Here is a 230,686-nt window from a genome sequence, read left to right on the forward strand (position 1 = left end):
TCCGCAGGACGTCGGCGTGGTGGTAGTAGGTGCGGCCCTGCTTGCTGTGGCGGCGCCAGTTCTGCTGGCTCGCGTGGCGGTAGACCGTGCCCGACGGGATGCTCCACAGCCGGGCGACATCGGCCGCGGTGAACCAGGTCACCGGCTGCGCCTCGGGCTCGCCCGTTCCGTACCGGTCGGCCCGTGTCCCGCCGCCGTCCTCTCCGCTCGCGGCCAGCTCCGTACGAGCGTTGAGCCGACGGCTCAACTGCAGCCACTGGTGGCCGAGCCAGTGGTGCTCCGGGGAGGCGTCACAGCTGATCTCGGTCGGCACCGCCGGACGATCCGGGCGGACCACGGCGGTGAGGCTGCCGGGGCATTCGCTCTCCACACAGTCGCCGATGGCCACCCGGCGCTGCGGGCCGGGGTCGATCACCCGCCATGCGCCGCGCGCCAACCGGGCGACCTCCAGGGAGAGATCGCCCGCCGCCTCATGGGAGGCGAGCCAGTCGGCATGCCGCCGCAGAAACTCGGTGAGCAGCGGGACCGTGCGCCGCGGACCATGAACGCGGCGCTGTTCGGCGACCACGGCGGACCAGGAGGCGAGCACCGAGAGAATGGTCGAACGGACCTCCAGCGCAGCGGTGTTGAGGGGCATCCCCGGCAGCGCACCACCGGAGGTCTTCTCCCGCGTACCGTTCGAGCTGCCGTCGATCCGCCGCACGCACTCCTCGTACAGGGCCGGCAGCCGCCCGAGCTCCGTGACGAGGCGTTCCCGGCATGGCAGGCACAGCTGGGTTCCGGTGACGGCGAGGCGCCTGGCCTGCCCCGCGGCCTCCCGGCGCCGGCATCCCGCGCCCGCGCACGTCGTGGTCCCCCTGGCCGTACGGATCGTTCCGTGGATCACCGTAGCCCCCCGTTCGTCATTGTCTGCAGGAATGGCACCGTAATTCCTGTATTCAGTACCGGACAAGCATCGGAGCGCATTCTGTGGAAGCTCTGACATGTATTTCAATGTTCTCTCGCATGCTGCGGAACGGCTGACGTCGGCCGTCTTCGGCGGGCGGAGTTTGCGTGCCCCTGTAACTTCTCTGACCAGCTGATTCCCGTCATGTAGCTACGTGACGGAACATTGCGGAGACCTGAACAGCGAGGTCTTGTGATCCCTTTCCGGAGCGAAGAAGCTTATTGCTAGCTTCCGCTGTTCTGTCTTGAGCCGCGAGTGCTTCCGCATTCATGCGGCCGGGAAGTGCGAATGCGTCAACCCTTGAAGGAAACCCCGAGATGGCCAAGGAGAGGTACATGGACGCAGCAGTGATTGTCGTGGGCGCGGGCCCCGCCGGAATGATGCTGGCGGGCGAACTGCGGCTCGCGGGAGTCGATGTCGTCGTCCTGGAGCGCCTCAAGCAGCGCACCGGGGAGTCCCGAGGGCTCGGCTTCACCGCCCGCACCATGGAGGTCTTCGACCAGCGGGGCATTCTGCCGCGCTTCGGTGAGGTCGAGACCAGCAACCAGGGGCACTTCGGCGGTCTGCCGATCGACTTCGGCGTTCTCGAAGGCGCCTTGCAGGCGGCCAAGACGGTCCCGCAGTCCGTCACCGAGACCCACCTCGAGCAGTGGGCCGGCAGCCTCGGCGCCGATATCCGACGCGGCCACGAGGTGCTCTCGCTGACCGACGACGGCGACGGTGTCACGGTCGAGGTGCGCGGCCCCAAGGGCGAACACACCCTGCGCGCCGACTACTTGGTCGGCTGCGACGGTGGACGCAGCCTGGTGCGCAAGGCCGCCGGCTTCGACTTCCCCGGCACCCCCGCCACGATGGAGATGTACCTCGCCGACATCAAGGGCATCGAGCTCGCGCCGCGCATGATCGGCGAGACACTGCCCGGCGGCATGGTCATGGTCGGCCCGCTGCCCGGCGGCATCACCCGCATCATCGTCTGCGAGCGCGGCACCCCGCCGCAGCGGCGCGAGACCCCGCCCTCCTTCGACGAGGTCGCCGACGCCTGGAAGCGGCTGACCGGGGATGACATCTCGCACGCCGAGCCGGTCTGGGTCAGTGCCTTCGGCAACGCGACCCGCCAGGTCACCGAGTACCGTCGCGGCCGCGTCATCCTGGCCGGCGACTCCGCGCACATCCACCTGCCCGCCGGCGGGCAGGGCATGAACACCAGCATCCAGGACGCGGTGAACCTCGGCTGGAAGCTCGGCGCCGTCGTCAAGGGCACCGCGTCGCAGGACCTGCTGGACACCTACCACAGCGAGCGGCACGCGGTCGGCAAACGGCTCCTGATGAACACCCAGGCCCAGGGCCTGCTGTTCCTCAGCGGACCCGAAGTGCAGCCGCTGCGCGACGTACTGGGCGAGCTCATCACGTACGAAGAGGTCGCCAAGCACCTCGCCGCCATGGTGAGCGGTCTGGAGATCACCTACGACGTCGGCACCGGCAGCCACCCGCTGCTCGGCAAGCGCATGCCCCATCTGGAGCTGACCGGCTCGGGCCGCAAGACCTCCAGCACCGAACTGCTGCACTCCGCTCGCGGTGTGCTGCTCGACCTCACGGACAATCCCCGCCTTCGCGCACGTGCCGGGGCCTGGTCCGACCGTATCGACATCGTCACCGCCACCCCGGGCGCCGGCCCCGCGGCCGGCGAACTCGAGGGCACCACGGCCGTGCTGATACGCCCCGACGGCTATGTCGCCTGGGCCGCCCCCGGCAGCCACCACGACCTGCCGATGGCCATCGAGCGCTGGTTCGGCAAGCCGTCGGCCGCTTGAGCACCGCCGCGCATCCGCTCAGACCAGCACGTCAAAGGGAGGAACACCGAATGGCTACGCCGCAGGCAACGATCGCGCGGGTCCAGGCCGGTCCGGCGGAGGAGCGCCGGGCCGTCGTACGGGCGGCGCGCACCGTCTTCGCCCGTGAAGGCTGGACACACAGCACCATCGAGGCCATCGCCGCCGAGGCCGGCCTCGAACAGGCCATGGTCGAGCACTACTTCAAGGACAAGGAGCAGTTGCTGCTCTCCGTCCTGCTGGACAGCGCCGCCTCCGTCGCCGCCGCGCTGACGGTCGTCGCCGAGGACCACCTGGGCCAGGTCACCGATCTGGAGCGGGACCTCACCGCTCTGGGCCGCGCCTGGCTGACGCCGCTGACCGCCTTCCCCGAGCACTTCGCCATCGTGCGGCACATCGGCGCCGAGGTCACCCGGCTGCCGGCCGGAGTGCTGGAGATGTGGCAGACCGCGGGACCCCGCCAGGCCCAGCGTGAACTGGCCCGCCGACTGGCGCTCATCGCCGACGCGGGACTCCTCGACATCGCCGACGCCGACCACGCCGCCGGACGCTTCATCCAGCTGGTCGCGGGCCAGGTCGTCCAGCGGTCGTTCCACGGCGCACTCCCGCTCGCGGACTTCGAGACCGACGCGCTGGTCGCCGACGGGGTGGCGGACTTCGTCCGCCTCTTCAGCCCCGCATCCGTCCGCTGAACCGCGAACAGCCGCCCAACCACGGAAGAGAGAAGACATGCACAGCACCCTGATCGTGGCCCGGATGGACGTGCAGTCCAGTGTCGAGGTCGCCAAGCTCTTCGGCGAGTTCGACCAGACCGAGATGCCGCACCGCATGGGTACCCGGCGCCGCCAGCTGTTCTCGTACCGGGGCCTGTACTTCCACCTGCAGGACTTCGACGGCGAGAACGGCGGCGAGCTGATCGAGGAAGCCAAGACCGACCCGCGGTTCGTCCGGATCAGCCAGGACCTCAAGCCGTTCATCGAGGCCTACGACCCGGCGACCTGGCGGTCCCCGGCCGATGCCATGGCCACCCGCTTCTACGACTGGACGGCAGCTCAGTGATGCCGTTCCGCGCCAACACGAGGGGAGGCCACCGCTAGTGGGCCGCCGGGTAGTAATCACAGGGTTGGGAGTGCTCGCGCCGGGCGGTATCGGCGCCAAGAACTTCTGGAGTCTGCTGAGCGAAGGACGCACAGCGACCCGGGGGATCACCTTCTTCGACCCCTCCTCCTTCCGATCCAGGGTCGCGGCCGAGGCCGATTTCGATGCCGCGTCGCACGGACTGACTCCGCAGGACATCCGCCGCATGGACCGCGCCGCCCAGTTCGCCGTGGTCACCGCACGTGAGGCGGTCGCCGACTCCGGACTCGACCTCGCCGGGTTCGACCCGTACCGCACCGGTGTCACCATCGGCAGCGCGGTCGGCGCGACCACCGGGCTCGACGACGAGTACCGCGTGGTCAGCAACGACGGCCGGCTCGACCTGGTCGACCACACCTATGCGCCGCAGCACCTGTACAACCACTTCGTGCCGAGCTCGTTCGCCGCCGAAGTGGCCTGGGCCGTGGGCGCCGAGGGTCCGGCCACCGTGGTCTCCACCGGTTGCACCTCCGGCCTCGACTCGGTCGGCCACGCCGTCGAGCTGATCCGTGAGGGCACCGCCGACGTCATGATCACCGGCGCGACGGACGCCCCGATCTCGCCGATCACGATGGCGTGCTTCGACGCGATCAAGGCCACCACGCCGCGCAACGACGACCCCGAGCACGCCTCGCGGCCCTTCGACGGCACCCGCAACGGCTTCGTCCTCGGCGAGGGCAGCGCCGTCTTCGTACTCGAGGAACTCGAGAGCGCGAAGAAGCGCGGAGCGCACATCTACGCCGAGATCGCCGGCTACGCCTCGCGCTGCAACGCCTTCCACATGACGGGCCTTCGTCCCGACGGCCGGGAGATGTCGGAGGCCATCGACGTGGCCCTCGCCGAGGCGCGGATGAACCCGGACCAGATCGACTACATCAACGCCCACGGCTCCGGCACCAAGCAGAACGACCGGCACGAGACCGCCGCGTTCAAGCTGAGCCTCGGCGAGCACGCGTACCGCACGCCGGTGAGCTCCATCAAGTCGATGGTGGGTCACTCGCTCGGCGCGATCGGCTCGATCGAGATCGCCGCGTCCGTGCTGGCGATGGAGAACCACGTGGTGCCGCCCACCGCGAACCTGCACACCCCCGACCCTGAGTGCGACCTCGACTACGTCCCGCTCACCGCGCGCGAGCACCGCACCGACGCGGTCCTGACGGTCGGCAGCGGCTTCGGCGGTTTCCAGAGCGCGATGGTGCTGGCCCGTCCCGAGAGGAGCCAGGCGTGACCGCCAAGACGATCATCACCGGTATCGGCGTCGCCACCCCCAACGGGCTCGGCGTGGACGACTTCTGGGCCGCGACCCGGGTCGGCAAGAACGCCATCGACAGGATCACCCGCTTCGACGCCTCGTCCTACCCGTCGCAACTGGCGGGTGAGATCAGGGGGTTCGAGGCGTCGGACCACCTGCCCAGCAGGCTGATCCCGCAGACCGACCGGATGACCCGGCTCGCCCTCGTCGCGGCGGACTGCGCCTTCGAGGACGCGGGCGTCAAGCCGGGCGACATTCCCGAGTTCGACATGGGCGTCGTCACCGCATCGACGTCGGGCGGCTTCGAGTTCGGCCAGAACGAGCTGCAGAAGCTGTGGAGTCAGGGCAGCCAGTACGTCAGCGCGTACCAGTCCTTCGCGTGGTTCTACGCCGTCAACAGCGGCCAGATCTCCATCCGCAACGGTATGCGTGGCCCCAGCGGTGTCGTCGTCAGCGACCACGCGGGCGGTCTCGACGCGATCGCCCAGGCGCGCCGGCAGATCCGCAAGGGCAGCAAGCTGATCTTCTCCGGCGGCTTCGACGCGTCGATCTGCCCATGGGGCTGGGTCGCGCAGATCGCCGGCGGCCGGCTGACCACCAGCGACCAGCCGGAGCGCGCCTATCTGCCCTTCGACGCGGCGGCCAGCGGCTATGTGCCCGGCGAAGGCGGCGCGTTGCTCATCCTCGAGGACCAGCAGTCGGCCCTCGAGCGGGACGCCGCGAACGTCTACGGCGAGGTCGCCGGCTACGGGGCGACCTTCGACCCGAAGCCCGGCAGCGGCCGTGAGTCAGGGCTGCGCCGCGCCATCGAGGTGGCGCTCGCCGATGCCGGTGTCGAGGCGGGCCAGGTCGACGTGGTCTTCGCCGACGCCGCCGGCACCCCGCGGCTCGACCGGGAGGAAGCCGACGCCATCACCGCGGTGTTCGGCCCCGCCGGGGTCCCCGTCACCGCGCCCAAGACGATGATCGGCCGCCTCTACTCCGGCGCGGCTCCGGTCGATGTGGTCTCCGCGGTCCTGGCGATCCGCGAAGGCCTCATTCCGCCGACCACCAATGTGGTGCTGTCGCCCGACTACGACATCGACCTGGTGACCGGCCAGCCGCGCACCGCCTCGGTGCGTACCGCGCTGGTGCTCGCCCGGGGCTACGGCGGCTTCAACTCCGCCGTCGTGATCCGCGCCGTCGACTAGACCTCCGCCGCCGCCCTCTCCCCCACGGGAGCGGCGGCGGGTGCTCCACCGCCCCCGCCCTCCTTCCCCACGGGAGCGGCGGCGGGTGCTCTCCACCGCCCCCGACCTCCTCCCCCACGGAGGCGGCGGGTGTTTCACCTGACCCCGCGCCGGTGTACCAGGTGCGGCAACTCATGAAGGGACCCACATGTCGAAGCAGGAATTCACCATCGAGGACCTCAAGCGCATCCTCCTTGAGGGCGCCGGCGCGGACGAGGGCGTCGACCTCGACGGCGACATCCTCGACGCCGACTTCGAGGAGCTGGGCTACGAGTCCCTCGCGCTCCTGGAGACCGGCGGCCGCATCGAGCGGGAGTACGGCATCTCCCTCGACGACGAGATATTCACCGACAACCGCACCCCGCGAGCCCTCGTCGTGGCGATCAACGCGTACCTCGGGGAGCTCGCGTCCGCCGCGTAGCGCGCAGCCGGGCCCATACGCCCCTTTGTGGCACCGCCGCGCCGTAGCCACGGCGCGGCGGGTGCCCAAGCCATCGAGTCCCCCCTTTCCCTTGGAGAAGAGAGTCATGTCGCAGCAGGACAAGCGGGTCGCCCTCGTCACCGGCGCCACCAGTGGAATCGGGCTCGCCGTCGCCCGCCTCCTGGCCACCCAGAACCACCGGGTGTTCATCGGTGCGCGCAACGCCGAGAACGTCGCCGAGACCGTCAAGCAGCTGCAGAGCGAGGGCCTCGACGTCGACGGCACCACCCTGGACGTCCGCTCCAGCGCCGATGCCCGTTCCTTCGTACAGGCCGCCGTCGACCGTTTCGGCACCGTGGACGTGCTGGTCAACAACGCCGGGCGCAGCGGTGGCGGCGTCACCGCGGACATCGACGACGAGCTGTGGAACGACGTCATCGACACCAACCTCAACAGCGTCTTCCGGCTGACCCGCGAGGTGCTCACCACCGGCGGTCTGCGCGACAAGGACCGCGGTCGCATCATCAACATCGCCTCCACCGCCGGCAAGCAGGGCGTCGTGCTCGGCGCCCCCTACTCGGCCTCCAAGCACGGCGTCGTCGGCTTCACCAAGGCCCTCGGCAACGAGCTGGCTCCGACCGGCATCACCGTGAACGCGGTCTGCCCCGGCTACGTCGAGACGCCCATGGCGCAGCGTGTCCGTCAGGGCTACGCGGCCGCGTACGACGCCACCGAGGAGGCCATCCTCGAGAAGTTCCAGTCGAAGATCCCGCTGGGCCGCTACTCGACGCCCGAGGAAGTCGCGGGCCTGGTCGGCTACCTGGCCTCCGACACCGCCGCCTCCATCACCTCGCAGGCGCTCAACGTCTGCGGCGGCCTCGGCAACTTCTGAGCCGACCGTCCGATCGGGCAGCCCGTCGAGCGGGCCGCCCGACTCGTATCCGAACCCCGAACCGAGGAGCATGAGCATGTCGCAGCCCGGCCTGCGCGAGGTGGAGCACGAGATCACTGTCTCGGCCCCGGCCGCCGCCGTCTACCGTCTGATCGCCGAGGTGCAGAACTGGCCCCGGATCTTCCCACCGACCATCTACGTCGACCACGTGGAGCAGGGTGAGGGCGAGGAGCGCATCCGCATCTGGGCCACCGCCAACGGCGAGGCCAAGAACTGGACTTCGCGCCGAACCCTGGACGCGGAGCAGCTGCGGATCACCTTCCGCCAGGAGGTCTCCGCGCCCCCGATCGCCTCGATGGGCGGCACCTGGATCATCGAACCCCTCTCCGGGAGCGAGTCCCGTGTCCGGCTCCTGCACGACTACCGGGCCATCGACGACGACGCCGAGAGCCTCGCGTGGATCGACGAGGCCGTCGACCGCAACTCGCGCTCGGAGCTCGCCGCGCTGAAGCAGAACGTCGAGGCGGCGCACGCGGCCGAGGACCTGACGTTCTCCTTCGAGGACACCGTCCAGATCAACGGCTCCGCCAAGGACGTCTTCGACTTCGTCAACGAGGCGGGGGAGTGGCCCGAGCGGCTGCCGCACGTCGCCACCGTCCGCTTCGCGGAGCCGTCCCCCGGCCTGCAGGAGCTCGAGATGGACACCCGTGCCAAGGACGGCTCGGTGCACACCACCAAGTCGTACCGGGTGACCTTCCCGCACGACAAGATCGCCTACAAGCAGGTGACGCTGCCGGCGCTGATGACGCTGCACACCGGCTACTGGACGTTCGCTCCGAACGAGCAGGGCGTGGCTGCCTCGTCCCAGCACACGGTGACCATCAACACCGAGAACATCACCAGGATCCTCGGTGCGGACGCGACCGTCGACGACGCCAAGGACTACGTCCGGAGCGCGCTGAGCACCAACAGCCGCGCCACCCTGGGCTACGCCAAGGACTACGCCGAGCGCAAGGCGGCGTGACCATGGCCGGGGACTGCACCGAAACCCAGGTGATCGTGGTCGGGGCGGGCCCGGTCGGGCTCTTCCTCGCGGGCGAGCTGCGGCTCGCCGGCGCGGACGTGGTGGTCCTCGAGCAGCTCACCGCGCCGACCACCGAGTCGCGCGCCTCCACCCTGCACGCCCGCACCATGGAGATCCTCGACGGCCGCGGCCTGCTCGCGCCGCTCGGCGAGATACCGAACGAGCCGAAGGGCCACTTCGGGGGGATCCCGCTCGACCTCACACTTCCCAGCCCGTACCCGGGTCAGTGGAAGGTCCCGCAGACCCGCATCGAGGAACTGCTCGGACAGTGGGCGGAGGACCTCGGCGCGGACATCAGGCGCGGTCACGAGGTGACCGGGCTGACCGTGACCGAGGACCACGCCGAAGCCGAGGTGCGCACGGCCGGGGGAACAACGGCGTTCTTCCGGGCCGATTACATCGTCGGCTGCGACGGCGAGGACAGCGCCGTTCGCCGCCTGGGAGGCTTCGACTTCCCCGGCGCCGACGCGGAACGCGAACTGCTGCGCGCCGACGTGGCGGGCATCGACATCCGCAATCGCCGCTTCGAGCGGCTCGACGGAGGACTCGCCATCGCCGCCCGGCGTCCCGACGGAGTGACCCGGGTGATGGTGCACGAGTTCGGCGCTCGGCCACGCGGTACGCAGCCACGGTTCTCGGACATCGCCGACACCTGGAAGCGCGTCACCGGGGAGGACATCAGCGGCGGCACACCGCTGTGGGTGAACTCCTTCGGTGACGCCTCCCGGCAGGCGGCCACCTACCGTGACCTCCGGCTCTTCCTGGCGGGCGACGCGGCACACCAGCAGATGCCGATCGGCGGCCAGGCCCTCAACCTCGGGCTGCAGGACGCCGCCAACCTCGGCTGGAAGCTCGCCGCGCGGGTGACCGGGCGAGCCCCGGACGGCCTGCTCGACAGCTATCACAGGGAACGGCACGCCGTCGGCCAGGAGGTCCTGAGCAACATCAGGACCCAGGCGCTGCTGCTGCTCGGCTCGCAGGAGGTCGACGCGGTCCGGCAGGTCTTCGCCGAGCTGGTCGAAGAGAGCGAGAACGTACGGGCCCACCTGGCCGGAAAGGTCTCCGGCCTGGACATCCGTCACGACATGGGAGCGGGCGACCACCCCCTGCTCGGCGCGCGACTGCCGCACTGGCAGCTCACCACCGACGAGGGATCGCTCACCAGCACCGAGATCCTGCGCCCCGGGCGGGGCGTCCTGCTCCTGCTGCCCGGCGACCACGCCAGGCAGCAGGAGGTGCGCACCGTCGCCGCCCGCTGGGCCGGCCCGGTGCACACGGTGACCGCCATCTCGCACCCCGAGGCCGTGGCGGGCGCCGACGCCCTCCTGGTGCGCCCCGACGGCTACGTCGCCTGGGCCGGCACCGGGGGAGCGGACCTCGAGGAGGCGCTGGACCGCTGGTTCGGCGCGCCGGCATCCGCGCAGTCGGTCAAGTCGCGGCAGACCCAGGGGGATCCGGCATCCGCCGGGTCCCGGAAGACCCCGGCGACTTCGGTACCGACGAAGTCGTCGGACACAGCAACGGCGAAGAAGTGGAGAACAGATATGGGCAGGCTCACGGGCAAGACCGCGCTCGTCACGGGCTCGAGCCGGGGCATGGGCCGCGCGGCCGCCGTACGCCTCGCAGAGGAGGGCGCGCTGGTCGCCGTCCACTACACCTCTCGCAAGGACGCGGCCGACGAGGTCGTCGCCTCGATCGAGAAGGACGGCGGCCGGGCCTTCACCGTCCGCGCCGAGCTCGGCGTCCCCGGCGATGTGCACGAACTGTTCCTCGGGCTCGAGAGCGGCCTGCGGGAGCGCACCGGTGGCACCGACCTGGACATCCTGGTCAACAACGCCGGTGTGATGGGCGGAGTCAAGCCCGAGGACACCACGCCGGAGAAGTTCGACGAGCTGTTCGCGGTCAACGCCAAGGCGCCGTTCTTCCTCATCCAGCGGGCCCTGAAGAACATGCCCGACGGTGGCCGCATCATCAACATCACCTCCGGCCTTACCCGCTTCGCGAACCCGGACGAGATCGCGTACGCGATGACCAAGGGCGCCGTCGACCAGCTCGCCCTGCACTTCGCGAAGTACCTCGGCCCCCGCAACATCACCATCAACTCCGTGGCGCCGGGCATCACCCGCAACGACAACCCCGTCTTCGGCATCCCCGAAGTGGTGGAGCAGATGGCGCTGATGTCCACCTTCAACCGCGTCGGCGAGCCGGAGGACGTCGCCGACGTGGTGGCCTTCCTCGCCTCCGACGAGGCCCGGTGGATCACCGGCTCCTTCGTCGACGCCACGGGCGGCACGCTGCTCGGCTGACCCGCCCGGCCCGACAGACCGCCGGCGCGCAATTCCCCCGTCGCGCCGGCCGGGTCGGCCGCGGAACACCTTCCGCGGCCGACCCACCCCTTGACCGAAGCCAGTCACTCAACCTCTACGGCGGAACGGGATCATGACACGTTCGAGGACACCCCGGGCCCCTGCGCCGGCCGAGGCCGACGGGCGGTGGAGCCCTGCCCTGTGGGGCCTGCTGTTCGTGCTCGCCGGAAACATGCTCATCGACGCCCTCGAGGTGTCCGTGGCACTGGTGGCACTGCCCTCCATCGGCGAAGACCTGGGCCTGGCCACAGCCCAACTGCAGTGGGTCGTCTCCGGCTTCGCCGTCGGCTTCGGCGCGCTGCTGCTCTTCGGCGGCCGGGTCGTGGCACTGCTGGGCCGCCGGCCGGTCTATCTGGCCGCGCTGCTCGTGTTCGCCGCCGCGTCCCTCGTGAGCGCGCTCGCGGACAGCGCGACGCTGCTCGTGGCCACCCGTTTCGTGAAGGGGTTCTGCGCCGCGCTGACCGCGCCCACCGGGCTCGCCATCATCGCGTCCACCTTCCCCGAGGGCCCGGCGCGCAGCCGGGCGCTCTCGGTCTACACGCTCTTCGGCGCCAGTGGCTTCTCGGTGGGACTGCTCCTGTCCGGGGCGCTCACCGAGGTGAGCTGGCGCTGGACCTTCGCCTTCCCCGCACCGGTCGCACTGCTTCTCTTCGTCGCCGGGCTGCGGCTGATCCCCCGGGACAGGCCCGACCCGAAGACGCCTCGGCGGTACGACGCCGCGGGCGCCCTCAGCCTCACCGGGGCGATGCTGGTCCTCGTGTACGCGATCGCCTCCGGGCCGGTCGCCGGCTGGGACCATCCGCGCACCATCGGCGCCTTCCTGCTCGCGGTGCTCCTCGCGGTGGTCTTCATACGCGTGGAACTCACCGTCGAGCAACCGCTGTTGAACCTGGAGCTGTTCGCCCACGAGCCGCTGGTGCGCTCCGCGCTCGGCGCCGGCGCCCTGAACGGCTCCTATCTGGGACTGCTTCTGGTGAGCACCCTGCACCTGCAGCAGCGGGAGGGCTTCGGCCCGCTGCAGACCGGGCTCGCCTTCCTGCCGGCCGCCGTACCACTCGCCCTCACCGCGCTGCACTCCGGGCGGATCGTCACCCGGTTCGGGCCGGCCCGGCTGATCGCGGCGGGAGCCGCGGCCGCACCCCTCGGCTACGCGCTCTACCCGCGCGACGGCGGCACCGTCCACTACGCCACGGACGTGCTGCCCACCCTGCTGCTCGTCGGCGCGGCGTTCGTCCTCGCCTTCACCGCCTTCCACGTGCAGGCCACCGGGTCGGTTCCGGTCGCGCAGCAGGCGATGGCCGGCGGCCTCTACCAGACAGCCGTCCAACTGGCGGCGGCACTCATGACCGTGCTCTGCGCCGCGCTGTACCCGACGGGCCGGGGGCCGGTGCTCGTGCTGATCACGGCCGTCGGAATCGCCGGCCTGGTCGTGGCACTCCGTGGCCTCGCGACGCGGCGGGTGGCGGACGCGGCCGCTCACCACGCCCGTTCGGCCGGACCCATGAACGACCCACGTCATCGAGCTCAGGACAGGACATGACAGCGATGCCACAAGCCGGCCGGGCGTGCCCGTCCGCCGCCGAGGTGAGCGTGCCCGATCGCGCCGCGCTTGCCGCGGCGGACCACAGCGAGCGCAGCAGCATGCTCGACACCTACGTACGCCAGGAGCTCGGCCGGCTCCTGGGTATTCCACCGCAGAGCGTGGACACCACGGACCGGCCGATGAACAGCCTGGGCATCGGCTCGATCGCCGGTCTCGAACTCCAGTACCGGATGGAGGCCGCCCTTCAGGTCGAACTGAACCTGCAGATGCTGTTGCTGGCCAACAGCGCCGCAGAGCTGGTCGACTGTCTGGCAGGCCAGCTCGGAGAGGCCCGCACCTCGCCCCGGAGCGACTCCGGGGTCATGGCATGACGGGGGAGCACAGAGCTGTGCTCGGCCGGCCTTCGCGTCAACCGGAGCCGAAGGGGCAGCAGTTCACCGTCTCCAAGGACCGGGTCGACCTGTGGCTGATGCGCCGCCACGACGAGACGGACGGGGCGGCGCTCGACACGTCGGAGCTCGACGAAGCGGAGCGGCACAGGGCCGCATCGTTCATCCGCCCGGCGGACGGGCTGCTGTACGCCACCGCTCATGTCGCCCTCCGCAGGCTGCTCGGCCGCTACACCGACACCAGGCCCCAGGACATCCGGTTCGTCCGCGAGCCCTGCCCGGGGTGCGGCGGGGCACACGGCCGACCGGCCGTGGCGCCGACGCCGGCCCGGCTGCCCCTGCACTTCTCCCTGTCGCACAGCGGTGGACTCGCCCTGGTGGGCGTGGCGGCCGCCCCGGTCGGGGTGGACGTGGAGAGACTGCCCCGCCAGGAGAGCGTCGAGATCTGCGGCAAGGCCCTGCACCCGGACGAACAGAGCGAGTTGGCGGACACCTCGGCGGAGGAACTGAAGGCTCGCTTCGGCCAGATCTGGACCCGCAAGGAAGCCTTCCTCAAAGGGATCGGCACCGGACTGAGCCGTTCCCCCGCGGAGGACTACCTCGGCGTCGACGACCGGCGCCACCCACCCGGCTGGACCGTGCTCGACATCCCCTGCACCGCCACGCACTCCGCCGCGGCCGCGGTCCGGGGGGCGGCTCCTCGCTCGGTCAACGTCCGCTGGCTGAACGGGGACTGGCTCCGCGCCCCGGGCACCGGCGGCGGAGCGGACGTATCCGAGCCGGCCGTACCGGCACTCGCCTGCTGAGGCGTACCGGTCGCCCGGCGACCCCTGCTGACCGATGACAAGGACGTGACAGGATGAACCGCACCGCATTCGTCTTCCCCGGGCAGGGCTCACAGCGAGTGGGCATGGGCAGGCACCTGCTCGCCCAGCGGCCCGATCTGGTGGAGACCTACTACCGAACCGCCGACGACGTGCTCGGCATACCCCTGTCGAGGCTGAGCTGGCACGGTCCCGGCCGGGACCTCGACGACCCGGCGGTCTCGCAGCCGGCCATCCTGCTCACCAGTCTGGTCACCCTGGAGGTCCTGCGCGGGCAGGGTGTCGAGCCCGACGCCGTCGCGGGACACAGCCTCGGTGAGTACGCGGCGCTGGTCGCCGCGGGCGTTCTGGAATGGACGGACGCGCTGCGCCTGGTGCGGCTGCGCGGTGAGCTGGTCGCCACGGTCGACGACCAGGTGCGGGGCGCCACCGCCGCGGTGCTCGGCCTCGACCGCCCCGCAGTGGCCCGCCTGTGCGCCGAGGCCGCCGCGGCCACCGGTCGTACAGTCGAGATCAGCGGTGACAACGGCCCCGGCCAGACGGTGGTTTCGGGCGAGGCCGAGGCCGTGACCCGGCTGATGCGAGCGGCGCGCGCCGCCGGGGCCACCCGGGTGGCGGAGCTGCGGGCCGGCGGTCCCTTCCACTCCAGCCTGTTGCGCGGCATCGAGGCGGAGTTCACCGAGGCGTTGATCACCACCGAGTTCCGGGACCCCCGCATCCCGCTGGTCTCCAGTGTCACCGGATCCCGGGTGTCCACCGCCAACGAGGCGATCGTCGCCCTGGGCCTCCAACTCACCCGCCCGGTGCGCTGGACCGAGGCGGTCCAGCTGCTCGGCGCGACGGGCGTGGACCGGTTCATCGAGACCGGGCCCGGTCTGGTGCTCGGCGGCCTGGTCCGGCGCATCGCACCGCAGGCGCGCGTCCATGCGACGAGCAGTGCCCGCCAACTGGCGCTGACCACCCATGCTTTCGCTGCCACAGACAGCGCCGTCTGACCATCGACCCACGGAGAGGTGAAACCACATGCCCCCAGTAGATGAGACGATCCACGGCCGCATCACCGAACTGGCCGAGATCAAGGAGTCGGCGCGCAGCGGCCCCGACCCGGCCGCCACCGAGCGCCAGCACGCCAAGGGCAAGCTGACCGCCCACGAGCGGATCGGGCTGCTCCTGGACAAGGGCTCCTTCAACGAGGTGGAGCCCCTGCGCCGGCACCGGGCCAGCGGCTTCGGCCTGGAGCACAAGAAGCCGTACAGCGACGGGGTGATCACCGGCTGGGGCAGTGTCCACGGCCGCACGGTCTTCGTGTACGCCCACGACTTCCGGGTCTTCGGCGGCGCACTCGGCGAGGCCCACGCGCAGAAGATCCACAAGATCCAGGACCTGGCCGAGTCGGCCGGCGCACCGCTGGTCTCGCTCAACGACGGCGCGGGAGCCCGTATCCAGGAGGGCGTGACAGCGCTCGCCGGTTACGGCGGGATCTTCCAGCGCAACACCAGGGCCTCGGGTGTCATCCCGCAGATCTCGGTGATGCTCGGCCCGTGCGCCGGTGGCGCGGCCTACTCCCCGGCCCTGACCGACTTCGTCTTCATGGTCCGTGAGACCTCGCAGATGTTCATCACCGGTCCGGACGTCGTCAAGGCGGTCACCGGCGAGGAGATCAGCCAGAACGGCCTCGGCGGCGCCGATGTGCACTCCGCCGTCTCCGGCGTCGCGCACTTCGCGTACGACGACGAGGAGCACTGCATCGAGGACGTGCGCTACCTGCTGTCGCTGCTGCCCGCCAACAACCGGGAGCTGTCGCCCGTCGAGCGCTCGGGCGACCTGCCCGACCGTCTCAACGAGTCGCTGCTCGACCTGGTCCCGGCCGAGCCCGGACAGTCGTACGACATCCGTAAGGTCATCGAGGAAGTCGTCGACGACGGCGAGTACTTCGAGGTGCATCCGGCCTGGGCGACCAACATCGTCTGCGCGCTGACCCGGCTCGACGGCCATGTCGTCGGCATCGTCGCCAACCAGCCCGCCTCCATGGCCGGCGTCCTGGACATCGAGGCCTCCGAAAAGGGCGCGCGCTTCGTGCAGTTCTGCGACGCCTTCAACATCCCGCTGGTCACCCTGGTCGACGTGCCCGGCTTCCTGCCCGGCGTGGACCAGGAGCACAACGGCATCATCCGGCGCGGCGCCAAGCTCCTGTACGCGTACTGCAACGCCACCGTGCCCCGGGTCTCGCTGGTGCTGCGCAAGGCGTACGGCGGCGCCTACATCGTCATGGACTCCCGCTCCATCGGCGCAGACCTGGCCCTGGCCTGGCCCACCAACGAGATCGCGGTGATGGGCGCCGAAGGCGCGGCCAATGTCGTCTTCCGCCGTGAGATCAACGCGGCCGAGGACCCCGAGGCCGTACGCGAGCAGCGCATCGCGGAGTACAAGGACGAGCTCATGCACCCCTACTACGCGGCCGAGCGCGGACTGATCGACGACGTCATCGATCCGCGCGAGACCCGTTCGGTGCTGATCCGCTCGCTCGCCATGCTGCGGGCCAAGCACGCGGACCTGCCCTCGCGCAAACACGGCAACCCGCCGCAGTGAGCCGAAAGATACCTGTCAGCCCGCGTCATCCCTTGGTCAACTCTCTTGCCCGAGGCGCATGTGCCGCAGAAGCTCGATTCTGACTCTCTCTGAATTCCCGTCTCTCTTCCAGGTCTTAAGGATGTCATGACTGCAGCACAAAGTGGTGAGCGTTCCTACGAGCAGCGTTGTGCGCAAGCGGTCAATGCGCTGCATTCGATCTCGTATTTCACCCCGGACCTGGGAGTGGAACTCGAGAAGTTCGGAGTCACCGATCCCCTGAGCGTCTACCTCGCGTGCCGCTCGGCACCGCTCGGTGCGGTGGACGCCCCGGTCGTGACCGCGGTCTTCCACGGCTTCGCCCCCGCCTTCGTCGCGGAGCGCGTGCCCGCGGTCTGGGACTCCGTGTCGCCGAAGCAGGCGGTCCTCGCGCGCCAGAGGGCCATCGGTACGGCGCTGGAGCGGCTGCTCGGCTCCGAGGTCATCCGGTCGGAGGAGATGGCGGAAGCGGCGAAGCTGGCCACGGCCGCGGCGTGGGGGGCCTCCTTCCCCGGGCGCCCGCTGTACGCGGCCAATGCCGGCCTCGAGCAGCCCGCCGACCCGCACATCGCGCTGTGGCACGCCGCGACCATGCTCCGGGAGCACCGGGGCGACGGGCATGCGATCGTGCTCGGCCATCTCGATCTGATCGGGGTCGAGGCACTCGTCCTCGACTGCGCCAGTGAGCGTGGCATGCCGAAGGAGGTCGTGATGCCCCAGCGCGGGTGGTCCGAGGAGGACTGGTCGGCCGCGCGGGAAAGGCTTGTCGACCGCGGCCTGATCGACGGTGCGGGGGCGTTGACCGCCCGTGGGGTCGCGCTGCGGGAGGAGATGGAGCACGAGACCGGCCGGCTGGACCGGGCACCGTATGCGGCCCTGGGCGACGCGGATGTCGAGAAGCTGGCCCGGTACGTCCGCGGCCTGGTCACCACGGCGGCCGAATCCGGGGCGTTCATGCCGCAGCTGCGGGAGTTCTTCGCCCCGGCCGCCGACGCCTGGAACCGCCTCTGACGCCGATGCCCGGAACCGCCTCTGACGCGGTCCCCGACATGGCCGTGCGCCGCCGCTTCGGGCGGCCCGCCGAGTGAGAGCCGAAGACCTGACCACACCAGGGGAGACAACAACCATGCCCAGTTCCACCGCCCAGCTGTCCACCAACCCGGATATCACCCGCCCCGATTCCCACGTGGTCCACATGAGCTACTGGTTCGTGGACGGCGCGGACCAGGGGCGCGCGGTGCTCGACGAGATCATGGACGTCTGGGACGGCTCGCCCCGGCCCGACGGCATCCTCTCGTTCTCCTGTTACCTGAGCACGGGGAACGATCTCGTACTGACGTACGCGCAGTGCACGGACGATGCCGTCTACCGGTCGTTCACGCGTGGCCTGAGCCTGCCCGCAGGCCCGGCGAGCACAGCTCCGATCGAGTACCGACTGCACCGCGACGTCCTGGTCGACACGACAGGGCAGGCTCCGGGCGCCATGGTCGCCGCCAGCTTCGACGTGGACGGTTCGGAGCGGCAGCGGAGCATCGTCGACGCGATCGTGAGCAATGTGGAGAGTGCGTCTGCGGACGAGCAGGCGGGTCTGATCGCTGCCCACTTCCACCTCAGCGTCGACGGCAGCCGCGTGCTCAACTTCGCGGAGTGGACGGACGACGAGGCGCACATCGAGTTCCTCGGGGGCGATCTGAGCCGCAGGTCGCTGGAGATCGCCAACGAGATGCCGGGAGTCCGTCCCCTCGGTTTCAAGCGCTACCACCTCTACCGGAGCCTCGCCGCGTGACCGCACCCCGGACCGGCTGACAAGACCGACAAGACCGACCATCCGGCACTCAGGCCTTCCGGTCGGCCAGGACGACCTGTTCGCCGGCCGTGCGGCATCCCCGCCGGGTGCGTCGCCTGATCCCATGGAAACCGGCGACTGCACCGAGCGCGAGTGCGGCCCCGTCACCGACGACGGCTTCGCCGGAAACCGCGCCCCGCGGGCCCTTGGCACCGCCATGAACGCGCATCCCTCACCGGCGAAGGCGCCGGCAAAGGCGCCGGCCCATGCCCACAGGCCTCCTCGGCTCCTGTGACATCCCCTCCGCGGCGGCCCCGCCCGGCCTTCTCCGTACGCCCGTGACGGGCAGACACGACAAGGAGACCCGTATGACCTCCCTCCCTTCCACTCTCGATCCCGCCTATCTGGAGGAGAGACTGCGCGTCCTGGAGGACCAGGCCCAACTGGCCGACCTCGTGGACCGGTTCGTCTACGGACTCGACGAATCGGCCCCACTGGCCGAGGACTGGTACCGCTCGGTGCTCACCGAGGACGCCCGGCTGAACCTCCCCAACGGCACCCACCAGGGCATCGACGGGCTGCCCGGTTTCATGAGCGCCCCCAAGGCGATGTGGGCGGGCACCCAGCACTACGCCACCAACTGCGTCGTCGACGCGCAGGGCGACCACGCCTCGGTACGCGCCAACGTCCACGCCGTGCACGTCCCGCACGACGGATCCGCCCCGCTCTTCACCGGCGGCGCCCACTACGACGTACGGGCCGAGCGGACCAAGGAGGGCTGGCGCATGGCGGAGCTGAACGTGACCGTGAAGTGGACCGCGGAAGGAGGGCGCGGGTGACCCCGGGACCCCGGTCCTCCACGTATTCGCCCAGCGAAGAAGAATTTCGAGCATGCCCCCGAAACAGGGGCGAGAGGAAGATTCTGCGATGAAAGCCCTGGTGTTGTCGGGCGGGTCCGGGACCCGTCTGCGGCCTTTCAGTTACTCCATGCCGAAGCAGCTCATCCCCATCGCCAACAAGCCGGTTCTCCAGCACGTCCTGGAGAACATCTCCGCTCTCGGCGTCACCGAGATCGGCATCATCGTGGGCGACCGGCTGCCGCAGATCAGCGCCGTCCTCGGGGACGGTTCGGCTCTCGGCGTGAAGATCACCTACATCCCGCAGGAGAAGCCGCTGGGTCTCGCTCACTGCGTGAGCCTGGCCCGGCCCTTCCTCGGCAACGACGACTTCGTGATGTACCTCGGCGACAACATGCTCACCGGGGGAGTCCGGCGCATCGCCGAGGAGTTCGCCGCAGCCCGCCCCGCCGCGCAGATCGTCGTCCAGAAGGTCGCCGACCCCACCGCCTTCGGAGTCGCCGAACTCGACTCCGAGGGCCGGGTGGAGCGGCTGGTCGAGAAGCCCAAGGAGCCGCGCAGCGATCTCGCGCTGGCCGGCGTCTACTTCTTCACCCCCGCCATCCACGCGGCGGTCGACGCCATCGTGCCCAGCCCGCGCGGCGAGCTGGAGATCACCGACGCCATCCAGTGGCTGGTGACCGAGGGGGCCGACGTCCGGGCCAGCGAGTACGACGGCTACTGGAAGGACACCGGCCGCGTCGAGGACGTACTGGACTGCAACCGCACCCTCCTGGACGACCTCAAGCCGCACACGGCGGGCGAGGTCGACGAGACCAGCACCCTGGTCGGTCCGGTCGTCGTCGAGGAGGGGGCTCGGGTGGTGCGCTCGCGCATCGTGGGCCCGGCCGTCATCGCCGCCGGCACGGTCGTCACCGACAGCTACATCGGCCCGTACACCTCCATCGGCAAGGACTGCGTGCTCAGCGACACGCACATCGAGCAGTCCATCGTGCTGGACGGCGCGACCGTCTCCGAGGTGCGCGGTCTGCACAACTCCCTCATCGGCCGCTCCGCCGCCGTGGTGCCCGCCGAGCACGACACCGTCCATCACCGGCTGGTCGTCGGCGACCACACCCGAGTCGAGGTAGCGGCATGAAGAAGATCCTGGTCACCGGCGGTGCGGGCTTCATCGGCTCGCACTACGTCCGGACCCTCCTGGACGACGGGTACGAGGACTGGGCGGGCTGCCATGTCACGGTCCTCGACAAGTTGACCTACGCGGGCAACCGCGACAACCTCCCGGCGTCGCACCCCCGCATGACCTTCGTGCACGGCGACATCTGCGACACCGAGCTGCTGCGCGGGCTGCTGCCCGGCCACGACGCGGTGGTCCACTTCGCCGCCGAGTCGCACGTGGACCGGTCCCTGGAGTCCGCCGAGGAGTTCGTCCGGACGAACGTGACCGGCACGCAGCGGCTCCTCGACGCGGTCCTCGCCGCCAAGGTCCGCCGTGTCGTGCACGTCTCCACCGACGAGGTCTACGGCTCCATCGACGAAGGTTCCTGGACGGAGGAGTGGCCGCTCGAGCCCAACTCCCCCTACTCCGCGTCGAAGGCCTCCTCCGACCTGCTGGCCCGCTCCTACTGGCGCACCCACGGGCTGAATCTCTCGATCACCCGCTGCTCCAACAACTACGGGCCCTATCAGCACCCGGAGAAGCTCATCCCGCTGTTCGTCACCAACCTCATCGAGGGCGAGCAGGTCCCGCTGTACGGCGACGGCGGAAACATCCGCGAGTGGCTGCACGTCGACGACCACTGCCGGGCCATCGACCTGGTCCTCAACCGGGGCCGGGCGGGCGAGATCTACAACGTCGGCGGCGGCAACGAGCAGACCAACCTGGCCATCACCGAACGGCTCCTGGAGCTGACCGGGAGCGACTGGTCCAAGGTCCGCCGCGTCGCCGACCGCAAGGCGCACGACCTGCGCTACTCGCTCGACGAGACGAAGATCAGCGAAGAGCTCGGGTACGCCCCGCGCATCCCCTTCGAGGAGGGCCTCGCTTCCACCGTCGCCTGGTACAACGACAACCCGAACTGGTGGAAGGGCACCAAGCACGGCACGGGCGAGGCCGGCGCCAACGGGACGGCCGGGTGAACACCGGCGCCCCCGCCGTGCTCGTGCTGGGCGGCACGGGTTTCCTGGGCCGCCACATCGCGGCCGGCTTCGCCGCCGTGGGCGCCCAGGTCGTCCCGGCCGCCCGCCACGGCGCCACCCGGGTCGACCTCACCGCGGCCGACCCGGGCCCGCTGGCCGCGCTGCTGCGCGACGTCCGCCCCGACGTCGTCGTCAACGCGTCCGGCCGGGCCTGGGCGGCCGGCGTGGAGGAGATGTCCGCGGCCAACTGCGACGCCGTCGCCGCCCTGGCCGCGGCCCTCGCCGAACTTCCCGTCCGACCCCGCCTGATCCACCTCGGCAGCGTCCACGAGTACGGCCCCGGCACCGTCGGCGCCGGTACCCGTGAGGACCACGAGCCCGCCCCGGTCACCGACTACGGGCGCTCCAAGCTCGGCGGCACCCGGGCCGTGCTCGACGCCGTACGGACGAAGGAGCTGGACGCGATCGTGCTGCGTCTCGCCAACGTCTGCGGCCCCGGCACCCCCCGCGGCAGCCTGCTCGGCTCGGTCGCGGCCCGCCTGGCCGAGGCCCACGCCGCGGCCGGCGCGGCGGCGGAACCGGTGGAGCTGCGGCTCGCCCCGCTGCGCGCCCACCGTGACTTCGTCGACGTACGGGATGTGGTGGACGCCGTTCTCACGGCGGCCGGGACTCCGCGCCCGGCCCACCCGGTACTCAACATCGGCAGCGGGGCGGCCCGGCCGATGCGCCGGATCATCGACCGGCTGGTCGCGCTGAGCGGACTGCCGGTGCGGATCGTCGAGGACACGGGCGACCCGCGTCGTACGGACGCCGAGTGGCAGCAGCTCGACATCACCCGGGCCCGCCGGGTCCTGTGCTGGTCGCCCGCCCGCGGCCTGGACACCTCACTGAGCGACCTGCTCGACGCCGCACGCGCAGAGCTCACCACGCAGACAGTCATCGAGAGGAAGTCATGAGCGTCCACAAGGAAATCGCCCTGGACGAGGTCCGCAAGTTCCACCAGGACACCCTGCCCGACGGCAGGTTCGTCCCCGGCACCACCGAGATCTGGCCCGCGGGCGCGGTCCTCGACGAGCGCGACCGCACGGCCCTGGTCGAGGCCGCCCTGGAGATGCGGATCGCTGCCGGACCGAGCTCGCGCAAGTTCGAGTCGCGGTTCGCCCGCAAGATGGGGCGCCGCAAGGCGCATCTGACCAACTCCGGCTCCTCCGCCAATCTCCTCGCCATGACGGCGTTCACCTCGCACCTGCTCGAGGACCGCCGGCTGAGGCCGGGCGACGAGGTGATCACCGTCGCGGCGGGCTTCCCCACCACGGTCAACCCGATCATCCAGAACGGGCTCGTCCCCGTCTTCGTCGACGTGGAGCTCGGTACCTACAACACCACCGCCGCCCGGGTCGCCGCGGCGATCGGCCCGCGCACCCGGGCGATCATGATCGCGCACGCTCTGGGCAACCCCTTCGAGGTCGCGGAGATCGCCCAACTCGCCGAGGAACACGATCTGTTCCTGATCGAGGACAACTGCGACGCGGTCGGTTCGACCTACGACGGGAAGCTGACCGGCACCTTCGGCGACCTCGCGACCGTCAGCTTCTATCCGGCCCACCACCTGACCATGGGGGAGGGCGGCTGCGTACTGACCTCGAACCTGGCCCTTGCCCGGATCGTGGAGTCGCTGCGCGACTGGGGCCGGGACTGCTGGTGCGAGCCGGGCGAGACCAACAAGTGCCTCAAGCGGTTCAAGTACCAGATGGGCACGCTGCCCGAGGGCTACGACCACAAGTACATCTTCTCGCACGTCGGTTACAACCTGAAGGCGACCGACATCCAGGCCGCCCTCGGGCTGACCCAGCTCGACAAGCTGGACGACTTCGTCGACGCCCGCCGCCACAACTGGAGCCGGCTGCGCGACGGCCTGGAGGGCGTACCGCACCTGATCCTGCCCCGGGCCACCGAGCGCAGCGAGCCGAGCTGGTTCGGGTTCGCGCTCACCGTGGACCCCGAGGCCCCGTTCAAGCGGGCGGAACTGGTGGATTTCCTCGAGGACCGGAAGATCGGCACCCGTCGGCTCTTCGCCGGCAACCTGACCCGCCACCCGGCCTACATCGACCAGCCGCACCGCATCGTCGGCGACCTCACCAACAGCGACATCATCACCGAGCACACCTTCTGGGTCGGCGTCTACCCGGCACTGACCGACGAGATGATCGACTATGTCGCCTCCTCGGTACGGGAGTTCGTGGCGTCTCGCGGATGACCGCCGAGACACCTCCCGCGTCGCCACCCGGACGGAGAGCGGCGGCCGCGGTCTCCCCGCCCGCAACCCGCGTCGGCCCGCCCTCGGCCTGACCACCGAGCCGACCTCGTCACCGGCGCCCCGGACGGCTTCTGCAAAGCCCCACCATCGATTTCCCAGGAGTGCGCGATGCGCGTCATGTTCACGATCCTCCCGGCGACGGCCCATCTGTTCCCCGTCGTGCCGCTGGCCTGGGCGCTCAAGAGCGCCGGGCACGACGTCTGCGTGGTCAGCCAGCCGGATCTGGTCGGCCCGATCACGGCGGCCGGACTCACCGCGGTGGGCCTGGGCGAGCCGCTCGACCACACGCCGAAGGCAGGGGAGGAGGAGAGCGAGAGCGAGCAGCCTGATCCGTGGGCCGGCGTCGTTCCCTCCGCGTCCGAGGCACACCTCTGGGACTTCTTCCACCGCCGGGTGCTGCCCGCCCTGCCCTTCTACTACCCGGCCGAGCCGGGCCCCGGCGGCGTCACCTTCACGGACGAACTGGTCGCGTTCGCCCGCCGGTGGAAGCCCGACCTGGTGCTCTGGGACCCCGCGTGCATCCCCTCGCCGATCGCCGCGCGGGCCGCCGGCGCGGCGCACGCCCGCCTGCTGTGGGGCCTGGACTACTTCGCCTGGTCGCGGACGCTCTTCGCCCCGGGGGAGGACCCGCTGACCAGTGTGGTCCGCCCCCTCGCCCAGCGGCACGGGTACGAGGTGGACGAGGAGCTGCTCCTCGGCCAGTGGACCGTCGACCCGGTGCCGCCCCGGCTGAGCCTGCCGCTGGGCCTGCCGACCGTGCCGGTGCGCATGATCCCGTACAACGGCGGCTCGGAGATACCGCAGTGGCTCCTCGAGGAACCGGAGCGGGCGCGGGTGTGCGTCTCGCTCGGGGTCACCACCCGGGAGCGCTCCAAGGAAGGTCACATCCCGCTCGGTGACCTCCTCGAAGGGCTCGCGGAGCTGGACGCCGAACTGGTCGTCACCGCCAACGCGCAGCAGCTCGCCTCCCTGGGCACCCTCCCCGAGAACGTCAGGGCCGTCGACTACGTCCCGCTGACCCTGCTGCTGCCGAGCTGCGCGGCGATCCTGCACCACGGCGGCGGCGGCACCTTCACGGCCGCGGTGACGCACAGCGTTCCCCAGCTCATCGCCCCCGGCGTGCAGGGCGACTTCCTCGACACCGCGCGGTACGTCGAGGAGCGCGGGGCCGGCCTCATCGTCGACACGCCCCGCTTCACCGTGGAGGCGGTCCGGGACCAACTCGCCCGGATCCTTGCCGAGCCCGGCTTCCGGAAGGGCGCGGCCGTGCTCCGCCAGGACCTCCTCGACCAGCCCGGCCCGGCCGACATCGTGCCCGAACTGGAGCGCCGCACACTCCGGTTGCCGCGTGACGAAGGCGACGGACACGCGGTCTGACGCCGACCACCACGGCGTGATCGAACCCACCACCGATACTGATCCCTCACCGTCCTCCCCCGAACAGGAGCCCCCCATGCCGGCACAACCGCAGCCCGTACGCATCGAGATGGTCCTCGACGTCATCTGCGCCGCGTCCTACATCGGATACACCAGGCTGGCCAAGGCAGTCGTCCGGCACCGCGCGTCCGGCGGCGACGTCGAGTTCGTCTTCTCGCCCTTCCAGCTGGCACCGGAGGCGACCGGCGAGGGCGAGCCGCTGCTCGACGCACTGCGCGAGGTGTTCGGCGAGGCGGCTGCCGCGCACACCACCCAGGTCGCCGCGGACGCGGTGCACGACGGCCTGGAGCTGAACTACGACCGGGCCATCGCCACCAGCACCTTCGGCGCGCATCACCTCATCGCCGTGGCGAGCGGGCAGGGCAAGGGGGAGGAGGCCGTCGAGCGGCTCTTCCGCGCGCACTTCACCGACGGGCTGAACATCGGTGACCCGGCCGTCCTCGCCGACCTGGCCGACGGACTCGGCGTCATCGTCCGGGAACCGGCCGGGGAAGCGCTCCAGGCGGAGCTCGACCGGGTGCGCCGGCTCGGCGTGCGGGGCGTTCCGCTGTTCACGTTCAGCGCCGGCCCCACCGTCTCCGGCGCGCAGAGCGAGGACGCGTTCCTGCAGATGCTCGTCAAATCGAGCAACCCGTCCGTCAACTGATGTGAATCCTTCGGCAATTCACTTGTTTCTTCCTTTCGACGAGTAGAGCGTAGCGGCACGTGTGCGCCGCATCTCCTGGCAGACGTCCGTGCGGCGACATCCGAGGAAATGACGTCGACAGGGATGTGGAACGGCAGTGCACATAGCAGAGTTGGATATACCCGGGGTGTTCGTCGTCACCCCGGAACTCCGTAAGGACGAACGCGGCTCCTTCTTCGAAGGAATGCGGGCGGACGAGTTCGAACGGGTCATGGGGCGGTGTTTCGTACCGCGCCAGATCAATTACTCGGTGTCGCAGAAGAACACCCTGCGCGGCATCCACAGCGTGACCAGCCCCCCGGGCCAGGCGAAGTTCGTCACCTGCGTCCGGGGGGCCCTGCGTGACTTCGTGGTGGACCTGCGGCCGGGCTCACCCACCTTCGGGGCGTCCGCGAGCAATGTCCTGGACCCCGAGTCCGGCCGGTCGGTCTTCGTCCCGGAAGGCGTCGGCCACGGCTTCCTCGCCCTCGCCGACGACTCGTGCATCTCCTATGTCCTGTCCAGCGTGTACGTGCCCGGCACCCAGATCGACATCAACCCGCTCGATCCCGACCTGGCCCTCCCCTGGGGCTGGACCCAGCCGCCTCTGATGTCGCCGAAGGACTCGAACGCCATGTCGCTGCGGCAGGCCCAGGAGGCCGGACTGCTCATGCCGTACCGCGCCCCGGAAGCCCGGCACCCCGCCTGACCATTCGTCATGTCCCTTTATCCCACCCTCAGGAGTACGCCATGTCGGCTACGTTCGCCACGACCGCAGTCGGCCCGACTGCCCTGCAACCCCGCGAGGACGCTGCGATCGCCGACCGGATAGCCCGGTCGGCGGCGAGCACGGCCGGCGCGCAGCTGAGCACCGAGGCCTTCCCGGACTGGCTCGAAGGGCGCCGCAGGGCGCACCGGTTCAGGGTCGACCGGATCCCGTTCGACGCACTCGACGGCTGGTCGTTCGAGGAGGGCACCGGGAACCTGGTGCACCGCAGCGGCCGGTTCTTCTCCGTGGAGGGACTGCACGTCACCCACGAGGGGGGCGCGTTCCCCCAGTGGCACCAGCCGATCATCAAGCAGCCCGAGGTCGGCATCCTGGGCATCCTGGTCAAGGAGTTCGACGGGGTCCTGCACTTTCTCATGCAGGCCAAGATGGAGCCCGGCAACCGGAACCTGCTCCAGCTCTCGCCGACCGTGCAGGCCACCCGCAGCAACTACACCAAGGTCCACGAGGGCTCGGACGTGAAGTACATCGAGTACTTCGTCCGGCCCGGCAAGGGCCGGGTCCTGGCCGACGTGCTCCAGTCCGAGCACGGCTCCTGGTTCCTGCACAAGAGCAACCGCAACATGATCGTCGAGGCCGTCGGCGACGTACCGCTCCACGAGGACTTCTGCTGGCTGACCCTCGGTCAGATCGGCGAGCTCCTGCACCGGGACAACGTCGTCAACATGGACTCCCGTACGGTGCTGGCCTGCGCCCCCTTCCCGGACGCGGCCACGGGCGCGCTGCACTCCGACACGGAGCTGCTGTCGTGGATCACCGCCGAGCGCTCCCGGCACGACGTGAGCGCCCGCCGGGTGCCGCTTGACGGGCTCCCCGGCTGGCGGCGGGGCGAGGAGTCCATCGACCACGAGGACGGCCGGTACTTCCGTGTCGTCGCGGTGTCCGTCCAGGCGGGCAGCCGCGAGGTCTCCGGTTGGACCCAGCCGCTGTTCGAGCCGTACGGCCTCGGCGTCGCCGCCTTCCTGACCCGAAGGATCGACGGGGCGCTGCACGTCCTGGTGCACGCCCGCGTCGAGGGCGGCTTCCTCGACACCATCGAGCTCGGCCCCACCGTCCAGTACACCCCCGACAACTACGCCCACCTGCGCGGCGACAGCCGCCCCGGCTACCTCGACGAGGTGCTGGCGGCCGGGCCCGACCGGATCCGCTACGAGGCGCTGCACTCGGAGGAGGGCGGCAGGTTCCTCAACGCGGAGAGCCGCTACCTGCTGGTCGAGGCGGACGAGGCGACCGCCCCGCTCGACCCGCCCGCCGGGTACCGCTGGGTCACGCCCGGCCAGCTGACCTCCCTGGTCAGGCACGGCCGCTACGTCAACGTCCAGGCCCGCACCCTGCTCGCCTGCCTCCACGCGACCGGGGCAGGTGCCTGATGGACGCCCTGCGGATCGGCGTCCTCGGCTGCGCGGACATCGCACGCCGCCGCATGCTGCCGGCGATGGCGGCGACGCCCGGCGTGCGGGTCGCCGCCGTCGCGGGCCGCGACGCGGACCGGGCGCGCGAGCTCGCCGGACGGTTCGACGCCCGCCCGGTGCACGGCTACGCCGCTCTGCTGGCCCGGGACGACATCGACGCGGTGTACATACCGCTGCCCGCGGCCCTGCACGCCGAGTGGGCCGAGGCGGCGCTGCGCGCCGGCAAGCACGTCCTCGCGGAGAAGCCGCTCACCACCGACCTCGCCGCCACGGAGCGACTGTTCGACCTGGCGACGGAGTCCGGCCTGTTCCTGATGGAGAACGTCATGTTCGTCCATCACTCCCAGCACGCGGCCGTCGAGAAGCTGGTGGCCGACGGGGCGATCGGCGAACTCCGCGCCTTCCACGCGGCGTTCGCGGTTCCCCGGCTGCCCGCCGGTGACATCCGGTACCGCCCCGAACTCGGCGGCGGCGCCCTGTGGGACACCGGGGTGTACCCGCTGCGGGCCGCCCTGCGCTTCCTGGGCGAGCGGCTCGACGTCGTCGGCGCGACCCTCTCGCACGGCCCCGCCGACTCGGTGGACACCTCGGGCGCGGTGCTGCTGCGCGCCCCGGAAGGGGTCGGCGTCCAGCTCTCCTTCGGCCTCGACCACGGATACCGTTCGATGTACGAGCTGTGGGGGAGCGAGGGAAGGATCACCGTCGAGCGGGCGTTCACCCCGCCCGCCGACCACCGCCCCCGGGTCCGTGTCGAGCGGCGCGGCGACACGCGGGAAGCGCTGCTGCCCGCCGACGACCAGGTGGCGCGCACGGTCACCGCGTTCGCCCGAGCCGTGCGCTCCGGAGCGGCCCCCGACCCGGTGATGGTCAGTCAGGCCCGACTGCTCCAGGCCGTCCGGGCCCGGGCTCAGGGCCTGTCCGGCGGATCAGGGCCGGACAGGCCCTGGATGTGAGCACGACCGCCAGGTGATTCCCCCTGGTACGACCTGATGCAGCGCCGTCCGCCCATTCCGTACCGGGCGGGCGGCGTCTGTCCGTCCGGGGCCCGATCGGCCGGTCCGAAGGCCCGGCTCTCACGGACCCGAAACAGGAGTCGTCCGGAAAGGACACAGAACGTGAGCACCGCTACCCCCAGTCCCGCTCTCGACGCCGAGCACCTCTTCCGCGTGGAGAAAGGTGTGCCCACCGAGGAGGAGATGGCCGCACTCGCCGTGGTCCTCCTCATGCGGATGTCCGGCACGCCGAGCGCCACCGCGGAGCCGGTTCCCGCGCCCGCCGAATGGCGCCTCGACCGTGCCCACGGCCACCGTGCACCTCGCAGCTGGCGCTCCGGAGTGCGGCGCCCCGAGCCGGGCACCGGAGAGCCCGGATGACGAGACTCGAGACAGCCCCGACGATGCCTTCCGACACCGGCCGGGCCGCGCGGTCGTACACCGTGACACCCCTTCGTACGCTCGTACGCCGCCGCATCGCGTGGAGCTTCGGCCGCCGCCAGGGGCCGCTGAGCAGGACCGACTGTCCGCTCCCCGGTCACCCCTCCCTCGGACCTTCCCATCCTTCCGTGCACGAGGAGTTCTGATCGCATGGCGCAGCCATCACCATCCGGTGTCCCGGAGATCCGCGAGATCACCCTCGATGCCGACGGCGTGCCGATGTCCGCGCTGCTCGCCGAACCGGCCACGATGCCGCCGCGTGCGGTGGTGGTCGCCATCCACGGCGGCGGCATGCGGGCCGGCTACTTCGACAGCCGGTCCCGCCCCGGGCTCTCGCTCCTGGCTCTGGGGGCCGAACTCGGCTACACCGTGCTGGCCGTCGACCGCCCCGGCTACGGTCTGTCCCTCGCGCAGCTGCCCGAGGGACAGACCGTGGCCGACCAGGCGGTCACCCTGCACGCCGCGCTCGCCGACTTCGCCGCCACCCGTGACACCGGGGCGGGCTTCTTCCTCGTGGCCCATTCCAACGGCGGCAAGCTCGCGCTGGCCGCCGCCGCGGATGAACGCGGTGGCGACCTGATCGGCTTGGACATATCCGGACTCGGCAACCGCCTCGCCGTGGACCCGCACCAGCTGCCCGGCAGCGGCAGGCACGGAGACTGGCGCCGGCACTGGGGAGCCCTGCGGCTCTATCCGCCGGATGCCTTCCGGCTCGGCCGCGCGCTGGTCTGCCCGGTACCGGCCGCCGAAGCGCTGCAGGGGCCGCTGTGGCCGGAGCTGTATCCCGGCATCGCGGCCCTGGTGCGGGTGCCGGTGCGTTTCACCTTCGCCGAGCAGGAGCAGTGGTGGCTGTTCGACGAGGAGGCCATAGCCGCTCTGCGGCATCCCCTGTCAGGGGCGAAGACGACGGTGGACCTCCAGCCGGACGCCGGGCACAACATCAGCCTCGGCTGGGCGGCCCGTACCTACCACCTCAGGGCGCTCGGGTTCCTGGAGGAGTGCCTTCTGGCGAAGGACGCGGCACCGCCCGGGCCCCGGCCGCGGAGCAGGCAGGCACAACCCGACAGCGGAGGAGAGGACAGCCGGCATGCAGACGCCCGTCGAGCACACACGTACGCGTGAGAACCGGATCGCGGGCCGCGGTGGTCTGCGTGAGGCGTCGGGAGGGTCTGCCGTCGAGACCGGATCCGGGCGGCCCGTCCTCCTGGCCGGCGAGGACGAGGACATCCCCGACCACCACATCTTTCGTGGCATCGACTGACAGCAGGAGGATCCCCTTGGTCACCTACTTCGACGCCGTCAACGAAGCGCTGGAACGCCTGGACGACATGGGGTACGAGCGCGGGGAACGCGGCGAACTGGTCAACCACGGCCCGATGGCCGCCGAAACGCTGGCCGTCCTGGGCCACGGCGACCAGATCGGCACCTGGGTCGAGCTCTACCGGACCAAACCGCATCACGACAGGCCCGCACCCTCCTTTCCCCTCGACGCGTCGGACGAAGCCTCCTGGTGTGCCGCGTTGGGAGATTTCGGCCGGGCCGGGGACTGGGAACGGCTCTTCGTCCGGGAACTGGCCGATGCTCCCTGGCGCGACGTGCTCGTCCGATGGTGGCCACGACTCATCTCCGGCCTCCTGGCGGGCATCACGCACGGCGCGATCCGTACGGCGCACGCCGTGCGCAGCCTGGCCGGCACCCCGGATCCGAGTCGGGCGCAGCTGACCGAGCTCGCGCGAGGGCTCGCCTACTGGGCGGCCCGCTACCGCAGCCTTCCGGGGAACGCGGACTTCCACGGAACGATCAGCCTGGCGCAGGCCGTCGCGGAGCTTCCTCGCGAGCTGCTGGAGGACTTCCTGCACCCGCCGAAGGCCCGAGTGGCCTCTCGGGAGAGGCTGGGCCGGATCGCCGAACTCCCCGGGTACACCGAGGCGTTGCACGCCGTCGCCGCGCAGGACCCGCAGCTGCTCCTGAGTGATATGACGGCCGAGTTCGCCGGTCTCTATCTCGTCCACACCGAGATCTATCCCATTCCACTGCTCCACGGTGTGACGCTTCCGGCCGCCGTCAGGATCGTCCTGCCCCATCTTCCGACGGAAATGCATCTGCCGACGGTGGCCGCCGTCTGGCAGCTCCATGTGGCGCTTCTCCTCTCCTTCACAGGCGGTCGTCGTGGTGAGGACACGGCACTCGAAGTCGCACTGATATCCGAGGTCCCGCCATTTCACGAACTGGTGGCCCGCTCCGTGGAGCACAAGGACGAACACGTCATCAAATTCACCGAGGCGTGTCTGCGCGAGAACGGCCTGCGCCCCGACCCCCGCTACGCCGCCGCGGCCCAGGCAGCGCATCAGCGCATTCCCGTCCCTGAACTCGGCCTCATTCCGTGACCGGAGGGGCGTCGGCTGACCTGGATCGCACGTTCCTCTGACGTAGACGACAAGGATTTGTAGAACCCCACAGGGATATGAACCGCACTCCCTTGACGTCGGATTCCCGGTCGAAGAAGCTGATTATTGGGTTTCGGTTGAGCTGGGGGAATCCGGATTCCAGAGATCGCGCGCGCACCTGGCGTCACATCCATGCCGGTAAAAGGTAACTGAATCCGGCGGTTTTCCCATCGGGCCAAAATCTCTCGGCCCGGCCACGCAGGATGCTACAAAGATTGGAAGAGTTCGCTATGCAGGAGAACCCCATCAAGCTTGCCGTGATCATCGGCAGTGTACGCGGCGGCCGATTCGGCCCGACAGTCGCCAACTGGTTTGTCGAGCAGGCGAAGAAGAACGGCGAGTTCACGGTCGACCTCATCGACCTGGTCGACTTCCCGCTGCCCATGGAGATGCCGGCGTTCGGCGAGGAGCCCGACGACGCGACGAAGGCGGTGTCCGACCGGCTCTCCGCGCGGCTCCACGACGCCGACGCCTTCGCGGTGGTCACCCCCGAGTACAACCACACGGTCTCCCCGGCGCTGAAGAACGCCATCGACTGGTTCTTCGAGGAGTGGGCCCTGAAGCCCGTCGGCCTGGTCTCCTACGGTGGCATGGGCGGCGGCCTGCGCGCCTCCGAGCACCTGCGCCAGGTGTTCGCCGAGGTCCACGCCACGACCGTGCGGGACATGCTCAGCTTCCACAACGCCTGGGGCGACTTCGAGAAGGACGGCCAGCCCGCGAGCCCCGCGGGCAGTGAGGACGCGGCCGTGAACCTGCTGAAGCAGGTCGCCTGGTGGGCCGAGGCGCTGCGAGAGGCCCGCACCAAGGGTACGTACAAGCTGCGCTGAGGCCGCGCCCGCTCCGTACGAAGTTCCGGGCACCGGTCACCACACTGGTGCCCGGCGCTGTTTCCCGTATGTCGTGCCCAAGACGTTGCGATACCTGGGAGTACCCCGCCATGAAAGCACCGACGAGCACCGGCCGCAGCGGCGTGCTCCCCATCCTCATGCTCGCGTCGACCCTCTCCGTCATGGCGGGGGCCGTCATCTCCCCCGTGCTGGAGGTCATCCGGGGCGACCTCGAACTCAGTGCCACGGCCGCCGGCCTGATCATCACCACCCACGGACTCTCCATCGCGCTGGCCAGCCCGGTCGTCGGCTGGATGATCGACCGCTGGGGCGTCCGCACCCCGCTGGTCTGGGGACTGCTGCTGTACGGGATCGCCGGCGGCGCCGGGGCGTTCACCAGCTCCTACGCGGCCCTCATCGCCACCCGCGTCGCCTTCGGCGCCGGTGCCGCCGCGGTGTTCGCGGGCACCACGGTCGCTCTCCTGTCGCTGTACACGGGGGAGCAGCGCGACCGCGTCATGGGCTGGCGCTCCACGGCCATCAGCCTCGGCGGCGTCACATGGCCGCTGCTGGCCGGGGCCATCGGCGGCATCTCGTGGCACGCCCCCTTCGCGATCTACTTCGTGGGCATCCCGCTGGGCCTGGCCGCGCTGCTGATGCTGCCGGCCACCCAGGGCGCCGGCGACAGGTCGGGCGCGCCCAAGGAGCGCATTCTTCCGGTGCTCGGCCGGCGCCCCGCACTGCTCGGCTACTACGCGCTGTTCGCCGTCAGTTCCGTACTGCTCTACGGCCTGGCCGTGTTCCTCCCCATCCGGCTCGGGGAGATCGGCGTGGAGCAGCCGTTCCTCGTCGCCGCCATCGGCGCCACCGTGTCGGTCGCCATGAGCCTCATCGGCTTCGCGTACGCCAAACTCCGGGCCTCGATGGGCTACGGCCCCCTGCTGCGGCTGACCGCCGCCTCCTGGGTCCTCGCCTTCGCCTCGCTCGGGCTGACCGGCAACGTCCCGATGATCGTCGTGGGCTCGGGCCTGTTCGGCCTGGGCATGGGCATCCTGATGCCGGCCGTCACCGTACTGATCGGCGACACCGCGCCGCCCTCCCTGCGCGGCCAGGCGACCGCCCTGTCCGGTACCGCCTCCTTCGCCGGGCAGTTCGCCTCCCCTCTCGTCCTCGGCCCGCTGATCGACAGGACCTCCGTGCAGACGGGCTACCTGGCGTCGGGCGGTGCGGCCACGGTGCTGCTCCTGATCCTGCTGGCCGTCCGGATCAAGGATCCGGCCACGCCGCAGGACGGCGAGGCCGAGCAGGCCCCCCGTGAACCCGTTACTTCCGAGGAGAAGTCATGAAGGTCCTGTTCATCCCCGGCGGCAGCGCGGCCACCATCTTCGGCCTGGTCCCGCTCGCCCATGCGCTGCGCGGCGCCGGCCATGAGGTGATCATGGTCTCGACGCAGGACATGATGCCGGTCGTCACCGGCACCGGCATCCCCGGCACCGCCGTGACCTCGCGCGACATCTGGCACTACGTCACCACGGACCGCGAGGGGAACCGCAAGGAGGAGACCCCTCTCGACCTGGAAGGGCAGGCTCTTTCCACCGGCCGCTGGTTCGCGCAGATGGGTGCCGACTGGCTCCCCGTCCTGCTCGACATGGCCAAGGGCTGGACGCCCGACCTGGTAGTCGGCGGATCCATGTCGTACGTGGCCCCGCTGGTCGCCGCCCACCTGGGCATTCCCTACGTACGCCAGGCCTGGGACATCGACGACTCCAACATCCAGGACCGCGGCGCGGAACTCGAACTCCGCCCGGAACTGGACGCCCTGGGCCTTGACCGGCTCCCCGAGCCGGACCTGCGGATCGAGCTCTGCCCGCCCAGCCTCACCCCGCCCGAGGTCGCCCCGGCCGAGCTCATGCGCTGGCTCCCCGGCAACGTGCAGAGCGCGCTGGAGCCCTGGATGTTCACCAAGGGCGAGCGGCGCCGGGTCTGCGTCACCTCGGGAAGCCGCGCCAGCAAGGAGCGCGAGCACACCTTCGAGTTCCTGCAGGCCGTGGCGCGGAACATCGCACCGCTGGACGTCGAGATCGTCATGCCGGCGCCGGAGAAGCTCGCGGTCGAACTGCGCAAGGTGATCCCCGGCGTCCGTGCCGGCTGGATTCCGCTCGACGTCCTCGCGCCGACCTGCGACCTGGTCGTCCAGCACTCGGGCGGCGCCACCACCCTGACCGCCCTGAACGCCGGCGTGGCCCAGCTCATCATCCCGGAAGCCGTGGTCTTCGAGGCACCGGCACGGCGGATCGCCGACTACGGCGCCGCGCTCACGCTGAATCCGGCGGAGGCCACGCCGGAGCGGGTGGCCTCGGCCGTTGCCGAACTGCTCGCAGACCCCTCCTACACCGAGCGCGCGCGGGAACTGGCCCAGGAGATCGCCCGCCTGCCGCTGCCGTCCGACATGGTCGGCCGACTGGAGAAGCTCGCCGCCCGGAACCAGCGCTGACCGTCTGCCCCGAGCGGACGTCCCTGACCCACCCATCCAGGAGACAGACGTGATCAATCTCTTCCAGCCGCAAGTGGGCGAGGAGGAACTCGCCGCCGTGGCCGAGATCTTCGAGAGCAAGTGGCTGGGACACGGCCCGCGCACCCAGGCGTTCGAAGCCGAGTTCGCCCAGCACCTGGGCGTTGAGGCGGACCGGTTGGTCTTCCTCAACTCCGGTACGGCCGGGCTGTTCCTCGCCATGGAGATGCTGAACCTGTCCGCGGGTGACGAAGTCGTGCTGCCGTCGACGAGTTTCCTCGCCGCGGCCAACGCCATCGTCGCCCATGGCGGACGTCCGGTCTTCTGCGATGTGGCCCCGGAGACCCTCAACCCCTCCTGGCAGGACATCGAGGCGGCCGTCTCGCCGCGCACCAGGGCCGTGGTCGTCCTGCACTACGGCGGCTACCCCGGCCACATCGTGGAGATCGCGGAGCGCTGCCGCGCCCTCGGCATCCAGCTGATCGAGGATTCCGCCTGCTCCCCGGCCTCCCGGGTCGACGGCAAGGCGGTCGGTACCTTCGGCGATCTGGCGATGTGGAGCTTCGACGCCGCGAAGGTCCTGATCACCGGCGACGGCGGCATGCTCTACGTCCGCGACGCCGAACAGGCCGCACGGGCCAGGCGACTGGCCTATCACGGCCTGGTGCAGGCCACCGGGCTCGCCTACGCCAAGGTCTCGCACCGGTGGTGGGAGCTGGAGGTCCCCGAGGTCGGGCGCCGGGTCATCGGCAACGACCTCACCGCCGCCATCGGCCAGGTACAGCTGCGCCGGCTCGGCGAGTTCATCACCCGCCGCCGCGAGATCGTGGACCTGTACGACCGCGAGCTGGCCGACGCCGACGGGCTCCGGCTGCCGCCGGAGCTGCCGGCCGGACACGAGTCCTCGTACTACTTCTACTGGGTGCGGATGAGCGCGGCCATCCGGGACCAGGTCGCCTCCGAGCTGCTCGCGGCCGACATCTACACCACCTTCCGGTACGCGCCGCTGCACAAGGTGCCCACCTACGCCTCCGATGCCGTGCTCCCGGGCAGCGACCAGGCCGCGGGGGAGACGCTCTGCCTGCCGATCCATCCCGGGCTGACCGACGGCGACGTCCTGACCGTGGCCGCCACGCTGCGCAAGGCGGTCGAGGCGCTCAGCAAGGAGCCGGTCCCGGGCGACCAGGCCTGAGGCAGGCCTGCACGACACGGCGAGTGGTGCCTACCGGTCACCCTCGTGGGCTCTCCTCCATGGCGACACGAGGGGCACACCCGGCAGGCCGGGTGTGCCCCTCGTGTCTGCCGTGCGGCCTCCGGTCTGCACCGGCCCTGACCGTCCTCTGACGCCGGCACCACCCAGTTGAAGCACACCGCAAGAACCTCACCGAAGCCTGATCCGGGATGTATTGAACCGGGGCCCGGGACCGAACAGGGTGGATGTCGTCGCCCTGTGCCCCAAAGCGGCTCCGGGAAGCATCACGGTGAGGAGAACAGTGAACGTAAAGGAAGTCCGGAGGTTGGACCGGGTGATCATCCGGTTCGCGGGTGACTCCGGTGACGGTATGCAGCTCACGGGTGACCGCTTCACCTCGGAGACGGCCTCGTTCGGCAACGACCTCTCGACGCTGCCCAACTTCCCCGCCGAGATCCGGGCGCCCGCCGGCACCCTGCCGGGGGTGTCGAGCTTCCAGCTGCATTTCGCGGACCACGACATCCTCACGCCGGGTGACGCCCCGAACGTGCTGGTGGCGATGAACCCGGCGGCACTGAAGGCGAACATCGGGGATCTGCCGCGGGGCGCGGAGATCATCGTGAACACGGACGAGTTCACCAAGCGGGCGATGCAGAAGGTCGGCTACGAGACCTCGCCGCTGGAGGACGGCTCGCTCGAGGCGTATCACGTGCATCCGGTGCCGCTGAACACGCTGACCGTGGAGGCGCTGAAGGACTTCGCGCTGTCGCGCAAGGACGCGGGCCGCTCGAAGAACATGTTCGCCCTGGGGCTGCTGTCGTGGATGTACCACCGGCCCACCGAGGGCACCGAGAGGTTCCTGCGCACCAAGTTCGCCAAGCAGCCGGAGATCGCCGAGGCGAACGTGGTCGCGTTCAGGGCGGGCTGGAACTTCGGTGAGACGACCGAGGACTTCGCGGTCTCCTACGAGGTGGCGCCGGCGACGAAGGCGTTCCCGCCGGGCACGTACCGCAACATCTCCGGGAACCTGGCCCTGTCCTACGGGCTGATCGCCGCGGGCCGGCAGGCGGATCTGCCGCTGTACCTGGGCTCGTATCCGATCACTCCGGCCTCGGACATCCTGCACGAGCTGTCCCGGCACAAGAACTTCGGGGTGCGCACCTTCCAGGCCGAGGACGAGATCGCGGCCATCGGCGCCTCACTGGGTGCGGCCTTCGGCGGGTCGCTGGCGGTGACCACCACCTCCGGGCCCGGTGTGGCGCTCAAGTCGGAGACCATCGGCCTGGCGGTCTCCCTGGAGCTGCCGCTGCTGATCGTGGCGATCCAGCGCGGCGGTCCCTCGACCGGGCTTCCGACCAAGACCGAGCAGGCCGACCTCCTGCAGGCCATGTACGGCCGTAACGGGGAGGCGCCGGTGCCGGTGGTGGCGCCCAGGACGCCGGCCGACTGCTTCGACGCGGCGATCGAGGCCGCGCGGATCGCGGTCACCTACCGCACCCCGGTCTTCCTGCTCTCGGACGGCTATCTGGCCAACGGCTCCGAGCCGTGGCGGATCCCGGAGACCGATGAGCTACCGGATCTGCGGGTGCGGTTCGCCCAGGGCCCCAACCACACCCTGGACGACGGCAGCGAGGTGTTCTGGCCCTACAAGCGCGACGAGCAGACCCTCGCGCGCCCCTGGGCGATTCCCGGCACACCCGGCCTCGAGCACCGCATCGGCGGCATCGAGAAGCAGGACGGCACCGGCAACATCTCCTACGACCCGGCCAACCACGACTTCATGGTCCGCACCCGGCAGGCCAAGATCGACGGAATCCGGGTACCCGACCTCGAAGTGGACGACCCGTCCCCGGGCTCTCGACCTGGCTCGAGCGAGGGAGGCCCCACCGACGGGGCCAGGCTCCTGGTGCTCGGCTGGGGTTCGACGTACGGACCGATCACCGCGGCGGTACGCAGGGTCAGGGCCGCCGGCGGCGCCGTCGCCCAGGCGCACCTGAACCACCTCAACCCCTTCCCCCGCAACCTCGGCGAGGTACTCGCCCGCTACGAGCGCGTCTTGATCCCGGAAATGAATCTGGGCCAGCTCGCCACCCTCGTCCGCGCCAAGTACCTGGTCGACGCCGAGTCCTTCACCCAGGTCAACGGCATGCCCTTCAAGGCCGAGCAGCTCGCGGTCCGTATCCAGGAGGCCAACGATGCCCGCTGAGGCCCTGTCCCTCGTACCCCGATCCGAAGTCGCCCTTTCGGCCAAGGACTTCAAGTCCGACCAGGAGGTCCGCTGGTGCCCCGGCTGCGGTGACTACGCGGTTCTGGCCGCCGTGCAGGGCTTCATGCCCGAGCTGGGCCTGGCCAAGGAGAACATCGTCTTCGTCTCGGGTATCGGCTGCTCCAGCCGTTTCCCGTACTACATGGACACCTACGGGATGCACTCCATCCACGGCCGCGCCCCGGCCATCGCCACCGGACTGGCCTCCTCCCGCCGCGACTTGAGCGTGTGGGTGGTCACCGGCGACGGCGACGCCCTGTCGATCGGCGGCAACCACCTCATCCACGCCCTGCGCCGTAACGTGAATCTGAAGATCCTGCTGTTCAACAACCGGATCTACGGCCTCACCAAGGGCCAGTACAGCCCGACCTCCGAGGTCGGAAAGATCACCAAGTCGACGCCGATGGGCTCGATCGACACACCGTTCAACCCGGTCTCCCTCGCGATCGGCGCCGAGGCGTCCTTCGTCGCCCGCACCGTCGACTCCGACCGCAAGCACCTCACCGACGTGCTGCGCCAGGCCGCCGCCCACCCCGGCACCGCTCTGGTGGAGATCTACCAGAACTGCAACATCTTCAACGACGGCGCCTTCGAAGCACTCAAGGACAAGCAGCGGGCCGAGGAAGCCGTCATCCGACTGGAGCACGGGCAGCCCATCCGCTTCGGTGCGGACGGCGCGAAGGGCGTCGTCCGCGACGCGATCACCGGTGACCTCGAGGTCGTCGCCGTCACCGAGGACAACCAGTCACGGATCCTCGTCCACGACGCGCACGCGCCGTCCCCGACCACGGCCTTCGCCCTGTCCCGGCTCGCCGACCCCGACACCTTGCACCACACCCCGATCGGTGTGCTGCGCAGTGTGGACCGGCCGGTCTACGACACCCGGATGTCCGACCAACTCGACGCCTCGATCGAGCAGAACGGCAAGGGCGACCTGGGAGCGCTGCTCGCAGGCGGCGACACCTGGACCGTCGTCGGCTAGGGCCTGTCTTTCGGATCCTCTGACGGGCAGTGCGCTCCTCGCCAGGCCATCGGACCGCTGGACTCCGGGACGACCGTCGAGCCTTCGCCTCCGGGCGGAGGCCCGACGGTTCGGGTCGCTCCGAGACGCGTCACTCCCAGACGCGAGCCGGGCGAGCCCATTCGTCCGCTCCGTCCCCGAGCCGCCTGTCGGCGGCGATCGGGATGGCCCCGAGGAACTCGGAAGGCAGGTCGAAGGCATCGACCAAGGCCATCATGTGGGGTGCCAGGCCGGCGATGACACCGTTGACGAGGTACGGGAGCATACGGACGTGATCGGCGGTCAGGTGGCCCTCCGCGAGCAGATCGCCCGTGTGACCCTCGATCTGACGGAGCAGGAACAGCCTGCACAACTCCTCGAGGAGCGTGCGCGTCGCGTCGCTCTCCGCCTGGGCCACCGCTTCGATGAAGGCGTCGGCGGCCTTGAGGCCGGCGTAGGCCGAGACCATTTCCAGGGCAGGGCCGGATGCCTCGTTCCATCGGCCGAGCGGATCGCCCTTGGGACCTTGACGCAGCGCCGTACGAGCCCGCGACTGCCAGAGCGCTACGACTTCGGTGAGGAGATCGCGGAGGAAGGGAAGGCTGGTCAGTGACATGTCGGCGGGCGGCGTGAGGGGACGGGCGCGGCGCTCCATGTCCTGCCCGAAGAGCATCTCGGACCCGGCCTTCACCCAGATGACGAGGTTGTCCCCCTCGGCGGTGATCCCGCCTTCGATGTTCTGAGTCAGCTCGGAGATGCCGTTGGCGGGGAAGAACCCCTGTGCCCCGCAGCGTTCGCGGGCCTCGGTCGTCAGTGCCCGGGCCTGCCAGGTGATCCAGCCCTTCGCGATGGCGATGAGCCGTTCCACGTCCGCCCGCTCCTGAGGGGTGTGCTCCATCCATCGGGACACCGTCGTGCGGTGGAGGAAGGTCATCGCGTACGCCGTGGCGAGGCCGTGGAGAAGGCGGCCGTGATGACTGCGGTGCGCCGCCAGGGGCACGCGCTCACCGAGCTTCGGGCCGCTGATGTAGCGCGAGTGGGCGTGGCGTACGGCGATGGCCAGGGCCGCGCGGGACATACCGAGGGTTCCGGCGCTCATGCAGAGCTTCCCGGCGGTGACGCGGCCGACCGAGCGCAGGAAGCGCTTGCGCGTGCTGCCGACCTCACTGTGGAGACGGCCTTCGCCGTCGAGGCGGCCGTGGGCTGCCTCCAGCAGGGCTTCACGGGGGAGCCTCACGTGCTCGAAGGCGGTGAGGCAGTGGTCCACGGGGGTGCCGGTACGGTCGGGGAGCTTGCGGACGTGGATCCCGGGAAGGTGGCCGTTCTCGTCGCTCAGCCGGGTGAGGAAGAGGAAGACTCCCTGGTCCTCGCCGTCGATCACGAGACGGGCCGCGACGACGGCGCTCTTCGGCCCGCCGGCCAGGCTCGTGTTCGGCATGAACTTCTGGGCGCCCGGGGTCGGTGTGTGCAGGATAAAACCACCTGTCTCGGGGTCCAGTACGGCAGTGGTCCGGAGTGCCGGAGCGTCGTTGCCGTGGTCCAACTCCGTACAGAGAAACGTTCCTGTGCTGCGCATCGAGGTGAACTCGGAGAGGTCGCGCCCGCCGGCGCCGTTCTGATGATCGAGCAGGCTGCCCAGGAACAGGTTGTAGTGGATGCTGGCGAGGGTGCAGACGCCCCCGTCCGCGACTCCGACCCACTCGTGCAGAGCGGAGAGCAACCGCGCGTCCCCCGCGAGGTCCAGGGGAGAGTCGACACGGGTGTTGACCGATCGCAGGCGCTCGTACGCGAGGGCCGTGCGGTCGCCGGGGGACAGGCCGGCGCGGTGACGGAACTCCTCTGTGGCGAGTAGTTGTCGCCATGAACCATGGACGCGGTTCCTGTCGTCCTGATCGAAGAGCAGGTGTGCCAGTTCCCGTCGTAAGGGAGAGGCGCCCTCGACCGGCTCGACGCTCGTGCGGCGCTCCGGGCGCCGCTGCTCGGGTATGCGCCCCGGCTCCGCTTCCCGGGACGGACTTGTGGCTTGGAACGTCAGGATGGTCATGGTCAAAGGCCCCTCTGAACGCCGTCAGCGACTGATGAGGACCATAAAATACCTACCAACCGGTTTAATCAACAGGAGTCCCCCCTTGAAAAACCGGCTGACTGGTTTTATCCTTGGGCGTGTTGCAGCGCTCCGCGGCCGAGGGAGGTCCGTAATTACCGCTTTTTGGTGATTCTGGATGACCGTTCCTTGAGGTAAGGGCCCATCAGCGTGCCTGGGTAAGATTGATACCGGATGGTTTCTTTCTCTGGAGGTGGGCTGTGGTACGGCAAGAACGGGCTGTGCGAACGCGTCAGGCAGTACTGGTCGCGGCTGCGGAGGTCTTCGATCAGGTCGGGTACGACGCGGCGTCGATCTCCGACATCCTCACGCAGTCCGGCGTGACCAAGGGGGCCCTTTACTTCCATTTCCCGTCCAAAAGGGATCTGGCTCAGGGGGTCCTGGACGCCCAGGTCGACGCTCTTCCGGCGGTCCCCGTGCGGGAACTGAAGCTGCAACAGTCCATGGACGAGGCGCTGTTGCTGGCCCATCTCCTCCAGAAGGGGACGGGTGACCCGATCGTCAGCGGCAGCGTGCGCCTGACCGTGGACCAGGGGTCGAGCAAGGACGGCCTGGACCGGCGCGTGCCGATGCAGCGGTGGATCGATCACACCCAGAGCCTCTTCGAAGAGGCCAAGCTGGCGGGGGAGATCCTGCCGCACATCGATGTGGAGTCGATCACGAAGCTGGCCGTCGGCGCCTTCACCGGAGTCCAGGTTCTGTCGAACATCATGACGGAACGCGAGGACATGTCGGAGCGGGTCATCGACCTCTACCAGAACCTCATGGCGGCCATCGCGGCACCGACGGTACTCGCCCGGCTCCAGTTCGATGCGGGACGAGGCGCGGAAGTGTACGAGGAAGCTGTACGACTGCGGGACGAGAGGAGCGAGCTCGCCTCGCCCTGAGCCGTCGGCGCGATCCGTCACGGGAACACCTGCGCCGAAGGCGGCGGGGAGTGTCCGTGGGGGAACCGGATCGCGCTCACACCACACCAAAACACACGGGGGATCACACGATGAAAGCACCTGCATGCCCTTACGCGCTCGACGTCCTGGGACGTGACCTCGCGGGCGAGGCCGTCATGTTGCAGCGGCAGGGGGCCGCTGTGGAAGTGGAACTGCCCGGCGGAGTCCTCGCCTGGGCAGTCACCCGGCAGCGGTACATCAAGCAGGTACTTGGGGACCCCCGGGTCTCCAAGGACGCCCGCAAGCACTGGCCGGCATTCCGTGAAGGGCGCATAACCGACCAGTGGCCCCTCTATCCCTGGGTGGCGAACGAGAACATGCTCTTCGCCTATGGCGAGGACCACTCCCGTCTCCGCCGCCTGGTCGCGGGAGCGTTCACCGCCCGCCGCACGGAAGCGCTCCGCGGCCGTGTGGAGGCGATCGTCGCGGAACTGCTGGACGGCCTGGAGCTGCTGCCCGGCGACGAGCAGACCGATCTGCGGGCGGTGTTCGCCAAGGTCCTGCCCGTGAAGGTGATATGCGAACTGTTCGGGGTTTCGGACGCCGACACGAGCCCTCTGTGCTCCGCCCTGGACACCGTCTTCGACACCACCGTCAGCGGTGAGGAGATGGCCGCGGCACGGCTGCGGGTCTTCGGGATGCTGGCCGCGATCGTCCAGGAGAAGCGTTCGGCACCCGGCGACGACCTGACGTCCGCCTTGATCGAGATCCGCGACAACGGCGAGGGGCTCCAGGAGCAGGAACTCCTCGGAACCCTGTACCTCATGATCGCGGCAGGGCAGGAGACGACCTGCACGTTGATCGTCAACGCCCTCGCCGCCCTGCTGACCCATCCCGAACAGCTGGAGCACGTCCGGGCGGGCCGGGCCGACTGGAACGACGTCGTCGCCGAGACCATGCGGACCCGTAACCCGGCGGCCTTCTCGCCCATGCGGTTCGCCGTGGACGACATCGACCTGGACGGCGTGTCGATCAAGAAGGGCGACCCCATCCTGGTGTCCTTCGCCGCCGCCGGGATCGATGCGGAACAGCATGGAGCCGACGCCGCCACATTCGACCTGATGCGTCCCGGACGCCGCGAGAACCTCGGCTTCGGGCACGGTGTCCACCACTGTGTCGGAGCCCCGCTGGCCCGGTTGGAGGCATCCGTCGCCCTGGCCCGGATCCTGGAGCGTTTCCCGCGGATGACGATGGCCCGCCCGGTGGAGGAGCTCGACCCGATGGGATCCTTCATCGTCAACGGATACAGCTCGCTCCCCGTTTTCCTGAACCCGGCAGCCGCCTGACCACGATTCGGTAGTAGCCGTCTGACCGCGATTCGGCAGCCGCCCGACCGCGATCCCTCCGATCCGCCGCCGCGCGGAGGCAGGGCAGGCCGGAGCCGCTCCTGAAGCCCCGAGCGTGGAAGTCCTGGCCGTGTGTACCCCGGCCGAGCTGCCTCGTCCCCTCTCCGTGCGGCCAACCCACCAGCCGGACCCGGCCGTTGCCGCGGGACCGGAGGGTCAGCATGAACAGCGCGAGTCGATCCGCGGCCGCGCCCGCCGCCCCGCCCGCCGCCCCGCGAGCAGGCGGGGGAGCGTGGCGCCCTTACCCGCCGGAGCCCACCCCGGGCCGAAGAGCGGCTCCATCAGCCGCGACAGCCCGGCGAGTTCCTTCTTCGGTGGCGCCATCGGCTGCGCGTGATCACCGGACCGCTGCGCCCGCCACCGTCGACTCGGAGACAGGTCTGTTTATCAGGGAAATAGCGCGGTTTTCCCGTACCTGTCGAGCCATATGATGACTGCTGGCGACTCGAAGAGAACCTACTGGCCGGTATACGTCCCATCGAGACCCGATGTTGCCTCTGGCGGGGGCAGGCAGGTAGGGCCGCCGGCCGCTAGGGCGCCTCGGCGGTACCCCTCGCTCCACAGGGCTCCGCGCAGTCGGCGATGGCGCTTTCTCGACGTTGCAAGGTAAACCGCACAGGCGGTTTGTTAGGGTAATATGTGAACGTACCCATCACGCCGACCTGTTGTCCCGCAAGCGCGGCGACCCGCCTCAGCAACCGTACGAAGACGGGCAGTCGGCCGGAGGGCCGCTGGCCCCGCAGCGAGGAGAGCCCAGATGGCCATGCAAGATCGCGCGGTTCGCACCAGACGGGCGCTGGTCCAGGCCGCCGCCGAGGTGTTCGCCCGGGAGGGGTTCGTCCAGGCGTCGCTGACCTCCATCAGCAGGACGGCGGGAGTGAGCACCGGCGCGCTGCACTTCCACTTCGAGAGCAAACTCGAACTGGCCCTGGCCGTCGAGGGGGAGGCCTGCCGGATCCTTCGGGAGCAGATCTGTGGGCAGGGCGGTGATCCGGACGGCAGCAGGTGCACCCATCCGCTGCAGCGTCTGATCGAGGCCACGCACCTGCTGCTGCTGCGACTCCGTGACGATCCGGTGGTCCGGGCGGGGTTCGGGCTCGGCGCGCGAGGTGCTCTGGGGCCGGACGGCGGCGCGGGTCTGCGGGGCCAGTGGAGGCGCTGGGTCGAGGAGGTGCTCGACGAGGCGGGGCGCAGGGGGGAGCTCGCCGAAGGGGTCGTCGGCGCCGACGCGGCGCTCGCGGTGGTAGCCGCGACCGTGGGGTTCGAGGCCATGAGCGTGGGGGCTCCCGAGTGGCTGGACCCGGCCACGGCCGACCGGTTCTGGGGTGTGATGCTTCCCCGTCTGGCGGCGCCCCCGATCCTGGACCGCAACAGGCGCCATCCGGCGAATCGGGGAGCGCTTGTGCCGGCGGACCCTGCCGCGGGGCTGTAGCGGGCCGCCTCGTGACCTCGGTGACGGCCCGCGCCGACGCGCTCTCCCCGATGCGGGCGCTCGGGGCCGTGCCGGGTCCGGCCTTGAAGGCGCCGGGCGTGGCGCGTTACGCCTCCGGGGGCGCGGCCGCCGGCCGGAGTGAGCGGGTCAGGTGGTCGAGCGCGTCGCCGCTGACGGGTGCCGTGCCCGTGAGAGTGCCGACCAGCGCCTGGGCGAGGAGGGTCGCCGTACCGATCCGGGCGTCCTCGCGCTCGTCGCCGGTGACCTTCCCGATCACGGCGTCGCGCACCGCCCGGGAGATGTCGGCGCTTCCGAACAGCTCGGGGAAGGAGAGCGCCATCATGCAGACCCCCACGTTGGCGGAGAGGATCGACTGCCCGGCCAGCTCGGGGGTCATGCGCAGGCGTCCGGCGTCGCGGCAGCGCTCCACGGCCGTCAGGAGGATGGCCTGCGCCTCCTTGATGGCCTGCGGCTTGGCATCGCCCGTCGGCGTGAACATCAGGCGGTAGAGGTACGGGTTGCGGAGCGCGAACGCGACGTGGCTGTCCCAGGCCGTACGCAGGTCCGCCACCGGATCGTCCGTCAGCGGGTTGCGCCTCTTCTCGGCGAGGAAGCGCGCGAAGCCGATGTCGGCGACCGCGGTGAGCAGGCCCTGCTTGTCGCCGAACTGGCGGTAGATCTCGGGCATGCCGACCTTCGCCCGGTCGCAGATGGCCCGGGTCGAGATCGCCAGGGCGTCCTTGGTGGCGAGCAGTTCCTCGGTGGCTTCCAGGATGCGCTCTCGTGCCGTCGACATGGCTCTCACGATAACAGCGCTAACAGGGGGGACCTGGGCGTTTGTGGTGCTTGAGCCCCCCGTCGGGCGCCCTCGCGGGAGTTCTGTTATCGATGATTACGGAATGTGTTAGCGTAGAAAACGCCGCCTCCCCCTCCATCCCCCCGTACGCATCGAAAGGAACCGCCATGACCGCGTCCACCACCCTGCGTGAGGTGATCGGCCTTCCCCAGGAGCTGCCGCGACTGGCCGACTCGGCCCTCATCATGATCGACTTCCAGAACACCTACCGCGGCGGCGTCATGCGGCTCGACGGTGCCGAGGAGGCCGTGGCCGCCGGCGCCCGACTGCTCGCCGCCGCCCGGGCCGCCGGCGCGCCCGTCGTGCACATCGTGAACGACGGCGGCGAGGGCACCCCCTACGACATCCGGGCCGAGGTCGGCTCGATCAGTGACGAAGTCGCCCCGATCGAGGGCGAGAAGGTGGTCGTCAAGCAGTTCCCCAACGCCTTCCACGCCACGGACCTGGAGCAGACCCTCAAGGAGCTCGGCGTCAGCGGCGACCTGGTCATCGCCGGGTTCATGACGCACATGTGCGTCCTCTTCACCGCGCAGGGCGCCTTCAACCTCGGCTACCGCCCGACCGTCGTCGCCGAGGCCACCGCCACCCGGCCGCTTCCGGCGCCGGACGGCACGGTCGTCGCCTCCGAGGTGCTCCAGGCCGCGAGCCTGACGACGGTCTCCGACCTCTTCGGTACGGTCGCCCGTACGGTCGACGAGCTCGTGTCCCTGACACCGGCCGCCTGACCCGCTCGACGACGGCCGGGCGACACCATGGGGCACCGGGAGTTCACCCGGGGTGTACCGGAACGGCGCCTGATGATCGGTTACGGGTCGCCCGCCTCGGCGGTAATGGCGGTCGACCCGTGACGTTCCCTCTCCGGGCGTTCCCGCTCCACCCGCCCCTTGGAGGTCGTGTGCCCCCCGCCGCCGAGACCGTGCTCGACGAGGTCGACGGCGAGAAGGGGGAGGGCGCGAACCGGCGCGGGCCCGGCTCCCTCGTACGAGCCCTGCGGGCCCCGGCCGGCGCCGCGCCGCTCGCCGCCGCCCTGCTCACCACCGTGCTGCTCTGCGTCGCGACCGCGCTGTCCCGCACGTACCCCTTCGGGCCGGTGACCAGGAACATCGTCGACCTCGGCCAGCAGTACCTGCCGTTCCACGCCTACTGGCGCGCCCTCCTGCTCGGCGAGACGCACGGCGACGCCTTCCTCAACTGGAACTCCGGCTTCGGCTCCAACTTCCTCGGCGACATCGGGACCTACCTGAGCAGCCCCTTCGACCTGCTCGTCGTCCTCTTCCCGGCGGACCGGATCGAGCTCGCCCTCTACGTGGTCACCGCCGTCAAGATCGCCGCCGCGGGAGCCGGGGCGGCGCTGCTGCTCCTGCGGCTGCGCCCAGGACCCTGGCCGGTCGCCGCCGTGCTCGGCACCGCGTACGCCCTCTCCGGATGGACTCTCAACTACGGCGCCACCGTCCCGATGTGGCTCGACGGACTCGTCGCCTTCCCGCTGCTCTGCCTGGTCGGCGAGTGGGCCCGCACCGGCCGCCGTCCCGTCCTCGGCCCCCTCGTCGTCGCCCTGTCCTGGATCGCCAACTTCTACACCGCCTACATGGCCACCCTCGGCGCCGCCGTCGTCCTCGCCGTCCGGCTCCTCACCGCGGAGGAGAGCGCGACCGCCCGGCAGCGGATCGCGGGCGCGCTCCGGGCCGCCCGGGGCGTGCTCATCGGCATCGGGCTCGCCGCGCCGCTCGTCGTGGTCGTCTTCCTCGCCACCCGGGTCGCCGACCCCACCCCGGTGACCACCTTCGCGCCCGCGCCCTGGACGGACGTCCTCGCCCGCTTCCTGCCCGCGACGGCGAGCGTGGACAGCCCCGCCCTCTTCATCGGTACGCCCGCCCTCGCCCTCGCCCTGACCCTGCCCTTCAACCGGGCCGTCGCCCCCCGCGTCCGGGCCGGCTGGACGGCGGCCGTCGTCCTGGTGACGCTCTCGCTCCAGTGGGAGCCCACCCATCTGCTCTGGCACGCGGGAGCCTCGCCCAACGGCCTTCCGTACCGTCAGACCTTCGTCCTGTGCGGCCTCCTGCTGATCGCCGCCTGGCTCTCGGTCGCCCAGGGGGTGCCCCGGCCGACCGCGCTCCTCGCGGGCGGCGCGCTGCTCGGGACCCTGGCGTGGGCGGCCCGGGGGAGCGTCGACATCGACGACCGGACCTTCCCGGCCTTCCTGGCCTCCGCGGGCCTGGCACTTGCCGCCGTCCTCCTCGCCCGGGAGGGCATCCGGCGGAAGGAACCCCGCGTCCTCCCCGCCCGGGAGGGCACCCGGCGGAAGGAACCCCGCGTCCTCCCCGCCCAGGAGGGCACCCGGCGGAACGCCACCCGCGTCCTCCCCGTCCTGGCCGTACTCCTCCTCGTCGCCGCACAGGCGGGCGAGACGGTCGTCACCGGGAAGCGGATCGAGGAGCAGCAGCGCAGCGAGGTCGCCTGGTCGCCCCGGATCGGCCCCTGGCACGCGTCGGCGGCCCGCGAGGTCGCGCGCGCGGACGGCTGGCCCCGCTTCCGTACGGACCCCGGAGAGGTGCCCGGCGGCAACGACGTCCTGATCGTCGGAGGCCAGGGCGCCGACTACTACAGCAGCCTCACCGCCGACGTGACCTCCTCCACCCTCTCCTCCCTCGGCTTCGGCCACTACGCCAAGGGCCGGCATCCGGTCACCCTCGACAACCCCGTGACGGACGTCCTCTTCTCCATCGGCACCCGGATGCGCTCCGAACCCACGGAGCCGGTACGGCAGGACGCACGGCCCCGCGCCACGGTCACCGTCGCCACGACCCCCGTACCGCCCCTGGTGACGGTCCGCCCGCGCGGTCAACGCGCCCCGCGCCCGGGGGACTCCGCCTTCGTCCGGCAGGAACTCCTCCTCGGCGCCTCGGTGTACGAGCTGCCGCCGGAGACACGCCGTACCGGACGCACCCTCACCGCCCGCTGCCCGGCGGGCTCCGAAGTCTGGTTCTGGGCCCCCGAGTACAAGGGCTCGGCGGCCCTGGCAGGGGCGGCCGCCGTCGACTTCGAGGGGAAGCCACCCGCCGTACGCGCCCCCATGCGGGCCCTCGGCGCCGTGCCCGCCTCCGGCGACGTGAGCATCGACCTGCTGCCCGAGGCCGGGATCAGGCTGCCCCGCCAACCCGTCGGCTGCCTCGTCCGCGCCCGGCTCGACTCCGCCGTCCGGCAGCTGACCGCCACCGGCGCCACCCGGGTGCGCGCCGGCGGCCACGGCGTCACGGCCGAACTGCCCCCGGGCAGCACGGGCGTCGCCGTGCTCGCGGCCCCCCGCATCTCCGGCTGGCGCTGCGCCGCGGGAGACGCGGCGCCCGGACCCGCCCGCGCCTACCAGGGGCTCGTCGCCGTCCCCCTCGACGGGCGGGCGACCACGGTCAGCTGCTCCTTCCGGCCGCCGGGGCTGCGCCTCGGCGGCGCCGTCGGGGCGGCCGCGCTCCTCGCCCTGGCCGCGACGGCGTTCCTGCACCGCCGCTCCCTCCGCGCCCGTCCCTGACGGGTTTCCACCAGGGACGGCAAGAGTTCACCCGGAGTGCACGCGCGGATCGTTCACCCGGAAAACCGGACGGCTACTGTGCCCGCCGTACCGGCGTTTAATTGTTCGATTCAGTGTGGGGATTCCGAGTGCCTGAACTGTCCGTCGTCGTCCCGTTCCACAATGTCGGGCCCTACGCTCCCGACACCCTGCGCAGTCTCGCGAACAATGCGAACCCGGAATTCGAGTTCCTGCTGATCGACGACTGCTCGACGGACGACACCCCGGAAGTCCTCGACCGCTGGCGCGACCGTCTGCCCAACGCCACCGTCATCCGGCACGAGACGAATCTCGGCGTCGCCCAGGCGCGCAACACCGGAATCGACGCGGCACGGGGCGACTACCTCACCTTCCTGGACGGCGACGACTGGTACGCACCCGGCCACCTGAGCGCCGCCGTGGCCGGAATCTCCCGCCTGGACTGCGATTTCGCCCGTACCGACCACGTCCTCGCGGAAGGCCGGAAACGCCAGATCCGCTACGCCCCCGCCAAGCGCCGCGACACGGTGATGGACCCCAGGGACGGCATCTCGCCCGCCAGCATGGTGACGATGGTCGACTATCCCTTCGTCCCCTTCGGCATTTACAGCGGACGGCTCTTCGAGAACGGCGCCTCGCGTTTCGAGACCTCCCTGAGAACGGCCGAGGACCGCCTCTGGATCTGGCGTCTCCACCTCAAGGCACGCACGTTCGCGGCCCTTTCCCTGCACGGTGTCTTCTACCGGCGAGGCGTCACCACCTCGCTCACCCAGATCACCGACAACCGTCAGCTGGACTTCATTCCCTCGTACGACCTGCTGCTCGACGACGTCTCCCGGGACGCCGAGGCGGACCGCTTCCTCCCGAAGGCGGTCCGCACCTACTGCGCGATGATCGCCTTCCACATGGGCAAGGTCGGGAAGTACGAGCCCGCCGTCGCCGAACGGCTCCGCGCCGACGTCGGAGACGCCCTGCGACGCATGCCGCAGCAGGTCCTCGACGAGACCCTCGCCACCATGGACACCCCGCGCAGCACCCTCCTCCGGAGCCTGCGCGAAACCGGAAGGACCGCCTGACCCATGGCTCCCGACACGAACCCCGCCATGGCCCCCGGCACGGCCCCCGACCCCCGCCGGGTCCAGATCTTCCAGGTGTCCACCCTGTACGGCGCCGCCACTCTGGCGGCGGCGCTCGACGCCGGACAGTTCGGCCCCCGCGCGGACGCCCGCCGGCTCCTGCTGATCTCGCACAACGCCGAGATCCCGGAGACCGCGTTGCGCCTGGAGACCATGACCGGCTACGAGCGGATCGCCGCCCGCTTCGACTCCACCCTCGACTGGAACGAGACGGTCCACCCGTACCACCCCGCCACCTGGGCCCCCCGGCCCGAGGAGGCCCCGCTCTGGCAGCGCGTCCTGCGGACCGCCTGGGACCTCGGCACCGCCCCGGTCGAGGTGATCGTCGAATCCATCCAGGTCAACCCCGCCAAGGCGCTCGCCGCCGTCTTCGCCGAGAGCTCCGTGGAGGTCTACGCCGACGGCCTCATGAGCTACGGCCCGACCCGCTCCGACCTCGCGCAGTCGATCGCCGTCCGCATCCGGCGGGTCCTCCACCTCGACCTGGTCCCGGGGCTGCGGCCCATGCTCCTGAGCGAGTACGGGGTCGAACCCGAGCTCGTACCCGACGGCGCCTTCCGCGCGGTGCTCGCCGAGATCGCCGAGGCCTCCCGCGCCGAGGAGGCGGAGGGCGCCCCCGGAGCCGGGGAGGGGGATTCGCCGGTCGCGCGGGCGATCGCCGCCGAGCCCACGGCGCTCCTGCTCGGCCAGTACCTCGCCGCCCTCAACCTCCTCACCGCCGAGGAGGAGGAGGAACTGCACGTACGGATGCTGCGCGGAGCGGCGGCGGCCGGACACCGCTCGGTGGTCTTCAAGCCGCACCCGACCGCGCCCGCCCGCTACTCCCAGGTCCTCGACGAGGAGGCGGAGCGGGCCGGCGTACGGCTGACGGTCCTCGACGGGCCGCTGCTCGCCGAGACCTTCTACGAGCGGTGCCGGCCCCGGCTCGTCGTCGGCTGCTTCTCCACGGCGCTGCTCACCGCGGCCGTCTACTACGACATCCCCGTCGCCCGCGTCGGCACGGCCGAGGTCCTCGAACGGCTCACCCCCTTCGAGAACAGCAACCGGATCCCGCTCACCGTCGTCGACCACCTGGTCGCGGACCTGGAGGGGGGCGAGGAACCCGCGGTCCCCGGAGCGGCCCCGGCCTCGCTGGCGCCCCTGGTGCGGGCCGTCGGGTACTGCATGCGGCACAAGAGCCACCCGGGGCTCCGCGAGGAGGCCACGCGCTTCCTTGCCGAGCACCACGCGGAGCCCGGCATCGCGCACCACTTCACCCCGGAGCGGCTGACCCAGCTCGGTCTGCCGGGCGCGACGGCGGCCACCGCCCCGGAACCGGCCGGCGGCACGTCCCGGCTCCGCCGCGGCCTCGCACGGGCCCGCCGGGGCTGAGCGGGTCAGCGGTCGGCGGACCTCACGAGCGTGAACACCGCGCCCTCCGGGTCCGTCACCAGGGTGAGCCGCCCGGCGGTGCCGTTCCGCGGCGGCTTCAGCACATGACCGCCGAGCTCCGCGACCAGCCGGGCGGCCCCGTCGGCGTCGTCGACCTCGAAGTACGTCATCCAGTGCGCGCCCCGGTCCCGGGGCAGCGCGTTGCCGACGCCGTGCAGGGAGGCCACCGGGCGCTCGTCCAGGTGGAGCGTCGCGAAGTCGAAGTCGGCGGAGACGACCGGCTCCACCTCGTAGCCGAAGACCGACCGGTAGAACTTGCCGACCGAGGACGTCTCGTACGTGAGGAGCTCGTTCCACACCGGGGTCCCGGGCGGCCCCGCGGTCGCGATGCCGTGGTGCGCCTCCGCCTGCCAGACGCCGAAGACCGCGCCGGTCGGGTCGGAGCAGATCGCCATCCGGCCCGCCTCGCCGGCGTCCAGCGGGCCCACCGCGACCGTGCCGCCGCAGCAGCGGATGGTCTCCGCGGTCTCGTCCGCGTCGTCGGTGGCCAGATACGTGGTCCAGGCGATGGGCAGGTGCCGGTCGGGCGGCAGCTGGCCGATGCCCGCCACCTCCTGGCCGTCGAGCAGCGCCCGCACGTACGGGCCGAGGGGCTGCGGGCCGGGGACGAATTCCCAGCCGAAGAGCGCGTTGTAGAACTCCTGTGTCGCGTCAAGCCCGTGCACCATCAGGCTCACCCAACAGGGTGTACCGGGTGTGCGCCGAGTCGCCTCGGTCATCGTCACTCTCTCCTCGGACCGTCGTCGTGGCCGTGCCGCGTGCGTCAGGGCCGATGGTCGCACCGACGGGCGGGCGGCGCGTCCCGGCCGCACAGCCAGTGGCGCGTTGTCACGGGAGGACGCCGGGTCGTCCTCCCGCGGCCGTGCCGCTGCGCGAGGATGGACCCATGAAGCCCATCATCTCCGTAAGCGAACTTCGTAGCGAGTCGGCCGGGCCGCGTCCGCCGGTCCTCCTGGACGTCCGCTGGACGCTCGGCGGCCCGCCCGGACGACCCGCGTACGAGGCCGGCCACATCCCCGGGGCGGTCTACGTCGACCTGGACACGGAACTCGCGGGGCCGCCCGGGAGCGGCGGCCGGCACCCGCTGCCCGGCGTGGCGGCCTTCGGGGCCGCGATGCGCCGAGCGGGTGTCTCGGCGGAGCGGCCCGTCGTCGTCTACGACGGCGGCCTCGGCTGGGGCGCGGCCCGCGCCTGGTGGCTGCTCCGCTGGGCGGGCCACCCGGACGTGCGGGTCCTCGACGGAGGCCTCGCGGCCTGGACGGGGGAGCTGTCCGAGAAGAGCCCCGAGCCGGAGCCGGGGGACTTCCGCCCGGCGCCCGGCGCCCTGGGGCTGCTCGACGCGGACGAGGCGGCGGCGCTGGCCCGCGCCGGGCTGCTCCTGGACGCCCGGGCGGCGGAGCGGTACCGCGGCGACGTGGAGCCGATCGACCGGGTCGGCGGGCACATCCCGGGCGCCGTCTCCGCCCCGACGACGGAGAACGTGGCCGAGAACGGCCTGTTCCTGGGTGCCGGCATCCTGCGGGACCGCTTCACCGCCCTGGGCGCCGCCGAGGGCACGCCGGTCGCCGTCTACTGCGGCTCGGGCGTCTCCGGCGCCCACGAGGTCCTGGCCCTGGAGATCGCGGGCATCCCCGCGGCCCTCTACGCCGGCTCCTGGTCGGAGTGGTCCGCGGACCCGGCCCGCCCGGTCGCCACGGGCCCGGACCCCCAGTGACCCCGCGGGACCCGGGACCCGGGGCCGAGGCATAGCCGCACCCGCACCCGCCCCCGTACGCGAAAGGGCCCGCGCCGGCAATCGCTCGGCGCGGGCCTTTCATGTACCAGGGCGTACAGGCGTACGGAACAACAGGTGCGTACGGAGGTCGCCGCTACTCCTGCTTCTTCCTCCGGGTGCCGAAGACGATCTCGTCCCAGCTGGGCACCGCCGCGCGGCGGCCCGGGCGGACGCCGTCCGCCTCGGCCTGGCGGTCGGTGGTGCCCGTCAGGCGGTCGCGGTGGCCCGACACCGCGCGCGGCATCAGGACGTCGGCGTACGCGGAACCCGCGCCCGCCGAGGCGGCCGGGGCCGGCGGCTCCTCCGCCTCCGACTCCTCGGAGGGCTCCGTGTCCGCGGGCTCGGGCACGACCATGTCGCCGCGGAAGCTCGGCACGGCCTCCAGGAGGCTCGTCAGCGTGTCCCGCTCCTCCTCCGGCTCGGGAGCCGGGGCGGGCGTCCGCTCCAGACGGTCCAGCTGGCGGTCGAGCGCCCGGTCCAGGGGCCTGTCCCGGGGCAGCCGGGCGATGCGCGGCACGAAGGGGAAGCTCGGCTCCGGCGCGGCGGCGATGGTGTCGTCCGTCTCGCCGATCAGCGCCCGCGCCTCGTCGTCCACGGCCTGTACGAGCCGCCTGGGCGGGTCGTACGTCCAGCTCGCCGTGTGGACCTCGCCGGCGACGCGGTAGACGAGCAGCACCTCCCAGGTGCCGTCGTCGCGCCGCCACGAGTCCCACTGGACGGTGTCCTTGTCGGCGCCGCGCAGCAGCAGCCGCTCCTGCACCGCCTCGCCGAGCTGCGGGCCGCTGTTCTCCCCGGGCCTGCGGACCGGGGTCTTGCGGGCCCGCTCCGCCATGAAGGCGCGCTCCGCCAGGACGGGGCCCTCGAAGCGCCGTACGCGGTCGACGGGGATGCCGGCGAGCTGGGCGACCTCCTCGGCGGAGGCACCGGCACGTATCCGCGCCTGGATGTCACGGGGGCGGAGGTGGCTCTCCACCTCGATCTCGATCTGGCCGAGGCGCGCACGGTCGTTGCGCACGGCGGCGCGGAGCCGCTCGTCGATCGGAAGTGTGTACTCCGTGCTGTCAGCAGCCTTCAGCACCAGTCGTGTGCCGTCGTTGGAGACGGCCACGACACGCAGTTCGGGCATGGGGACCTCCCGGGTGGTGCCTGCCGACGTCACGTGCGTCGCTGCTTCCGCTAGTCGAGTGTGGCCTGCCCGGGTGCAGCCTGCCACTACCTTGCCGAGTTGCCCGGCGTGTCGGGCATGGACCCTGGGACGCCGTTATGGCACGGTTACCTGATCGCCACTCAGAGTGACTGACGGTCACGCTGTGCAGCGGGTCTCCGTGCGGTGCAAGGCGCCGCCGGTTCGAGTGCCACGTTCGGCCCCCTCCCCGATCCCGGGCACCCGTGAAGGCGTCCGGACCCAGGGTTCGCCAATGTACTCCATTCGGGCCACTTGGGTGGACCGGCGCGCCGCCCAACTTCTCGGGCGGTACGGGAGTTGAGTCTCCGCGATCTTCCCCTCACGTGTCGCTCTTCACAGAACCAACAGAAACGGAACTATTCGCTTCGCCCATTTGTCCCTTCTGGGTGCAAGGCGAACGGAAGAACCGTCAGGGGTTGGAGATGCGTCACAGGCCGGAGACCGACACGGACGAGCCGGAGAAGCGGGAGGAGCCGAAGGAGGAGCCGAAGGAGGAGCACGCGGACGAGGAGAAGGAGGGCGGCAGGAGGAGGATCGACCTGAGCGTGGCCCAGGTCTCGGGCAGCGCCCTGGCCGCGGTCATCGCCGCCAAACTCGCCTCCACCCTCGGTGTGTACGGCACGATCCTCGGCGCCGGAGTGATCAGCGTCATCGCCACCTGCGGCGGCCCGCTCTTCCAGCACCTGTTCAAGCGCACCGGAGAGCAGGTGCGCGACGCGACCACGGCCGCCGGCAAGCCGAGGACCCGTCAGGTGCCGCTGTCGGCCGCACGGCCGGCGCGGGACGCCGGCGACCACACGCTGATGCTCGGCACGGTCGCGCCCACCGCCACGTACTCCGGCGCGTCCGAGCCCGAGGAGGAGTTCGGCGCGGCGACGACCCACGGCACCCGCGTCCGGGGCTGGAAGCGCCCGATGATCGCCGCGGCCCTGGTCTTCGGCGTCACGATGGGCGGCATCACCACCTACGAACTGGTCTCCGGCCAGGACTTCAGCGGCACCCAGGGGGCCACCACCTTCGGTTCCGTCGTCCGTGGCGGCGGGCACTCCGGCCAGGACGCGCCGGACCGGGGCGAGACCCCCGCTCCCACGCCGTCCGGCTCGGCCGGCGACGGCGGACAGCGGGAGGACGGCGACGGCACCCCCGCGACGGGCGTCACGCCGGACCCGGGCGATCAGGGCACCGAAGGCACCGGCACCGCGACCCCGGACCCGGAGCCGACGCCCACGGACTCCACGGACCCCACCGGTTCCACCGGCGGCGAGTCGACGCCCACCCCGACGCCGACCGGCCCCACGGCCGATCCGGCCGATCCGGCCGATCCGACGGAGCCCACGGAGCCGACCGAGCCGACGCAGACCCCGACCACCGGCGCCGCCGACCCGGCGGCCCCGGACCCGGCCGGTGCCGGGACCGGCACCGGGTGACCGTCAGTCGCCGAGGACCCGGCGCAGGTAGTCGTTGCCGAACAGCCGGTCCGGGTCCAGCCGGTCGCGCAGCGCCGTGAACTCGGCGAAGCGCGGGTAGACCTCGGAGAGGTAGGCGGCGTCACGGGTGTGGACCTTGCCCCAGTGGGGGCGCCCCCCGTGCGCCGTCATGATGCGCTCCACCGCGGTGAAGTACGCGCGGTGGGGCGTTCCCTTGTAGAGGTGGACGGCGATGTACGCGGTCTCCCGCCCCGAGGCCGTGGACAGCGCGATGTCGTCGGCCGGCGCCGTACGCACCTCCACCGGGAAGCTCACCTTGAGCGGCGAGCGCTCGACCATCGCCTTGACCTCCCGCAGCGCGGCGACCGCCGCCTCGCGCGGGAGCGCGTACTCCATCTCCAGGAAGCGCACCCGGCGAGGCGAGGTGAAGACCTTGTACGGGATGTCGGTGTAGGTACGGGCCGACAGGGCCCTGCTGGAGACCTTGGCGATCGAGGGGATGACCGGCGGGACCGCGCGCCCCACCGAGCAGGCCACCTGGAAGAGCCCGTTGGAGAGGAGCTCGTCCTCGATCCAGCCGCTGACCCTTCCGGGAGGAGCTGCGGGGCCCGCGCTGCGGTTGTTGCGCTTGGTGTTGCAGTTGTCCGTGTGGGGGAACCAGTAGAACTCGAAGTGCTCGTTCTCCGCGTGCAGCGCGTCGAACTCCGAGGTGACCCGGTCGAAGGTCATCGGCTCCTCGCGCGCGGTGAGCAGGAAGACCGGCTCCACCGCGAAGGTGATGGCCGTGACCACACCGAGGGCGCCGAGCCCGATCCGGGCGGCCGCGAAGACCTCGGGATTCTCCTTCTCCGAGCAGGTCAGCAGCCGCCCGTCCGCCGTCACCAGCTCCAGCTCGCGGATCTGCGCGGCTATCGAGGCGGAGTCGCGGCCCGTGCCGTGGGTGCCCGTGGAGGTGGCCCCGGCGACGGTCTGCTCCATGATGTCGCCCATGTTCGTGAGCGACAGGCCCTCCCGGGCCAGCGCCACGTTGAGCCGCTTGAGCGGGGTGCCCGACTCGACCGTGACGGTCATCGCCTCGCGGTCGATGCGCCGGATCCCGGTCAGCAGCCCGGGCCGGATCAGCACCCCGTCGGTGGCGGCGATCGAGGTGAAGGAGTGGCCGGTGCCGACCGTCTTCACCCGCAGGCCGTCCGCGGCCGCCCGGCGCACCGCCTCGGCGAGCTCCTCGGCCGAGGCCGGGCTCACCTCCCGTACCGGACGTGAGGTGACGTTCCCCGCCCAGTTACGCCACGGGCTGCTCTCCGTCCTGGCGCTTCCCGACCCCGCTGTTGTCGTCCCGCTCACGCTGCCCCTCCCGGTTCGGCGCCGGCCTGCTCAGCCGGCGGTGTCCGAGGAGACCCACCGCGACCGCGAGCGCACCCGAGACGACGGGCACCACGTACCCCGCCTCCGCCCCGGACGCGTCGACCACCCAGCCGGCGGCCGAGGAGCCGAGCGCCACGCCGATCGCGAGCCCGGTACCCGTCCAGGTCATGCCCTCGGTCAGCTTGGTGCGCGGTACGTGCGCTTCGACGAGGGCCATCGTGGTCACCATCGTCGGTGCGATGGAGAGGCCCGCGACAAAGAGCGCCACGGCCAGCAACGGCAAGTTCCCGGCCAGTAGGAGGGGGATCATACTCACGGCCATCGCGCAGACGCCCAGGAGCCAGCGGCGGGACGGCTCGCCCTTGAGGTGCAGCAGTCCGAAGACGGCGCCGGCCAGACAGGAGCCGAGGGCGTAGACGGCGAGGACGAGGCTGGCGGCCGCCTTGTGGCCCTGCTCCTCGGCGAAGGCCACGGTCACGACGTCCACCGAGCCGAAGACGGCCCCGGTGGCGACGAAGGCGAGGGCGAGGACCTGGAGACCGGGGGAGCGGAGCGCGGACGTGGTCTTCTCGCCGCTCTCCCGGGGGTGCGGCACGGGCTCCGTGGCGCGCTGCGCGGTCAGCCAGAAGACGCCGACGGCCAGGAACATCCCGGCGAAGAGCGGGCCGGCCTCGGGGAACCAGGTCGTCGACAGACCGATGGAGATGATCGGACCGAAGATGAAGCACACCTCGTCGACGATCGACTCCCACGAGTACGCGGTGTGCAGGCGCCGCTCGTCGCCGCGGTAGATCTCCGCCCAGCGGGACCGGGTCATCGCCCCGATGCTCGGCACACAGCCGATCACGGCCGTGAAGACGAAGAGCGTCCAGTCGGGCGCCTCCTGCTGCACGCAGACGAGCAGGCCGGCGGCACCGGCGAGCGAGATGAGGGTCGCGGGGCGGAGCACCCTGCGCTGCCCGTGGCGGTCGACCAGACGCGAGACCAGGGGGCCGAGGACCGCGGCGGACATCGCGAGCGCCGCCGAGAGCGCGCCGGCGAGGCCGTACCTGCCGGTGACCTGCGAGATCATGGTGACGACGCCGATGCCCATCATGGACAGCGGCATCCGGCCGAAGAATCCGGCGACGGAGAACGAGGTGGTTCCGGGGGCCGCGAAGATCGCGCGGTAGGGGCTGGGCAAGAGGCTCTCCGGATCTCCGTGCTTCGGAGCTGGCTCCGGGCGACGACTCAACACGTGTAATTAATAGCTAAAGCCTACGGTGTTGAAGTCGATCGGTCATCCCCCTTTTCGGACAGGCGCCGCCGGGCGCTCCGCCGGGCGCTCCGTCGGACGGACGCCGTCGGACGGACGTCCGTCGGACGGGCCGCGCCCGCCGCCGTGGGGCGGGCCGCGCCCTGCCGTGGGACGAACGCCGTCGGACGGGCCGCGCCCTCCACCGCCGGAAGCGGGTGGGAAGATCGGTGCCATGTCCGATCAGCACGATCCCGCCCCGTACGACGCCCTGCTGCTGCTCTCCTTCGGCGGCCCCGAGGGCCCGGACGACGTGGTCCCGTTCCTGGAGAACGTGACGCGCGGCCGAGGCATCCCGAAGGAGCGGCTCAAGGAAGTGGGGCAGCACTACTTCCTCTTCGGCGGCGTCAGCCCGATCAACGACCAGAACCGCGCGCTGCTCGACGCGCTGCGGACGGACTTCACGGAGGCCGGTCTCGGCCTCCCGGTCTACTGGGGAAACCGGAACTGGGCGCCGTACCTCACCGACACCCTCCGCGAGATGATCACCGACGGCCGGCGCCACATCGCCGTCCTCACCACCAGCGCGTACGCCTCCTACTCCGGCTGCCGCCAGTACCGCGAGAACCTCGCCGACGCGCTCGCCGCCCTGGAGGCCGAAGGGCTCCCGCTGCCCCGGGTCGACAAGCTCCGGCACTACTTCAACCACCCCGGCTTCGTCGAGCCCATGGTCGAGGGCGTGCTCGCCTCCCTCGCCGACCTCGACGCGTCCGTCCGGGACGGCGCACACCTCGCCTTCACGACCCACTCCATCCCCGACTCCGCCGCCGACAGCTCCGGCCCGGTCACCGAACACGGCGAGGGCGGTGCCTATGTGCGCCAGCACCTCGACGTGGCGCGGGTGATCGTCGAGGCGGTCCGCGAGGAGACCGGCGTCGCGTACCCCTGGAAGCTCGTCTACCAGTCCCGCAGCGGCGCCCCCCACATCCCGTGGCTGGAGCCCGACATCTGCGACCACCTGGAGGAGCTGCACGGCGCCGGGGTGCCCGCGGCCGTCATGGTCCCGATCGGCTTCGTCTCCGACCACATGGAGGTCCTGTACGACCTCGACACGGAGGCCACCGCCAAGGCGGCCGAGCTCGGCCTGCCCGTCCGGCGCTCCGCGACCGTCGGGGCCGACCCGCGCTTCGCCGCGGCCGTCCGCGAGCTCGTCCTGGAGCGCGCGGCGAACGAGCGGGGGGCCCGGGCCGAGCGGTGCGCCCTCGGCGCCCTCGGCGCCTCCCACGACCTGTGCCCCATCGGCTGCTGCCCGGCCAGGGCGGAGCGGCCGGCGGCGGCCGGCGCCGACAGTCCGTACGCGTAAGGAGTCAGCGTGACCGACGTGACCGACCCACTGCTCACCGAACTGCTCGACCTCGGCCTGGAGGCCGCCCGGCGGGCCGGAGCGCTGCTGCGCGACGGCCGGCCGGACGACCTGGCCGTGGCGAAGACCAAGTCGAGCCCCATCGACGTGGTCACCGAGATGGACATCGCCGCCGAGAAACTGATCACCGGCTTCCTCGCCGAGCACCGCCCGCAGGACGGCTTCCTCGGCGAGGAGGGTGCGTCGAGCCCCGGGACGAGCGGGATCCGCTGGGTCATCGACCCGCTCGACGGCACGGTGAACTACCTGTACGGCCTGCCCACCTGGGCGGTCTCGATCGCCGCCGAGCGGGACGGCGAGACCGTGGTCGGCGTCGTCGACGTCCCGATGCGCGGCGAGACCTACCGGGCGGTCCTCGGCGGCGGCGCGTACGCGGGGGAGCGGCGCCTCGCCGCCCGCCCCTCGCCCGAGCTCGACCAGGCCCTCGTGGGCACCGGCTTCGGGTACATCCAGTCCCGGCGCGCCCACCAGGCCGACGTCGCCCAGCGCGTGATCCCGCGCGTCCGGGACATCCGCCGGGGAGGCTCGGCCGCGATCGACCTGTGCGACGTCGCCGCCGGCCGCCTCGACGCGTACTACGAGCGCGGCCTCAACCCCTGGGACCTGGCGGCGGGGGCGCTCATCGCCCGCGAGGCGGGCGCCCTGACGGGTGGCCGACCGGGGGAGCCGGAGTCGGGCGAGCTGACCGTGGCGGCCTCGCCGGGCGTCTTCGCGCCGCTCCAGGAGCTCCTGGAGGAGCTCGGGGCCTGGCACGACTAGACCGGAGCCGCCCTCCCGTCAGGAGGACGTGCGAGGGCCCCGGAGCCTGGACGGCTCCGGGGCCCTCGCACGCGTGGGTCGGGTCGGGTCAGACGCCCGGCGCGGCGACCTCCACGCCGTGCTCGGCGGCCAGGCGGTGCAGGTCCTCCAGCTCCGCCAGCTCGACGTCCGCGAGGAAGTCGTCGCCCGTCTCACGAGCGTGCGTGAGGTCAGTCTGAGCGGCCCTGATCCGGTGCAGCAGTCCTGCGGTGAAAGCGTCCATCGTGCGCCCCCTCGTCGTGGGTCCGGTGGCACGGGGGTGTGCCGAGGGTGGGTGGATCACACACTGCTGCCTCTGGGGGACAGAAGGCGGTAGGTGGCGCGCCACATACAGGGCGTGATCACGGGGTGTGCAGACGTCCTCCCCACCCGCTTCCGGGCAGAAACCTCAACTGGCCCGTGAATCAGGTGAATTCTTCGTGGGCCACCGTTCGAGGGGTCAAACGCCCGACCGTGCGCCCCCTCCTCACCACCCCCCACGCCCCGCCCCCAGCACAGCCGTCTTACAGCCGGTTTACGCGCGTACGGGGCAGGATGGACACGCACAGTCAGTGCTCAGGTTTTCAGCCGGTCTCCCTGCGGGCGGCGGCTCAAAGGGAAGGAATACGACGTGCGCGTACTCGTCGTCGAGGACGAGCAGCTGCTCGCCGATGCGGTGGCCACCGGACTGCGCCGGGAGGCCATGGCGGTCGACGTCGTGTACGACGGCGCCGCCGCCCTGGAGCGCGTCGGGGTGAACGACTACGACGTCGTCGTCCTCGACCGCGACCTCCCGCTCGTCCACGGCGACGACGTCTGCCGCAAGATCGTCGAGCTCGGCATGCCCACGCGCGTGCTGATGCTCACCGCGTCCGGCGACGTCAGCGACCGGGTCGAGGGCCTGGAGCTCGGCGCGGACGACTACCTCCCCAAGCCCTTCGCCTTCACCGAGCTCACCGCGCGCGTGCGCGCCCTCGGCCGGCGCACCACCGTGCCGCTCCCGCCCGTCCTGGAGCGCGCCGGGATCAAGCTCGACCCGAACCGCCGTGAGGTCTTCCGCGAGGGCAAGGAGGTCCAGCTCGCGCCGAAGGAGTTCGCCGTCCTCGAAGTCCTCATGCGCAGCGAGGGCGCCGTCGTCTCGGCCGAGCAGCTCCTGGAGAAGGCCTGGGACGAGAACACCGACCCCTTCACCAACGTGGTGCGCGTCACCGTCATGACCCTGCGCCGCAAGCTCGGCGAGCCCCCGGTCATCGTCACCGTGCCCGGCTCCGGGTACCGGATCTGACGCGATGGCCACGACTCCCGCGCCCCACCCGCAGGCGCCTCCGAAACCGACCTGGGACCCCCGGGACCCGGTCCGGCCGCTGCTGCGCCCGACCATCCGCATACGACTCACGCTGCTGTACGGCGGGATGTTCCTGATCGCCGGCATCCTGCTGCTCTCGATCATCTACCTCTTCACGGCGCAGACGCTGAGCGACAGCGCCTCCGAGCTTCCCTTCAAGGTCGTCGAGGGCAAGGTCCAGCCGACCACCTCCTGGTGTCAGCTGCCCGTCCAGGGGACCGGGGAACAGCTCAACGAAGCCGTCTCGGTCTGTCTGCGGCACCAGAGCGACCTGGCCCTGGACGACCTCCTGCGCCGCTCGCTCTTCGCCCTGCTCGGCCTGAGCATCATCGCCTTCGCCTTCGGCTACGCCATGGCGGGCCGGGTGCTCTCCCCGCTCGGCCGGATCACCCGCACCGCCCGCCAGGTGGCCGGGTCCGACCTGGCCCGCCGGATCGAGCTGGACGGCCCCGACGACGAGCTCAAGGAGCTCGCCGACACCTTCGACGAGATGCTGGAGCGCCTGGAGCGCGCCTTCACCGCCCAGCAGCGGTTCGTCGCCAACGCCTCGCACGAGCTGCGCACCCCGCTCGCGATCAACCGCACGCTCCTGGAGGTCCACCTCTCGGACCCCGGGGCGCCGGTGGAGCTCCAACAGCTCGGCAAGACCCTGCTCGCCACCAACGAGCGCAGCGAACAGCTCGTCGAGGGCCTGCTGCTGCTCGCCAGGAGCGACAACCAGATCATCGAGCGCAAACCCGTCGACCTCGCCGAGGTCGCCTCCCGCGGCATCGACCAGACGCACGCCGAGGCCGTGGCCAAGGGCGTCGAGATCAGGGGCGAGCGCGCGCCCGCGGTGGTCCAGGGCAACGGCGTACTGCTGGAGCGGATCGCGCTGAACCTGCTCCAGAACGCCGTCAGGTACAACGTGCCGGAAGGAGGCTGGGTGGAGGTCACCACCGAGATCGAGGACGGCCAGGCGGTCCTGGTCGTGTCGAACACGGGACCGGTGGTCCCCGCGTACGAGATCGACAACCTCTTCGAACCGTTCCGGCGGCTCCGGCAGGAGCGCACCGGCAGTGACAAGGGGGTCGGCCTCGGCCTGTCGATCGCGCGGTCCGTGGCGCGGGCGCACGGCGGCCGTATCATCGCGGAGCCCCGCGAGGGCGGTGGTCTCGTGATGCGCGTCACTCTGCCGATCTGACACACTGCACGAGCCGACCGGTTCCGTTCGCTTTGCGCGGAATTCCCGGGCCCTGATTCTGAGACGCTCATGTGTGATCGATCACAGGAGAGGGTGTCCGGACCTCCACTCTCCGTGACCGAGAAATCCCTCGGAAAACCAGGAAAAGTCCGGGTTTCCGGGGCCCGGAATGACGGGAAGTACACGGGGTGGCGCCTGTGAAGGGCGCCCGGAGGACCGTGTACGGTCCGGTTCGCCACCCGAAGCCGATCACTCATGAGAGGGCGCGACGGGTGTCGATTGAGTAACAGACCTTGATGTGAGGCAAAATCTCCGCCTCAGGTCGGGCACAAGTCCGACCTCTCACGCGTTACGTGCGCTGAGACACCGCAACCACCCAGAGGGGGAGAGCGACATGGCAACGGATTACGACACCCCACGCAAGACCGACGACGACGTCGACTCGGACAGCCTTGAAGAACTGAAGGCTCGCCGGAACGACAAGTCGACCTCGACGGTCGACGTCGACGAGTTCGAGGCCGCGGAAGGCCTGGAGCTGCCCGGCGCCGACCTTTCGAACGAGGAGCTCGCCGTTCGGGTCCTGCCCAAGCAGGCCGACGAGTTCACGTGCATGAGCTGCTTCCTCGTGCACCACCGGAGCCAGCTGGCCCGGGAGAAGAACGGTCAGCCGATCTGCCGCGACTGCGACTGAGACTGCTCGGCCGTGGCAGGCGACACACCGTCCCGGAAGCGGCGTCTGCGGCTCCCTGGGAGCTCGGAGACGGACAAGGGCGGCACAAGCCCGGCAGAGGGTGCCCAGAAGGCCCCTGAAGCCGAGCGGGCCGCCCCCCTGCCCTCCCCCGGTGCACGTGACGACGAGCGGGGCCGTTCGGCCTCGCTCGAAGCAGTCGTCGCGGACATCGAGGCGGTAACCGGTTCGCGTGTCGAGCCGGCTGCCGGTTCGGGCACCGGACCGGATTCGGCACGGCTCCCCGCGGAGCGGGCCGAGGTCCGGGCCTCGGCGCGCCAGGCCCGCCTGGACGCCGTCAAACGGCTGGCCAACCCCGCGCGGGCCCAGCTGGACAGAATAAAGATCGACTCCGACCGTATCGAGGCCGTCCGGCGCGGCGTCGCGCAGAGCGTCAGGGACGGCGTGAGGCGCGGCGGCGACAGCGCCAAGGCCGGCATCGGCCATCTGGCGGATCGGTTGATCGACCTCGCCCCGCGGATCCCGGTCCGCGACCTGGCGACCCTGCGCAGACACTTCCCCGGGCTCGGACCCGAGGCGATCGCCGACAAACTCGTCATGGGCGCCGCGAACGCGAGCTCGACCGTCGGCGCGGGCGTCGGCGCCGCCGCCATGCTTCCCGTACCCCCGGCCATGCCGGCCGAACTGGCGGCCGAGATCACCGGCGTCGCCGCCGTCGAGCTCAAGCTCATCGCCGAACTTCACGAGGTGTACGGACTGCGGCCGCCAGGCCGGATCACACAGCGCTCGACCGCCTATCTGACCTCCTGGGCCGAGGAGCGGGGCATCGACCCCACCAGGCCCACCACCGTCAACGCGGCACTCGGCGGGCAGCTCAAGCGCGAGCTGCGCCAGCAGATCATGAAGCGCATGGTGCGCAACCTGCCGAACCTCATGCCCTTCATGGTCGGCGCCGCCGTCGGCGCGGTCATGAACCGGCGCGACACCAAGAAGCTCGCGGAGCACATCCGCAAGGACCTGCGAGCCCGCCAGATCCCCTGGGACGACCTCCCCGAGCTGCCCCCGCTGGACCAGCCCGAGAACCCCAAGGAGATCGGCTTCTAGCTCTCCCCGCCGGGCCGGTCACCACCACCGCCCGGGCGGGGCGGCCCGACGGCGACCTCGGCGCGCGTACGGACTCCTGGGACGGGCCCAGGCGCCTCCCGGGACTGGCTTGCCCAGGCGCGGTCCAGCGCCTCCTGGGACGGGCTGCCCAGCGCGTACCAGCGCCTCCTGGGACGGGCTCAGGCGTGTACGACCCGGCCGGGTCAGGCTTCGGCGCGTACGGACTCCAGCGCCTCCACGAGCGCCTCCGGCGCACGGCTGGACAGGTACACGTACGGCGTCGGGTCCGCCGGGTCCGTGACCTCGACACGTACCGCCCCCGGCACGTAACTGCGCATCACCATGAAGGCGCGCGGGTCGGCCTTGTACGAGCGCCAGGCGCGCGCCTCCTCCGCGTCCAGGACCTCGGCCGCCCCGAGTGCCGAGACCGGGATCCGCGCCTCGCCCGCCACCAGCGAACCGGCCACCACCCGGATCCGGGCGGAGCCGTACGAGGAGACCGCCGCCCCGGCGAGCACCGCCGCCACGATCACCCCGCCCAGCATCGGGACCGCCCCCATCGGGGACATGACCAGACCGCCGGACAGACCGAGCAGGCCCGCGATCACCCACCACGAACGGGGAGCCGTCAGCCGCTCGTCGAAGCGCGGCGCGGCCGCCGCCGAGGCCGGGGCCGTCACCTGGGACGATTCGGCGGGCGCCCCGACGGGCTCCCCGACGGAGGTCTCGACGGACGACTCGGCGGACAGCCCGGGCGAAGGCTCGGAGGAGGGGGCGGGGGACGGCGCGGAAGGCTGCATGCGTCCAAGCTTGGCACGGCGCGACCCGCGCCCGGCCGCGCGGGTAAGGTCTGCGCCTGTGACTGCAACATCTGCCGCCCTCACCCCGCCGGCCGACGCCATACCGCCGGTGCGCCACCCCGACGCGCCGGCCCCCGGCGAGCTGCTCGGTTCGCACTACGAGTACTGCTTCGGGTGCGGCGGCGGCCAGCCCCACGGCCTGCACCTGGAGGCGCGGGCGGGCGAGGGCGTGACCGTCACCGCCGAGTTCACCGTGACCCCCGACCACCAGGGCGCCCCCGGCCTCGCGCACGGCGGCGTCCTCGCCACCGCGCTCGACGAGACCCTCGGCTCCCTGAACTGGCTGCTGCGGGTCATCGCCGTGACCGGCAGACTGGAAACCGACTTCGCGCGTCCCGTCCCGGTGGGCACCGTGCTCCACCTGGAGGCCGCGGTCACCGCCGTGCACGGCCGCAAGATCTTCTCGACCGCCGTCGGCCGGATCGGCGGGCCCGAGGGCCCCGTCGCCGTCCGCGCGGACGCCCTCTTCGTCGAGGTCAAGGTCGACCACTTCATCGACAACGGCCGGCCGGAGGAGATCCAGGCGGCCATGTCCGACCCCGACCAGGTCCGGCGCGCCCGCGCCTTCGAGGTGAACCCCTGATGAGCAAGCCCATCGACGTACTGATCCGGCTCCTGGACCCCGAGGTGCCGGTCCCGGCCTACGGGCACCCCGGCGACGCCGGCGCCGACCTCGTGACCACCGAGGCCGCCGTCCTCGCCCCCGGGGAGCGCGCCGTGCTGCCCACCGGGGTCTCCATCGCGCTGCCGGACGGGTACGCCGCCTTCGTGCACCCCCGCTCCGGCCTGGCCGCCCGCTGCGGAGTCGCCCTGGTGAATGCCCCGGGGACGGTGGATGCCGGGTACCGTGGAGAGATCAAAGTGATCGTGGTCAATCTCGACCCGCGCGAGAGCGTGCGGTTCGAGCGGTTCGACCGGATTGCCCAACTGGTCGTCCAGCAGGTCGAGAAGGTGCGCTTCCACGAGGTGGCGGAGCTTCCCGGCTCGGCGCGGGCCGAGGGGGGCTTCGGGTCCACCGGCGGCCATGCCGCCGTGGACGGCTCAACGGGTGGGAATCGATACGCTTCGGTCGTATCCGACCGGGAAGGACAGTGACGTGTTCGGACGTCGCAAGAAGAGCGGTGCCGCTGAGGACGCAGCGGGCGAGGCCGAGCAGGGCGTCGAGGAGGTCGAGGCCGGCGACGGCGCATCGGCCGAGGCGCCGCGTCGGGTGAACCTTCCGCCTGCGCCCCGGCCCGACGGACCGTGGGACATCTCCGAGGTCTCCACGCCGGAGGACGGCCGGGTCGACCTCGGTGGCGTCTTCGTGCCCGGAGTCGAGGGCATGGAGCTGCGGGTCGAGGTGGCGGGTGACGCGATCGTCGCGGCCACCGTCGTCCTGCGCGACAGCGCCGTGCAGCTCCAGGCCTTCGCCGCCCCGAAGAACGAGGGCATCTGGGGCGAGGTCCGCGACGAGATCGCGACCGGCATCATCCAGCAGGGCGGTGTCATCGACGAGGTCGAGGGCCCCCTCGGCTGGGAACTGCGGGCCCAGGTGCCCGTGCAGCTGCCGGACGGCAACCGCGGCGTACAGCTGGTGCGCTTCGTGGGCGTCGACGGGCCCCGCTGGTTCCTGCGCGGAGTGATCTCCGGGCAGGGCGCGGTGCAGCCCGAGGCCGCCGGACTCCTCGAACAGATCGTGCGGGACACCGTGATCGTCCGCGGTGACGGTCCCATGGCCCCGCGCGACCCGATCGTCCTCAAGCTCCCGAACGACGCGCAGATGGTGCCGGACGGTGTCCAGCAGGAGGAGCAGGCGAACTCGCGCTTCTCCGGCGGCATGGGGCAGCTCCAGCGCGGCCCGGAGGTCACCGAGATCCGCTGAGCCGCGATTCCGATTCGGAACGTTGATGGTGGGCCGCTTCCCGTACGACTCGTACGGGAAGCGGCCCACGGTCGTTTCCGGGTCTGGCCCTGGGGCCCGGCCGCGGACCATACTGGCGGGCGCATGTGTTCGAGGAGGGGGAGTACAGGGTGAGTGAGAGCAGCACGCGATCCGCGACGGCCGTCGCCGAGGACCCGGCCGGCCTGCCGATGGTCCGCGTCGAGGACCTCCGCCGCTCGTACGGCACGGGCGAGGCCGCCGTCCACGCCCTGCGCGGGGTCTCCTTCGACATCCCGCGCGGCGAGCTCGTCGCCCTCAAGGGCCGCTCGGGATCCGGCAAGACGACGCTGCTCAATCTCGTGGGCGGCCTCGACAGCGCCGACGGGGGCCGGATCGTCATCGACGGCACCGACCTCTCCACGCTCGGCGAGAACGGGCTCCTCGAGCTGCGCCGGGACCGGATCGGCTTCATCTTCCAGTCCTTCGGGCTCCTCCCGATCCTCTCCGCCGCCGAGAACGTGGGCGTACCCCTGCGGCTGCGGAAGGCCGATCCGAAGGAGCGCGAGGAGCGGGTCGCCCTGCTGCTCTCCCTCGTGGGCCTCGCCGACCACGCTGCCCAGCGGCCCGGGGAGCTCTCCGGCGGCCAGCAGCAGCGGGTCGCCATCGCCCGCGCCCTCGCCAACAAGCCGGCCCTGCTGATCGCCGACGAGCCGACCGGGCAGCTGGACGCGGAGACCGGGCTCGCCGTCATGGAGCTGCTGCGCGCGGTGGTGCGCAGCGAGGGCTGCACGGCCCTGGTCGCCACGCACGACCCCCAGCTCCTGGGCCTGGCGGACCGGGTCCTGGAGCTGAGCGACGGCGAGATCATCGAGCACTGACGGGCCGGGCGGCGGGCCGGGTGGCCGTCCCGCCGACGTCCGGACATCAGAATCACGTCAATACCGCCCCGGGGCCTCTCCCGGTGCGCGGAATGTCCGATTGGCTGGACGTATGGTCATGCCATGGGACGCGGCAAGCTTCGGATCTACCTCGGCGCTGCGCCGGGCGTCGGCAAGACGTACGCGATGCTCTCCGAGGGACACCGCCGGGTGGAGCGCGGCACGGACTGCGTGGTGGCCTTCGTGGAGCACCACGGACGGCCGCGTACGGAGGTGATGCTGCACGGCCTGGAGCAGGTGCCGCGGCGGACCCTGGAGTACCGGGGGGCCACCTTCACCGAGATGGACGTCGACGCGGTCCTGGCCAGGAAGCCCGCCGTCGCCCTCGTCGACGAGCTCGCCCACACGAACGTCCCCGGCTCCCGGAACCCGAAGCGCTGGCAGGACGTGGCCGAGCTCCTCGCCGCCGGCATCGACGTCGTATCGACCGTGAACATCCAGCACCTGGAGTCCCTGGGCGACGTCGTCGAGTCGATCACGGGCGTACGGCAGAAGGAGACCGTCCCGGACGAGGTCGTCCGCCGGGCCGACCAGATCGAGCTGGTCGACATGTCCCCGGAGGCCCTCCGGCGCCGGATGGCGCACGGCAACGTGTACACCTCGGACAAGGTCGACGCGGCCCTCTCCAACTACTTCCGCCCCGGCAACCTCACCGCCCTGCGCGAGCTGGCCCTGCTCTGGACGGCCGACCGGGTCGACGAGTACCTCCAGCGGTACCGGGGCGAGCACAACATCCGCTCCACCTGGCAGGCCAGGGAGCGCATCGTCGTCGGCCTCACCGGCGGTCCCGAGGGCCGCACGCTCATACGGCGGGCCACCCGGCTGGCCGAGAAGGGCGCGGGCGGCGAGGTCCTCGCCGTCTACATCGCCCGCAGCGACGGCCTCACCGCGGCCTCGCCCAAGGAGCTGGCCGTCCAGCGGACCCTCGTCGAGGATCTCGGCGGAACGTTCCACCACGTCATCGGCGACGACATCCCCTCCGCGCTGCTGGAGTTCGCGCGCGGGGTCAACGCCACCCAGATCGTCCTCGGCTCCAGCCGCCGCCGCACCTGGCAGTACATACTCGGCCCCGGCGTCGGCCAGACCGTGGCCCGGGACTCCGGGCCCGACCTCGACGTCCACATCGTCACCCACAGCGAGGTCGCCAAGGGGCGGGGCCTGCCGGTCTCGCGCGGGGCGCGCCTCGGACGGTCCCGGATCCTCGGCGGCTGGCTCGTCGGCGTCGCCGGGCCCGTCCTCCTGGCCCTGCTCCTCACGCACGTCGACGCCGACCTCGGCCTCGCCAACGACATGCTGCTCTTCCTCGCGCTGACCGTCGCCGCCGCGATGCTCGGCGGGTTCCTGCCCGCGCTCGCCTCGGCGGCGGCCGGATCCCTGCTCCTGAACTGGTTCTTCACCCCGCCCGTCCACCGGATCACCATCGCCGACCCCAAGAACATCGTCGCCCTCGCCGTCTTCCTCGGCGTCGCGATGGCGGTCGCCTCCGTGGTGGACCTGGCCGCCCGCCGCACCCATCAGGCCGCCCGGCTCCGCGCCGAGGCCGAGGTGCTGTCGTACCTCGCCGGCAGTGTGCTGCGCGGCGAGACCAGCCTCGACGCCCTCCTCGAACGGGTCCGCGAGACCTTCTCGATGGAGACGGTGACGCTGCTGGAGCGGGCGGACGAGGTCGAGCCGTGGACGCAGGCCGCGAGCGTGGGACCCCACCCGGTCGCCCGGCCGGAGGACGCCGACGTGGACATGCCCGTCGGCGACCGCCTGGCCCTCGCGCTCACCGGCCGGGTCCTCCCGGCGGAGGACCGGCGGGTGCTCGGCGCCTTCGCCGCCCAGGCGGCGGTCGTCCTCGACCGGCAGCGGCTCGTGGGCGAGGCGGAGGAGGCCAGGAAGCAGGCCGAGGGCAACAAGATCCGTACGTCCCTGCTGGCCGCCGTCAGCCACGACCTGCGGACCCCGCTCGCGAGCATCAAGGCCTCCGTCTCCTCCCTCCGCTCCGACGACGTCGAATGGTCCGAGCAGGACCGCGGCGAGCTCCTGGAGGGCATCGAGGCCGGCGCCGACCGCCTCGACCACCTCGTCGGCAACCTCCTCGACATGTCCCGCCTGCAGACCGGCACCGTCACCCCGCTGATCCGCACGGTCGACCTCGACGAGGTCGTCCCGATGGCCCTCGGGGGAGTGCCGGACGGCAGCGCCGAGCTCGACATACCCGAGACGCTGCCGATGGTCGACGTCGACAAGGGCCTCCTGGAGCGGGCCGTCGCCAACATCGTCGAGAACGCCGTGAAGTACAGCCCGGAGGGCGTACCGGTGGTGGTCGCCGCCAGCACCCTGGGCGAACGGGTCGAGCTGCGCGTCGTGGACCGCGGCCCCGGGGTGCCCGACGAGAGCAAGGACGGCATCTTCGAGCCGTTCCAGCGCTTCGGCGACGCTCCCCGCGGCGCCGGCGTCGGACTGGGCCTCGCGGTCGCCCGCGGCTTCGTCGAGGCCATGGGCGGAACCCTCTCCGCCGAGGACACCCCGGGCGGCGGGCTGACCATGGTGCTCACCTTCAGGGCCGTACGGGGCGGGGCCCCGGCGCCGCCCGCCGACCTCCCGGCGCACGCCGTGAGCTGAACCGCGCGCACCGCGCACCGCGACCCGGTCCCGTACCGCTCCCTGCGGTGCCTGTCCCCGTACCGCCCCACCGAAGAAGGAAGGTCCCCCTCCATGACCCGGGTCCTCGTGGTCGACGACGAGCCACAGATCGTCCGCGCCCTGGTGATCAACCTCAAGGCGCGGAAGTACGAGGTCGACGCCGCACCCGACGGCGCCACCGCCCTCCGGCTGGCCGCCGAACGCCACCCCGACGTCGTCGTCCTCGACCTCGGCCTGCCCGACATGGACGGCGTCGAGGTCATCAAGGGCCTGCGCGGCTGGACGAGGGTGCCGATCCTCGTCCTCTCCGCACGGCAGACCTCCGACGAGAAGGTCGAGGCGCTCGACGCGGGCGCCGACGACTACGTCACCAAGCCCTTCGGCATGGACGAGCTGCTCGCGCGGCTGCGCGCGGCCGTGCGCCGCGCCGAGCCGGTCGGCGGCGTCGAGGACGGGGTCGTGGTCGTCGAGACCGAGGGCTTCACCGTCGACCTGGCCGCGAAGAAGGTCAACCGCGGAGGACGGGACGTCCGGCTCACCCCCACCGAGTGGCACCTCCTGGAGGTCCTCGTCCGCAACGGCGGGCGGCTGGTCAGCCAGAAGCAGCTCCTCCAGGAGGTCTGGGGCCCCTCGTACGGGACGGAGACCAACTACCTCCGGGTGTACATGGCGCAGCTGCGGCGCAAGCTGGAGGCCGACCCCTCGCACCCCCGCCATTTCGTCACCGAACCGGGCATGGGCTACCGCTTCGAACGGTGAAGCGAACGTCGTGCGTACAGCCGCTCCTCGTGGAGGTGGAGGCCGGTACGCTTTCTGTATGAGTGCTGCACCGCGTACAGAGAAGCCGGCCGGACGGTTCCGCCGGATGCTCGACCGGCTCTCCTCCACCACGGAGGACCTGGAGTCGGAGGAGCTCCAGGAGGACGCCGAGGCCACCGGGTGCACGCGTATCTGTGACTGCTCCGACCGCCAGATAGTCAAGGTGACTGGTACCTTGCGCACGGTCACGCTGCGCCCCCGTGCCGGTGTGCCCGCGCTGGAGGCCGAGCTCTTCGACGGCACGGCCCCGCTGGACGTCGTCTGGCTGGGCCGCCGCTCCATCGTGGGTATCGAGCCGGGCCGCAAGCTGATCGCCTCCGGCCGGATCTCCATGAGCCACGGCCGGCGGGTCCTCTTCAACCCCAAATACGAGCTCCGACCGCTCGGACAGGAGTAGCCGGTGACGTCCCTCGACAAGCCGACCACGGATCAGGACGCCCAGGCCCCGCAGGACGCCCAGGCCTCGAAGGAGGTCACCGAGGCCGCGCTGTTCGAGGCCTTCGGCGGACTGCGGGGCATGATCGAGACGGTCCTGCCCGGCCTGCTCTTCGTCACGATCTTCACGATCAACAAGGACCTGCACATCTCGGCGATCGCCGCGCTCGCGGTCTCGCTGGTCCTGGTCGCCGTCCGGCTGATCCGTCGCGACACCGTCAAGCACGCCTTCAGCGGCGTCTTCGGCGTCGCCTTCGGCGTCGTCTTCGCGATGATGACGGGCAACGCCAAGGACTTCTACCTGCCGGGCATGCTCTACACCCTGGGCCTCGCCCTGGCGTACCTGATCACCACCCTCGCGGGCGTTCCGCTGATCGGCCTGATCCTCGGCCCGGTCTTCAAGGAGAACCTCTCCTGGCGCACCCGCAACCCGGGCCGCAAGAAGGCGTACGCGAAGGCCAGCCTGGCCTGGGGCTTCATCCTGCTCGCCAAGTGCGCGATCCTCTTCCCGATGTACTGGTGGGCCGACACGACCAAGTTCGGCTGGGTCCTGGTCGCCCTGAAGATCCCGCCGTTCCTGCTCGCGGTCTACCTCACCTGGGTCTTCCTCGCGAAGGCGCCGCCGCCGATCGACGTCTTCGCCGAGATGGAGGCCGAGGAGCGCGCCGAGAAGGCCCGCAAGGAAGCCGCGCGGAGCACGCCGGAGGCCTGAGAGCCACCGCTCGAACGCCTTGTACACGTCGTACGCGGAAGGGCCCGGAACCTGGTGACAGGTTCCGGGCCCTTCCCCGTACGAGAGAGATCCGACGAGGCACGAGAGAGCCGGACGAGCTCTACGACTCGGTGGTCTCGCGGCGGACCTGGAGCAGGTCCTCCAGCTGCTCCTCGCGGGCCTGCGCGGCCACGAACAGCAGCTCGTCGCCGGCCTCCAGGGTCTCCTCGGTGCTCGGCGTCAGCACCCGCGAACCGCGGATGATCGTCACCAGCGAGGTGTCCTGGGGCCAGTCCACGTCCCCGACCGAGGTGCCGGCGAGCGCCGACTCCGGCGGCAGCGTCAGCTCGACCAGGTTCGCGTCGCCGTGGCTGAAGCGGAGCAGCCGGACGAGGTCGCCGACGCTCACCGCCTCCTCGACCAGGGCCGACATGAGGCGCGGCGTCGAGACGGCGACGTCCACGCCCCAGGCCTCGGTGAACAGCCACTCGTTCTTCGGGTTGTTCACGCGGGCGACGACCCGCGGCACGCCGTACTCGGTCTTGGCGAGCAGCGAGACGACCAGGTTCACCTTGTCGTCGCCGGTCGCCGCGATCACCACGTTGCAGCGCTGGAGCGCCGCCTCGTCAAGGGAGGTGATCTCACACGCGTCGGCGAGCAGCCACTCCGCCTGCGGCACCCGCTCCACCGAGATGGCCGTGGGGGCCTTGTCGATCAGCAGGACCTCGTGCCCGTTCTCCAGGAGCTCGCCCGCGATGGAACGGCCCACCGCGCCCGCGCCCGCAATAGCGACACGCATCAGTGACCGCCCTCCTCAGGACCCTCGGCGAAGGCCTCCTCGACCTTCGCGATCTCCTCCGTACGCATCATCACGTGCACCAGGTCGCCTTCCTGGAGCACCGTCTGCGAGGTCGGCAGAATCGCTTCGCCCAGTCGGGTGAGGAAAGCGACGCGGACGCCGGTCTCCTCCTGGAGGCGGCTCACCTTGTGCCCGATCCAGGCGGGGGAGGTGTGCACCTCCGCGAGCTGCACGCCGCCGCTCGGGTCGCGCCACAGGGGCTCCGCACCGGAGGGGAGCAGTCGCCGCAGCATCTGGTCGGCGGTCCAGCGGACCGTCGCGACCGTCGGGATCCCGAGGCGCTGGTAGACCTCGGCACGGCGAGGGTCGTAGATCCGCGCCGCCACGTTCTCGATGCCGAACATCTCGCGCGCGACCCGCGCCGCGATGATGTTCGAGTTGTCGCCGCTGCTCACCGCGGCGAAGGCACCGGCCTCTTCGATCCCGGCCTCACGCAGCGTGTCCTGGTCGAACCCCACGCCCGTGACCCGGCGACCGCCGAAACCCGACCCCAGACGACGGAAGGCCGTCGGGTCCTGGTCAACGACCGCGACGGTGTGCCCCTGCTGTTCGAGGGTCTGCGCGAGAGCGGCTCCCACTCGCCCGCAGCCCATGATGACGATGTGCACGTCCCCTTACCCCGCACTCCTGATCGCCTTACTGACCTGCGAAAACACCCTGCTCACAACTTTCCTCGCCCGATCGGCCCGGGCCGCGGCGGGCAACGCCCTGCCGGGTTGCCCGGTCCGAGCTTATGCGGCAACGCTGGCGGGGACCGCATCCGAGGTGGTACTCAGGGAGATTCGGTGCGGATCGGGGGTGCCGGTGCGCATGGCGGATTTCGAACGCTTACGATCCTCTCCGTGTCCAAACTGACCGACGTGCCCAAACGGATCCTCATCGGGCGGGCCCTGCGCAGCGACAAGCTCGGGGAAACCCTTCTCCCGAAGCGCATCGCCCTCCCCGTCTTCGCCTCCGACCCGCTGTCCTCGGTGGCGTACGCACCCGGTGAGGTGCTGCTCGTCCTCTCCGTCGCGGGCCTGTCGGCCTACCACTTCAGCCCCTGGATCGCGCTCGCGGTCGTCGTCCTGATGTTCACGGTCGTCGCCTCGTACCGCCAGAACGTGCACGCGTACCCGAGCGGCGGCGGCGACTACGAGGTCGCCAACACCAACCTCGGGCCGAAGGCCGGACTCACCGTCGCGAGCGCCCTGCTCGTCGACTACGTCCTGACCGTCGCCGTCTCGATCTCCTCGGGCATCGAGAACCTCGGCTCCGCGATCCCCTTCGTCGTCGAGCACAAGGTGGCCTGCGCGGTCGCCGTCATCGTGCTCCTCACGGTGATGAACCTGCGCGGGGTGAAGGAGTCGGGCAGCCTCTTCGCCATCCCGACGTACGTCTTCGTCGCCGGTGTCTTCCTCATGATCGCCTGGGGCGCGTACAAGGGGATCGTCCTCGACGAGACCATGAAGGCCCCCACCGCCGACTTCGAGATCAAGCCCGAGCACCAGGGCCTGGCCGGCTTCGCGCTGTTCTTCCTGCTGCTCCGCGCCTTCTCCTCCGGCTGTGCCGCCCTCACCGGCGTCGAGGCGATCTCCAACGGCGTCCCCGCCTTCCGCAAGCCGAAGTCGAAGAACGCGGCCACCACGCTGTTCCTCATGGGCGGCCTGGCCGTCACCATGTTCTGCGGCATCATCTTCCTGGCCCTTGCCACCGACGTGCGGATGGCCGAGAAGCCCGCCCAGGACCTGCTGCTCAACGGCGAGCCGGTCGGCGAGGGCTACGTCCAGGACCCGGTCATCTCGCAGGTCGCGGCGGCCGTCTTCGGCGACGGGACGTTCCTCTTCGTCGTCCTGGCCGCCGCCACCGCCCTCGTCCTCTTCCTGGCGGCGAACACCGCGTACAACGGCTTCCCGCTCCTCGGCTCGATCCTCGCCCAGGACCGGTACCTGCCGCGCCAGCTGCACACCCGCGGCGACCGCCTCACCTTCTCCAACGGCATCGTGCTCCTCGCCGGCGCCGCCGCGCTCCTCGTCTGGGTCTACGGGGCCGACTCGACCAAGCTGATCCAGCTGTACATCGTCGGCGTCTTCGTCTCCTTCACCCTGAGCCAGATCGGCATGGTCCGGCACTGGAACCGGCACCTGAGGGAGGAGCGGGACCAGGCCAAGCGCCGCCACATGATCCGCTCCCGCGCGATCAACACGTTCGGCGCCTTCTTCACCGGCCTCGTCCTCGTCGTCGTCCTCGCCACCAAGTTCACCCACGGCGCGTGGGTCGCCCTGCTCGGCATGGTGATCTTCTACGGCACGATGTCCGCGATCCGCCGGCACTACGACTCGGTGGCCGCGGAGATCGCCGCCGCCGAGGAACGGCCCGACGAGTACGTCCGCCCCTCCCGCGTCCGCTCCGTCGTCCTGGTCTCCCGGCTCCACAAGCCGACCCTGCGGGCCCTCGCCTACGCCAAGCTGCTGCACGCCAACGAGCTGGAGGCGCTCACCGTCAGCGTCGACCCGGAAGAGACCAAGGCGCTCAAGGAGGAGTGGACCCGGCGCGGCATCAACGTGCCGCTCAAGATCCTCGACTCGCCGTACCGCGAGATCACCCGGCCGGTCGTCGAGTACGTCAAGAACATCCGCCGCGAGAGCCCGCGCGACGCCGTCTCGGTCTACATCCCCGAATACGTCGTCGGCCACTGGTACGAACACCTGCTCCACAACCAGAGCGCTCTCCGCCTCAAGGGCAGGCTCCTCTTCACCCCCGGCGTCATGGTGACCTCCGTCCCGTACCAGCTCCGGTCCTCCGAGGCCGCCAAGAAGCGGGCCCGGAAGCGCCAGGACTGGAACGCGCCGGGATCGGTCCGCCGCGGCCCGGTCGAGAAGGGCCAGAAGGAACCGGCCGCCAAGAGCAACTAGACTGGTGGGCTGCTGTCCCCCAGCAGCCCACCATCTCTTCCTCTTGGAGTCCCCCCGCATGCAGAACGCACCTGTGTCCTCACTCGTCGGGGAGGAATACGAGGTCGAGGTCGGCCCGGTGGCCCACGGCGGCCACTGCATCGCCCGCACCGAGGCGGGCCGCGTCCTCTTCGTCCGGCACGCGCTGCCCGGCGAGAAGGTCGTCGCCCGCGTCACCGAGGGCGAGGAGACCTCCCGCTTCCTGCGCGCCGACGCGATCACGATCCTCGAGCCCTCCAAGGACCGCGTCGAGGCCCCCTGCCCCTTCGCCGGCCCCGGCAAGTGCGGCGGCTGCGACTGGCAGCACGCCAAGCCCGGCGCCCAGCGCCGCCTCAAGGGCGAGGTCATCGCCGAACAGCTGCTGCGACTCGCCGGGCTCACCCCGGAGGAGGCCGGCTGGGACGGCACCGTCATGCCGGCCGAAGGCGACAAGCTGCCGCCGGGCGAGGTCCCGCAGTGGCGCACCCGCGTCCAGTACGCGGTCGACGCCGAAGGCCACGCGGGCCTGCGCAAGCACCGCTCGCACGAGGTCGAGATCATCGACCACTGCATGATCGCCGCCCCGGGCGTCTCGGAGCTCGGCATCGAGAAGCGCACCTGGGAAGGCATGGCCACGGTCGAGGCCATCGCCGCCTCCGGCTCGAACGACCGCCAGGTCATCCTGACCCCGCGCCCCGGCGGCCGCCTCCCCCTGGTCGAACTGGACAAGCCGGTCTCCGTCCTCCGCGTCGACGAGAAGGACGGCGGGGTCCACCGCGTCCACGGCCGCGCCTTCGTCCGCGAGCGCGCCGACGAGCGCACCCACCGCGTCGGCAGCGGCGGCTTCTGGCAGGTCCACCCGAAGGCCGCCGACACCCTCATGAAGGCCGTCATGCAGGGCCTCCTCCCGCGCAAGGGCGACACGGCCCTCGACCTCTACTGCGGCGTCGGCCTCTTCGCGGGCGCCCTCGCGGACCGGGTCGGCGACCAGGGCGCGGTCCTCGGCATCGAGTCGGGCAAGCGCGCGGTCGAGGACGCGCGCCACAACCTGGACGCGTTCCCGCGCGTCCGCATCGAACAGGGCAAGGTCGAATCGGTCCTCCCGCGCACCGGCATCACCGACGTGGACCTCATCGTCCTGGACCCGCCCCGCGCCGGCGCCGGCAAGCAGACCGTCCACCACCTGGCCGGCCTCGGCGCCCGCCGCATCGCCTACGTCGCCTGCGACCCGGCGGCCCTCGCCCGCGACATCTCCTACTTCGCGGACCGCGGCTACCGCGTCCGCACACTCCGCGCCTTCGACCTCTTCCCGATGACGCACCACGTGGAGTGCGTGGCGATTCTGGAGCCGGTCAAGAAGGACGCCAGAGCTAGGGCTTTGTGAGGGCGCTTTATGGGCGGTGTGGGCGTTGCGGGCGATATCTTGGCGCTGAAATGACGCTCGTGACGCTTGTTCTGATGGGTTGTCAGGCACGCTTTTGCTCCCGCCGCCTGGAGGCGTCCCCTGTATCCCCAGCACCCCGACCCCGCTTCTGTTCCTAACCCCTCCTAGTGGGTCACTCCCCGTCATCTCACGGGTTCTCCCACCTTCAGCGCGAGCGTGAAACACGACCTCGTCGCGGTGTTCGCCTCCTCGCTCGCGTCACCTCATCCCGTTCGGCGCCACACGCTTCCCACCCAGTCCGGGCGGTGGCTGACGGTCCAGCGGTCCGAGGGGGACCGCCGCAGGAGGGCTCGCGAACCGCCGCCACGGAACAGCCCCGGGCCTGGATCGCGCCCTGTGCCTCGCCCCACCACGAAGCCCCAGCATCGTGCTGCTCACGCTGGGGCTTCTTGGTGGGGCGCTCAGCCTTCGTAGCCGGTGCCCGGCTCGTAGTCGTCGGGGACGTCCTCGTTCGTCTCGGTGTCCTCGTCGGCCGATGCCTCTTTGGGGGTGATTCCGGGGTCGGCGCCGCTGTAGTCGTCGATCTCGCTCATGTCCCTGCTTTCGGTCGGTGGGATCTGGCACCCGCTCAACGAGCCGTCGCGGCAGGGAGGCGTTCGGCTGGACGTGTGAGTGGGGCGGGCAGAGAGGGGCCGGCCCAGCTCTTCGCTCTGGAGAACGAGGGCCCTGACGACCAAGGCCCGCTCGGTGACGTACCCGAGGAGGGATGAGTGCGTCCGAGCGAGGCGGAGTGGAATGACCTGACCGGACCGCATGCCGAAGAGGCCGGCCCGCGTCGGCGCGGGCCGTGTCTGCTTCGGGCCTCCTTCCGCGCGTGCGGCTTCTCCTGAACCAGGTGTCGTATTCTGCTAGTTCGCTGATCTTCCCGTCGGCATCAGGAATCGGGGCACGACCGTGTCGTTGTTTCTGCATCGTTCGAACCAGACCAAGCTTCTGCGTCGGACCGCCGTGGACCGGTGCAAGTACTGCGGCACGCCCATCGAGTGGTACGAGCGGTACGACAGTCTCCGGATCCCGCTCTCCCCGGAGTTCCCCGCGAGGCCGGTTCCGCCGAAGATGCGCTGGCATCTCAACCGGGGAATCGCCTACCCCGGCGAGGATCCCTACACGAAGTACTGCCGCATTCCTCATCCAGCCGTCTGCCCCGCGGTCGACCACCACGATCTCCCTCCAGAGCTGGAGGACGTTGTCACCCGGCTCGCGGTACGGATGCGCGGCCGGATCGAGCGGGGTGAGTTCACGCCGTACATCGAACCGGTGGAAGAGGAGGAGGTCGCCGGCCCGGACCCTGAGGAGGTCGAGGAGATCCGGCATGTCATCTCGTACTACGGGACTCTGCGGATCGCGCCCTGCGAGATCCATGAGCTCCGGTGCATCGCGACCGAGTCCACGACCGGGCAGCGGTGCGAGAACGGGGTGTTCGACCTCGACGAGGGGAAATGGGAAGAGGTCGAAGTCCCCCACGCTCCCGGCCGGCAGGGTCAGCAGATCTTGTCCACGACGGGTGGTCGCATGTGGGCGTGGGCAGTTCATGACTTCAACTACCTGCGTCGCTGGTGGAAGCAGCACTGCGTGGACCACTACGGGTCCTCGGCGCCCGATCACGTGAAGTTCGAACTGGTGCAGTTCCATCCGCTCATCCATGGCGATTACATCCTCACCCGGCGCCCAGAGGGCTACGAGCGGACTCCGACCGGTCGGGAAATCGTGATTCACGACGGCCCCACCGGCGAGCACACCGTCTGCGCGACGGACGGCTGCTGGCACTCCACCTTCGGCTCGCAACCCGAGGGGTGGCTCTGCTGGAACTGCGACCGTGCAGAGAAGCGCCGCGCACGGGTTCACCGGCAATGGCAGCACCTGGCTGACGGCCACGACACCTCGTGACCGCTGTCACGCGAGAGCCCCGAGACGCCGCGAACGTGGCCCGCGTGCACCTTGTCCGCGGGCGGATTGAATCCGCCTGCCCGCCCCTCCTGGCGCGGATTCGAACGAACTGACGGTTAAGGAGCGTTGCATGGTCGACCACTTCGGCGGATTCGAGTACCTGGCCGGCTCGGAACGTGGCACTCAGTGGGACGAGAGGGTCCCGATCCCCACCCCCTGGGAGGCCTTCACGACCGCTGCCGATCTGACCTTCCGACGTAAGGTCGGTGTGGTCGTCGAACGCGGAACAGCCGAAGCGGCCGTCGGTCGGGACGTTGCCGTCCACGCTGCCGAGCAAGGCATCCCCACCCTGCTCTACACGGCTCATCCGCCCGCGAACTTACCCGACTTGCTCGTCATCGACCCGATTCCGCACCCGACCGCCCAGCACGTCATGGACCGTGTGGCGCGACCGCCTCGGGGCCGGCGGTTCGGACTCGTGGTCATGGAAGGCCATGAACGCCTTCGCCCACGGGAGCGGTACATCCCGGACCAGTACGACCCGATCGACGACCCGATCGATGACCTGGACTACGAGCCGCCCACCGAGGCCGAGGAGCTGCTCTGGTCCCTCCGCGAGATCGCGATCAACACCCCGCTGCTGCTCACCACCACCATCACAACGCAGCCGGACGTGTCGCGCACTCTGGATCAATGGCTCGACGCCGACCATCCCGCCGTCGTGCTCACCGAGATCTGCAAGCCGGTGATCACTCTTCACCGCTCGAACGACCGGACCGTCGACGCGCGGCTTCAGCTTGGCGCCTATGGCCTCCACGGCCGGCGCGTCGCCCTGGACTGGGCCATGCCGTGAGACGGGAGCGGGCTCATGACCGTACGACGACAGGCCTGTGCGGTCCGGTGCGACAGAGGAGTGGGTGCGGGGACACGGGCCCACCGATCGGTTCTGAGCGAGGCCGAGATTGAGCACCCGTAGGCGGAGCAGGCCGGCTCGGCCGGATCGTCCGGGCTCAGCGGCGTCGAGAACCACATCGATCCGGTCACTCCCGCGAGAATCGGACAGGTGTGTTCGTCCCTGCCGGTAGCTGCCCCCGGTGCGTAACAATGATGGCGATGACCGTCGCCACCTCGGCCGATTCGGCTTCCGAGCCAAACGGATTCGGCCCCTTCGCCCACCTCACTGTCCGGAACACTCCGCTCTACCGCCAGGTGATGCGGGTGTTCCTCGTGGCCAAGGAGCGGTTCGCGGTCCATCTGCGCCCCGAGGAGGTGCATGCCGCACTTCCGGCGGAGATCCGCCCCGCCGAGCCGGAGGCGGTCGTCGCCGCGCTCGACAGGCTCGTGGTCTGGGGCAATCTGAGGGCCGATCCGGACACCGCGCGGGTCACAGCCGTCGAGGACTTCTACCGGAAGCGGTTCATCTACCAGCTCACGCGCGAGGGGGAGGCGGCCGAGGCGGCGCTGTCCGCCTACGATGAGGCGCTCGGCCGTCGCGGAGCTCTGCAGACCGTCGCGCTGCACGACATCGTCACCCAACTGCGCGCACTCCTCGTCCTGGCCGCCGAGGACGAGCCCGACCCCGCCAAGACACACCTGACGCTCGACACCCTGGCCAACCGGTTCGGCGCACTCGCCGACAACGCCCGGGCCTTCATGGGATCGCTCCAGAGAACCATGGACCTGCACGACGTCGAGCACGAGGTCTTCCTCGCGTACAAGGACCGACTCATCCAGTATCTGGAGCGGTTCATCCAGGACCTGATCACGCTGGGCGGGCGGATCGCCCGGCTGATCCTGGAGCTGGAGGAGAGCGGCGGGGTGGATCCGCTGCTGAGGGCAGCCGCCCGGCGCGAGGCCGCCGACGCCTCTCCGGAGGAGGCCGCCGACGCCGAGCGGGAGGTGTACGAGCGGTGGGCCGCGCGCTGGGAGGGGCTCGGTGCGTGGTTCATCAGCAGGGACGGACGCGAGTCCCAGGCCCGGCTCCTGCGCAGCCGGGCTCTCGGTGCGATTCCACAGCTCCTGACGGTCGTACGGGCACTGAACGAGCGCAGGGCAGGGCGCTCGGACCGGTCCGCCGACTTCCGGACCCTGGCCCGCTGGTTCGCCGAGGCACCCGACGATGACGCACGCCACCGGCTCTGGAGGACGGCTTTCGGTCTCTATCCCGCCCGGCACCTCACCGTCGACGCCGACACTCTCGCCGCCCGGGCGGCGAGTCCTGTCCCGGCCGCCACACCGTGGGCCGGGGCGGAGCCGTTGCGGATCAGCCCCCAACTGCGCCGCACCGGGAGCTACGAGCGGCGCGGCAAACCCCGCAAGGTCGAGGACCGGGAGGCGAGGCGGCGCGCTCTCGCCGAGGCGGCCTCCAAGCAGGCTGCGGAGACCGCCGCCGCCCGCGTTCGGCTCACCACCGACGGCGTCACGCGCCTGTCCGAGCTCGGCGAGCTCGACCCGGGCTCCTTCGGCCTGTTCCTCCAACTTCTCGGCGACGCGCTGGCCACGTGGCGCCCGGGAATGAGGCACACCGTGGCGACCAGCAACGACGGCTCCATGGAGATCCGGCTCACCGCGCTCGCCGGAGGCACCACTGCGGAGGTCCGTACGCTCCACGGCATCTTCAGCGGCCCGGACCACCTCATCGAGATCGTCGACCTGACGGACGGAGTCGACCTGACGGACGGAGTCGCCCTGGCCGATGGAGATGTCGACCGATGACCACCCCCCTCGCCGAGGTACTGGAAGGCCAGCACGCCGCCGACCTGCGCAAGGCAGGGCGTGCCCTGCTGAAACACCCGCTCCTCCTGGCGCACGGCCGGTACGCGGACGAATTCCGCCTCGTCCGCCGGCACGCGCCGGAACTCCGGGAGTGGTTCGACCGCAACACCGGCTGGTCCCTCCAGACGGACGCCGAGACGGCACGGCTGCGCAAGATCCCCGGCGTACTCACCGACCCCACGCATCCCGCCCGCGAGGCGAGCCGCGGTACCGCCCCCTTCACCCGCCGCCGCTACGTTCTGCTCTGCCTCGCGCTGGCCGCCCTCGAACGCGGCGAGGCCCAGATCGCCCTCGGGCGCCTCGCCGACCAGATCGTCCTCGACGCCGCCGATCCCCGACTCGCCGCGACCGGGATCGAGTTCGCCCTGGAACGCCGTGACGAGCGCCTCGACCTCGCCGCCGTCGTACGGCTTCTGCTGGAACTCGGCGTGCTGCGCCGGGTGGCCGGCGAGGAAGAGGCGTACGTCAGCGGGGCGGGCGACGTCCTGTACGACGTCGAACGCCGGGTACTCGCCGGACTTCTGGCCTCCCGCCGCGGCCCCTCCACCGTCCAGGCCGAAACCCTCGACGACCGCCTCGCCGAACTCGTCGCCGAAACCGCCCTGGACAGCGACGAACTGCGCTTCCGCGCGATGCGCCGCTCACTCACCCGCAGGCTGCTCGACGACCCGGTGCTCTACTACGACGACCTCACGGACGCCGAACTCGGCTACCTCACCCGGCAGCGCGGCTTCCTCACCGCCCGGATCACCGAGCTGACCGGACTGGTCGCCGAGGTACGGGCCGAGGGGATCGCCATGGTCGACCCTGACGACGACCTCACCGACCTCCGCATGCCTGAACAGGGCACGCATGGCCACGTCACCCTGCTGCTCGCCGAGCACCTGGCCGGCGCCGACGGACCCGTCACCCTGGACGAGCTGGCCCTCCGAGTCCGTGAACTCGCCGCCCAGCACGGCGGATTCTGGTCGAAGTCAGCCCGGGAGCCGGGCATGGAGCCCGAGCTCGTCGAACACGCCGTCACCCGACTCACCGCGCTCGGCCTGGTCTCCCGCACCCCGGACGCGGTGGCGGCACGCCCCGCCCTCGCCCGGTACGCGGTCGGCGAGACCGTCATCCGCGGACCCGGCTCCGACCCCGTGCCTCCGCAGCGAAAGGCCACCACGTGAACCGCCTCCCCACCCCACGGCGTTCCCGCTGGCAGCCCCTGCGCGTCGGGCTCGTCGACCTGTTCCACTACGACGTGGAGGAGTTCCACTTCCGGGACGGACGCCTGCTGCTCCGTGGCAACAACGGCACCGGCAAGTCCAAGGTGCTCGCCATGACCCTGCCGTTCCTGCTCGACGGCGACCTCAGCCCGCGCCGTGTCGAACCCGACGGCGACCCGGGCAAGAGGATGGAGTGGAACCTGCTCCTCGGCGGCGAGCACCCGCACTCCGAACGGCTCGGCTACACCTGGATCGAGTTCGGCAGGCTCGACGACACGACCGGCGAGCAGCACTTCCGTACGCTGCTGTGCGGGCTCAAGGCCGTCAGCGGCCGGGGTATTGCCCGCCACTGGTACGCCGTCACCCGCCTTCGCGTCGACCACGGCTCCGCCGAACGCACCGAGGCGACCTTCGGGCTGCTCGACGCCACGGGCACGGCCCTGTCCCGGGACCGCCTCGCCGAGGCCGTCGCCGGGCACGGCATGGTGTACGACCAGGCCAAGACGTACCGCAGAGCGGTCGACGAAGCACTCTTCGGCCTCGGCGAGCAGCGATACGCCGCTCTGGTCGACCTGCTCATCCAGCTGCGCCAACCCCAATTGTCCAAGCGGCCCAACGAGGCGGCTCTCTCCCGGGCTCTCACCGAGGCGCTGCCCCCCATGGACCAGGCCGTCATCGCCGACGTGGCCGAGGCGTTCCGATCCTTGGACGAGGAGAAGGACGAACTGGCCGCCGCGTCCGCCGCCGAGCGGGCCGCCTCCGCCTTCCTGGAGCACTACCGGCGGTACGCGCGGATCGCCACCCGGCGCCGCGCCCGGCTTCCCCGCGCCGAGCACTCCCGTTACGAGCGCGTGCAACGAGATCTGGCCGAGGCTCAGGTACGGCGAACCCGCGCAGAGGAGAAGCGAACGGCGGCCGAAGAGGAGATCGGTTCCCTGACCGAGACCGGGGAACGCCTGCGGGCCCAGGAGAAGGCGCTGCGCGAGGCGCCCGAGATGCGCGACGCCCGAGAGCTCGAGCATGCCGCGCAGGCCGTGACACGGACGGCGCAGGCGACAAACCGGGCGCGGGGGGACCGGGCGCAGGCGGACGCCCTCCACACCAAGGCACTTGGGCGGCTCGGCGCCGCCGAGAACCGGCTGCGTGCCACGCGAATCCGAGTCGAAGAGACCCTCGCCCACGTGCGGGCGCAGGCGGCCGCCGCGCGCGTCGCCCTGCCGGCGGACGATCCGCTGCCCGAGCCCGAGCCCGAGCCCGAGCCCGAACTGCGCCGCGCCGTCGAGGACGCCGCGTCCCGCACCCAGCGGGCGCTCGCCCACGTCGAGGGCCTCCTCGAAGCCTCCGAGCGGGCTGCCGACGCGCACCGCCGGGCGTCGGGACGCCTCGACGAGGCGGAGACGGACCTCGTACTGGCCGACGAGACGCACGGTGAGGCGGAGAGGGGTGCAGCGCGGGCAGGCCGGACCCTCCTGGACGACGTACGCGAACGCGCCCGCGTCTGGCAGGAGCTTGCCTTCTCCGACGAGACCGGTCTCCTGGACGAACTCCAGGAATGGACCCACCACCTCGACGGCCCCTACCCGGCGCGGGTCCATGCCACCCGGGCGCACAGCGCCCGCTCGGCGTACCTCGCCGACGAGGCTGCCGAAGCCGCCCGCAGAGCCTCGGAGCTGGCGGCGCGCACCGACGAGGCACGGCGGGAGCTCGCCGCACTGCAGGCCGGCGGCGGACGCGAGCCCCAGCCCCCGGCGACGCGTACCCCCGGCCTTCGTGAACAGCTTCCGGGCGCGCCGCTCTGGCGCCTGGTCGACTTCCGTGACGGACTGCCCGAATCGGAGCGCGCCGGGCTCGAAGCCGCACTCGAAGCCTCCGGCCTCCTCGATGCCTGGGTGCTGCCCGACGGCACCGCCCTTGGCGCGGGCTGGCACGACGTCCTGCTCTCCCCGTCGAACGGACCGGTGAGCGGCCCCTCCCTGGCAGACGTGCTGAGCCCGGCCGTGGACCACGGCGACGGACAGGCAGCTGCCCTGGACGAGACGACGGTTCCCCGACTGCTGGCCGCCATCGGACTCGGTCGCGGGGGAGAAGCCGGGACATGGGTGGCATCCGACGGAAGCTTTCGGGTCGGTGCAGTCACCGGCACGTGGGCCAAGCCCGCCGCCACGTACATCGGCGAGGGCGCGCGCGAGACGGCCCGCCGGGCCCGCGCTGCCGTGCTCGGCATCGAACTCACCTCTCTGCGCGAGGAGTCGGAGACACTCGCGGCTCGTGCCGCGGTGATCGCGACACGCCGTCGCACGCTCGACGCCGAGCTTGCCGACGTGCCCGACGAGGCGGCGCTCACCAGGGCACACGCCCTCGTGAGCGCCGCCGCCGAGACCGTACGCAAGGCCCGCGCAAGGTACGAGGAGCGTGCTGCCAAGGTCACCGAGGCAGCCGGGCACTCCGAGAGCGCCGCCACCGAACTCGCCGAGGGCGCCGCTGATCTGGGGCTGCCCGCCGACCGGGCCGGACTCACCGCCGTGCGCCACGCCCTCGGCTCCCTCGACATCGCGCTGGCCGCCCTCTGGCCCGCGCTCCGCGAACAGGGCGAGACCGTACGGCAGGTGGACGACGAGCGCGCCGAGGCGGCCGAGGCGGAGCAGCGGGTCATCGACCTCGCCCAGCGGGCCGAAGACTCGGCGCGCGAGGCGGCGGCGGCCGACGAACGCCACCGGACCCTGCGCTCCACCGTCGGAGCCGCCGTCGCCGAACTCGAACGGCGCCTCGCCGAGACCGCCGAGGCGCAGCGGATCCGCGAGACCGACCAGAAGAACGCCCGACGGCGTCACGCCGAGGCGGACCGGGAGGCCGGCCGGGCCGAGGGGCGGATCGAGCAGCTGGAGAAGGACCTTGCCGAAGCCGTCGACGCGCGTGCGCAGGCCGTCGCCGCGCTCCAGCGCTTCACGGCCACCGGCCTCGTCGCGGTCGCGCAGCCCGAGCTTGCGGTCCCCGCCTCGGACGACGGCCCCTGGGCCGCCACCCCGGCCATCGCGCTGGCCCGCGCCATCGACTCCGGCCTGTCGGCCACCGATGACACGGATGCCGCTTGGGAACGCGTGCAGCGCCGGCTCAGCGAGGAACTCAAGACCTTGCAGGACACCCTGTCCAGGCACGGGCACAGCGCCTCCGCCCGCATGGTCGAGGACGGCATGGTCGTGGACATCGTGTATCAGGGCCGCGAGCGGGCTGTACCCGAACTCGCCGACGCGCTCGCCGCGGAGGTCGGAGAGCTCACCCGCATCCTGTCCGCCCACGAACGCGAGATCCTCGAGACCCACCTGATCACCGAGGTCGCCGGCACCCTCCAGGAACTCATCGGCACCGCCGAACGGCAAGTGCGGGACATGAACACCGAACTGGAGGACCGCCCCACCTCCACCGGCATGAAGCTCCGCCTGGTGTGGCGGGCCTCGCGCAAGGCCCCGCCCGGACTCGCCCAGGCCCGTGACCGGCTGCGCCAGTCGGCCGACGCCTGGACGGCCGAGGACCGCACGGAGGTCGGCGAGTTCCTCCAGGCCCAGATCGCCCGCCAGAAGTCCGACGACGGCTCGGGCAGCCGACTCGAACAGCTCACAGCGGCGCTCGACTACCGCTCCTGGCACGAGTTCGGTGTCGAACGCCACCAGCACGGGCGCTGGGTCCCGGCCACCGGCCCGGCCTCCGGCGGCGAACGCGTCCTCGCCGTGTCCGTACCGCTGTTCGCCGCCGCCTCCTCGCACTACGCGAGCGCGGGCAGCCCGTACGCGCCCCGCCTGGTCACCCTCGACGAGGCGTTCGCCGGCGTGGACGACGACTCCCGCGCCAAGTGCCTCGGCCTCCTGAGCGCCTTCGACCTCGATGTGGTCATGACCAGCGAGCGGGAGTGGGCCTGCTACCCGCAGGTGCCCGGCATCGCCATCGCCCAGCTGTCCCGGATCGACGAGGTGGCGGCGGTCCTCGTCACCCGCTGGGAGTGGGACGGTACGCGACGGCAGCGCCGCGAGGACCCCGTACGGCACGCGCCCCAGGACACGTCCGGCGTAGCGGAGCCAGAGCCGCTGTGGAACTGAGACACGAGCCCGAGACCGGAGCGGTCGACGGCCCGCGGCTCGCTCGGCTGCTCGGCACACCGGACCTCGCCTGGCTCGTCGAACGAGCGCGCCGACGTCTGGTGAGCGGACTACCCCTGACCGGTTCCGTGTCCCTGGGCGACCCCACTCCGGCCCAGCGGGCGGCGGTCGAACGACTGCTCGCCCGAGCCCCCGGTGGCGGCAGGTCCCTGACCGTAAGGCTCGACGCGGTCGACGCCGTGCTGCGCCGCTCGGGTGCAAGCCCCGACGGCCTCGCCGCCGCCGTCGAAGCGCTCATCGGCCCCGTCACGCCGCTCGCCCAGGCCCGGTACGAGGAGGAGGCCGCCTGGGAGCGGGCGCACGCCCCCCTCGAAGAGCTCGCCGCGTCGGTTCCCCCGCTGGCGGCCTGGGCCGCCCGGGTACGGGCCGACGGCCTCGCGCGACGCCTGGGCCGAGCCCCCGACACCACGCACAGCCTGCTTGCCGGGGCGTGCGCCGCTCTGCTTGCGCTTCCCGCCGATCCGGCCGTCTCGCTTCCCGCCTTCGCCGCCCAGGTCCTCGGCTCGGCCCACGCCCTTGACGACGGCACACCGCTGGCCACGCTCACCCTCTCCGGGGCCCGCGCGCTGACCGGCTTCCCCGATGGCCAGGGCGCCGAATGGCGACGCGAGGCGTGGGCCTCGGCGGGACTGCTCCGGGACGAGCTGTCCTCGACCGTCCTGACGCTGAATCTGCGCGGCACTCCGTGGTTGGACCGGATGGCTGAAGAGGGCGAACCGTGCGTGCTCACCCTTCGCCAGCTCACCCGCCGGCCACCGGCTGTCGCCCCTCCGATCGTGTGGATGTGCGAGAACCCGACCGTCCTCGCGGCGGCGGCCGACACCCTCGGCCCCGCGTGCCCACCCCTGGTCTGTCTCCAGGGGCAGCCCTCCGCCGCCGCCCTCACGCTGCTCCGAGGGCTGCACGAACACGGAGCGACCCTGCGCTACCACGGTGACTTCGACTGGGGCGGCCTTCGTATCGCCGGCGTCCTCCACCGCCGCCTCCCGTGGCGGCCCTGGCGCTATACGGCTGCGGACTACCGTGCCGCCGTGTCCCGCGGCACCTCCCTCTCGCTGTCACCGCTCGTCGGCACTCGGACGGAGAGCCCCTGGGAACCCGCTCTCGCGGCGGCCCTCGCGGAACTCGGCGCACGTGTCGAGGAGGAGACGGAGCTGGACATACTGTTGTCCGACCTCGCGTGAGGTGTCCGGGTGCTCGAGGACAGGCGTTTGCGCTGCTACAAGCCGTGGCGGTTGAGCAGTGCCAGCAGATTGCGCTTGCGTTTCTGGGCGGCGCGCAGGGTGGTCATGTAGGCGGTGAAGGCGTTCTCTGTGCCGAGGGCGTGGTGGCAGGCGCGGGCGCTGAGCAGGAGTTCCGTCAGGTGCTCGTACGTGGCGTCGCCGGTGCGGGTGAGCAGGGGGCCGATCAGGCGCAGGTAGACGGTCAGGGCGTCGGCTGGGCGCCGATCCCGGGTGCGATCGGCGAGGGCGAGCCACTGGCGGCTGTCGGCGTAACCTTCCTCGGCCGCCTCCCAGGCCGCTTCGTGGTCGCCGTCGTCCAGGAGGGCGTCGACCAGGGCCGAGCCCGAGGGGCCGAGGTTCTCGCGGAGCCGGGCATCTGCGCGCAGTGCGTCCAGTGCCCGTGTCCGTTCGGTCTCGTTCCAGCAGTCGGCTGACCGGGCCGCCCTGCGCAGGTCCTGGTACGTGGCCAGTGAGCGGCGGCGGAGCAGGACGTCGCGGCGGACCGCGACGACGTCTGCTGCGCGACCGGTCCGGGTGTAGCGCTCGCAGACGAAGTCCACCAGACGGGTCTCCGGGCCGAGGCCGGGTTCGGCCTCAAGAAGGCCGCGTTCCGCCCACTCCAGGGCCTCGGCCGGACGGCCCGCCCGATCCAGTTCCTGGGCGATCTGCAGGTGCGTGGCGCCCGACGGAGCCAAGTCCGTCGCGTGGAGGGCGATCAGCGCGTCCACGCTGCCCTCCGCACGCATCAGCTGTTCCATGAGGTACCGCTCTGCCCAGCCCTTCGGGTTGTCGCGCAGGGCTGCGGCGGCCCGTTCGTGGGCCCGTGCCAGGCCCGCCGCGCCCAGGACGTCCGCGTAGTCGGGCAGGCGGATGTCGGTGGCGTCGCTCAGGTCGCCCAAGAGGTGGTCCACCAGCCAGTCGGCGGTCCGTTCCGGGTCGGGGCGGGCGTTCCGGCAGGCCTCCAGATGCACTGTGGCCAGGCTGTTCGCCACGTCGCCGATGACCCCGTCCGAGTCGTCGATCTCCCCGTACGTCCTGGCGAGGGCCTCGATCGCACTCCGGGCCACTTCCACGGCTTCCGCCGCCCGGCCGGTATCCGTCAGGGCGCTCAGTGCGGACACGGCCTCGGCGGCCTGGAGCCCGTAAGCGCGTGCGTCCGCGTATTCGACGTAGCCGTACCGGGCGAATGGCCGGGTGTCGAGAAGGCCCACGATGTGCTCGCGTACGGCGCCGAGGTCGTCGCCTGCGGCGGCCGCCCGCAGTTCCAGCCGACGGCGCAGGTCGCGGTCGGCAGTGATCTGCTCCCGTACGAGGCAGAGGAGTTCGTCCCGGCTACGGGATTCCAGCCAGGTGGTGAGCTGCCTGCTGCGGGACGCGGCGGCGGCCCGCAGCTGGGGTACGGATTCCGTCTGTCGCAGGACGGCCAGTCCCACCGCCACGCAGTGCTTGCAGAAGTTGCCCTCTTGCCCGTACGGGCAGTCGCACCGGCCGGTGACCCCGTTCGCGCACTCCGTCAGCTCGACCTCGTAGGTGTCGGTGCCGTCGACGGTCGCAGCGATCGACCTCTCTCCGATCTCCAGCGCGGACACGGAGGGCAGGTAGCCGACACCACGCTCGAACGACCGAGACCCGGCCAGCCGGCGCAGCTCGTCCTCGCTGAAACCCAGTGCGTTGCTCATGGCTCTCATTCAACGCGATCGGGCACGTGCGCAAGCACGGTCGAGTGATGCACGGTCACCTGGCGAGCGAGGACTTCATGCCCCAGCCGCCGGGTAGCGGCGGTCCTCGTGAGGCTTGTCTGACGCTTGCCGCCACCTGGAGCGCCTACAGATGGGACAACGCCGTCTGCCGGCAGTCCATGATGGCGATGACGGGCACGCCCGGCTCGACGCGGTACGTCCCCTGAGAACAAGGAAGTCCATGGCCACGGAACGAAGCATCCGGACGAACTTCGCCTTCTATCCCCCCGATGGGGACGGCGGAGCCTGGCACGCCACGCTGGAGTCCCTGGAGCGGGCGTTGCGGGAGGCGTTCCCCGATCCCACCATCGGGCACCGGCGTTCCGGCGTGCACGAGATGCCCGTGCTGGACTTCGAGATCGAGCTGACGCCGGACGTGTGGCTGGACGGTACCGCGGCCATCACCGAGCCCGACCATGCCTACATCACCCTCACCGATGTGACCGCGGACGAAGCCGGCGCCTTCGCCCTCTGGTTGCGCGACTCCCTCGCCCCGGCGCCGAACCTCGTGCGCTTCGCCAGCAGCATCGCCATGGCGAACGGCGAGGACAACCCCTCGCCGCTGCCGGCCCAAGGGAGCCGTGAAGACATCAGTGACCTGCTGCGCCGACACCTCGACGCATTCGACTACTGACCGGCGACATCAAGCGGACTGCCGCCTGTGTGACGCTGCTTCCCGTTGCTCGGATCGGCCGACGGAACGTAGGACCGCAGTTTCACAGACCCGGATGCTCCCCAGGGCCGTGCGTGTGGGGCGGGGCAGCGGTCAGCGGGTCCAGCGGGGCAGGGTTATGGCGGTTAGCAGGAGGCTGTTCGTGGCGCGCCAGGTTCCTTTGAAGGTGGGGAGTCTCGTGCCGGATACCAGGGGGCCCGGGACCAGGAGTCGTGCGGTGAACGTGCCTGTGGCCGGGTGCACCGTGACGTCGCACTCCAGGAAGTCCAGGAAGGTGTGGGTCAGGGGGAACCAGGTCTTGTAGACGCTTTCCTTGGCGCTGAAGACCAGTCGGTCCCAGCAGATCTCCGGGCGGTCCGCGGTCAGTTGGGTGAGGCGGGTGCGTTCGGCGGGGAGCGTCACCAGGTCCAGTACGCCTTCGTTGGGCAGCGGCTCGTTGCGTTCGGCGTCCATGCCGAGGCTCACCACGTCGGACGAGCGGGCCACGGCCGCCGCCCGGTAGCCCGTGCAGTGCGTCATCGTGCCGACTATCCCGGCCGGCCACCCCGGCGCACCGCGCAGGCCCGGCAGCAGGGGGGCCGGTGGCTCGCCCAGGCGGCCGAGTGCCGTTCTGGCGCAGGATCTGACGGTGGCGAACTCCCGGCGTCTGACCTCGGCCGCGTTCGCCACCACCGCGGCCTCCTCGGGGAAGAGGGAGGACACGGGGGCGTCACCGAACGTCTCCATGATCTCGACCGTGCGGGGGAGGAGGTCCCTCATCAGGAGGCTCATCGCTGTTCCGTCTCGCATGCCGGCGTCGCTCACTGCGGGGGGTTGCCGTGCTTGCGGGACGGCAGGTCGGCGTGCTTGGTGCGGAGCATCGCGAGGGACCGGATGAGCACCTGGCGGGTGTCGGTGGGGTCGATGACGTCGTCGACCAGGCCTCGCTCCGCCGCGTAGTACGGGTGCATCAGTTCGGCCTTGTACTCCTTGACCATGCGGGTGCGCATGGCCTCGGGGTCCTCGGCGTCGGCGATCTGCTTGCGGAAGATCACGTTGGCGGCGCCCTCGGCGCCCATGACCGCGATTTCGTTGGTGGGCCAGGCGTACGTCAGGTCGGCGCCGATGGACTGGGAGTCCATGACGATGTAAGCGCCGCCGTACGCCTTGCGCAGGATCAGGCTGATCCGGGGCACGGTCGCGTTGCAGTACGCGTACAGCAGCTTCGCGCCGTGGCGGATGATTCCACCGTGCTCCTGGTCGACGCCGGGCAGGAAGCCGGGGACGTCCAGAAGAGTGATGATCGGGATGTTGAAGGCGTCGCACATCTGCACGAAGCGGGCGGCCTTCTCGGAGGCCTCGATGTCCAGGACACCGGCCAGCGACTGGGGCTGGTTGGCGACGATGCCGACGACCTGGCCGTCGAGCCGGGCCAGCGCGCAGATGATGTTGCGGGCCCAGCGCTCGTGGATCTCCAGGTAGTCGCCGTCGTCGACGAGCTCCTCGATGACCTTGTGCATGTCGTAGGGGCGGTTGCCGTCGGCCGGGACCAGGTCGAGGAGGACCTCGGAGCGGCGGTCGGCCGGGTCCTCGGAGGCGACGGTCGGCGGGTTCTCGCGGTTGTTCTGCGGGAGCATCGACAGCAGGTAGCGGACCTCCGCGATGCAGGTCTCCTCGTCGTCGTACGCGAAGTGCGCCACCCCGCTGGTCCCGGCGTGCACGTCGGCGCCGCCGAGGCCGTTCTGGGTGATCTCCTCGCCGGTGACCGCCTTGACGACGTCCGGACCGGTGATGAACATCTGCGAGGTCTCACGGACCATGAACACGAAGTCGGTCAGCGCCGGGGAGTAGGCCGCGCCGCCGGCGCACGGGCCGAGCATCACCGAGATCTGCGGGATGACACCCGAGGCCCTGGTGTTGCGCTGGAAGATCCCGCCGTAACCGGCGAGCGCGGAGACACCCTCCTGGATACGGGCGCCCGCACCGTCGTTCAGCGAGACCAGCGGAGCACCCGCCGCGATCGCCATGTCCATGATCTTGTGGATCTTCGTCGCGTGCGCCTCACCCAGCGCGCCACCGAAGATCCGGAAGTCGTGCGCGTACACGAAGACCGTCCGGCCCTCGACCGTGCCCCAGCCCGTGATCACACCATCGGTGTACGGCTTCTTCGCCTCCAGGCCGAACCCCGTCGCCCGATGCCGCCGCAACTGCTCGACCTCCATGAACGAACCAGGGTCCAGGAGTTGGTCGATGCGCTCGCGCGCCGTCAGCTTGCCCTTCGCGTGCTGCGCGGCGGTCGCCCGCTCGCTCGGGCCGTCCTGTGCCTGCTCCCGCAGGGCGTGCAGCTCGGCCACCCGACCGCGGTTGTCGGGCGTCGGCGCGGGGGAGGTGCGCGGGTGGTCGTCGAGGACGGTCATGACTTTCGCTCCTGTCGCTCCTGCTGCTGGTGCTGCTGCTCGGGATGCTCCTGCCGCTCCTGCCGCGTGGCCGTGGTGGGGCCCGGCAGGATCTGTACGGGGCGGCCGGGCGGCGTGGCGCGCCGGCTCCACTCCCGTGGATAGCCCAGCGACACCTCCTGGTGCGGCACGCCCTCCGACCACAGCAGACGGGGGATGTGGAGGTGGCCGTAGACCACCGCGGCCGCACGGAAGCGGGTGGGCCAGTCGGCGGTCGCCTCCGTGCCGCACCACAGGGCGAACTCCGGGTGGCGCAGGATGCGGGTGGGCTCGCGTACCAGCGGGAAGTGGTTCACGAGCACCGTCGGCAGGTCGGCCGGTATGGCGGCGAGCCTGGCCTCGGTTGCGGCGAGGCGGGCCCGGCACCAGTCGTCCCGCGTCGGGTAGGGGTCCGGGTGCAGGAAGTACTCGTCCGTGCAGACGATCCCCGCCTGCTCGGCGACCGCCAGGGCCGCCGACTTGTCGTACGTTCCCGCCGGCCGGAACGAGTAGTCGTAGAGGACGAAGAGCGGCGCTATCACGCAGGGGCCGCCCGGGCCCTCCCAGACCGGATAGGGGTCCTCGGGCGTCACCACGCCCAACTTCCGGCAGATCTCGACGAGATGGTCGTAGCGACGGACGCCCCGCAGCTGGACCGGATCCTCGGGAGGTGTCCACAGCTCGTGGTTGCCCGGCGCCCAGATCACCTTGGCGAAACGCTCGCTCAGGACGCGCAGCGTCCATTCGACGTCGGCCACCAACTCGCCGATGTCACCGGCGATCAGCAGCCAGTCCGCGTCGGATTCGGGCCGCAGCCGTTCGACGATGTCACGATTCTCCGCGTATCTGATGTGCAGGTCGCTGATCGCCACCAGCCTGGCGCCGCCCTCCGCACCGGAGCGCTGCCCGGTCGGGGGCCGGCCGCCGTCGCGGATCTCGTACGTCATCGCATGCTCCGTCCGTCGGGCCGACGCGGCCCGCACCGGGTCCTCGGCTCGAAAGTGGGGGGTCATCCTGGTCGGTTCCCGAGGCCCACGAACACCGCGTCGGTGTGGGTGGGGTGTTCCGTTCGCCACCAGGATGCCTTCGGCGTCACGCGCTCGGACGCCGCGGGGTCACCGGGTCACGCGTACCGGGAGGGTCCGGGGGCAGATGATCTGCATCGGGTCCTCGAACTCCAGGCCAGAGTAGTCCACTTCGATTCGGTCGAATCGGTCGAAGAGGGCGTTGAGCGCGATCTTGACCTCCAGGCGGGCCAGCGGAGCGCCGAGGCAGAAGTGGATCCCCTGGCCGAAGGCGATGTGTCCGCTGGTGTCGCGGTGGATGTCGAAGGTGTCGGGGTCCGGGAAACGCTCCGGGTCCCGGTTGGCCGAGCCGACCCACAGGGTCACCAGCTCGTCCTTGCCTATCTTGTGTCCGTCGATCTCGGTCTCGACGGTGGTGACGCGGGCCACCCGCGAGAACGGCGGGTAGAGGCGCATCAACTCCTCGATGGCACCGGGGAGAAGATCGCGGTCGGCCCGGATGGCGGCGAACGTCTCGGGGTGGCGGTCGAAGGTGAGGAGCGCGTTGCCGACCATCGCCATGGAGGCGGCGTGGCCGGCGAACAGGGTGAGGCCGACCAGGCCGATCAGGTCGCCGTCGCGCAGCGGCTTGTCGTCGATGGTGGCGTTGGCCAGCCCGCTGAGCAGGTCGTCGGCCGGGTTCTCCCGCTTGATCGCCACGTGCTTGAGGATGTACTCGTTCATCTCCCGGATGGCGGGAGCGATCTCGTTCTCCATCACCTCGGGCGGCGGGGTGGCGGCGTCGAGCGCGCCCAGCGCCTCGCCCCAGCCCTTGTACAGCGGCACGTCCTCGGCCGGCAGGCCGAGCATCTCCGCGATCACGATGATCGGCAGAGGGTAGGCCAGCGTCTCCATCAGGTCGAAGGTGTCCTGCCCGGCCACCTCGTCGAGCAGGGAGTCGGTGATGCGGGCGATCCGGTCGGCCAGGCCGTTCACGGCGCGCGGGGTGAAGACGCGGTTGATGACCTGGCGCAGCTTCCGGTGATGGGGCTGGTCGCTCGTGACCAGGTTGCCCATGAGGAACAGGTCGAAGTCGGGCTGCGGCTCGTTGTACAGCCGCACGGTGTCCGAGGAGAACGTCTTCGGGTCGGTGAGTACGCGGCTGATGTCACCGTGGCGGAACAGCTGCCACCCGTACTCGTCGTCGCGCTGGATCGGGTTCTTGTCGTGCATCTCGCGGAACCACGTGAACACGGAGTCCACGGGCTCGGTCGCGGAAGTGGTCATCGCTTGCTGCCCCTTTGAACTGATGGGTGCCGACGGGTTGTTCAGAGACCGATCATGGAGCGGTAGATCCTGCGATCGGCCTCGGGCCCGACCAGGCCGCGGTTGTTCGGCGCGGCCGCCGGCAGCGGCGAGAGCGTCGGCGAGCCGGCGACCCGGAGGCCCGACTCGATGGCGCCGTCCATGTAGCCGCTCCAGCCGAGGGCGAGGTCGTCACCGGCGAACTTGACCTTCCCGAAAGGCTGGCTGATCGCGCGGTGCAGCCGGGTCAGCTGGTACGGCTGCCGGAAGGCGGGACCGCCGAGGGAGAACTCCTCCGCCTGCCAGTCCGTCACGGTGAAGCTGCGGAGGCTCGCCTGGGGCATGATCTGCTTCACCGCGGCCTCGACCTGCGCGTGGCTGGTGACGTCGAGCGTGGGATCGACGGTGAACGCCACGACGGGGGCGTTGTCGTTCATCCGGCCCATGATGGTGATGCCGTAGCCCTCGGGCGCCTCGGCGATGAACCGATCGGTGGGGTTGGTCAGATCCAGCCAGAGCTTCTTCTGGCGCGGAACACCGTATCCCTGGGTGGTGGCGTCCCGATACGCTGTGGGAAGAGCAGGGCTGAAGGTGATCTTCTTCCAGACGTTGACCGGCACGGCCATGATGACCTCGGTCGCGGTGTAGGTCACCCCGGTCCGGGTGAGGACCTTGACCTGGCCGTTCTTCTGAGTGACGGAAGAAACCGGGGAGTTGAGCACGAGGTGCGGCGCGCCGTCGGCGAGGATCGCGTTCGCCAGGGACTTGGTGCCGCCCTGCATGCGGTACGTGTTGATGCCGGCGAAGCCCTCGTAGTTCCAGCCCGACAGTGCCCACCACTGTGCCAGCTGGGTCAGTGCGCCCCGGGTGCTCGGCGCACCGTACAGCGCGGTGGTGCTGGTCATCCGGATCTCGTCCTGCGGCGCGAAGGCCAGCTGGTTCAGCCGGTCGCGCAGGGTCACCCCGTCCAGCGGCGTGACCAGGTCCTCGCGGGTGAAGGGCTGGTACGGCTTGGGGAAGTAGTTCGTCGCGCCGTCGAAGAAGGGCGTGAACAGCTCGCCCTGCCGGGTGTAGGCCGTGATCGGGTCGAACTCCGCGAACCCGCTCAGGGTCGGCATCAGCACGCGCTCCGGGCCCGCGTCGGCCACGATCGGCAGGGCGTAGCGGGACAGTTCACGCCAGACGTGGGGCTGCTTCGGGTCGACCCAGGCGCCACCGCGCTCGATCTCGTAGTCGTTGAACGTATCGGTCCAGGTCCGCCCGCCGATGCGGTTGCGCGCCTCGATCACGAGGACCTTACGGCCCTTCTTGCGCAGCTCGCGGGCGGCGGTGAGACCGGCCAGGCCGGCGCCGATGACGATCGTGTCGTAGACGCACTGGTCGGCGTCGGCGGACTTCGCGGCGTCGGCGGCCTCGGCGACCGCGGGGAGGCTCATGCCGAGGGCGGTACCGGCGGCGACGAGGCCGCTCGCCTTGAGGGCGGTTCTCCTGGATATGGACTTGCTGCGGCTTTCCATGTGGATTTCCCCGTCTTTGATTCGTCGTGGATTCGAGCTGCGAGCTCGACATCCGGGCTTCGGCCGTCGAGCTTCGATACGAGCGTTGATGCGAACTTTGAAACGAGCCCTGGTACGAGCGTTGATACGAGCCCTGGTACGAGAGCGGTGCCGCGGTTTCGGGCATCCCGAGCAGAGCCGGGAATCCGGATCGCGACGCGCGTCGTCATCGCGAAGCGCGTCGCCCGGATTCCCGGCTCTGATCTGTCAGGCGTGGGGGAGCGTTCAGGCGGTGGGCTTGCGGAACTGCTTGATCATCGACGCGTAGCTGTTCTCGACGTCACCGTCGGCCACGGCGCGCTTCGCCAGCTCCAGGAAGAACTTCGGCAGCTCGGTGTTGACACCCAGCGTCTCGCTCTCGTGGACGAGGTGCTCCATGCCGCCCACGTGGACGGCGATGGTGGCGTCGGTGGCCGGGAAGGTGCCCTCGTCGATCTGCTGCGCGTACGCGGCGACGTACTCGGACGTCACGTTGATCGCCGTGCTGGCGAGGGTCGCGAAGGTCGTCGCCTTGACGTTCGCCGTGCCCAGGAGCGCGGCACCGTGGAGGAAGCTGTTCAGGACGCCCCACATGATGCTCAGCACGGACATGTCGTACAGCGCGGAGAGACCGGGGTCCTCGTCGAGGTAGACGGTGCCGGAGTCGCTGAGCGCCTGGAGGGTGGCCTGGTGCTCCTCGAAGGCGGCCTTCGGGCCGGAGTAGAGCAGCACGGCGTCGGCGGTGCCGACGGCGTCGGGCAGCGCCAGGATCGCACCGTCGAGGTAGGCGCTGTCGAGCTTGGTCGCCCACTCGGCGGTCTCGCGCGCCTGGCCGGAGCTGGCCGTGGTCAGGTTGACCAGGGTGCGGCCGGCCAGCGAGGAGCCGACGGGCTCCAGCAGGGCGTGGACGGCGTCGTAGTCCGAGACACAGACCACGACGAGCGGGCTGGCCTCGACGGCGCTCTTGACCGAGTCGGCCAGGGTGGCGCCCTTGGCGACGAGGTCCTCGGCCTTGCCGGCCGAGCGGTTCCAGACGGTGGTCGGGTGACCGTTCGCCAGGAAGGCCGAGGCGAGCGCGTGGCCCATCAGCCCGAGACCGACAACGGTGACCGGCGACTGGGGGGCTGAAGTGTTCGACATGTGTGCTCCTCTGTGTCCCCGTGCGGCGTCCACCGCGACGGGTGTGATTGATCGGTCGCCGGCCCCGGGAAGGGACACGGCGGCTTCGTTCGCCCCCGTTGGCAGGCGTGTCGCTTACGCCTGCTCCTCGTCCTCGAGACCCCACGGGCCGCTGACACCGAAGGGGTTGTCCACGACGTAGCGCCAGTAACCGTCCTCGCCCCGCTGGAGCACGTCGATGGCCACGCCGGCCAGCGGCTCCGGGTTGCCGTCCTCGCCGATCGTGTCCATCGTCCAGTCGACGACGAGCATGGCGAGGTCGCCGACGACGAGCTGCTGACGTACGGTCGCGTCCACCTGGGGCTTGCGCTTCGCCAGGAATTCGGCGACGTATTCACGGCGTTCCTGGCCGCGCAGCGGCTTTCCCGGCTCCCACATACCGACCGCGTCGTCAACGTACATGGCGTTGACCGCCTCGACGTCTCCGGCGTTGAAAACAGTTCCGAACGCCTCCTGGTGATTGTCTATGTCGCTCACCAGATGGATCTGGTCGTTGCTCACGGTGCACCGCTCCATTCGAATTCTGGGAACCCGGAATAGGTCTGCCCGAATAGGTCTGCCCGAACGCTACCGGGAGGCCTTCCCCGATCCGGTCTCCTGCCGGTAATCGCGCGCATTACCCCGGCGCGCCGGTTGATTACCGAGGAGAGACCGGCTCCCCGGCGGGGCGCGTCGGGGGAGGTGGGCGGCGCGAGGCGCTGTTCGGATCGGGGGTGGGGAGGGGTGCGGGAGGGGTGCGGGAGGGGCACGACCATGTTGCGGGCGGGCGAACGCCGGTGGAACGTCGTGCGAGCCGACAGGCCCTCGTGGAAGAGCGAGGGTGAGCGGTCTTCCCTCGGTAATTGAATCGGCATCGTGTGCGCGCACGCGTGATTACCGGTAGGAGACCGGCCTCCGCAACCCGCGCTGGTAGCGTGCGGGCAGATTTGTGCGGGTACCGCGGGCGCGAATGGAATCGAATGCGCCGTGGTCCGGGGAAATTACATGCCGGTGACCGAAGCGTAAATAGACCGGCTGGTTTTCAGCATAGCGCCGATCCTGCTGCTCGGAAGGCGGGAGCCGGAATCGGCCGACGTCACCGAGTCGCCCGGTCGGGCGATTGTTCCAGATGCGAAGAACAGGTGGACGCCGGCCGAGCGCGCCGGTGAGCCGTCGAACAGTGGATCGCTCCGCTGTTCATATGCGAGGAGGGTCATGATTTCTTCATCAGTTCCGTCCACGGCGCCCGATCCGGCGGCGCGGCCGTCGGCTCCGTGGCGGTCATGGCATCGACCGCTGGTCCTGGCCGCCGCGGCGATGGTGCCGGTGGCGATCGTCTCCGCGGTGGGGCTCGTCGTCGACGACCGCGTCATCGCGGACTCGCCGATCTGGTTCAAACCGTTCAAGTTCTCGCTCTCCTTCGCGGCGTACTGTCTCTCCCTTTCCTGGATGCTGACGCTGCTCCCTCGCGGGCGACGCGTGGGCTGGTGGGCGGGGGCGATCGTCGCGGTGGCGAGCGTCATCGAGATCGTGATCATCGCGGGGCAGGCGATGCGCGGGAAGCGCAGCCACTTCAACTACGAGACGTCCTTCGACGAGCTGTTGTACAACGTGATGGGCGGCACGGTCATCGCCCTCTGGCTCGCCACGCTCGTCGTCGCGGTGCTGCTGATCCGCGCCCGCATGGCCGACCGCGCGTCCGCCTGGGCGATGCGCTGCGGAGTCGTCCTGGCCCTCGCCGGGACCGCCGTCGGGTTCCTGATGTCGGAGCCGGCGCCGGGGCAGCGGATGGGTGTCGACAAGGTGGTCGGCGCGCACAGCGTCGGTGTGCCGGACGGCGGTCCCTCGCTGCCGCTGACCGGCTGGTCGACGACCGGTGGCGATCTGCGGATATCGCACTTCTTCGGCATGCACGCGCTCCAACTGCTTCCGCTGCTGGTCCTGGTGCTGATCACCCTCGCGCCGCGCTACGCCCGCCTCGCCGACGACCGGCTGCGGCTCCGCCTCGTGCTGCTCGCCTCGGGCGTGTACGCCGCGGTCTTCCTGCTGCTGCTCTGGCAGGCGCTGCGCGGTCAGCCGCTGACCCACCCGGACGGTGCGACGCTGGCGGTGGCCGGCGTGATCCTGGTGGCCGCCGTACTCGGGACCTACGGGTTCCTGCGGGCTCCGGCTTCCCCTCGGGGCGGGACCGCGCCCGAAGCCGAAGTAGCCGAGGCCGAAGAGGCGGCGGCGGTGAAGGGGCTCACGTAACGACCGTCTCGTGAGCGCGTTTTCGCGTTCACGCTCCGCCGCGGCCGGCCATACCCGACGTGCCCGTAACCGACGTGCCCGTACCCGACCGCCCGCACCACGACCACCGGCCCACCGGTGACCGTGGTGCGGGCGGTCCGCGTGTGGTCAGAAGCCGTTGAAGAAGCCGTACACCCGGCTGATCTGGCCGCCGTCGAGCAGGGCGACGTCGGAGCCGCTCACCACCGGCGGGCGGCCGGCGGGGCCGACCTGCCACGTGAAGTGGACGGCGTCGTGGTGGGTCAGCACCGTGCCGTGGGTGAACAGCATTCCGGTGAAGTTCTTCTGTGCGGCGCCGATGTAGTTGTCGATGGCCGTAGTGCCGTCGGCGACGATGGTCGGATCGGTGTACGTGGCGTTGGGAGTGAAGAGTTCGTCAATCAAAGCCCGTCGAGTCCGGCCATCCGTTTCGTTCCAGATCGCGATGTACTTTCCGACCAGCTGGGTAACGGCATTCTTATCCATGGCAGATGACTATATCACCGGCTGTGCGGTGGGAATTCCAACTCGCCGCTGTAGATGGGGAGTTGACCCTGCCATTCGCGGAATTGGCCGGAAAGGCAAGTAGGTGTTCGGCCAAATCCGGTTGCGCCGGAAGCCGTGCCGGGGGCGATGGCCCCCGGCACGGCTTCCGGCGCGGTCAGGTTACTCCTCCGGTTATCCCGCCTGAGCGGGGGAGGGGAAATAGCCCGCGTTGACGAAGAAGTCCACGTACTTCTCGAACAGTTCGCGATCGATCGACGGGCATTCGATGCCGGTGTCCCGAAGCGCGTACTCGGTGTCCGAGACGTCGATCGGCGGATAGGTGGACGTGCCGTTGCCGGCGTTCATCCCCTCGAACGAATCCAGCAGCGGGGCGACGGCGTTCTTCTTGTCGGAGCGCACGCGGGCCGACCACGAGGGCCAGTCGAGCTCGGGCAGCTCGTACCCGAACGACCTGAGGTGGCCGACGAACTCCGTGAACGTCTGGTTCTGCCGGTTGTAGAGGTGGAAGGTGCGGCCCGCGGTGTCCTCCCGCGTCGAGAGGGCGGTGATGGCCCCGCTGACGTAGTCCACCGGAACCATGTGGATGACGCCGGCGAGGCTCTCCGGCACCGCCTTGGTCTCCAGCAGGCCCTTGAGGCTCAGCCAGATGAAGTCGCGCGTCTGGCAGGCGCCCCTGACCCGGTCACCGCACACGACGTCCACGCGGTAGATCGAGACGGGCAGTCCGCGGTTCCTGCCGAGCGCGATGACCTGCTCGGCCACCCACTTGCTCTGCAGGTACCCGTTGTGCAGCAGGTGCGCGGGACCGGTCGGGTCCGTCACGGTGGCCGGGGCCGCGTCCGGGCCGGGCGCGGGGAACACACCCGTCGTCGACACGTAGTGCACCGGAACCGTCCGGTGCGCCGCGGCCAGCCGCAGGATCTCCCGGGTGCCGCCCACGTTCCCCGAGGCGAGCTCGGTGTACGGCCGCAGCCAGCTGACCGTCGCGCCGGCGTGGTAGACGACGTCGACCCGCCGCGCCAGGTCGTCGAAGACGGACTCGGTCAGGCCGAGCCGCTCGGCGCTCAGGTCGCCGACGTGGACGGAGAGCCGGTCCAGGTCGATGTCGTCCTCGACCTGGTACCAGGCCGCGTTCTCGAGCAGCCTGCGGGTGGCGTCGGCCCGGTCGGTCCCCCGGACCAGGCAGTGCACCGTGCCCCTGGTCGTCCGCATCAGGTCGCGGAGGAGGAACGCGCCGAGGAAGCCGGTGGCGCCGGTCAGCAGGATCTCGTCGGGATCGGTGGCCACGCGGACGACCTCACCCGCCGGGCGGACGGACTCGTCGAGGTACACCTCGGCGGCGAAGTCGACCGAGGCGGCCCCGGGGCCCCCCTCGGTCGCGGCGACCAGGACGGTGCACAAGTGCTCGACCAGGGCGTTCGGCGTGGGGTGCTCGAAGATCAGCGAGGGCGGCAGCTTCAGCGCGGTGGCGTCGGCGAGCCGGTTCCGCAGCTCCACGGAGAGGAGCGAGTCGAACCCGAGGGCGGAGAAGAGCTGGTCCCCGTCGATCGCGCCCGGTGCGGAGTGTCCCAGTACCAGCGCCACTTCCCGGCGGACGAAGTCCGCCACGACCTCGTGCCGGCGTGCCTGGGGCAGGCCCGTCAGCCGCTCGGCGAGAAGCACGGGCTCGGCCGGGGAATCCCCGGAACCCCCGTCGGCGGTCCCGATCAGACGGCGCAGCAGCAGCGGCGCCCGGCCGGCGTGGGAGCGCAGCGCGGCCAGGTCGACCGGGGTGACGACCAGCGCGGGCTGGTCGGCCCGGAGCGCGCTGTCCAGCAGCTCGGGACCGGTCTCCGCCGTGATGGCGAGCAGACCGGAGCGGCCGATCCGCTTGAGGTCGGCCTCGGACAGGTGTCCGCTCATCCCGCCCTCGTAGTCCCACAGTCCCCAGGCCAGCGAGGTCGCGGGCAGTCCGAGTCCGGCCCGGTGGCCGGCCAGGACGTCGAGGAAGGTGTTCGCCGCGGCGTAGTTGGCCTGGCCGGAGCCGCCGATGACACCCGCGATGGACGAGAACAGGACGAAGGAGTCCAGGTCGTGCCCGAGGGTCAGCTCGTGGAGGTTCCACGCGGCCTCGGCCTTGGGGCGGAGCACGGCGGCCAGCCGGTCCGGGGTCAGGTCCTGGAACATGCCGTCGTCGAGCACACCGGCGGCGTGCACGACCCCGGTCAGCGGGTGCTCCTCCGGGATGCCGTCGAGCAGCGCGGAGAGCGCCTCCCGGTCGGCGAGGTCGCAGGAGACGACACTCACCTCGGCGCCGAGCCCGGTGAGCTCACCGGCCAGCTCCGTCGCGCCGGCCGCGGCGGCGCCCCGCCGGCTGACCAGCAGCAGCCGGGACACGCCGTGTGCGCGGACCAGGTGGCGGGCGAAGAGACCGCCGAGCGCGCCGGTTCCGCCGGTGATCAGGACCGTGCCGCCGGGGCGCCACGGCGTACCGCCGGGCGATTCACCGTCCGGTGCGGCCTGGGCCAGACCGGGTACGAGGACGTCGCCCGAGCGGACGGCGATCTGCGGCTGCCCGGACGCCACGAGGGCGGGCAGGGCCGCCGTCGAGGCCGGGTCCTCGTCGACGTCGACGAGGACGATCCGGTCGGGCGCCTCCGACTGCGCCGAGCGCAGCAGCCCCCAGAGCGGCGCCGCCACGAGGTCCGAGGCGTCCACGCCGGCCCGGCCGGTCGCCACGGCCCCGCGGGTCAGGACGACCAGCGGAGTGTCGGTGGCCCGCTCGTCCGCCAGCCACGACTGGACCAGCGTCAGCACCCGCTGCGCGGCCTCCTCGGCACGCCGGGGAACCTCACCGCCGGAGGAGAAGACCAGGGGGACCAGGAGCGCGTCGAAGGACGCGTCCGAGCCCAGGGCGGTCAGGGCGTCCGATACGTCGTCGAAGCGGCCTCCGACGGCGAGTTCCGGCAGCTCGGCCGCGTCGTTCCCGGTGATCCCGTCGGACCCGTCGACGGACAGTGTCGCCAGGGCCGGCGCCGTGGCCGGCTCCGCCGGGGCGAAGGGGGTCCAGTCGACCCGCAGCAGCGCGTCCCGCGCACTCGGCGCGGTCGTCGCCGACGAGGCGACCGGTGCCGGGGCGTGCTCCACCCAGTACCGCTCATGCTGGAAGGGGTACGTCGGCAGCCCGACCCGCCGAGCGCCGGTTCCGCCGAAGAAGACGGACCAGTCCACCGGGATCCCGGCGGTCCAGAGGCCACCGAGCGCCGCGACCACGTCGTGCGCCTCGGCCCGGCCGTTGCGCACCGAGGCCACGGGGGTGATCGGCGCGTTCTCGGCGACCATGGCCGAGAGCACGCCGGCCGGACCCAGTTCCAGGGTGACCGTCACGTTCTGGTCGGCGAGGGTGCGGGTCGCGTCGAGGAAGCGGACCGGTCGCCGTACCTGATCGACCCAGTACTCGGGGGAGCAGAGCTCCTCCTTGGTGGCGATCCGGCCGGTGACCGTCGACACGACGGGGATGTTCGGCGGGTTGAGGGAGACCTTCCGCAGCACCTGGCCGAACTCTTCGAGCATCGGGTCCATCAGCGGCGAGTGGAAGGCGTGGCTGACCGTCAGCTGCTTGACGCGACGCCCCCAGGAGCGCACCGTCTCGCCGATCTCCTCGACGGTCTCCCGGTCCCCGGACACCACGGTCGAGACCGGGCCGTTGACGGCGGCGATCGCCGCGGATCCACCGGACCGCAGCAGCAGGGGCGCGATCTCCTCCTCCGTGGCCTGCAGCGCCGCCATCGCCCCGCCCTCGGGGAGCGCCTGCATGAGCCGGCCCCGCGCGGTGACCACGGCCGCCGCGTCCTCCAGCGACAGCACTCCGGCCACGTGCGCCGCGGCCAGCTCGCCTATCGAGTGACCGGCGAGGAAGTCCGGGTTGATCCCCCACGACGCGAACAGCCGGAAGAGGGCGACCTCCAGCGCGAACAGCGCGGGCTGGGCGTACCGCGTCTCGTCGATCGCGTCCTCGACGTCGAGGACCTCGCGCAGCGGCCGGTCCAGGTGCGGGTCGAGCTCGGCGCAGGCCGCGTCGAACGCGTCGGCGAACACCGGGAACTCCTGGTGCAGCGTCCGGCCCATGGCGACGCGCTGGGCGCCCTGGCCGGTGAAGAGGAACCCCAGCTTGCCCTTGCTCCTGCCCGGTGTGACGGGGGCCGCGGTACGGACCCCGCCCTCGGTGAACGTACCGAGCGCCGCGAGCAGCGAGGCGCGGTCCGGGCCGACGACGACGGTCCGGTGCGGCAGGTCCGCACGCGTGGTGGCGAGCGAGTAGGCGACGTCCAGGGCGGAAGGGCTGGTACCGGAGCCGCCGCCGTTGGAGCCGGATTCGGCCCCGGCCCCGGCGAACGCCACCAGGTTGCGCGCCTGGGCGTGCAGCGCCTCCTGGGTCTTGGCGGAGAGCACCCACGGAACGAACGGCGGCGCGGACGCCGGGACTTCGGCCCGCTCCTCCTCGGGGGCCTGCTCCAGGATCACGTGCGCGTTGGTGCCACTGACCCCGAACGCGGAGACCGCGGCCCGGCGCGGCCGGCCCGTCTCCGGCCACGGACGCTCCTCGGTGAGCAGCTCGACCGAGCCGGCGGACCAGTCGACGAGCGGAGTCGGCTCGTCGACGTGCAGCGTCCGCGGCAGCGCCTCGTGCTTGAGCGCCTGGACCATCTTGATCACTCCGCCGACCCCGGCGGCCGCCACGGAGTGCCCGATGTTGGACTTCAACGAGCCCAGCAGCAGGGGGCGTTCCGTGGTGTGCGCGGCGCCGTAGGTGGCCAGCAGGGCCTGGGCCTCGATGGGGTCACCGAGCCGCGTACCGGTGCCGTGGGCCTCGACGGCGTCCACGTCGGAGGCGTCCAGCCGTGCCTCGGTGAGCGCGGCGCGGATGACCCGCTCCTGGGACGGGCCGCTGGGGGCGGTGAGGCCGTTGGAGGCGCCGTCGGAGTTGACCGCCGACGCCCGCAGGACGGCCTGCACCCGGTGCCCGTTGCGGATCGCGTCGCTGAGCCGTTCGAGCAGGAGCAGTCCGACACCCTCCGACCAGCTGGTGCCGTCGGCCGAGGACGAGAAGGACTTGCACCGGCCGTCGGGCGCGAGCCCGCGCTGCCGGGCGAAGTCGACGAAGCCGCCGGGGGTTCCGCCGATCGTCACGCCGCCGGCGAGCGCGAGACTCGACTCGCCGGTACGGAGCGACTGCGCCGCGAGGTGCATGGCGACCAGGGACGACGAGCACGCCGTGTCCACGGTGATGGCCGGACCCTCGAAGCCGAAGGAGTACGAGATGCGGCCGGAGGCGACGCTGCCGAGCTTGCTCGTCAGCAGGTAGCCCTCCAGCTCCTCCGGGCCCACCAGCCCCAGGTAGGACTGCTCCACGGCGCCGATGAAGACACCGACGTCGGAGCCCTTCAGCGTCGTGGGGTCGATGCTCGCGTGCTCGAAGGTCTCCCAGGCGGTCTCCAGCAGTACCCGCTGCTGCGGGTCCATCGAGAGTGCCTCGCGGGGCGAGATCCCGAAGAAGGAGGCGTCGAACTCGGCCGCTCCTTCGAGGAATCCGCCCTCACGCGTGTACGTCGTGCCCGGGACGTCCGGGTCGGGGTCGTAGAGGGCGTCGACGTTCCAGCCGCGGTCGGAGGGGAATTCGGTGATGCCGTCCCGCCCGTCCGCGACGAGCTGCCACAGATCGTCCGCCGAGCGCACGCCGCCCGGGAAACGGCAGGCCATGCCCACGATCGCGACCGGTTCCGCCCGGCCCGACTCCAGCTCCGCGATGCGTTGCCGGGCCTTCTTCAAATCAGCGGTAACCCATTTCAGATAATCCGCCAGTTTCTTCTCGTCCGCCATGGGAAGGTTCACCTGTTCTTGAGGTCGGGCGGGAATCAGTTGGTGGCGCGACCGAGTTCGTTGTCGATGAAGTCGAGCAGTTCGGCGGTCGATGCCGATTCGAGCGAGTCGGCCGGATCCGTGTCGGCCCCGTCCCCGGGTGCCGCGCCGGTCTCCAGCCACCGGGACAGGAGCGTCTGCAGCCGGACGGTGATCGCCGCGCGGTCGTCGTCGGCGTCCGTGCCGGCCTCGGCCGTCAGCAGGCCCTCCAGCTCGTCCAGCACGTCCAGGGCGGCCGATCGGGGCGCCGCCGTGTCGTCGGTCGCGATGCGGCTGAGCAGGAACGCGGCCAGCTTCGACGGAGTCGGGTGGTCGAACACCGAGGTGGCGGGGAGCGGGACACCGCTCATCGTGCTCAGCCTGTTGCGCATCTCCACCGCCGTGAGCGAGTCGAAACCCAGCTCCCGGAACGGCTGCTCGGGGTCGATCGCGGACGCGTCGCTCCTGCCGAGCACCGCCGCCACCCCGCCACGGACCAGATCGAGGACGAACTCCTCGCGCTCGGCACCGGCCATCCCCGAGAGCCGCTGCTCCAGCGACACCTCGGCGCTCTTCGCCGACGTGCGCTCCGGGGCGGGCGCCAGCAGCCGCAGCAGCGGGGAGACCCGGTCGAGTGCCCGCAGCGCGTCCTGGTCGAACGGCGTGACGGTCACCGCGGGCCGGCCCACCGAGAGGGCGGCGTCGAAGAGCGCCATGCCCTCCTCGGCGCCGATCGGGACGAAGCCGTCCCGGGCGTACCGGGCGCGGTCGATCTCGCCCAGTGCCGCGTTGATGCCGCCCTCGACGTCCCACAGGCCCCAGGCCAGCGAGACTGCGGGCAGTCCGTGGGCGCGACGGTGCTGGGCGAGCCCGTCGAGGAAGGCGTTCGCGGCGGCGTAGTTCGCCTGCCCCGGCCCGCCGAACAGTCCGACGGACGAGGAGAACACCACGAAGGCCGTCAGGTCCGCCTCGCGCGTCAGCTCGTGCAGATGCCACGCGGCCTCGGCCTTGGGGCGCAGTACGGCGTCCAGCTGCTCCGGTGTCAGCGTCGGGAGGAGGCCGTTGTCCAGCACTCCCGCCGCGTGCACGATCGCGGTCAGCGGCTGGTCGGCCGGGATCCCGCCGAGCAGCGCGGCGAGGGCTTCGCGGTCCGCGACATCGCAGGCGGCGATGCGCACCGTCGCGCCCAGCTCGGTCAGTTCGTCCCGCAGCTTGTCGGCTCCCGCCGCCGCCTCGCCCGTGCGGCCGGTCAGCAGCAGGTGTGTGACGCCGTGCTCGGTGACGAGGTGGCGGGCGACGGTGGCGCCGAGCAGGCCGGTGCCGCCGGTGATCAGGACGGTGCCTTCGGGCGTCCACACCGGGCTGTCGGGGGTGGTGCGTACGGCGGAGGCGCGGATGCGGTTCAGCCGGGGGGCGCTGAGCCGGCCCGCGCGGATCGCGGCCTGGGGCTCGTCGGCGGCGAGCAGGGCGGTCAGCAGGGCCGAGGGGATCGGCTCCGTCTCCGTATCCGCACTCCTGTCCGAAGCCGTGTCGCCGTCCGGGACGTCGGTGTCCAGGTCGACGAGCACGATCCGGTCGGGGGCCTCCGACTGCACGGACCGGACCAGGCCCCACACCGCGGCGGCCGCCGGGTCGGGTGCCTCGGTGTCCGCGGTGGCGACGCCGCCCCGGGTGGCCACGACCAGGCGGACGCCGGCGAACCGCTCCTCGGCCAGCCACTCCTGGAGGAGGGCCAGCGCACGGTGGGCGGGCCCGCCCGGCGCGTCGGCCCGCTGGAGCGCCGCCGGCGGTACGAGGAGGGCGTCGGCCGCGAATCCGGCCGCGAGCGCCTCCCCGAAGGCCGTCAGGTCCGCGTACGACGGGACGTCGGCCGACCCGGCGGCGGGACCGCCGAGCACGGCCCAGGCCGTCGACCGGGCGGACGGCTGGACGAGGTCGGGGATCCAGGAGACCTGGTGGAGCGCCCTGATCGGGTCCGGCCCGTACGGCTCCGAGCCCGCGCCGGCCGTCGCCGACTGCTCCAGCCAGAAACGTTCCCGCTGGAAGGGGTACGTCGGCAGGTCGGCCGTACGCGCACCGGTCCCGGAGAAGAACGCCCGCCAGTCCACCGGCACGCCGCGGGTGTGCAGCACCCCGAGCGCGTTGACCAGCGTGCGCGGTTCGGACTTGCCCTTGCGCAGGGAGGCGATGGACACGGCGTGTTCGGCACTGGCGGCCGCCATCGCCGAGAGGACCCCGTCGGGGCCCAGCTCCAGCAGGGTCGTGACGCCCTCCGCCTCCAGGGTGCGCACCGCGTCGAGGAAGCGCACCGGGTTGCGGATCTGGTCCACCCAGTAGTCGGCCGAGGTCCATCCGTCGCCGGACTCGACCTCGCCGGTCATCGTGGACACGACGCCGAACTTGGGCCGGTGGAAGGTCAGTTTCTTCGCGATCGCGCGGAACTCCTCCAGCATGGGGTCCATGCGGGGGGAGTGCGAGGCGTGGCTGATCGGCAGGACCTTGGTGTTCCGGCCCCGCTCCTTCCAGATCGCCGCGACGGCGTGGACGGGCTCCGCGTCGCCCGAGATCACCACCGCGTTCGGGCTGTTGATCGTGGCGACCACCGCCCGGTCGGTGCCGACCAGGGTCTCCAGCACCTCCTCCTCGGTCGCGGCTATGGCGACCATCGCGCCGCCCTCCGGCAGGGCCCGCATCAGCCGGCCGCGCGCGGTCACCAGGATCGCGGCGTCGGGCAGCGACAGGACACCCGCCAGATGCGCGGCGATCAGTTCGCCCGTGGAGTGGCCCACCAGGTAGTCGGGGTGCACCCCCCACGTCTCCAGGAGGCGGAACAGCGCCACACCGACCGCGAAGAGCCCGGCGAGGGTGTAGTCGATCTGGTCGAGCTCGTCACCCGACTCGATCACCGTGCGCAGCGGACGGGGCAGATGCTCGTCCAGCGCGTCGCAGACCTCGTCGAAGGCCGCGGCGAACGCCGGGAAGGTCTCGACCAGTTCGCGCGCCATCCCGATGCGCTGGGCGCCTCCACCGGTGAACATGAAGGCGATCCGGCCCTCGTCCTTGGTGCCGAGGACGGCGCCGGTGCCGTCCTCCGCCAGGGAGGAGAGCCCGCTGAGCAGCTCGTCGCGGTCGTCCGCGACCACCACGGCGCGCTGTCGCAGCGCGGAGCGGGTGGTGGCCAGCGAGTGGGCCAGGTCGAGGGGGTCGAGGTCGGCGCGGTCGACGAGGAGCGCGCGGATGCGCTCGGCCTGGACACGCAGCGCCTGCTCGGACCGGGCCGAGAGGACGTACGGCAGCGTCGGCGGCACGACCGACGGCGTCGGCTTATCGGCAGGCTCCACCGACTTCTCGGCCGACTTCTCCGCCGACTTCCGAACCGTCTTCCGCGCGGGCTTCGCCGACGCCTCGGCCGACTTCGCCGGGGCCTCGTCGGGGGACGCGGGGGCCCCGGCGGGCTCCTGCGGGGCCGGCTGCGGTGCCTGCTCGATGATGACGTGGGCGTTGGTCCCGCTGAAACCGAACGAGGACACGGCGGCCCGCCGCGGCCTGTCCAGCTCCGGCCACTCCCGCTGCTCGGTGAGCAGGTTCAGCACCCCGGCGTCCCAGTCGACGTGCGGCGTCGGCTCGTCGGCGTGCAGGGTCTGCGGCATGACGCCGTGGCGGATCGCCTCGACCATCTTGATGATGCCGCCGACCCCGGCCGCGGCCTGCGTGTGCCCGATGTTGGACTTGAGCGACCCCAGCCAGAGCGGCTGGTCGGCCGACCGCTCGCGGCCGTAGGTGGCGAGCAGGGCGTTGGCCTCGATCGGGTCACCGAGAGGCGTGCCGGTACCGTGCGCCTCGACGACGTCGACGTCGGCGGAGGACAGTCCCGCGTTGGCGAGTGCCTGACGGATGACCCGCTCCTGGGCGGGGCCGTTGGGCGCGCTCAGCCCGTTGCTGGCGCCGTCCTGGTTCATCGCCGAGCCCTTGAGCACGGCGAGCACCCGGTGGCCGTTGCGCTGGGCGTCGGAGAGCCGTTCCACCAGCAGGAGGCCGGCGCCCTCGCCCCAGCCCGTACCGTCGGCGGAGGCGGCGAAGGACTTGCACCGTCCGTCGGCCGACAGGCCGCGCAGCCGGGAGAACTCGACGAAGGCCTGCGGCGTGGACATCACGGTCACGCCGCCGGCCAGGGCCAGGTCGCACTCGCCGCGGCGCAGTGCCGCCGCCGCCAGGTGGATGGCGACCAGGGAGGAGGAGCACGCCGTGTCGACGGTGACGGCCGGCCCCTCGAGGCCGAAGACGTAGGACAGCCGGCCCGAGGCGACGCTGCCGGCGCTGCCGCTGTAGAGGTAGCCCTCGAACTCCTCCGGCGGCAGGTGCGGGCGCGATCCGTAGTCGTGGTACATCGTCCCGACGAAGACACCGGTCCGGCTGCCGCGCACCGAGTCGGCGGATATGCCGGCGCGCTCGAAGCTCTCCCACGCCGTCTCAAGCAGCAGACGCTGCTGGGGGTCGGTGGCCAGGGCCTCCCGCGGCGACATCCCGAAGAACTCCGGGTCGAACTGGTCCGCGTCGTGCAGGAACCCGCCCTGGTCGGTGTACGACTTGCCGACGCTGTCGGGGTCGGGGTGGTAGAGCCGGTCCAGGGGCCAGCCCCGGTGCTCCGGGAACGGGGACACGGCGTCGACGCCGTCGGCGACCACCTGCCACAACCGCTCGGGCGAGTTCACACCGCCGGGGTAGCGGCAGGCCATCCCGACGATCGCGATGGGCTCGCGGTCCTTCTCTTCGATCTCGCGCAGGCGTCTGCGGCTTGCCTGGGCATCGGCGACAGCACGCTTGAGGTACTGGCGGAGTTGGTTGTCGTCGCTACTCACGTGCTCAGCTCCCGGGATCGTCCCAGGAGAGGCACCTGCCGGCTCCTCGTAACGTGCACGACATCTTCCTTTCCCGGATACCTTCTCGTTCGACTCACAGTCCCGGCATTCTTACTCGAACACGGCCGTGACGCAGTAATTGAGCTCTCCTTCCGCGTTGAATTCCTGCCGATGACCGTGGACTTACTTGCCGATTAGCGGCCGATGGAAGGGCCGTGTGCGAGATCACCGTATGATTCCGGGTCAAGTAGACCTTCGAATGGTGGGGAATCGATCCGAAGATGAACCCGGTGATTGAAGAACTCGAACTCGCGGAGCCCTACATCGGGGGCCTGCTCGCCTCGCTCGGACTGGGTGTCCAGTACCTCAGGGCGGAGGGAAACTCGCTGTTCTACCGCGATTCCGCAGGTAGCGAGGTTTCGGTGCTCGACATGGTCGGCGGTTACGGCTCGACGATCATCGGCCACAACAACCCCGAAATCGTCGCCTACGCGAAGAGCCTGTTCGACCAGCGAATTCCGATTCATGCGCAGCTCTCCGAGCACCCGATCGCGAATGAGGTCGCGCAGAAGGTCAATCGGATAATTCAGCGTGAATTCGAGACGTCGGACGCGTACTCGGCGGTATTCGCCAACAGTGGCGCCGAGGCGTTCGAGATCGCGATCAAGCACGCCGAATTCGACCGGCTCATGAAGGTGGCCGGCCTGGCCGAGGAAATCGGTACGAACGTCGAGAGCGCCCGCTCGGCCGTTTCCGCCGGCGCCGGGATCCTGGTCGACGAGGCCCACGCCCGGCTGAGCGCGGACGCGGGACTGTCCGGCGACGCGGGAGTGGACGAGGTGATCTCCGGGATCACCCGGGTCAACGGTGAGCGCATGGCGGCCGCGCCGGTGTTCCTCGCCCCCGAGGGTTCCTTCCACGGAAAGCTGGTCGGCAGCGTCCAGTTCACGCACAACGCCGACTTCCGGACCCCGTTCACGTCACTCGCCGTGCAGTGCCGGTTCGTGCCGATGAACGACCCCGACGCCCTGGCCAAGATCATCGAGGCGGAGCGGCGGACGCTGTTCGACCTCGTGGTCGAGGGCGGGACGGTCCGCGTCGTCGAGCGCGACCTGCCCACCATCGGTGCGTTCGCCCTGGAGCCGGTCCAGGGTGAGGCGGGGATCAGGCCGTTCGACCGCGAGACGGCGCTCCGCATCCAGCAGGCGTGCGCCGCGGTCGACTGTCCGATCATCGTCGACGAGATCCAGAGCGGCATGGGCCGCACCGGCGCCTTCTTCGCCAGCTCGCACATCGGCCTCCAGGGCGACTACTACACGCTGGCCAAGAGCCTGGGCGGCGGCATCACCAAGACGGCGATGACGCTCGTCCGCAACACGCGCTACCGCAAGGAGTTCGAGCTGGTGCACAGCTCGACCTTCGCCAAGGACGGCTTCTCCACCCTGGTCGCCGGCCGGACGCTTGACCTGCTGGAGGCGGAGGACGGCGAGGTCTACCGACTGGCCGCGGAGCGCGGAAGCCGCCTCCTCGAGATGCTGAATTCGCTCCGGGACGAATTCACGACCGTCATCAAGGACGTGCGCGGCAAGGGCCTGATGATCGGCCTGGAGTTCCACGACCAGTCCGATTCCGCATCGGCGGCCATCGCCGGATACGCCGGCGCCGGTCTGTTCGGCTACGTGCTCTCCGGATACCTGCTGCGCCTGCACGCCATTCGGATGTTCCCCACCGCGAGCGCCGCGAACACGCTGCGGCTCGAACCCTCCGTATACCTCACCGACGCCGAGATCTCCCGGCTGGAGTCGGGGCTGCGCAGCCTGCTGGTCCTGCTCCGGGACGAGGACGGCTCCGGACTCCTGCCGGCGGAACCGGCGGAGTAATCGGGAGCCTGCGCTCCTCAGGAAGCGGGTTCGCGGAGACCCGGTATAGCGAAGTCTTCCACCAGAGCACCGCGCCGAACGGCATCGCGGCTGTCTGAAATCACGAAGGAAAGAGCTATTTAGATGACGACATGGCATGACGGTTACGAGGGCGATCGTGACGAGATGGTCGCGATCGTCGGAGTATCTTGCCGGTTGCCTGGGGCGATCGGAATAGCAGAGTTCTGGAGTCTTCTGACTGACAGCCGGGATGCGGTCACCGAAATTCCGGGTGAACGCAGGGCCCGAATATCGGATTCGGTGCGGTTCGACGGCGGTACGCGGTTCGGCGCGTTCCTGGACGCGGTCGGGGACTTCGACGCCGGGTTCTTCGGCATCTCGCCGCGCGAGGCCGCGGCGATGGACCCGCAGCAGCGACTGGTCCTGGAGCTGACCTGGGCGGCGCTGGAGGACGCCGGGATCGTCCCCGCCGAGCTGGCCGGCTCGGCCGCCTCGGTGTTCGTCGGTTCGCTGCGCGAGGACTACACCAGCCTGGTGCTCAGCGGCGGCGACGACGCGATCACCCCGCACACGAACACCGGTACGCATCGCGGAATCATCGCCAACCGGGTCTCCTACGCCCTGGACCTGCGCGGCCCGAGCGTCGTCGTGGACACCGCGCAGTCCTCCTCGCTGGTCGCGGTCCACATGGCGGCGCAGAGCGTGCGCTCGGGCGAGTCGTCCGTCGCCATCGTCGCCGGCGTGAACCTCAACCTCCTCGCGGAGGGAGCGCTCGGGGCACAGCGCTTCGGCGGCCTCTCGCCGGACGGACGCAGCTACGTCTTCGACGCCAGGGCGAACGGCTACGTCCGGGGCGAGGGCGCCGTGGTCATGGTGCTCAAGCCGCTGACGGCGGCCCTGGCGGACGGCGACGACGTCTACGCGGTGGTGCGCGGCAGCGCCACGAACAACGACGGTGCCACCCCCGCCCTGACCGTGCCCGACGCGCAGGCGCAGGAGCGGGTGATCCGGGCCGCGTTACGGCGGGCCGAGGTCACCCCCGACCAGGTGCAGTACGTGGAACTGCACGGCACCGGAACCCCGGTCGGCGATCCGATCGAGGCGGCCGCGCTGGGCGCGGTCTTCGCGGGCCGGGGCAGCGGCACCGCCGAGGAGAGCGACCCGCTGCCGGTGGGTTCGGTCAAGACCAACGTCGGCCATCTCGAAGGCGCCGCGGGCATCACCGGTCTGCTCAAGACCGTGCTCGGCATCAGGCACCGTCGGCTTCCCGCGAGCCTGAACTTCGACACGCCCAACCCGGCCATCCCCCTCGACGAGCTCGGGCTGCGGGTCAACACGGACCTCTCCGACTGGCCGCACCCGGATCAGCCGCTGATCGCCGGTGTCTCCTCGTTCGGCATGGGCGGTACGAACGCCCACGTGGTCCTGAGCGAGCCGCCGCCGACCGACCGCTCGGCGACCGAAGACCTCGCGACCGGGGACCCGGCGACCAAGGCCACGGCGACCGAGCCGGGCGACCGGCCGGTCCGCGTCCCCGTTCCCGTCTCGGGGCGGACCCCGACCGCGCTGCGGGAGCACGCCGCGCTGCTGCGGGACACGGAACTCGCCCCGTACGACCTCGGCTTCTCCCTCGCGACGACCAGGACGGCGTTCCGTCACCGGGCCGTCGTCCTCGCCGCCGACGCCGACGAGCTGCGCACCGGCCTGGACGCCGTGGCGAACGGGACCCCCGCGCCGAACGTGATCTCCGAGGCGGTTTCCGAGGAGGGCTCCGACGAGTCGGCCGAGGCCCCGGAGGCCCCCGAGGCACTGGAGGCCCTGGAGGCTCTCGCGGCCGAGTACGTGGGCGGCGCCGACGTCGACTGGACGGCGGCGTTCGCGGGGCTCGGGGCCCGGCGGGTCCGGCTGCCCGGCTATCCGTTCCAGCGGGAACGTTTCTGGACGGGCGAACGGCGGGCCCCGGAATCGGCGACCGGTTCCTCGGCGACGGCCGGAACGGACGCGGCCGCCCTGGTCAGGGAGCACGTGGCGGAAGCGCTCGGCACGGGCGACCCGGAGCGGGTCGAGCTGGACACGAACTTCCGGGACCTCGGGTTCTCCTCGCTGATGACGGTGGAGCTGATCGAGAGCCTCTCCGCCGCGACCGGGAAGGCCCTGTCGAGCGGTCTGCTCTTCGACTACCCGACGCCCGAGGCCCTGATCGCCTACTTCACCGAGCACGGGATCGACGCGGAGCACGCGGGCGGGATCCCGCGGACCTTCCGGCCGGCCCGGCGCACCCCCCTCTCCTTCGACGGGGACGAGGACCGGGACACGATCGCGATCGTCGGCATGGCCTGCCGCTTCCCCGGTGGGATCGAATCCCCCGAGGACCTCTGGCGGGTGGTGTCCGAGGAGCGGGACGTCATCGGTTCCTTCCCGGCCGACCGCGGCTGGCAGCCCGGTGACGGCTACTCCCGGGTCGGCGGTTTCCTCGACACCGCCGCCGAGTTCGACGCGGCGTTCTTCGGGATCTCCCCCCGGGAAGCCCTGGCCATGGACCCGCAGCAGCGGCTGCTGCTGCAGACCACCTGGGAAGCGCTGCAGCGGGCCGGCATCGACCCGAAGTCCCTGCGGGGCAGCCGTACGGGTGTGTTCGTCGGCGGCACCGCCTCCGACTACGGCCCGCGGATGCACGAGGCCGGCGACGACGTGAAGGGCTACGTCCTGACCGGCACCACGACCAGCGTGCTGTCCGGCCGCATCGCCTACCAGTTCGGCTTCGTGGGCCCGACCCTCACCGTGGACACGGCCTGCTCGTCCTCGCTGGTCGCCCTGCACCTGGCGGTGCGCGCGCTGCGCGACGGGGACGCGTCGGCGGCGGTCGCCGGTGGCGTGACCGTGATGGCCACGCCGGGCATGTTCGAGGAGTTCTCGAGGCAGCACGGGCTGGCCGAGAACGGCCGGTGCAAGCCGTTCTCGTCCGACGCCGACGGCACCGGCTGGGCCGAGGGCGTCGGCATGCTGGCCCTGGAGCGCCTGTCGGACGCCCGGCGGAACGGTCACCCCGTACTCGCCGTGATCCGGGGCAGCGCCATCAACTCCGACGGCGCCTCCAACGGCCTGACCGCCCCCAGCGGCCTCTCCCAGCAGCGTCTGATCAACACCGCGCTGGCCGACGCCGACCTGACCACCGCGGACGTGGACCTGCTGGAGGCCCACGGCACCGGTACCTCGCTCGGCGACCCGATCGAGGCGGAGGCGATCCTCGCCACGTACGGGCAGGACCGGGAGGAGCCGCTCCACCTCGGCTCGCTGAAGTCCAACATCGGCCACTCCCAGGCCGCCGCCGGCGTCGCCGGCGTGATCAAGGTCGTGCAGGCCATGCGGCACGAGGTGCTGCCGCGCAGCCTGCACGTCGACGCCCCGACCCCCCGCGTGGACTGGGAGTCCGGCCAGGTCGAGGTGCTGACCCGGGCCAAGGAGTGGAAGCGGGGGCAGCGGCCGCGCCGCGCCGGCGTGTCCGCGTTCGGCATCAGCGGCACGAACGCCCACGTCATCCTCGAACAGGGCGAGAAGACCCCGACGGCCCTGGTCTTCACCGGCCAGGGCGCGCAGCGGCCCGGGATGGGACGGGAGCTCTACGCCGAGTACCCGGTGTTCGCGCGGGTCCTCGACGAGGTCTGCGCCGCGTTCGACCCCTACCTGGACCGCCCGCTGAAGGAGCTGATGTTCAGCTCCGAATCCGGCGCGGACTCGGATCTCAACCAGACCCGCTACACCCAGCCCGCGCTGTTCGCCTTCGAGGTGGCCCTCGCCGAACTCGCCGCCGAGCAGGGGCTCGTCGCCGAGCTCCTCGCCGGGCACTCCATCGGCGAGCTGGCCGCCGCCTACGTCGCCGGGGTGTACTCCCTGCCCGACGCGGCGAAGCTGGTCGCCTCCCGGGGCCGGCTGATGCAGCAGGCCCGGTCCGGCGGCGCGATGATCGCCGTGGAGGCCACCGAGGCCGAGATCGTCGAAACCCTGGTCGACGGCGTGGTGGTGGCCGCGGTGAACGGCCCCACGGCCGTGGTGATCGCCGGTGACGCCGACGCCGCCGCGACCGTCGCCGCCGGCTGGCGGGACCGCGGGCGCCGCGTCACCCAGCTGACCGTCAGCCACGCCTTCCACTCCCCGCACATGGACGAGGTGCTCGACGAGTTCCGGGAGGTCGCCGAGTCCATCGAGTACCGGCCGCCGCGGATTCCGGTCGTCTCCACGGTCACCGGGCGGCTCCTGCCCGCCGACGTGTCCGGGTACGCCGAGCACTGGGTCGGCCAGATCCGCGGCACCGTCCGCTTCCACGACGCCGTGTCGGCGCTGCGCGAGGCCGGCGCCGCCGTGTTCGTCGAGGCCGGCCCCTCGGCCGCGCTGACCCCGCTCATCAGGTCCGCCGGAATCACCCGGGCCATCCCGCTCGGCCGGCCCACCGGCTCCGAGGTGGACGTCCTCCTCTCGGGTCTGGCCAGGCTGCGCGGCGAGGAGCCCACCCACGCCTTCCGCCGGGACCGGTACTGGCTGCCGCCGCGCTCGGCGCGCGCCTCCTCGGGCCATCCGCTGCTCGACTCCGTGGTGGAGCTGGTCGACCGGGACGAAGTGGTCTTCGCCGGCACCCTCTCGCTGGCCGAGTACCCGTGGCTCTCGGGACACGTCATCAACGGCACGCCCCTGCTGCCCGGGACGGCGTTCCTGGAGCTGGCCCTGTTCGCGGGGGAGCGGGTCGGTCTGCCCGAGGTGGCCGACCTGACCCTGGAGAGCCCGCTCGAACTCCCCGGCCCCGCACAGTCCGCCGGTCGGTCCGGCGGCGGTTCGGTCCAGGTGCAGGTCACCGTGCAGGACCGCCAGGTGACGATCCACTCGCGGCGGGACGGGGAGCAGGAGTGGACCCGGCACGCGTCCGGCCTGCTCACCGAAGCCGACTCCGGAGCGGCGCCCGACCCGGCCGACCGGCTGGAGTGGCCGCCCGCCGGCGACCCGGTGCCGGTCGACGACGCCTATGACCTCCTCGCGGAGCGGGGATACGAGTACACCGGCCTCTTCCGCGGACTGCGGGAGGTCTACCGCGACGGCGACACCGTGTACGCCGAGGTCCGCTTCCCGGACGGACACGTCCGTTCGGAGGCCGGCTTCCTGCTGGACCCGGCGCTGGTCGACGCGGTGCTGCACCCGATCGTGCTGGGCCTGGTCGACGGCGGGGAAGGGACACGACTCCCGTTCGCCTGGAGCGGTGTACGGCCGCACACCGATGTCACCGGCGGCACCGAGTTCCGCGCCCGGATCACCCCGACGGGCGGCGGCGACACGTACGAGCTGCTGCTCGCCGACGCGACGGGCGCCCCGGTCGCCACCGTCGACGGGCTCGCCCTCCGGGCACCCGCCCGGAACGACGCCGTCCCCCTGTACGAACTGACCTGGCAGCGCCAGGGATCCGCCGCCGAGGGACGTACCGCCGACGCCGAAGGCGCCCACGACCTCGATCCCACCGTCGTCGAGGTGACCCCCGCCGACGATCCGACGAGCGTGACGGCCCGGTACCTCGGGGACATCCGGAACTGGGTGGCCGCCGAGCACGAGCCCCACGAGCGGCTCGTCCTCGTCACCCGCGGCGCGGTCGCCGTCACACCGGACGAGCCGGTCACCGACCTGGCCGCGGCCGCGGTGTGGGGCCTCGTACGGACGGCCCAGAGCGAGTACCCCGACCACGTCGTCGTGGTGGACCTCGCCGGCACCCCCGACGCCGCCGCCACGGCGGACGCGACGGAGGACATCCTCGCGGCCGTACGGACCGGGGAGCCCCAGATCGCCGTGCGGGACGGTGAGTTCCTCGTACCGCGCCTGGCCAAGGTCGCCCAGGTCACCGAGACCGCCGAGACCGCTGTGGGCACCACCGCCACCGCCAGCGGCACTGGCAATGCCTCCACCTCCGGCACCGAGACCGGCCTCGGATGGAACCCCGACGGCACGGTCCTGATCACCGGCGGCACGGGCGGGCTGGGCGCCCTCATCGCCCGGCACCTCCACCACCGCCACGGCCTCCGGAACCTGCTGCTGGTCAGCCGCCGCGGCCCGGACGCCCCCGGCGCCGCCGAGCTGGTCGCGGAGCTGGACGGCGCGCGCGTCGCAGCCGTCGACGTGACCGACCGGGCGGCCCTGGCCGGCCTGATCGACACGGTGCCCACCGACGCGCCCCTGACCGCGGTGATCCACACCGCCGGTGTCCTCGACGACGCGACGATCACGGCGCTCACCGAGGAGCGCATCGCCACGGTCATGTCGGTCAAGGCGGACGCCGCACGGCACCTGCACGAACTCACCGCCGACCTGGACCTCGACGCCTTCGTCCTGTTCTCCTCGATCTCCGGTCTCCTCGGCACCGCCGGCCAGGCCAACTACGCCGCCGCCAACAGCTACCTGGACGCGCTCGCCGCCCACCGCCGCACCGGCGGACGGGCCGCGACGACGCTGGCCTGGGGCCTGTGGCAGGAAGGCATGGGCCAGTCCCTCGACGAGGCCGGCATCAACCGCTGGACCCGCTCCGGGATCGCGCCGCTCACCGCCGAGCAGGGACTCGCCCTGTTCGACCGGGCGATGACCGGGGACGCGGCACTGCCGGTCCCCGCCGTCCTCCAGCCGGCCCAGCTGTCCGGCGTCGAACTCGTCCCCACCGTGCTGCGCGGCCTCGTCAGGCGCCGCGCCAAGCCGGCCGGGACCAGGCCGGCCGGACGCACGGGCCAGGCGCTGACCGCGAAGGACGCCCAGGGCCTCGTCCGGACGGCCGCGGCCGCGGTGCTCGGACTGCCGAACCCGAACGCGCTCGACCTGAGCAAGGCCTTCCGGGAGCAGGGCTTCGACTCGCTGGCCGGCGTCGACCTGCGCAACCGGCTGATCGCCTCCACCGGGCGACAGCTCCCGGCGACCCTGGTCTTCGACCACCCCACCCCCCAGGCACTGGCCGCGTTCCTCGCCGAGGACGCCGACACCGCCTCGGGCGAGCAGCGCTCCGGCGGTGCGAGCCGGTCCCGGCGGAACAGGGCCCGGACCGACGAGCCGATCGCGATCGTCGGCATGGCCTGCCGCTTCCCCGGCGGGGTGCGCTCCGCCGACGACCTGTGGCGGCTCGTGCTGGACGGCCGGGACGTCATCTCCGAGTTCCCGACCAACCGCGGCTGGGACCTGGGCAGCCTGTACCACCCCGACCCGGACCACTCCGGCACCAGCTACACCCGACAGGGCGGGTTCCTGCACGAGGCGGACCTGTTCGACGCGCCGTTCTTCGACATGTCCCCGCGGGAGGCCCTGGCCACCGACCCCCAGCAGCGGCTGCTGCTGGAGACGGCGTGGGAGACCTTCGAGGACGCAGGGATCGACCCGGCCGTCCTGCGGGGCAGCCGGACCGGTGTCTTCACCGGCGTGATGTACGACGACTACGCCTCCCGGCTCGCGGTCACCCCGCGGGAGGTGGAGGGCTTCCTCCTGACCGGCAACACCTCCAGCGTGATCTCCGGGCGACTGGCCTACACGTACGGGCTCGAGGGCCCGGCGATCACCGTGGACACCGCCTGCTCGTCCTCGCTGGTCGCCCTGCACCTGGCCGCGAAGGCGCTGCGCTCGGGAGAGGTGGACCTCGCCCTGGCGGGCGGCGTCACCGTGATGTCCGGACCGAGCACGTTCGTGGAGTTCTCGCGCCAGAAGGGCCTGTCCACGGACGGCCGGTGCAAGTCGTTCTCGGCCGACGCCGACGGCACGGGCTGGTCGGAGGGGGTCGGACTGCTGCTGGTGGAACGGCTGGAGGACGCCCGCCGCAACGGTCACCAGGTGCTGGCGGTGCTGCGCGGTTCCGCGGTCAACTCCGACGGCGCCTCCAACGGCCTGACCGCGCCGAACGGCCCCTCCCAGGAACGGGTCATCCGCTCCGCCCTCGCCGACGCGGGCCTGTCGGCCGCGGACGTCGACCTGATCGAGGCGCACGGCACCGGTACCCGGCTCGGTGACCCGATCGAGGCCCAGGCCCTGCTCGCCACGTACGGCCAGGACCGCGACGAGCCCGTTCGGCTTGGCTCGCTGAAGTCGAACCTCGGGCACGCCCAGGCCGCCGCAGGCGTCGGTGGCGTGATCAAGGTGATCCAGGCGATGCGGCACGGCATCCAGCCGCGCACCCTGCACCTCGGTGAGCCCTCGCCGCACGTCGACTGGTCCGCGGGCCACATCGAGCTGCTCGCCGACCGGGAGGAGTGGCCGGACCACGGCCGGCCGCGCCGCGCCGCGGTCTCCGCGTTCGGCATCAGCGGCACCAACGCCCATGTGATCCTGGAGCAGCCCGAGAACCTCACGCGTCCCACCAGGACCGCGGGCGGGCTCGCCCTTCCCGGCGGCACGTCCGCCACGACTGACCCCGACGCCGCCCACGCCGCCACGGCCGGTGCCGGCGGCACGGCCGGCACCGCCCACCCCACGGTGCCGCTGCTGCTGTCGGCCCGGGACGAGCAGGCGCTCCGTACGAGGGCCGCGCAGCTGCGCGCGTACCTGACCGAACACCCCGACACCGACCTCGTCGACCTCGCGGGGACCCTCGCCACCCGGCGCGCCCTGCTGGACCGGCGGGCGGTCGTCATCGGCTCCGACGGGGAGTCCCTGCTGCGCGGCCTCGACGCCGTCGCGACGGGCACCTCCGGTGGACCCGGAGTGGTGCGCGGGACCGGCACGGGCCGGGGCGCGACGGCGTTCCTGTTCACCGGACAGGGCGCCCAGCGGGCCGGCATGGGACACGAGCTGTACGAGCGCTCGCCCGTCTACCGCGCCGCCCTCGACGAGGTGTGCGCGCACTTCGACGCCGTACTTGAACGGCCGCTGCGCGCGGTCCTGTTCGCCGAGCCCGAGAGCGCGGACGCGGCCCTGCTCGACCAGACCGCGTACACCCAGGCGGCGTTGTTCGCCGTGGAGGTGTCGCTCCACCGGTTCGCCGAGCACTACGGCATCACCCCGGACTACCTGCTCGGACACTCCGTAGGCGAGGTGGCCGCGGCACACGTGGCCGGAGTCTTCGACCTGCCCGACGCCTGCCGTCTGGTGGCCGCCCGGGGCGCCGCGATGCAGTCCGCCCGGGACGACGGCGCGATGGCCGCCCTGGAGGCGACCGAGGCGGAGGTCCTCGACACGCTGGTGGCCGGGGCGGGGATCGCCGCCGTCAACGGCCCCCGGTCCGTCGTGGTCTCCGGCGACGACGGCGCCGTCACCGCGATGATCGGACACTGGTCGAACGAGGGCCGCCGCACCCGCCGGCTCTCGGTCAGCCACGCCTTCCACTCGCACCACATGGACGAGGTCCTGGCCGGCTTCCGGGCCGAGCTGGACACCGTCACCTTCCGCGAGCCCCGCATTCCGATCGTCTCGGACGTGACCGGGGAGATCGCCACCACCGAGCAGCTGACCTCGCCGGACTACTGGGTCACCCACGTCCGGGAGGCCGTCAGGTTCCTCGACGGCGTACGGACCCTGCGGCGGAACGGTGTCACCGAGTTCGTCGAGATCGGCCCGGACGGCGTGCTCGCCGTGCTCGCCTCCCAGGCGGTCGCGGACGAGGCCACCGACGAGCCGAGCGGTGTCTCCGTACCGCTGCTGCGTTCCGGACGGGCCGACGCGGAGACCGTGTTCGCGGCCTTCGGCGCCCTGGGCGTCCGGGGCGTACCGGTGGACTGGGCGACGGTGTTCCCGGAGACCGAGCGCGTACCGCTGCCGGGATACCCGTTCCAGCACCGCCGCTACTGGCTGGAGACCCCGGTCTCCGGGCACCCGCTGCTGGACACCGCGGTGGAACTCGTCGACGGCGAGACCGTGCTGACCGGCGAGATCACCCCCACCGGCTGGCTGGGCGAGCACCGGATCCGCGGCGAGATCGTCCTGCCCGGCACGGCGCTGCTCGACATGACGCTGTACGCCGGGGCCTGGGTGCACAGCCCGGCGGTGGCCGAACTGACGGTCACCACCCCGCTGATCCTCTCCGAGGACGGCCCCACGACGATCCAGATCCGGGTCGGCGCCCCCGACCCGAGCGGCGGCCGTTCGGTACTGATCCACTCGCGGCCGGCGACCTCCGGCTCCGACGAGGGGGCCGAGGGGACCGAGGGGGCCGAGTGGACGCAGCACGCGCACGCGCTGCTCGTCCCCGAACTGCAGGCGCCCCCGGCGGAACTCCCGCCGACCGGGCCCGAGATCGACCTGACCGGGGCCTACCAGCGGCTGAGCGAGCAGGGTTACCACTACGGCCCCGCGTTCCAGGGCCTCCAGGCGGTGCGCCGCGACGGCGAGGACCGCTTCGTCGAGGTGGAGCTCGGGCAGCGGTACCGCGGCGAGGCGAACCGGTTCGGGGTGCACCCGGCCCTGCTCGACGCCGTCCTGCACGTCCTGCTCCCCGGCGTCGCCGACCCCGACGCCCAGCTGGTCCTGCCGTTCTCCTGGACCGGGGTCACCCGCCACGCGACCGGCGCGACCGCGGTACGGGCGAGGGTCACCGTGCGGGGGAACACCGCCCGCCTGGAGGTCCACGACCGCGACGGCCACGCGGTCCTGACCGTCGACGAACTGGCGCTGCTGCCCATCGGGGGGAGCCACACGCCCCCGGGGCTGCACACCGTCGTCTGGCGGGACGCCCCCGCGTCCGACGCCTCCGCCGAACCCGCGGTACTCCACCGCGTACCGGCCGGCCCCACCGCCGCGACGGACGCGGCGCGCGAGATCCCGGCGGCGGCCAGGGCCGCGGTCCACTCCGTCCTCGCCGAACTCCGCGAGGCCCTCACGGAGGAGGACGAGCGCAGGCACGCCTTCGTGATCACCCCGGAGCCGGCGAGCGCCACGATCCGCGGCCTGATCCGGACCGCCCAGTCGGAGAACCCGGGCAGGTTCACGCTGATCGAGGCCGACGGATCGGCCACCGACGCGCAGCTCGACACCGCTCTCCGCACGACGGAGGCGGAGCTGGCGATCCGGGACGGCAGGATCCTGGCACCCCGGCTCACCCGGCCGACCGGTACTCCGGCGGGCGAGGAGAGCACCGGAGTGGAGTGGGGCGCGGGCCCGGTACTGATCACCGGAGCCACCGGCACCCTCGGCACGATCCTGGCCAGGCACCTCGTCGTGAAGCACGGCGTCCGCCAGCTGGTGCTGCTGAGCCGCCGGGGCGAGGCCGCGCCCGGCGCGGCCGGACTCCGGGACGAGCTGGTCGGCCTCGGCGCCGCAGTGAGCCTGGTCGCCGCCGACGTGACCGACCGGCAGGCACTGGAGCGCGTCTTCGCCGAGCACGAGCCGGCCGCCGTGGTGCACACCGCGGGAGTGGTCGCCGACGCGACCCTGGCCGGACTCACCGTCGAGCAGATCGACACCGTGCTGCGCCCGAAGGTGGACGCGGCCTGGAACCTGCACGAACTGGCCGGTGACAGGCCGCTGGTCCTGTACTCCTCGATCACCGGGCTCCTCGGCACGGCGGGCCAGGCGAACTACGCCGCGGCCAACTCGTTCCTGGACGCCCTCGCCGAGCACCGCCGTGGCCTCGGCCGGCCCGCGGTCTCCCTCGCCTGGGGCCTGTGGGCGGAGAGCAGCGGCATGTCCGAGCAGCTGACCGAGGCGGACCTCCAGCGACTGGCCCGCTCGGGCCTGCGCCCGCTGGAGACCGCGGAGGGCCTCGACCTCTTCGACGCCGCCCTCGACACGATCGGTGGGACCGGTTCCGCGGTCCTCGCCCTGACCCGGTTCGACCGGACCGCCCTGCGCGCCCGGACCGACCTCCCCGGGATCCTCCGCGATCTGGCCGGACCGGCCGCGACCGCGAAGAGGACGTCCACGCCGAACGGCGACACCCGCCGGCCGGGAGGGGACGCCCCGTCGTCCGCCCCGGCGGTCGACCCGGCCGACGTCGAGGAGCTCGTACGCCACCACGTCGCCGCCGTGCTGGGCTACGCCGACCCGGGCGAGATCCGGGAGGACCGCTCCTTCAGCGAGCTCGGCTTCGACTCGCTGACCGCCGTCGAGCTCCGCAACCAGCTGAGCACCGCCGTCGGCCTGCGGCTCCCCTCGACCGTCGTCTTCGACCACCCCAACCCCGCCTCCCTCACCGAACACCTGCGGAGCCTCGTCTCGGTCACGGAGCCCGCGGTCGCCGCGGACCCGGCGCGCGCCGGGAACCGGTCGGCCACGGCCGGGGACGGTGACGACGACCCGATCGCGATCGTCGGCATGGCCTGCCGCTACCCGGGCGGCATCGCCTCACCGCTGGACCTGTGGAACCTGGTCGCCGACGGCCGGGACGCCACCTCGGAGTTCCCGGTGAACCGGGGCTGGCCGGCCGACCTGTACCACCCCGACCCGGACCACCTCGGCACCTCCACCACCCACCGCGGCGGATTCCTGCACGACGCCGACCGGTTCGACGCCGAGTTCTTCGGGATGTCCCCGCGGGAGGCGCTCGCCGTCGACCCGCAGCAGCGGCAGCTCCTGGAAACCACCTGGGAGGCCGTGGAGAACGCGGGCCTGGACCCGCAGGGCCTGCGCGGCAGCAGGACCGGCGTGTTCGTGGGCGTCATGTACAGCGACTACGGCTCCCGGCCGGACCTGTCGCCCGAGGGCGTCCAGGGGTACCTGTACAGCGGCAGCGCCGGCAGCATCGCCTCCGGCCGGCTCGCCTACACCTTCGGCTTCGAGGGACCGACCCTCACCGTGGACACCGCCTGCTCGTCCTCGCTGGTCGCGGTGCACCTGGCCGCGAGCGCGCTGCGGCGCGGGGAGTGCGACCTCGCGGTGGCGGGCGGTGCGACGGTGATGTCCTCGCCGACCGCGTTCGTGGAGTTCTCCCGCCTGCGGGGGCTCGCCGAGGACGGCCGGTGCAAGTCGTTCTCCGACGACGCCGACGGTACGGGCTGGGCCGAGGGCGCCGGCATGCTCCTCCTGGAGCGGCTGTCCGTCGCCCGGCGCAACGGGCACCGCGTGCTCGCCGTCGTCCGTGGCTCGGCGGTGAACTCCGACGGCGCCTCCAACGGCCTGACCGCGCCGAACGGCCCCGCCCAGGAGCGGGTGATCCGCGCCGCGCTCGACTCGGCCGAGCTGGCACCGGCCGACGTCGACCTGGTGGAGGCGCACGGCACCGGGACGAAGCTCGGTGACCCGATCGAGGCCCGGGCCGTGTTCGCCACCTACGGACGCGACCGGGACAACCCGGTTCTGCTGGGATCCCTGAAGTCGAACATCGGGCACACCCAGGCGGCCGCCGGCGTGGGCGGGATCATCAAGGTCGTCCAGGCCATGCGGCACGGGATCGCCCCCGCGACCCTGCACGTCGGTACGCCGTCCCAGCACGTCGACTGGTCCGCGGGCGAGGTCGAACTGCTGACCACGTCCCGCCCGTGGCCCAAGGGCGAGCAGCCCCGCAGGGCCGGCGTGTCCTCCTTCGGGTTCGGCGGCACCAACGCCCACGTGATCATCGAGGAGGGCGAGCTGTCCGCGGTCGAGGAGAGCGAGCCGTCCCCGGTCGACGTGAAGCCCGAATCGGCCCCGGTCGACTCCGCGCGGCCCCCGATTCCGTGGGTGCTGTCCGCCCGTTCCCCGCAGGCCCTCGTCGAGCAGGCCGAGCGGATCGCCCGGCTCTCCACGCCGGACGAGGCCCTCACCCTGGCGACCCGTTCCGCGATGCCGTACCGGATCGCGGCGACCAGCCCGGAGGCCCTCGGCCGGGCCGTCCCGGTGCGGGCACCGGGAGGCCGCCTGGCCTTCGCGTTCACCGGCCAGGGCGCGCAGCGCCTCGGAATGGGGCGCGAACTCGCCGCCGCGTACCCGGTGTTCGCCGAGGCGTTCGACGAGGTCTGCTCCCACTTCGAGGCCCCGCTGAGCTCCCGGATCCGGGAGGCGATCGCCACCGGCGAGCACCTGGACGAGACCGGCACGGCGCAGCCCGCGCTGTTCGCCGTCGAGGTAGCGCTGTTCCGGCTGATGGAGTCCTGGGGGATCAGGCCCGACCTGGTCCTCGGCCACTCGATCGGTGAGCTGGCCGCCGCGCACGTCGCCGGAGTGCTGTCACTGCCCGACGCGGCCCGGCTGGTCGCCGCCCGCGGCGGCCTGATGCAGGCACTGCCCCGTGGCGGCGCGATGGTCGCCGTCGAGGCGAGCATCACCGAGCTGGACGCACAGGACCTGCCCGACGACGTGACGATCGCCGCGGTCAACGGTCCCACCGCGATCGTGCTGTCCGGCGCCGAGGCAGCGGTGCTCTCCTTCGTGGAGAAGGAGTTCACCAGCCGGAGCCGGCGCACCAAGCGGCTCACGGTCAGCCACGCCTTCCACTCGCCCCTGATGGAGCCGATGCTGGACGACTTCCGGGCGGTCGCCCGGGAACTCACCTACAACGCTCCCGCCATCCCCGCGATCTCCACGGTCACCGGGCAGAGCGCCGAGGAGTGGACCGACCCGGAGTACTGGGTCAACCAGGTCCGGGCGACCGTCCGCTTCCACGACGCCGTACGGACCGCGCGCGCCGAGGGCGTACGCACGGTCCTGGAGGTGGGCCCCGACGCGGTGCTCACGGGCATGATCGCGGCCGCCTTCCCCGCCGAACCGTCCGACGACACGGCGGACGACGTCGTCGCGGTGCCCCTGACGCGGGCAGGCAAGTCCGAACCGGACACCGTCGTCACGGCCCTCGGTGCGCTCTTCACCCGGGGCGCCCGGATCGACTGGCCCGCGGTGCTGCCCGGCGCCCGGCAGGTCGACGTGCCCACGTACGCCTTCCAGCGCAAGCGGTACTGGCTCGCCCAGACCGGACAGGCCGACGTGACCGGCGCCGGACTGCGGTCCGCCGAGCACCCGCTGCTGGGCGCGGCGGTCGACCTCGCCTCGGACGGCGGGGCCGACACGGGCACCACGGTGCTGACCGGCAGGCTCTCCCTCTCCACCCACCCGTGGCTGGCCGAGCACCGGGTGCGGGGCGCCGCGATCGTGCCCGGCACCGCGCTGATCGAGATGGCCGCGTCGGTGGGGGCGGTGGCGCAGCTCACCGTCACCGAGCCGGTCGTCGTACCGGACGCCGGCGCGGTCACCCTCCAGATGGTGTCCGACGGCACCGACATCACCGTCTACTCCCGGCGCGAGGACGCCGAATCCGGTGACGGGCCGTGGACCAGGCACGCGAGCGGAACCCTGGAGACCGAGGAGGAGCGGCCCGCTCCGGAGGCCGAGCCGTGGCCCGACGGGCTGACGGAGATCGACCTCACCGGGGCGTACGACCGGGTCGCCGAGTACGGCTACGGGTACGGTGCCGCCTTCCGCGGGCTGAGCCGTCTCCAGCGGCACGGCGAGGAGCTGTTCGCCGAGATCGAGGCGCCCCTCGAACTGGCCGCGCTGGCCGAGCCGGCCGAGTCGGCCGGCGGGTTCGTCGTGCACCCGGCGCTGCTGGACGCGGTCCTGCACCCGCTGCTGCCCGACGTGTCCGCCGCCGGACCCGCCACTCTGCCCTTCGCCTGGACCGGAGTGCGCTTCCACGCGGGCGCTCCGGCCACGGCCGGGACGGTGCTGCGGGCCCGGATCACCCCCACGGGCTCGCAGGCGGTGCACCTGTTGGTGACCGACGACGACGGCCGGGTCCTCGTCGAGGTGGACGAGCTGGTACTGCGCCCTCTCACCGGTTCCCCGACCGGCGCCCCGGCCGGCGAGAACCTCGTCTACACGCCGGTCTGGCGCGGTCTTGACCTGGCCGAGGCCGCCGTCGACGGGCGGTCGGACGGCTCCGAGGACGAGGTGGTGCGGGTCGATTCCGGTACGGGTGATCTCCCGCAGCGGGCCCGGCACGCCGTACACCACACCCTCGGGGTGCTGCGCGACTGGCTGGCCGAGCGCACGAGCGGACGCCTCGCCGTCGTGGTCGGTGACGACCTCGCCCACGCCGGTGTACGCGGTCTGGTGCTCAGCGCCGCGACCGAGAACCCCGGCCGGTTCGTCCTGGTGGACGGGGCGGAGCTGTACGACGCCGCCGACGTCCAGGAGACCGTCACGGGCCTCCTGGCCGGGACCGACAGCGATGACGAGCCGCAGGTCCGGGTCCGCGGGGGCGAGGTCCTCGTCCCGAGGCTGGCCCGGCACGAGCGAGCGGCCGACCCGCGGCCCGAAGCCCCGGAGGAGTCGGGGAGCACCGCGATCCCGTGGAGCGAGGGCACGGTGATGATCACCGGTGCGAGCGGTGCGCTGGGCACGGTGCTCGCCGAGCACCTGGCGCGGCGCCACGGCGCCACGTCGCTGCTGCTGGTCAGCCGGAGCGGCGCCACTCCGGAGATCGAGTTCTCCGGGGAGGACGTCGAGGTCATCGCGGCGGCGTGCGACGTCACCGACCGCGAGGCGCTGGCCGCACTCGTGGGACGCCACCGGCCGGTGGCCTTCGTCCACGCCGCCGGTGTACTGGCCGACGGCACGGTGGACGGGCTCACCGCGGAGCAGATCGACACCGTGCTCCGGCCCAAGATCGACGCCGCCTGGAACCTGCACGAGGTGGCGGGGGAGAAGCCCCTGGTGCTCTACTCGTCGATCGCCGGCCTGCTCGGCACCGCGGGGCAGGCGAACTACGCGGCGGGGAACACCTTCCTGGACAGCCTCGCCGAGTACCGTCACTCGCTCGGTCTGCCCACGGCGTCCCTGGCATGGGGTCTGTGGGAGACCGGGATGGGGGACAGCCTGTCCGAGGCGGACCGCAGGCGGATCTCCAGGCTCGGACTGCGCCCGATCGCCGTGGCGGAGGCCCTGGCCGCCTTCGACATCGCCGTCGGGGCGATCGCCGGCCCGGCGACCGACGGCGGCCGGAGCCCGGTGTTCGCCGTGACCGGGATCGACCGGGCCGCCCTCGGCGCGGCCCCGAACCCGCCCGCGGTCCTGCGGGACCTGGTGCCCCGTCCCCGGCGGGCGGCGGTACGTCAGGCCGACCGGCCCCGGGCGGCCGAGCCCCGGTCCGGCATCCAGTGGCAGAAGCCGGGTGCGGTACTGGACCTGGTCCGTCGTGAGGTCGCGGCCGCGCTGGGACACGACGACGTGTCCGCGATCGCGACCGGGGTGCCCTTCACGAAGCTGGGCTTCGACTCGCTGACGGCGGTGGAACTGCGCAACAGGCTGGTGGCGGCCACCGGTGAACGCCTGCCCACCACGCTGGTGTTCGACCACCCGACGGCGGCCACCCTCGCCGAGTACCTGCGGAACCTCGTCGCGGCGCAGCAGGCCGCACCGCTCATCGACCAGTTGGAGGCGCTGATCCGTGAGGGCAGCCTCGACTCGGGGGTAGTGGCACGGCTGCGGAACCTGCTCGGCGGTGCTCCGGCCGCCGGAGCCGCCACCGACGGCGTCGACGCGGAGTTCGAGAAGGTGCTGGAGGACGCCGCCGACGAAGAGCTGTTCGCCCTGGTCGACGAGCTCGACTGAGCGTCGCGAGGGGCGGACCGGGTCACGTCGTCTGATCCACGACGTGACCGGTTCCCGGTCGAGGCGGAGTGCGCTGCATGCACTCCGTCCCGACCGGGGACCACGCCGCTGTCAGCTCACCGAACGCTCGTCGGGGAAGGAGTTCGTCCCGACGACGAGCGGCAGGGCCCGGAGGAGCCGGGCCCGCTTCGCGGACACGGAGTCGGGGGAGCCGAAGATGCGGTGGAAGATGCGCCATGTCGACTCGGGGATGCAGTCCCCGATGATGTCGATCAGGTTCTCGAAGAGCCGGGCGACGGCATCGACCGACAGGGGCTCCAGCAGGATTCGCGCACTGTTCCCCTGGGCCCAGCCCCACTGGGGGAACCTGCGGTGGAAGTTCTTGTGGGCGCAGGCCACGACCAGCAGCATGCCGGGCTGGCTGAAGGATCCGAGCTTCTCCAGAAAGGCGAGCGTGGACTCGTCGGCGAGATGGAGGTCGTCCACCGCGATGATGACGGGGTGCTTCGCGGCGAACGCGTGCACCACCTCCGCCGGCTCACGGCCCTGGAGCCCCGATTCCGGATCGCTCCGTCCCGTGGCCTCGAACTGGTCCATGGATTCGAGCTCGTGGTACAGCGACCGCAGTTCGGTGACGACCGCGTGCGGATCGATGCTCACCGACCTGCTCACCCGGTACCTCAGGATCAGGGGTGACGTCTGGTCCTTCTCCTTGAAGAGCTTGCAGAACTCGACCAGGAGCCTGCTCTTCCCCGTCCCGTGGTCGCCGAGGATGGTGACCAGATGAGGTGTGCCGCGCCGCTCCGCCCGCTCGAACGTGCTCTGGAGCATCTCGATCTCGTGCTCCCGGTCGATGAACGGCTTGGTGTCGACCGGATAGTCCGCCATGCGCGCCTCGGCGACCCAGTACGGCAGATGCCCCACAGCCATCGCCGGGTAGGAGACGAGGTCGGAGGTCAGGAGCCTGGTGCGATCGGACACCCAGATCATGCCGACCGGTACCTGCGGGAATATCTCCCAGCACTGGTCCAGGAGCGTGCCGTTGGCCGACACCTGGCTCTTCTCCGGCGGAGCGTCGGAGAACGCGTGCATGTCGCCGGTGGTCACCATGGCCCTGATGGTGAGCCCGTGGGTGTTCTCCTCCGACATGTCGAGACTGTCGCGCAGCAGCAGGGCGAGCTGCGTGGCGCGCGAGGCGTTCTCCTTCGGATCGTCGAGGTCGAAGAGGGCGATCGTGGCGGAACCCACGGACGCGAGAACCTCTCCGCCACAGCATTCGACCCCGATCCGGACCAGGGTGTGGACCCCGTCGAGCATCTCGTCGACATCGGTGGGGTGCGCCGAACTCACGCCGGCACCCACATGTGCGCGCACGATCATGACGCTTGCCTCGCGCCGGTGGGACAGGGTCTGGGCCGGCGGCACGGCGTCCGGCCGGCTCGCCGGTTCCCGAACGTCCCGGACCGCCGGAACTTCCGATGTCTCCTGCGCTTCTGTCAGGTCCGGCGCGGGCTCGGGCTCGTCGGGCGGGTACGGAGCGAGTCGTGCGCCCACATCGGCCGGGTTCTTCACCCGCTCGGCATCGCCCGCCGTCACGCTGTCCCGGGAGAAATCACCGAGCGCCGGATCGTGCGACAGAATGCGCTGCTGCAGGTTCCGCAACCACGGTCCCGGTTCCAGCCCGAAATTGTCGACGAGCTCGACTCGCGTCCTGTTGTAGACGTTCAATGCCTCGGTCTGGCGACCGGAGCGGTAAAGGGCCGTCATGAGCAGGCCGCGAGTCCGCTCCCGTGAGGGTTCGGCTTCCGCGAGCTTCTCGATCCCGCCGAGCACCTCCCGGTGGTGACCGCATTCCAATTCGGCTTCGAAGTAGAGTTCTTGGGCATCGATACGTGAGTTCTCGATAACATTCGACTCGGGCCAGACGATCCCCGCCTCCGCGAGGTCGGCGAGCACCTGCCCGCGCCACAGATCGAGAGCGCCCCGCAGGATCGAGGCGGCGTCCGCGGGGAGCCCCTCGGTCATCTTCTTGCGACCGAGCTCCAGTCGGCGATGGAAGACATGGAGATCGACCATGTCCTCGTCGACGCTCAACATGTATCCGGGCGACTGTGTGGTCAGGGTCGGGAGCGAGTCACGTGCTCGCAGCGAGGTCAGCACCGACCTGAGCGACCAGACGGAGTTCTGCAGTATTTTGCGCGCCGTGACCGGTGGATCGTTGTCCGGCCAGAGCGAGTCCACTAATTTGCTCGTCGCCACCACTTGGTTCGACTCGAGAAGGAGACGGCCCAGCAGTGCCCGCTGTTTCACGCCGCCAAGAATTGCCCGTTCGTCGTTGTGGACGAGTTCCAGTGGACCGAGCACACGAAACTGAATCATGACTTCCTCCCCGTATTTTCACTGTCACGAATCGGCCCTTCCGCTGATGCTGCGCGTCGGTCGCGGATGTTGGGCACATCCGGCGCAGCCGTTGCGAAGGTACTAAAAGACCTAGTAGATTGGGTCGTGGTCGAGTACTGCCCCATGCTGCCTTGAGCGCACGCCTGACCCAGTGATGATCACGGGTTTCTGCGTCCCCTGCGCGCAAGGGTCTGCGGGGTGTCAGGGCGGGTGGCGGCCTCAAAGGGCCGCGAATGATTCCGACATGGCGACGAGAAATAGCCGTCGGGTGTGGTGTCCAACCTCTGGATATGAAAGATCGCCTGACCCCCCGCTTGGCGCTTGGTCGACACTCTCCACGAGGAATTCTATCACGCAGGGCTCAATCGCCGGTGTGACGAGGCGCTCAGATCGCCCCCTCGGAGACGGCGTCCCCATCGTGTGCGATCGCTCGGTCTCCGCTGGTCAGGCAGGGTTCCGAGCGGAACGGGACCGGTGCGGGGCCGAGGTGCGGGCGGGCCGGGCGCGGACCCGCCGTCCGGCCTCGGCGTCCGGCCTCGGCGTCCGGCCCCGGCACCCTCCTCGCCGTCCGGCGTCCGGCGGTCGCGGCCCCGGCCGAACTCCTTCGCGCGGAACCCTTGTGGGCTTCATGTGGGTAAGTAAAATGTCACACACTATATAAGGGAGTCATTCATGGTCCACGAGCACGTTCCCGCGCACCGCGCCCACCCCTGGCACGGCATCATGGTCGCCACCGCCCTCCCTTTGCGCGACGACCGCTCCGTCGACTACGACGCGTACGCCCAGCACGTGGCCTGGCTGATCGCCAACGGCTGCGACGGCGTCGTGCCGAACGGCTCCCTCGGCGAGTACCAGACCCTCACCGACGAGGAGCGCGCCCGCGTCGTCCGTACCGCCGTCGCGGCCGCCGGCGACGGGGCGCGGGTCATGCCCGGCGTCTCCGCGTACGGGAGCGCCGAGTCCCGCCGCTGGGCGGAGCAGGCGGCCGAGGCGGGCTGCGGCTCGGTCCTGCTGCTGCCGCCCAACGCCTACCGGGCCGACGAGCGGGCCGTACGCGCCCACTACGCGGAGGTCGCCGAAGTCGGCCTGCCCGTCGTCGCGTACAACAACCCCCTCGACACCAAGGTCGACCTCACGCCCGCGCTGCTCGCGCGCCTGCACGCCGAGGGCAGCATCGTCGCCGTCAAGGAGTTCAGCGGAGACGTCCGCAGGGCGTACGAGATCGCCGAACTCGCCCCGGAGCTGGACCTGCTCATCGGCGCCGACGACGTCCTCCTCGAGCTGGCCCTGGCCGGCGCGGTCGGCTGGATCGCCGGGTACACCAACGCCCTTCCCCGCAGCTGCGCCACCCTCTACCGGGCCGCCGTCGCCGGCGACCTCGACACCGCGCTCCCGCTCTACAAGTCCCTGCACCCGCTCTTCCGCTGGGATTCCAAGGTCGAGTTCGTCCAGGCGATCAAGCTCTCCATGGACCTCGCGGGCCGCCACGGCGGAGCCACCCGGCCGCCGCGCCCGCCGCTGACGCCCGAGCAGGACGCCGTCGTGCGCGCCGCGACCGAGAAGGTCCTCGCCGCGGGTCACGCGTGAACCCGGCACACCAGGAACGATCGTCCCTCCGTCCGTACCTCCGAAGGTGAACCCATGCGTACGCGTCATGTCTTCCACGCCGTCGACTCGCACACCGAGGGCATGCCCACCCGGGTGATCACCGGCGGCGTCGGGGTCATCCCCGGTGCCACGATGGCCGAGCGGCGGCTGCACTTCATCGAGCACCTGGACCACCTCCGTACGCTCCTGATGTTCGAGCCGCGGGGCCACGCGGCGATGAGCGGCGCGATCCTCCAGCCCCCCACCCGCCCCGACGCCGACTACGGAGTCCTCTACATCGAGGTGTCCGGGCTGCTGCCGATGTGCGGACACGGCACCATCGGCGTCGCCACCGTCCTCGTCGAGACCGGCATGGTGCCGGTCGTCGAACCCGTCACCACCGTCCGCCTCGACACCCCGGCCGGACTCGTCAGCGTCGACGTCCGCGTCGAGGACGGCCGGGCGTGCTCCGTCACCTTCACCAACGTTCCCGCGTTCTCCGTCGGACTCGACCTCAAGACGGAGGTGCCCGGTCTCGGCACCGTCACCTACGACCTCGCGTACGGCGGGAACTTCTACGCCTTCGTCGAGCTCGACTCCCTGGGGCTGCCCTTCGACCGCGCCCACAAGGACGAACTGCTCGCCGCCGGACTCGCCGTCATGGAGTCGATCAACGCGGGACCCGACCGGCCCGTCCACCCAGAGGACCCGGCCTTCGCCGGTGTGAAGCACGTCTACCTCGCCGCGCCCGGCTCCGACGCGACCCGCTCGCGCCACGCCATGGCCATTTACCCCGGCTGGTTCGACCGTTCCCCCTGCGGCACCGGGACCAGCGCCCGCATGGCCCAGCTGCACGCCCGGGGACTCCTTCCCCAGCACACCGACTTCGTCAACGAGTCCTTCATCGGGACGGAGTTCACCGGGCGGCTCGTCGGGGAGACCGTCGTGGGCGGGGTGCCCGCCGTCGTCCCGACCGTCACCGGCCGGGCATGGATCACCGGCACGGCCCAGTACTTCCTCGACCCCGAAGACCCCTTCCCCGCCGGGTTCCTCCTCTGAGCCCCCGCTTCGGCCCCGGTCGGACACCGCACCCCTGGACGGAGAAACGTGACATTGTACGATGCCCCTCCCTGACTTCTCGGAGGGCGCACGATGGGTGACCTGAAACAGTACGGCCTCGTGAGAGCGCAGGAGCGGCTCCGCGACCAGGTCGCGCACGCCCTCCGGGCCGCCCTGATCGCCGGCGAACTCCGCCCCGGCCAGGTCTACTCGGCCCCCGGCCTCGCCGCCGACCTCGGCGTCTCGGCGACCCCCGTCCGTGAGGCGATGCTCGACCTGGCCCGGGAGGGCCTCGTCGAGCCCGTCCGCAACAAGGGCTTCCGCATCACCGAGGTCAGCGAACGGGACCTCGACCAGTTCACCGAACTGCGCACCCTCATCGAGGTCCCCACGATCGGCCGCGTCACGGAGAGGGCCACCCGGGAGCAGCTGGAGGAACTCCGTCCCATAGCCGACGAGATCGTCTCCCGAGCCCGGGAGCACGACCTCATCGGCTATCTGGAGGCCGACCGCCGCTTCCACCTCGCCCTCCTCGCGCTCTCCGGCAACGACCGCCTGGTCGAGACCGTGGGGGAGCTGCGCAAGCGCTCCCGCCTCTACGGCCTGACCGGACTGGACGAGGCGGGCAGACTGGTCTCCTCCGCCGAGGAGCACCTCGAACTCCTCGATCTGATGCTGGCCGGAGACGCGCGCGGCGCCGAGGCGTGCATGCTCCGCCACCTCGGCCACGTGCGCTCCCTCTGGGCCGAGGGCCGCGACGAACCGGTCGGCCGGGCGACGACCCGGTAGGGCGATCGGAGGGGGAGCGCGATCGGAGGGAGGACGATCGGAGGGGAGGACGATCGGAGGGGGAGGGCGGAACGGCCTGATTCCGTCCCGGGCGTGTGCCGGAGCACGTCAACTCGGCCACGCCCAGAGGGATTCGAACACTCTGGACAGCGCGACGGCTCTCTATATGCTGGCGCCATGCTCTCTGCCGCCGCGACGTCCGCGAACGCCACCGCCTCCTCCGCGTCCACCCCCACCACCGCCTCGCGGCTGGGCAACGTCGCGTCGTCACCGGTACGGGAGATCCTGGCGCTCACCGCGCGACCCGAGGTGATCTCCTTCGCCGGGGGCCTGCCCGCCCCCGAGCTCTTCGACGTCGCGGGCATTCGCGCGGCGTACGACCGCGTCCTGGCCGAGAACCCGCAGCAGGCGCTCCAGTACTCGACCACCGAGGGCGACCCGGAGCTGCGCACCGCGATCGCCGCCCGGCTCGCCGCGCGCGAACTGCCCACGGACCCCGAGGACCTGCTGGTCACCACCGGTTCGCAGCAGGCCCTCACCCTCCTCACCACCGCCCTCGTCGAGCCGGGTGACGTGGTGCTCGTCGAGGACCCCTGCTACCTCGCGGCCCTCCAGACCTTCGCCTTCGCCGGCGCCCGCGTCGTCCCCGTACCCACCGACGACCAGGGACTCGTCCCGGCCGCGCTCGAGGAGATCGCCGCGCGCGAGAAGGCCACGCTCCTCTACCTCGTCCCCACCTTCCAGAACCCCACGGGCCGCACACTCCCCGCCGAGCGCCGCGCCGCCGTCGCCGAGGCCGCCGCGCGGCACGGATTCTGGATCGTCGAGGACGACCCGTACGGAGAGCTCCGCTACGACGGCGAGCGCGTCCCCTGGATCGCCGCCGACCCCGCGGCCGCCGACCGGACCGTCCTCCTCGGCTCCTTCTCCAAGGTGATGGCCCCCGGGCTCCGGCTCGGCTTCCTGCGCGCCCCCGCCGGGCTGCGTCGCGCCTGCGTGATCGCCAAGCAGGCCGCCGACCTGCACACGTCGACCATCGACCAGGCCGCGGCGGCCCGCTATCTGCGCGACAGCGACCTCGACGCGCACGTCGCCGTGATGCGGGCCGCGTACCAGGAGCGCAGGGACGCGATGCTCGACGGCCTGGCGGCCGCGCTGCCCGACGGCAGCCGCTGGAACCGCCCCGACGGCGGCATGTTCATCTGGGCGACCCTTCCCGAGGGCCACGACGCGACCGCACTCCTCAAGACCGCCATCGGTCACGAGGTGGCGTACGTGCCGGGGGCGCCGTTCTTCTGCGGGGAGCCGGACCCGGGCGCGATGCGGCTGTCGTTCACCACGCACTCGGCCGAGGAGATCCGGGAAGGTCTGCGCAGGCTGGCCAAGACCTTCGCCTGACGGTCCCACCGTCCTTCACCCCATCACCTCGTGTCGTTGTTGGGCCGAACGGGTGAGGAGCGGGAGGATGTGCCCATGAGTAGGTACGAGAGGTACGACGTCACCGACGAGCAGTGGGAGGGCCTCGCCCAGGTCGTGCCCCTGCGCGGCCGTGACGAATGGCCGTCCAGGGTCGACCACCGCACGATCCCCGAGCAGTACGAGTCCGCCGAGCAGCGCCGCATGGTCGTGCTGCGGGTCCAGGTGTTCGCCGACGCCCGTGAGGTCGCCGAGTACCTCGTCGCCCAGATCCCGGTCCTCCTCGATCTGACGAGCGCCGACACGGATGTCGCCAAGCGCATCCTCGACTTCAGCAGCGGGGTCGTCTTCGGTCTAGGCAGCGGGATGCACCGCGTCGACCGGAACGTTTTTCTGCTCGCCCCGGCCGGTACGGAGGTCGAGGGTGCGGAGGGCGAGGACGAGGAGGAGGTCGTGGGCGGCCGGTCCTCCGGGGTCCCCCGTTCGTAGGAAGGTCATCTGGACGTAACGGTTCGTCAGAGGGCGGGCTGCGTACGGTCCGGGCATGGACCTCACCGGCGGCAGCACGCTCGCCCGCACGCCACACGCCCACCCCTCCGGCTCCGTACCCGCCGACACCGCTCCTTCCGGGAGCGGCCGTTCAGGGGCTGCCGATCCTTCCGGCGCCGCGGCCCCCGGCGGCGTGCCCGAGGCGCGGGGGCCGGCGGACGCGGAGCGCCTGGCGCCGTCGGTGCGCAGATCCCCCGCCGGGCGGGGGGCCGCCCGGCCCGCCGTCACCGAGCTGCGCCTCTCCGCGTTCGCCGGCCACCGCGGCGCCGTGCACGCGCTCGGGCCGGTCACCCTCTTCGCCGGGCCCAGCGGCAGCGGCAAGTCCACCACCCTGCGGGCGTACGAGGCGCTGGCCCGGCTCGGCGCGGGCGACCCCCTCGACGAGGTCTTCCCCGACGCCGCCGACTGCGTCCCCGAACGCGCCAGGCCCGACGCCCAGGGCCGGCGCGGCTTCCGGATCGGGTGCACGGTCGACGGACCGGCCGGCCCCGTCCACCTCGACCTCGCCGTCCAGGCCGAACCCCGGCTCCGTATCGTCGGCGAGCGGCTCACCCGCCGGGGCCGCACACTGCTCGCCACCGCGCTCCGCGACCCGGGCCGCACCACCGTCCAGGCCGAGTGGCACACGGCCGGCGCCACCCCCGTCACCCGGGCCCCGCTCCCCGACGACCTGCTCGGTACGGCCCTGCTCCCGCTGCGGGTCGCGGGCAAGACCCCCGGCCAGCTGGAGGTCCTGGCCGCCGCCGAACAGCTGGTCATCGGCGTGCGGTCCGCCTTCCCCTGCGACCCCCGGCCCGAGGGGATGCGGGCCCCCGTCCTTCCCGGCGAGGGGCGGTTGCGGCGCGGCTGCGCCAACCTCGCCGAGGTCCTGCACCGCACGCACACGGACTGCCCGCGCCGGCACCAGCGCCTCGCCGCCGTGGCGGGAGCCGGCTGCGCGGGGCCCGTCGCCGGGCTCGGTGTGCAGGAACTGCCGGAGGGCACCGTCCGCGCGGTCCTCGAAAGGGGCGGCCGGCTCCCCGCTACCCCGCTCGGCCGGCTCGCGGACGGTGAACTGCGCTACCTCGCCCTGGCGCTCACCCTGCTCACGGGCCCCGGTGTGCTCGCGATGGACCGGATCGCCGAGGTGCCCGACGCCATGCAGAGCCTGACGCTGCTCGCCGACGGCCTGGACCGGGGGCTCGACGGGCGCCAGGTGCGCGAACTGCTCGACCTCGCCGCGGGCATCGCCGCCGACGGCCACATCCGGGTCGCGGCGGCGGTCGGGGAGCGGACGGCGGGGGAGGCGCGGCGAACTCCCGGGGTGACGGTGGTAGACCTGACCGGGTGACGGACAACGAGGCAGGGAACGCGGCAGTGAGCGGGGCGGGGCACGAGGCAGTGAGCGGGGCGGGGCAGGAGGCTGTGAATGCGGCAGGGCGTGAGGCCGTGAACGCGGCAGGGAACGACGTGGCGGTGCTGCAGCGGCGGCTGGCCGAGTTCGCGGCGGCCCGCGACTGGCAGCCGTACCACACGCCCAAGAACCTGGCGGCGGCGCTCAGCGTGGAGGCGGCCGAACTGCTGGAGATCTTCCAGTGGTTGACCCCCGAGCAGGCGGAACGGGTGATGGACGAACCCGAGTCGGGGCACCGGGTCGCCGACGAGGTGGCCGACGTGCTCGCCTATCTGCTCCAGTTCTGCGAGGTGCTCGGGGTCGATCCGCTGGCGGCGCTGGCGGCGAAGATCGACAGGAACGAGGTCCGATTTCCCGCCCGGAGACGGGCCGGAGGGGGTGACGACGGGGCCGAGACGGGAGATCGTCACTCTTCGGAGTGATCGACTTTTCCCCATCGGGCCTACTGTCCACAGATTTCCGAATTCCCCTGGTGATGAGGCTCAGGCTGCCTCACTCTGGGTAATGGAATGAGTGGGCGGTAAGTCGTACGAACGGGGGCGGCGTTGATGGAGGCAGAACGGCTCATCGCGGCCGGGCGGCACGCGCTGGCGGAGAGCGGGACGGCACAGGACATCGTGGCGGAGGCCTGGCAGGCCCAGGCCCTCGCCCAGGCGATAGGAAGTCATCTCGCGCTCTGCGGGCCGCTGGAGGTGCGCGGCGAGGCGCGCGGACTGAGCGAGATCGGGGAGTACCCGGCCTGGGGGGCCGGTGGGCCGCGTGCGGCGCAGCTGACGGAAGTGGGCGATCCGAGTGCGGCGTTGACCGCGCTCGGGGCGCTGCTCGGTGAGGTGGGGATCGCGCTCGTGGGGGTGGCCTGCGCCACCGACGAGGAGGGGCTCTACTGGCAGTGCATCGAGGCCATCGACGCGGTCGACGAGTCGAGCGACCGGGTGGGCGGGATGCTGCGGCGGCTCGCGGTGCGCGGCCATGAGAGGGCCCGCCCGCCCGACCGGGCCCGGGGCAGGGCGGGCCCCGGGCCGGGTCCGGCGTGAACGGCGGACGGCGATCGGCCGGGGGCTGCGTGGTGCCGGGGAGGTTCTAGAAGGAGGGCCGCGCGTTGCCGTGGTCGGAGCTGTGGTGGCCAGAGCCGTGGTGGTCGGGGCCCTGCCGGCCGGAGCCGGGCCGCAGGGGCTGCGGGTCCGGGCGGTCGGCCGAGGACTGGAGGTCGGCGTCCAGTTGGGAGAGGTCGGCGGAGAGCGCCGCCATCAGCTTCTCCATCTGCTGGAGCAGGCCCTTGGGGGCGCCGGCGTCCTTCTGTGCGGGCACGGACGGCGGAGCGGAGGGCTCGGGCACGGCCCGCTCCGGCGCGGCTTCCTGGGACATGGGGACTCCTCGGCGCGGACCCCGCCGTCGAGGGCGGGGACACGAGAGAGAACGACGCACCGGCAGCGGCCGCCGGCACGCGGGCCGGGCGGTCCGGCTCCGCCCGAGCCAACGACGGGTCCCCGGCCCCGGTCACTGGCCGGGGCGGACGCGGCCCGCCAGAGGGTCCGATATTCACCCGCCAGGGCCGGAGCGGACCGGGAGCTGACGGAGAGGTTGACACGCATCCCTCGCGCGGTACAGACATCCTTAAGGGGCGGCCCGCTGAGGACCGCCCCTTTGGGCGTTGCTAGTTGCGCTTGAGGTGCTGAAGGCCGACGAGCCCCGCGCCGGAGAACACTCCCCATGAGGTTCCGGCGGCCTTGAGTGCGTCGAGCGACTGTCCGCCAAGCTGTGTGACGGCGATGAAGGCGAAGAGGCCAACCACGAGACCCCCGAGAACGACGATCACAAGATCGCGGACCGGGTGCGTACATGTGGTGGCGGTGTTGGACGACACGCTGTTTCCTCCCGAGATATCGCTGACGCGTGCTGCATGAAGACACACCTCACCTGTGGGTGAAGTCTCCATGGGGAAGCCGAAGGGTCGGGCTTCCGAGCCTCCGCCAGGACGGCGAGGGCCAGTAACGTCAGTTCGACTCCTGTCAATTCGGGGTAGGGCACAGCCACCACAGTGTGGTTCCAAACAGCGCTGTGGCACGGATGACGGTATCGCAGGCCTAACGCCAGTGCAACGGAACGTAGTTCAGCGGTAGAGCGCCGGCTTTGGGATTCGGAGGCCGCAGGTTCGAATCCTGCCGTTCCGACGTAGCACCCCGACGGCCATTGGGCCCGGGGTTGAACCCCTGGAGCCCACATGCCCCGAGTGACCGTCCCCGTGACCACCCCAACCCGTGACGGCGTCGCCCTGACGACGACTGCGGGCAACGCGACCGACAATCACGTGATGACCAACGACGGCCGAACCGTGGTCCTGGTGAAGAACACCGGGGCGACGGTGGCGCGCATCGTCACGTTCCGCATCGCACGGACCGTCGACGGCCAGGCGGTAACGCACCGGACGGCGTCGCTTGTTGCAGGTGAACAGAAGATCTTCGGCCCGTTCGACGTCCAGGACTACGGCGGTCAGATGCAGATCGACGTGGCCCACGCGGAACTGACGCTGACACCGATCACGCTCTGACGAGGAGGCCGCATGGCGCGCATGCTGGGATCTGCGGGTTACGAAGGGACAGGCTGTATGCCTCGTTGCCGGGCGTCGCACAGACCACGGCCCAAGTTCATGCCGAAGGTCATGAGAGCCCGCGAGACGCGCTCCTGGCGCCGGGAATGGGCAGAGGGCGACTACGACGCAGCGACCGAGCGGCACACGCTTGAGTGGATGCGCCTGCGTCCATCGGGCCGGCGGATGTTGGAGTTCATCGAAGCCATCGACGGCCCGCTAGGCGTGTGGAACTCCTGACTCGCGCCGGCGGAACGTCAGGCTGACGAACCTGCCCAAGCCCTCGCCTTCTGGTACCTGGCTGAGCAACGTCCAGCCGATCGCTTCCACGTCCATGATCGCGCGAGCGACGTCACCGTCCTGATTCTTTGGTGACGGGGACGGATGGAAGCGGTAGCTGAAGACGGTGTCCCCGCGCTTGAACGCCTCGCCGGCAGCGTCCTGTATCGACGGCAGCGCGAGCTTCTTCAGCAGCTTCTTCAGCATGCCCTGAGCGTAGGGCGTGAGCGTGACGCACGTGAGCGTCAACGGCGTCGACGTCGGGAAGCTCGCGAGCGCTCCGAAGGTCAAGATCGGGACGCGAGCCGGCCAGGCGGTCACCACGATGACGCTGGAGCTCGTTCCGAGCCGCCTGGAGATCCGCGGCGAGCTGGCCGACGGTGATCGTCGGGAGCCCCGCGCCGGCTTCGCGGCCAAGATCGAGTAGCCCAGACCAGGGGGGTGACCCCCAACCGGCAAACGTCCTGACCGTACAGGTGCTGGTCCCCTCCCCGTGTACGGGTCTGGGAGATCTGGGCGAGGCCGGTCGGCTCTGCCGCGCGGTAGGCCCGGAGACGGCCGCACAGCCCTTCCAAGGGGCATCGGGGTGTCGACCTAGCCCCGAAAGTGTGACTCGCCGGCATGGCCGACGCTATGAAAGGTGCAGGTGGGAGGCTTGAAAGTGTGACGCGCTCCTACTATGCTGAACCCATGAAGAGGACGTGCGCGATGTGCCCCAACGAGCTGCCGCTCATGGCGCGCTCGCACGCACGCACCTGTTCCCCTCGCTGTCGTAAGGCACTGTCCCGCGCAGCGAAGAACGCGCTTCCCGAAGAGCTGACGACCCGCGACAGGTGGGTACGTAGAGCCGCGGGTAAGGTCCCGCTGACGACGGCCGGCACGGCTGCTTCGTCGACGAACTCGCGGACCTGGAGCACCCACAAGGACGCCACCGCTTCGACGGTCGGCGTAGGTCTGGGCTTCGTCCTCTCGGACGCCGACGACATCGCGTGCATCGACCTGGACCACTGTCTCAACCCGCTCACGGGCCGTCTGGCGCCGTGGGCCGCAGCCATCCTCCGAGACGCGGGCACCACCTACGTAGAGGTGTCCCCGTCCGGAGACGGGCTGCACATCTGGGGCCGTGCGGACGTCCGACAGGGACGCCGCATTCGACGCCCCGACGGTACGGCCGTGGAGATCTACGGGACCGGCCGATACATCGCAATGACGGGACGCCGACATGGTTCCTGCCCGTCGATCCTCGCGGACCTCTCCGCGGTGGTTTCCAAGCTGACGGCGTAGCGGCTAGCTCCCGCCTGTGAACTCCTTCACAGCTACCGCGACGGCTACAAGCAGACTGAGCAAGCCGAAGATGGCGCCAAGCGCCGTGTTGAGATTGGCATTGGCGACGAGCTGATTCCACCATCCCGTGGGCGCAGGGGCTACTTGGGCTCTGAACGAGAGTAGGAAGTCAGCCGCTGCGTGGGGTATGAGCAGGACTATCGTCGTCGCCAGGACGAACGCGATGGCATCACTTGGTGATGGGAAGTCCTTAGTTCCGACCCAGCGCAGCATCGACCACAGAAGCGACGTCTGCCACAGCAGGCATAGAAGCGCGATGAACTTCGTGAACTTCCTGAGCACTTGGGTGCGCCGCAGATCAGAGACGAGCTGGTGCAGCTTGTCTTCAGCCCTCGTGCGGGTCGAGTGGCGCACCTGAAGGCGGGTATCCCAACTGAGATCCCACGTCATGAAGAACCCTAGGAAGAACTGCCGGGTCCGCCCTGCTCGGTCGCCGAATGTCACTGTAACAACAGGGCTGGTGGGTGTGGTTGCTTCGCTTACCTGGAGCTCAAGTTGCTTGATGGGGCGCTGCCCCACCAGGTTGGCGATGTCGTCTAGCGATGCGTGCCGTGCTTCAAAGTCCTTCCCCCACGCGGTCCACTGCACCACCGCGCCGGGGACACCGGCGGTTGCAGTCAGCTGCACTGCGTCGAGGTGTGCCCGCTTTGGACGGCACCCGACGAGCCGTTCCCCAAGATCCCACGTCAACATGCGCCGCAATCCAGCGAACCGGTGGCCGCGAGCACACCGGCTGGAAGCGCACAGGAGGTGACATCGCCGGACCAGGCGCCGCCGCAAAGCGCCGCCAGTGCAGTACAGCCTGACTGCCCCCAACCCGAAGGCCCCCAGCCTGCCGCTGTGGGCCTTTCGCATGCCCACAGCGAGAGGTACCCCCATGACCGACCCGACCACGTGCCTGCGGCCGAACTGCACGCGCACGCCGATGCCGACGATGACGACCACTGGAGACATCGTCGTCGATCCGTACTGCTCCGTCCTGTGCCGGATGTGGGCGGAATACGCCCTTGAGCTAGTACGGACGCCATGGTCACCCCGCACTGAGTGGGAGTCCCGGCAGATGCTCACCCTTGACGCCGCGCTGAACGGTCGTGCACAGCCAACGGAGACCATCTGATGCCCGTCGACCACGACATCGTCGGCAGCGTCGGTGTCGGCGTCGTGCCGATCGCCCCAAACTTCCACCGTCACATGCAGCGGATCGCGATCCCTGCGGCGGATCGGGTCGGACAGGAAGCCGGACGGATCATCGGCGACCGCATGAGCGACGAGATCGCTCGGCGGGTTGCGGCTGCCCTGCCTCAGGCGGTCCAGGCCGGAGGGCAGGCTGCGCAGCGCCAGGCAACGCGGCAAGGCTCCGACACGGGTGGCGCCTTCGCGCGCTCGCTGCGGACGAAGCTCGAAGCCGCCTTCAAGGCCATGCCGAAGCTCGACGTCCGGCTCAGTGACACCGGCGTAGACGCCGAACTGGCCCGCCTTTGTGCCCGCATGGAGATCCTCGCCGGCAAGCGCATCGGCATCGACGTTGACGTGGCAGCCGCGGAGGCGGAGGTCCGTCGTATTGACGCGGAGCTCCAGCGTCTCGGAGCGTCCCACCCGAACATCGCGGTCCGGGCGGACACAGCTACTGCCCGCGCGGCACTGGCGGAGCTCCGAGCCGAGATTGCGGCTGTGGACGCCGCTGACGTAGACCTGAACGTCGACGTCGACACGTCGGGCGCCAGGTCCGCGCTGATGTCGCTCGGGATTCAGATGGCCGTGCTGATGGCCATTCCTCTCGGCCCCGTCATCGCCGCGGGTCTCGGCTCTGTGGTCGCCATGGCGACGGCTGCTGGCGCAGGAGTTGGCGCCTTCGCTCTTGCGGCCGTCCCCGCCATCAAGGGCGTGACGGAAGTACTCACTGCGCAGAAGGCAGCGCAGGACGACGCCGCGAACGCCGCTCTTCGTGGTTCCGCCGCTACGGCCCGAGCTGCGCAACAGGCAGCGTCGCAGGCTCTTCAGCTTGCGGGCGCACAGGCTTCTTTGGCGACGGCCTATCGCAACGCGGAGCGCTCGATCGTTCAGTCCAACCGGGCCATCGAGGACGCGGAACGGGCCCTCGCACAGACCGGTATCCGTGCCGCGGACCAGCGTCGCCAGGCGGCTGAAGCCGTCGAACGCGCGGAACGGTCCCTCACCGACGCCAAGCGTGACGCGCTGAAGGCGGAGGAGGATCTCGCCAAGGCTCACCGCGAGGTGTCGGAGGAGCTCGCGAAGCAGCGGGAAGAGCTGGAGAAGCAGCGTAAGGAGCTGTCTAGCCGGCTGGAGGACTCCGCCCTCGACGAGCGAGACGCCGTTCTCCGCGTCAAGGAGGCGCAGGAGGAGCTTGCTCGGGTCATGAAGGATCCGAAGGCTACGACGCTCCAGCGCGAACGGGCGCAGCTCGCGGCCGACGAGGCGGAGCACGCTCTCAAGCGTCAGCGTGAGGAGATCAAGGAGATCCAAAACGAGCTCTGCGCTTTGCCACGCATCGCATAACTCGGCACCCCGACTCGGAGGTCACCTGCACCGCCCGGTGCCTTCGCGCCGGCTGCGGGTGGTCCGTCGCCCCGACGTCTGACGCGAAGCGGGCTGACGTGGACTGCATGGCGCACACGGGAGAGACCGGGCACGGAATCTTTGCCCGACAGTACGAGGACGTGGCCGTCGTGGTGCGCGACGAGTGAAGCACGCCATCGCCGTCACACTCGGCGCCGCCCTGTGGGTGTGCACCGTCGCGGCCATAGTCGCTCGACTCTAGATTTCCGCTTCCCCCTCACGGCCTCATCTGCGGGGACTGTCCCGAGCTGGGGGAGCGGAGCCAGGCCCGTGTGGACGGTCCTCGCGAGACCCCCACTCGGTGAGCGGGCGGGACGCATGTCGATAGAGGTCGGCTACGCGCCCCGCCCGTGCAACACCTCTGACCGGCTGGCGCATGCAGAGTGGGTCTTGTGGCTGCCTGGAGCGCCCGCGCCGTCGCCAAGCCGGGGTGCCTGGACCTTCCCTCGGCTAAATGGGCCCTGGAAATCGATGCGCACGAGAAGCCGAAGAGCAACGGCGGAAACATGTACGGGCACAGTGAGCTGTACGTCGGACGCTTCCGCCTCCTGTCGGACGAGACCTTTACGGACGAGAAGGGGAACACGACGATCCTCGACGACGAGGTCCTGATGAAGCAGGCGCGGGAGTTGCTGCCCGACTTGCAGCACGCCTGACCCCTGACAGCCCCCGTCATCCTCCCCCGTGGAGGGCGACGGGGGCTTTTGCGTGCCACGATGGAAGTACTTGCAGGTCAGGGCTCATATACAAGGTAGGTAGCAACGTGTCCGCTCCGACCACTACCTCGGCATGGGCTCCTCCGACGGGCTTCCCGGGCCGACGGACGCTTGGATCACCCTGGCCGGGCTGGCCAGGGAGACGAAGCGGATCCGCCTCGGCACCCTGATGACCGCCGGTACCTTCCGGCTGCCCGGAGTCCTCGCCATCCAGGTCGCCCAGGTCGACCGGATGTCCGGCGGACGGGTCGAACTGGGTCTGGGCGCCGGTTGGTTCGAGGAGGAGCACAAGGCCTACGGCATCCCGTTCCCCAAGGAGAAGTTCGGCCGGCTGGAGGAGCAGTTGGCGATCGTCACCGGTCTGTGGGAGACCGAGCTCGGCAAGACCTTCTCCTACGAGGGGGAGTACTACCGGCTCACCGACTCGCCCGCGCTGCCCAAGCCCGCTCAGGACCGGATCCCCGTGCTGATCGGGGGGCACGGCGCGGGCCGTACCCCGAGGCTGGCCGCGCGGTACGCGGACGAGTTCAACATCCCGTTCGCCTCGCTGGAGGACAGCGAGCGGCAGTTCGGCAGGGTCCGGGCCGCCGCGGAGGCGGCGGGGCGGCCGGCCGGAGACCTCGTGTACTCGAACGCGCTGGTCGTCTGCGTCGGCCGGGACGACGCCGAGGTGGCCCGCCGGGCCGCCGCCATCGGGCGGGACGTGGCCGAGCTCAAGGCGAACGGTCTCGCGGGCTCGCCCGCCGAGGTCGTCGACAAGCTCGGGCGGTACGCGGCCATCGGCTCCTCCCGGGCCTACCTCCAGGTCCTCGACCTGGAGGACCTGGACCACCTGGAGCTGATCTCCGCACAGGTCCAGTCGCAGCTGGGATGAGCGGGGAGATCCGATGAAGCCGGTACGTACGCTCGCCGAGGCCCTCCGGGAGGGGCCGCTCGTTCTCGACGGCGGGCTGTCCAACCAGCTGGAGGCGCAGGGCTGCGACCTCTCGGACGCGCTCTGGTCCGCGCGGCTCCTGGCCGACGCTCCCGAGCAGATCGAGGCGGCCCACGCGGCGTACGTACGGGCCGGCGCCCGGGTGGTCACCACCGCCTCCTACCAGGCCACCTTCGAGGGCTTCGCCCGGCGGGGCGTGGGCCGGGCGGAGACGGAGCGGCTCCTCGCGCGGAGCGTGGAGCTCGCCCGGGCGGCGGCGGAGGGGGCCGGGGAGGAGGTCTGGGTCGCCGCGTCCGTCGGGCCGTACGGCGCGATGCTCGCGGACGGGAGCGAGTACCGGGGACGGTACGGGCTGTCGGTGCGGGAGCTCGAACGGTTCCACCGGCCCCGGATCGAGGCGCTCGCCGCGGCCGGGCCCGATGCCCTGGCGCTGGAGACCGTGCCGGACGTGGACGAGGCGGAGGCGCTGCTGAGGGCGGTCGAGGGGTGCGGGGTGCCCGTGTGGCTCTCGTACACCGTCGAGGGCGGGCGGACCCGGGCCGGACAGGAGCTGGCGGACGCCTTCGCGGTCGCCGCCGGGAACGCCCGAGTGGTGGCGGTCGGGATCAACTGCTGCGACCCGGCCGGGGCGGGGGCCGCCGTGGAGCTCGCCGCCGCCGTGACCGGGAGACCGGCAGTGGTCTATCCGAACAGCGGGGAGCGCTGGGACACGGGGGCCCGGGGCTGGCGTGGTGCCGTCGCCTTCGACCCGCCCAGGGCAGCCGCCTGGGCGGGAGGCGGAGCCCGCCTGATCGGTGGCTGCTGCCGCGTCGGTCCGTCCGCGATCGCCGCTCTGGCCGGGGCCCTCGCCTCCGGGACGCCCAAGCCGCCGTCGTAGGCGGCGGGGCGCATGCACCCCACGTCGTCGCCCTCGTCCGCGCCGGAGCCCGCTTCGCACAAGGACACCTCGGCGAACGCCCTGAAGCACACGCGGCCTGACACACCTCAATCGGTCCTGTGTCTGTGCGGACGATTAGTGTTCGGCAGCGTGAGCGAGTCGGGAGGGGTAGTCATGGCTGAGGATCCGATCGACCTGATCCGTCTGGAGGGGGACGGCAACAGCGTCATTCTCCGGATCACGGAGAAAGAGGAGTGGAAGCGTCACACAGAGACCGATGCCCTGGTCGGAGAGTTCCTGGTCGATACGCCCTTCGTCCGTGGCACCCTCAAGACCTGGATCTTTCTCGAGGACCTGCGGCAGTGGCAGCAGGCCCTGGACTCGCTCGACGCGGGACAGGACATCGCCTGGCGCGAGGGGGAACGCGCTCCGTGGCTGTTCATCGAACTCGACGAGGACGATGACCGGTGTCAGGTCACGATCAAGGACCACTCATCGTCACTGACGACGGTGACGGTCACCGTCCCACTGGTCGATGCCTGGTTCGACGACGCATACCGACGCCTTGACTTGGTCTGGGAGAAGACCTGGCCCACGACCGAAGACTGAACCATGGCCGACGAAGGAGATCGCCGGCCTCTTTGTGTGGGGCGATCTCTCAGGCGCTCAAGGCGGACTACGGGTCTTCTGCTGTCCACGGGTAAACCAGTACCGCCATGAGCCCGCACCTGCCCATACTCGACACGTGTTCCTGACGATCTCCACCACCGGCAACGAGCAGAACCCCGCCACTGACCTGGGGTTTCTGCTGCACAAGCATCCCGAGCGGGCGCAGGCGTTCTCGACCTCGCACGGCACCGCGCATGTCCTCTATCCAGAGGCGAGCGCCGAGCGGTGCACCGCGGCACTCCTCCTGGAGGTGGATCCCGTGGCGCTGGTGCGCCGCGGCAAGGGCAAGGGCCGGGGCGGCGCCCCCGACGCCGCGCTCGCGCAGTACGTGAACGACCGGCCCTACGCGGCGTCCTCGCTGCTGGCCGTCGCGCTCGCGAAGGTCTTCAAGACCGCGCTGCACGGCGTGTGCCAGACGATGCCCGAGAGGGCCGCCGCTCCGCTGCCCCTGCGGATCGAGGTCCCCGCGCTCCCCGCGCGCGGCGGTGCCGACCTCGTGCGCGCGCTCTTCGCGCCGCTGGGCTGGCACACGGTGGAGGCCGAACCGGTCACGCTGGACGAGGAGTTCCCCGAGTGGGGCGACTCCCGCTACGTACGCCTGGTCCTGGAGGGCGAGCTGCGGCTCGCGGACGCCCTCAACCAGCTGTACGTCCTGCTGCCCGTCCTCGACGACGCCAAGCACTACTGGGTCGCGCCCGACGAGGTCGACAAGCTGCTGCGCGCCGGGGACGGCTGGCTCGCCGGTCACCCCGAGCGGCAGCTGATCACCGCGCGCTACCTGTCGCGCCGCTGGGGCCTGACCAGGGAGGCGACGGAACGCCTTGAGCTGGTGCGGCTCGCCGAGGCCGAGGGGCTGGAGGTCGAGGACGTCGACAACGCCGTCGACGAGACCAGCGACACGGAGGAGCGGCCGGTGCCGCTCGCCGAGCAGCGCAGGGAGGCGATCCTCGCCGCGCTGCACACCGCCGGAGCGGCCCGCGTGCTCGATCTGGGCTGTGGGCAGGGTCAGTTGGTGCAGTCGCTGCTCAAGGACGTGCGCTTCACCGAGATCGTCGGCGTCGACGTGTCCGTACGGGCACTGACCGTCGCCGCGCGCCGGCTCCGGCTCGACCGGATGGGGGAGCGGCAGGCCGCCCGGGTCACGCTGCTCCAGGGCTCGCTCGCGTACACCGACAAGCGGCTCGCCGGCTACGACGCGGCCGTGCTCAGCGAGGTGATCGAGCACCTGGACCTGCCGAGGCTGCCGGCTCTGGAGTACGCGGTGTTCGGCTCGGCCCGGCCCCGTACGGTGCTCGTGACCACGCCGAACGTCGAGTACAACGTGCGTTGGGAGTCGCTCCCGGCCGGACACGTCCGGCACGGCGACCACCGCTTCGAATGGACCCGGGAGGAGTTCCGGGGCTGGGCGGCAAGTGTCGCCGGGCAGTACGGGTACGGCGTGGAGTTCACCCCCGTCGGCCCCGACGACCCCGAGGTCGGACCGCCCACGCAGATGGCCGTCTTCACCCGTACCGAGGCCACGACCGCCGAGAAGGAGGATCAGGCATGACCACCAGCATCAGCACCACCGCCGGCACCGGGCAGCGCAACCTGCCCGTCACCGACCTGTCCCTCGTGGTGCTCGTCGGCGCCACCGGCTCCGGCAAGTCCACCTTCGCCCGGCGGCACTTCAAGCCGACCGAGATCGTCTCCTCCGACTTCTGCCGGGGGCTCGTCGCCGACGACGAGAACGACCAGTCCGCGAGCAAGGACGCCTTCGACGTCCTCCACTACATCGTCGGGAAGCGGCTGGCGGCGGGGCGGCTGACCGTCGTCGACGCCACCAACGTGCAGCAGGAGGCCCGGCGCCAGCTCGTCCAGCTGGCCAGGTCGCACGACGTGCTGCCCATCGCGATCGTCCTCGACCTGCCCGAGCAGGTGTGCCGCGAGCGGAACGCGGGCCGTCCCGACCGCGCGGACATGCCCGCGCACGTCATCCAGCGCCACCGCCGCGAGCTGCGCCGTTCGCTGCGCGGACTGGAGCGCGAGGGCTTCCGCAAGGTCCACGTCCTGCGCTCCGTCGAGGAGGTGGAGGCCGCCGGGATCGTCCTGGAGCGCCGCTTCAACGACCTGCGCCACCTCACCGGCCCCTTCGACATCATCGGTGACATCCACGGCTGCCGGTCGGAGCTGGAGACCCTGCTCACCGAGCTCGGTTACGAGGACGGCCACCACCCCGAGGGGCGTACGGCGGTCTTCGTCGGCGACCTCGTCGACCGGGGCCCCGACTCGCCGGGCGTCCTGCGCCGGGTGATGGCGATGGTCGCCGCGGGCGACGCCCTGTGCGTCCCCGGCAACCACGAGAACAAGCTCGGCCGCTGGCTGAAGGGGAGGAAGGTCCAGGAGACGCACGGACTCGCCGAGACCATCGAGCAGCTGGCGGGCGAGAGCGAGGAGTTCCGCGCGGAGGTCGCGGAGTTCATCGACGGGCTCGTCAGCCACTACGTCCTCGACGGCGGCGCGCTCGTCGTCTGCCACGCGGGTCTGCCGGAGAAGTACCACGGCCGGACCTCCGGCCGGGTGCGTTCGCACGCGCTGTACGGGGACACCACGGGGGAGACCGACGAGTTCGGGCTGCCGGTGCGCTACCCGTGGGCGGAGGACTACCGGGGCCGGGCCGCCGTCGTGTACGGCCACACGCCCGTACCGAACACCTCGTGGATCAACAACACCATCTGCCTCGACACCGGAGCCGTCTTCGGCGGGAAGATGACCGCGCTGCGCTGGCCGGAGCGCGAACTCGTCGACGTACCCGCCGAGCAGGTCTGGTACGAGCCGGCCCGGCCGCTCGTGACCGAGGCGCCCGGCGGGCGCGAGGGGCGCCCGCTGGACCTGGCCGACGTGCACGGCAGGCGGATCGTGGAGACCCGGCAGCTCGGCAACGTCGCCGTGCGGGAGGAGAACGCGGCGGCGGCCCTGGAGGTCATGAGCCGCTTCGCCGTCGACCCGCGGCTGCTCGCCTACCTGCCGCCGACCATGGCCCCGACCGCCACCTCGCGCGCCGAGGGGTACCTGGAGCACCCGGTCGAGGCCTTCGCCCAGTACCGGGCGGACGGCGTCGAGCGGGTCGTGTGCGAGGAGAAGCACATGGGCTCCCGGGCGGTGGCCCTGGTCTGCCGGGACGAGGAGGCGGCCCGCGAACGCTTCGGCGTCACCGGGGTGACCGGCGCCCTGCACACCCGTACCGGACGGCCCTTCTTCGACGATCAGCACGTCACCGAGCAGGTCCTCGACCGGCTGCGGACCGCGATCGGCGCCGCCGGACTGTGGGACGAGCTCGACACGGACTGGCTGCTCCTCGACGGGGAGCTGATGCCGTGGTCGCTCAAGTCGGCCGGGCTGCTGCGCTCGCAGTACGCGGCGGTCGGCGCCGCCTCCGGCGCCGTCCTTCCCGGGGCGGTCTCCGCCCTGGAGCGGGCGGTGGCGCGCGGGGTCGAGGGGCTCGACGGGCTCCTCGCCAAGCAGCGGGAACGGGAGGTGGACGCGGCCGCGTTCACCGAGGCGTACCGCAGGTACTGCTGGCCGACCGAGGGCCTGGAGGGCGTGCGGTTCGCGCCCTTCCAGCTCCTCGCGGTGCGCGGGCGCTCGCTCGCGGCCGTACCGCACGACGAGCAGCTGGCCTGGCTCGACCGCCTGGTCGAGCACGACCCGACCGGACTGCTCCAGGTCACCCGCAGGCTCGTCGTCGACACCGGCGACGAGGCCTCGGTCCGCGCGGGCGTCGACTGGTGGCTGGAGCTGACCGGGGCCGGCGGCGAGGGCATGGTCGTCAAGCCGCTGGCGGCGCTCGTCCGCGACGCCAAGGGGCGGCTCGGGCAGCCGGGCGTGAAGGTGCGCGGCCGGGAGTACCTGCGGATCATCTACGGCCCCGAGTACACCCGACCGGAGAACCTGGAGCGACTGCGGCAGCGTTTCCTCGGGCACAAGCGTTCGCTCGCGCTGCGCGAGTACGCGCTCGGCCTGGAGGCGCTCGACCGGCTCGCGGGCGGCGAACCGCTCTGGCGGGTCCACGAGGCCGTCTTCGCGGTCCTCGCATTGGAGTCGGAGCCGGTCGACCCGAGGCTGTGATCCGGGAGGTCCCGGGGCTGCGATCCGGGAAGTCCCGGGGCTGCGATTCGGGGAAACCCCGGGGCAGTGATCCGGGGAGGTCCCGGGGGCTCCGAACCGGGAGGTCCCAGGGCGCTCCGATCCCGCCGGCGTCCAGGGGCTCTCCCGGGCGTTCAGCGGCGCTTCGGTGCGGCTTCCGTGGCTGTTCCGCGATTCTTTCGTGCTGCTCCGACGGGGGGCGCAGGGGTGCAGAGAACGGCGCTCCCCTGCGCCCCCCGTGTGCGTTGACGCGATCGTTCCGCACCTCTAGCGTTCTTCACCCCATGAGGTGACACAGTGTCAACTGTGTGGCGACGCACGCCACATGAGGTGGGAACACACGCGCGAGAGGCCCCGGTCGGCCGCCGGTGGGCGGTCTTCCCCGGAGGGTCCGCAGACGGTACGGGGGTGAGCGGGAGATGAGTCTTTTCGGCCAGGACCGCTCCTTCCTCCACGCCCTTCCGGCGGCAGACCGCCGTTCCCTGCTCGCCGAGGGCGCCCGCCGCGTCTACGAACCCGGGGAGGTGATGATCCGCGAACGCGAAACCACCGCCTACGTCCTCGCCCTGCTCTCCGGCTGGTCCGTCGTCTCCGTCGGCACCGAGCGCGGCTCCCGGCTCATCCTCGCCCTGCGCGGGGCCGGCGAGGTCGTCGGCGACCTCGCCGCCGTCGACCTGCGCCCGCGCAGCGCCACCGTCACCGCCCTCGGCACGGTCGAGGCGGTGGCCGTCTCCGGCGACCGGTTCCGGCGCTTCCTCGCCGCCCGGCCGCACGCCACCTCGCTGATCATGCGCCAGCTCGCCACCCGGCTGCGCAGCGCCGACGTCGAACGCCGCGCGCTCGCCTCCGAGACCGTCCTGCAGCGCCTCGCGGCCCGGCTCGTCGAACTGGCCGAGCGCGCCGGCCGGCGGGCCGACGCCGGGACCGTACTGGAACTGCCGCTGCCCCAGCACGACCTGGCGGCGGCCATCGGGGCCACCCGGGAGGCGGTGGCCAAGGCGCTGCGCCTGCTGCGGGAACAGGACGTCGTCCGCACCGCGAACCGCACCGTCATCGTCATCGACATGCGGGTCCTGGTGCTGCTCGCCGAGGGGCGTGCGCGCCCCCGCGCGGAACAGGCGGACGAATCTCCGCCCGATGTGTAAACGGTTACATCGCCAGTCGCGGAACGCGGCCAGTCTGGAAACGCACCACCACGGCACCAGCGGCACCACGGCATCACACAGGGAGTCCGAGTGAGCAGTGCGGGAGCGAACGGGGCGCACGGGGAGGCGGCTTCGCGCCGGGAAGCCGTCTCGGGCGGGATCCACCGGTTCGTCGTCTTCGGCGACATCTGCGGGTCCGGCACCCTGGACATGGCCGAGAAGGAGCTGCACCGCGCGGCGATGTACGCGGCGTTCGACGAGGCGTACACCTCCGTCGGCGTCGAGCCCGGCACCTTCCACCAGGAGGACAGGGGGGACGGCATCCTCGCCGCCCTGCGCCCCGACGTGCCGCCGACGCTCATGGTCGGACGGTGGATCGACACCCTGTACGAGAGCCTCCGCGCCCACAACAAGGGACGGAGCCGGCGGCTGCGCCTGCGGATCGGCATGAACGCCGGGCTCGTGGTCCAGGACCGGCACGGGCTCGCCGGGCGGACGGTCGATCTCGCCGCACGGCTCTGCGACAGCCCCACGGCCAAGCGGATCATGACGGAGGCCCCCGAGGTCGACCTGCTCGTCGTGGTCTCCGACTGGCTGTACGGGAACGTGGTCGCGGAGGGCGGCCGGTACGTGGAGCCGGCGCACTACCGGCGGTCCCGGATCAGGTCCAAGGAGACCGACGAGGCCGCTTGGTTCCACGTGCCGCGCAGGACCGCACCGCCCCTCATCGGACCCGAGGGGGAGGTGGCGCCCGAGGGGGCGACGGTGCCTGAGGGGGAGACGGCGCCGGAGGGGGCGGCCGGGCCCGAGGGGGCGGCCGGGCGGCAGCGGGCGCGGGTGCGGGTGGAGGGCGCGGAGACCGGCGTTGGGCCGTCGCGGGGGGACGGCCCAACGCCCCGAACCGGCGGGGGGAACCGCACGTACAACGTCGGGGGAGACCTGCTCGACGTCCACGGCAACACGATCCACGGGGACTTCACCGGATTCAGCAAGGGCTCGGGGGCGGGTGAGTCGAAGTGAGCGACCAGGACGACGGCGCCTCCTCGAACGAATCCCAGGACGCGGGCCGCGACCCGGGCGACCGGGGCGGCGACCGGGGCGCGGACAGGGGGTCGGACCGGGGCTCGGAGCGGGGATCCGACCGAGGATCGGACAGGGGATCGGACAGGGGATCGGACCGCGGATCGGAGCGGGGATCGGACCGCGGCTCCGGCCGGGTGGACCGGGAAGGCGAACGGGCGGGCGGCTCCGACCGGGGGGACGGCGCAGGGGACCAGCCGCGCGAGCCGAGCGTCTTCGAGACCGCCGACCGGGGCCCCCTCGGCGGCGAGAGCGACACCGGCGGCGCCGCCACCGCCCGCAGGGCCGTCCGGACCTGGGCGAGCGCGGCGGGTGACCGCCACACCACCATCCAGGGCGACGGCACCGTCTTCGAGGGCCACCAGATCTTCGCCCTGTACGGCTCCGACCGCGCCGCGCACTTCGTCCAGGGCCCCGTCCCGCCCGAGACGCTCGTCCACCTCGGCCAGGTGTACTGCGAGACCGCCGGCTACCAGCGGATGAAGGAACGGCTCCGCGACCACCGGGTCCTCGTCCTGTGCGGCGAGCCCGGCAGCGGCCGCAAGGCCACCGCGCTCGCCCTCCTCGACGAACTCACCGGCGGCAAGGTGTTCCGTCTCGACCCGCGCCACGGCGTCGACGAGATGACGGAGGAGGTCCTCCAGGAGGGCGGCGGCCATCTCCTGGAACTGCTCGCAGAGGACGTCCGCGCCGAGGGCGAGCCACGGCACTCCCGCTCCGGCCCGGGCGACCGCGCCGCCGCCCGCCGCCCGGCCACGCGACTCTCCGAACTGCACCTGGACCGCTTCGGCGACCTGCTGCGCGGCCGGAACGCGTTCGGAGTCGTCCTCGTCGAGAACGGCGAGCTCGCCGACCGGCTGCTGCGCGGACGGTACGGGACGTACTGCGCCCCGCCGCCGGCCGACGAGGTCCTCCACCGTCACCTGCGCCTCCAGCTGCGCGCCGAGCCCGGCGAGGCCCTCGGCGCCGCGCGGGCGCTCGCCCGGCGGGCCGACGTCGTGACCGCCCTCGGCCTGGAGGAGCTGCGGCCGCGCGAGGCCGCCCGGCTCGCCGACCACCTCGCCCGGCACTGGCGCGGCGAGGTGACGGACGATCAACTCCTCTCCGACTGCGCCACCTTCGTGACCTCGCAGGCCCGCGAGTGGTTCGCCGGGGCCGACCGTCCCGGCACGCTCCCGGAGGCGCTCCCCGTCCTGAACGCCGGAGCCTTCCGTGTCGCCGTCGCCGTCTTCGACGGCTCCGCCTACAGCCTCGCCGCCGAGGCGGCCGAACTCCTCGCCTGGGAGCTCGCCGTCACGCTCGACCCCGAACACGCCCCGGGCAGGCGGCTGTTCGGGACACACGCGGAGCACCGGCCGGTGCTCGCCCGCGCGGTCCTGGAGGACGGCGAGCTGGACCTCGGACCGGCCACGGTGCCCATCCGGGCCGTCCGCTTCCAGGGCGAGGCGCTCGCCGGTGCCGTCCTCGGCGAGGTCTGGCACGGCTACCACAACGTCCGCGGACCGGTGGCCCGTTGGCTGCGCGCCCTCTGCGACGACGTGCGCCCCGAGGTGTGGGTACGGGCCTCCATCGCCGCCGGCGTGCTCTGCTCCTGGGACTGGATCCACGGCTTCCGCGAGCTGGTCGTGCCCCTCGCGGTGACGGACGAGCCGGTCGCCCGGATGGCCGCGGCGACCGCGCTCGCCGAATCGGCCCGCGACCCGCGCATCCGGCCGGCCGTCGCCGACGTGCTCAAGAACTGGGCGGTGTCAGGGGAGGACGCGCTCGTCGGGACCGCCCTGCTCGCGCACGGCTACGTCCTCGCCGCCGGGGACGTGCCCGGCTCGCTCGACGCCCTCGCCCGGGTCGTCAGGACCCGCGAGGCCACCGACGGCGACGTGCTCGCACCCGCCTCCTTCAGTGTGGCCCGGCTGCTCGCCTCCGGTGAGCCCGAGCCCGTGCTGAGCCGGCTCCACCAGTGGCTCGACGACGGACGCATGGTCCTCGCCAACCTGGTCCACCTCACCGTCATCCGCGCGCTGAACACCCGGACCACCCATCTGTGGGGACTGCGGGACGTACCCGAGCTCGACCCGCACGCGTCCCGCCCGCTGGTCACCGCGCTGCTCGCCACCCGCCCCGAACTCGCCCCCGAGCTGGCCAGGCTGCTCCGGCACACGCTCGCCACGGCCCGCTCCGGGGGAGCGGCCCTGGAGGCCCTCGGGAGTCTGATCCGGCGGGCCGCGAAGGACCCGGAGGCACTCGGACACGTCTGCCGCTTCCTGCCGCTGCTCGCGGTGGACCGCCGCGACCGCGACCGCCTGAGGGGCCTGCTGAACGAACTGGTCCGGGACCGCGACCGGCCCCTGGACAGGGGCGCGGCGCGCCGCATGTGGGACGCCGTGACGGAAGGAGCCAACCGATGACCGGGCCCGAGCAGAACAGGAACGCGCGACCGGACGAGCGGGCGCGGTGGGACGAGCGGGGACCGGACGGGCGGGGGCCCGACGGGCGGGTGCCGGACGGCCGGGCACGGCAGCGGTACGAGGAGCCGGCCGAGCGCGCGCGGGACGAGCGGGATCGGCAGCGGTACGACCGTGAGCGGCAGCAGTACGAGCGCGAACGGCGTCAGTACGAGCGGGAACGGCGGCGGTACGAGGGGCGGGGCGACGGGGTGAACGGGGAGCAGGACCGGGACCGGGACCGGGAAGAGGGGCGCGAGGCGGAGCAGGGGGACGAGTGGGGGCGGGAGCGCGGTCAGGAAGGCCGCGGGTGGGAGCGGGAGCGGGCGCGGGAGCGCGAACAGCGGAGCGCGGACGGCTCCGGCAGGCCGCGCGGACCGCTGCTCGGGGAGTACGCGCCCCCGTACCGCCGCCGGAGCGGCCGGGTCGCCGCGGTGCTCCTCTACCGCAACGGCGGTCACCGCGTGGTCTGGCCGGACCGCAACGAGGACGTCAACAAGCCCATGCTCGGCTCTCCCTACACCGTCTTCGAGGTGCAACTCGGCCGCAACGTGACGGAGTTCCGGCTCCAGCTGCCGGCCGCCGGGGACGGTGTCTTCTTCGAGGCCCTCGCCAGGGTCCAGTGGGTGGTGACCGATCCGCACCTCGTTGTCCAGGAACAGGTCGAGGACGTGGCCGAGTTGCTGCACGACGAACTGCTCGACCGACTGCGTCGGCTCTCCCGGAGGTTCCGGATCACCGAGGCGCAGCGCGCCGACGAGGCGGTCCGGGAGGAGCTGAGCGCCGGACGCCTCGTCCTCGGCCGGGACATCGGACTGAAGACCCGCGTCCACGTCTTCATCGACCTCGACGACTCGGTCAAGGCCGAGATCCACCGGCGTGACCGGATCGGCGTCACGATGGAGGCCGATGCCCGCGAGGCCGAGGCGGAGCGCCGCAGGGACGAGGCCGAGCGGGTCCGGGTCGCCGATCGCGCCCGCGAGATGGAGGCCCTCTTCCGGCGCGGTGACCTGGCCCAGATCGCCCACCACATGGCGATGCACCCCGACAAGCAGTGGGAGATCCGGACGCAGCTCCAGCGGGAGCGGCGCGAGGGCCAGGAGGACTACCTGGCCGTCTTCAACCGACTGCTCGACACCGGGGTCCTGGAACGGCACGACATCGGCGAGCAGATGTACCAGGTGCTGATGTACCTGCGGACCCAGACCAGCAACGTCGTCGGCGGCATCACGGACCACGTGCTCAACCCTTCGGGCGGCGCGGGTCCGCGGGCGCGGCGCGCCCTGGAGGAGGGACTCCCGGAGCCGAGCCGCCCCGACTGGGACGACGAGCACGGGGAGAGCCGTGGGCGTGGGGAGGGCCGGGAGACCCGGGAGACCCGGGATACCTGGGAGTCCAGGGAGGCACGGGAGTCCCGGGAGGCACAGGAGGCCCAGGAGACCAGGGAGGCCCGGGAGCGTGGGGAGCGCGCGGACGACCCTCCCGAGCGCCGGGTCTACGAACCGACCCGTGTCGAGTCCGGCTCCGACCGGGAGCGTGAGCGGGGCAGGGGACGGGACCGGGACCGGGACGGGTACGGGGACGGGTACGGGGAGCGGGGCCGGCGGGACGGCGGCCACGACCGGTACGAGGCGGACGACCCGTACGACCGGAGCGACCCGTACGAGCGGAACGACCGGAGCGACCGGGGCGACCGGAGTGACCGCGACGAGCGGTACGACCGGTTCGACCGCGACGACCCGTACGACCGCGGGGACTCCGACCGGTCGCGGCGGTCCGCGCGGCCCATCCGCCCCGCCCGCCCCAGCTCCGAGTTCGACGACTGGGACGACGCATGACGACCCCGGAACCGACATCAGCCTCGATCGGGCCCACGCCCCCGCCCCCACCCCCGGACGACCCGACCGCGGTCCCGGCCCCGCGGGCGAACCCGGTCCCCGCGTCCGCCCCGGCCCCCGTGGCGCCCGAGGAGCTGCGGTTCATGGCCGAGCGGCTGCTCTCCACCGTCAGGGAGGACATAGGGCGGGCCGACACCAAGGCCGCGATCCTGCTCTCCGGCGCGCTCGCCTTCCTCGCGGTGGTGTTCTCCGGGGACCACGCCCCGATGCCCACGGGCGGGGCCGGGCTCGTCCTCCTGCTCCTGGCGGGCGCGCTGTGGACGGCCGGCGTCCTGATGCTCGTCTCGGTGGTCCTGCCCCGCACCCGGATCGGGGCGGACCGCACGTTCCTGCGGGAACTGGCGTCCGGGCCGTCCGAGCGCGAACTGCGCGAGCGGCTCGCCGCGCCCGGCGCGGACGCCACCGGCTGGCTCCTCGAACAGGCCAGCGTGCACGGACTCGTGCTCGCGGCGAAGTACCGGTGGCTGCGCCTGGGCGTCTTCGCGCTCGCGCTCGGCGCCCTCCTGGCCCTCTTCAGCGAACTGTGGTGAGAGTGACGATGCAGTGGACGAACAAGGGGAGCGCCCTGCTCCTCGCCGGTGCGCTGCTGGCGCTCTCCGGCCCGCTCGCGGCAGCCGGGACCCCCGGCGCGCCCCGCGCGCCCCGAGTCGCGACCGCCGGGCCCGCGGAGGGGCCCGACCCGATCGACTTCGCCGTCGTCGTCGACCAGTCGGCCAGCCTGGCCGACAAGGACCTGGCGCGCGAGACGGAGGCGGCCGCGCTGCTCGTCCAGGGCGAGATTTCCGAACGCTCCCGGGCCACTGTCATCGGCTTCGGCAGCTCCGAGAAGTCCGGCCAGTCGCCCGTACGCGACGTCTGCGCGCTCACCGTCGCGGACGCGGCGGGCCGTGAGCGGCTCAGCGACTGCGTGCAGCAGCTGAACCGCCGTGACGCGGCCCGGATGGGGCCGGGCACCGACTTCCCGGCGGCCATCCGCCAGGCGGTCACCCGTCTCACGCAGAAGAACCCGCCCAAAACCCCCGCCCCCGCCCCTGCCGCCGGAACCGGCACGGCCGCGAAGCCCCTCGTCACCCCCAAGGTCGTCTTCCTGCTGACCGACGGCAGGCTCGACGTCTCCGACAGCCCGCAGTACGGCACCGACCCCGCCAACCGCCAGTCCAACGGCGAGCGCCGGCTCACCGAGGAACTCGCCCGCGCCCGGGCGGCCGGCATCCAGATCTGGCCCCTCGGCTTCGGCGGCGAGATCGACCGCGCCGCCCTCACGGCCATGGCCGAGGGCGGCTACCGGGGCGCCTGCTCCGACGTGCCGGGTTCCGTCCCCCGGATGCGGGTCGTCGGCACCTCGGCCGAGCTCGACACGGCGCTCCAGGAGACCTTCGCCGCCGCCCGCTGCGCCCGGATCGCACACGGCACCGTCGGCAAGCCGCCCGCCGACCTGACCGTCGTCATCCCGCCCATCGCCACCGACGGATCGCTCACCGTCTCCAAGCACGACCCGAAGGTACGGGTCACCTACTACGACCCGGCGGGCCGCAAGGTCCCGACCCGGGGCGAGTTCGAGGGCTCCACCTTCGAGGTCGGCGGGCAGGACGGCCCGGTCGAGGCGCTACGCGTGAAGAACCCGCTGCCGGGCCGCTGGCGCGTCCACATCGAGGCGCCGGAGGGCCACCGCGACCGCGAGGTCGCGGTCCGGGCCATCTGGCAGGGCATGCTCGGCTCCGACGTCACGCTCGACCCGGCCTCGCCGCGCGCCGGTGAGAAGGTCACCGTCGAGGTCCGGATGCAGACCCGGCGCGGTGTCACCGTCACCGACCCCCGTCAGCTGGCCGGTCTCGCGGTCGCGGCCGAGCTGCGTGGCGCGGGCTTCACGCCCGTCACCTTCCGGCTCGCCGACGACGGGAAGGCCCCCGACCGCAGGGCGGGCGACGTCCGGTTCACCGGCACGCTCACCGTGCCCGCCGGTGCCACCGGCGACCTGGAGTTCACCACCCGCATGTCGGCGCCCGGCGTCACCTCCGACCGGCGCCCGCTGCACGCCCGGACCGCCCAGGGTTCCCCGCTCCTGACCGCGGGGCTCGCCCTCGACCGGGCCACCGTGCACCCCGGAGGCTCCTTCCGCGGCGTCCTCGACGTCACCAACAACGACTCCGCACCGCGCACCCTGCGGCTCGCCCTGGAGAACGTGACCCCCGGCGCCGGACTCACCCTCTCTCCGACGACCGTCACCGCACCGCCGGGCGGGAGCACCCGGGTCCCCTTCACGGTCGGCGTCGGGGGCGGGGCGCCCCTCGGTGAACTGGGCGGCCGGATCACGGTCGTGGACACCGGCGACGGCGACCTCCTGCTCGACGGCGACTTCCTCGACGCCCTGATCGTGGCCCCGCCGACCTGGTGGGACCGCTGGTGGAAGGCCGTCGTCGGCGGGGCCGCTGGCCTCGTCCTCCTCGCGGCCTTCGTCGGCATCCGGACGGCGGCCGGGATCCGCCGGCGCGACCTGACCGGCGTCACGCTCGAACTCCACGAGGACGGCAGGATCCTCGACACGCTCACCATCCGCCGGGGCCAGAGCGCCCGAGGCGCCTTCCCCTTCGCGATCGACGACGTGGGGGGCGCTCCGCCCACCCTCCGCCGGGCCCGCGAGGGCTCCTCCTCCGGCGTCCACGTGCTGCGCCGCACGAGCAGCGGCGAGCTGCTGCTGCGTCCCCGGGGCGGCGCGCAGGTCTCCGTGCGGTCCGGCGAGCCGACCGGCCTCGACGCGTACGAACTCGTCGTACGGGGCGGCGGAGCGGGCACCGCGGGCAGGTCGGGCCGCGCCCGCACCGGCTTCGGAGCCCGCACCGACTCCCGTACCGACTCCTTTACGGACGACGGCTTCCGCGGGGGAGACGGCTTCGGTACGGACGACCCGTTCCTCGGGGACGACGGCTTCGCCTCCGGCTCCCGTACGGACGAAGGCTTCCGATCCGGTTCCCGGGCGGACGACGGCTCCGGCTCCCGTACGCGTACGGACCGGGGAGGCCGCGTCCCGAGGCCGGGCCGGTTCGGCCGGTTCGGCCGCGCCGGACGGTCCGACGGCACGAGCGGCACGAGCGGGACGAGCGGGACCCGTGGCGCCCGTGGCGCTCGTGGCGCCCGCGGCGACGAACCCACCACCACGACCGAGACCGGAACCGGAATCAGCACGGGCACGGGCGGTACCAGCGCAGGGGACCCGGACCCCAATTTCTGAACGGGCCCCCAAAGGAGACGACATGAAGATCTACCAGCCCATGCTCTTCGTCGGGCTCGGCGGCACCGGCGGGCGCATCGGCAGCGAACTCGAACGCAGCCTGCGCCGGGAGCTGTGCGGACCCGACGGCACCGACCTGGTCGACGGCGGCCGCCGGCTGCCCTTCCAGCTGCCCGACTGCCTCCAGTTCGTCTACGCCGACTTCAGCGAGGGGGAGCTGCTGAAGCAGCCGCAGTTCCGGGCCAAGGGCGCCGAGGGCGCGGCCTTCGGCCGTACCTCCCGGATGATCCGGGACCTGCTGCCCACCGACTACGACTCCTCGCCCGAGGTCACGGACATGCTGCGCGTCTCCGTCCCCGAGGAGACCCGGCTCTGGCTGCCGCCCCAGATGCGTCAGCCGCGCGTCGCCCCCCTCAACAGCGGCGCGGGGCAGCTGCCGACCGTCGGGCGGGCCGCGCTCTTCGCGACCCTCCGCTCCGGCCTCGAACCCGTCCTGCGCCAGCTCCGCGAGGCGATCGGGGCCATCGGCCAGTCGGCCGGCGACCTCCAGCGGGTCGGCGGCGGCCGTATCCGGGGCTGCGACGTCTTCGTCGCCTTCTCCGTCGCCGGCGGCACCGGCGCCGGCATCTTCTACGACTTCATCCACCTCATCGGGCACGAGTTCCGCAACGCCAAGGTGCCCGGCGTGAAGATCTACCCGCTCGTCGTCATGCCCTCCGCCTTCCCGCCCGAGGCGGGCGGCGGACGCGAGGCCGAACTCAACTCCGCCCGCGCCCTCGTGGACCTCTCGCGGCTCGTCGACGACCAGAACGTGCCCGACTCCCCCGACACCGTCAGTGACGTCAAACAGCGCAGCCGGCTCAGCGTCAGGTACCCCGGTGACACGGTCGTCGCCCTGCGCCCCGCGACCATGCAGACCGCCTTCCTCTTCTCCAAGCCGGCCGTCATCGGCAGCGAGGACCTGCGCCGCTCCATCGCCGCCATGGTGATGTCGCTCATCGGCACCGAGCTCAGCGAGAGCAACGGCTCGGCGACCCACGCGGAGGACGACTACCAGTCCTTCGCCGAGAGGTTCGTCAACAAGGCCGTGGAGCGCGTGACTCCGGCCCGTTCCGGCATCGGCTACCGGGGCATGTCCACCAGCCTCGCCGCCTCCCTCACCGTTCCCGTCGACGACCTCGCCGAGATCGTCGCGGCCCGGCTCCTCGCCCAGGCCGTCCGCGGCATGGAGGAGCGGGCCCGGCGGCCCGCACGGGACGGACAGGAGCTCGTCCGGGACCTCTTCGTCCGCTCCGGCGTCGGCAGACTCTGGAACCGCGAGGCTCCGGACGTCCCCGGACCCGAGCAACTCCCCAGGGGGCGGCGGGACATCGCCCAGGAGCTCCAGCACCGGATCGGCGACATGGACGACGCCCTGCGCCGCCTTGACGCCAATCTCGCCCGCGAGATACCGCGCCTCACCGAGGACTTCAGGCCGGGCTCGGGCGCCCGCGAACTCCTCGGCCTCATCGGCCCGTTCCAGCTCGAAGCCGTCCTGCGCGGGCTGCCCGGCCACCCCGACAGGGTGGCCAGGGTGGGCTTCACCGGCATGCTCGACAACCGGCGCAACGAGCCCGAACGGCCCTCCCACGTCCAGGCCTCCGCCCCGCCGATCCCCCGCATCAAGGGGAGCGTCGGCGGCGTCGTACCGGCCCGGTGGAACGACCCCGACGTGCAGCAGGCGCTCGCCGCGCAGCAGGCCTGGTACCAGTGGCGGGCACGGAGCCTCTGGCATCGCGGCTGGCAGGCCGGCGAGTCCCAGTGGCGGCCGGCGCTGGGCCGGATCGTCAACGAGCTGGGCGAGCTCACCAAGATGCTCCGCGACCACGAGCAGAACGAGGCCCGGGTCTTCGCCGAACGCCGCCGCGAGCTCTACCGCGACGACCGTGCCGGCATCGCCTACCTCCTGCCCCCGCAGAACACCCTGCGAGCCTTCTACGACGACGTCATCGACCGGCTCGCCCAGAGCGAGGGCCTCCCCGAGGCCACCGACGCCGCGACCCTCCTCGACCGGCTGGTCCGGCCCGAGGACTGGAAGCGGGCCCTCGACGCGGTCCTCCGCCCGTCGGGGGCGGCGGTCAAGGAGATCAAGCAGGTTCTCGAACGGCGGGTCAAGCAGCTCTTCGGCGAGGCCAACGAGGCCCAGTTCACCCGCCCCCTGCTGCCCTCCATGGAGCTGCTTCTGCGGGCCGCCGCCGGGGACGAGGCCGCCGAGGCGAAGATCGACCCGCGCTGGCTCGGCCAGTTCCGCGCCCGGCTCGCCGGACTGCTCCCCGTCGGCTTCGTCCCGGACGGCAGCGGCCCGATGAAGATCCTCATCGTGCACCCGGCCAGCGAGTCCGACGGCCGGGCCGCCGGCTTCCTCAGGCAGGAGCTCAACCTGCCCGCGAAGGCCACCCAGGAGTACCGGGCCGTCGACACCGAGTCCCTCACCGTCGTCCTCTTCCGCAGCGGCATGAACCTCACCGACATCTCCGAGGTCCGCAACGTCCTCAGCCTCTGGTCCGAGGCCCGGGACTCGGCCGGGGAGGACGACTTCCTGCACTGGCGGCAGCGGCTCGGCTACCAGGACGACTGGCTCGTCGCCACCGAACAGGACCGGCAGCGCATCATGCACCGACTGCTCTGCGCGATGTGGAACGGCAACATCGACACCGAGGGCCCCGAAGAGTCGCCCCACCTCGTCCGGATCCGGCTCCAGGAGGGCGAGTCCGCGACCATGTCGCTGCGCCTGGAGGACTTCGACGGCTCGCTCTCCAGCTGGGCGGGGATGCTGCGCGCGTACGAGCGCTGGGCGCTGCTCGACGAGGGACAGATCATCGAGGTGTTCTGCGAACGGCTCATGCGCACCCTGCCCAAGGGGCTCGCGCAGGTGCCCGCGCCACCGTCACCGCTCTTCACCCACTTCGTGGAGCACGTCGCCCCGCGCCAGTTCGTGCTGCTCGACCGACTCGAGGCCGAGTACGCCCAGTACGGCGACACGGACATCGAATGGCTGGCCCCGCTGCGCCACTTCTGGGAGGTCACCTACCCGGGCGCCCTCAACATGCGCTTTCCCGCCTCGTCCCGCGCGACCCGCTCCACCCTGCGCGCCCTCTTCGACCGCCACGGCCCGGGCGGCCGGGCGGGACGCGGGCAGGGGCACGCGGGGCAGGGGCACGTGGGGCAGGGCCGTCCCCGGCAGGGGCAGGCCGTGCCCGGACAGGCTTCCCGGGGGCAGGGCCAGGGCCCGGGCCAGTGGCAGCGGCCCGGTCCCGATCCCCGGGAGAGGTACGGGTACGAGGCCGGGCCCGAGCGTGAGCCCGCCGCCGGACCGGGAGCCGGACGGTACGAGCAGCACGGCCAGTACAGCCAGCACGGCCAGCACGGCCAGCACGGCCAGTACGAGCAACACGGCCAGTACGAGCAACGTGGTCAGCACGGTCAGCACGGTCAGCACGGTCAGCACAGGCAGGACGAGCAGCACCGGCAGTACGAGCAACACGGGCAGCACGGTCAGCACGGACAGTCCCAGGGGTCCGCGTACGAAGGTGCGTGGGAGGAGGATCCCGAGCCCGACTTCGAATCGGACGGCTACCCCTGGGACCAGGAAGGTGAGGAGGAGTGAACCACCGCGTCATCCCTGAACGACCCCTGCCGGGCCACGCCGTCTGCCTCGACCTGCGGGCGGGCGGGCCGGACGACCCCGGCGCCGCCGTCCGCGCCGCGCTGGACGTCCCACAGCCCGGCGGCGAGCGCCGGTTCCTCGTCGTCGACGAGGCCGCAGGACTCGTCGCCCACCAACTCCTCTACGAGCGCCTCTCCTCCTACGGCCCCGCCCAGATCGTCTGCCTGGCCGTCGGCACCCGCGGCGAACGGACGCTGCGCCGCACCCTGGCGCTGCGCCCGCCCGCCGCCGGAGTCCTGTGGCTGCTGGACACCCCGGGCGACGCCGTCCCCGGCGACGCCGTCCTGCGCCCGCTCGTCGAGGTGCTCTCCACCCCCGAGGTCTTCGACGCCGTCCTCGGTTCGCTCGGCGGGGTGGTGCACGGCGTGGCCGTGCCCGCTGTCAGGGTCCTGGAGCACGACCTCACCGACGAGGCCCGCGCGCGGGCCTGGCGCCAGGCCGTCGAGGGGCTGACCGGCCCCGAGGTCCCGGCCGGTGCCGCCTCCGCCGAGCAGGTGCCGGGCGCGCTCGCGCTCCTCCTCGACGAGGGCGTACCGCGCTCCCTCGCCGGCCACGACTGGCTTCCGAGGGTGGGCAGGGCGGGGGCCGAACTCGCCGCCTGCCAGGAGGCACTCGAAGACGCCGTCGACGGGTACGAGCGGGTGCGGGGCGCGGCGGGACTCCTGACCGGAGTCGGCCGTACCGTCGATCTGCCGGGGGACGTCGAGCGGCTGACCCGGGAGCTGGCCCGGTTCCGTACGACCGTCGCGGACGCGTTCGGCGCCGCGGGCGGCACCCGGCTCACCGCGGAGCACCGCGGGGTGCTCCGCGACCGGGGGGTCGAACTGCCCGAGATGCCGCGGGAGATCTCGCGGGCGGGGATCGTCCCCGCGCTGCGGGACCACACGTACGAGATGATCGGCAAGGGGCTGCCGTTGCGTTCCGTGGCGGCCCGGCTCTCCGCGCTCTCCGCGCGCACCGCCCCGGCGGGCAGCGCCTCGCGGCTCGCCCGGCTCGACGCGATCTGCGGGCCGGAGCGGCTGCGGCGCCTGGGGGGCCGGTATCCCTTCACGGCCGGCGGGTCACGGCCTGCGGCCTTCGCCCTCACCGGACTGCTGGCGCTCCTCGCCGGGGTCTGGCCGGTGCTCGGCTGGTTCCTCGGCCCGGCGACCGGCCTTCTCGCCGCCGGACTCGCCCATCTGATGCTGCGGCGCAGGCCCAACCGCTCGCCCGACGGGCGGATCGACGGCGGCGGTGCCACGGGCGCCGCGCCCCGGCTCGCCGGCGGAGTCCTCGGCGGCCTCGCCGGCGCGGGCCTCGGCCAGTTCCTCGCCCTGCCGACGTGGGCGGGGGCCGCGGCGCTGACCGTGTCCGTGGTGGCGGTGGTCCTGCTCGCGCTGCGCGACTGGACCCGGGCCGTGGACGACTGGTGGGCGCGGGCGGATCCGGAGGAGGCCGGCCGGATCCTGCGGGAGACGCACGCCCTGGTCGTGACGACCGCCGTGCACGACTGGCTCTTCGCCGAGGTGCGGCACCACTGCTCGGCCGGGGCGGGGGCCGTGGCCCGGCTGCTGCGCGGTCTCGCGGAGACCGCCGACGGATACGGCGGCGCGCAGGTGCAGGAGTGGGACACCTGGGCGGACGAACCGCCGGAGCCCGCGCCGAAGCAGGGCCCGGTCGGCGGCCCCGACACCACTGCCGCCGCCTGGAGCTGGGACGACTGGGGGGACGGCGCGGACGACGCCTGGTCCGACCTGGACGACGCGCCTCCGGTACGGTCGTCGGCCGCGTCCCCGTACCCGCCGCCGTCCCCGGCCTTCTCCGAGGACCCGGCCCACTCCGTCGGCCCGGCCCACTCCTTCGACCCGTCCACCTTCGCGGACCAGCCCTCCTCCGCGTACCCGCCCTCCTCCACGTACCCCTCCTCACCGTCCCGGCCGGCCCCGGGGGCCGCCGCCGACATGCCGGGCGGCCTCCCCTCCGGGCCCGCCCCGGCGTGGCTGGAGCGGCGGTACGGGGACGGGGGCCCCGCGCTCGTCGACACGCTCGTCGGCGATCTCGTCGCCGGTACCGTCCTCATCCTCGACGGATGCTGGGCGGGCATCGAACGGGACCCCGGAGGTGCGGAGCGGGTGGCACGGGCGGCGCAGGGGCAGCGGCTCACGGAGCTCCTGGACGAGACCCGGCTCCGCCTGGAGCGCGACGTGGCCGCCTCGGCGCCGCCACCGTACGAAGGCCTCCGCGACCTCGGCGCGTTCACCTCGCTCGCGGCGTTCACCGACCGCTCCGAGCGGCCCGACGCGGCCCGCCTGACCGGTGTCGCACCGGACGCGGTGGCCCGGCTGCTGCTCGCCGACGACGACCCCGGCGGCACGGTCGCGCTCTGCGGCCCCGAGCACCTGCGGCTTCTCTCCCACGACCCGCTCGCCGCCCGGCAGGTCCGCTTCGTGCCCGAGGCGATGCGGCGCGGCGCGGCGGGTGACGACATCTGGCGGGGCACCGCCGAGGACGTGGTGTGGACCGGCGCGGGACGGCACGCGGGCATCCTCCGTCTCGTACCGCTGCGCGCGGACGTCGTGCACACCGTCCGCGCCGAGGAGGCGGGAGAACCGTGACAGACCCGAACCACCCGAACCACCCGAGCGACCCGATCGATCCGAACCACCCGGACCACCTGAGTGAGCCCATGAGTCCTCCGCATCCGTACTACGAGGAGCTGCCGTTCCTCAACCCCCGCGAGGAGGCGGTCCGCTTCACCGTCCGGTACGGCGACGACCGCCGTCCGCCCGGCCGCCCCGGCGTGCTCGCGCGCCGGGCCACCCTCGGCGCGGGATGGCCGGTCCTCCAGTTCCGGCTGACCGCGTCCGCGCAGGCCGACCCCCAGGCGTACGCCCTCCTGGAGCGCGAGGTGTCGGCCGCCGTGGCCATCGAACGGCGTTACGGCGCGGAGAAGTTCGGGGCCGTCTTCGCCAGGGTCGTCGGCTTCGACCTGACCGCGCCCGAACCCTTCGTGCTGTACCGGCTGCCCGGCGGCCGGCCGCTCACCGAGTGGACGGGCCGCCTCGGCCCCGAGGAGCAGGAGCGGATCATCGGCCAACTCTCCCTGGCCGTCAGGCTCCTGGAGGAGGCCGGGCTCGTGCACCGGGCCGTCGGGCCCGACACCGTACGGTGGGACGGCGCCCACGTACGGCTCTGCGAACCCTTCGCCGCGCTGCGCGCGGGGGAGGAGCGCGAGCCGTTCGGCGGCGCGCCCTGGGCATCGCCCGAACAGCGTGCCGGGCTCGGCGCTGCCGACCCGCGCGACGACCTGTGGTCCGTCGCCCAGCTCGGCTACTACCTCCTCTCCGGCCGCCCCGCCCGGGGCGAAGGGCCTCCCGGGGACCTCGGCGACTACCGCCGCCTCGCCGCCCTGGGGCAGAGCGGCCTCTTCTCCCCGAGGGCCGCGGAACGGCCGAGGCCTGCCGAGCTCATGCGGCTCCTGAACGTCCCCGACCCGCTGGCCGCAGCCGTCGGCGCCGCCGATCCGCTCGCCCGGTGGCACGCCCAGTACGACACCCAACTGGCCCGCAAACGCGTGGCGTTCGGCGGCGACCGGCCGCCGGAAGCGGAGTGGCCGGCCGATGCCCTGCCGGACGCCGTCTCCGATCCCCGCTCCTCGCGCACCACCTTCATCGGCCGCATCTTCGGGGGAGGGGAGGACCCCTTCCACCCCGCCGGTCCGGGGGCCCCGTCCGAGCCGCTGCCGGGCCCGTCGGCGCGGAGCCGGATGTGTCCGCACTGCCTGCTCCCCGTCGAGTACGACGAACGGCTGCTCGTCACCATCGACGCCAAGGGCAACCGGATCCCGCTCGACCTCAGCGGGGAGCGCCGCCCCGCCCATGTCGCGGACGCCCTGCGCAAGGCCTACCACCTGTGCCCGCACACGGCGGAGGGCGACGAGGAGCACGAACTCCCCGTGCCCTACCTCACCAACGGCGAGCCCCTCACCGTCGCCCTCGTCGGCAGCTCCTCCGTCGGCAAGACCCACCTCCTCGCCGCGATGCTCGGCGAGATCGAGCTCGGCGGCCTCGCGCCGTACGGACTGCGGTGCCGGCCGCTCAACCCCGAGGCGCACCGCACCTATCTGCGCGAACGGGTGCAGAGCCTCCAGCAGGGACGGCAGTTGGGCCGCACCGGGCAGCAGACCTTCGCCCGGTTCGCCGACGGGCTCCTCGTCTCCGCCGGCGGTGGCACGCCCCGGCCCGTCGTCTTCTTCGACCTCGCCGGCGAAGACCTCGCGCAGGACGGGGAGGTGGCCCGCTTCCTCATGGGCGTCGACGCCTTCGTCTTCGTCGTGGACCCGCTGCGCGCGCTCCGGCTGCCCGCCCTCGACCCGGTGCGGGACCAGAGCGGGCTGCGCCGCCGCGACCTCGGCGACGAGGCCTTCGCCACCGTGCTCGACCGCATCCCGAGGCAGCGCGGCGGACTCGTCGCCGCCCCGGCCGCGCTCGCCGTCAACAAGAGCGACCTCGTGCGCTTTGAACCGTCCGTCGACCGGTGGCTCGGCCGGGCGCTGCCCGGCCGCTTCGACCCCGCCGAGGCGCGCGACGAGAGCCGGGACGCGTACGCCTTCCTCGCCCACCACGCGAGCGCCGCCTGGCTCAAGCCCTTCGACGACTGCGCGAACTGCTCCCTGCACTTCGTCGCCGCGACCGGCGGGCAGGCCCGCGGCGACCGCTTCCCGCACGGCGTCCGGCCGCGCCGGGTGCTGGCACCACTGCTGTCCCTGTTCGCCATGTGCGGGCTGCTGCCCGGGGCGGAGCCGATGGAGGGGAACGTCCGATGACACGGTCGGAGAACGAGGTCGACCAGATCGTCTTCCGCTGGGACAGCGAGAACGCCTCGGGCAGCACCGGCTTCGGCCCGGTCGCCTGGTCAGGGCCCCGGGACGAGGCGGAGGCCCTCTTCCGGATCTCCGGCCCCATGCTGCGCGCCAGCGGGGAGGAGACCCGGCCCGCCCTGATCCGGCTCCAGCAGCGGGCGGGCGTGATGCTGATCCGGCGCACCCCGTTCACGGACGCCGACGGCGGGACCTCCGTCCTCTGCCACGCGCTCGTCGGCTCGCCCGCCCTCCTCGACCCCGCCGTCTGCCTCGGTCTCCACGCCTGGAACTGGGAGGGCGCCGCCGTGGACGTCGCCGTGGCGCGCGGCAGGCTCCCCGTCGTACGGGAGGAGGTCCTCGTACCGGCGACGGGCCGCGGACAGGGTGACCTCGACGAGACGCTGCCGTACGTGACGGAGGAACTCACCGGAACCGTCGCGGAGTTGCTGCGGAACCCCGAGGACCGGTTCACCGTCCTCGACGAACGGGGCGACACCGCCTGCCCCGTGCTGTGGGGGCTGCACAGCATGTTCGGCGCGCTCACCGACCGCCACTGGACCTTCGCCAGCCACGACACCGTCGAACTGCCCGCGATGCGCTTCGTGTTCGTGGGCCGCTGGTCGGGCGCGGCGAGCCCCAACACCGGGCGCCGCCGCGTCGACCCGCGTGAGCGGTCCGGCGACCGGGCGGAGGAGACCGCGGCCCGGCTCGTCCGCCACCACCTGCGCGGGGTCGCGGAGGGCGACGGCGGCGAGTACGCGGTCGGCAGCGCCCTCCACGAGGCGGCGTCCGCCCGCCGGGCCCCGCTGCTCCTCGACACGGCCGCCCGCGCCCTCGACGCCCTCGACCGCCGGAGCGGCCCACCCCCGAACCCGCGCTCCCGTCCCGGCCGGGACCCCCGGTACGCGGCCGCACCGGACCCGCGGTATCTGCCCCCACGGGACGCGCGGCAGCCGTCCGCACCGGACGCGCGGTACCCGTCCCGGCCGGACGCGCGGCGCGCCCCGGGCTCCCCGGACAGGGACGGCTCGTCCCCTCTCCCGGACAGGGACAGGGACAGGGACAGGGACAGGGACGGGGACGGGGACGGCTCGTCCCGTTTCCCGGACGGGCGGCACGCCCCGACGGCCCGGGAGGCCGAGCGGCCTCCGGGGCGGAGTCCCGTCCCTCCGGACGCGGGGTACTCGCCGACCTCCCCGGACGCGGGACGTGCTCCCGCCTCCCCCGAGCCCTGGGGCGGCCGTCGGGAGTCGCCTCACGAGGACCGTCCGCTCCCGGACCGTTCCCGCCCCCCGATCCCGGAGCCCCGGCGCCCGGCGGGACCGTACGGGGAGGCCTCGTACGGGGACGCCCCCGGCGGGGCCGACTCGTGGGCCGCGGAGGTCCCCGAGACTCCACCGCACCCGGCCGGCCGTCCCGCCGGCCATCTGCCGGACGACCGCACCCGGACCGCCCCCGACACCCCGGTCGCCCCCGCTCCGGTGTCCGGCACCGCTCCCGTGTCCGGCACCGCTCCCGACACCGACACCGCTTCTGTGCCCGACACCGGCCCCGCCCCCGCCCCCGGACCCGAATCCGCCCGGCCCGCCCCCGTCCGGGGGCACGACCCGTACCCCCGGCCCGTCCTGCCGTTCGTCGGCGCCCAGTGGACCGGCCCCGGCGAGGGCGGACGGCTGTCGTGGGCGAGGAAGTGGTGGGGGCGGGAGCGGGAGGACGAGACCGGGCTCGTGCACCGGCTGCCGACCGCACGTGACGTGGACGAGGCCCGCGGGTTCGTCGAGCGCGCCGGCAGCCGCGAGCTGCTCGCCGCCCTGCGCCGCCCCCAGGTGTACATCGTGGTCACCCTCCTCCTCGGCGAGATCGCCCGACGCCTGCCGGCCTGGGAGCATCCGCTGCGCCGGGAGCTGTGCGAGGTGGTCCTCGGCCGGGAGCTCTGGGCGACGGCGTCGCCCGGCGCCGAGCGGGACCGCTCCGAACCGCCCGAGGAGCAGCGCGCGTCCAACGCGGCCGAGCTGCACCGCTGGGCCGTCCGCCCCCTCCTCGGCGGCGGTGACGCCCCGGTCGGCACGGTCGCCGCGCTGCTCGCCCGGCTCCGTACGAGCCCCGTGCCGTCGGCCCGCGAGGCCTTCTGGCAGATCGTCGACGGCGACCGCCCCGGCCTGCCCGACGCGGTCTGGCTCACGCTCCTCAAGGAGGCGTACGGCGTCCCCCGCACCCCGTACACCACATCCACCCCGTACACCGCACCCACCACGCACGGCACGGCCTCCCCGCACGGCACCCACCACGCCCCACCCCACACGGCCTCCCACCCGGGCCCCGGCTCCTCCCACCCGGGCTCCTCCCACCCCGTCGCCTTTCCGCCGGACGACGACGAAGCCGCCGCCAACGGCTACACCCGGCGTTTCCTGATCCGCACCGGGGCGGTGCTGGGCCTCCTCGTCGGCGCGATCCTCGTCGCCGTCGCGCTGAGGTGATGCGGCCGGATCCGTAGGCCCGAAAGACGGGCCGCGGCCGCCCGGCTCCGTCAGGATGGGCGCATGGGATTCCATGTCGATTCCGAGACCGGGCGGCTGCGCCGCGTCATCCTCCACCGCCCCGATCTGGAGCTGAAGAGGCTCACGCCGTCCAACAAGGACGCCCTCCTCTTCGACGACGTGCTCTGGGTGCGCAGGGCCCGTCAGGAGCACGACGGTTTCGCGGACGTGCTGCGTGACCGCGGGGTCGAGGTGCATCTCTTCGGGGACCTGCTGCGCGAGTCCCTGGAGGTGCCGGCCGCCCGCGCGCTGGTCCTGGACCGGGTCTTCGACGAGAAGGAGTACGGGCCGCTGGCCGCCGACCACCTGCGGGCCGCGTTCGACTCGCTGGACGCCGCCGCGCTCGGCGAGGCGCTCGTCGGCGGCATGACGAAGCGGGAGTTCCTGGCGGGGCACCGGGAGCCGACCTCGGTCCGCTTCCACGCCCTCGACCTGGACGACTTCGTCCTCGGGCCGCTGCCGAACCACATCTTCACCCGGGACACCTCGGCCTGGATCTACGACGGCGTCTCCATCAACGCGATGCGCTGGCCGGCCCGGCAGCGCGAGACGGTGCACTTCGAGGCGATCTACGGGCACCACCCGCTCTTCGCCGGCCCGGAGGCGGGTCCGTTCCACCACTGGTCGGAGGGGCAGCGGGACTACCCGTCGACGATCGAGGGCGGGGACGTCCTCGTCATCGGCAACGGCGCGGTGCTCATCGGGATGAGCGAGCGCACCACCCCGCAGGCGGTGGAGATGCTGGCGCGCGGCCTGTTCGCGGCTGGTTCGGCGCGCACGATCGTCGCGCTCGACATGCCGAAGCGGCGCGCGTTCATGCACCTGGACACGGTGATGACGATGGTCGACCAGGACACGTTCACCCAGTACGCGGGGCTCGGCATGCTCCGCTCGTACACGATCGAGCCGGGCGACGCCGGGCAGTCCCTGCGGGTGACCGACCATCCGCCGGAGCAGATGCACAGCGCCATCGCCGCGGCCCTGGGGCTCCAGGACATCAGGGTCCTGACGGCGACCCAGGACGTGCACGCGGCGGAGCGCGAGCAGTGGGACGACGGGTGCAACGTGCTCGCCGTGGAGCCGGGGGTGGTCGTGGCGTACGAGCGGAACGTCACCACCAACACCCACCTGCGCAAGCAGGGCATCGAGGTGATCGAGATCCCGGGGAGCGAGCTGGGCCGGGGGAGGGGCGGTCCGCGCTGTATGAGCTGCCCGGTGGAGCGGGACGCGATCTGAGCGCTCGTCCACAAGAGGGGCTGTATATAAATGCTGAAGTGCGTATAGACTTCCAGGGTTGATACCGCCGTCCCCTCGACCCGTACCCCCAGGAGCGCGTCCCATGGCCACAGACCTCATCGGCCGCCACTTCCTCAAGGAGCTGGACTTCACCGCCGAGGAGTTCCGCGGCCTGATCACGCTCTCCGCCGAGCTCAAGGCCGCCAAGAAGTCGGGCGACGAGGTCCAGCGGCTGCGTGGCAGGAACATCGCCCTCATCTTCGAGAAGACCTCCACGCGCACCCGCTGCGCCTTCGAGGTCGCCGCCGCCGACCAGGGTGCCTCCACCACGTACCTGGACCCCTCGGGCTCCCAGATGGGGCACAAGGAGTCGGTCAAGGACACCGCCCGCGTGCTCGGTCGGATGTTCGACGGCATCGAGTACCGGGGCGACAGTCAGGCCGCCGTCGAGGAGCTCGCCGCCTTCGCGGGGGTCCCCGTCTTCAACGGGCTGACCGACGACTGGCACCCCACCCAGATGCTCGCCGACGTGCTCACCATGACCGAGCACACCGACAAGCCGCTGGACGGGATCGCCTTCGCCTACCTCGGCGACGCGCGCTTCAACATGGGCAACTCCTATCTGGTCACCGGCGCGCTGCTCGGCATGGACGTGCGGATCGTGGCCCCGAAGGCGTACTGGCCGGCCGAGGGCGTCGTGGCCGAGGCCCGCAAGCTCGCCGAGACCAGCGGCGCCACGATCACCTTCACCGAGGACGTGGCGGAGGGTGTCCGGGGCGCCGACTTCGTGATCACCGACGTCTGGGTCTCCATGGGCGAGCCCAAGGAGGTCTGGGACGAGCGGATCGCCGCGCTCTCCCCGTACTCCGTGACCATGGACGTGCTGCGGGCCACGGGGAACCCGGACGTCAAGTTCCTGCACTGCCTGCCCGCCTTCCACGACCTGGGCACGGCGGTCGGCCGCGACATCCACGCCCGGCACGGCCTGACCGAGCTGGAGGTCTCCGACGAGGTCTTCGAGTCGGCGCACTCCGTCGTCTTCGACGAGGCCGAGAACCGGATGCACACGATCAAGGCGGTCCTGGTCGCCACGATGGCGGGCCCCGCCTAAGCGGGTCGGGCATGCGTGAGGGGGGTCGGGCACGTGTGCCCGACCCCCCTCACACGTGCCCGACCCCCTCGCGGTGCACCACCTGATATGTACGGGCCGGGCGCCGCCGCTCGCGGCTCGTCACATCTCCCGGTGGCGGCGCTGAGCCGGTATCGAGGGGAGCGTGAACCAGACCGCCTTGCCGTGCGCGGTGGGGCGGTGGCCGCAGTCGCTGCTGAGCGCCCGGATCAGGAGGAGGCCGCGGCCGTGTTCCTGCCAGGGGTCGACCTCGGTGCCGGGGTCGGGGCAGACGAGCTCGCCGGGGCGGGCCGGCTCGGAGTCGTGGACCTCGACCTGGCAGCCGGCGGGTGCCGAGAGCAGCTCGACGACCAGCTCGATGGGGCCGAGGCCGGCGGTGTGCTCGACGGCGTTGGCGACGAGCTCGGCGGTGAGCAGCTCCGCGGTGTCACTGTCGGGGCGGGCGGCGACCGCGGGGTCGATGTCGTTGAGCGCGGTACGGATCAGGGCGCGGGCGATCGGTACGGCGGCGGTCGTGTGGGGCAGCTGGACACGCCAGGAGGTGACGGGTCCGGCGGCTTCGGGTCCGGTGCCGGTGGGTCCGGCGACTTCGGGCGGGATGGCAGGCTCCCTTCACCGATGGGGCGGGTGGGCGAGTGGGACGGAGGTGTCCCGAGACGTCCTGGTTTCAACCTTACGAGGTGTGAATTCCGCGTCCCAGAGCACCCCTCCCTTGTGGGTAGGGACTTCCGTCACGACTTTCCCGGGACCTTCCGAGCTCCGAGCTCACACCCCCTTTATCGCGTAGTCGTGACGACGGTCACAACATGGTGATACCCTCCGAACGGAGGAAGGAGGCCGTTCCGGATGAGCCCCTTTACCGGATCCGCGACCCGCACCGAACGCTGGCGGCACCTGCGCCTGGACATCGACGAGGGCGTCGCCACCGTCACCCTCGCCCGCCCCGCCAAGCTCAACGCCCTCACCTTCGGCGCCTACGCCGATCTGCGCGACCTTCTCGCCGAGCTCTCCCGCGAGCGGTCCGTCCGCGCGCTCGTCCTCGGCGGCGAGGGGCGCGGCTTCTGCTCCGGCGGCGACGTCGACGAGATCATCGGCGCCACCCTCTCCCTCGACACCGCACGTGTCCTCGACTTCAACCGCATGACGGGCCAGGTCGTCCGGGCCCTCCGCGAGTGCCCCTTCCCGGTCGTCGCCGCCCTCCACGGCGTCGCCGCCGGCGCCGGGGCCGTCCTCGCCCTCGCCGCCGACTTCCGGATCGCCGACCCCACCACCCGCTTCGCCTTCCTCTTCACCCGGGTCGGCCTCTCCGGCGGCGACATGGGCGCGGCCTACCTGCTGCCCCGGGTCGTCGGGCTCGGCCACGCGACCCGGCTCCTCATGCTCGGCGAACCCGTCGGGGCCGCCGAGGCCGAGCGCATCGGCCTGCTGAGCGAGCTGACCGAGGAGGGCGCCGCCGACGCCCGCGCCGCCGTCCTCGCCCGCCGCCTCGCGGACGGGCCCGCCCTCGCCCTCGCCCAGACGAAGGCCCTGCTCACGGCCGAGCTCGACATGCCGCTCGCCGCCTCGATCGAGATGGACGCGGCCACCCAGGCCCTGCTGATGCACGGCGAGGACTACGCGGAGTTCCACGCCGCCTTCACGGCGAAGCGCGCCCCGAAGTGGCGGGGCCGCTAGCCATGGCCGCCCCCCGGCCCACCCGGCCCGAGCGGATCGCCGTCATCGGCGGCGGCCCCGGAGGCCTCTACGCCGCCGCCCTCCTCAAGCGGCTCGACCCCGCCCGCGAGGTCACCGTCTGGGAGCGGAACGCACCCTCCGACACCTTCGGCTTCGGCGTCGTCCTCTCCGACGAGACCCTCGGCGGCATCCGGGACGCCGACCCCGCCGTGTACGAGGCCCTCGGCCGCGAGCTCGTCCGCTGGGACGACATCGACGTCGTCCACCGCGGCCACCGCACCACCTCCACCGGCCACGGCTTCGCCGCCCTCGGCCGCCGCCGTCTCCTGGAGCTCCTGCACGCCCGCTGCACCGAGCTCGGCGTACGGCTCCGCTTCCGCACCGAGGCCCCGCCCGCCGCCGAGCTCGCCGCGACCCATGACCTGGTCGTCGCCGCCGACGGGGTGCACAGCCGCACGCGTGAGGCGCATGCCGAGCACTTCCGCCCCACGATCACCACCCACCGCTGCCGTTACATCTGGCTCGCCGCGGACTTCCCCTTCGAGGCCTTCCGCTTCGAGACCGCCGAGACCGAGCACGGCGTGATGCAGCTCCACGCCTACCCCTTCTCCCGCCCGTCGCCCGACCACGACGACCCCGCACCCACGCCGTCCGGGCCGCCGAACCCGCCCGGATCCTCCACCGTCATCGTCGAGATGCGTGAGGAGGTCTGGCGGGCCGCCGGGTTCGACGAGCTCGACGAGGCCGAGTCCACCGCCCGCTGCGCCAAGTTCTTCGCCGAGGCGCTCGGCGGCCGGGAGCTGCGCTCCCACCGCTCCGCCTGGACCGCCTTCCGCACCGTCGTCAACGAGCGCTGGTCGTACGGCAACACCGTCCTCATCGGGGACGCCGCCCACACCGCGCACTTCTCCATCGGATCCGGCACCAAACTCGCCGTCGAGGACGCCCTCGCCCTCGCCCGGCGGATCGGCGAACACCCCACCCTCGCCGAGGCGCTGACCGCCTACGAGGCCGAGCGGCGCCCGGTCGTCGAGTCCACCCAGCGCGCGGCCGCCGCCAGCCTCCGCTGGTTCGAGGAGCTCGCCGACCACGTCGACCGGCCGCCCCGCCGCTTCGCCTTCGACCTGCTCACCCGCAGCCGCCGCGTCACCCACGCCAACCTGCGGCTGCGCGACCCGGCCTTCACCGCCACCGTCGAACGCGACTTCGGCTGCCCGCCCGGCACCCCGCCCATGTTCACCCCCTTCCGGCTGCGCGGCCTCACCCTGCGCAACCGGATCGTGGTCTCGCCCATGGACCTGTACGTCGCCGAGGACGGCGTCCCCGGCGACTTCCACCTCGTCCACCTGGGCGCCAGGGCGCTGGGCGGCGCCGGGCTCGTCATGACCGAGATGGTGTGCGTGAGCGCCGAGGGCCGCATCACCCCCGGCTGCTCCGGACTGTGGACCGACGAACAGGCCGACGCCTGGGCCCGGATCACCGCCTTCGTCCACGACCGGTCACCCGGCACGGCGCTCGGCGTCCAGCTCGGCCACTCCGGCCGCAAGGGCTCCACCCGCCGCATGTGGGAGGGCATCGACCAGCCGCTGCCGGAGGGCAACTGGCCGCTCGTCGCCGCCTCCCCCCTCCCGTACCGGCCCGGCGTCAACCAGACCCCGCACGCCCTCGACCGTGCCGGACTCGCCTCCGTACGCGAGGAGTTCACGGCCGCCGCCCGGCGCGCCGCCCGCAGCGGATTCGACCTGCTCGAACTGCACGCCGCCCACGGCTACCTGCTCTCCGGCTTCCTCTCCCCGCTCACCAACCACCGCACCGACTCCTACGGGGGCACCCTCGACGGCCGGCTGCGCTTCCCGCTCGAAGTCTTCGACGCGGTGCGGGAGGTGTGGCCCGAGGAACGGCCCATGACCGTCCGCGTCTCGGCGACCGACTGGGCCGAGGGCGGTACGAGCCCCGAGGACGCCCTCGCGATCGGCCGCGCCTTCGCCGCGCACGGCGCCGACGCGATCGACGTCTCCACCGGCCAGGTCGTCCCCGACGAGCGCCCCGAGTACGGCCGCTCCTACCAGACCCCGTACGCCGACAGGCTCCGCAACGCGGTCGGCGTCCCCGTCGTCGCCGTCGGCGCGATCTCCTCCTGGGACGACGTGAACTCCCTGCTCCTCGCGGGCCGCGCCGACCTCTGCGCCCTCGCCCGCCCGCACCTCTACGACCCGCACTGGACGCTCCACGCGGCGGCCGAGCAGGGCTACCAGGGCCCGGCCGCGCCCTGGCCGGACCCCTACCTGGCGGGCAGCCGCCCACCCCCGACCGGCCGCAGGGACACGTACTGACAGGTCCTACTCCGTCGGCAGCCAGGACGGCCACCACGGCGGGACGTTGGAGCCCGGGCACAGGCCGGAGTCGCCCGGATAGCCGTCCGGGGTCGCCTGGCCGCCGACGTACCACCAGGCGAACCACCCGGCCACCGCGAGCACCGCCACCAGCTGGGCGAGCGCCCGCACCGGGCGCGGGGCGTGCACCGTCGCCGTACGGGCGAGGACCGCGACGACCACGGCCGCGAGGGCCGTCGCCCCCGTCAGCACGATCATCTCGAAGCTGTGGGCGAAGCGGTGCTGAGGCTCCCAGGCCGCGTCGCAGTAGGCCCGGGCCCGCGCGACGACCACGCTCGCCTGGTAGACGACGGCGATGCCCACCGGCATCGCCATGACCCACGCCGGCCACTGCCCCCGTGACACCGCGTATGCGCTCATGCCTCCTGAGGACGGTCCCCGGTCACGAACGGTTGCACGAACTCCGCGCCCCGGTCCCGCAGCAGCCCGTGCAGGGCGGCGAAGACCTCCGCCGAGCGCCGGCCCGGCCAGTCGTCGGGCAGCAGCTCCGCCGGCAGCACCGGGTCCGCGTACGGCAGGCGCCGCCAGGAGTCCAGGACGAGCAGGTACGCCCGGTAGGCGTCCTCCGCGCCGCCCGGCGCCGTACGCCAGGCCCGCAGGACCGGCTCGTGGGCCGCCAGGAACTCCTCGTGCAGTCCCGCGATGGCCGGCAGGTCCCACCAGCGGGCCACCGCCCCTGCCGTCGCCGTGTAGCCCAGGTGCTCGCCCCGGAAGAGGTCCACGTACGGCGAGAGCTCCAGGCGCTCCAGGGTGTTCCGCGTCTCCTCGTACAGCCGGGCGGGCGCGATCCAGACACCCGGCGCCGCCGTGCCGAAGCCCAGCCGGCCGAGCCGGGAGCGCAGCAGGTGCCGCTTGTGCCGCTCGGCCTCGGGGACCGAGAAGACGGCCAGGACCCAGCCCTCGGAGAGCTTCGGCTCCGTCCGGGCGTAGATCCGGCGGTCGCCGTCGTCGAGGAGCCTCCGGGCGTCGTCCGAGAGGGCGTACCCCGCGGCCCCGTCCGCCGTCCGGCGCGGCAGCAGCAGCCCGCGCCGCTTCAGCCGCGACACCGAGGAGCGCACCGAGGGCGGGTCCACGCCGAGTACCCCGAGCAGCCGGATGAGCGCGGCCACCGGCATCGGGGAATCGTCGGGCGTACGGCCGTACGCGCCGTAGAGGGAGACGATCAGGGAACGGGGAGTGTGCTGCTCGGCCACGTGATCACTTTAGGGGGTGGTCCGGGGGGTGGTCCGGACGGGCCCGGCGCCGGATCAGACCGGGTCGCGCAGCCGGAAGCGCTGGAGTTTTCCGGTCGGGGTGCGCGGCAGGGCGTCCAGGAAGACGATCTCGCGGGGCGACTTGTACGGGGCGAGGCGGGCGCGGACGAAGGCCCGCAGGGCGGCGGCCATGGCGGAGTCGCGCGGCACCCCCTCCCGTACCACCGTGTACGCCACGACGACCTGTCCGCGCAGCTCGTCCGGGCGGCCCACGACCGCCGTCTCGACCACGTCGGGGTGGTCGAGGAGCACCTCCTCGACCTGGGGGCCGGCGATGTTGTACCCGGCCGAGATGATCATGTCGTCGGCCCGTGAGACGTAGCGGAACCAGCCGTCGGGCTGCCGGACGTACGTGTCGCCGGTGACGTTCCAGCCCTCCCGTACGTACTCGGCCTGGCGGGGATCGGCCAGGTAGCGGCAGCCCACCGGGCCGCGGACGGCGAGCAGCCCCTCCTCGCCGTCCGGGACCTCCCGTCCCTCGTGGTCCACGATCCTGGCCTGCCAGCCGGGCACCGGGCGGCCGGTCGTGCCGGGGCGGATGTCGCCGTCGGCGGCGGAGATGAAGATGTGCAGCAGCTCGGTCGCGCCGATGCCGTTGATCAGGCGCAGGCCCGTCCGGCCGTACCAGGCCGACCAGGTCGCCTCCGGCAGGTTCTCGCCCGCCGAGACACAGCGCCGCAGCGAGCTCACGTCGGGGGCGACGCCCTCGGTCAGCTCGTCGAGCATGACCCGGTAGGCGGTCGGCGCGGTGAAGAGGACCGAGACCCGGTGCCGTTCGATCGCCGCGAGCAGCTGTTTCGGCCCGGCCTGTTCGAGCAGGACCGCGCTCGCCCCGGCCCGCAGGGGGAAGACGACGAGCCCGCCGAGGCCGAACGTGAAGGCGAGCGGCGGCGAACCGGCGAAGACGTCGTCGGGCAGCGGGCGCAGGACGTGCGCGGAGAAGGTGTCGGCGACGGCGAGGACGTCCCGGTGGAAGTGGACGCAGCCCTTGGGCCGGCCGGTGGTGCCGGAGGTGAAGGCGATGAGCGCGACGTCGTCGGCGGCGGTCGCCACCGCCTCGTACCGGCCGGGGCGGCGGGCGGCGAGGGCCAGCAGGTCGTCCGGGCCGTCCCCGCCGAAGGGGGTGACGCGGAGCCCGGGGATCCGGGCGGCGAGGAGCTCGTCGAGGGAGTGGGCGTCGCAGAGCGCGTGGGTACAGCGGGCCGCGTCCGCCATCACGGCCAGTTCGGGTGCGCGCTGCTGGGCCAGGACGGTGACGGCGACGCCGCCGGCCTTCATCACGGCGAGCCAGCAGGCGGCGAGCCAGGGGGTGGTGGGGCCGCGCAGGAGCACCCGGTTGCCGGGCAGGACCCGCAGGTCGGAGGTGAGGACATGGGCGATGCGGTCGACGCGGTCCCGCAGCTCTCCGTAGCTCCACACCCCGCCCTCGCCGTCGTGGAAGGCGGGCCGGTCCGTGCCGAATCGTTCCACCGTACGGTCGAGGAGTTCGGCCCCGCAATTGAGCCGGTCGGGGTAGGCGAGCTCCGGCAGGTCGAAGAGGAGGCGCGGCCACCGCTCCGGTGGGGGCAGCCCGTCGCGGGCGAAGGTGTCGAGGTGGGCCGAGGGTGTCAGCTCCATGAGTCCGTCCCCCTGTCGTGGTGGGGTCGCTCAACGCCACACGAGCGTATCGTGTTGGTGACGACAGTCAACGGTTCGCGACAAGGGCGCCGGAGGGCGTCGGAGAGGGCCCACATGCCCGCATTCTCGCTCGATCCGGAACAGATCACCTGGTGTGCGGAGCTCCGGGACCTCGCCGCCGAGCGTCTCGTACCGCTCGCCGAGAAGGGCGCGCCCGGCCGCGTCAACCGCCCCCTCGTCGCCGCCCTCGGCGAGCTCGGCCTCCTCGCCCGCCTCTTCGACGCCGGCGCGCTCGACCTCTGCCTCCTGCGCGAATCCCTCGCCCAGGCCTGCACCGAGGCCGAGACCGCCCTCGCCCTCCAGGGCCTCGGCACCCACCCCGTCGCCGCCTTCGGCACCCCCGAGCAGCGAGCCCGCTGGCTCCCCGAGGCCGCCGCCGGACGGGCGGTCGCCGCCTTCGCGCTCTCCGAGCCCGGCGCGGGCTCCGACGCCGCCGCCCTCGCCCTCGACGCCGTCCCCGACGGGCACGGCGGCTGGCACCTGCACGGCGAGAAGCGGTGGATCTCCAACGCCCCCGAGGCCGACTTCGCCACCGTCTTCGCCCGCACCACCCGCGGCGCCGGCTCCCGGGGCGTCACTGCCTTCCTCGTCCCCGCCGACCGGCCCGGACTCGGCGGCGAGCCCCTCGACATGCTCTCCCCGCACGCCCTCGGCACCCTCACCTTCGACGGCGTCCCCGTCGGCCCCGAGGACCTGCTCGGCGAACCGGACCGGGGCTTCCGGGTCGCCATGCACACCCTCAACCTCTTCCGGCCCAGCGTCGGGGCCTTCGCCGTCGGCATGGCCCAGGCCGCCCTCGACGCCGCCGTCGCCCACACCGCGGCCCGGCCCGCCTTCGGCGGCGTCCTCGCCGACCTCCAGGCCGTCTCCCACCGGATCGCCGAGATGGCCACCCGCACGGAGGCCGCCCGCCTCCTCGTCTACGCGGCGGCCACCGCGTACGACAGCGGCGACCCGGACGTGCCGAGGCGCTCCGCCATGGCGAAACTCCTCGCCACCGAGACCGCGCAGTACGTGGTCGACGCGGCCGTCCAGGTGCACGGAGCGGTCGCGCTCCAGCGGGGCCACCTCCTGGAGCACCTCTACCGCGAGGTGCGCGCACCCCGCATCTACGAGGGTGCCACGGAGGTCCAACGAACGATCATCGCGAAGGAGTTGTACGCGGCGCAGGCCGCCGGACCCGCCCGGACGACACGACAGGAGGTGGGTTCCGCATGAGCCTCCACCGCCACAACCCGGCCGAACTGGCCCCGCCCACCGGCTTCACCCACGCCGTCACCGCCACCGGCACCCGCCTGGTCTTCCTCGCGGGCCAGACCGCGCTCGACACCGCCGGAGCAGTCGTCGGGGACACCCTCCCCGAGCAGTTCACCACCGCCCTCGGCAATCTCCTCACCGCCCTGCGGCACGCCGGCGGCACCCCCGCCGACCTCGCCCGCGTCACCGTCTACACCACCGACGTCGACGAGTACCGCGCCCACGCCCACGAACTGGGACGGATCTGGCGCCGGTTGGCGGGCCGCGACTACCCGGCGATGGCCGTGATCGGAGTCGTACGCCTCTGGGACGAACAGGCGCGGGTGGAACTGGACGGCTTCGCGGTCCTCGACGAGCCCGCCCACGCCTGACCCGCCGGGACCGCGATTGATCAACTGGTCACCCGAACGGACCGGGCTTAGTGTCGAAAGGTGGACTGACCGGCCCACGGCTCCCCAGTGAGGGCGCGATGCGCCATGAGGTAGCCATGACCAGTGATCCGAAGCCGACGACTCCGACCGCGACGACCCCGCGCAAGCACGACGGGGACGGCAAGGGCATCGCCCTGTTCGTGATCGCCTCCTGTCAGCTGATGGTGGTCCTCGACATCACCATCGTGAACATCGCCCTGCCGGACATCCAGCAGTCGCTCGATTTCTCGACGACCAGCCTGTCCTGGGTCGTCAACGCCTACACCCTCACCTTCGGCGGACTGCTGCTCCTCGGCGGCCGCGCGGGTGACATCCTCGGACGCCGCAGGGTCTTCATCTTCGGCGTCCTGCTCTTCGGGTTCGCCTCCCTGCTCGCGGGCTTCGCCCAGAGCGACTGGCAACTCCTCGCGGCCCGCGCCCTCCAGGGCGTCGGAGGCGCGATCGCCTCGCCGACCTCCCTCTCCCTGATCTCCACGACCTTCGAAGAGGGCCCCGAACGCAACCGCGCCTTCGGCGTGTTCGCGGGTGTGTCGGCGGGCGGCGGCGCCATCGGCCTGCTCGCCGGCGGCATCCTTGTGGAATGGCTCGACTGGCGCTGGATCTTCTTCGTGAACGTTCCGATCGCCCTGCTGATCGCGTTCCTGACACCCCGGCACGTCAAGGAGTCCGCGCGCCAGCCCGGCCACTTCGACGTGACCGGCGCGCTCACCTCGACGCTCGGCATGGTGGCGCTGGTCTACGGCTTCATCCGCGCCGCCCAGGAAGGCTGGCGCGACCCGTACACGATCGCCTCCTTCGCCGCCGCGATCGTCCTGCTCGTCTCCTTCGTCCTGGTGGAGCGGCGCTCCCGCCAGCCGATCACCCCGCTGCACATGTTCGCCGACCGCAACCGCGCGGGCACCTACGGCATCATGCTCTGCCTCGCGGCCGCGATCTTCGGCATGTTCTTCTTCCTCACGCTCTTCGTGCAGCAGGTCCTGGACTTCAGCCCGCTCGAAGCCGGCCTCGCCTTCCTCCCGGTGAGCGCCGTCATCGCGGTCGCCGCCGGGATCACCTCCCAACTCCTGCCCAAGTTCGGCCCGAAACCCTTCATGGTGGTGGGCGCGCTCTGCCTGGCGGCCGGTCTCTCCTGGCTCACCCTGACCAACATCGACTCGACCTACCTGGGTTCGATCCTCGGTCCGATGCTGGTCTTCAGCTTCGGCATGGGGTTCATGTTCGTCTCGCTGACCCTGATGGCCCTCTCCAACGTCGCCCCCAAGGACACCGGGGCCGCCTCCGGCCTGCTCAACGCGACCCAGCAGGTGGGCGGTTCGCTCGGCCTGTCGATCCTGGTCACGGTCTTCGGCACGGTCAGCCGCAACGAGGCGGACGACCAGGTCCCGGCCTTCCTCGCCCAGGCGACCCCGCTGGAGAAGGCCCGCTTCGCCGAAACCGGCCAACTGCCCCCGCCCTGGAGCGACGAGGTCCTCACCGCCGGAGTCTCGGCCGGCTTCATCGTGGCGGCGGTCTTCGCGGTCCTCGCCCTCGTCATAGCCCTGGTCGCCATCCAGGTCCGCCCCTCGGACATCGAACGCCTCAAGGGAGGCATGGTCCCGGGCGCCTGAGCTTCCGGTGCCCGGCATATCGCGCTGGGCTTGAGAAGCCCCCGCCAATACAAGGCGGGGGCTTCTGCTCGGTTGCCTAGATGTTTGCCGCCGATCGGGACGAAGACCGACGTCGCTTTCCGTCGTGGCCCGCAAGGGAGACCGCCGGGCACCTGCCGGTGCCCGGCGGTGTGGTCCGGTCCGGTGGTCATCCGGCCGGTCCGGTGGGGGCGGTCACTCCGCCCACGGGTCGAGCCCCTGCTCCAGCAGGCGCTCCTCCTCGCTCTCGCTCAGGAAGAGTGCGGGATACCTGCCCCAGAGCGAGAGGTCGCTGAGGGGGTTTGCCGGGAACTCCGCCCGCAGGACGCGGACGAGGAACTCGACCATTCCACAGTCGTGGCGCTGCCAGACGCCCTTGCCCCGGCGGTACACGAGCAACGGCCATGCGGCCGGGTCGTCGCCGGAGGCGTCCCAGCAGATGATGTCCGCCGCCGCGTCGGAACCCCAGGCGATGAGCCGTGGCTGCGCCCCCTCGAGCTCGGGCTCCTTCCCGAAGCTCGCCCAGGCGTCCTCGGCGGTGAGGGTCTCCACGAGCATGCCGCCGTAGGGCGACGTCAGCTCCTCCGCCTTCGGCTCGGGGACCTGGACCTGGAAGAAGTTGTCGATCGCCCCGGGTCCCCACACCTCCATGAAAGCGCGGTAGTCGGGCGGGAACCCCGTGCCCCACGACTCGCCCATGCGGGCCCAGTCGACGGACGTGTCGGGTGCCGCCTTCGGCGGCATGAGCTGCCGCAGCGTCTCCACATCAGTCATCGCGGTGCCTCCTTCTCCTTCCGGTCGCCGTCATCCCATCGATCCCGTCGGTATCTGTCGGCCGGTGGCCGGGTCGTCGAACGTGCCGAGGTTGCGGCCGCGAGTAGCGAGTCCACGTACTCCTTGGTGAGGCAGGAGGTCATGCCGGTGGCACGGCTGCCCTTCACGAACCGGTGCGGTTCTTCCCGGTTCTCCGTGGTACTTGGGAGGGTGCGGGTTCTCCGCACCCTCCCAAGAACCCAGCGGATCTGGATGCCGGACCATCACGGGTTCGCGCCGTGATCACCGCCGCATCCCAATCGGCCGGGCTACCGGGCAGTGGCAGGAACCTTGATCCGGCCGGTGAAGATCCCTCGCGTGTCCGCCTGGAGCTCCTGCTTGTACCGGAGCTGACGGCCCTCGTGCGGGATGGCGAACCCGAAGGAGGAACGATGGGTAGTCATCCGGTAAGTGCGCGCGTCCAGGGTAAGGGTCTCCTCGAACGATCCCAGTACGATTTGTTCCTCACTCGCCGTGACCCCAGCCTTCCGTAGCTTGGCCAGCGTGGGCTGGAATTCCCGGGCGGCCTTCGCTACAGCCGGTCGTTCCGTCCGGTCGGCCAGGTGCGCGGCGGGGATCCGCAGCTGGAGCCTGATCTCACCGCCGGTCCTTGTGACCACGATCCGCTCATCCCCCTCGATGTACGTGGCAAAGGAGGCAAGTGCGGCCAGCGGGTCCTCCACCTTGGCAGCGATCTCCGGGTTGCTCAAGGGTCCCCTGGTCCAGGGAGTGCCAGGTGCGCCTTCCCGCACGTACCCGGTACCGTCCGCGGCGAACACCTCCTCGGCCTCACGCTTGCCCTTGCTGAGAACCGTGCCGCTCTGGTGCAGGGCCTCCGGGCTATCGGTTCGTTCCACGGTGGCGGAATACGAGGCGGCGCTACCCTGCTCCGCCGGAGCGCCGGTCTGTTTCAGCGACTCCTTGCCCATTACTGCGAAGGTCCACCCGGTTTGGGCGTCCATGGCCGTCCTGGCTCGTGTCAGCAGATCCGCGGCGTCGTTCCCTGGAGCCTTCGACGCGCCCGTGGCCGACACGGAGACTTTCACGGAGCCGGCCGCCGGGCTCGGGGCCTTCGTTCCACAGCCGGTTGCCGCGGTCAGGATGGCCAGACCTGCCGCAGGCCAGAGGAGCCGGCTCCTCATCGCCCACGTCCGGGGCGGTGTATCTGCATGTCTTCTCCACTCGTCCGATGTGCGTGGGCGTCTGCGGCGCCGGCCGCAGCCGGCGCGCGCCCTGCGATCACCCCGCAGAGATAACGGGGGCAAAGAATACAAAGGGTGTAAGCGGCGGTGCCGCCGACCGTGGAAAAGTGATCGGCGGCACCAGGGTGTTCCGGATGATCATTGTGACGGCGCTGGAAGCGCTGCTGCGGATGCGGTCGGCGGTGGGAACTCCCCAGCCGTAGCGGCGGATCACCTGCCACGTCACGTCGCCCTTGGCGAGCTTGGGGGCACGGGCCTCTTGAACGGGCAGGGTTCGACCATGGCAGCGGTCCACTGGGCCTTGTGGACGAGCAGGGAGCGGACCGTCTCCGCCCACAGCCCGGGTAGGTGTTCATCGCGGTGGCGGCGAGGGCCGTGCCGGAGCTCCCGCCGAGCGCGGCATGGCACGGCTGAAGTCCTGACAGATCTTCCGCAGATCCCGCATCAGCCCCAACCGCATGACCGTCATCCCAAGGCCGTCCTCACCCTGGAGAGGCGACGCTGAGAGGGCTCACTGATGGGGGGCACCTCTCACGCGGGCGGCGAGTGCCCGTTGAACCCGGCGGAGCGCGAGGAGCTGCGGCGCCCGCGCATGCAGGTCCGTGGGCATCGGCTGCTTCGACCGGCCCTCCGCGGCCCCTTGGCCATCTCCCGTCTGCTGTAGGGAACCGAGGGTGTCAGCCGACCTCCGGTCTGGCAGGGCTACTTGAGAGGCCACTGCTCCGGCCGGAGGATGTCACGCTCAGGAATACGCGATCTTCACCACGGCGTCGCCATTCGACGCGGCTTCCGCGTAGAAGGATGCGACGTCACGGAGGACGGTCGCCAGATAGCGCGCGAACTTCTCTCCGATCTCGTCTCCGAACGCCGATGCCATCGCGTCGAGGCTGTCGTTCACTCGACGCCCCGGATCGACAGTGGCGAGGTGGTCCGACACTCTTCGCACGTCGTCGGGCCGCAGGGCGACCAGGACCTCCGTCTCGGTACGCCCCAGGAACGCGCCTCCGAGGACGGGCTGATATCCGGCCTCATGGGTTTCCGGCGACCCTCCCGTGAATGCCGCATGCACCACTTCCCACTCTTTGGAGAGGTCGAGAAGAAGTCCGGCGTCCTGTGCCGCGGTGAACCGTTCCTCGTCGGACTTCAGGGGGACTTCTGCTAGAACACTCTCGGCATTCATGGCCTCCAATTCCTTGGGCTGCAATCGGAAAAGCCTGATGATAAGGCTCATGGAATTCTCACTCCCGTCCTTCTGTGGCATATAAGGGGCGCGGAGGACTCCGTTGCCGGCACCGCGCTGCTCGACCAGGTCGCCACCGACCACCCGGGCATCCGCAAGGTGTGGGTCGACGGCGGTTACCGTCAGCACCTCGTTGAGCATGCCGCCACCCTCGGTATCGACATGGAGATCACCGCCCGCAAGCCAGGGGCTTCACCCGGATCCCGAAGCGGTGGGCGGTCGAGCGAACCTACGGCTGGCTCATGCTCCACCGCCGCCTCGCCCGCGACTACGAAACCCTGCCACCCGATCCGAAGCCGTGATCCACATAGCCATGACCGACCGCTCGCCGGACTCGGTGAGCGGGAAGTCCGCGCCTTCCGCCGTGTGCATCTGGTTGTAGAACTTCGACTCGGGGTCCTGCACCCACCAGTGGCGGTCGTCGACCTTGGTGTACGGCATGGCGGTCCCACCGGACTCGACACCGAAGCCCTCGGTGGTCGTGTACGTGCCCGAAGGCGTGGTGTACGTGCTCTGCTTGCGCGTCGCGCCGTCCACGACATCGTTGGAGCCGACGCGTCCGGCGCTCGTGGAGAACTGCGCCTTCCAGCCGGAGGAGCCCTATTGCGTACACGCCTCACGACCTCTGGCGCAGCCGCCCGGAGCCGTGAGCCCCCCCGCACCCGCGAACCGCGTCCCCTGATGAGTCATCCCCTCGTACGTAACTCCCCATGTCGGACGGCCCCGTCAGCCCTTGACCTCTGATCCTGGACACATGAGATGCGGAGAACCCGGCGTCGAACCGGCCTGACGAACCGGGAGGTATCCCGCGACCGTTCGTTGTCGCCGCGTCGAAGGGGCGGTGCTGTTCCGGAGGGTGCGGCAGGACCATGCCGGGCATCGGCAGGTCCCTCGCGGTCGTACGGGGCGCTGGAGCGGTACGGGGATCCAGTCACCTGCCCGCGGGAGTCGTCGTCGTGCGGTCTCGGCGTAACGTTGGACCGGACGGCTCTCCATCAGGGTGGCGGCCCCGTAGTGTGCCGACTCGGGCGCAAAGTCCCAGAGAAGTCCCACGAGGCACGCCATGCCTCCCGCCATTGTGCATGGTTGCAGGTCAGGATGGTTGCGTCGGCAATTTCCTGACGATTTTTCAGATGTCCCGGAAGATCTCGATCTGCGCGCCGACCGAGTTGAGGCGCTCCGCCAGTTCCTCGTAGCCGCGGTTGATGACGTACACGTTCCGGAGGACCGACGTGCCCTCGGCCGCCATCATTGCCAGGAGGACGACCACCGCGGGGCGCAGGGCCGGCGGGCACATCATCTCGGCGGCGCGCCAGCGGGTGGGGCCCTCCACCAGGACGCGGTGGGGGTCGAGGAGTTGGAGGCGGCCGCCGAGGCGGTTGAGGTCGGTGAGGTAGATGGCGCGGTTGTCGTAGACCCAGTCGTGGATGAGGGTCTTGCCCTGCGCCGTGGCCGCGATGGCCGCGAAGAAGGGGACGTTGTCGATGTTCAGGCCCGGGAAGGGCATCGGGTGGATCTTGTCGATCGGCGCCTCCAGTTTGGAGGGGCGGACCGTCAGGTCGACCAGGCGCGTGCGGCCGTTGTCCGCCGCGTACTCCGCCGAGCGGTCGTGGTCCAGGCCCATCTCCTCCAGGACCGCGAGCTCGATCTCCATGAACTCGATCGGGACCCGGCGAATCGTCAGCTCCGACTCGGTGACGACCGCGGCGGCCAGCAGGCTCATCGCCTCGACCGGGTCCTCGGAGGGGGAGTAGTCGACGTCCACGTCGATCTGGGGCACGCCGTGCACGGTCAGGGTGGTGGTGCCGATGCCGTCGACCCGGACGCCGAGCGCCTCCAGGAAGAAGCACAGGTCCTGGACCATGTAGTTGGAGGAGGCGTTGCGGATGACGGTCACGCCGTCGTGGCGGGCGGCGGCGAGGAGCGCGTTCTCGGTCACCGTGTCGCCGCGCTCGGTCAGGACGATGGGGCGGTCGGGGGAGACCGAGCGCTCGACCTGGGCGTGGTAGATCCCCTCGGTGGCCGTGATGTCCAGGCCGAAGCGGCGCAGCGCGATCATGTGCGGCTCGATCGTGCGCGTACCGAGGTCGCAGCCGCCGGCGTACGGCAGCTTGAAGCGGTCCATGCGGTGCAGCAGCGGACCGAGGAACATGATGATCGAGCGGGTGCGGATGGCGGCCTCGGCGTCGATGGACTCCATGTCCAGCTCGGCCGGCGGCACGATCTCCAGGTCCACCCCGTCGTTGATCCAGCGGGTGCGAACCCCGATGGAGTTGAGGACCTCCAGGAGCCGGAAGACCTCCTCGATGCGGGCGACCCTGCGCAGGACCGTGCGGCCCTTGTTGAGGAGCGAGGCGCAGAGCAGCGCGACACAGGCGTTCTTGCTCGTCTTGACGTCGATGGCCCCGGAGAGCCGGCGGCGTCCGACGACGCGGAGGTGCATGGGTCCCGCGTAACCCAGGGACACGATCTCGCTGTCGAGGGCCTCGCCGATCCGGGCGATCATCTCAAGGCTGATGTTCTGGTTGCCGCGCTCGATCCGGTTGACGGCGCTCTGGCTTGTGGCCAGTGCCTCGGCGAGCTGCGTCTGTGTCCAGCCGCGGTGCTGCCGGGCGTCACGGATGAGCTTGCCGATGCGTACGAGGTAGTCGTCTGCCATGGCGTCACGTTATCTCAGATATGAGATGGAGATCGTCATTGGGGTGGGCCGTCAGGGTGACAGGCTGTGCGCGGTCGGGTGACGCGGTTCGTACAGGGGCAGTTCGGTGCCGCTCGGCAGCCGGACGGCGGCGAGCAGGCCCCAGAGCTGCTCGGTGATGGGGCGTGAGATCTCCGCGCCCCGGTCCTCCAGGGTCGTCAGGGTGGCGGTGATGTCGTCGCACATGAGGTAGACCTCGTGGTGCGGCTCGCCCTCGGTGGGGTGGACGGCCACCTCGGCGGGTGGCAGTTTGAAGATGAGCCAGCCCCGCCCGGCGTCCACGTGGCCGAAGCCGAGGACGTCCTTGAGGAAGGCCCGGTCGGCCTCCGCGTCACGGGTGTAGAGGATGACATGCGCGCCGCTGAACATGGACCGATCGTCGGCCCGCCGGGCGGCCCCGGCAATCGGTGCGCGGCCGTACGGGTTCCCCGCCCGGATTTCCGGCCGGTCTCCGGCCGCCCGGGCATGACCGCGCGGCGGGGATGCACTAGAGTTATCTCGACATCGAGATAACTGCTTACGGCGCACCGTGGCCGCCTGCCCGGTAAGGGCTCCCTAACTTAGCCTTACCTTAGCGGATCGGCGAGGGGTCGTGGCGGCAGCATGACGGTAGTACGCGCACATTGATGAAGGAGACTGTCGTGTCGGCGAACAGCTTCGACGCCCGCAGCACGCTGCGCGTGGGCGACGAGTCGTACGAGATCTTCAAGCTGGACAAGGTCGAGGGCTCCGCGCGCCTCCCTTACAGCCTGAAGGTCCTCCTGGAGAACCTGCTCCGCACCGAGGACGGCGCGAACATCACCGCCGACCACATCCGGGCCCTCGGCGGCTGGGACTCGCAGGCTCAGCCGAGCCAGGAGATCCAGTTCACGCCCGCCCGCGTGATCATGCAGGACTTCACCGGCGTGCCCTGTGTCGTCGACCTCGCCACCATGCGTGAGGCCGTCAAGGAGCTCGGCGGCGACCCGGCGAAGGTCAACCCGCTCTCCCCGGCCGAGCTGGTCATCGACCACTCCGTCATCGCCGACAAGTTCGGCACCGCGGACGCCTTCGGCCAGAACGTCGAGCTGGAGTACGGCCGCAACAAGGAGCGCTACCAGTTCCTGCGCTGGGGCCAGACCGCCTTCGACGACTTCAAGGTCGTCCCGCCGGGCACCGGCATCGTCCACCAGGTGAACATCGAGCACCTGGCCCGTACGGTCATGGTCCGCAACGGCCAGGCGTACCCCGACACCCTCGTCGGCACCGACTCCCACACCACCATGGTCAACGGCCTCGGTGTGCTCGGCTGGGGCGTCGGCGGCATCGAGGCCGAGGCCGCGATGCTCGGCCAGCCGGTCTCCATGCTCATCCCGCGCGTCGTCGGCTTCAAGCTGACCGGCGAGCTCCCGGCCGGCACCACCGCCACCGACCTGGTCCTCACGATCACCGAGATGCTGCGCAAGCACGGCGTCGTCGGCAAGTTCGTCGAGTTCTACGGTGAGGGCGTCGCCGCGACCTCCCTCGCGAACCGCGCCACCATCGGCAACATGTCGCCGGAGTTCGGCTCCACCGCCGCGATCTTCCCGATCGACGGCGAGACGCTGAAGTACCTCAAGCTCACCGGCCGCTCCGAGCAGCAGGTCGCGCTCGTCGAGGCGTACGCCAAGGAGCAGGGCCTCTGGCTCGACCCGGCCGCCGAGCCCGACTTCTCCGAGAAGCTGGAGCTCGACCTCTCCACGGTCGTCCCGTCGATCGCTGGCCCGAAGCGCCCGCAGGACCGCATCGTCCTCGCGAACGCCGCCCAGCAGTTCGCCCAGGACGTCCGCAACTACGTCGACGAGGTGGACGAGGCGGGCAAGGAGTCCTTCCCGGCCTCCGACGCCCCGGCGAACCACCCCAACGGCGCCCCGTCGAAGCCGGTCACCGTCACGGCCCCCGACGGCTCGACCTACGAGATCGACCACGGCGCCGTCACCGTCGCCGCGATCACCTCCTGCACCAACACGTCGAACCCGTACGTGATGGTCGCCGCCGCGCTCGTCGCGAAGAAGGCCGTCGAGAAGGGCCTGACCCGCAAGCCGTGGGTCAAGACCACCCTCGCCCCGGGCTCGAAGGTCGTCACCGACTACTTCGACAAGGCGGGCCTCACCCCGTACCTCGACAAGGTCGGCTTCAACCTTGTCGGCTACGGCTGCACCACCTGCATCGGCAACTCCGGCCCGCTGCCGGAGGAGGTCTCCAAGGCCGTCAACGAGCACGACCTGGCCGTGACCTCGGTGCTCTCGGGCAACCGTAACTTCGAGGGTCGTATCAACCCCGACGTCAAGATGAACTACCTGGCCTCGCCGCCGCTGGTCGTCGCGTACGCCCTCGCCGGCTCCATGAAGGTGGACATCACCAAGGACGCCCTCGGCATCGACCAGGACGGCAAGCCCGTCTACCTGGCCGACATCTGGCCGACGGAGGCCGAGGTCAACGACGTCGTCGCCAACGCCATCGGCGAGGACATGTTCAACAAGTCCTACCAGGACGTCTTCGCGGGCGACGCCCAGTGGCAGGCGCTGCCGATCCCGACCGGCAACACCTTCGAGTGGGACACCGAGTCCACCTACGTCCGGAAGCCCCCGTACTTCGAGGGCATGACGATGGAGACCACCCCGGTCACCGACATCGTCGGCGCGCGCGTCCTGGCCAAGCTGGGCGACTCGGTCACCACCGACCACATCTCCCCGGCCGGCGCCATCAAGGCCGACACCCCGGCCGGCAAGTACCTCACCGAGCACGGTGTGGACCGTCGTGACTTCAACTCCTACGGCTCGCGCCGAGGCAACCACGAGGTCATGATCCGCGGCACCTTCGCCAACATCCGCCTGCGCAACCAGATCGCGCCGGGCACCGAGGGCGGCTTCACCCGCGATTTCACCCAGGCGGACGCGCCGGTGTCGTTCATCTACGACGCCTCGCGCAACTACATCGAGCAGGGCACCCCGCTCGCGATCCTGGCGGGCAAGGAGTACGGCTCCGGCTCGTCCCGCGACTGGGCCGCCAAGGGCACCGCGCTCCTCGGCGTCAAGGCCGTCATCGCCGAGTCGTACGAGCGCATCCACCGCTCGAACCTCATCGGCATGGGCGTCCTGCCGCTCCAGTTCCCGGAGGGCGCCAACGCCGAGTCCCTCGGTCTGACCGGCGAGGAGACCTTCTCCTTCACCGGCGTCGAGGAGCTCAACAACGGCGTCACGCCGCGCACGGTGAAGGTCACCACCGACACCGGTGTCGAGTTCGACGCGGTCGTCCGCATCGACACCCCCGGTGAGGCGGACTACTACCGCAACGGCGGCATCATGCAGTACGTGCTCCGCAACCTGATCCGCGGCTGACGCGATCTGATCGGGTAGTACGGAAAGGCCCCGCTCCTCGGAAGAGGAGCGGGGCCCTTTCGTTGCCCTGGAACTGATCGGAACGATCAGAACATGAGGCGGTACGTGTTCCAACCGCTGGTGCCGATGAGCGCACGCGGCTTGAACGGCGCGGCCGCGCTGCCCGTGCCCGAGTAGCGGTAGAGCTTGCCGCTCGAGTCGCGCGCGAGCAGGTCGCTGCGGTTGTCCCAGTCGAGGTCGCCGACACCGACGAGGCTGTTGTAGACGCCCCAGCCGCCGCCGATCTTGGTGCGGGCGGAGAAGGGCGCGGTGTAGCTGCCGGTGCCCTTGTACAGCCACAGGACACCCGAACCGTCGCGCGCGACGATGTCGGCCTTGCCGTCACCGCTCAGGTCGCCGACGCCGGCGATCTGGTTGTAGGCGCCCCAGCCCCCGCCGATCCGCTTGCGGGTGGTGAGCTTGCCGTTGTCGTAGCCGAGGTACAGCCACAGGACGCCGGCCGAGTCACGGGCGATGAGGTCCGCAGCGGCGCCGCCGCCGAGGGTGCCCGGCGAGACCAGCTTGTTGTAGATGTTCCAGCCGCCACCGATGGTGGTGAACTCGTTGGAGGCGGACTCGCCGGCGGCGTAACCGAGGTAGCCGTCGTTGTACAGGATCCAGGCGTCGTCGGCGTAGCCGTCGCGGTCGTTGTCGGCCTGCTGCGCGGCCTTCACGCTGCCCCAGGTGCTGTTGGCGTAGTTGCGCGCCTCGTAGGTACCGGTGCCGGTCGGCTTGTACCAGTAGAGGGCCGAGCCGGAGACGCCCTGCAGGGCACGGTGCTCGACCGTGGCGGCGGCCGCGGTGGCGGCGGCTGCCGAGGCCGCCGGGGCGGCGGCGGGTGCGACGTCGGCGGCGCGCGGGGCGACCGGCGCCTCCGCCGCGACCGCGGCCGTCGTGGTGCTCACGAGGGCGGCCGTTATCGCCGCGACCGTGACACGGGACAGAACGCCCGTGCGGTTCAGGCCAGAAGAGTTGGCCACGTAATACTCCAGATCCGTATGGAATGAGGCAGGTCCGCCGTGACTCCGTCGCGGGGACGGGGCATCGGCGGGACCTCTATGATCCCGGATCGTCCTTATGGGATCTTCACCTGGCGGCTGGTCTGTGACACAACTGTTTCGATCCCGGACATATGTCCTTTTTGACCCTTAGATTCTGGGCAACGTTGTCAACCTCCCGCGCGGGACTCAAGTAGGGGTCATGCCCGATGGCGTGTCAAGAGTGTTGCCGAGCGGATGCTTGGACGAAACGCCGCAGAACCAGCCTGCTTATCGCGGAGGTCTCAACTCGGGAAAGATGGCTGTCGAAACCTGCTTTCGATCTTGCTCCGGTGAAGGGAAGTGGACTATACCTGTCGGCGTCCAGCCAGTCGGAGTGATCCGGCTACGGCCCGACGCGTGCACGACCCGGCTGCAATTGACCGCGGTGGCGGGGCCCTTCGCCTGAGGCGAGTGAGTACGGGCGACCGGTACACCGCCTGAGTCCTGAATGAAGGCGAGGACTTGAGCATGGGATCCACCTCCGCACACGACAATGAGGGCCTTGGCCGTCGCGATCTGATCAAGCGTTCTGCCGCTATCGGTCTGATCTCCGTGCCGACGATGGGCTTCCTCTCCGCCTGTGCGAGCAGTGACAGCAGCGGCAACGGGAAGGTCGAGAAGGGCACGAAGTCCGAGAAGAACCCGCTCGGGGTGAACGAGTCGGCCGAACTCGACTTCGTCCTCTTCGACGGCGGTTTCGGACAGCAGTACGCCAGGGACGCCATCAAGATCTACGAGACGAATTACCCCAAGGCGAAGGTCAAGTTCACCCCGACCCAGAAGATCACCACCACGCTGCAGCCGCGCTTCAACGGCGGCACCCCGCCGGACCTCATCGACAACTCCGGCGCCGAGCAGATGGACATGGGTGTCCTCGTCGGCCAGAAGCAGCTGGCGGACCTCACCCCGCTCCTCGACTCGCCCTCCATCGACGACCCGAAGAAGACGGTCCGCGACACCCTGCGGCCCGGCATCGTCGAGATGGGCCAGTTCGACGGCGACCCGGTGTGGATCATGTACTACGCCTACACGGTCTACGGCGTCTGGTACTCGCAGAAGCTGCTCGACTCCCTCGACGCCAAGTATCCCGAGACCTGGGACGAAATGCTGGCCGTCTGCGAGAAGGCCAAGAAGAAGGGCATCGCCGGCTGGACGTACGCGGGCAAGCACCCGTACTACGTCCCCTTCTCGCTCTACCCGATGATCGCCAAGGTCGGCGGCCGCGAGGTCCTGGACGCCATCGACAACCTGGAGCCGAAGGCCTGGGAGCACCCCGCGGTCAAGGCGTGTTTCGAGGCGTACTACGAGCTCGTCCGGAAGGGGTACATCCTCAAGGGCACCCCCGGCCTCGACCACATCCAGTCGCAGACCGCCTGGACCGAGGGCAAGGCGCTGTTCATCCCGAACGGCTCCTGGGTCGAGAACGAGGCCGCGAAGACCATGCCGGCCGACTTCAACCTGGCCGTCTCCGCCCCGACCGGCATCGACGCCTCCGACAAGATGCCCTTCGGCACCATCTGGGCGTCCGGCGGCGAGCCCTTCATCGTCCCGGCGAAGGCGAAGAACGCCGAGGGCGGCATGGAGCAGCTGCGCGTCATGCTCAGCGAGGCGTCCTCCAAGAACTTCACCCAGTCCGTGAAGTCCCTGACCGCCCTCAACGGCGGCACCGACGGCATCGAGCTGACCCCGGGCCTCAAGTCCGGCGTCGCCGCCCTGGAGAAGGCCGGCCAGAACGTCGTCAACCCGCGTCTGCAGGACTGGTACGTAGCCCTGCAGAAGGAGAAGATCGGTGTCGCCGGTATCGGCGAGCTGATGGCCGGCCGCGCGACCCCGGCCGAGACGATCAAGAAGATCCAGAAGTTCGCCGACGACGCGGCCAAGGACTCCTCGATCAAGCACTACAAGCACCAGTGAGCAGTGCCGGGGCCCCTTCCCGCCGACCGGGAGCGGGCCCCGGCCCCCTAGCGCGCGGCACCAGCGGCGCGCCTCCGCGGGAAGATCGGGGTCGGTAGGAATGCAACACGGCAAGTACCGTTTCATCGTGGGGTTCCTGGCGGTCCCCCTCGCGCTCTACGCGCTGTTCGTCATCTGGCCGTTCATCCAGTCCATCTACTACTCGTTCACGGACTGGACCGGGCTGAGCCCCGAATTCGGGATGGTCGGGTTCGACAACTACAGCAGAATGCTGGACGACGACATCTTCTGGAAATCGCTCCAGCACAGTCTGACCTTCGCGGTGGTACTGCCGCTGGTGACCGTCGGGCTCGCGTTGTTCTTCGCCTTCATGCTCAATGTCGGCGGTCGGCGCCGCAGGGGAGCGGCCATCGCGGGTGTACGCGGATCGTCGTTCTACAAGATCGTCTATTTCTTCCCGCAGGTGCTGTCGATCGCGATCGTCGCGCTGCTCTTCCAGTTCGCGTACAACCCGAACAGCGGAGCGATCAACTCCGTACTCAAGGGTGTCGGTCTCGGCAGCATCCAGCCGGACTGGCTCGGTGATCCGGACCTCGCCCTCATCTGCGTGATGGTGGTCCTCGTCTGGTCCACGGTCGGCTTCTTCGTGGTCCTCTTCTCGGCCGGTATGGCGTCGATTCCGCGCGACTTCTACGAGGCGGCGCTGCTCGACGGCGCGAGCCGCTTCACCACCTTCTTCAAGATCACCCTGCCGCTGCTCTGGGACACCGTGCAGTCCGGGTGGATCTACATGGGCATCCTCGCGCTCGGCGCGGAGTCCTTCGCCGTGGTCCAGATCATGACCGTCGGCCCCAGCGGCGGCGGGCCCGACTACTCGACCATCGTCCTGCCGCTGTACGTGTACCAGAAGGCGTTCCGGGACGGTCAGGCCGCCTACGCAACGACCATCGGTGTCGCGCTCCTCCTCGTCACCCTGGCCTTCGCGGCCGTCGTGATGAAGCTGGGCCGGCGCGAGCGGCTGGAGTTCTGATGAAGACGACCGACACTGCCACCACCGGCGTCGAGAGCCCCGGCTCCCCGGCCGGCCCGGGTCCCGTGATCACCAAGACGACGGCCTCCGCCCCGCGCAGGACCGCCAAGGCCGAGGGCGCGACCCTCAACGTCTTCTCGCACGGCATGCTCATCGTCTGGGCGGTCATGGTCGTCATGCCGCTGCTCTGGGCGGTGATGACCTCCTTCAAGACCGACCGGGCGATCTTCACCTCGCCGTGGTCGCTGCCCGACAAGCTGCACTTCGAGAACTGGTCGCGCGCCTGGACCGAGGCGCACATGAGCGACTACTTCCTGAACACGATCCTGGTGGTCGGCGGCTCGCTCATCGGCACGCTCCTCTTCGGTTCGATGGCGGCCTACGTCCTGGCCCGCTTCGACTTCCCGGGCAACCGCTTCATCTACTTCCTCTTCATCGGAGGAATGAGCTTCCCGATCATCCTGGCGCTCGTGCCGCTGTTCTACGTGATGCAGAACATCGCCCTGCTCAACACGCTGCACGGCCTGATCCTCGTCTACATCGCGTACTCGCTGCCGTTCACCGTCTTCTTCCTCACGGCCTTCTTCCGCACCCTGCCGTCCTCGGTGGCGGAGGCGGCCTTCGTGGACGGCGCCTCGCACACCCGGACCTTCTTCCAGGTGATGCTGCCGATGGCGAAGCCCGGCCTGATCAGCGTCGGCATCTTCAACTTCCTCGGCCAGTGGAACCAGTACCTGCTGCCGACGGTGCTCAACACCGAGCCGGAGAAGAAGGTGCTCTCGCAGGGTCTGGTCCAGCTCGCCGTCAGCCAGGGCTACAAGGGCGACTGGTCCGGTCTCTTCGCCGGTCTGGTGATGGCCATGCTGCCGGTCCTCGCCGCGTACATCATCTTCCAGCGGCAGGTGGTGGCCGGTCTGACGGCCGGCGCCGTGAAGTGATCCCCGGGCCCCACCGGCCCTCCCCGCGACCCCGAAGGGCCCCCGGCGCACCGCGCGCCGGGGGCCCTTCCCATGGTCCGGGGAAGCGTGTGAGACAGGCCGCCAACCATTCAAGGTCTTGACGGGGAGCACGGCGAAAGCGTCCCCTTAGAGTTCACATGTTGGAGAAAACGGTGGGAGTGAGTGAGTCGATGGAGACTCCGGGGTCGCAGACGTCTCTGCACAGGGCCAATCTCGAACGGGTCGTCCGGGCGGTGCGCATGGCCGGCTCGCTCACCCAGGCGGAGATCGCCCGGGCGACGGGACTGTCCGCCGCGACGGTCTCCAACATCGTGCGGGAGCTGAAGGACGGCGGAACGGTCGAGGTCACCCCCACCTCCGCGGGGGGCCGCCGGGCCCGCAGCGTCTCCCTCTCCGGGGACGCCGGCATCGTGATCGGCGTGGACTTCGGCCACACCCACCTCCGGGTCGCCGTGGGCAACCTCGCCCACCAGGTACTCGCGGAGGAGGCCGAGCCGCTCGACGTGGACGCCTCCGCCGCGGAGGGCTTCGACCGGGCGGAGCAGCTGGTCACGCGGCTGATCGCGGCCACCGGGATCGGCCGGGACAAGGTGATCGGCGTCGGTCTCGGCGTACCGGGCCCCATAGACGTCTCCTCCGGGCTGCTCGGCTCGACCTCGATCCTGCCGGGCTGGAGCGGTATCAATCCGGCCGAGGAGCTCTCCCGCCGCCTCGGCGTCCCCGTGCACGTCGACAACGACGCCAACCTCGGCGCGCTCGGCGAGCTGGTCTGGGGCAGCGGGCGGGGCGTGAAGGACCTCGCGTACATCAAGGTGGCCAGCGGTGTCGGTGCCGGCCTGGTCATCGACGGGCGGGTCTACCGGGGGCCCGGCGGCACCGCGGGCGAGATCGGGCACATCACCCTCGACGAGTCGGGTCCCGTCTGCCGCTGCGGCAACAGGGGCTGCCTGGAGACCTTCACCGCCGCCCGTTACGTACTGCCGCTGCTGATGCCCAGCCACGGTCCCGACCTGACCATGGAGCGGGTCGTCCAGCTGGCCAGGGCGGGGGACCCCGGCTGCCGCCGGGTGATCGCCGACGTCGGACGGCACATCGGCAGCGGCATCGCCAACCTCTGCAACCTCCTCAACCCCAGCCGGGTGGTGCTCGGCGGCGACCTCGCGGAGGCAGGTGAGCTGGTGCTCGCGCCCATCCGGGACTCGGTCTCGCGGTACGCGATCCCCAGCGCCGCCCGGCAGCTCTCGCTGGCCCAGGGGGCGCTCGGCGGCCGTGCCGAGGTGCTCGGTGCCCTCGCCCTCGTCCTGAGCGAAATGGGCGATTCGACCCTGTTGGAGAGTGCACTGCCGACTGCCGCGCCGACCTCCACGCCTGCCTTCACTTAGATAACGAACGCCACCGTTGTCATCTCGTTAAGGATTTACTTCTTGACGGCAGTGTTGCAGCCGAGTTGACTTCGTGCCACCTCGGCCGCAACGTCGCGGCCTCGTCAGGGAGGCAAACCCCACATGAACGCAGTGACGCGTCGTGCCGTCATAGCCACGGCCGCGGTCTCGATGGCCCTCTCGCTCGCCGCCTGCGGCCAGGCCGGCGGCGGAGACAGCGAAGACAAGGGCAGCTCGACCAAGATCGGTCTGCTCCTTCCCGAGAACAAGACCTCGCGCTACGAGGCTCTGGACAAGCCCCAGTTCGAGAAGGCCGTCAAGGCCGCCTGCTCCGACTGCGAGATCGTGTACAACAACGCGGTCTCCGACGTCGTCAAGCAGAAGCAGCAGTTCGACCAGCTGATCGCCGACGGCGTGAAGGTCATCGCCCTCGACCCGGTGGACTCGGCCAAGGCCGCCGGCTGGGTCAAGGACGCGAAGGCCAAGGGCGTCAAGGTCGTCGCGTACGACCGTGCCGTCGAGGGTGCCGACGCGTACGTCAGCCACGACAACAACAAGGTCGGCGAGCTCCAGGGCCAGGCCCTGCTGGCCGCCCTCGGCACCAAGGCCGCCGCCGCCAACGTCGTGATGATCAACGGTGACGAGAAGGACCCGAACGCCGGGCTCTTCAAGAAGGGCGCCCACACCGCCCTCGACGGCAAGGTCGGCAAGATCGCCTACGAGGCGTCCGGCGAGTGGGACCCGAAGGTCGCGGGCGAGAAGATGTCCGCCGCGATCTCCTCGCTCGGCAAGGACAAGATCGGCGCGGTCTACTCCGCGAACGACGGCATGGCCGGAGGCATCATCACCTCCCTGGAGAACGCCGGCATCAAGGGCATCCCGGTGGGTGGCCAGGACGCCGAGGTCGCGGGCATCCAGCGCATCGTCGCCGGCTCGCAGACCTTCACCATCTACAAGTCGCCGCTCCAGCTGGCCCCCGAGGCCGCCAAGTTCGCCGTGAACCTGCTCCAGGGCAAGGAGCTCGGCGCGCAGGGCGAGACCGACGGCGTGCCCTCCACGCTCTTCCCGCCGGTCGTGGTCGACAAGGCCAACATCCAGACCACGGTGATCAAGGACGGCATCTACAAGGCCGCCGACATCTGCACCGCGGACCTCGCCGCCAAGTGCACCGAGCTGGGCATCAAGTAACCCCCTGGGCCGGAGCCCCGAAGGCTCCGCGCCCGAACCGGGCCCCCCGGCCCACCCCCGGCGACGGACCCCCCGTGCCCCGCGCCTCCGCCCCTCCCCGGCCTCCCCGCCCCACATGAACCGGCCCCCCGGCCAGGTGCCATGTGCAAGAGGTGAAGGCTGCGCGCGGCGGAGGCGCGCCACACGGGACCCGTCCCCCTTACGCCGTCCGGTTCCCGGCCGACCCAGACCCCGCTGTCGGTCCGGGAGCCGGACGTGCAAGCCCCCTCAGATTTCGGCGCCGCTCGGCCGGCGCGCCATGCCCGCCGCCGTACCGGTGGCGAAGGAGTTGGTTCACGTGTCCCAGACGCCCGTGCTGGCGTTGCGAGGGATCTTCAAGCGGTTCGGAGCGGTTCAGGTCCTCTCCGGTGTCGATCTCGAAGTCCACGCAGGAGAGGTCGTCGCGCTCGTCGGCGACAACGGAGCGGGCAAGTCGACGCTCGTCAAGACGATCGCCGGCGTGCACCCCATCGACGAGGGCGCCATCGAGTGGGAGGGTGAGCGGGTCGAGATCAACCGCCCGCACGACTCCCAGAACCTCGGGGTCGCGACCGTCTACCAGGACCTCGCGCTCTGCGACAACCTGGACGTCGTCGCCAACCTGTTCCTCGGCCGGGAGATCAAGAAGGGCGGCGTCCTCGACGAGGTCGCCATGGAGAAGCGGGCGAAGGACCTCCTCTCGACCCTCTCCATCCGCATCCCCAGCGTCCGCATCCCCGTCGCCGCCCTCTCCGGCGGCCAGCGGCAGGTCGTCGCCATCGCGCGCGCCCTCGTCGGCAACCCCAAGATCGTGATCCTGGACGAGCCGACCGCCGCCCTCGGCGTCGAGCAGACCGCCCAGGTCCTCGACCTGGTCGAGCGACTGCGCGAGCAGGGCCTCGGCGTCATCCTCATCAGCCACAACATGGCCGACGTGAAGGCCGTCGCCGACACCGTCGCGGTGCTGCGCCTGGGCCGGAACAACGGCACCTTCCCGGTGGCCACCACCACGCACGAAGAGATCATCGCCGCGATCACGGGAGCCACGGACAACGCCGTGACCCGCCGCCAGGCCCGCAACGCGGAGGTAGCGAAGTGAGCAAGACCCCGCAGTCCGCGAGCGACCAGGCGGCCGTGCCCGACCCCCGCACCCCGGACGAGCAGGCCCCGGTGACCGAGACCCCGGCCGCCGCCGCGATCCCCGCCGTCGACCCCCGCCTCCTCGTCCGCGAGCAGGGCCTCAAGGGCTACGTCGACGAGTTCAAGCGCAAGATCCGCTCCGGCGAGATCGGCTCGCTCCCGGTCGTCGTCGGCCTCATCGTCATCGGCATCGTCTTCCAGGCCCTGACCGGCAACTTCATCACCTCGTACAACCTCGACCAGATCACGCTGTACGCGGTCGGCCCCGGCATCATGGCCGTGGGCATCGTCTTCGTCCTGCTCCTCGGCGAGATCGACCTCGCCGTCGGCTCCGTGGCGGGCCTGGCCGGCGCGGTCTGGGGCGTACTCGGCACGGACATGCCGGACGTCCTCGCGATCGTCCTCGGCATCCTCTCCGGCACCCTGATCGGCGCCTTCCACGGCCTGGTGTTCGCCAAGATCGGCGTGCCCGCCTTCGTCGTCACCCTGGCCGGCTTCCTCGGCTGGGCCGGACTGCAGACCTGGGTGATGGGCGACCGCTCCACCATCCCCACCCCGATCGGCAGCTTCGTCGGCGACCTCACCAAGTACTACTTCTCCGACGTCGCCGCCGCCTACGGCCTCGCCGTGGTCGTCGTCGCCGCCTTCTACCTCGCCCAGCTGCGCGACTCCCGCCGCCGCAAGGCGGCCGAGCTGCCGCACCGCCCGCAGAGCGAGATCGTCCTGCGCACCGCCGTCCTGGCGGTCCTGGTCCTCGTCGCCGCCTACGGCTTCAACCAGGAGCAGGGCCTCCCGCTCTCCCTGGTGATCTTCCTGGTGATCCTGCTGGTCACCGACTTCGTGCTGCGCCGCACCACCTACGGCCGTCAGGTCTTCGCGGTCGGCGGCGGCATCGAGGCAGCCCGCCGCGCCGGTATCAACGTCTCGTGGATCCGGATCTCGGTCTTCATGGTCTCCGGCACCATGGGCGCGATCGGCGGTCTCTTCCTCGCCTCCGCGACCGGCGGCGCCGACCGCTCGCTCGGTGGCGGCAACCAGCTGATGATGTGCATCGCCGCGGCGGTCATCGGCGGCACGTCCCTCTTCGGCGGACGCGGCAAGGTCTGGTCGGCGCTCCTGGGCATCCTGGTCATCCAGTCGATCGTCCAGGGCCTCAACCAGATGAACCTGTCCTCGAACGCGATCCAGTACATGATCACCGGAGCGGTCCTGCTCATCGCCGTGATCATCGACTCGGTCTCCCGTCGTACGCAGAAGACGGCCGGCCGCGCGTAGGGTCGTCCCCTGCGTAACGCTCGCCACAGTGCCCGGCGCCGCGAAACCGGCGCCGGGCACTGGTGCGTCCGGAGCAGTGCAGAGCCGTACAGATCAGCGGGATGTCCGCCATGAGGGTGACGCCTCACCCCCTGGCCCGATGCCCACGATCCAAGACGGAACATTAGACTCGACAAATCGGCAAGCTCGACCAGCTCAAACGCAAGGAGGCACGGGTGGCTCTGCTGACCCGTATCAGGGGACCGCGAGATCTGGACCGGCTTTCCCCGGAACAGCTGGACCAGCTGGCCGAAGAGATCAGGACGTTCCTCGTGGACGCCGTCTCCAAGACCGGCGGGCACCTCGGCCCCAACCTCGGTGTGGTCGAGCTGACCATCGCCCTGCACCGCGTGTTCGACTCCCCGAAGGACAAGGTCCTCTGGGACACCGGCCACCAGAGTTACGTCCACAAGCTGCTCACGGGCCGCCAGGACTTCTCCAAGCTCAAGATGAAGGGCGGCCTCTCCGGCTACCCCTCGCAGGCCGAGTCCGAGCACGACGTGATCGAGAACTCGCACGCCTCCACGGTCCTCGGCTGGGCCGACGGCCTGGCCAAGGCCAACGAGGTCCTGAAGAAGGACGACCACGTCGTCGCCGTCATCGGCGACGGAGCCCTCACGGGCGGCATGGCCTGGGAGGCGCTGAACAACATCGCCGCCGCCAAGGACCGCCCGCTCGTCATCGTCGTCAACGACAACGAGCGCTCCTACGCCCCGACCATCGGCGGCCTCGCCAACCACCTGGCGACCCTGCGCACCACCGACGGGTACGAGCGCTTCCTCGCCCGCGGCAAGGACATCCTGGAGCGCACCCCGGTCGTCGGGAAGCCGCTCTACGAGACGCTGCACGGCGCCAAGAAGGGCCTCAAGGACTTCATCGCCCCGCAGGGCATGTTCGAGGACCTCGGCCTCAAGTACGTCGGCCCCATCGACGGCCACGACATCGAGGCCCTGGAGTCCGCGCTGACCCGCGCCAAGCGCTTCGGCGGCCCGGTCATCGTCCACTGCCTCACCGAGAAGGGACGCGGCTACCAGCCGGCCCTCCAGGACGAGGCAGACCGCTTCCACGCCGTCGGCAAGATCCACCCCGACACCGGCCTGCCCATCGCCTCCTCCGGCGCCGACTGGACGGGCGTCTTCGCCCAGGAGATGGTCGAGCTCGGCAAGGAGCGCGCGGACATCGTCGCCATCACCGCGGCCATGCTCCAGCCCGTCGGCCTCGACAAGTTCGCCAAGGCCTTCCCCGAGCGCGTCTTCGACGTCGGCATCGCCGAGCAGCACGCCGCGGTCTCCGCGGCAGGCCTCGCCACCGGCGGCCTCCACCCGGTCTTCGCCGTCTACGCGACCTTCCTCAACCGCGCCTTCGACCAGGTCCTGATGGACGTGGCCCTGCACAAGTGCGGTGTCACCTTCGTCCTGGACCGGGCCGGTGTCACCGGCACCGACGGCGCCTCCCACAACGGCATGTGGGACATGTCGATCCTCCAGGTCGTGCCCGGTCTGCGGCTCGCCGCCCCGCGCGACGCCGACCAGGTCCGCGCCCAGCTGCGCGAGGCCGTCGAGGTCACCGACGCCCCGACCGTGGTCCGCTTCTCCAAGGGCGCCGTCGGCCCCGCCGTACCGGCCCTGCGCCGCGTCGGCGGCATGGACGTGCTCCGTGAGCCCGGCTCCGACCGGCCCGACGTCCTCCTGGTCTCCGTGGGCGCCCTGGCGCCCATGTGCCTGGAGATCGCCGACCTGCTCGACCGGCACGGCATCTCCACCACCGTCGTCGACCCCCGCTGGGTCAAGCCCGTCGACGAGGCCCTCGCCCCGCTCGCCGAGCAGCACCGGGTCGTCGTCACCGTCGAGGACAACAGCCGCGTCGGCGGGGTCGGCTCGGCCGTCGCCCAGGCGCTGCGCGACGCCGGAGTCGACGTGCCGCTGCGCGACTTCGGCATCCCGCCGCGCTTCCTCGACCACGCCTCGCGCGCCGAGGTCATGGCCGAGATCGGGCTGACCGCCCCGGACATCGCCCGCCAGGTCACCGGAGTGGTCTCGCGACTGGACGGACTGCCCCGAGCCCTCGGGAGCGACGCGCAGGCCGTGGAGCCCGCGCGCGACTGAGCACGCCCGACCGGATTCCGGTCACCCTGCGTAACCTTTGGGCCGGTCGGTTCACCCTCCCGGGTGCCGCCCGGCCCTTTCGCGTGCATTCTGGCTCTGGGCGGGCAGGCGTCATCTCAGCCTCCCGGCCAGGGGGGTTCCGAGACCGACGTCAGGTGCACGGCGCGGAGGTACCAGGGTGAGTACGGACCAGCAGCCACGGGCGAACTCCGGGTTGTTCCGGACCAAGTCGGTCGAGCAGTCGATCCGCGACACGGAGGAGCCCGAACACGCGCTCAAGAAATCCCTGTCGGCCTGGGATCTGACGGTCTTCGGCGTCGGCGTCATCATCGGCACCGGCATCTTCGTCCTCACCGGCAAGGTCGCCAAGGAGAACGCGGGACCGGCGACGGCCCTCGCCTTCGTCGCGGCCGGCATCGTCTGCGCCCTCGCCGCCCTCTGCTACGCCGAGTTCGCCTCGACGGTGCCGGTGGCGGGATCGGCGTACACCTTCGCGTACGCCTCCATCGGTGAGCTGCCCGCCTGGATCATCGGCTGGGACCTCGTCCTGGAGTTCGCGCTCGGTACGGCGGTGGTCGCCGTCGGCTGGTCGGGCTACGTCCGCTCGCTCATGGACAACATCGACTGGCATCTACCAGCGGCGCTCCAAGGCCCGGACGTGGTGGGCGGCAGCTTCGACATCCTGGCCTTCCTGCTCGTGCTCGTGCTGACCGTGGTCCTCGTCCTGGGCATGAAGCTCTCCGCCCGGATCACCGCGGTCGTCGTGGCGATCAAGGTGACCGTGGTGATGATCGTGATCGTCGCCGGTCTGTTCTTCATCGTCGGCGACAACTACGACCCGTTCATCCCGCCGGCGGTCACCCCCGAGGGCGGCGGCTCCAACTGGGACTCCCCGCTCGTCCAGCTGCTGTTCGGCTACGAGCCGACCAACTTCGGCGTCATGGGCATCTTCACCGCCGCCTCGGTCGTCTTCTTCGCCTTCATCGGCTTCGACGTGGTCGCCACCGCGGCCGAGGAGACCAAGCTGCCGCAGCGGGACATGCCCCGTGGCATCCTCGGCTCGCTCCTCATCTGCACCGTGCTCTACGTGGCCGTGGCCCTCGTCGTCACCGGCATGCAGCACTACTCCGAGCTGTCCGTGAGCGCCCCGCTCGCCGACGCCTTCAAAGCCGCCGGACACCCCTTCTACGCGGGCGTGATCAGCTTCGGCGCCGCCGTCGGCCTCACCACGGTCTGTCTGATCCTGCTCCTCGGCCAGACCCGCGTCTTCTTCGCGATGAGCCGCGACGGCCTGCTGCCGCGCTTCTTCTCCGTCACGCACCCGAAGTACAAGACCCCGTACCGCCCGACGATCCTCCTCGGCGTGATCATCGCGATCGTCGCCGGCTTCACCAGCATCAACGAGCTCGCGACCCTGGTGAACATCGGCACGCTCTTCGCCTTCGTCATGGTGGCCGTCGGCGTCATGGTGCTCCGCCGGACCCGCCCCGACCTGCACCGCGCCTTCCGCACCCCCTGGGTGCCGGTGCTGCCGATCCTCTCCATCGCGGCCTCGTTGTGGCTGATGCTCAACCTGCCGGGCGAGACCTGGTTCCGCTTCGCCGTGTGGATGGCGATCGGCATCGTCGTGTACTTCCTGTACGGGCGCGGCCACAGCCGGTTGGGCCGCGCAGGCCCGAACGCGGAGTACTGAGCGGGCGGGGGACCGCCCGGGCCGAAGGCGCGGAAGGAGGGGTTCGGGCGGACGACTACAGTCGGTTCGTACCCGAACTCCCCCCGACGACCGGAGTGCTGGATCCCCCCATGGCGAATCGATCCCAGGCCCCCGCAGCCCCCTCCCACGGTTCCTCTTCCACCCCTCTCCTCCAGGGCGGCTGGCTGACCAGAGGAGAGGAGGGACGGTTCAGCGCGTACCTGCCCCGGGACGGTGAGGTGGTGCGCTGGACCGAGGAGACCGACGGCGGCTGGAGTGGGCCCGTCTCGCTCGGCGGCGACGGTCTGACGCCGTTCCTCGCGGTCGGCCAGGGCGCGGACCGCTACGTCCACCTCGTCGGGCTGCGGCCCACGGCCGGGGGAGAGGGACACGTCGAGCTGGTGCACAGCGTCCAGTTCCAGACCGGCCGTCCTGCGGTGGCGTGGCGCTCCCTCGGGCACTCGAACGGCAAGGGGCCGTGGACGGGCAACCCGGCCGTCGCGGTGGACGCCCAGGGCCGCGTGTACGCCTTCGTGCGGAACGGCGGCGGGGGACTGAGCGTGCGCGCCCAGAAGGACGCCGGCGGCTGGCACCCCTGGTGGGACCTGCACGGCTGGAGCACCGACCCGTCCCCGGTCGCCATGGTCAACGGCCAGGGCCGCGTCGAGCTCCTCACCGCGACCGACAAGGGCCTGCTCCGCTACGTCCAGGAGGAGTCCGGCGCCAAGCCCGTCCGCCAGGACGTGGTGCCCGCGGACGTCACCTTCGGCACGCTCGCCGCGGTGACCGGCCCCTCGGGCCATGTGACGCTCTTCTACCGGGACAAGGACGGCGGGATCCGCGCCTGGTCCCCGGGGCGCTCCCTGGAGCCCACACGCCTCGCCGACGCGGTCGGCACGGGGCGGCTGTCCGCGACCCGCTGTCTGATCGACGGCTTCGACTGTACGGTCCTCGCCCAGCAGTCCGAGGGCGGCCGGCTCGCCCTCGCCGCCTATCCGAGCGAGCAGGAGGACGCGGGCGCCCAGTGGTCGGAGACCGGAGAGGCGCGGGGCGCGCAGACCACCGTCCTCACCCGGGGGCTCGACGGACGCCTGGTCGCGATGGCCCTGGTCGAGGGGCGGACGCTGATCACCACGCGCCAGAAGGCGGCGGCGGAGGGTCTCCTGCTGGAGGGCTGGCGCTCCATAGGCTGAGCCCGCCCCCCGAACGGGGAACGGCCCCGCCCCCCCCGAACGGGGAACGGCCCCGGCCCCCCCGAACGGGGAACGGCCCCGACCCCCCCGAACGGGGAACGGCCCCGGCCCCCCTGAACGGGGAACGGCCCCGGCACCTTCTCCAGGTGCCGGGGCCGTTCGCGTACGCCCTGAGGGGTGGACTCCGGTGTTACGCCGGAACGCTCGCCACGCCCTGCGCCAGGAAACGCTTGCCGTTGACGCGCTCGGAGACGCCCTCGCGGTCCAGGTACGGCGTGATGCCGCCCAGGTGGAAGGGCCAGCCGGCGCCCGTGATCAGGCAGAGGTCGATGTCCTGCGCCTCGGCGACGACACCCTCCTCCAGCATCAGGCCGATCTCCTGCGCCACCGCGTCCAGGACGCGGTCGCGGACCTGCTCCTCGGTCAGGACGGAGTCGCCCTGGACGAGGAGGGCGGCGACCTCCGGGTCGAGCTCCGGCTTGAAGCCGTTCTCGGGCTTGTAGACGTAGAAGCCGCGCTTGCCGGCCTCGACGACGGCCTTCAGGTTGGGGGAGACCGTGAAGCGGTCCGGGAAGGCGCGGTTCAGGGTCTCGGAGACGTGCAGACCGATCGCCGGGCCGACCAGCTCCAGAAGGACCAGCGGGGACATCGGCAGACCGAGCGGCTCGATGGCCTTCTCCGCGGTCTCGACCGAGGTGCCCTCGTCGATGACGTTCTGGATCTCGCCCATGAAGCGGGTGAGGATGCGGTTCACGACGAACGCCGGGGCGTCCTTGGTGAGGACCGCGGTCTTCTTCAGCTTCTTCGCCACGCCGAAGGCGGTGGCGAGGGAGGCGTCGTCCGTCTGCTCGCCGCGGACGATCTCCAGGAGCGGGAGGATCGCGACCGGGTTGAAGAAGTGGAAGCCGACCACGCGCTCCGGGTGCTGGAGCTTGGAGGCCATCTCCGAGACGGAGAGCGAGGAGGTGTTGGTGGCGAGGATCGCGTGCGCCGGGGCGACCGCCTCGACCTCCGCGAACACCTTCTGCTTGACCGACATCTCCTCGAACACGGCCTCGATGATGAAGTCCGCGTCCGCGAAGCCCTCGGCCTTGTCCAGGACACCGGAGACCAGGCCCTTGAGACGGTTGGCCTTGTCCTGGTTGATACGGCCCTTGCCGAGCAGCTTCTCGATCTCGGCGTGGACGTAGCCCACGCCCTTGTCGACGCGCTCCTGGTCGATGTCGGTCAGGACGACCGGCACCTCGAGGCGGCGCAGGAAGAGCAGGGCCAGCTGGGAGGCCATCAGACCGGCACCGACGACGCCGACCTTGGTGACCGGGCGGGCCAGCGACTTGTCCGGGGCGCCGGCGGGGCGCTTGCCGCGCTTCTGCACCAGGTTGAAGGCGTAGATGCCGGAGCGCAGCTCGCCGCCCATGATCAGGTCCGCGAGGGCCTGGTCCTCGGCGTCGAAGCCCTTCTGCAGGTCCCCGTCCTTCGCGGCCTCGATGATGTCGAGGGCGCGGTAGGCGGCCGGGGCGGCGCCGTGCACCTTGGAGTCGGCGACGAGGCGGCCCTTGGCGACGGCCTGGTCCCAGGCCTCGCCGCGGTCGATCTCGGGACGCTCGACGGTCACGGAGCCGTTGAGGACGGAGGCCGTCCAGATCAGCGACTGCTCCAGGAAGTCCGCGCCCTCGAACAGCGCGTCGGCGATGCCGAGCTCGAAGACCTGCTTGCCCTTGAGCTGACGGTTCTGGTTCAGCGAGTTCTCGATGATGACCGAGACGGCCTTCTCGGCACCGATCAGGTTCGGCAGGATCGCGCAGCCGCCCCAGCCGGGCACCAGGCCGAGGAAGACCTCGGGCAGCGAGAAGGCCGGCAGGGCCTTCGACACGGTGCGGTAGGTGCAGTGCAGACCGACCTCGACGCCGCCGCCCATGGCCGCGCCGTTGTAGTACGCGAAGGTCGGCACGGCGAGCGCGGACAGACGCTTGAAGACGTCGTGGCCGCCCTTGCCGATGGCGAGGGCCTCGTCGTGCTTCTTCAGCAGCTCGACGCCCTTGAGGTCGGCGCCGACGGCGAAGATGAACGGCTTGCCGGTGATGCCGGCGCCGACGATCTCACCGTTGGCGGCCTCCGCCTCGACCTGGTCGATCGCCGTGTTCAGGTTGGCGAGGGACTGCGGGCCGAAGGTGGTCGGCTTGGTGTGGTCGAAGCCGTTGTCCAGCGTGATCAGCGCGAACCGACCCGCACCGGCGGGCAGTTCGAAGTGCCGTACGTGGGCGCTGGTGACGACCTCGTCGGGGAAGAGCTCCGCGGCGCCCTTCAGAAGCTCGGCGGTGGTGCTCACTTGCCCTCCCAGTGGGGGTTTTCCCAGATGACCGTGGCGCCCATGCCGAAGCCGACGCACATCGTGTTGAGGCCGTAGCGGACCTGCGGGTTCTCCTCGAACTGGCGGGCCAGCTGCGTCATCAGACGGACGCCGGAGGAGGCGAGCGGGTGGCCGTAGGCGATGGCGCCGCCGTACTGGTTGACGCGGGCGTCGTCGTCGGCGATGCCGTAGTGCTCCAGGAAGGCGAGGACCTGGACCGCGAAGGCCTCGTTGACCTCGAAGAGGTCGATGTCCTCGATGGACAGACCGGCCTTGGCGAGGGCCTTCTCGGTCGCCGGGATCGGGCCGTAGCCCATGACCTCGGGCTCGACGCCGGCGAAGGCGTACGAGACGAGGCGCATCTTGACCGGGAGGTTGTTCTCGCGGGCGAAGTCCTCGGAGGCGATGATCGAGGCGGTGGCACCGTCGTTGAGACCGGCGGCGTTGCCCGCGGTGACGTTGCCGTGGACGCGGAACGGCGTCTTCAGGTTCGCCAGCGACTCCAGGGTGGTGCCCGGGCGCATCGGCTCGTCGGTGGTGACCAGGCCCCAGCCGGTCTCACCGGTGGAGGCGTCGGTCCGGCGCACCGAGATCGGCACCAGGTCCTGCTGGATCTTGCCGTCGGCGTACGCCTTGGCGGCCTTCTCCTGCGAGCGCACGGCGTACTCGTCCGCGCGCTGCTTGGTGATGCTCGGGTACCTGTCGTGCAGGTTCTCGGCGGTCATGCCCATGAAGAGGGCGGACTCGTCGACGAGCTTCTCCGACACGAAGCGCGGGTTCGGGTCGACGCCCTCACCCATGGGGTGGCGGCCCATGTGCTCGACGCCACCGGCGATGACGGCGTCGTACGCGCCGAAGGCGATCGAACCGGCGACCGAGGTGACGGCGGTCAGCGCGCCGGCGCACATGCGGTCGATGGAGTAGCCGGGAACCGACTGCGGCAGCCCGGCGAGGATGCCCGCCGTACGGCCGAGGGTCAGACCCTGGTCACCGATCTGCGTGGTCGCGGCGATGGCGACCTCGTCGATCTGCGCGGGGTCGAGGCCGGGGTTGCGGCGCAGCAGCTCCCGGATGGCCTTGACGACGAGGTCGTCGGCGCGGGTCTCGTGGTAGATGCCCTTCGGGCCCGCCTTGCCGAACGGGGTGCGGACGCCGTCGACGAAGACGACGTCCCTGACGCTACGAGGCACGTTGGCTCTCCTCCAGGGTGCGGGATGGCACTGCTGCGGCGACACGCCTAAGCGTGCGCTTGCTTCCTCCATGCTACTTGCGGGTAACCGAGCTGCCCAGCCCCTGAGGCCCAAGCGGCGAAGGTCACACCGAGGATGCCACCGGGACGGCCGCGCGCCCCCCGCGTACGCCCGTCCGATCGGAGGGTCCCGCAACCCGATGGGCCGGGGCGGCGGCCGTGTCGCGGCGTGGACGCCCGTCGGCGGGCGGAGGCTGGCACCGGTCGGGGCGCGAGGCTCCGGCCCCCAGCGCACGGAAAGGACTCCTGTGGCGATCGTCACCACCGACCACGAAGTCCCCCACACGTCCACCGTCCCCGCGAACGCGGGCGAGCCGGTCAAGCTCTTCGTACGGGAGCGTCGCGACACGTCCGACAGCGGGCCGCGCACACCGGTCCTCATGCTCCACGGCCGGAGCGTCCCGGTGCTCGCCGGCTTCGACCTCCAGCACGAGTCGTACAGCTGGGCCGAGGCGCTGGCGAAAGCCGGCTACGACGTCTTCATGATGGACCTCCAGGGCTCGGGTCGCTCCCCGCGCCCCAAGATGGACGACCCGCACAACGTCAACCCGGCCCAGCAGCCCCTGTTGACGCCGAGGCCGCCGGGATTCGTTCCGGGCCTGCCGACCTATCCGTTCCAGCTGACCAACTCGAACAGCGACCGGGACGAACTGAACACCGTCGTGGAGTTCATCCGCGCCGAGTGCAACGTGGAGAAGGTCGCCTTCATCGGCTGGTCCGCCGCCGCGTTCACCATGGGACCGTACGCGGTCAAGAACCCCGACAAGGTGGCGAGCCTGTTCCTGCTCGCACCGATCTTCCCGCCCCTGGGAACGTCGAACCCGCCGGCCACGCTGCCGGTGCCGGGCTTTCCGACCTTCATCGGCGGCAAGGGCGGATTCGACACGGGCTGGGCCGCGGAGGCGCCCTGCGAGGGTCAGCGCGCGCCCGGCATCGTCGACGTGGCATGGGACGCGATCATGGCGAACGACCCGATCGGCAGCACGTGGGGACCCCCGACGGGGTTCAACCGGATCAGGAACTTCGTCCGGTGGGGATGGAACGAGACCACCGCGGCGCAGGGCGGGGTGCTCGGCGGCAGCGTGCCCGTGCTGATGGCGTACGGAGAGTACGACAAGCAGGTGAACACGTCACCGCCCAACCCGAACCCGGAACTCAACTTCTCGGTCCCCGCGCTCTACGACGCTGTCGCGGGCCAGCACAAGCTGATGGTCAAGCTGGCCTGTGCGGGGCATTCGCTGGTGTGGGAGATGCAGCACAAGAACGTGCACAACCTCTCGAAGCACTGGCTCAAGCACCTCAAGGTCGACGGCAAGACCCAGGGCGCCTTCGACATGGACATCGACGGGAACCTCAGCCCGATCCCGTAGGAGCCCCGCGGGATCCGGTAGAAGTCACCGGGGATCCCACGGACGGCGAGAGCCCCCGGCCGCACGCGGTCGGGGGCTCTCTCGAAGCGGGGTCACGCCGTCGCCGTCAGCGCCTCCACCAGCAGCGGGGTCACCAGTTCGACCTGCCAGCGGCGGGCGCCGTGGCCGGCAAGGGCCGCGGCCACACCCTCGGCGTCGGCCGGGGCCGGCGGCTCCCAGCAGACCCGGCGCACGGTGTCCGGGGTGATCAGGTTCTCCTGCGGAAGGTTCAGCTCCTCCGCGAGCGCCGAGACCGAGGCGCGGGCCGCCGAGAGGCGGGCCGCCGCGACCGGGTCCTTGTCCGCCCAGGCGCGCGGCGGGGGCGGGCCCGCGACCTGCTGGCCCGGCTGCGGCAGCTCGCTCTCCGGCAGGGCCCTGGCCCGGTCCACCGAGGCCTGCCACTGCTCCAGCTGACGGCGGCCCATCCGGTTGCCGAACCCGGGCAGCGCCGTGAGCGCGGCCACGTTCACCGGCACCGCGAGCGCCGCCTCCACGATCGCCGCGTCGCTCAGCACCTTGCCGGGGGAGACGTCCCGCCGCTGGGCGACCTTGTCACGGGCCGTCCAGAGCTCCCGTACGACCGCCATCTGGCGACGCCGGCGCACCTTGTGCATGCCGGAGGTCCGCCGCCACGGGTCCTTGCGCGGCGGGGCGGGCGGGGCCGAGGCGATCGCGTCGAACTCCTGGTGCGCCCACTCCAGCTTCCCCTGCCGGTCCAGCTCCTTCTCCAGCGCGTCGCGCAGGTCGACGAGGAGCTCGACGTCCAGGGCCGCGTACCGGAGCCAGGGATCGGGCAGCGGACGGGTGGACCAGTCCACGGCGGAGTGGCCCTTCTCCAGGGCGTAGCCGAGGACGGACTCGACCATCGCGCCGAGGCCGACGCGCGGGAAGCCCGCGAGCCGTCCGGCCAGCTCGGTGTCGAAGAGCGAGGTCGGGAGCATGCCTATGTCGCGCAGGCACGGAAGGTCCTGGGTCGCGGCGTGCAGGATCCACTCGGTCCCGGCGAGCGCCTCGCCGAGCCCCGAGAGGTCGGGGCAGCCCACGGGGTCGATGAGCGCGGTGCCCGCGCCCTCACGGCGGAGCTGGACGAGGTAGGCGCGCTGCCCGTAGCGGTAGCCGGAGGCGCGCTCGGCGTCGACGGCCACGGGGCCGGACCCGGCGGCGAAGGCGGCGATCACCTCGGCGAGGGCGTCCTCGGTCTCGACGACGGGCGGAACCCCTTCGCGGGGCTCCAGCAACGGGATCGGAAGCCCATTCGCAGGGACATCGTCGTCCGGGGGGCCGCCCCCGGTGGTGCGCAGTGCTGTGTCTGCTGCGGTCTCTTGGGCGTCGGTCACCTGTCAAGGGTATCTGCCCGTGCGAGGCCCTGACCTGCACCTTCGAGAGAAGGGGGTTCTGACCTGCGAAAACTGTTCTCAGTGATGCTCATCGTGTCACCACTCTTGCCGTTCGCGAGTGCCCGGATGTGCCCTCGAAGGCCTCACTCGCACGGGATTCTGTCGATGCCACGTGAGGTGCGGCGGAGTCTGCCGAGCTGAATCAGCACTCTTCGAGCCGGTTCATGGCCGGAATTCATTGATCGAATCGGACTGCAGTCCGAATCTCGAACGTGACTCTTCCGCCAACTGGCGCGAGAGGGAGCAAGGTTGATAGACACTTGCCACTTCCAATCGTGACGTCGACGAGTACGCGAGGGGATATCCGTGGCATCCGGGACACGCTTCACCAGGAAACAGTTGATCATCTACATCGGAGTGCCGATCGCCGCCGCGCTCATCGCTGGTCTGGCTACGCTCATCGCCGGATCGGGCACCAATTGCAGCGGATCGGCTCAATGCGGTGAGGGCAACGTCCGGGGCGACGTCAACAATGGACCGCAGCCCAGTGCGAGCTAAGTCGGCAGGCGCCGTGGTGCTGGGAACGGCGGCCTTCCTGACAACTCTCCTGGGCTGCTCGTCGACCCATTGCAGCGGATCGGCTCAATGCGGGAACGGCAACGGTCAGGGCACTCAAACCACCGCTGGTCCTGCGACCTCCGCCCAGGCTGCTCGTCCTGAGACCTCCGCCCCGGCGGCTGGTCCTGAGACCTCCGCCCCGGTGACGAGCACCGCCCCTCCATCCGCTCCGGCAGCGCCTGAGCCCGGCTACGTCGACGGCTACGAGGACAGAAGGTTCACGCTCACGGCTACCGAGGGTGGCTGCCTGTCTTCCGTGGCCGACCTCGACGAGCCGGCGGTTGAGAGCGGAGAAGTGAGCATGAAGGGCGAGGACATGTCCTACGGATGCGGAGACGGGCTGTCGGCGAAAAAATACTTCGGCGCGGCTTCCGCATCTCTACCTACCCCTGAGAACTGTGCGCGCGACGCGAAGGCGAACAGCGTCGGCGAGATCTCGGATTCCGATATGAATCTTGGTCAAGCCTTCTGTGTCATCACGGACGAAGACGCTGTTGTGTGGATGAAGCTGGTCAAGAAGTCCCCAGGCAGCGTCAACGGGGACAATCTTACATTCCTGGCAACGCTTTGGAAGCCGGCGGGGGTCTAGGACCAGGGACTTCGCGGAGATCGGTGAACGGCAAGCGCCTGTCGACGGAACGTTCCGTCGACAGGCGCGGGCTTCTTGTCGGCCTTCCGTCAGTGGATGATGCCCGTCCGAAGGGCCACCGCGACCATTCCCGCTCGGTCGCCGGTGCCCAGCTTGCGGGCGATACGGGCGAGGTGGCTCTTCACGGTGAGGGCGGAGAGCCCCATGGAGACGCCGATCGCCTTGTTCGACTGGCCCTCCGCGACGAGCCGGAGCACCTCGACCTCACGGCCGGAGAGCTCGCGGTAGCCGCCCGGGTGGCTCGGGGAACCCGGGGGGCGGCGGTGGCCGAGGCGGGCGGCCGCGGAACCGATGGGTGCGGCTCCGGGCCGGGTCGGGTGGCCGATGTTGTTGCGGGTACCGGTGACGACATAGCCCTTCACGCCGCCCGCCAGGGCGTTGCGTACGGCGCCGATGTCATCGGCGGCCGAGAGGGCGAGGCCGTTGGGCCAGCCCGCGGCGCGGGTCTCGGACAGCAGGGTCAGGCCGCTGCCGTCGGGCAGGTGGACGTCGGCCACGCAGATGTCGCGTGGATTGCCGACGCGGGGACGGGCCTCCGCGATGGACGAAGCCTCGATCACGTCTCGTACTCCGAGGGCCCACAGGTGGCGGGTCACGGTGGAGCGGACGCGCGGGTCGGCCACGACGACCATGGCCGTCGGCTTGTTCGGGCGGTAGGCGACCAGGCTTGCGGGCTGCTCGAGGAGAACGGACACCAGGCCTCCTGGGGGGAAGGGTGCGGGACGGAGCCGGCTCGGGGAAGAAGCCGGGGGTGAACCCGTGCTGTGAAGGGGTCACTGACTCCTTCGGCAGTTGGGCCGCCCGCCTTTAGGGAAAGATCACGATTTGGTGAGTAACAATTAGGGCAATTCGGACGAGTGATCGATCATCCTACGAGCGGACCCTCTCCCGTACCCCTCCCGTGCCCGTGCCGTACCTCTTCCGAGAAGGTCCGCCGAAAGCCTCTTAGGCCTGCTGAGGACCCCGCCGCTGGGGCAGCGAGACGACCCCCGCGCCCGTCACCGTCCCCGTCGGCCCCGCCACCGGATCCGCCTGCGCCGGCGGCAGCCCCGCGACCTGGCAGAGCAGATCGCACCAGGCCGCCAGATGCGCCCCCGTGTCCGGCACCCCACCGAGCCCCTCGTGCGGCGTCCAGGACGCCCGGATCTCGATCTGCGTCGCCGGCCTGCGGTCCGCGAGCCCGCCGAAGTAGTGCGAGCCCGCCATCGTGACGGTCCCGCTCGCCTCCCCGTACGCGAGCCCGCGCGCCTCCATCGCCCCGGTCAGCCAGGACCAGCACACCTCCGGCAGCAACGGGTCCGCCGCCATCTCCGGCTCCAGCTCCGCCCGGACGAGCGTCACCAGCCGGAACGTGCCCTTCCATGCCTCGTGCCCGTCCGGATCGTGCAGCAGCACCAGCCGCCCGTCCGCCAGGTCCTCCTCGCCGTCGACGACGGCCGCCTCCACCGCGTACGCGTAAGGGGCCAGGCGCTGCGGCGGCCTGGTCGGGTCGATCTCGATCTCGGACCGCAGTCGCGCCGATCGCAGCGCCTCCACCGCCCGCCGGAAGGCGGGTGGCACCGGGTTCGTCTCCGTACTGTCCGCCGTTTCGTCCGTCCCTCGATCGCCGTCGGAATGATCGGAAAAATGTCCCTGCGCCGCAGCCATGCGGGGAAGAGTAGGCGGAACGGGGCCTCCGCGCAGGGAGGGACACCCGGCCCGGGCCAGCGGCTTCCCGCCACATGCGAAGATTCTGGGCGTGAGTGCCAATGACAGCCCCGTGGGCCAGCAGACGAAGCAGCAGTCGCGGACGTACGACTCCGCGTTCCTCAAGGCATGCCGGCGCGAGCCCGTGCCGCACACCCCCGTCTGGTTCATGCGGCAGGCCGGGCGCTCCCTCCCCGAGTACCTGAAGGTCCGCGAGGGCATCCCGATGCTCGAGTCGTGCATGCGGCCCGAGCTGGTCACCGAGATCACGCTCCAGCCGGTGCGCCGCCACAAGGTCGACGCGGCCATCTACTTCAGCGACATCGTCGTCCCGCTCAAGGCCATCGGCCTCGACCTCGACATCAAGCCCGGCGTCGGCCCGGTCGTCGCCGACCCGATCCGCACCCGCGCCGACCTGGCCCGGCTGCGCGACCTCACCCCCGAGGACGTCCACTACGTCACCGAGGCCATCGGGATGCTCACCGCCGAGCTGGGCGACACCCCGCTCATCGGCTTCGCGGGCGCGCCTTTCACCCTCGCGAGCTACCTCGTCGAAGGCGGCCCGTCGCGCAGCCACGAGCGCACCAAGGCGATGATGTACGGCGACCCGCAGCTCTGGGCCGACCTGCTCGACCGCCTCGCCGAGATCACCTCGGCCTTCCTCAAGGTCCAGATCGAGGCCGGCGCCTCCGCCGTGCAGCTCTTCGACTCCTGGGTGGGCGCCCTCGCCCCCGCCGACTACCGCCGCTCGGTCATGCCGGCCTCCGTGAAGGTCTTCGACGCGGTCGCCGACTACGGCGTCCCGCGCATCCACTTCGGCGTCGGTACGGGCGAGCTGCTCGGCCTCATGGGCGAGGCGGGCGCGGACGTCGTCGGCGTCGACTGGCGCGTCCCGCTCGACGAGGCCGCCCGCCGCGTCGGCCCCGGCAAGGCGCTCCAGGGCAACCTGGACCCCGCCGTGCTCTTCGCCTCCCGAGAGGTCGTGGAGGCGAAGGCGGACGAGGTCCTCGCCGCCGCGAAGGATCTTGAGGGCCACGTCTTCAACCTGGGCCACGGCGTCATGCCGTCGATGGACCCGGACGCCCTGAGCCGCCTCGTCGAGTACGTGCACACGCGGACGGCCGTCTGACCGCTGCCCGCACACTCGCACACACGCACGCACGCGACGGCGACGGCCGCCGGGGTGACCCCGGCGGCCGTCGCCGTTCCGCGTCCGGTCTGCCCGCGTCTCGTCAGCCTGCGGCGCGGACCGCCGCCGTCGCCTTCCGGGCCGCGATCAGCACCGGGTCCCACACCGGCGAGAACGGCGGCGCGTACCCCAGGTCCAGCGCCGTCATCGCCTCCACGCCCATTCCCGCCGTCAGCGCCACCGCCGCGACGTCCACCCGCTTGCCCGCGCCCTCCCGGCCCACGATCTGCACCCCGAGCAGCCGCCCCGTACGCCGCTCCGCCAGCATCTTCACCGTCATCGGCGCCGCCCCCGGGTAGTAGCCCGCCCGGCTCGTCGACTCCACCGTCACCGTCACGTACCGCAGCCCCACCTCCCGGGCGTCCTTCTCCCGCAGGCCCGTCCGCGCGATCTCCAGGTCGCACACCTTCGACACGGCCGTGCCCACCACACCCGGGAAGGTCGCGTAGTCGCCGCCGACGTTCGCCCCGATCACCTGGCCCTGCTTGTTCGCGTGCGTCCCCAGCGGGACGTGCCGCTCCCGGCCCGAGACCAGGTCCAGAACCTCCACACAGTCCCCGCCCGCCCAGATGGACTCGTGACCGCGCACCCGCATCGCGAGATCCGTGAGCAGCCCGCCGTACTCGCCCAGCGGCAGCCCCGCCGCCCGCGCCAGCGAGGTCTCCGGCACCACCCCGGTGCCCAGGACCACCACGTCCGCCGGATACTCGGCATCAGCCGTCGCCACCGCCCGCACCCGGCCGTCCGCACCCGTCAGGACCTTCGTCACCTCCGCCGAGACGACCGTCGTGATCCCCAGTCCGTCCATCGCCCGGTGCACCAGCCGGCCCATGTCCGGATCCAGCGTCGTCATCGGCTGCTCGCCCCGCGTCAGGACCGTCACCTCGTAACCCCGGGCCAGGAGCGCCTCCGCCATCTCCACACCGATGTAGCCGGCGCCGACCACGACCGCCCGCCGCCCCGGCGTCCGCTCCAGCGAGTCCAGCAGCGCCTGACCGTCGTCCAGGGTCTGCACCCCGTGCACCCCCGGCGCGTCGATCCCCGGCAGCGGCGGACGCAGCGGCCGCGCCCCGGTCGCGATCACCAGCTTGTCGAAACCCGTCCACGCCTCCGTACCGGCCTCCAGGTCCCGGGCGAGGACCCGCCGGCCGGGCACGTCGATCGCGGTCACCTCCGTCCGCATCCGCAGATCGATGTCGCGCGCCCGGTGCTCCTCCGGGGACCGGGCGATCAGCTCGTCCCGGGCTGTGACGTCGCCGCCGACCCAGTACGGAATGCCGCAGGCCGAGTACGAGGAAAAGTGACCGCGCTCGAAGGCGACGATCTCCAACTCCCCGGCGGACCTGAGCCTGCGCGCCTGCGACGCGGCGGCCATGCCTGCCGCGTCGCCCCCGATGACCACCAGTCGTTCGCTCATGTGCCCATTTTGAGGGCTCGGTTCGCCTCCGGGGCGCTCCAGCCGGGCTCACAGCCCCGACCGTGCTCGACCCGCTCGTTCCTCACGGGCCTCCGCGCGCTCGGGGCTGTTCCCCCGGCCGCGCCCCTTCGGCTCACTCGCCGGGCTCGGGCTCACAGCCCTGCCCGCCCCTTCGGCTCACTCGCCGGGGCTCCGGGTGTCGGGTACAGAGGGGGTCTTCGGTGTTTTGGGTGTCGTGGGGGCTCCGGCCGCGTTGCGCTCGATGTTCGGCGGTTCCGGGGAGGTCTCCGGTGTTGTCCGGCTTGCTGTGCGGCGCGGGCGGATCAGGCGGTGCCACAGGACGAACACGATCAGTGCCACCACGAGCCACGGGGCCAGCGCCGCGAGGACGATGCCGATCCAGGCGAGCGCGCCCACCAGTGCGTTCCAGCCGCCGCTCAGCGCGTCCCCGAAGCCCGGACGGCCCTCCTCCTCTTCCTGCTCGGGCCTCGGCTTCTCCTTCTCCGTGAGTTCGAGGGTGATCGTCGCCAGCGACGTCCGGTCCTTCAGCGAGGACTGCTGGGCCAGCAGCGACTCCAGGTCCGCCTGCCGGCGGCTCAGCTCGCCCTCCAGGGTCACCACGTCGGCCAGCCGCTCCGCCCGCTGCATCAGCGCCCGCACCCGCGCCACGCTCGCCCGCTGGGTGGCGATCCGGCTCTCCACGTCCACCACCTGCTCGGTGACGTCCTTGGCGTCGGCCTTGCGGGCGAGGAGCTTGCCCGTCCCCGCCAGCTCGGTGAGGACCGCGTCGTACCGCTCCTGCGGCACCCGCAGCACGATGTGCGAGGTGACGTACGCGTCGTCGACCCGCTCCGTCGTCTCGTTCTCGACCCGCCCGCCCGCGCCCGCCGTCACCCGCCGGGCCGTGGCCAGGGCCTTCCCCACGTCCCCGACCTCCACCGTGAGCGAGGCGGTACGGATGACGTGCTGTTGTGCTGCCGCCTTGTCCGGCGCCGTGGGCGCCTTCTCGCTGCCCGCCGAGCCGTCGGCGGCGCCCTCGGGCGCACCGTCCGCGGCCCGGCCGGCGGACCCGTCGGCGGGCTTCGCCGCGCTCAGGTCCCGAGTGTCGGCCGCGCCCGAGTCCGACATCGAGCCGGCTCCGCAGCCGGTCAGGACGAGCGTGGCCGTCAGGAGCGCCGCGGCCGTCGCCGTGGTTCGCGTTCGTGTTCTCCTCATGGGTCCCCCCCAAGGTGGTGGTGAGTCGTGCCCGTTGGACGTGGGAGGTGGCGGTACGGGTTGCCGTCCGGCGGTAGCGATGCGGTCACGGTCCGGCCTCGGAACGGGAGCGCGCGGGCGATTTGAGAGAGTGGTCCCATGAACGCGGACACCACGGGACCCCACGTCGTCGTCGCCGGAGGCGGAATCGCCGGACTCGCGGCCGCCCTCCGGCTGGCCGGCACCGGCCACCGGGTGACCCTCCTCGAAGCGGGCGACCGGCTCGGCGGCAAGCTCCTCGCCGGCGAGATCGCGGGCGCGCCCGTGGACCTCGGCGCCGAGTCGCTGCTCGCCCGCCGCCCCGAGGCGGTCGCCCTCGCCCGGGCCGTCGGCCTCGGCGACCGGCTGCAGCCCCCGGCCACGACCACCGCCTCCGTCTGGTCCCGCGACGCGCTGATCCCCATGCCCAAGGGCCATGTGATGGGCGTACCCGGCGACGGCCGCGCGGTCGAGGGACTCCTCTCCGAGGAGGGCGTCCGCCGGATCGGCATCGACCACGAGCTGCCCCCGACCGAGATCGGCGAGGACATCGCCATCGGCGCGTACGTCGCCGAGCGCATGGGCCACGAGGTCGTCGACCGGCTCGTCGAACCCCTCCTCGGCGGCGTCTACGCCGGTGACGCCTACCGCATCTCGATGAAGGCCGCCGTCCCCGCCCTCTTCGAGTCCGCCCGCCGCCACCCCACGCTCACCGCCGCCGTCCAGGCCGTGCAGCGGGCCGGGGCAGCCGTCCCCGCCGACGCGGCGGGCGCCGCCACCGGTCTCGGCGGCTCCGTCTTCCTCGGCGTCGAGGGCGGTGTCGGCACCCTGCCGGGCGCCGTCGCCGACGCGGTCCGCGCCGCCGGCGGCGAGATCCTCACCCGTACCCCCGTCACCGCCCTCCGCCGCACCGGACCGGCCGGCTGGGAGGTCGTCGCGGGGGACAGGGTCCTCGCCGCCGACGCCGTCGTCCTCGCGACCCCCGCCGGGCCCGCCGCCGCGCTCCTCGCCGACCACGCGCCCGCCGCCTCCGCCGAGCTGGCCGGGATCGCCTACGCCTCCATGGCCCTGATCACCCTCGCCTTCCGCCGCTCCGACATGCCCGCCCTGGCCGGGTCCGGCTTCCTCGTGCCGCCCGTCGACGGCCACACCATCAAGGCCTCCACCTTCTCCAGCCAGAAGTGGCGGTGGGTCGCCGACGGCGCCCCCGACGTCTTCGTGCTGCGCACCTCCGTCGGCCGCCACGGCGAGGAGGAGCAGGTCCACCGCGAGGACAACGACCTCGTCGCCGCCTCCCTCAAGGACCTCGCCGCCGCCACCGGGCTCACCGCCCGCCCCGTCGCCACCACGGTCACCCGCTGGACCGGCGGCCTGCCCCAGTACCCCGTCGGCCATCTCGCCCGCGTCGCCCGGCTCCGCGAGGCCGTCGCCGCCCTTCCCGGGCTGAGGGTCGCGGGCGCCGCGTACGACGGCGTCGGCATCCCCGCGTGCGTCGCCTCGGCCCACCGCGCGGCAGACGAGATCGCCGCCGAAATCGGGGGCGAGCACGGGGCCCGGTTCGGGGACGAGATCATCGCCACGTCGAAAAGGACCGACCCCGGTGCGGGGCACTCCTCGTGACGGGCGAGAATAGGCGTATGAGTGCGCCCGAAAAGATCCCGAACGCCGGTAAGAAGGCGAAGGACCTCAACGAGGTCATCCGCTACACCCTGTGGTCTGTGTTCAAGCTGCGCGATGTTCTGCCCGAAAACCGCGCCGGCTACGCCGACGAGGTCCAGGAGCTGTTCGACCAGCTCGCCGCCAAGGACATCACCGTCCGCGGCACGTACGACCTCTCCGGTCTGCGCGCCGACGCCGACGTCATGATCTGGTGGCACGCCGAGACGAGCGACGAGCTCCAGGAGGCGTACAGCCTCTTCCGCCGCACCAAGCTGGGCCGCGCCCTGGAGCCGGTCTGGTCGAACATGGCGCTGCACCGCCCGGCCGAGTTCAACAAGTCGCACATCCCGGCCTTCCTGGCCGACGAGAACCCGCGCGACTACATCTCGGTCTACCCCTTCGTGCGCTCCTACGACTGGTACCTGCTGCCGGACGAGGACCGTCGCCGCATGCTCGCCGACCACGGCAAGATGGCCCGCGGCTACCCGGACGTCCGCGCCAACACGGTCGCCTCCTTCTCCCTCGGCGACTACGAGTGGCTCCTCGCCTTCGAGGCGGACGAGCTGCACCGCATCGTGGACCTCATGCGTCACCTGCGCGCCTCCGAGGCGCGGATGCACGTCCGCGAAGAGGTCCCGTTCTACACCGGTCGTCGCAAGAGCGTCGCCGACCTGGTGGCGGGCCTGGCCTGACACGGCCGTACGAACCTGGTGGCGGCCCGGCTCCCGGCCGGGCGCGCCACCCCTTGACCCGGAAGATCAGACGGCGGGCGTCTTCGTTGCCCTCCGCTCCAGCGACACCGGGTCCGGCTCCGGGTGCGGCGCGCACGACGCGCGCCGCACCGGCGTCATTTCCGGGCCCGTGACATCACCGGGTACCGCCCCCGTGAGCAGATAGCGCTCCAGGTGGCCGTTCACACAGGTGTTCGGCCCACCCGCCACACCGTGCGTACCCGCGTCCCGCTCGGTCACCAGGGCCGCGCCCGCCAGCCGGCGCTGGAGCTCCAGGGCCCCCGCGTACGGGGTCGCCGCATCCCGTTCCGCCGCCAGGATCAGCACCGGCGGCAGCACCCCCGGGCCCGTCCGGACGTCCAGCGGCCGCTGCCGGGGCGCCTTCCAGTACGCGCAGGGCAGGTTCATCCACGCGTTGTCCCAGGTCTCGAACGGGGCACGCTCCGCGAGCCGGGTGTTGTCCCGGTCCCAGACGGCGAACTCCTCCGGCCACGGCGCGTCGTTGCACTCCACCGCCGTGTACACCGCGCGCCCGTTGCCCGCGTCGGGCCCCGGGTCCTGCGACGGCGCGGCCTGCGCGACCAGCGGTGCCGGATCGCCCTTGAGGTACGCGGAGAGGGCCGCCGCCCGCAGCGGCCAGAGCCGGTCGTCGTAGCCGGTCCCCAGCATCGCCCCGTGCAGCTGGCCGGGACCGA

Annotated in this window: 167 protein-coding genes, 1 tRNA gene and 4 pseudogenes (2 of these 172 cut by a window edge); 126 read left to right on the forward strand and 46 right to left on the reverse strand. The window is 71.4% G+C overall.

Annotation, left to right across the window (positions count from 1 at the left end; translation table 11 throughout):
• A protein-coding gene (locus OG361_RS29670; protein ID WP_405858335.1) for a hypothetical protein crosses the window boundary here: on the reverse strand, window positions 1–886 show its 5' portion. Its footprint begins 29 nt before the window's first position; only the first 886 of its 915 coding nucleotides appear in the window; its start codon is at window positions 884–886; the stop codon falls past the left edge of the window.
• 395 nt (window positions 887–1,281) lie between these two features.
• Here OG361_RS29670 and OG361_RS29675 point away from each other — a divergent pair, with 395 nt between their 5' ends.
• From OG361_RS29675 to OG361_RS29850, 36 genes are all read left to right on the forward strand, one after another.
• Window positions 1,282–2,757 (forward strand): FAD-dependent monooxygenase, encoded by a 1,476-nt coding sequence (locus tag OG361_RS29675; protein WP_405858337.1) that lies wholly within the window; start codon window positions 1,282–1,284, stop codon window positions 2,755–2,757.
• Window positions 2,758–2,807: 50 nt separating this feature from the next.
• Window positions 2,808–3,467: a TetR/AcrR family transcriptional regulator gene (locus tag OG361_RS29680; RefSeq protein ID WP_405858339.1), complete on the forward strand. Its 660-nt coding sequence runs from the start codon at window positions 2,808–2,810 to the stop codon at window positions 3,465–3,467.
• Between the two features lie 37 nt (window positions 3,468–3,504).
• Entirely contained in the window at window positions 3,505–3,834 is a 330-nt protein-coding gene (locus OG361_RS29685) for a TcmI family type II polyketide cyclase (RefSeq protein ID WP_405858341.1), read from the forward strand.
• The gene (locus tag OG361_RS29690; RefSeq protein WP_405858343.1) at window positions 3,791–5,140 is read left to right on the forward strand and encodes a beta-ketoacyl-[acyl-carrier-protein] synthase family protein; all 1,350 of its coding nucleotides are present in this window, start codon (window positions 3,791–3,793) and stop codon (window positions 5,138–5,140) included. Before OG361_RS29685 ends, OG361_RS29690 begins: the two co-directional genes overlap by 44 nt.
• Window positions 5,137–6,354, forward strand: coding sequence for a ketosynthase chain-length factor (locus OG361_RS29695; protein ID WP_405858345.1), 1,218 nt, complete (start codon window positions 5,137–5,139; stop codon window positions 6,352–6,354). Before OG361_RS29690 ends, OG361_RS29695 begins: the two co-directional genes overlap by 4 nt.
• Before the next feature lie 187 nt (window positions 6,355–6,541).
• Window positions 6,542–6,814, forward strand: a complete 273-nt coding sequence (locus tag OG361_RS29700; RefSeq protein ID WP_384567769.1) for an acyl carrier protein — start codon at window positions 6,542–6,544, stop codon at window positions 6,812–6,814.
• 106 nt (window positions 6,815–6,920) lie between these two features.
• Window positions 6,921–7,706, forward strand: a complete 786-nt coding sequence (fabG, locus tag OG361_RS29705; protein WP_405858347.1) for a 3-oxoacyl-ACP reductase FabG — start codon at window positions 6,921–6,923, stop codon at window positions 7,704–7,706.
• 76 nt (window positions 7,707–7,782) lie between these two features.
• Entirely contained in the window at window positions 7,783–8,730 is a 948-nt protein-coding gene (locus OG361_RS29710; RefSeq protein ID WP_405858349.1) for an aromatase/cyclase, read from the forward strand.
• A 2-nt stretch (window positions 8,731–8,732) separates the two neighbouring features.
• Window positions 8,733–11,096: an SDR family oxidoreductase gene (locus tag OG361_RS29715; RefSeq protein ID WP_405858351.1), complete on the forward strand. Its 2,364-nt coding sequence runs from the start codon at window positions 8,733–8,735 to the stop codon at window positions 11,094–11,096.
• Window positions 11,097–11,229: 133 nt separating this feature from the next.
• Window positions 11,230–12,696 (forward strand): MFS transporter, encoded by a 1,467-nt coding sequence (locus tag OG361_RS29720; protein ID WP_405858353.1) that lies wholly within the window; start codon window positions 11,230–11,232, stop codon window positions 12,694–12,696.
• Complete coding sequence (locus tag OG361_RS29725) at window positions 12,693–13,070, forward strand: acyl carrier protein (RefSeq protein ID WP_405858355.1); 378 nt, start codon at window positions 12,693–12,695, stop codon at window positions 13,068–13,070. Before OG361_RS29720 ends, OG361_RS29725 begins: the two co-directional genes overlap by 4 nt.
• Window positions 13,067–13,894: a 4'-phosphopantetheinyl transferase family protein gene (locus tag OG361_RS29730; protein WP_405858357.1), complete on the forward strand. Its 828-nt coding sequence runs from the start codon at window positions 13,067–13,069 to the stop codon at window positions 13,892–13,894. The genes OG361_RS29725 and OG361_RS29730 overlap by 4 nt, the downstream gene beginning before the upstream one ends.
• A 53-nt stretch (window positions 13,895–13,947) precedes the next feature.
• A complete protein-coding gene (gene fabD / locus OG361_RS29735) occupies window positions 13,948–14,907 on the forward strand; it encodes an ACP S-malonyltransferase (RefSeq protein ID WP_405858359.1) in 960 nt (319 codons plus the stop codon).
• A 28-nt stretch (window positions 14,908–14,935) separates the two neighbouring features.
• Entirely contained in the window at window positions 14,936–16,501 is a 1,566-nt protein-coding gene (locus OG361_RS29740; RefSeq protein WP_405858360.1) for an acyl-CoA carboxylase subunit beta, read from the forward strand.
• 126 nt (window positions 16,502–16,627) lie between these two features.
• Window positions 16,628–17,530 (forward strand): SCO6745 family protein, encoded by a 903-nt coding sequence (locus OG361_RS29745; RefSeq protein ID WP_405858362.1) that lies wholly within the window; start codon window positions 16,628–16,630, stop codon window positions 17,528–17,530.
• 115 nt (window positions 17,531–17,645) lie between these two features.
• A complete protein-coding gene (locus OG361_RS29750) occupies window positions 17,646–18,305 on the forward strand; it encodes a hypothetical protein (RefSeq protein WP_405858364.1) in 660 nt (219 codons plus the stop codon).
• Between the two features lie 368 nt (window positions 18,306–18,673).
• A complete protein-coding gene (locus tag OG361_RS29755; protein ID WP_405858366.1) occupies window positions 18,674–19,144 on the forward strand; it encodes a nuclear transport factor 2 family protein in 471 nt (156 codons plus the stop codon).
• 88 nt (window positions 19,145–19,232) lie between these two features.
• The gene (locus OG361_RS29760; protein ID WP_405858368.1) at window positions 19,233–20,300 is read left to right on the forward strand and encodes a glucose-1-phosphate thymidylyltransferase; all 1,068 of its coding nucleotides are present in this window, start codon (window positions 19,233–19,235) and stop codon (window positions 20,298–20,300) included.
• Window positions 20,297–21,301 carry a dTDP-glucose 4,6-dehydratase gene (gene rfbB / locus OG361_RS29765; RefSeq protein ID WP_405858370.1) on the forward strand — a complete coding sequence of 335 codons (1,005 nt, stop codon included), beginning with the start codon at window positions 20,297–20,299 and terminating at the stop codon, window positions 21,299–21,301. The genes OG361_RS29760 and rfbB overlap by 4 nt, the downstream gene beginning before the upstream one ends.
• Complete coding sequence (locus OG361_RS29770) at window positions 21,298–22,257, forward strand: NAD-dependent epimerase/dehydratase family protein (RefSeq protein ID WP_405858372.1); 960 nt, start codon at window positions 21,298–21,300, stop codon at window positions 22,255–22,257. The genes rfbB and OG361_RS29770 overlap by 4 nt, the downstream gene beginning before the upstream one ends.
• A complete protein-coding gene (rfbH, locus tag OG361_RS29775; protein ID WP_405858374.1) occupies window positions 22,254–23,558 on the forward strand; it encodes a lipopolysaccharide biosynthesis protein RfbH in 1,305 nt (434 codons plus the stop codon). The genes OG361_RS29770 and rfbH overlap by 4 nt, the downstream gene beginning before the upstream one ends.
• Window positions 23,559–23,726: 168 nt before the next feature.
• On the forward strand, window positions 23,727–24,995 hold the full coding sequence (locus tag OG361_RS29780) for a nucleotide disphospho-sugar-binding domain-containing protein (protein WP_405858376.1): 1,269 nt from the start codon (window positions 23,727–23,729) through the stop codon (window positions 24,993–24,995).
• Window positions 24,996–25,071: 76 nt separating this feature from the next.
• Complete coding sequence (locus OG361_RS29785; protein ID WP_405858378.1) at window positions 25,072–25,701, forward strand: DsbA family protein; 630 nt, start codon at window positions 25,072–25,074, stop codon at window positions 25,699–25,701.
• 151 nt (window positions 25,702–25,852) lie between these two features.
• Entirely contained in the window at window positions 25,853–26,428 is a 576-nt protein-coding gene (locus OG361_RS29790) for a dTDP-4-dehydrorhamnose 3,5-epimerase family protein (protein ID WP_405858380.1), read from the forward strand.
• Between the two features lie 41 nt (window positions 26,429–26,469).
• Window positions 26,470–27,876, forward strand: coding sequence for an NDP-hexose 2,3-dehydratase family protein (locus OG361_RS29795; RefSeq protein ID WP_405858382.1), 1,407 nt, complete (start codon window positions 26,470–26,472; stop codon window positions 27,874–27,876).
• A complete protein-coding gene (locus tag OG361_RS29800; protein WP_405858384.1) occupies window positions 27,876–28,871 on the forward strand; it encodes a Gfo/Idh/MocA family protein in 996 nt (331 codons plus the stop codon). The genes OG361_RS29795 and OG361_RS29800 overlap by 1 nt, the downstream gene beginning before the upstream one ends.
• A 162-nt stretch (window positions 28,872–29,033) precedes the next feature.
• A complete protein-coding gene (locus OG361_RS29805; RefSeq protein WP_405858386.1) occupies window positions 29,034–29,291 on the forward strand; it encodes an acyl-CoA carboxylase subunit epsilon in 258 nt (85 codons plus the stop codon).
• Between the two features lie 210 nt (window positions 29,292–29,501).
• A complete protein-coding gene (locus OG361_RS29810; RefSeq protein WP_405858388.1) occupies window positions 29,502–30,473 on the forward strand; it encodes an alpha/beta hydrolase in 972 nt (323 codons plus the stop codon).
• Window positions 30,439–30,612, forward strand: a complete 174-nt coding sequence (locus OG361_RS29815) for a hypothetical protein (RefSeq protein ID WP_405858390.1) — start codon at window positions 30,439–30,441, stop codon at window positions 30,610–30,612. The genes OG361_RS29810 and OG361_RS29815 overlap by 35 nt, the downstream gene beginning before the upstream one ends.
• 16 nt (window positions 30,613–30,628) lie before the next feature.
• Complete coding sequence (locus OG361_RS29820; RefSeq protein WP_405858392.1) at window positions 30,629–31,738, forward strand: questin oxidase family protein; 1,110 nt, start codon at window positions 30,629–30,631, stop codon at window positions 31,736–31,738.
• Window positions 31,739–32,028: 290 nt separating this feature from the next.
• Window positions 32,029–32,625 (forward strand): NADPH-dependent FMN reductase, encoded by a 597-nt coding sequence (locus OG361_RS29825; protein WP_405858394.1) that lies wholly within the window; start codon window positions 32,029–32,031, stop codon window positions 32,623–32,625.
• Window positions 32,626–32,735: 110 nt separating this feature from the next.
• On the forward strand, window positions 32,736–33,971 hold the full coding sequence (locus OG361_RS29830) for an MFS transporter (RefSeq protein ID WP_405858396.1): 1,236 nt from the start codon (window positions 32,736–32,738) through the stop codon (window positions 33,969–33,971).
• Window positions 33,968–35,119: a glycosyltransferase gene (locus tag OG361_RS29835; protein ID WP_405858398.1), complete on the forward strand. Its 1,152-nt coding sequence runs from the start codon at window positions 33,968–33,970 to the stop codon at window positions 35,117–35,119. The genes OG361_RS29830 and OG361_RS29835 overlap by 4 nt, the downstream gene beginning before the upstream one ends.
• 49 nt (window positions 35,120–35,168) lie before the next feature.
• A complete protein-coding gene (locus OG361_RS29840) occupies window positions 35,169–36,329 on the forward strand; it encodes a DegT/DnrJ/EryC1/StrS family aminotransferase (protein ID WP_405858399.1) in 1,161 nt (386 codons plus the stop codon).
• Window positions 36,330–36,585: 256 nt separating this feature from the next.
• The gene (locus OG361_RS29845; protein ID WP_405862516.1) at window positions 36,586–38,535 is read left to right on the forward strand and encodes a 2-oxoacid:acceptor oxidoreductase subunit alpha; all 1,950 of its coding nucleotides are present in this window, start codon (window positions 36,586–36,588) and stop codon (window positions 38,533–38,535) included.
• Entirely contained in the window at window positions 38,525–39,577 is a 1,053-nt protein-coding gene (locus tag OG361_RS29850) for a 2-oxoacid:ferredoxin oxidoreductase subunit beta (RefSeq protein ID WP_405858401.1), read from the forward strand. The genes OG361_RS29845 and OG361_RS29850 overlap by 11 nt, the downstream gene beginning before the upstream one ends.
• Window positions 39,578–39,707: 130 nt before the next feature.
• Here OG361_RS29850 and OG361_RS29855 read toward each other — a convergent pair whose 3' ends face one another.
• Window positions 39,708–41,639 carry an acyl-CoA dehydrogenase gene (locus OG361_RS29855; RefSeq protein WP_405858403.1) on the reverse strand — a complete coding sequence of 644 codons (1,932 nt, stop codon included), beginning with the start codon at window positions 41,637–41,639 and terminating at the stop codon, window positions 39,708–39,710.
• 260 nt (window positions 41,640–41,899) lie between these two features.
• Between OG361_RS29855 and OG361_RS29860 the strand changes: the two genes are divergently transcribed.
• The 3 genes from OG361_RS29860 (at window position 41,900) to OG361_RS29870 (ending at window position 45,424) form a co-directional block, all read left to right on the forward strand.
• Window positions 41,900–42,586, forward strand: coding sequence for a ScbR family autoregulator-binding transcription factor (locus OG361_RS29860; protein ID WP_405862518.1), 687 nt, complete (start codon window positions 41,900–41,902; stop codon window positions 42,584–42,586).
• A gap of 110 nt (window positions 42,587–42,696) precedes the next feature.
• Window positions 42,697–43,932, forward strand: coding sequence for a cytochrome P450 (locus OG361_RS29865; RefSeq protein WP_405858405.1), 1,236 nt, complete (start codon window positions 42,697–42,699; stop codon window positions 43,930–43,932).
• Window positions 43,933–44,749: 817 nt separating this feature from the next.
• A complete protein-coding gene (locus tag OG361_RS29870) occupies window positions 44,750–45,424 on the forward strand; it encodes a ScbR family autoregulator-binding transcription factor (RefSeq protein ID WP_405858407.1) in 675 nt (224 codons plus the stop codon).
• Window positions 45,425–45,530: 106 nt separating this feature from the next.
• Here OG361_RS29870 and OG361_RS29875 read toward each other — a convergent pair whose 3' ends face one another.
• Window positions 45,531–46,220 (reverse strand): TetR/AcrR family transcriptional regulator, encoded by a 690-nt coding sequence (locus tag OG361_RS29875; RefSeq protein WP_405858409.1) that lies wholly within the window; start codon window positions 46,218–46,220, stop codon window positions 45,531–45,533.
• Between the two features lie 167 nt (window positions 46,221–46,387).
• Between OG361_RS29875 and OG361_RS29880 the strand changes: the two genes are divergently transcribed.
• The 4 genes from OG361_RS29880 (at window position 46,388) to OG361_RS29895 (ending at window position 52,331) form a co-directional block, all read left to right on the forward strand.
• Window positions 46,388–47,005, forward strand: a complete 618-nt coding sequence (locus tag OG361_RS29880; RefSeq protein ID WP_405858411.1) for an isochorismatase family protein — start codon at window positions 46,388–46,390, stop codon at window positions 47,003–47,005.
• A 170-nt stretch (window positions 47,006–47,175) separates the two neighbouring features.
• On the forward strand, window positions 47,176–49,806 hold the full coding sequence (locus OG361_RS29885) for a YfhO family protein (RefSeq protein ID WP_405858413.1): 2,631 nt from the start codon (window positions 47,176–47,178) through the stop codon (window positions 49,804–49,806).
• A gap of 128 nt (window positions 49,807–49,934) precedes the next feature.
• Window positions 49,935–50,900: a glycosyltransferase family 2 protein gene (locus tag OG361_RS29890; RefSeq protein ID WP_405858415.1), complete on the forward strand. Its 966-nt coding sequence runs from the start codon at window positions 49,935–49,937 to the stop codon at window positions 50,898–50,900.
• Between the two features lie 3 nt (window positions 50,901–50,903).
• Window positions 50,904–52,331 (forward strand): polysialyltransferase family glycosyltransferase, encoded by a 1,428-nt coding sequence (locus OG361_RS29895; RefSeq protein ID WP_405858417.1) that lies wholly within the window; start codon window positions 50,904–50,906, stop codon window positions 52,329–52,331.
• 5 nt (window positions 52,332–52,336) lie between these two features.
• Here the strand turns inward: OG361_RS29895 and OG361_RS29900 are convergent, their stop codons facing one another.
• Entirely contained in the window at window positions 52,337–53,110 is a 774-nt protein-coding gene (locus OG361_RS29900; protein ID WP_405858419.1) for a VOC family protein, read from the reverse strand.
• Window positions 53,111–53,277: 167 nt separating this feature from the next.
• Between OG361_RS29900 and OG361_RS29905 the strand changes: the two genes are divergently transcribed.
• Window positions 53,278–54,105 carry a sulfurtransferase gene (locus tag OG361_RS29905; protein ID WP_405858421.1) on the forward strand — a complete coding sequence of 276 codons (828 nt, stop codon included), beginning with the start codon at window positions 53,278–53,280 and terminating at the stop codon, window positions 54,103–54,105.
• 154 nt (window positions 54,106–54,259) lie between these two features.
• Here the strand turns inward: OG361_RS29905 and sepH are convergent, their stop codons facing one another.
• Window positions 54,260–55,324 carry a septation protein SepH gene (sepH, locus tag OG361_RS29910; RefSeq protein WP_384567880.1) on the reverse strand — a complete coding sequence of 355 codons (1,065 nt, stop codon included), beginning with the start codon at window positions 55,322–55,324 and terminating at the stop codon, window positions 54,260–54,262.
• 443 nt (window positions 55,325–55,767) lie between these two features.
• Between sepH and OG361_RS29915 the strand changes: the two genes are divergently transcribed.
• Window positions 55,768–56,778, forward strand: coding sequence for a hypothetical protein (locus OG361_RS29915; protein ID WP_405858423.1), 1,011 nt, complete (start codon window positions 55,768–55,770; stop codon window positions 56,776–56,778).
• A 3-nt stretch (window positions 56,779–56,781) separates the two neighbouring features.
• Here the strand turns inward: OG361_RS29915 and OG361_RS29920 are convergent, their stop codons facing one another.
• Together OG361_RS29920 and OG361_RS29925 are read right to left on the reverse strand one after the other, a co-directional pair.
• Window positions 56,782–58,122, reverse strand: a complete 1,341-nt coding sequence (locus OG361_RS29920; protein ID WP_405858425.1) for a D-arabinono-1,4-lactone oxidase — start codon at window positions 58,120–58,122, stop codon at window positions 56,782–56,784.
• On the reverse strand, window positions 58,061–59,326 hold the full coding sequence (locus OG361_RS29925; RefSeq protein ID WP_405858427.1) for an MFS transporter: 1,266 nt from the start codon (window positions 59,324–59,326) through the stop codon (window positions 58,061–58,063). The genes OG361_RS29920 and OG361_RS29925 overlap by 62 nt, the downstream gene beginning before the upstream one ends.
• A gap of 286 nt (window positions 59,327–59,612) precedes the next feature.
• Here OG361_RS29925 and OG361_RS29930 point away from each other — a divergent pair, with 286 nt between their 5' ends.
• Complete coding sequence (locus OG361_RS29930; protein ID WP_384567891.1) at window positions 59,613–60,740, forward strand: ferrochelatase; 1,128 nt, start codon at window positions 59,613–59,615, stop codon at window positions 60,738–60,740.
• A gap of 18 nt (window positions 60,741–60,758) precedes the next feature.
• On the forward strand, window positions 60,759–61,559 hold the full coding sequence (locus tag OG361_RS29935; protein ID WP_405862520.1) for an inositol monophosphatase family protein: 801 nt from the start codon (window positions 60,759–60,761) through the stop codon (window positions 61,557–61,559).
• 88 nt (window positions 61,560–61,647) lie between these two features.
• Here the strand turns inward: OG361_RS29935 and OG361_RS29940 are convergent, their stop codons facing one another.
• The gene (locus OG361_RS29940) at window positions 61,648–61,821 is read right to left on the reverse strand and encodes a hypothetical protein (RefSeq protein ID WP_384577656.1); all 174 of its coding nucleotides are present in this window, start codon (window positions 61,819–61,821) and stop codon (window positions 61,648–61,650) included.
• Between the two features lie 387 nt (window positions 61,822–62,208).
• Between OG361_RS29940 and OG361_RS29945 the strand changes: the two genes are divergently transcribed.
• From OG361_RS29945 to OG361_RS29960, 4 genes are all read left to right on the forward strand, one after another.
• Window positions 62,209–62,862 (forward strand): response regulator transcription factor, encoded by a 654-nt coding sequence (locus tag OG361_RS29945; RefSeq protein WP_017237674.1) that lies wholly within the window; start codon window positions 62,209–62,211, stop codon window positions 62,860–62,862.
• A gap of 4 nt (window positions 62,863–62,866) precedes the next feature.
• On the forward strand, window positions 62,867–64,105 hold the full coding sequence (locus OG361_RS29950; RefSeq protein ID WP_405858430.1) for a sensor histidine kinase: 1,239 nt from the start codon (window positions 62,867–62,869) through the stop codon (window positions 64,103–64,105).
• A 394-nt stretch (window positions 64,106–64,499) separates the two neighbouring features.
• On the forward strand, window positions 64,500–64,796 hold the full coding sequence (locus tag OG361_RS29955) for a DUF4193 domain-containing protein (protein ID WP_003955561.1): 297 nt from the start codon (window positions 64,500–64,502) through the stop codon (window positions 64,794–64,796).
• Between the two features lie 12 nt (window positions 64,797–64,808).
• Complete coding sequence (locus tag OG361_RS29960) at window positions 64,809–65,897, forward strand: hypothetical protein (RefSeq protein ID WP_405858434.1); 1,089 nt, start codon at window positions 64,809–64,811, stop codon at window positions 65,895–65,897.
• 203 nt (window positions 65,898–66,100) lie between these two features.
• Here the strand turns inward: OG361_RS29960 and OG361_RS29965 are convergent, their stop codons facing one another.
• Window positions 66,101–66,577 carry a DUF3093 domain-containing protein gene (locus tag OG361_RS29965; protein WP_384577659.1) on the reverse strand — a complete coding sequence of 159 codons (477 nt, stop codon included), beginning with the start codon at window positions 66,575–66,577 and terminating at the stop codon, window positions 66,101–66,103.
• Between the two features lie 178 nt (window positions 66,578–66,755).
• Here OG361_RS29965 and OG361_RS29970 point away from each other — a divergent pair, with 178 nt between their 5' ends.
• The 8 genes from OG361_RS29970 (at window position 66,756) to OG361_RS30005 (ending at window position 74,156) form a co-directional block, all read left to right on the forward strand.
• Entirely contained in the window at window positions 66,756–67,340 is a 585-nt protein-coding gene (locus tag OG361_RS29970; RefSeq protein WP_024758523.1) for a PaaI family thioesterase, read from the forward strand.
• Entirely contained in the window at window positions 67,340–67,852 is a 513-nt protein-coding gene (dut, locus tag OG361_RS29975; RefSeq protein ID WP_384577651.1) for a dUTP diphosphatase, read from the forward strand. The genes OG361_RS29970 and dut overlap by 1 nt, the downstream gene beginning before the upstream one ends.
• A gap of 1 nt (window position 67,853) precedes the next feature.
• Complete coding sequence (locus OG361_RS29980) at window positions 67,854–68,621, forward strand: DUF3710 domain-containing protein (protein ID WP_405858436.1); 768 nt, start codon at window positions 67,854–67,856, stop codon at window positions 68,619–68,621.
• Between the two features lie 209 nt (window positions 68,622–68,830).
• On the forward strand, window positions 68,831–69,499 hold the full coding sequence (locus OG361_RS29985; protein WP_384577658.1) for an ABC transporter ATP-binding protein: 669 nt from the start codon (window positions 68,831–68,833) through the stop codon (window positions 69,497–69,499).
• 123 nt (window positions 69,500–69,622) lie between these two features.
• Window positions 69,623–72,169 (forward strand): DUF4118 domain-containing protein, encoded by a 2,547-nt coding sequence (locus OG361_RS29990; RefSeq protein ID WP_405858438.1) that lies wholly within the window; start codon window positions 69,623–69,625, stop codon window positions 72,167–72,169.
• Between the two features lie 93 nt (window positions 72,170–72,262).
• Window positions 72,263–72,949, forward strand: coding sequence for a response regulator (locus OG361_RS29995; protein WP_405858440.1), 687 nt, complete (start codon window positions 72,263–72,265; stop codon window positions 72,947–72,949).
• A 58-nt stretch (window positions 72,950–73,007) separates the two neighbouring features.
• Entirely contained in the window at window positions 73,008–73,406 is a 399-nt protein-coding gene (locus OG361_RS30000; RefSeq protein WP_405858441.1) for an OB-fold nucleic acid binding domain-containing protein, read from the forward strand.
• A gap of 3 nt (window positions 73,407–73,409) precedes the next feature.
• Window positions 73,410–74,156, forward strand: coding sequence for a DUF3159 domain-containing protein (locus tag OG361_RS30005; protein WP_405858443.1), 747 nt, complete (start codon window positions 73,410–73,412; stop codon window positions 74,154–74,156).
• Window positions 74,157–74,277: 121 nt separating this feature from the next.
• Here the strand turns inward: OG361_RS30005 and OG361_RS30010 are convergent, their stop codons facing one another.
• Window positions 74,278–74,955 carry a potassium channel family protein gene (locus OG361_RS30010; RefSeq protein ID WP_384577639.1) on the reverse strand — a complete coding sequence of 226 codons (678 nt, stop codon included), beginning with the start codon at window positions 74,953–74,955 and terminating at the stop codon, window positions 74,278–74,280.
• Window positions 74,955–75,623 carry a potassium channel family protein gene (locus OG361_RS30015; protein WP_384577637.1) on the reverse strand — a complete coding sequence of 223 codons (669 nt, stop codon included), beginning with the start codon at window positions 75,621–75,623 and terminating at the stop codon, window positions 74,955–74,957. The genes OG361_RS30010 and OG361_RS30015 overlap by 1 nt, the downstream gene beginning before the upstream one ends.
• Before the next feature lie 234 nt (window positions 75,624–75,857).
• Here OG361_RS30015 and OG361_RS30020 point away from each other — a divergent pair, with 234 nt between their 5' ends.
• On the forward strand, window positions 75,858–77,909 hold the full coding sequence (locus tag OG361_RS30020) for an APC family permease (protein ID WP_405858445.1): 2,052 nt from the start codon (window positions 75,858–75,860) through the stop codon (window positions 77,907–77,909).
• A 58-nt stretch (window positions 77,910–77,967) separates the two neighbouring features.
• Complete coding sequence (locus tag OG361_RS30025; RefSeq protein ID WP_405858447.1) at window positions 77,968–79,311, forward strand: class I SAM-dependent RNA methyltransferase; 1,344 nt, start codon at window positions 77,968–77,970, stop codon at window positions 79,309–79,311.
• Window positions 79,312–79,772: 461 nt separating this feature from the next.
• Here OG361_RS30025 and OG361_RS30030 read toward each other — a convergent pair whose 3' ends face one another.
• Complete coding sequence (locus tag OG361_RS30030) at window positions 79,773–79,904, reverse strand: hypothetical protein (protein WP_405858449.1); 132 nt, start codon at window positions 79,902–79,904, stop codon at window positions 79,773–79,775.
• 361 nt (window positions 79,905–80,265) lie between these two features.
• Here OG361_RS30030 and OG361_RS30035 point away from each other — a divergent pair, with 361 nt between their 5' ends.
• The 6 genes from OG361_RS30035 to OG361_RS30060 all read left to right on the forward strand — a co-directional run bounded on the left by OG361_RS30035 (window position 80,266) and on the right by OG361_RS30060 (window position 90,576).
• The gene (locus OG361_RS30035) at window positions 80,266–81,258 is read left to right on the forward strand and encodes a DUF6083 domain-containing protein (protein ID WP_405858450.1); all 993 of its coding nucleotides are present in this window, start codon (window positions 80,266–80,268) and stop codon (window positions 81,256–81,258) included.
• Between the two features lie 130 nt (window positions 81,259–81,388).
• Window positions 81,389–82,111 carry a hypothetical protein gene (locus OG361_RS30040; RefSeq protein ID WP_405858452.1) on the forward strand — a complete coding sequence of 241 codons (723 nt, stop codon included), beginning with the start codon at window positions 81,389–81,391 and terminating at the stop codon, window positions 82,109–82,111.
• 260 nt (window positions 82,112–82,371) lie between these two features.
• A complete protein-coding gene (locus tag OG361_RS30045) occupies window positions 82,372–83,973 on the forward strand; it encodes a TIGR02677 family protein (RefSeq protein WP_405858454.1) in 1,602 nt (533 codons plus the stop codon).
• Window positions 83,970–85,202, forward strand: coding sequence for a TIGR02678 family protein (locus tag OG361_RS30050; protein ID WP_405858456.1), 1,233 nt, complete (start codon window positions 83,970–83,972; stop codon window positions 85,200–85,202). Before OG361_RS30045 ends, OG361_RS30050 begins: the two co-directional genes overlap by 4 nt.
• Window positions 85,199–89,332, forward strand: coding sequence for a TIGR02680 family protein (locus OG361_RS30055; RefSeq protein ID WP_405858458.1), 4,134 nt, complete (start codon window positions 85,199–85,201; stop codon window positions 89,330–89,332). The genes OG361_RS30050 and OG361_RS30055 overlap by 4 nt, the downstream gene beginning before the upstream one ends.
• The gene (locus OG361_RS30060; protein ID WP_405858460.1) at window positions 89,323–90,576 is read left to right on the forward strand and encodes a TIGR02679 family protein; all 1,254 of its coding nucleotides are present in this window, start codon (window positions 89,323–89,325) and stop codon (window positions 90,574–90,576) included. Before OG361_RS30055 ends, OG361_RS30060 begins: the two co-directional genes overlap by 10 nt.
• A 35-nt stretch (window positions 90,577–90,611) precedes the next feature.
• Here OG361_RS30060 and OG361_RS30065 read toward each other — a convergent pair whose 3' ends face one another.
• Window positions 90,612–92,294, reverse strand: coding sequence for an SWIM zinc finger domain-containing protein (locus tag OG361_RS30065; protein WP_405858462.1), 1,683 nt, complete (start codon window positions 92,292–92,294; stop codon window positions 90,612–90,614).
• A gap of 47 nt (window positions 92,295–92,341) precedes the next feature.
• Here OG361_RS30065 and OG361_RS30070 point away from each other — a divergent pair, with 47 nt between their 5' ends.
• Together OG361_RS30070 and OG361_RS30075 are read left to right on the forward strand one after the other, a co-directional pair.
• On the forward strand, window positions 92,342–92,521 hold the full coding sequence (locus OG361_RS30070) for a hypothetical protein (RefSeq protein ID WP_405858464.1): 180 nt from the start codon (window positions 92,342–92,344) through the stop codon (window positions 92,519–92,521).
• A gap of 14 nt (window positions 92,522–92,535) precedes the next feature.
• Window positions 92,536–92,988, forward strand: a complete 453-nt coding sequence (locus OG361_RS30075) for a hypothetical protein (RefSeq protein ID WP_405858465.1) — start codon at window positions 92,536–92,538, stop codon at window positions 92,986–92,988.
• 132 nt (window positions 92,989–93,120) lie between these two features.
• Here OG361_RS30075 and OG361_RS30080 read toward each other — a convergent pair whose 3' ends face one another.
• From OG361_RS30080 to OG361_RS30110, 7 genes are all read right to left on the reverse strand, one after another.
• Window positions 93,121–93,789: a 4'-phosphopantetheinyl transferase gene (locus OG361_RS30080; protein ID WP_405862522.1), complete on the reverse strand. Its 669-nt coding sequence runs from the start codon at window positions 93,787–93,789 to the stop codon at window positions 93,121–93,123.
• Between the two features lie 38 nt (window positions 93,790–93,827).
• On the reverse strand, window positions 93,828–95,423 hold the full coding sequence (locus OG361_RS30085; protein ID WP_405858467.1) for an acyl-CoA carboxylase subunit beta: 1,596 nt from the start codon (window positions 95,421–95,423) through the stop codon (window positions 93,828–93,830).
• On the reverse strand, window positions 95,420–96,388 hold the full coding sequence (locus tag OG361_RS30090) for a metallophosphoesterase family protein (protein ID WP_405858468.1): 969 nt from the start codon (window positions 96,386–96,388) through the stop codon (window positions 95,420–95,422). The genes OG361_RS30085 and OG361_RS30090 overlap by 4 nt, the downstream gene beginning before the upstream one ends.
• A gap of 168 nt (window positions 96,389–96,556) precedes the next feature.
• The gene (locus OG361_RS30095) at window positions 96,557–97,732 is read right to left on the reverse strand and encodes a cytochrome P450 (protein ID WP_405858470.1); all 1,176 of its coding nucleotides are present in this window, start codon (window positions 97,730–97,732) and stop codon (window positions 96,557–96,559) included.
• Window positions 97,733–97,773: 41 nt separating this feature from the next.
• Window positions 97,774–99,267: an FAD-dependent oxidoreductase gene (locus tag OG361_RS30100; protein ID WP_405858472.1), complete on the reverse strand. Its 1,494-nt coding sequence runs from the start codon at window positions 99,265–99,267 to the stop codon at window positions 97,774–97,776.
• Between the two features lie 264 nt (window positions 99,268–99,531).
• Window positions 99,532–100,425, reverse strand: coding sequence for an NAD(P)-dependent oxidoreductase (locus OG361_RS30105; RefSeq protein WP_405858474.1), 894 nt, complete (start codon window positions 100,423–100,425; stop codon window positions 99,532–99,534).
• A gap of 114 nt (window positions 100,426–100,539) precedes the next feature.
• Window positions 100,540–100,965: a YybH family protein gene (locus OG361_RS30110; protein WP_405858476.1), complete on the reverse strand. Its 426-nt coding sequence runs from the start codon at window positions 100,963–100,965 to the stop codon at window positions 100,540–100,542.
• Window positions 100,966–101,760: 795 nt separating this feature from the next.
• Between OG361_RS30110 and OG361_RS30115 the strand changes: the two genes are divergently transcribed.
• Window positions 101,761–102,693, forward strand: coding sequence for a hypothetical protein (locus tag OG361_RS30115; protein ID WP_405862524.1), 933 nt, complete (start codon window positions 101,761–101,763; stop codon window positions 102,691–102,693).
• Between the two features lie 147 nt (window positions 102,694–102,840).
• On the opposite strand, the gene OG361_RS30120 is transcribed toward OG361_RS30115, so the two are convergent.
• The 3 genes and pseudogenes from OG361_RS30120 to OG361_RS30130 form a co-directional block, all read right to left on the reverse strand.
• Window positions 102,841–103,197 (reverse strand): nuclear transport factor 2 family protein, encoded by a 357-nt coding sequence (locus OG361_RS30120; RefSeq protein ID WP_384571395.1) that lies wholly within the window; start codon window positions 103,195–103,197, stop codon window positions 102,841–102,843.
• A 192-nt stretch (window positions 103,198–103,389) separates the two neighbouring features.
• Window positions 103,390–109,035: pseudogene (locus OG361_RS30125) on the reverse strand (thioester reductase domain-containing protein); the annotation flags it as partial.
• Between the two features lie 77 nt (window positions 109,036–109,112).
• Window positions 109,113–113,912, reverse strand: a pseudogene (locus OG361_RS30130) (SDR family NAD(P)-dependent oxidoreductase); the annotation flags it as partial.
• 323 nt (window positions 113,913–114,235) lie between these two features.
• Here OG361_RS30130 and OG361_RS30135 point away from each other — a divergent pair.
• Together OG361_RS30135 and OG361_RS30140 are read left to right on the forward strand one after the other, a co-directional pair.
• Complete coding sequence (locus tag OG361_RS30135; RefSeq protein ID WP_405858479.1) at window positions 114,236–115,834, forward strand: aspartate aminotransferase family protein; 1,599 nt, start codon at window positions 114,236–114,238, stop codon at window positions 115,832–115,834.
• Window positions 115,835–115,957: 123 nt separating this feature from the next.
• On the forward strand, window positions 115,958–133,285 hold the full coding sequence (locus OG361_RS30140) for an SDR family NAD(P)-dependent oxidoreductase (RefSeq protein WP_405858481.1): 17,328 nt from the start codon (window positions 115,958–115,960) through the stop codon (window positions 133,283–133,285).
• Between the two features lie 111 nt (window positions 133,286–133,396).
• On the opposite strand, the gene OG361_RS30145 is transcribed toward OG361_RS30140, so the two are convergent.
• Window positions 133,397–135,664, reverse strand: a complete 2,268-nt coding sequence (locus OG361_RS30145) for a BTAD domain-containing putative transcriptional regulator (RefSeq protein ID WP_405858483.1) — start codon at window positions 135,662–135,664, stop codon at window positions 133,397–133,399.
• A gap of 693 nt (window positions 135,665–136,357) precedes the next feature.
• On the opposite strand from OG361_RS30145, the gene OG361_RS30150 reads away from it, so the two are divergent.
• The 8 genes from OG361_RS30150 (at window position 136,358) to OG361_RS30185 (ending at window position 143,512) form a co-directional block, all read left to right on the forward strand.
• Complete coding sequence (locus tag OG361_RS30150; protein ID WP_405858485.1) at window positions 136,358–137,272, forward strand: dihydrodipicolinate synthase family protein; 915 nt, start codon at window positions 136,358–136,360, stop codon at window positions 137,270–137,272.
• Window positions 137,273–137,326: 54 nt separating this feature from the next.
• Window positions 137,327–138,331 (forward strand): proline racemase family protein, encoded by a 1,005-nt coding sequence (locus OG361_RS30155; protein WP_405858487.1) that lies wholly within the window; start codon window positions 137,327–137,329, stop codon window positions 138,329–138,331.
• A gap of 93 nt (window positions 138,332–138,424) precedes the next feature.
• Window positions 138,425–139,120, forward strand: coding sequence for a GntR family transcriptional regulator (locus OG361_RS30160; protein WP_405858489.1), 696 nt, complete (start codon window positions 138,425–138,427; stop codon window positions 139,118–139,120).
• A gap of 177 nt (window positions 139,121–139,297) precedes the next feature.
• Complete coding sequence (locus OG361_RS30165) at window positions 139,298–140,518, forward strand: PLP-dependent aminotransferase family protein (RefSeq protein ID WP_405858491.1); 1,221 nt, start codon at window positions 139,298–139,300, stop codon at window positions 140,516–140,518.
• Window positions 140,519–140,593: 75 nt separating this feature from the next.
• Window positions 140,594–141,025, forward strand: a complete 432-nt coding sequence (locus tag OG361_RS30170; protein ID WP_405858493.1) for a cell division protein SepF — start codon at window positions 140,594–140,596, stop codon at window positions 141,023–141,025.
• A 55-nt stretch (window positions 141,026–141,080) separates the two neighbouring features.
• Window positions 141,081–142,415, forward strand: a complete 1,335-nt coding sequence (locus tag OG361_RS30175; RefSeq protein WP_405858495.1) for an ATP-binding protein — start codon at window positions 141,081–141,083, stop codon at window positions 142,413–142,415.
• A 98-nt stretch (window positions 142,416–142,513) separates the two neighbouring features.
• Window positions 142,514–142,900, forward strand: a complete 387-nt coding sequence (locus OG361_RS30180) for a nucleotide pyrophosphohydrolase (protein WP_405858497.1) — start codon at window positions 142,514–142,516, stop codon at window positions 142,898–142,900.
• A gap of 126 nt (window positions 142,901–143,026) precedes the next feature.
• Window positions 143,027–143,512 carry a DUF6099 family protein gene (locus OG361_RS30185; RefSeq protein ID WP_405858499.1) on the forward strand — a complete coding sequence of 162 codons (486 nt, stop codon included), beginning with the start codon at window positions 143,027–143,029 and terminating at the stop codon, window positions 143,510–143,512.
• Window positions 143,513–143,558: 46 nt separating this feature from the next.
• On the opposite strand, the gene OG361_RS30190 is transcribed toward OG361_RS30185, so the two are convergent.
• Window positions 143,559–143,843: a hypothetical protein gene (locus OG361_RS30190; protein WP_405862738.1), complete on the reverse strand. Its 285-nt coding sequence runs from the start codon at window positions 143,841–143,843 to the stop codon at window positions 143,559–143,561.
• Window positions 143,844–144,132: 289 nt separating this feature from the next.
• The gene (locus tag OG361_RS30195) at window positions 144,133–144,342 is read right to left on the reverse strand and encodes a hypothetical protein (protein WP_405858501.1); all 210 of its coding nucleotides are present in this window, start codon (window positions 144,340–144,342) and stop codon (window positions 144,133–144,135) included.
• A 235-nt stretch (window positions 144,343–144,577) separates the two neighbouring features.
• On the opposite strand from OG361_RS30195, the gene OG361_RS30200 reads away from it, so the two are divergent.
• Window positions 144,578–144,649 (forward strand) — tRNA-Pro (locus tag OG361_RS30200).
• A gap of 71 nt (window positions 144,650–144,720) precedes the next feature.
• Complete coding sequence (locus OG361_RS30205) at window positions 144,721–145,026, forward strand: hypothetical protein (protein WP_405858502.1); 306 nt, start codon at window positions 144,721–144,723, stop codon at window positions 145,024–145,026.
• Window positions 145,027–145,284: 258 nt separating this feature from the next.
• On the opposite strand, the gene OG361_RS30210 is transcribed toward OG361_RS30205, so the two are convergent.
• Window positions 145,285–145,551, reverse strand: coding sequence for a hypothetical protein (locus OG361_RS30210; protein ID WP_405858504.1), 267 nt, complete (start codon window positions 145,549–145,551; stop codon window positions 145,285–145,287).
• A gap of 22 nt (window positions 145,552–145,573) precedes the next feature.
• On the opposite strand from OG361_RS30210, the gene OG361_RS30215 reads away from it, so the two are divergent.
• Both OG361_RS30215 and OG361_RS30220 read left to right on the forward strand, forming a co-directional pair.
• A complete protein-coding gene (locus OG361_RS30215) occupies window positions 145,574–145,771 on the forward strand; it encodes a hypothetical protein (RefSeq protein ID WP_405858506.1) in 198 nt (65 codons plus the stop codon).
• A 263-nt stretch (window positions 145,772–146,034) separates the two neighbouring features.
• Entirely contained in the window at window positions 146,035–146,628 is a 594-nt protein-coding gene (locus OG361_RS30220; protein WP_405858508.1) for a DNA primase, read from the forward strand.
• A 3-nt stretch (window positions 146,629–146,631) separates the two neighbouring features.
• Here OG361_RS30220 and OG361_RS30225 read toward each other — a convergent pair whose 3' ends face one another.
• Complete coding sequence (locus OG361_RS30225) at window positions 146,632–147,315, reverse strand: hypothetical protein (RefSeq protein ID WP_405858510.1); 684 nt, start codon at window positions 147,313–147,315, stop codon at window positions 146,632–146,634.
• A 250-nt stretch (window positions 147,316–147,565) separates the two neighbouring features.
• Between OG361_RS30225 and OG361_RS30230 the strand changes: the two genes are divergently transcribed.
• From OG361_RS30230 to argF, 20 genes and pseudogenes are all read left to right on the forward strand, one after another.
• Window positions 147,566–147,805, forward strand: a complete 240-nt coding sequence (locus OG361_RS30230) for a hypothetical protein (protein WP_405858511.1) — start codon at window positions 147,566–147,568, stop codon at window positions 147,803–147,805.
• Complete coding sequence (locus OG361_RS30235) at window positions 147,805–149,205, forward strand: hypothetical protein (RefSeq protein WP_405858513.1); 1,401 nt, start codon at window positions 147,805–147,807, stop codon at window positions 149,203–149,205. Before OG361_RS30230 ends, OG361_RS30235 begins: the two co-directional genes overlap by 1 nt.
• A gap of 452 nt (window positions 149,206–149,657) precedes the next feature.
• Window positions 149,658–149,921: a hypothetical protein gene (locus OG361_RS30240; protein ID WP_405858515.1), complete on the forward strand. Its 264-nt coding sequence runs from the start codon at window positions 149,658–149,660 to the stop codon at window positions 149,919–149,921.
• Between the two features lie 112 nt (window positions 149,922–150,033).
• A pseudogene (locus OG361_RS30245) lies at window positions 150,034–150,855 on the forward strand (TIGR03560 family F420-dependent LLM class oxidoreductase); the annotation flags it as partial.
• A 13-nt stretch (window positions 150,856–150,868) separates the two neighbouring features.
• A complete protein-coding gene (mmuM, locus tag OG361_RS30250; RefSeq protein ID WP_405858517.1) occupies window positions 150,869–151,792 on the forward strand; it encodes a homocysteine S-methyltransferase in 924 nt (307 codons plus the stop codon).
• A gap of 174 nt (window positions 151,793–151,966) precedes the next feature.
• Window positions 151,967–152,401, forward strand: coding sequence for a DUF5959 family protein (locus tag OG361_RS30255; RefSeq protein WP_405858519.1), 435 nt, complete (start codon window positions 151,967–151,969; stop codon window positions 152,399–152,401).
• 136 nt (window positions 152,402–152,537) lie between these two features.
• Entirely contained in the window at window positions 152,538–154,010 is a 1,473-nt protein-coding gene (locus OG361_RS30260) for a 3' terminal RNA ribose 2'-O-methyltransferase Hen1 (RefSeq protein WP_405858521.1), read from the forward strand.
• Window positions 154,007–156,568 carry a polynucleotide kinase-phosphatase gene (locus OG361_RS30265; RefSeq protein ID WP_405858523.1) on the forward strand — a complete coding sequence of 854 codons (2,562 nt, stop codon included), beginning with the start codon at window positions 154,007–154,009 and terminating at the stop codon, window positions 156,566–156,568. The genes OG361_RS30260 and OG361_RS30265 overlap by 4 nt, the downstream gene beginning before the upstream one ends.
• A gap of 437 nt (window positions 156,569–157,005) precedes the next feature.
• A complete protein-coding gene (locus tag OG361_RS30270) occupies window positions 157,006–157,731 on the forward strand; it encodes a Crp/Fnr family transcriptional regulator (RefSeq protein ID WP_384571438.1) in 726 nt (241 codons plus the stop codon).
• A gap of 90 nt (window positions 157,732–157,821) precedes the next feature.
• Window positions 157,822–158,751, forward strand: coding sequence for a hypothetical protein (locus OG361_RS30275; RefSeq protein ID WP_405858526.1), 930 nt, complete (start codon window positions 157,822–157,824; stop codon window positions 158,749–158,751).
• Window positions 158,748–161,216 carry a hypothetical protein gene (locus OG361_RS30280; protein ID WP_405858527.1) on the forward strand — a complete coding sequence of 823 codons (2,469 nt, stop codon included), beginning with the start codon at window positions 158,748–158,750 and terminating at the stop codon, window positions 161,214–161,216. Before OG361_RS30275 ends, OG361_RS30280 begins: the two co-directional genes overlap by 4 nt.
• Window positions 161,213–163,090: a hypothetical protein gene (locus tag OG361_RS30285; protein ID WP_405858529.1), complete on the forward strand. Its 1,878-nt coding sequence runs from the start codon at window positions 161,213–161,215 to the stop codon at window positions 163,088–163,090. The genes OG361_RS30280 and OG361_RS30285 overlap by 4 nt, the downstream gene beginning before the upstream one ends.
• Window positions 163,087–163,680: a Pycsar system effector family protein gene (locus OG361_RS30290; protein ID WP_405858531.1), complete on the forward strand. Its 594-nt coding sequence runs from the start codon at window positions 163,087–163,089 to the stop codon at window positions 163,678–163,680. The genes OG361_RS30285 and OG361_RS30290 overlap by 4 nt, the downstream gene beginning before the upstream one ends.
• A gap of 8 nt (window positions 163,681–163,688) precedes the next feature.
• Window positions 163,689–166,379: a VWA domain-containing protein gene (locus OG361_RS30295; RefSeq protein WP_405862526.1), complete on the forward strand. Its 2,691-nt coding sequence runs from the start codon at window positions 163,689–163,691 to the stop codon at window positions 166,377–166,379.
• A gap of 22 nt (window positions 166,380–166,401) precedes the next feature.
• Entirely contained in the window at window positions 166,402–170,025 is a 3,624-nt protein-coding gene (locus OG361_RS30300) for a tubulin-like doman-containing protein (protein ID WP_405858533.1), read from the forward strand.
• Entirely contained in the window at window positions 170,022–172,679 is a 2,658-nt protein-coding gene (locus OG361_RS30305; protein WP_405858535.1) for a hypothetical protein, read from the forward strand. The genes OG361_RS30300 and OG361_RS30305 overlap by 4 nt, the downstream gene beginning before the upstream one ends.
• Entirely contained in the window at window positions 172,676–174,889 is a 2,214-nt protein-coding gene (locus tag OG361_RS30310; RefSeq protein WP_405858537.1) for a hypothetical protein, read from the forward strand. Before OG361_RS30305 ends, OG361_RS30310 begins: the two co-directional genes overlap by 4 nt.
• Window positions 174,886–177,402, forward strand: coding sequence for a hypothetical protein (locus OG361_RS30315; RefSeq protein WP_405858539.1), 2,517 nt, complete (start codon window positions 174,886–174,888; stop codon window positions 177,400–177,402). The genes OG361_RS30310 and OG361_RS30315 overlap by 4 nt, the downstream gene beginning before the upstream one ends.
• Window positions 177,403–177,465: 63 nt before the next feature.
• Window positions 177,466–178,698, forward strand: a complete 1,233-nt coding sequence (locus tag OG361_RS30320; protein WP_405858541.1) for an arginine deiminase — start codon at window positions 177,466–177,468, stop codon at window positions 178,696–178,698.
• A gap of 103 nt (window positions 178,699–178,801) precedes the next feature.
• A complete protein-coding gene (argF, locus tag OG361_RS30325; RefSeq protein WP_405858542.1) occupies window positions 178,802–179,809 on the forward strand; it encodes an ornithine carbamoyltransferase in 1,008 nt (335 codons plus the stop codon).
• 120 nt (window positions 179,810–179,929) lie between these two features.
• On the opposite strand, the gene OG361_RS30330 is transcribed toward argF, so the two are convergent.
• Complete coding sequence (locus OG361_RS30330; RefSeq protein WP_405862527.1) at window positions 179,930–180,427, reverse strand: ATP-binding protein; 498 nt, start codon at window positions 180,425–180,427, stop codon at window positions 179,930–179,932.
• A gap of 246 nt (window positions 180,428–180,673) precedes the next feature.
• On the opposite strand from OG361_RS30330, the gene OG361_RS30335 reads away from it, so the two are divergent.
• A complete protein-coding gene (locus OG361_RS30335; protein ID WP_405858544.1) occupies window positions 180,674–181,501 on the forward strand; it encodes an enoyl-CoA hydratase family protein in 828 nt (275 codons plus the stop codon).
• 2 nt (window positions 181,502–181,503) lie between these two features.
• Window positions 181,504–183,834 carry a bifunctional salicylyl-CoA 5-hydroxylase/oxidoreductase gene (locus OG361_RS30340; RefSeq protein ID WP_405858546.1) on the forward strand — a complete coding sequence of 777 codons (2,331 nt, stop codon included), beginning with the start codon at window positions 181,504–181,506 and terminating at the stop codon, window positions 183,832–183,834.
• A gap of 6 nt (window positions 183,835–183,840) precedes the next feature.
• On the opposite strand, the gene OG361_RS30345 is transcribed toward OG361_RS30340, so the two are convergent.
• Genes OG361_RS30345 through OG361_RS30355 form a run of 3 tightly spaced genes read right to left on the reverse strand, consistent with a single transcriptional unit; the run spans window position 183,841 to window position 186,764 of the window.
• A complete protein-coding gene (locus tag OG361_RS30345; RefSeq protein ID WP_405858548.1) occupies window positions 183,841–184,254 on the reverse strand; it encodes a hypothetical protein in 414 nt (137 codons plus the stop codon).
• A complete protein-coding gene (locus OG361_RS30350; RefSeq protein ID WP_384571480.1) occupies window positions 184,251–185,087 on the reverse strand; it encodes a PaaX family transcriptional regulator C-terminal domain-containing protein in 837 nt (278 codons plus the stop codon). Before OG361_RS30350 ends, OG361_RS30345 begins: the two co-directional genes overlap by 4 nt.
• A gap of 54 nt (window positions 185,088–185,141) precedes the next feature.
• Window positions 185,142–186,764, reverse strand: a complete 1,623-nt coding sequence (locus OG361_RS30355; protein WP_405858550.1) for an AMP-binding protein — start codon at window positions 186,762–186,764, stop codon at window positions 185,142–185,144.
• Window positions 186,765–186,878: 114 nt separating this feature from the next.
• Between OG361_RS30355 and OG361_RS30360 the strand changes: the two genes are divergently transcribed.
• The 3 genes from OG361_RS30360 to OG361_RS30370 all read left to right on the forward strand — a co-directional run bounded on the left by OG361_RS30360 (window position 186,879) and on the right by OG361_RS30370 (window position 190,119).
• On the forward strand, window positions 186,879–188,042 hold the full coding sequence (locus OG361_RS30360; protein ID WP_405858552.1) for an acyl-CoA dehydrogenase family protein: 1,164 nt from the start codon (window positions 186,879–186,881) through the stop codon (window positions 188,040–188,042).
• Complete coding sequence (locus OG361_RS30365) at window positions 188,039–188,452, forward strand: RidA family protein (RefSeq protein ID WP_405858554.1); 414 nt, start codon at window positions 188,039–188,041, stop codon at window positions 188,450–188,452. The genes OG361_RS30360 and OG361_RS30365 overlap by 4 nt, the downstream gene beginning before the upstream one ends.
• Before the next feature lie 116 nt (window positions 188,453–188,568).
• Window positions 188,569–190,119, forward strand: coding sequence for an MFS transporter (locus OG361_RS30370; RefSeq protein WP_405858556.1), 1,551 nt, complete (start codon window positions 188,569–188,571; stop codon window positions 190,117–190,119).
• 213 nt (window positions 190,120–190,332) lie between these two features.
• Here the strand turns inward: OG361_RS30370 and OG361_RS30375 are convergent, their stop codons facing one another.
• From OG361_RS30375 to OG361_RS30385, 3 genes are all read right to left on the reverse strand, one after another.
• Window positions 190,333–190,911: a hypothetical protein gene (locus OG361_RS30375; RefSeq protein WP_405858558.1), complete on the reverse strand. Its 579-nt coding sequence runs from the start codon at window positions 190,909–190,911 to the stop codon at window positions 190,333–190,335.
• A 308-nt stretch (window positions 190,912–191,219) separates the two neighbouring features.
• On the reverse strand, window positions 191,220–191,912 hold the full coding sequence (locus OG361_RS30380; protein WP_405858559.1) for a hypothetical protein: 693 nt from the start codon (window positions 191,910–191,912) through the stop codon (window positions 191,220–191,222).
• 982 nt (window positions 191,913–192,894) lie between these two features.
• Window positions 192,895–193,533, reverse strand: a complete 639-nt coding sequence (locus tag OG361_RS30385) for a DUF1877 family protein (protein ID WP_405858561.1) — start codon at window positions 193,531–193,533, stop codon at window positions 192,895–192,897.
• 56 nt (window positions 193,534–193,589) lie between these two features.
• Here OG361_RS30385 and OG361_RS30390 point away from each other — a divergent pair.
• A pseudogene (locus OG361_RS30390) lies at window positions 193,590–193,774 on the forward strand (transposase); the annotation flags it as partial.
• A 747-nt stretch (window positions 193,775–194,521) separates the two neighbouring features.
• Here OG361_RS30390 and OG361_RS30395 read toward each other — a convergent pair.
• Together OG361_RS30395 and OG361_RS30400 are read right to left on the reverse strand one after the other, a co-directional pair.
• Window positions 194,522–196,051, reverse strand: a complete 1,530-nt coding sequence (locus OG361_RS30395; protein ID WP_329620694.1) for a UDP-N-acetylglucosamine 1-carboxyvinyltransferase — start codon at window positions 196,049–196,051, stop codon at window positions 194,522–194,524.
• Window positions 196,052–196,102: 51 nt separating this feature from the next.
• Window positions 196,103–196,459 (reverse strand): VOC family protein, encoded by a 357-nt coding sequence (locus tag OG361_RS30400; protein ID WP_405858564.1) that lies wholly within the window; start codon window positions 196,457–196,459, stop codon window positions 196,103–196,105.
• A gap of 272 nt (window positions 196,460–196,731) precedes the next feature.
• Here OG361_RS30400 and acnA point away from each other — a divergent pair, with 272 nt between their 5' ends.
• The gene (acnA, locus tag OG361_RS30405; RefSeq protein WP_384571504.1) at window positions 196,732–199,449 is read left to right on the forward strand and encodes an aconitate hydratase AcnA; all 2,718 of its coding nucleotides are present in this window, start codon (window positions 196,732–196,734) and stop codon (window positions 199,447–199,449) included.
• An 86-nt stretch (window positions 199,450–199,535) separates the two neighbouring features.
• Here acnA and OG361_RS30410 read toward each other — a convergent pair whose 3' ends face one another.
• Window positions 199,536–200,468, reverse strand: coding sequence for an FG-GAP repeat domain-containing protein (locus OG361_RS30410; RefSeq protein ID WP_405858566.1), 933 nt, complete (start codon window positions 200,466–200,468; stop codon window positions 199,536–199,538).
• 528 nt (window positions 200,469–200,996) lie between these two features.
• Between OG361_RS30410 and ngcE the strand changes: the two genes are divergently transcribed.
• From ngcE to OG361_RS30460, 10 genes are all read left to right on the forward strand, one after another.
• Window positions 200,997–202,442 (forward strand): N-acetylglucosamine/diacetylchitobiose ABC transporter substrate-binding protein, encoded by a 1,446-nt coding sequence (ngcE, locus tag OG361_RS30415; RefSeq protein WP_384571510.1) that lies wholly within the window; start codon window positions 200,997–200,999, stop codon window positions 202,440–202,442.
• 100 nt (window positions 202,443–202,542) lie between these two features.
• The gene (locus OG361_RS30420; RefSeq protein ID WP_384571513.1) at window positions 202,543–203,472 is read left to right on the forward strand and encodes a carbohydrate ABC transporter permease; all 930 of its coding nucleotides are present in this window, start codon (window positions 202,543–202,545) and stop codon (window positions 203,470–203,472) included.
• Window positions 203,472–204,410: a carbohydrate ABC transporter permease gene (locus tag OG361_RS30425; protein ID WP_405858569.1), complete on the forward strand. Its 939-nt coding sequence runs from the start codon at window positions 203,472–203,474 to the stop codon at window positions 204,408–204,410. The genes OG361_RS30420 and OG361_RS30425 overlap by 1 nt, the downstream gene beginning before the upstream one ends.
• 191 nt (window positions 204,411–204,601) lie before the next feature.
• Window positions 204,602–205,813: an ROK family protein gene (locus OG361_RS30430; RefSeq protein ID WP_405858571.1), complete on the forward strand. Its 1,212-nt coding sequence runs from the start codon at window positions 204,602–204,604 to the stop codon at window positions 205,811–205,813.
• 123 nt (window positions 205,814–205,936) lie between these two features.
• Window positions 205,937–207,001 carry a sugar ABC transporter substrate-binding protein gene (locus OG361_RS30435; RefSeq protein ID WP_405858573.1) on the forward strand — a complete coding sequence of 355 codons (1,065 nt, stop codon included), beginning with the start codon at window positions 205,937–205,939 and terminating at the stop codon, window positions 206,999–207,001.
• A gap of 328 nt (window positions 207,002–207,329) precedes the next feature.
• Window positions 207,330–208,118: an ATP-binding cassette domain-containing protein gene (locus OG361_RS30440; RefSeq protein ID WP_384577716.1), complete on the forward strand. Its 789-nt coding sequence runs from the start codon at window positions 207,330–207,332 to the stop codon at window positions 208,116–208,118.
• Window positions 208,115–209,434: a sugar ABC transporter permease gene (locus OG361_RS30445; RefSeq protein WP_405858575.1), complete on the forward strand. Its 1,320-nt coding sequence runs from the start codon at window positions 208,115–208,117 to the stop codon at window positions 209,432–209,434. The genes OG361_RS30440 and OG361_RS30445 overlap by 4 nt, the downstream gene beginning before the upstream one ends.
• Before the next feature lie 215 nt (window positions 209,435–209,649).
• Window positions 209,650–211,578 carry a 1-deoxy-D-xylulose-5-phosphate synthase gene (gene dxs / locus OG361_RS30450; RefSeq protein ID WP_405858577.1) on the forward strand — a complete coding sequence of 643 codons (1,929 nt, stop codon included), beginning with the start codon at window positions 209,650–209,652 and terminating at the stop codon, window positions 211,576–211,578.
• A gap of 178 nt (window positions 211,579–211,756) precedes the next feature.
• A complete protein-coding gene (locus OG361_RS30455; RefSeq protein ID WP_405858579.1) occupies window positions 211,757–213,271 on the forward strand; it encodes an amino acid permease in 1,515 nt (504 codons plus the stop codon).
• A gap of 110 nt (window positions 213,272–213,381) precedes the next feature.
• The gene (locus OG361_RS30460) at window positions 213,382–214,464 is read left to right on the forward strand and encodes a hypothetical protein (protein WP_405858581.1); all 1,083 of its coding nucleotides are present in this window, start codon (window positions 213,382–213,384) and stop codon (window positions 214,462–214,464) included.
• Window positions 214,465–214,654: 190 nt separating this feature from the next.
• Here the strand turns inward: OG361_RS30460 and OG361_RS30465 are convergent, their stop codons facing one another.
• Both OG361_RS30465 and OG361_RS30470 read right to left on the reverse strand, forming a co-directional pair.
• Window positions 214,655–216,793 (reverse strand): 3-hydroxyacyl-CoA dehydrogenase NAD-binding domain-containing protein, encoded by a 2,139-nt coding sequence (locus OG361_RS30465; RefSeq protein WP_405858583.1) that lies wholly within the window; start codon window positions 216,791–216,793, stop codon window positions 214,655–214,657.
• Window positions 216,790–218,004 carry a thiolase family protein gene (locus OG361_RS30470; RefSeq protein WP_405858584.1) on the reverse strand — a complete coding sequence of 405 codons (1,215 nt, stop codon included), beginning with the start codon at window positions 218,002–218,004 and terminating at the stop codon, window positions 216,790–216,792. Before OG361_RS30470 ends, OG361_RS30465 begins: the two co-directional genes overlap by 4 nt.
• A gap of 307 nt (window positions 218,005–218,311) precedes the next feature.
• On the opposite strand from OG361_RS30470, the gene OG361_RS30475 reads away from it, so the two are divergent.
• The gene (locus tag OG361_RS30475; protein WP_405858588.1) at window positions 218,312–219,433 is read left to right on the forward strand and encodes an alpha/beta hydrolase; all 1,122 of its coding nucleotides are present in this window, start codon (window positions 218,312–218,314) and stop codon (window positions 219,431–219,433) included.
• Window positions 219,434–219,525: 92 nt separating this feature from the next.
• Here the strand turns inward: OG361_RS30475 and OG361_RS30480 are convergent, their stop codons facing one another.
• Window positions 219,526–220,809, reverse strand: coding sequence for an HRDC domain-containing protein (locus OG361_RS30480; protein WP_405858590.1), 1,284 nt, complete (start codon window positions 220,807–220,809; stop codon window positions 219,526–219,528).
• A 760-nt stretch (window positions 220,810–221,569) separates the two neighbouring features.
• Between OG361_RS30480 and OG361_RS30485 the strand changes: the two genes are divergently transcribed.
• Window positions 221,570–222,016 (forward strand): hypothetical protein, encoded by a 447-nt coding sequence (locus tag OG361_RS30485; protein WP_405858592.1) that lies wholly within the window; start codon window positions 221,570–221,572, stop codon window positions 222,014–222,016.
• A gap of 89 nt (window positions 222,017–222,105) precedes the next feature.
• Here OG361_RS30485 and OG361_RS30490 read toward each other — a convergent pair whose 3' ends face one another.
• A complete protein-coding gene (locus tag OG361_RS30490; protein ID WP_384577710.1) occupies window positions 222,106–222,771 on the reverse strand; it encodes a LuxR C-terminal-related transcriptional regulator in 666 nt (221 codons plus the stop codon).
• 250 nt (window positions 222,772–223,021) lie between these two features.
• Window positions 223,022–223,723 carry a DUF3000 domain-containing protein gene (locus OG361_RS30495; RefSeq protein ID WP_405858594.1) on the reverse strand — a complete coding sequence of 234 codons (702 nt, stop codon included), beginning with the start codon at window positions 223,721–223,723 and terminating at the stop codon, window positions 223,022–223,024.
• Window positions 223,724–223,814: 91 nt separating this feature from the next.
• Between OG361_RS30495 and hemE the strand changes: the two genes are divergently transcribed.
• On the forward strand, window positions 223,815–224,891 hold the full coding sequence (gene hemE / locus OG361_RS30500; protein ID WP_405858596.1) for a uroporphyrinogen decarboxylase: 1,077 nt from the start codon (window positions 223,815–223,817) through the stop codon (window positions 224,889–224,891).
• Between the two features lie 103 nt (window positions 224,892–224,994).
• On the opposite strand, the gene OG361_RS30505 is transcribed toward hemE, so the two are convergent.
• Both OG361_RS30505 and OG361_RS30510 read right to left on the reverse strand, forming a co-directional pair.
• Entirely contained in the window at window positions 224,995–226,368 is a 1,374-nt protein-coding gene (locus tag OG361_RS30505) for an FAD-dependent oxidoreductase (protein WP_405858598.1), read from the reverse strand.
• Between the two features lie 177 nt (window positions 226,369–226,545).
• On the reverse strand, window positions 226,546–227,583 hold the full coding sequence (locus tag OG361_RS30510; protein ID WP_405858599.1) for a DUF4349 domain-containing protein: 1,038 nt from the start codon (window positions 227,581–227,583) through the stop codon (window positions 226,546–226,548).
• A gap of 138 nt (window positions 227,584–227,721) precedes the next feature.
• Between OG361_RS30510 and hemG the strand changes: the two genes are divergently transcribed.
• Together hemG and hemQ are read left to right on the forward strand one after the other, a co-directional pair.
• Entirely contained in the window at window positions 227,722–229,221 is a 1,500-nt protein-coding gene (gene hemG / locus OG361_RS30515) for a protoporphyrinogen oxidase (RefSeq protein WP_405858601.1), read from the forward strand.
• Window positions 229,222–229,238: 17 nt separating this feature from the next.
• Complete coding sequence (gene hemQ, locus OG361_RS30520; RefSeq protein ID WP_384570586.1) at window positions 229,239–229,952, forward strand: hydrogen peroxide-dependent heme synthase; 714 nt, start codon at window positions 229,239–229,241, stop codon at window positions 229,950–229,952.
• Between the two features lie 66 nt (window positions 229,953–230,018).
• Here the strand turns inward: hemQ and OG361_RS30525 are convergent, their stop codons facing one another.
• Window positions 230,019–230,686, reverse strand: the 3' portion of a protein-coding gene (locus tag OG361_RS30525) for an alpha/beta hydrolase (RefSeq protein WP_405858604.1). The gene runs 982 nt beyond the window's last position; 668 of the gene's 1,650 nt are visible here — the last part of the coding sequence; its start codon lies beyond the right edge, outside the window; its stop codon occupies window positions 230,019–230,021.

Source organism: Streptomyces sp. NBC_00090, assembly GCF_045160815.1.
GTDB lineage: Bacteria > Actinomycetota > Actinomycetes > Streptomycetales > Streptomycetaceae > Streptomyces.

What these genes read in the sequence shown, in the direction of transcription:
- OG361_RS29675 (WP_405858337.1), top strand. Translation starts at nt 1,282, where the DNA reads ATGGACGCAGCAGTGATTGTCGTGGGCGCGGGCCCCGCCGGAATGATG.
- OG361_RS30120 (WP_384571395.1), bottom strand. Translation starts at nt 103,197, where the DNA reads ATGGATAAGAATGCCGTTACCCAGCTGGTCGGAAAGTACATCGCGATC.
- OG361_RS29785 (WP_405858378.1), top strand. Translation starts at nt 25,072, where the DNA reads ATGCCGGCACAACCGCAGCCCGTACGCATCGAGATGGTCCTCGACGTC.
- OG361_RS29865 (WP_405858405.1), top strand. Translation starts at nt 42,697, where the DNA reads ATGAAAGCACCTGCATGCCCTTACGCGCTCGACGTCCTGGGACGTGAC.
- OG361_RS30010 (WP_384577639.1), bottom strand. Translation starts at nt 74,955, where the DNA reads ATGCGTGTCGCTATTGCGGGCGCGGGCGCGGTGGGCCGTTCCATCGCG.
- OG361_RS29995 (WP_405858440.1), top strand. Translation starts at nt 72,263, where the DNA reads ATGACCCGGGTCCTCGTGGTCGACGACGAGCCACAGATCGTCCGCGCC.
- OG361_RS29730 (WP_405858357.1), top strand. Translation starts at nt 13,067, where the DNA reads ATGACGGGGGAGCACAGAGCTGTGCTCGGCCGGCCTTCGCGTCAACCG.
- OG361_RS30495 (WP_405858594.1), bottom strand. Translation starts at nt 223,723, where the DNA reads ATGGCTGCGGCGCAGGGACATTTTTCCGATCATTCCGACGGCGATCGA.
- hemQ (WP_384570586.1), top strand. Translation starts at nt 229,239, where the DNA reads ATGAGTGCGCCCGAAAAGATCCCGAACGCCGGTAAGAAGGCGAAGGAC.
- OG361_RS29905 (WP_405858421.1), top strand. Translation starts at nt 53,278, where the DNA reads ATGAAGCCCATCATCTCCGTAAGCGAACTTCGTAGCGAGTCGGCCGGG.
- fabD (WP_405858359.1), top strand. Translation starts at nt 13,948, where the DNA reads ATGAACCGCACCGCATTCGTCTTCCCCGGGCAGGGCTCACAGCGAGTG.
- OG361_RS29930 (WP_384567891.1), top strand. Translation starts at nt 59,613, where the DNA reads ATGTCCGATCAGCACGATCCCGCCCCGTACGACGCCCTGCTGCTGCTC.
- dut (WP_384577651.1), top strand. Translation starts at nt 67,340, where the DNA reads ATGAGCAAGCCCATCGACGTACTGATCCGGCTCCTGGACCCCGAGGTG.
- OG361_RS30380 (WP_405858559.1), bottom strand. Translation starts at nt 191,912, where the DNA reads ATGGACGCCCAAACCGGGTGGACCTTCGCAGTAATGGGCAAGGAGTCG.
- OG361_RS30425 (WP_405858569.1), top strand. Translation starts at nt 203,472, where the DNA reads ATGAAGACGACCGACACTGCCACCACCGGCGTCGAGAGCCCCGGCTCC.
- OG361_RS29985 (WP_384577658.1), top strand. Translation starts at nt 68,831, where the DNA reads ATGGTCCGCGTCGAGGACCTCCGCCGCTCGTACGGCACGGGCGAGGCC.
- OG361_RS30340 (WP_405858546.1), top strand. Translation starts at nt 181,504, where the DNA reads ATGGCCGCCCCCCGGCCCACCCGGCCCGAGCGGATCGCCGTCATCGGC.
- OG361_RS30185 (WP_405858499.1), top strand. Translation starts at nt 143,027, where the DNA reads ATGGAGGCAGAACGGCTCATCGCGGCCGGGCGGCACGCGCTGGCGGAG.
- mmuM (WP_405858517.1), top strand. Translation starts at nt 150,869, where the DNA reads ATGAAGCCGGTACGTACGCTCGCCGAGGCCCTCCGGGAGGGGCCGCTC.
- OG361_RS29900 (WP_405858419.1), bottom strand. Translation starts at nt 53,110, where the DNA reads ATGACCGAGGCGACTCGGCGCACACCCGGTACACCCTGTTGGGTGAGC.
- OG361_RS29825 (WP_405858394.1), top strand. Translation starts at nt 32,029, where the DNA reads ATGCAGGAGAACCCCATCAAGCTTGCCGTGATCATCGGCAGTGTACGC.
- OG361_RS29875 (WP_405858409.1), bottom strand. Translation starts at nt 46,220, where the DNA reads ATGTCGACGGCACGAGAGCGCATCCTGGAAGCCACCGAGGAACTGCTC.
- OG361_RS29950 (WP_405858430.1), top strand. Translation starts at nt 62,867, where the DNA reads ATGGCCACGACTCCCGCGCCCCACCCGCAGGCGCCTCCGAAACCGACC.
- OG361_RS30375 (WP_405858558.1), bottom strand. Translation starts at nt 190,911, where the DNA reads ATGACTGATGTGGAGACGCTGCGGCAGCTCATGCCGCCGAAGGCGGCA.
- OG361_RS30140 (WP_405858481.1), top strand. Translation starts at nt 115,958, where the DNA reads ATGACGACATGGCATGACGGTTACGAGGGCGATCGTGACGAGATGGTC.
- OG361_RS29715 (WP_405858351.1), top strand. Translation starts at nt 8,733, where the DNA reads ATGGCCGGGGACTGCACCGAAACCCAGGTGATCGTGGTCGGGGCGGGC.
- OG361_RS29895 (WP_405858417.1), top strand. Translation starts at nt 50,904, where the DNA reads ATGGCTCCCGACACGAACCCCGCCATGGCCCCCGGCACGGCCCCCGAC.
- OG361_RS29800 (WP_405858384.1), top strand. Translation starts at nt 27,876, where the DNA reads ATGGACGCCCTGCGGATCGGCGTCCTCGGCTGCGCGGACATCGCACGC.
- OG361_RS30510 (WP_405858599.1), bottom strand. Translation starts at nt 227,583, where the DNA reads ATGAGGAGAACACGAACGCGAACCACGGCGACGGCCGCGGCGCTCCTG.
- OG361_RS30430 (WP_405858571.1), top strand. Translation starts at nt 204,602, where the DNA reads ATGGAGACTCCGGGGTCGCAGACGTCTCTGCACAGGGCCAATCTCGAA.
- OG361_RS30085 (WP_405858467.1), bottom strand. Translation starts at nt 95,423, where the DNA reads ATGACCGTCCTCGACGACCACCCGCGCACCTCCCCCGCGCCGACGCCC.
- OG361_RS29880 (WP_405858411.1), top strand. Translation starts at nt 46,388, where the DNA reads ATGACCGCGTCCACCACCCTGCGTGAGGTGATCGGCCTTCCCCAGGAG.
- OG361_RS30365 (WP_405858554.1), top strand. Translation starts at nt 188,039, where the DNA reads ATGAGCCTCCACCGCCACAACCCGGCCGAACTGGCCCCGCCCACCGGC.
- OG361_RS30360 (WP_405858552.1), top strand. Translation starts at nt 186,879, where the DNA reads ATGCCCGCATTCTCGCTCGATCCGGAACAGATCACCTGGTGTGCGGAG.
- OG361_RS30210 (WP_405858504.1), bottom strand. Translation starts at nt 145,551, where the DNA reads ATGCTGAAGAAGCTGCTGAAGAAGCTCGCGCTGCCGTCGATACAGGAC.
- OG361_RS30420 (WP_384571513.1), top strand. Translation starts at nt 202,543, where the DNA reads ATGCAACACGGCAAGTACCGTTTCATCGTGGGGTTCCTGGCGGTCCCC.
- OG361_RS29850 (WP_405858401.1), top strand. Translation starts at nt 38,525, where the DNA reads ATGCCCGCTGAGGCCCTGTCCCTCGTACCCCGATCCGAAGTCGCCCTT.
- OG361_RS30135 (WP_405858479.1), top strand. Translation starts at nt 114,236, where the DNA reads ATGAACCCGGTGATTGAAGAACTCGAACTCGCGGAGCCCTACATCGGG.
- OG361_RS29755 (WP_405858366.1), top strand. Translation starts at nt 18,674, where the DNA reads ATGACCTCCCTCCCTTCCACTCTCGATCCCGCCTATCTGGAGGAGAGA.
- OG361_RS30000 (WP_405858441.1), top strand. Translation starts at nt 73,008, where the DNA reads ATGAGTGCTGCACCGCGTACAGAGAAGCCGGCCGGACGGTTCCGCCGG.
- OG361_RS30385 (WP_405858561.1), bottom strand. Translation starts at nt 193,533, where the DNA reads ATGCTCAACGAGGTGCTGACGGTAACCGCCGTCGACCCACACCTTGCG.
- OG361_RS29700 (WP_384567769.1), top strand. Translation starts at nt 6,542, where the DNA reads ATGTCGAAGCAGGAATTCACCATCGAGGACCTCAAGCGCATCCTCCTT.
- OG361_RS30230 (WP_405858511.1), top strand. Translation starts at nt 147,566, where the DNA reads ATGACCGACCCGACCACGTGCCTGCGGCCGAACTGCACGCGCACGCCG.
- OG361_RS30190 (WP_405862738.1), bottom strand. Translation starts at nt 143,843, where the DNA reads ATGTCCCAGGAAGCCGCGCCGGAGCGGGCCGTGCCCGAGCCCTCCGCT.
- OG361_RS30295 (WP_405862526.1), top strand. Translation starts at nt 163,689, where the DNA reads ATGCAGTGGACGAACAAGGGGAGCGCCCTGCTCCTCGCCGGTGCGCTG.
- OG361_RS30255 (WP_405858519.1), top strand. Translation starts at nt 151,967, where the DNA reads ATGGCTGAGGATCCGATCGACCTGATCCGTCTGGAGGGGGACGGCAAC.
- OG361_RS30090 (WP_405858468.1), bottom strand. Translation starts at nt 96,388, where the DNA reads ATGACGTACGAGATCCGCGACGGCGGCCGGCCCCCGACCGGGCAGCGC.
- OG361_RS30040 (WP_405858452.1), top strand. Translation starts at nt 81,389, where the DNA reads ATGGTCGACCACTTCGGCGGATTCGAGTACCTGGCCGGCTCGGAACGT.
- OG361_RS30095 (WP_405858470.1), bottom strand. Translation starts at nt 97,732, where the DNA reads ATGACCACTTCCGCGACCGAGCCCGTGGACTCCGTGTTCACGTGGTTC.
- OG361_RS30100 (WP_405858472.1), bottom strand. Translation starts at nt 99,267, where the DNA reads ATGGAAAGCCGCAGCAAGTCCATATCCAGGAGAACCGCCCTCAAGGCG.
- hemG (WP_405858601.1), top strand. Translation starts at nt 227,722, where the DNA reads ATGAACGCGGACACCACGGGACCCCACGTCGTCGTCGCCGGAGGCGGA.
- OG361_RS30150 (WP_405858485.1), top strand. Translation starts at nt 136,358, where the DNA reads ATGGTCCACGAGCACGTTCCCGCGCACCGCGCCCACCCCTGGCACGGC.
- OG361_RS30290 (WP_405858531.1), top strand. Translation starts at nt 163,087, where the DNA reads ATGACGACCCCGGAACCGACATCAGCCTCGATCGGGCCCACGCCCCCG.
- OG361_RS29990 (WP_405858438.1), top strand. Translation starts at nt 69,623, where the DNA reads ATGGGACGCGGCAAGCTTCGGATCTACCTCGGCGCTGCGCCGGGCGTC.
- OG361_RS30300 (WP_405858533.1), top strand. Translation starts at nt 166,402, where the DNA reads ATGAAGATCTACCAGCCCATGCTCTTCGTCGGGCTCGGCGGCACCGGC.
- OG361_RS30030 (WP_405858449.1), bottom strand. Translation starts at nt 79,904, where the DNA reads ATGAGCGAGATCGACGACTACAGCGGCGCCGACCCCGGAATCACCCCC.
- fabG (WP_405858347.1), top strand. Translation starts at nt 6,921, where the DNA reads ATGTCGCAGCAGGACAAGCGGGTCGCCCTCGTCACCGGCGCCACCAGT.
- OG361_RS30050 (WP_405858456.1), top strand. Translation starts at nt 83,970, where the DNA reads ATGACCACCCCCCTCGCCGAGGTACTGGAAGGCCAGCACGCCGCCGAC.
- OG361_RS30070 (WP_405858464.1), top strand. Translation starts at nt 92,342, where the DNA reads ATGCACGGTCACCTGGCGAGCGAGGACTTCATGCCCCAGCCGCCGGGT.
- OG361_RS29685 (WP_405858341.1), top strand. Translation starts at nt 3,505, where the DNA reads ATGCACAGCACCCTGATCGTGGCCCGGATGGACGTGCAGTCCAGTGTC.
- OG361_RS29810 (WP_405858388.1), top strand. Translation starts at nt 29,502, where the DNA reads ATGGCGCAGCCATCACCATCCGGTGTCCCGGAGATCCGCGAGATCACC.
- OG361_RS30170 (WP_405858493.1), top strand. Translation starts at nt 140,594, where the DNA reads ATGAGTAGGTACGAGAGGTACGACGTCACCGACGAGCAGTGGGAGGGC.
- OG361_RS29955 (WP_003955561.1), top strand. Translation starts at nt 64,500, where the DNA reads ATGGCAACGGATTACGACACCCCACGCAAGACCGACGACGACGTCGAC.
- OG361_RS30235 (WP_405858513.1), top strand. Translation starts at nt 147,805, where the DNA reads ATGCCCGTCGACCACGACATCGTCGGCAGCGTCGGTGTCGGCGTCGTG.
- ngcE (WP_384571510.1), top strand. Translation starts at nt 200,997, where the DNA reads ATGGGATCCACCTCCGCACACGACAATGAGGGCCTTGGCCGTCGCGAT.
- OG361_RS29870 (WP_405858407.1), top strand. Translation starts at nt 44,750, where the DNA reads ATGGCCATGCAAGATCGCGCGGTTCGCACCAGACGGGCGCTGGTCCAG.
- OG361_RS30175 (WP_405858495.1), top strand. Translation starts at nt 141,081, where the DNA reads ATGGACCTCACCGGCGGCAGCACGCTCGCCCGCACGCCACACGCCCAC.
- OG361_RS30395 (WP_329620694.1), bottom strand. Translation starts at nt 196,051, where the DNA reads ATGGCAGACGACTACCTCGTACGCATCGGCAAGCTCATCCGTGACGCC.
- OG361_RS30335 (WP_405858544.1), top strand. Translation starts at nt 180,674, where the DNA reads ATGAGCCCCTTTACCGGATCCGCGACCCGCACCGAACGCTGGCGGCAC.
- OG361_RS29680 (WP_405858339.1), top strand. Translation starts at nt 2,808, where the DNA reads ATGGCTACGCCGCAGGCAACGATCGCGCGGGTCCAGGCCGGTCCGGCG.
- argF (WP_405858542.1), top strand. Translation starts at nt 178,802, where the DNA reads ATGGCCACAGACCTCATCGGCCGCCACTTCCTCAAGGAGCTGGACTTC.
- OG361_RS29710 (WP_405858349.1), top strand. Translation starts at nt 7,783, where the DNA reads ATGTCGCAGCCCGGCCTGCGCGAGGTGGAGCACGAGATCACTGTCTCG.
- OG361_RS29750 (WP_405858364.1), top strand. Translation starts at nt 17,646, where the DNA reads ATGCCCAGTTCCACCGCCCAGCTGTCCACCAACCCGGATATCACCCGC.
- OG361_RS30165 (WP_405858491.1), top strand. Translation starts at nt 139,298, where the DNA reads ATGCTCTCTGCCGCCGCGACGTCCGCGAACGCCACCGCCTCCTCCGCG.
- OG361_RS30065 (WP_405858462.1), bottom strand. Translation starts at nt 92,294, where the DNA reads ATGAGCAACGCACTGGGTTTCAGCGAGGACGAGCTGCGCCGGCTGGCC.
- OG361_RS30370 (WP_405858556.1), top strand. Translation starts at nt 188,569, where the DNA reads ATGACCAGTGATCCGAAGCCGACGACTCCGACCGCGACGACCCCGCGC.
- rfbH (WP_405858374.1), top strand. Translation starts at nt 22,254, where the DNA reads ATGAGCGTCCACAAGGAAATCGCCCTGGACGAGGTCCGCAAGTTCCAC.
- OG361_RS30320 (WP_405858541.1), top strand. Translation starts at nt 177,466, where the DNA reads ATGGGATTCCATGTCGATTCCGAGACCGGGCGGCTGCGCCGCGTCATC.
- OG361_RS30025 (WP_405858447.1), top strand. Translation starts at nt 77,968, where the DNA reads ATGCAGAACGCACCTGTGTCCTCACTCGTCGGGGAGGAATACGAGGTC.
- OG361_RS30075 (WP_405858465.1), top strand. Translation starts at nt 92,536, where the DNA reads ATGGCCACGGAACGAAGCATCCGGACGAACTTCGCCTTCTATCCCCCC.
- OG361_RS30115 (WP_405862524.1), top strand. Translation starts at nt 101,761, where the DNA reads ATGGTGCCGGTGGCGATCGTCTCCGCGGTGGGGCTCGTCGTCGACGAC.
- OG361_RS30145 (WP_405858483.1), bottom strand. Translation starts at nt 135,664, where the DNA reads ATGATTCAGTTTCGTGTGCTCGGTCCACTGGAACTCGTCCACAACGAC.
- OG361_RS29760 (WP_405858368.1), top strand. Translation starts at nt 19,233, where the DNA reads ATGAAAGCCCTGGTGTTGTCGGGCGGGTCCGGGACCCGTCTGCGGCCT.
- OG361_RS30160 (WP_405858489.1), top strand. Translation starts at nt 138,425, where the DNA reads ATGGGTGACCTGAAACAGTACGGCCTCGTGAGAGCGCAGGAGCGGCTC.
- OG361_RS30355 (WP_405858550.1), bottom strand. Translation starts at nt 186,764, where the DNA reads ATGGAGCTGACACCCTCGGCCCACCTCGACACCTTCGCCCGCGACGGG.
- OG361_RS30265 (WP_405858523.1), top strand. Translation starts at nt 154,007, where the DNA reads ATGACCACCAGCATCAGCACCACCGCCGGCACCGGGCAGCGCAACCTG.
- OG361_RS30105 (WP_405858474.1), bottom strand. Translation starts at nt 100,425, where the DNA reads ATGTCGAACACTTCAGCCCCCCAGTCGCCGGTCACCGTTGTCGGTCTC.
- OG361_RS29835 (WP_405858398.1), top strand. Translation starts at nt 33,968, where the DNA reads ATGAAGGTCCTGTTCATCCCCGGCGGCAGCGCGGCCACCATCTTCGGC.
- OG361_RS30045 (WP_405858454.1), top strand. Translation starts at nt 82,372, where the DNA reads ATGACCGTCGCCACCTCGGCCGATTCGGCTTCCGAGCCAAACGGATTC.
- OG361_RS29690 (WP_405858343.1), top strand. Translation starts at nt 3,791, where the DNA reads ATGCCATGGCCACCCGCTTCTACGACTGGACGGCAGCTCAGTGATGCC.
- OG361_RS30155 (WP_405858487.1), top strand. Translation starts at nt 137,327, where the DNA reads ATGCGTACGCGTCATGTCTTCCACGCCGTCGACTCGCACACCGAGGGC.
- OG361_RS30285 (WP_405858529.1), top strand. Translation starts at nt 161,213, where the DNA reads ATGACCGGGCCCGAGCAGAACAGGAACGCGCGACCGGACGAGCGGGCG.
- OG361_RS29725 (WP_405858355.1), top strand. Translation starts at nt 12,693, where the DNA reads ATGACAGCGATGCCACAAGCCGGCCGGGCGTGCCCGTCCGCCGCCGAG.
- OG361_RS29745 (WP_405858362.1), top strand. Translation starts at nt 16,628, where the DNA reads ATGACTGCAGCACAAAGTGGTGAGCGTTCCTACGAGCAGCGTTGTGCG.
- OG361_RS29855 (WP_405858403.1), bottom strand. Translation starts at nt 41,639, where the DNA reads ATGACCATCCTGACGTTCCAAGCCACAAGTCCGTCCCGGGAAGCGGAG.
- OG361_RS30460 (WP_405858581.1), top strand. Translation starts at nt 213,382, where the DNA reads ATGGCGAATCGATCCCAGGCCCCCGCAGCCCCCTCCCACGGTTCCTCT.
- OG361_RS29720 (WP_405858353.1), top strand. Translation starts at nt 11,230, where the DNA reads ATGACACGTTCGAGGACACCCCGGGCCCCTGCGCCGGCCGAGGCCGAC.
- OG361_RS29740 (WP_405858360.1), top strand. Translation starts at nt 14,936, where the DNA reads ATGCCCCCAGTAGATGAGACGATCCACGGCCGCATCACCGAACTGGCC.
- OG361_RS29830 (WP_405858396.1), top strand. Translation starts at nt 32,736, where the DNA reads ATGAAAGCACCGACGAGCACCGGCCGCAGCGGCGTGCTCCCCATCCTC.
- OG361_RS29940 (WP_384577656.1), bottom strand. Translation starts at nt 61,821, where the DNA reads ATGGACGCTTTCACCGCAGGACTGCTGCACCGGATCAGGGCCGCTCAG.
- OG361_RS30315 (WP_405858539.1), top strand. Translation starts at nt 174,886, where the DNA reads ATGACACGGTCGGAGAACGAGGTCGACCAGATCGTCTTCCGCTGGGAC.
- OG361_RS30220 (WP_405858508.1), top strand. Translation starts at nt 146,035, where the DNA reads ATGAAGAGGACGTGCGCGATGTGCCCCAACGAGCTGCCGCTCATGGCG.
- OG361_RS30400 (WP_405858564.1), bottom strand. Translation starts at nt 196,459, where the DNA reads ATGTTCAGCGGCGCGCATGTCATCCTCTACACCCGTGACGCGGAGGCC.
- OG361_RS30270 (WP_384571438.1), top strand. Translation starts at nt 157,006, where the DNA reads ATGAGTCTTTTCGGCCAGGACCGCTCCTTCCTCCACGCCCTTCCGGCG.
- OG361_RS30345 (WP_405858548.1), bottom strand. Translation starts at nt 184,254, where the DNA reads ATGAGCGCATACGCGGTGTCACGGGGGCAGTGGCCGGCGTGGGTCATG.
- OG361_RS29795 (WP_405858382.1), top strand. Translation starts at nt 26,470, where the DNA reads ATGTCGGCTACGTTCGCCACGACCGCAGTCGGCCCGACTGCCCTGCAA.
- rfbB (WP_405858370.1), top strand. Translation starts at nt 20,297, where the DNA reads ATGAAGAAGATCCTGGTCACCGGCGGTGCGGGCTTCATCGGCTCGCAC.
- OG361_RS30435 (WP_405858573.1), top strand. Translation starts at nt 205,937, where the DNA reads ATGAACGCAGTGACGCGTCGTGCCGTCATAGCCACGGCCGCGGTCTCG.
- OG361_RS29815 (WP_405858390.1), top strand. Translation starts at nt 30,439, where the DNA reads ATGCAGACGCCCGTCGAGCACACACGTACGCGTGAGAACCGGATCGCG.
- OG361_RS30505 (WP_405858598.1), bottom strand. Translation starts at nt 226,368, where the DNA reads ATGAGCGAACGACTGGTGGTCATCGGGGGCGACGCGGCAGGCATGGCC.
- OG361_RS29780 (WP_405858376.1), top strand. Translation starts at nt 23,727, where the DNA reads ATGCGCGTCATGTTCACGATCCTCCCGGCGACGGCCCATCTGTTCCCC.